We start from the raw sequence: 230,686 nt of genomic DNA, 5'->3' as shown, positions 1-230,686 counted from the left end.
CCTGGTATGCCGGCACGATCGACGTGACCGAGGACGTGGTGACGGCCCAGACGGTGCGGAGCGCGTTACCGAAGCTGAGCGCCGCACACCGTGCGGTGCTGATCCAGTTGTACTTCTATGGTCGCTCGACCGACGAGACCGCGACCAGACTGGGGATCCCGGAGGGAACCGTGAAGTCGCGGGCGCACTACGCCCTGCAGGCGTTGCGGGCAGCGATCGGGCGGACCGACGGAGATTGACCCGTGGCGGGACGCCCGAGCCCCAGGGCTCGCCGGATGGTCCCGCACCCCGATGAGGGCGTGACCCACGGCTCGGTTGCCGCAGCTGGATGTCCTATTTCATCCGGGCCGCCGACGGGGGTCCGAAGAACGGGAACAGGCTGCTGAATCCGGCTGTCTCGTTTTCGGTCGAGGCTCCCGCGCCCGGGCGGTACGGCAGCGCACCCAGTCCGGTCCGGGCCAGGTCCCGGGCCTCCTGCCGCGGGTCGCTGTCCCGACGCCGGGATGTCGACGCACGGGTGCCCGAGTCGTTGCGTCGCTTCTGAGCCGAGGAATCGCTCTCCAGCCTGCCGGACGAGGGGGGCGCGGGAGGTGCGGGGAGCGGCGCCGGCACGTCCGTCCGCTGAGCAGCCGCTGCGGCGGGCGGGACGGTCTGCTCGTCAGGCGGTGCAGCGAGCACCGGAACCGAGGGGGACGAACCCATCGCCGGATCGGAGCGTCGCCGGGCCGGCGCGCCACCCAGACCGCGAATCGACGGAGACGCTGCTGACAGACCGTACAGCTCGGGCAACAGTGCGAACGACGGCCTGCCCCCAGCGGGTGGGCGTGGGGCGGGAGAGGTGCCGTCCGGCACCGGGAGCAATGCCCGCACCGTGGTCGGCCGCCCGTCGCCGTCGAGCGCGAGCAACTCGGTTCCGGGATGGGCCAGCTGCGCCGTCAGGTCGTCGAGCCGCACCGGTTCGTCGAACCTGCCGTGCTGCTGAGTGTCGACAGCGCGTACGACGGTGGTTCCGGACCGGTTGTCGGAGACCAACCAGTACACGTGGTGCGCGGTGTCGTCGCGTACGCGTACCAGGACCATGGCGTTCGGGGTGTTCGTCAGGGCCTGCCACAGGTCGTGGGGTGCGACCCGGTTGGCCGCTTGCCATGTTCCGCCCAAAGCCGTCACCAGGTCAGGCAGTTCGAGTGCACTGCGGAATTCGTCGGTCGTCGGACTGTTCGCCGCACGGCCGTGCATGACCGAGAACGCACCGGCGGCCCGGATGAGGCAGTCCTGTGCGGGGAAGTCGGACGACCGGGAATCGGGCCCGGTCACCGCATCCGGGGCCGGCGGCTCGACCGCACGGATCCACGAGTGGAGCCGATCGATCGATGTGTGTGGTTTCTCGTCGGACAGCGTCATGCGGAACGCGAGACTGCGGGCCGCCGACGCGTCCACCGGCTGGCGGGTGGGAACCTGCTCGCCACCCGGCGTCGGGTCGGGCTCACGCGGCGGCGTCGGGTCGGGCCCAAGCGGGAGCGCCGGGTCGGGCTCAAGCGGGAGCGCCGGGTCGGGCTCGATCACCGAGTCCTGACTGACGTCCGGATCCGTCTGGCCCGGAGGGGGCGACGACGTGCCCTGCCCTGCGACGGTGTTGAGGCGAATCACCAGGGTGTCCAGCTCGCGCTTTCGTGCGTTCCAATCGTGCTGTGCCTTCAGATAGGCCGCCGCGCTCGCGTGGGTCTTCGCGTCCTCCTCGATCTCGGCCCGGGTCGGCCAGTCGGGTGCGGGAGCCGGGGGGAAGGAGCGGCCCCGTCGTCGTTGCACCTCCGAATCGAGCCGCTCCCGCTCCAGGTCGCGGGCGGCCTCCTGCCAGGCCCCGAACGCGTCCTCCAAGGCGAGCGCAGCCGAGTTGACCTCGTCGAGCTGGATCCTGGCGTCAGGGTTCGTGGTGAACCCGAGAATCTGGGCCGCGTCCGACAAGGCCATCCAGACCTTCAGCGATTCGGGAACCGTGACCGTCACCGCCGCGTGCGCGGTGCCCCGGGCGTGCGGCACCTCCGCCACCACCAGGATCTCTTCCGAGACCCAGGTCAACGCGACCGGCCCCCGCTGCGACACCAGCGCGTGGGAGGCGAAGCCGCCGTGCCACGCCCCGCCGCTGTCCGCGGCAGGTGAACCAGCCCAGTAGGTGGCGCCGCCGCCCCCCTGGAAGGAGTCGGCGTTGCGTCCGTCGGTGCCGCCCCAGAACTCGGGCCGCTGTGCCGGGCTCCCCGACGGCTCACCACCGGTCGACTGTGCCGCGCCAGCGTCAGCCGGAGCGCTCACCTGTTGGCTGCCGATGCCCGCCACGGCACCGGTGTCGGACGCGCCGATCCCCGAGCCGACACCACTCAGCTTCGTCGCATAGCGGTGCCCATCGCGGTACATCTGTGGCAGCACCGCCTCCAACCTGACCGACCGCACCCTGCTGTACAGCGTCACCGTCATGGTTTTTCCGCCGCCCTCGATCGGAATGGTGATCGGGTTACGGGCCAGCCGCTTCGGAGACAGCCCCCACAGCAGCGACGGTGAGAGCGCGGTGGTGAGCTGGTGCGCGGCTCGGCCGCCCAACCTGGTCACCTCCTTCGGGGCCCCCGCTCGCCGCAGCGCCAGAACCGTGGCGGACTGGACCGGGTGCGCTCCCCGGAAGTTCACCACCTGATAGTGATCGGGCATCGGCGTGAGCGAGGCGGGCTCCCCCCACTCGCCAACCTGCCATCGGAGTGCCTGATCAGGCGTTGGTGTGCTCGCCAGAATCCCGACGCTCGGATTGGCCGGGGGCATCGGGCCAGCTTCGAGCGCCGACGTCCGCAGATGGTTGGCCCGCAGTGACATCCACAGGTCATGGTCGATCCGCAACGGCTCAGCGAGCTCTCGCCCCTTGTGGAACACCTGCGCGATGATCACCACTCGTTGCTGTGTCTGGGCCTCCGAGCCGGACTCCTCAATGATGTTCAGGTGGGTGTCGGCGACGGTGTCGAACTGGTTGGTGCTGCGGGACGTACCGAGGAACAAGCCGACTTCACCCGCTCCGGAGGTGGCGCCGTTCGCTCCACCGGCGCCACCGGGCGCCAGACTGGCCACGTTGTGGGTGGTGCGGGAGACACTGGTCGTGTCGGTCTTCGCGCTCGCCCCCATCATGTCCATCTCAAGGTTCTTCGTGCCGGCGTGAACCCGGTGGATCGTCGGTGCGGTCGGCCGGCCGGCGCTGTCCTGCGCGACGACCTGGACAACCACCTGGACGTGGTCGGTCCCGGCTGGGCCGCGGTAGGTGAGCAGAATCGACTCGACGCCCTTGCTCAGCATTCCCTTGAGGTGCGAGGCACTGGTCTGCGTCAGCACGACGACCTTGTTCGCCAGCCCATCCTCGCCGTCGTCGATCAGATGCCGGCCCTCGCCAATGCTCGCCGGAAGACGAATCCCCCGCAGCCATTCGATCATCTGGTTGCCGAGGGCGGGCAGGTTGAGGAGTTGGCCGGCACCGACGTACTGCGGTGGTACGGGCAGCCGAAGGTCCCCGTCCGCCGCTCTGCCGGGCACTGCGGGCGGGGCGCTGAGCGGATTCGTCGGCGCGACATCGAACACCTGCGGCGGATCGAGCGCCGGCTCGTTGTCAGTTGCCGGCCGTGCTGCGTCGAGGACCCCGCTGAACCGGGCGTGGTCGGCGTGGATCGTGCCGATCGCCGTGCCACCGTTCACTGTCCTGCTGGCCGAGTACACCTTGCTCGGACCGACGACCTGCGGGTTGACCAGTTCGGCATGCACCACGAACCGGACCCGGGCCACCACCGGCGTGGCCAGACCGCGCCCCGGGTCCCAGGTGTCGTTGAGCTCCACAGCCCCGGCCAACTCGACCGCGCTGCTTCGGCTGCGCCCGTACGCGCGCCGGTGCTGAAGCTGCCCCGCCATCGAGGCGGAGTCGCCGACTGCCCCGTCCCAACCGAGTCCCGCTCCGAGGATGAGCTGTCGGCCGCGACTGCGCGAGCCGCTGACGGTGGCGATACTGGTCCAGCTCTGTTCGCCACCATCACTGAACACGTCGTGTGGTCCTGTGCAGCTCTCGTCCACGATCGCCCGGACGAACACCGTCCCGTAGATCGACGGGCTGCCGATGATCTCGCCGAGGTTGGTCAGCGCGAGCGGCTGTTCGGACATGGCCGGCAGCATGCTTGCCAGCCAGTTCGGTCTACCGATCCGATTGAGTTCGAGGTACGAGTCGGAACCCGGCGTGCGAACCCCGACGCGCGTACCGCGGCCGTACGCGCCATCGTCGACCATCTGCCTCCGCGCGTCGGAGATCGCCTCCGCGATAGCGGCGGTCAGCTGCTCGCCGCCCTCCACATAGGAGACGTAGCTCCAGTCGGTGACCTTCTGCCCCTCGGTCGGCAGGTCGAGCGTCAGGGTGCCGCGCCGGGCGCCATCGAGTTGGATCGGCTCGACGGTGGGCCGGTTCAACGTGACCGAGCGGGACAGTTGCTGCTGGTCGGCGGTGAACGTCCGGTCGCGGGCGACTCCGAAGACGAAGTCGTGGCGGAACTCGATCACCCCGCCGACCGGCATCGGTTCGGCGTCCGGCGTGCTGTCGAACAACCGACGGGACATGTTCCGGGTTCCCACCGCGTGGTCGAGGATTGACAGCTCCATGGTGACGACGTGCTCGTCGTGGAAGAGTTCTTGGATACCGTGGTCGAAGCTCAGCCAGATCACCTCCGCCCCGGCGGAGACGGTCGTGGCGCGCTGGCGCTGGTACCGCAGCCGAGCAGTGAAATGTGCCATGCGCGCACCCCGCGCGTTGACGTCGAATCCGACGCTCGTGGAGACCCCTCTGGTGACCCCCGTCGACGTTGTCCTGGCTCGCCGCTGGCGTCGCGGGACCAGCGGCAACCGGACGGTCGTCGAACTGGCGGGTGGCGCGCTCGACACGGTCGCCGGGCCCTCTCCAGCCGACGATTCGGACACTTCGTGCAGCCCTGCGTCCTCCTCGGGCACCTCCTCGATGCGGGACTGCGGCGGTTTCGCCGGTGACAGACTGGTCGGCGGCTGCGTGATGCGTCGGCTTTCGTCCCGGGTGCCGAGGTGCTCCGGACCGCTCTCCGGATTGGCCCGGCGTGCGCGTATCACCACCGTCAGGACGTGGCGGCGGTCGGTGCCCGGCATCTCCAGGTTGAACGCCAGCTCACCGGAGGTGAGGGACAGGAAGTCAGCTCTCAGCGCGGTCGGGCCGACCTGCACGGTCAGACTCTCCTGATTGACCATCGCCTGGAGCACTCGATCGATCAGCGCCCGCTTCGTCTTGCCCGCGTCCCAGTTCGGTAGGAAGTCCCGGTACCTGGCGTTCTCCGGCCGAGCGAGGACCCGCGATATCTCGGCCGCGATCCGTTCGGCGAGCAGTTCCACGCCGAGCGGCTCGGAATCGACGCGCAGCCGACCGCCCTGCCACATGTAGCTGGGCAGGTGTCGGTTCTCCCCGCGTACCGCCAGGTTTCCCACCCGGTCCACCAGAAGTTGGTCCGGCCGACGCTCGACGGCGGGATCCTGATCTGGTTGGCGCACGAGAGGAGGCGCGGACGTCCCCGGCCCGTCCTTCGTCGGCGGTTGCTCGGCGGGCGGCGTGGCGGCGTCGTGCGTGGCAGTGTCGTGCGTGACGGTGGGCTTCGGTGCTGGCGTCGACCCGGGATCCACCACCGGTGGGCGGGCCGGAACCGGAGAGGTAGCGGCGTGATAGAGCCCTTCGGGTACCTCCTCGAGCACCCTCAGCGTCACCACCTCGGTGTTGGCCGTCCGTGGTCGCTTGAGCCAGAAGCGCCGCCGGCCGACGTACGCCGCCCGAGCGAGGGTCAGCTCATAGGTGGTCCATACCACGACGGTCGGGACACCTCGCAATTCCTGGGTCACCCGGGTGTTGGAGGACAGCGAATAGCTGGTGCTGGTGGTGCTGGTACGCAGGTAGACCGGTCCGCTGCTCAACCGCGCGTACGGCACACCCGTACCTGTGCTGACCTGCGCCCGGACCCCGGTGGTGGAGCTGATGCTCTGGCTGGAGCCGAGGCTGGAGATCGACTGCCGGCGGGCGCGGAACGCCTGACTCGGTCTGCCGACCTCCTGCACCGCGACCGGCCGGAGCTCCTTCACCATCAGGCCGCCCACCGCGCTCGGCAGGCCGATCCAGGATGTGCCGGGCAGCACCGTCGGGGCCCGGGTGCCGGTGAACAAACTGCGGAGCGAGAACGTCGACGACCACTGGTCGCGAAGGCGTTGCCGGTTCCGGCTGCCGGGAGCCGCCACCGGTATGTCGCCCAACAGACCCTCTGCGGCGAGGTCGGCTGTTCCCTGCACGTCGAGCACGAAACGGTTCTCCGGCCACAGCGCGCGCCCACTCTCGTCCATCCTGTGGGGCGTCGAGCTCGCGTCGGCGGGTGTCATCCGCGCGTGCCGCTCGTTGATCCGGAACCAGTGTCTGCCGAGCGATGTATTCGTCTGCTCCGCCTCGCCGTCCACCTGGACGCGCAGTTCGAGGTCGGTACCGACGAGGTACGACTGCGGGTCGCCGTAGAGCAGGGTGTAGTCGATGGCGGTGGCCGAGTTGCTGGAGGACTGGGCGGGACGGGCGTCGGCTACCCCCAGGGTCGCCGTGACCGGAACACCGGCGACCTCGGACGGCACGATGACCTGCCAGAGCCCACGCGATCGAGGACCATGCCCCCGTGCGGTCGCGACCCGTTCCCGCACGAACCGGCCCGCCCTGGCGCCGTTGTCCACCAGCACCGGGTCCGTCGACGTTGGCCTGGGCACCAGCTCGACCTGGACCTGTCGGACCCTGGTCTTCTCCCACCAGTGGCGCTTCGGCAGTCTGATGTCGAAGCGGCGACGCGTGTTGACAAACGATTCCGGCGTGGAACGCAGCGCCACCAGCAACGGATCCGTTTCGCTGACGGCTACCCCACGTCCGGTCAACGTCTCGCGGGTGACGTCAACCGCACGATCGGCCCAACCTTCGGGATCGAGCGGGGTGGCTGGAACGTTCAACAGCTCGGGCGTCCGGGCGAGAACAGCACGGACCTCGTCCGCCACCTCCCCATCGACCGGACTGACGGTGCTCCAGATCGGCTCCGGACCGGACGCCGACCGTGCCGAATCGTCCGTTTCGGAGGTGCTGCCAGACGTCGTCGGGACCGAACCGGCGAGAGCCGCCGGGCCCGTCGACGGCATCGAGGACGGGATCGGACGCCCGAACGCTGGTTGCTCGGCGGGAAGCGCATTGGCAGGCAGCCCCGGGCGTGGTGGGAACCGGGTGGCCGCCGGATTCGAGCGCGACGGCAGAGCTCCCGGTCGCCGGCTCGTACGGCTGGGGTCGAGCAGCGCCTCGACAGTCCGATCCCGATCGCCCGTCGGCCCGCCGTGGCTCCGCTGCGGTGGGGCTGTCCCCGGGTCAGCCAGCAGGGCGCTCACCGCGGCGGGCCGCCCATCCGGACCCAACAGCAGTATCCGGGCGCCCGGGGTCTCCATGGCCCGACTCCACTCGTCGGACACCGCCTCGCCGGGCCCTCGTGCCTCCCGGTCCATCGAGTTCGGCGCGCCCAGATCGATGTAGCGGGGGAGGACCGTGCCGGACCGGTCATCGGCGAGGAGCCCGAACACCCGGTCCGGATCTCCCGGCACGTGGATGACCGCCATGGACCTCGGTGTACGGCGGACCGCCGCAAAGGCCAGCCGTGCGTCGCCCATCGGGGTGAACTCGCCGCCCAGGGCGGATGCCAACGCGGACGGATCCGGGTTGCGCCGGAAACTGTCCGGCACCCGGCCAATGGGCATGCGCCCCCATCGCACCAGGTAGACGGCGAGCATCGCCACGACGGCGTCCGCGGTCGAGAATGGCGCAGCCCCGGGCGGGGACTCGTTCGCGGCGAGCCACTCCGCCAACCGGGGTAGCGCCGGCCGTTGTGGTGCGCCGTCGGCGACGAACATCGTGGTGGCCGCCGAACGCATCACCTCCCAGCCCTGCTCAGCTCCGACGCGGGGATCGGTCGGGGAGGCCGACGACGGTCGGCTCGCCGCATCACCCGTCTGTGCCTCGCCCGCTGGACCGACCAGTCCGGTACGGCGCAGCGTCTCAAGGTGCGCGTCCCGCAGCGTGGTGAGGGCCGCCACGGCCCGGCGTTGCGCGACCCTGCCCCGGGTGAGCTGCCGCGCCGACGGCCGCGTCTCGGACTCCCCGATCGAAACCCCTGCCGGGTACGCCGGCTCGACCTCGACGGCCGGCGGCCGCTCGCCGGTCTCGGCACGAAGCGCCGTCTGGAAGGCCCACTGGGCGGCAAACGCGTCGAGCTCGGCCAACACCTCGGGCGGCAGATCGGCGAGATCGGCTTCCGCCCTGCTCGGCGGGGTGTCGAGGCCGGTTGCTGTGCCACTCAGCTCGTGTGGGCGGACGAGCTCTGCGGTCGCCAGTGTGGGGATGTTGCGGGTCAGCGGCAGGAACAGCCACTCGTCGTACTGGTGTGGAACACGGGCGAGTCCGCCGTGTTGCCCGTCGAGGAAGACGACCCCGGAGGCGTCGCGTATCACGTTGAAGGCGTGTGCGGTCCTCGTTGCGCCCGTCGTTTCCCGGACCAGCACGATGCCTCGTTCACCCTCGGAAGCGTCGGTCAGGGCGTCACGAATCGAGGCGTGATCGGTGCGGAAAACCGGAGGGCTCTCGGTGTCCGGCAGTCCCAACCGCTGCCGCTGATAGTTCAGGAGGTGTGCTTCTGGTTGTGCCTCATCCGCCGGTGCCGCGAAGGGTTCGGACTGGGCGTAGCTGATGTCCGATGTCATCGCGACGAGCACGCAGTTCGTGGTGGAGCCGGCGGGGTTCACCGTCGTCAGCCAGGGGAATTCGGTGCGTGCAGTTTCGTCGTCCGGAATCGTCGTCGAGTCGGTCAGTTCGTGCCCGGTGGGGACCACCCCGTGGTTCATGAGGCGCTGTGGTGTCTGCCTGACCTTGTCGCGGGCCAGGTGGAGAGCGGTGAGCTGCGTGGCTGGGAGGGTGGAGGTTTCACCAGCCGCGGCCACCGGAAGTGCCGTGGCTGGCGTCAACCCCGCGTCGCCGGCCCCGCGGTCACTGTCGCTCCCGACCGCGAGTGACGACACGCTGTCCGGGCCGATCAACAGCGGCTCACGTGGCAGATCCACACCCTCCGGTGCGACGTCCGGGTGCGAACCCGACTGCAAGCTGACCTGCGTGCCGGGCTGCGCACTGACCTGCGTGCCGGGCTGCGTACCCGGCTGGGCACCCATCTGCGAGCTTGGTGGCGTACCGGTCTGCCCGGCCGGCGGCATGCCCGGCGGTGAGCCCACCTGCGTTCCCGGCTGTGAGCCCACGTGAATGGCCGGCGGTGTTCCGGTCTGCCCGGCCGGCGGCATGCCCGGCGGTCCCACCTGCGTTCCCGGCTGTGAGCCCACGTGAATGGCCGGCGGTGTTCCGGTCTGCCCGACCGGCGGCATGCCCGGCTGCGAGCCCACCTGCGTTCCCGGCTGTGAGCCCACGTGAATGGCCGGCGGTGTAGCGGTCTGCCCGACCAACGGCATGCCCGGCTGCGAGCCCACCTGCGTTCCCGGCTGCGAGCCCACCTGAACGGCCGGCGGCGTACCGGTCTGCGCACCTGGCGGCATGCTCGCCAACTGAGGGCCGGTTGGGTCACCAATCGGCGGCACGCTACCGCTGGTCGTGGAGGCCCTCGTGGATCCGCCCCACGTCCCACCCGAGGCCCCCGAGCCAGGCGAACCCGCGCCACTCGAACCCGCGCCACCCGTGCCCGCCGCACCCGCGCCAGCGCCCGCGCTGGTGTCGGGGGTGGCATCAACGTCGGAGTACGCCGGTGGTGGTGGTTCGTACGCGGGTACCGGGTCGGTGTCCGCGACCGTGTCCGGGGGCGCAGCCGGGGGCGTGGCCGGGGGTGGTGTGCTCGACGTGCGCGGCGGCTCGTCGTCGCGTCGTCCCCCACTACCGCCGATCGCGTCCCGGCCGGCGCCGATACCTGCGAACGTGACACCGTTGAGCACCGACGACACCGCCGTCGGGCCCAGGATGTTGGTATCGATCTGACCGTTGAGGATGCCACCGACGATGACCTCGGTGGCGACCTCCTCACCCGCGTTACCGGCCAGACCCGCCCCGGCTCCGAGCGCTTTGCCGCCCTTGCCCGTCGGGAGATGCTCCGTGACGCTCTTACCCCCGACCTGAGTGTTGCGACCCAACCGGCGCATGCCCGCCCCGCCCAGCCCGAACAGGCCACCGACCAGGCTCTCCAACGCACCCGACGCCGCCGCGTCACCGGTGTTCTTGTTGTTCCACCCCCGCTGATACCGCTTGGCCCGGTTCATCAACTGCGCGAACACATCAACCAACAACTCGTACAGAATGTTGAACGCCGCACCCAGACTCGCCTTCGCCGCGAGCTGCATGAACAACCGGAAAATACCCTGACGAACCGCCGGCGCCTTCGCCAACCACTCCAACAGATGAGCCGGATTGATCCAGAACAACTTCAACGCGACGATCAACTCGAACAACAACAGGGCCGTGATCGCCATCACCGTGATGATCACATAATTGAACAACGCCGAGAACTGATTCATCATCTGCGCCAACGTGCGCACATAATCCGGAGCCAACCCCAACGACTCCGCCACATTCTCCGACGAATCGACGAAAGCCTCCTCGGCCGCGCCCATCACCCCGGAACGGATCGTCCGCACCCCGTCCAGGAACTCAAGACCCGCCTCATCCAGAGAATCCGCGACCTGGTGCAACTCCTGCGCCAAAGCGAAAAAACGCTCCGGCTGCAGACCCGGAAGCTCCTCACCATAAAACCACTTGAAGAACTCCGCCAGATCCTCAGAACTCTGAAAAGCAGGCACCGCAACAACACCCCCACGCCGGCGCAGAAGGGGGCTCGCCATCGCACAACGGCGCAGCCCCGCTTCGAACAATCAGCTATCACCGCCGAGGTGAATCCTCGGAGCGACCCACCTGTCGATCCGCCTCCTGCGCTGGCATACCACCCAACGGCACAATCCGCGACCGGTTGCCCGCATGACGTCATGCAGGGCCTGCTGGACTGCCTTTGACCTTGACCTCCGCTCTCGAATCTAGTGCTCGGATCAAAGCGCTTGATCCTCTTCTTGTGTTAAGAATCTGTAACCTTTTATGTATAAAATTGTCCAAACTCTGGTGAAGGTGGCATACCTGGACCGATGGAGGTTGGCGAAATCGTGACCGATTGCTCCTTGCGGAGGGGCGGTGTTGTCCACCCGGCAAGCGGTTGGGGTGCGGCTGTGCTACTCGGCTGGCTGATCGGGAGCGCGCGAGCCGTACGCAGGGCCGAACACCACCAGTAGCGCCAGGTCCTCGGTCACCTCGTCGAACCGGTGCTCCTCGCCGGCCGGCACGAAGATCACCGAACCGGGGCCGACCTCGGCCGCGCCGTCCGGGGTCACGATCCGGGCCCGCCCCGCGGTGACCACGTAAATCTCATCCTCGGTGTGCGGGCTCTGATCGTCGACACCGCCCGCCGGGATGCAGTACGTCCCCACCGACAGGTCGGGCACTCTCAAATGTTCGACCCAGTCGTTGGTGGCCCCGGCGGGTACGGTCCACCGGCCCGCGCCTTCGACGATCAGCATGGCCGAACCTTAAGGGACCGTCCATCACTGGGTGAAGGCGTTCGCCGGGACAAAATAGTGAGCATTCGTGATCGCGTCAGACGTCGCGGACATGGAACGTGAGAGCGGCGAGCATCAGGGCGGCGAGTGTCCAGGTGATCGTGGCGGCGGCACCGCCGGACGGGTCGAGGGCGGCGGTGTCGGGCAGGTAGGCGGCGCTGCTGCTCAGTTTGGCCCGCAGCAGTGGGCCCGCGATGAAGTACAGGCCGAGCAACAGCACCACGGCGGGCACCGCGTGGCGGACGACGCCGGCGACGGCCGCCCCCAGCAGCGTGGTGAGCGTCAGGTACCCGGTCGCGGCCGGCACCCAGCCGACCCCATCGGCCGGCACGGTGCTGGTGGCCGCCGTCGCGGCGGCCACCGGGAGCGTCAGAGCGGCCAGCGCGAGGGCTTTCGCCCCCTGTAGTGGCAGGCGTCGGGGCATCGCGAGCAGCGTCGTGCGGAGTTGGCCGCCCTCCTGGTGTTCGGACGCCGCAGCGAGCACGCCCAGCACCAGGAAACCCGCCTGGCTGTAGCCGAGCGGCGCCAGGGCGGCGTCGTCACCGAGCGGCTCGCCGTGGGCCTCGGCGGTTGCGTACGCGTACGTCAGCAGGAGGTTGGCGGCCACGGTCAGCAGCGCGGTCAGGCGCAGCGACGGCAGGGTCAGCAGCTTGCACAGTTCAGCGCGGACGGTGTTCATGCGTCCCGCCGCTGGAACAGGACGGCACCGACCGCGAGTAACGCGACGACCCAGGCCGTCATCACCAGGCCGGCGGTCACCGGCGCGATCTCGACAGGGAAGTCCACGCCGCGGATGAACATCCTCGCTCCGACGATGTCCGGCAGGTAGGAGGCCAGGTCGGTGACCTTCGTCAGCAGGTACGACACGGAAACGACGGAACTGTTGATGATCAGCAGGGTCAGCGGCACGACGCCGTTGCGAGTGATCAGCGTGATCGCGTACGCGAGCAGCGCGGTCAGCGTCCAGTAGAGGATCGCGGCGGCGATTCGGGTCGGGGCGGGTACCGGGACGTGGTCGCCGTGCAACACCTGGGTGAGGGTGAGTGTGGCGGTTGCGGTGACCGCTGCCTGTGCGGCGACGACCAGTACGAGCGCGGTGGTCTTCGCCGCGAGCAGACGCATCCGGTTGGGGACCGCGGCGAGCGTCGCGGTGAGCTGGCGGGCGCCGGGGGAGTCCGGACCGGTGGATGTGTATTCGCTACTCACCACGACCACGCCGAGGACCATCGGACCGATCAGGCCGATACCCAGGTCGCGTAGGCCAAGGTCGGAGATGTCGGTGAGGGTGCCGGCGGCGATCGCGCGGCGGGTGTACGGGGCGTTGAGCACGACGACCATGGGCGCTATCAGCGTGCCCAGCACCAGGCCGACCCAGGCGGTGGGTAGGCCGAGCAGCTTACGGAGCTCGGCGCGGACCAGGCTCACCACGAGCCGCCCGCCTCGGTGGCGGTCAACGCGAAGAAGGCGTCCTCAAGGGTGTGATGCCCGGCGGTGACGTCGGCGAGGCTGCCGTGGGTCACGATCCGACCCTTGTCGATCACGATGACGTCGTCGACGATTTCCGCCAGTTCGCCCATCAGGTGGCTGGAGAGCAGGACGGTGCGACCCTGCGCGGCGCTGTCGCGGAGGAACCCGCGCATCCAGCGGATCCCGGCCGGATCGAGGCCGTTGACCGGCTCGTCCAGGACCAGCACCGCAGGGTCGCCGAGCAGCGCCGTGGCGAGCCCGAGCCGCCGGCTCATGCCGAGGGACAGTCGGCCGGCGCGCTTGCGCGCAGCACCGGACAGACCCACGATTTCGAGGACCTCGTCGGCGCGGGAGCCCGGTAGGCCGTTGCTCGTGGCTACCCACCGCAGGTGGGCGCGGGCCGTGCGGGCCCGATGCGCACCGCTGCCGTCGAGGAGCGCGCCGACCGTCGTGAGCGGCCGGACCAGCTTCCGATACGGGCGCCCGCAGACCAGCGCGGTCCCGCTCTGCGGACTGTCCAAACCGAGCAGGATACGGAGCGTCGAGGTCTTGCCGGCTCCGTTCGGCCCGAGGAAGCCGCTGATCCGGCCGGGTCGGGCCTCGAAGCTGACGTCGTACAGGATCTGCGTCCTGCCCTTGGTCTTGCTGACGCGATCGATCGTGATCATAAGGTCGAGTCAACCGGCGATCCGCCCCGCACACATCGGACCGTTCTCGGATCCGGCCGGCCGAGTCGGTCCACGGACCGTCAGACCCTGGTCTGAGAATTACAGTCGGGGTGGTGAACGCGCATCCGCGCCCATCCGGGCGGTCCAGGGTCGTGCCGGTGGTCGCCGTGGTGATCAGCGTGTTGGTGATGGCCGCGTGTACGGTCGGCGCGCGGGGCCCACTCGCGGTCGTACTGCCGCCGTTGCTTGTCGGCGGCGCTGTCGCGGCTGCGGTGTGGGCGGTGCGGCGCTCGCGCGCCGACCGAACCGCCTACGAATCGCGGCTGACCGCCTGGGCCGCCTCCGAGGCGGTCCTCGGCGAACGGTTGCGGATCGCCCGCGACCTGCACGACATCGTCTCGCACGGCCTGGGTCTGATCACGGTCCGCGCGGCGGCCACCCGGCATCTACCCAAGCCGGCCGAGGTGCAGGCGGCTCTCACCGATATCGAGGAGGCGAGCCGGCACGCGACGGCCGAGCTACGCCGCATGCTCCTGGTCCTGCGGGAGCCGTCGGCCGCCAGCCGTCGTGCGCCGGTGGACAACCTCGACGACCTGCCCGCCATCGTGCAGGGGGCGTCGCTCACCGGGATCCGGACACGGCTGACGGTCGAACCGCTCGGCCCGGTGTCGCAGGGTGTGCAGGTCGCCGTCTGCCAGACGGTGCGGGAGGCGCTCAGTAACGCCGCGCGGCACGCGGGCCCGACGGACGTGCGGGTCCGGGTGTATCGGGACGCCCCATATGTGGTGGTCGCGGTGGCTGACACCGGCCCGTCAGTCGACGGATGGCGAGCTTTGCCGGGTGCCGGGCAGGGGCTGGCCGGGTTGCGCGAGCGGGTCGGCAGTCTCGGCGGCACGCTGTCGGCGGAGCACGTCGACGCGGGCTTCTGCCTGACCGCGCGGATTCGGGACGACGCGGCGTGAGCGGCATCCGTGTGCTTCTGGTGGACGACCAGGCGCTGCTCCGACACAGCCTCGCCATGATCATCAACAACGAGCCGGACCTGGCGGTCGTCGGCGAGGCCGGCGACGGTGCGCGGGCCGTGGCGTGCGCCCGCACCACCCGTCCGGACGTTGTCCTGATGGATGTCCGGATGCCGCACCTCGACGGCCTCAAGGCCACCCGTCGCATCTGTACCGACCCGGCGCTGTCGGCTACCCGCGTCCTGGTCCTGAGCATGTTCGAACTCGACGAGTACGTCTACGAGGCGTTGCACGCGGGCGCGTCCGGGTTCCTGCTCAAGGACGCCCGCCCCGACGAGCTGATCGAGGCGATCCGCCGCACACACCGCGGTGAATCGCTGTTCGCGCCGTCGATCGTCACCCGGCTCGTCGCGCACTACGTCACGGCGCCCCGACCGGATCGGCCGACGCAGGCACTGCGGCGGCTGACCAGCCGTGAGGTCGAGGTGCTGACACTGATCGGTGGTGGCTTGTCGAACGACGAGATCGCTACCGCTCTGGTGATCTCGGTGAAGACGGTGAAGACACACATCACGCACCTGATGGCGAAGCTGGCCGTGCGAGACCGGGCGCAGCTCGTGATCGCGGCGTTCGACGCAGGTCTCGTGCGTCCACGCTGTTGAACCGAAGCGGGGAGATAGACGGTCTGTGCGCCAGTTGTGCGGTGATTGTGCCGACCCCGCCGTAGCGTCCTACCCGGCCTCACCGCCCAACCGCACGTATGGTTCTCGATCCAAAGGAGATGCATGTCCTCGTTCCACTACGTCCGTCGCGTACTCAAAAAGGTCGCTGTGCCCGCTGTCGGCGCGGCGTTGGCCATCGGCCTCAACGTCACGATCGCCACGCCGGCCGCTGCCAGCGGCTCCTACACCGGTCGGGCGTACATCTACGGCACCGGAGCGGTGCCCGACGACTTCGATGACGAGGGCGTCGTCAACGTCAGCACGCACCGCAACTCGAACGTCGCCTGCCTGTGGCAGACCATCCTGTGGGCGAACGGTTACCTGCCCTCGTCGGGGATCGACGGCGTCTTCGGTGACCAGACCGATGCCGCGACGAGGAATTTCCAGCGCGACAAGGGCCTTTCCGCCGACGGTTCGGCGGGCCGCAACAGCTGGACGAAGGCCGGCGACCGGCTTGTGCAGCGCGACAACCAGAGCGGCTGGCTGTACGTGGTGTACCGGGGGGTGACGGGTTCCAGGAGCGCGTACGGCTCGCACGAATTCGTCCTGCAACGCTCGCCCGACGGAAACTACCGGTTCTACCCGCCGCAGGGCGGCGGACCCTACTGGGCCACTTACAACACCCGCAGCTGCTGACTTCGCCGAGGACGGTGCCCCGCCTCGGCCCGAGGGCTCCTCGGTAGCGCGTCACTTGACGGGCACGTCACGATGACCCCATGAAGTCACGTCGTCACATCGTGCTGGTGGTCACCGGTGTGCTGGTCGCCGTTCTGGCCAGCGCCTTCGTCGTCCTGCGGTGGGATTCGGCCGACAAGATCGCGACCGCGGCGTCCGCGTTGGCGGGGGTCGCCGGGGTCGGGGTGGCCCTGTGGGCTGCCCTCCCGGCGGCCCGGTCCGCCGTTCGCGCCCGGGAGACGGGGGCGACGCGGGCCCGGGGTGGCGGATACGCCAACTCGGGCATCGACGCCCCGGCCGGCGACGCCACGCCGATGGAGGTTTCCCGCACCGGGGACGCCACGGCCGGCGACGGCGGACAGGCGATCAGCGGAATTCTTCGCCGCCCCCGATGAACCGCGACCGGTCCGACGCCCCGGCCCCGGCCGGATACGCCCTCACCAACACCGGCGACGCCTGGACGGACGCCCCGGCCAGCATCGCCATCTCCGGGCTCGTCCACGGCGACGTCACCCTCGGGTTGCCGCGCTACCGACTGACCGCCCTGGCCGGCCGGGCAGCACGCCCGGCGGAGACCCTGCGCCTCGCCGAATTGCTCGACGCGCGACACCGGGTGGTCCCCTTCCTCGGCCGAGAGGAGGAGCAGCGGGCGCTGGGGGAGTGGCTGACCGCCAGGCGTGACCGGCCGGACCGCGCGGTGCAGCTGATCCACGCGCCGGGCGGCCAGGGTAAGACGCGCCTCGCCGACCAGTTCGCGGACACCGCCCGCAAGGCCGGCTGGGAGGTGCTGCGTGCCTATCTTGATCCGGGTGAGCCGGATCGCGTCGGCACGGCCGATCGGCGCCGGGCCACCGCCGGGCTCCTGGTGCTCGTCGACTACGGCGACTGGTGGCCCGGCAGTGACCTGCGAGCCCTGTTCACCGATCCTCGGCTGCACCGCGAGGGCCCGGTCCGGGTGCTGGTCCTGGCCCGGGCCGTCGGGTACTGGTGGCAGGCGTTGCGGCACTGGCTGCGGGCCACCCTGAGGATGGCTGTCGACGAGTTCGAGCTGACCCCGTTGGCACCCGACGCGGACGCCAGGGAACGGCTCTTCCACGCCGCCGCCGCCCGTTTCGCCGCGCTCATCTCCCACTCCCGAATCGACGCGGTGCGCGCACCGGATCTGTCCGACCCGGCGTACGGGTCGGCACTGAGCCTGCAACTGGCCGCGCTGGTCGCCGTGGCGGTCAGCCACGATCGGACCCTGCGGGTGCCGGCCACGTTGGTGGACATGTTCGGATACCTGCTCGACCGGGAGGTCGCGCACTGGCGGCAGTTGCTGGCCGGCGACGCCGTCACCACCGGTGTCGAGCAGCTCGATCGTGCGGTTCTCGTCGCGATCCTGGCCGGTCCCGTCCCGTACTACGTGGGCCAGTCGGTCGCGGGCTGCGCCGGTGTGGGCAGTGAGCCGGGCAGGGTGGCCCAGCTCCTGGCCGACCACTCGATCTGCTATCCACCCCGCAACGCCGGTTGGGTGTTGGAGCCGTTGCAGCCCGACCGCCTCGGGGAGGCGTACCTGGCGTTGGCGCTTCCCGGCCACCGTTGGTCGTCGTACGCTCCGAAGCCGTGGGCGGTCGGGGTCGTCCGCGCGGTACTGAGCGGTGCGGGCATGTCCACCGCGCAGGCGGCCCGGGTCCGGGCGGGTGCGCTCACCGTGCTCGCCGAGGTGGCGGCCGGCTGGCCGCACGTGGCCACCACGGTGCTCCTGCCGGCCCTGCGTGACGACCCGACGCTCGCCACCGCCGCCGGTGGGGCGGTACTCGCGAAGATCGTCGACCTGCCGGACGTGGATGTCGAGCTGCTGGCCCGGATCGAGCCCTTCCTGCCGCCCCGTCGGCACGTCGACTTCGACAACGTGGCGTGCGAGGTGGTGGCCCGCCTGGCGGCGGACCGTCTCGCCCGCAATCCGGACCCGGTCGAGCGGGCCCGGTTGCACATCGCGTACGGGCGTCGGCTGGCCAATGCGGGGGACCGTCGGGCGGCGCTGGCGCAGACCGACCTGGCCGTCGCGGCCGGCAATGCCGCAGTGGCCGCCACCGCCTCGCCCGAGACGTTCGCGCTGCTCGCCCTGGCTCTGCACCTGCGGGCGCACCGACTCGCCGCACTGACTCGCTACCCCGCGGCGTTGGCCAGTGCACGACGGGCCGTGGATCTGCTCACCCCGCTCGCCGAGGACCCGGGCGACGAGGCCGAGTCGTACCGGTGGGCGCTCGCGGAGGCGCTGGACAATCTCGCCCTTCGGCTGTCGCACGTCAAGCGGCACGACGAGGCCGAGGAGGCGGGTCGACGGGCGGTCGAGTTGTTCACCGCTGGTCGCAGGTCGGCGCGGGGTGAGCGCGGTCTCGCGGGGGCGTTCGCCAACCTGGCGGTGATCGAGGCGCATCGGGGCCGGCGCGAGGAGGCGCTGGCGACCGTCCGCGAGGCGGAGCGGATCTGGCGTCGGCTCAGCCACGACGAGCCGTCCGTGTACCGGCCCGAACTGGCGCTCGCGTTGAACACGGTCAGCCTGCGCCACGCCGAGCTGGGGCAGTTGAACGCTGCGGTGACGGCCGCCGAGGAGTCGGTGGGCATCCTCCGCGACCTCGTCCGGGCCAACGCGGCGGCCTTCGAACTCGACCTGGCCGCCGTCCTGGCGAACCTGAGTGGACACCTCTGGCAACTGGATCGTCGCACCGAGGCGTTCCAGTGCAACGCCGAGGCCGAGGAGGTCTTCGGCCGCTGGGGCGGGGCGAATCCGCAGGCGTTCTCCCTGCACCTGCGCCGCCTGCGGGAGAACATCAAGGCGATGCTGGCCACGCAGTCTCCGGTCGACCTACGCCGCTGGGAGTTGGGCGCGCAGTCGTTCAACAGCTGACAGCGCCTGCCCGGAAACAGGGGGCCGGTGGCGGAGCCGCGTCGCGTCGATCCGGCTCCGCCACCGGCCGTACCGGCAGTGCCCGCCGCCGTTCAGCCAGACGCCAAGGCGGATATTGGACAGTGCGATGCCGGCGGCTCCGTGGATCCGCAGGATGCCAGTTATCCCCCGGCCGTACCGGCGTCAGACAACGCCGTCGCCCGGCTGCCGGACGATCGGAGACGCTGATGACCAGCCCGATGGGCTCGCGCCGAAACCACCCCAGCGACGAGGTCAGGCGCCTGCACACCGCGCTGCTGCGGCTGCCCGCCGACGTCGCCACCGACGAACTGGTCGATGCCCGGTACGGGCCGACCACCCGTCGTGCGGTCGCCGAGTTCCAACGGGCGCACAAGCTGCCGGTGACCGGCGCGGTGGACGGGGCGACCCGGGACGCGGTGCAGATGGTGCTGGCCGAGCCGCCGTACCGGTTCGTTGTGGTGGGCCGGGTGCGGTGGGTCGACGGACAACCGGCGAACGCTCTGACAGTCGGCGCGTTCGACCGCGACCTCCGGCACGCCGAACGGCTCGGCGAGGCGATCACCGGGGACGACGGGTTGTATCGCGTCGACTATTCGCGGGACCAGTTCGTTCGATCCGAGAAGCAGTCCGCCGACCTGTTCGTCCGGGTGTCCGCTGGTGATCGCCTGCTGTCCGACCCGCCGCTGAGCGCGGTGCTGTTCAACGCCCCTGAGCTGGCCGTACTCACCGTGGATCTCTCCGGTGGCGGGGACCGGGAACGCAGTGAGTACGAAAGGATCCTCGCCACCATCGTGCCGCTGCTCGGCGAGGTGCCGCTGTACGAGCTGCGGCAGGACGACGAGGCCGAGGACGTGACGTTCCTGGCCGCGGAGACCGGACTGCCCGCGACGGCGCTGGCCCACTTCGGTGTGGCGCAGAAATTGGCGGCGTCCTACAAGCTTCCGGCGGTGTTCGGTTACGCGCTGTTCGCCGAGCGGACGCTGTTGACCGCGAGCCGCACCGGCGCGGCGCTCGCCCGGTTCGATGTCGACCTGAACACCGAGCTGCGGCCGCTGTACTACGACATCGCCCTGCTCGACGAGCACACCGTCCGCAGCGCCGTCGCCGACGCCGTGCGCCATCGGTACGTTCCCGAGGACCTGCTCGGCGAGCTGGACCGGATCCTCGACCGGCTGGCCCGGGTGCGGTCCGAGGCCAAGGAGTACGTGACGCAGGAACGGCCGAAGGTGCTGTACGGGCGGGTGGAGCGGTTCCTCGCCGACGGCGCGCACGAGCGGGTGCAGAGCCTCCTGGCCGCCGACGCCGCCGGTGACCTGCCCGGGCTGATCGCCCGGCTGGCCGAAGCGGCGGCGTTTCCCGACCGGTCGGCGGCCGAGGCGGCCGGCGCGGCGAGCGTGCTGGCCGACGTGCTGGGCTACGACGAGTCGATTGTCGACCGGGTCCGCGACCGCGAGGGGATCGAGCGGGCGGAGGACGTACGGCGGCTGGCCCGGCTGGCCCCGGCGGACTGGCGGCGGGTGTTACGGGACACCACGGCGGATGTCCGGGTCGCCGGTCAGCCGGTCCGGCCGGAGCTGATCGACCTGCACGCCGGCGCGCTGGCCCGCAAACTGGAGAAGCGCTACCCGACCACGGCCTTCACCGCGCAGCTCGAACGCGACGCAGCCCCCGAGCGGGTTACCTCCGCCGCGCACGCCTTCGGCGGGCACCGGGACACGGTGCTCGAACTGCTCACCGCGAATCCGGACTTCGACCTCGCGACCGGCAACGTGGAGCGGCTGCTGCGCGAGCACCCGGAGCGGCTGCGGACCGGGCGGTCGGCGCTCAAGGCCGCGCAGCGCATCTTCAAACTGGCGCCGACCTACCGGCAGACGACGGCGTTGCTGGCGGCCGACGTGCCGTCGGCGGCCCGGATCCACGCCCTCGGTGAGACGCGTTTCGTGGCCACCGCCGTGCACACCGGCCGGTTCACCGACGAGCAGGCCCGGTCGGTGTATCGCCGGGCGGTGGACGTGCACGTGGCGAGTGGGCTGCTGGCCGGCGAGCTGCAGAGCGCGGCGCGGGCGCTGCCGGTGCAGGCCCTGGGCGGCTCGGCGGCCCCGGACCTCACCCCGGTCAGCGCCGACTTCCCCAACCTGAGCAGCCTGTTCCAGCTCGCCGACTCCAGCTACTGCGAGCCGTGCCGCAGCGTGCACAGCGCCGCCGCGTACCTGGTGGACGTTCTTCAGTTCCTCGGCAACCGGCTGGTCACCGACGCCGACACGCCGGGGCCCGCCACCAGGGTCGCCCGGGACGTTCTGTACGGCCGCCGGCCGGACCTCGGTGACCTGGATCTGAGCTGCGAGGACACCGACCTTCCGCTGCCCTACCTGGACCTGGTGTGCGAACTGCTGGAGGAGGCGGTGGCGCCGGACGCGGGCTTGGCGTTCGGCGGCCCGCTGAGCGGCGGCGTCGATCCGGTGGAGGCGCCGTCGGCGGGGCTGCTGAGCCTGTTGCAGGGCCAGGGGTGGCCGTTCACCGACCGTTCCCTGGTGTACGAACCGGACCTGGCCGGGGCCCGGGTGGTGCGTGACATCGGCGTGGTGGCCAAGGCGACCCCGGACGGGGCCGGCGGGTGGTTCGTGTGCCGACTGCGTCAGAGCACCGGCACCGCGCGGGAGCTGGCAGCTGCGCCGCAGTACGTGAATGCCGCCGCCTACACGGTGCTGGCGGACAGCCGCTACTCGTTCACCCTGCCGTTCGACCTGGCGCACGAGGAGACCCGCAGCTACTTCGCCCAGTTCGAGATCGCCCGGGCCGACCTGATGCGGGCGCTGCGCCGGCCGGCCGGCCCGAGCGCCGAGGCCATCGCCGCCGAGGAGCTGGGGATCAGCGACGCGCAGCGGCAGCTGGTGGTCACCTCCGACCCGACCGCCCAGGACGACATCTGGAACACCGCGCCGCTCGTCGCTCTGGGCGGCATCGCCCGGGTGGACAACTTCCTCGCTCGGGCGCGCCTGGACTACCGGGAGTTGACCGAGCTGCTGGCGCTGGCCTGGGTCAACCCGGGCAACGTCATGTTCGTCAAGCACCTGGACACCGGGTCCGACCTCAGCGCCAAGCGGATCCAGCAGCTCACCGACGCGCGCCTGGACCGGATCCACCGGTTCCTGCGCCTGCTGCGCGCCCCGGCCTGCACCGGCTGGACGCCGCGGTTGCTGGACCGGGCCATCCGGGCCGACGCGCTGGGCGGCGGCACCCTGGACGACGACCTCCTGGTCACGGTGGCGGCGCTGCACCGGCTGGCGGCCCGGCTCGGGCTGCTGTTGCCCGAGGTGGTCGACCTGTTCGCGCCGCTGGACGAGGCGCGCTACGCGGACGTGTTCCGGAACACGGCGAACGGCCCGGTCCTCGACGCGTTCGAGCCCGCCAATGTGCTCGCCAACGAGCAGGCGGAGCTGACCACACCCGGCTCGGGTGTTCCGCTGTCGGCACATGAGGCGTACCTGGCGACCTGCCTGGGGGCCACGACGGCGGACACCGCGCTGCTGGTTGCCGACCTGCCGGCCCCGGCGATCGTCAGCACCGTCGGCCTGCACGAGGTGTACGCCGCGACGCAGCTGGCCCGCGCGCTCGGGCTCACCGCCGCCGAGTACCTGATCATGAAGGATCTGATCGGCTCGGACCCGCTCACCGCACCGGCCACCGCGCTGGCCTTCGTCGAGCGGTTCGACGCCGCCCGGGCCGGCACCGGAATCCGCCCGGCGGACCTGCGTTACCTGCTCCGACACGAAGCCGACGACCTGCCCGCGCGGGACCTGCCGGACGAGACGCTGACCGCGGTGCTCGCCGGGTTGCAGGCCGGCTACCAGAGCGGGTACGCGGCGACCCGGCCCGTTGTCGACCCGGCGGCGCCGCCCGAGGAGAACCTGCCGGGCCTGCGTGCCCTGCTGGCCACCGTGCCGGGGATGACCGAGGCGGACCTGGCCAGCTTCACCTCCGTCGTGGACGGTAGTTGGGCCGACCCGGTGACCACCCCGGCGCAGTTCGTCGACGCGAAGCTCGCCGCCCTGGTGGACACCACAGCGATAACCGCCGCGATCGTGGCCAACCCCACCGAGGCCGAGCAGACCACGCTGCTGCTGGCCATCACCACGGCCCTGTCCCGCGCCGCGTACACCCGTACCAAGCAGGACCTGGCGGTGGCGGCGGTGGCCGACACCTTCGGGTTCTCGGCGGACGCCGCTCGCACCGTGCTGGCTGGCGCGGAGCTGACCCGGCCGCTGCTCGCGGTGCTCACCGACGACGCGCTGGTGGACCTGGTGAACGAGCCGCCGGCGCCGCCGGCGGTCACCCCGGCCGGGTTCGACGAGCAGTACCGGGCGCTGCGCCTGCTGCACGTGGTGAGCCGGCTCGTCGACCAGTTGGCGGTGCCCGACGCGGACCTTGGCTGGCTGTTGGCGAACGCCGGGCCGCTCGGCTGGCTGGCCCCGGACCGGGTGCCCTACCAGACCGGCCGGCCCCCGGCCTCGTTGGCGGACTGGATCCGGTTGGTCGCCGGGGTGGAGCTGGCCCGCACCTACCCACCGGTGCCGAACCCGCTGGACGCGGCCGCGCCGTGGACGGTGCACGGGCTGTTCGACCTGGTCCTGGCAGCCGGCACCACCGCCACGCAGGTGCACACCCAGCTGGCGCAGCTCGGTGGCTGGGACGCCACCGCGCTGGCTGACCTGGATTCCCACCTTGACCTGTCGGCGGTGGACCTCACCGCGTACCGGTCGCCGGCGACGATCCAGCGGCTGGCCGACGCGCTCACCCTGCTGCGCCGGCTGGGCCTGTCGGTGGCGGCGGCGGTGCCGCTGAGCCAGCCAGTCACCACGGCCGCGGGGGCGGCCACGATGCGCCAGGCACTGAAGGCGCGGTACGCCGAGACCGAGTGGTTCGGGGTGCTGCAAGCGGTGCAGGACCGGCTGCGGGTGGCCAAACGGGACGCGCTTGTCGCGTACCTGTTGGCCGAGAACCCGGGGCTGCGCGACACCAACGACCTGTACGACCACTTCCTCATCGACGTCGAGATGGGCGCCTGCATGGCGACGTCGCGCATCGTGCAGGCGCACGCCACCGTTCAGTTGTTCGTGCAGCGCTGCCTGTTGGGCCTGGAGCCGGACAGCGTGGCGGCGGTCACCGAGGATCCGGGTTGGGACCAGTGGAACTGGATGGCCAACTACCGGGTGTGGGAAGCCAACCGGAAGATCTTCCTGTATCCGGAGAACTGGATCCTGCCCGAGTTGCGGGACGACAAGTCGGAGCTGTTCGCCGAGCTGGACGACCAGTTGCAGCAGGACGAGCTGACCGATCTGGCGGTGGAGAACGCCACCGTCGCATACCTGGAGAAGCTGGACGACCTGGCGCACCTGGACGTGATGGCCTGCTACTACCAGCACGACAGGCATCTCATGCACGTGTTCGCCCGCACCCGGGGCGGCGACCCGACGGTGTACTACCACCGGCAGTTCGAGCGGGAGCGGTACTGGACGCCGTGGCGGCGGGTGCCGCTGGACATCGCGGGCGACCACCTGCTCGCCTTCGACCGCAACACACGGCTCACCCTGGCCTGGCCGGTCTTCACGGAGGAGACGGACACGGCGCAGACCTCCCAGATCCCGGACCCGGACGGCATCCCGCCGGGCGGCACGGAGACCGAACGTCCGCGCCGGCGGTGGCGGATCCAACTGGCCATCGGCGAGCGGACGCAGGACCGCTGGCAACCGAAGAAGATCTCCAAGGACGCGCTGTACTACCCCGCCAGCGGCTACCAGGAGGACCTGCCCACAGCGAACGAGTTCACCTGCTTCGCGTACGCGGCCGGAGCGGCCGGCCAGGCGATCAGCGTGCTCACCGGCACCCAGTTCGTCGGCTCGTTCGCGCTGACCGGCTGCCGGGGTTACCCGGAGCCGATGCCGGGCGGCGCTTCCGGCAGCCTGCTGCTGTCCCCGGTGTTCAAGGACACCAAGCTGCTGGCCGAACGGTTCACCGAGCTGGTCTCCCGGACGCAGAACGACCTGGCGATCAGCACTCCGCTGATGGGCGCGTACCAGACGCTGGTGGCGCAGACGCCCGGCCGGTTCCGGGTGACGTACCCCATGCAGATGTCGTTGCTCGACTGGATCATCATGCTGCTGGGGATGTGGCAGAACGCCCGTGGCATCCAGGACCGCCGGCCGGTGCTGCCGCTGGGCACCCTGATGCCGTACTTCTACGGCGACTACGACCGCGGCTACGTGATCATCCCGGGCTTCTACGACCGGCGCGCCGAGGACCCAGCGGACCGGACCGAGAAGACGTACAGCGATGTGGACCAGTTCGTCCGCGACGTGCTGGCGCTGCTCACCGAGTACCTGCGCCGATACGCCGAGGACCCGGCGCACGACCTCGCGGCCGCCGTGCAGGCGATGACCGAGGACGCGGAGTACCACCGGCTGATCGCCGAGTTCGAGGTCTACAGCACCCTGTCGTACGGGGTGAAGTTCGCGAACTTCTACCACCCGCTGCTGTGTTTCCTGCGGGCCACTGTCTACCGGTCCGGTGTGCCGGCGTTGCTGAGTCGGACTACCCAGCTCACCAACACGGGGTTCGACTTCGCCGCCACCTACCAGCCGGCGCCGGTGGTCGTGTCGCCGTACCCGGTGGAGGACCTGGACTTCGCCGGGGACGGCGCGTACGCGGGCTACAACTGGGAGCTGTTCTACCACCTCCCGTTCGATATCGCGTTGCGGCTCAACCGGGACCAGCGGTTCGCCGAGGCGCGGACCTGGTTCCACCACATCTTCAACCCGGTCGGCACCGCCGACGGCGCCGCCGCCCCGCAGAAGTACTGGGTCACCAAGCCGTTCTTCCAGACCGGGGTGCCCGAGCTGCTCGACCAGCGGATCGGCGACATTCTCACGGCGATCGCGGCCGACCCGTCGGGGGCCAGCATCACCGACCTGAAGTTCGCGGTCGAGCAGTGGCGGGCGAAGCCGTTCAACCCGCACGTGGTGGCCCGCAGCCGGCCGGTCGCCTACCAGCTCGCCGTGGTGGTCAACTACATCAAGAACCTGGTCGACTGGGGTGACCAGTTGTTCCGGCAGTTCACCCGGGAATCCGTCACCCAGGCCACCCAGCTCTACATCCTGGCCGACAAACTGCTCGGGCCGAAGCCGAGCGTGGTGCCGCCGCTGGTCAGCCCGGCGCCGGCCACCGTCAACCAGCTCCAGGCCAAGGTGGACCTGTTCGGCAACGCGTTGCTGGACCTGGAGAATTTGATCCCCGACCTGGACCTGCTGCCCCACGGCGGGGCCGAACTGCCCAGCCCGCTGAGCTACTCGGCGCTGTACTTCTGCATCCCACCCAACGAGGAGATGCTCCGGCTGTGGGACCTGATCGCCGACCGGCTGTTCAAGATCCGCAACTGCCAGAACATCGACGGGGTGGAGAGCATGCTCGCCCTGTTCTCACCGCCGATCGACCCGGGCGCGCTGGTCCGGGCCGCCGCCGCAGGCATGTCCGTCTCGTCGTTCCTGGCCGGGCTCGGCGCACCACTGCCGAACTACCGGTTCCGGGTGCTGGCGCAGAAGGCCACCGAACTCGTCGGGTACGTCGGTGAGCTGGGCGGCGGACTGCTCGCGGCCATGGAGAAGCGGGACGCCGAGCAACTCGCCCGGCTGCGCGCGGGCCAGGAGATCGCCCTGCTCGACGCAGTGCGGGCGGTCAAGCTCGCCACCATCGCCGAGGCCGAGGGCAACGTCGCCGCGCTGGAACTGAGTCGCGACGTGGTGCAGGAGCGGCAACGCTACTACGCCAGCCGGCCGTACATGAACGCCTGGGAGATCACCGCCACCGCGTTGTCCGGGGTGTCGTTGATCGGCGAGGCCGCGATCGCGGTGGGCTACATCCTGTCCGGCGGGCTGAAGCTGATTCCGAACTTCACCGCCGGCGGCGCCGGCTTCGGTGGCTCACCCACGGTGACCCTCACCCTCGGCGGGGACAAGGCCGGTGCCGCCGCCGATTCCGCGGTGATGACCCTGGAGGCGATCGCCCGGGCCCTGGACAAGGCCGCCGGGATGGCCGCCAACCAGGGCGGCTACCGCCGCCGGATGGACGACTGGGAACACCAGGCGGCGCTGGCCGGTCTTGAGTTGACCCAGATCGACCAGCAGCTGATCACCGCGCGGCTGCATGTGGCCATGCTCACCGACGAGCTGGCGGCGCACGACCGGGAAGCCGACAACGCCTGGGCCACCGAGGAGTACCTGCGCGGCAAGTACACCAACACCGAGCTGTACCAGTGGATGGTGAGCCGGGCCAGTTCCGTCTACTTCGGGGCGTACCAACTCGCCTTCGACGTGGCGAAGAAGGCCGAGCGGTGCTTCGCCCACGAGCTGGGCAGCGAGGCCACGTTCCTGCAACCCGGCTACTGGGACAGCCTGCGCAAGGGGCTGACCGTGGCCGACGCGCTGCGCCACGACCTGAAGCGGATGGAGGTGGCCTACCTTGACCGGCACAGCCGCGAACGGGAGCTGACCCGGCACGTCTCGCTGGCACAGCTCGACCCGGCGGCGTTGATCGAGCTGCGGGCTACCGGCAGTTGCGTGATCAACGTGCCGGAGGCGCTGTTCGACCTGGACCACCCCGGGCACTACTTCCGCCGGCTCCGCACGGTCAGCCTGTCCATCCCGTGCGTGGCCGGCCCGTACACCCCGGTCACCGCGAAGCTCTCCCTGATCGGCAACCGGTACCGCACCTCCACCGCGGCCCGGCAGGGTGCCACCAGCGCGAAGGACAAGTACGCCGAGGTGCCCGGCGACGACCGGTTCGCCTACAACGTGGGCGGGATCGAGTCGATCGCGACCAGCAGCGGCCTCAGCGACAGCGGCATGTTCGAGCTGAACTTCGCCGACGACCGCTACCTGCCGTTCGAGGGCAAGGGTGCGATCGGCACCTGGCGGCTGGAACTGCCGACGGCGGTTCGCCAGTTCGACTACGACAGCATCAGCGACATCATCCTGCACCTGCGGTACACGGCCCGCGACGGCGGCTCGACGCTGCGCGGCCTGGTCGAGGAGTCCCTGCGGGAGGTGCTCAACGAGATGCTTGTCGACGCCGGCCGGACGGGGCTGTACCAGGCGTACAGCTTGCGCCACCAGTTCCCGGACGAGTGGTGGCAGCTCACCCAGCAGCAGAGCACCGAGCTGACCATCGGCCCGGAGCACCTGCCGTACCTCGCCCGCGACCACCAGCCGGTGATGGACCAGGTGACCTGGTACGCCCGGGTGGACGGTGATCCCGGGACGTACGACCTCACGGTGGCCGGTGACCCGGTGACGTTGAACCGGGACGCCGACCTGCACCAGTGCGTGGGTCAGTCCGATCCGCTGGTCCTCGGCACCCCGGTCACGCTGGCGGCCGATCCGGACGGCCTGACCGACCTGATCGTCCTGCTGCACTACCGGCTCGACGGCTGAGGGGGAGCGGTGACGACCAGCTATCCGGTCGGCGGCGGGTCGTGGGGGCCGGGGCCCGGCTCCCGGTGGCGTGGCTCCGCCGACCCGACCGGCGCCGGTGACCCCGGCGGCGGCGGTGGGGCATTCGGAGCGGGCGGGCCGCCGACCGACGCGTCCGGTGCCGGGTCGCCGCCGGCCGGTCGGGGCGTGGCCGGCCCAGGGCTCGGCGCACCGCCGATCAGCCTGCCCACCGGCGGCGGCGCGATCCGGGCCATCGGCGAGACGTTCGCCGCCCACCCGGTCACCGGGACCGGCGGGATGTCCGTTCCCGTCCCGGTCAGTGGGGGCCGGGCCGGGTTCCAACCCGACCTGACGCTCAGCTACGACTCCGGCGCCGGGAACGGCCCGTTCGGCCTTGGCTGGCAGCTGCCCGTACCGGCCATCAGCCGGCGCACCGACCGCGGCCTGCCCCGCTACGACGACACCGACACCTTCCTGCTGTCCGGGGAGGACGATCTGATCCCGGTGCCCGGCGGCACCCCGGTCGCCGGGCACACGGTGCAGCGGTTTCGGCCCCGCACCGAAGGGGCGTTCGCCCGCATCGAGCGGTGGACCCGGGACTCCGACGGTGACGTGCACTGGCGCACCCTGTCCGGGTCGAACCTGCTGGCCGTGTACGGCCGCGACGGCGCCTCCCGCATCGGCCGGGGCGGGCGGGTGCACACCTGGCTGCTCTGCGAGACCCGGGACGATCGGGGTAACGCGGTCACTTACACCTACAAGGCCGAGGACGCCACCGGCCTGGACCTGGACCGGCCGCACGAACGGCACCGCACCGACCGGGACGCCAACCGGTACCTCAAGTCGGTGCGTTACGGCAACACGGTGCCGCTGCTCGACCCCGACGGCCGACGCCCGGTGGACCTGACGCCGGCTCAGCTCGCCGACGCCGGCTGGCTCTTCGAGGTGGTGTTCGACTACGGCGAGCACGACCCGGACACTCCACTGCCCACGGACGGCGGGGACTGGACCTGTCGGCCGGACCCGTTCTCCACGTACCGCGCGGGATTCGAGGTCCGCACCTACCGGCTGTGCCGGCGGATCCTGATGTTCCACCACTTCCCCGACGAGCCCGGGGTGGGCGCGGACTGCCTGGTCCGCGCGGTGGAGCTGGAATACGCCAGCGGGCCGGTGCTGTCCACCCTGATCGGGGTGACGCAGCGCGGCTACGCCCCGACCGCCGATGGCGGGTACACCAGTACCGCCCTGCCCCCGGTGACCTTCGAATACACACCTGCCACCATCGCGGCGACCACCCGGGAACTGGAGCGGGGCAGCCTGGAGAACCTGCCGGCCGGTGTGGACGGGCGTACCGAGCTGTGGGTGGACCTGGACGGCGAAGGGCTCGCCGGGGTGCTGACCGGGCACGAGGGTGCCCTCTACTACCGGCCGAACCTCGGCGGCGGCCGGATCGGCCCGGTCGTCGCGCTGCCCACCGTGCCGTCGCTGACCGACCTGGCCGGCGGGCGCCAGCAACTGGTCGACGTGAACGGTGACGGCCGGATCGAACTGGTCCAGCTCGGCACCGTACCGGCGGGTTTCGTGGCCCGCACCGACGACGCCGGCTGGTCCGGCTTCCAGCCGTTCCGGGAGCTGCCCGCCGTCGACTGGGCCAGCCCCGACCTGCTGCTCCTGGACCTCACCGGGGACGGACGCCCCGACCTGCTGCTCGCCGGTGACACCGTGCTGACCTGGCACGAGTCGCTGGCCGAGGCGGGGTACGGCCCGGCACGACCCGCCCTCTGGCCCGCGGACGACGACCGGGGGCCGCGGCTGCTGCGCTCCGACGACCGGCAGAGCGTCTTCCTCGCCGACATGTCCGGCGACGGACTCACCGACCTGGTCCGGGTCCGCGACGGTTCCGTCTGCTACTGGCCCAACGTCGGCTATGGGCGGTTCGGCGCCAAGGTCGAGATGGACGACGCGCCGTGGTTCACCGGGCCGGACGAGTTCGACCCCGCCCGGGTGCTCCTCACCGACGTGGACGGCACCGGCGTGATGGACCTGTGCTACCTGGGCCGGCGGGAGGTCCGGCTCTGGTACAACCAGTCCGGCAACGGTTGGTCGGCCCCCGCCGAGCTACCCGCCCTGCCGCATCTCACGCCCGACTCGACGGTCACCGTGACCGACCTGCTGGGTGCCGGCACCGGCTGCCTGGTGTGGTCGTCGCCGCTGCCCGGCGACGTCACCGGCCCGGTGCGATACCTGGACCTGGCCGCCGACGGCAAGCCACACCTGCTCACCCGCGTGGTGAACAACCTGGGCGGCGAAACCACCATCCGGTACGCCGCCTCCACCGCCTTCCAGTTGGCCGACCGGCGAGCCGGCACGCCGTGGCTGACCGGGCTGCCGTTCCCGGTGCAGGTCGTCGAGCGGGTGGAACAGGTGGACCGGATCGCCGGAACCCGGCTGGTCACCAGCTACCGCTACCACCACGGGCACTACGACGGCGTCGAGCGGGAGTTCGCCGGCTTCGGCATGGTCGAACAGGTCGACGGCGAGTCGTTCGTGGACCACGTGCTGGGCGTCGAAGCGGTCGACGGTAACCAGGACACCTCACCCGAGCTGTTCCAGCCGCCGGTGACCACGAGGACCTGGTACCACACCGGCGCCCACCTCGACCTGTCCGCCGAGTGGTACGCCGGCCGTCACCTGCCCCCGGTGGAGCTGCCGGCCGGGATCTCCGCCGCGGAGCTGCGGGAGAGCCGGCGGGCGCTGCGCGGTCTGCCGCTGCGGCAGGAGGTGTACTCGTATGACGGAACCGCCGCGCAGGAGCACCCGTACGGGGTGGTCGAGCAGACGTACCAGGTGCAGCGGCTGGACGCACGGGTGTTCGTCGCCGTCGAACGGGAGGCGGTCAGCCTCTCCTACGACCGGGAGCCGGACGAGCCCCGGATCAGCCACCGGCTCAACCTGGTCCTCGGCCCGTACGGCACCGTCGTGCAGGCCGCCGCGGTGGTGTACGGCCGCACCACGCCCGACCCGGAGCTGCCCGCCGAGGTGACCGCCGAGCAGCGCCGCCGCCACGTCACCTACGGCGAGCAGCGGTACACCCCGGACATCGACGAGACGCTGCCGGTGCCGGCGTACCGGATCCGCGCCGCGTACGAGGCGGTGGGGCATGAACTGACCGGGCTGGCCCCAGCCGGCCCGCTGTTCACCCGCGCCGAACTGCTCGCCGGGTTCGCCGCGGCCACCCCGATCGGGTACGAGGTGGTGGCCGACGAGGTCAGCGCGAAGCGGCGGTTGCTGTCCCGGTCACAGGTGCGGTTCCGGGACAACGCGTTGACGCCGCTGCCGGCTGGGCAGTGGGACAGCCTGGGGCTGGGGCACCAGACGTACCAGCTGGCCTTCACCCCGGCCGCCCTGGCCGCCAGCTACGGCACGGCGGTGACCGACGGGGACCTGGCCGCCGCCGGCTACGTGCACCTGGACGGCGACCCGGACTGGTGGATCCCCTCCGGCGAGCTGCGCTTCCCCGCCGACCCGGCGGCGCACTTCTACCTGTCCAACGGGGCCCGGGACGCGCTGGGCATGGCGACAGCTGTCACCTTCGACGGATACCACCTGCTCACCGAGCGGGTGACCATCGACCAGGCGGCCTGGTCGGTCACCACCGCGGTCAACGACTACCGGGTGCTCGGCCCGAGCCTGGTGACCGACCCGAACGGGCAGCGCCGCGCGGTGCGCTACGACGAGCTGGGCCGGGTGGTGGCCTCGACGCTGCTCGGCCGGCCCGGAGCCGGGGACGGCGACACCCTCGACGACCCGACCCTGACGTTCACCTACGACCCGTTCAACTGGATGGTCAACGGCCAGCCTGCCTACAGCCACGGCCGGCACCGGGAACGGCACGGCCCGACCAACCCGCGCTGGCTGGAGAGCTACGAGTACAGCACCGGCACCGGTGGTGTGGCGATCACCAAGTCGCGGGTGCATCCCGGCCGGGCCCTGGAGGTGGGCCAGGACGGGGTGGCCGTCGAGGTGGACGCCGACCCACGCTGGGTCGGCACCGGCCGCACGGTGGTCAACAACAAGGGCAACCCGGTGAAGCGGTACCAGCCCTACTTCAGCACCACCCACGAGTACGAGGACGCGGCCGCCCTGCGCGAGATCGGCGCCACCGCAATCCGCTACTACGACCCGCTGGGTCGGGCCGTGCTGACCCGGTACCCGGACGGCACCCTCAGCCGGGTCGAGTCCACGGCCTGGTCGCACCGGCTGTTCGACGCCAACGACACGGTGCTCGACAGCCAGTGGTACGCCGAGCGGGGCAGCCCCGCCGCGTCCGATCCGGAACCGGCCGACCCGGCCACCCGCGCCGCGTGGCTCGCCGCCGCGCACGCCGACACGCCCTCCGTGATCCACTTCGACAGCCTGGGCCGGGCCGTCTACACGGTGGCCGACCGGGGCGCCGGGCAGCGCTTCGGCGTCCGCACCAGGGGAGACCTCACCGGCCGGTCCTCGGACGGCTACGACGCGCTGGGCCGGCACATCGCCCGCTCGGCCACCGCCATGCACGGCGCAGGCGTGTGGTCGTGGAGCGCTGAGAAGGGCGAACGGTGGGTGTTCCAGGATGTGCTCGGCGGCGTACGCCGGATCTGGGACGAACACGGCCGGACCTTCCGCACGACGTACGACGCCCTGCACCGGCCCGTCGGCGTGTACGTGCGCGAGTCCGCCGGCGCGGAGCGCTGCGTGCAGTACGTGGTCTTCGGCGACCGGCATCCGGACGCCGCGACGCTGGGCCTGCACGGCGTGCCCTACCTGGTGTTCGACCCGGCGGGCCAGGTGCGGATCCCCGAGGTGGACTTCAAGGGCAACCCGCGGCGGGCCGAACGCCGGCTCGCCATCGATCACGTCGCCGACCCGGACTGGTCGCCGGTGGCCGCCGCACCCGACCACGCCGCGCTGCTGGCCGCCGCGGCACCCCTACTGGAGAACGAGGTCTTCGGCACCGCCGCCGAGTACGACGCGCTGAACCGGCCGACAGTGGTCACGCTTCCCGACGCCACCGAGCTGCGACCGACCTACCTTGAGGGCGGGATGCTGGGCCGGCTCACCGCGCGGCTGCGTGGCCAGGGCGTGGAGGTGGAGTTCCTGTCCGAGCAGGACTACGACGCGCTGGGTCGGCGGCGGTTCGCCCGGCACGGCAACGGGCTGGTCACCGAGTACTTCTACGACCCGATGACGTTCCGGTTGGAACGCCTGCTCACCGCCGGGGTACGCGACCTGCGCTACACCTACGACCCGGTGGGCAACCTGACCAGGGTGGCCGAGCCGGGCGCGCCCACCTTCTTCGGCAACGCGGCGGTGCCGGCCGCCAGCGACTACGCGTACGACCCGCTCTACCAGTTGGTCCGGGCGAGCGGACGGGAGTTGGCGGGGGCGCCGAACGACGCGATCCGCGACCAGACCGACGTGCCGCCGGCGGCAAGCCTCACCGACCCGGGCGCGGTACGCGCCTACACCGAGGAGTACGAGTACGACCCACTGGGCAACCTGACGGTGCTCCGGCACCGGTTCCGGACGCAGGCCGGGGTGGGCGCCGGCTGGACCCGGCACCACCGGTACGCGTACCAGGACGACGCGACCGACGCCACGAACCGGCTGGCCGCCACGAGCGTCCCCGGCGACGCCGACGGTGGCCCCTACTCCGCCGTGTACGCGCACGACGCCGTCGGCAACCTGACCGTCATGCCGCACCTGCCGGCGCTGGAGTGGAACGTCCGCGACCAACTCCGCCGGGTCGACCTCGGCGGCGGTGGCGAGGCCCGGTTCGTCTACGCCGCGAGCGGGCAGCGGCTGCGCAAGGTCGTGGACCGGCCGGGCAGCGTCCAACTGGAATGGATCTTCCTGGGTGCGGTCACCGTGTACCGGCGGCGCAACCGGGTCACCGGCACCCTCCAGCACGAGCGGTGGACCACCACGATCGCCGACGACACCGGCCCGGTCGCCCAGGTGGACGTCAAGACCGTCGACGTCGGCGGCTTCGACCCGGCCAACCCGCTCGGCGTCCCGCTGATCCGCTACCAGCTCACCAACCACCTCGGCTCGGCCGCGCTGGAGACCGACGCGGCCGGGACGCTCATCTCCTACGAGGAGTACCACCCGTACGGCACGACCGCGTACCGGTACGGCCGGCCGGGCGTCGACCTCAGCCTGAAGCGGTACCGCTTCGGCGGGCATGAGGCGGACGACGAGACCGGCTTCTGCTATGCCGGGGCGCGGTACTACGTGCCGTGGCTGGGCCGGTGGGCGAGCACCGATCCGGGCGGCTTCGTCGACGGGGGCAACCTGTTCCGGTACTGCCGTAACAATCCGGTCGGCATGGCCGATCCGGCCGGGTTCAGGCCCACCACCGTCATCGGGCCGGAGACCCACGACATCTCCATCTCGGAGCCCCACTTCACCGGGTCCGAGAACCCCACGGTGGAGGACTTCCGCCGCTATCTCAGCAGCCACGGCGCGACCCTCGATCCCCGGATCAACAACAGCAACTCGGTCATCTACTACCAGCCCAACGTCACCCTCAACCTGGAGGGGGGCACCTGGTCCGAGCACCCGGGCGGCACCTGGGTGCTGCACGCCGTACTTCCGCCTCCGGCGCCGCCGCGACCGAGGCCGACGCCGCCTCCGCCGCCGCCGGAGCCGCCACCGGCCGAGCCGCCGCCACCCGCACCGGAGCCGCCACCCGAACCGCCGCCGGCCGATCCCGGTGGCGAGGCACCGGCCGCACCCGGCGTCACCGGTGGCGCTGCCGCGCACACCGCGCCCGCCGCCGAGAAGTTCATCTGGAACTTCAAGTTCAAGGGCGCCCGGGGTACGTTCCGCGGCAACATCCTCGAATGGCTGTACGGCGTGCCGTGGCGCGACCGCGGGGCGGACTTCGACCTGGAGACCGCGACCACTGTCAAGCAGATCAAGTCGACCGACGATTACGGCAGGGCCGGTAACATCGCCCGGGAGGCGACCCGGGACGCGGACGCCGCGATCCAGGCCAACCCGAGCGGCACCATGGCCGGCAAGCGGTCTCAGGCCGTCATCATCACCGAGACCGACGCGCCGGCCAGCGTGGGAAACGCGATCCGCACGGCGACCAACCCGGGACGGGGACGGAAGATCCCCGCCACCGCCACGGCGCCGGAGCACGTGCGCGGACTGCCGGGCCGGACCGGCATGGTCGGCAAGGGCCTCGGTGTCGTCGGGTTCGGCCTGTCGGCGTTCGCGCTGTGGGGCGACTATCAGCAGGGCGACTGGGAGATGGGCGTCGGTGACGCGTTCGGGGCGGTCGGCGGTGCTCTGGAGCTGTACGCCATCGCCGTTCCCGGCGCCACGGTCGCCACCGTCAGCGCGATGACCGCCGGGCTGGTGATCGGTGGCATCGGTCTGGCCGCCGTCTCGTACGTCAGCATGAACCGGGCCGCCGAGGCTGGCGACACGCCGGGGGTGGTGGCCGGGGCGGTCGGTGTCGGCGCGGGACTGGCGATCGCCGCGGGTGCCATCGGCGTCGCGGCCGGAAGCGTGGTGATCGCACCGGTCGTGCTCGCGGTCGGCATCGTGGCCGCCATCGGCGTAGGGATCTTCCACGCCGGCCGCTACTTCGACTGGTGGTGACCGCTGGCTGCCGGTGAGGGGGTGTTGGTCAGCGGGTCGACTCGCCGGGCGGCTCCACAAGGAACGACTTGATGTGGTCCAGTGCCATGTCCAGCGCGACTTCCATGGGCGCGACGTCGTGGGCGGCGTTCGCCAGCAGGTAGCCGCCCTGCAACGCTGCCATCAACCCGGTGGCCAACTTCTCGGGGTTGGCGTCCTGGCGCAGTGCACCGCTGTCCCGCATCCGGTGCAGGCCATCACTGATCAGCTTTTCCCATGCCGCAAACGTCTCCGACAACGTCGAACGAGCCTGCTCATCGTGATCGGAGAGTTCGAGTGCCATCGACCCCAGGCCGCACCCGTGTTTGCCGTTGTTCAGCGAGTTGGCTTGCACCAGCGCGTTACGCCACCGGACGAGCCCGGAGAACGATCTCAGTCGTTCGAGCCCCGCGCGCTCGCGCTGAAGCACCAGCGCGCCCCGATATGTGACCAATGCGCGCACGAGCTCCTGCTTGTCGGCGAAGTGGCGGTAGAGCTGGGACTTGCTGGTCTGGCTGGCCTCGCGGACGTCGTCAAGGGTCGTCGCGTTCACTCCGCGCACGAACATCAGCCGGTTCGCCGCCTCGAGGATCCGCTCTCGCGTCGCGATGCCCCGTTGACTGATCCTCCGCGGATTCGTCGGCGCAGCCACCTGCTCGTCGCTCATCCGCTAAGTGTATCCAGCGGGCGAGATCAGCTATTGGAAACGGGACCTTCGAGTCCATTCATGTTCTGGTAAATTGCCGCACGACGGGGCATCAGTGCCCGTATCGGCGTTATGGCACCGGCGTGAAATCCGTGGGGCCGTCGGTGGAGCGTGCCCTGCTCTGGACTGTCCGGTCCGCGCATTGGCACGTTGCCGATCAGGGGCTGATCAGTCGACGTGGTGGGCGCCGGAGGTGTGTCAGGTTGTCGTCCGCTTCGGGAGCTTCCACCCGGGGCGGGGGAAGTGGCAGGTGTACCCGTTGGGGTAGTTCTGCAGGTAGTTCTGGTGCTCGGGCTCGGCCTCCCAGAAATCGCCCGCCGGGGTCACTTCGGTGACGACCTTGCCGGGCCACAGGCCCGAGGCGTCGACGTCGGCGATGGTGTCCTCGGCGACCCGCTTCTGCTCGTCGCTGGTGTAGAAGATCGCCGAACGGTAGCTCAGGCCGATGTCTCCGCCCTGACGGTTCTTCGTCGAGGGGTCGTGCACCTGGAAGAAGAACTCGAGCAGCTCGCGGAAGTCGGTCTTCTCGGGGTCGTAGACGACCTCGATGGATTCGGCGTGGGTGCCGTGGTTGCGGTAGGTGGCGTTCGGGACGTCGCCACCGCTGTAGCCGACGCGTGTCGACACGACGCCGGGCTGGTGACGGAACAACTCCTCCATGCCCCAGAAGCAGCCGCCAGCGAGGATCGCCTTCTCGGTGGTCACGTCGTCTCCCTTGGCAGTGTTGGTGTCACTCGTGAACGGGTGCGGCTGAGGTGGCTGCACCGTGCCGCGATCGGGCCTCAGTACGGATCATCTCGCGGCTGGGGCCTTCGCGCTCGACAACGCCCGTGTTGGAAGTGTGGACTATACAGTCCCATTAAGGCAACTCGGAGGTGGTCGATCAAGCGCCCTAGTAAGCAGCTGAACTGGGATGTATTGCCGCAACAGTAGCACTCGTTCGACTCCCAAAGTGGACTTGACCGACCAGTTCGCTTGCGGCTAGGTTCGGGGCGTGCGGCTGTGTGCCACCGCTCGCGACGAACGCTCCGACGTGCCCACCGGCACCGGGTCCCACGGCGGGTCGCGCCGCTTTCGGGGGCCCGATGCTCGACACCCCTCGCGCCGCAGCCGCTACCGATCAGCGTGGTGAGACCCGAGTCTGGCGCTGCTCATGCCGCTAAAACGAAGTTTTCTCCACGTAGCCGTGCGAAATTGGACTGGATAAGGAGATACCGGATGAAGGCGATTGTGGTAACAGACGAGGCTGCGGGAACGGCCGGGATGACGCTGATGGAGCGCCCCGAGCCGGAACCGGCGCTCAACGACGTGGTCGTCCAGATTCACGCCTCGGGATTCGTCCCCACCGAGATGGCGTGGCCCTCGACCTGGACCGATCGCCTCGGCCGGAGCCGGACGCCGTCGATCCCCGGGCACGAGTTGGCCGGAGTGGTCACCGCTCTCGGCTACGGCACGACGGGACTGTCGGTGGGGCAGCGGGTCTTCGGCCTCACCGACTGGACTCGCGACGGCACCTTGGCGGAGTACGCGGCCGTCGAGGCACGCAACCTCGCGCCGCTGCCCGCCGACGTCGACTTCGCGGTGGGCGCGAGCCTGCCGATCTCGGGCCTGACCGCATGGCAGGGACTGTTCGAGCACGGCCGCCTTCGGTCGGGGCAGAGTGTCCTCGTACACGGCGCGGCCGGCGCGGTCGGTTCGATGGTGACGCAGCTCGCACGGGAGTTCGGCGCCCACGTCATCGGCACCGGACGTGCCGCTGACCGTCAGGCCGCGCACGACTTCGGCGCACAGGAGTTCATCGACCTCGGCAACGACACCCTGGAAGACGTCGGCGGAGTCGACCTGGTTTTCGACGTCATCGGCGGTGACATCGGGAAGCGGTCGGCAGGCCTGATTCGGGCCGGAGGAACGCTGGTCTCTGTCGTCGGGCCGCCCGAGGCGCGTCCCGCAGACGGCCTCGCTGTCGATTTTGTTGTCGAGTCCGACCGCGCCCAACTGGGTGAGATCGTCCAGCGGGTGCGCGACGGCCGCCTGCGCACACACATCAGCAGCGTGGCGACCCTCGACGACGCCGTCGCCGCCCTCAACCCGACCAAGCGGATCACCGGGAAGACGATCATCCGCGTTCGTCCCTGAGGCCTCCGCGACGGCGGGGCTGCGGACGTACGCGTCCGCAGCCCCGCCCGCGCAGACACCTGCACCCAGTTACGTGGCGTCCCTGACAACGTCGGCGTACTCCGGATGGGCATCGACGAACGCCGTCGCGAACGGGCAGGTGACGGTGGCGGTCTTTCCCTGAGTGCGCAGCTCGTCGAGGACGGCGCCGATGAGCCTGCCGGCTATCCCCCTACCCCGGAACTCGGGGAGCACCGATGTCGCCAACAGCACGATACGGCCGCCGACCTGGGTGTAGACGAGCCCAGCGGCTGTCCGGCCCCCGATCGTGGCCTCGTAGCTGCTCAGCTCGCTGTTGTTGGTGACGACCAGGTCTTCCGCGCCGGGCGCGGTGACGTCCGCCAGGTTCGAGCCGGCTGCGTCGTCTGGTTCGGCATTGGTGGTCGACATGGTCATCCTCCGGTGGGTCCGAAGCGTTCGGTGCGGATGTTCGCCGGGTCGTGGCCGATGTCGACGAGGAGATCGGCCACGGTCTCGACGAATCCGGTGGGCCCGCAGACGAACGCCACGGCATCGGCTTCGCGGGGCCAGGCGACGCGGGCAAGGGTGTCCGCGTCCAGTCGTCGGGGTGCGGCCGGCCAGCCGGGAGGCACGGCCCTGGTGTAGACACGGGTGACGGCGACGCGACCACCGCCTGCGGCTTCTGCGCTCGCGAGGTCTGCCGAGAACAGCGCATCGGACGGGGACCGGGTCGAGTAGAGCAACCTGGTGGGATTCGTCGCCGCACGCACCATCGACATCAGGGGCGCCACGCCGGACCCGCCGCCGACCAGCAGCGCCGGGCGCGAATCGGCGGGTCGGCGGATGAACCAACCACCGAGCGGCCCACGGATCTCGAGCTGGTCACCCGGCTCCGCCACCTCGACGAGGTACGGCGAGACCTCACCGCCGGTCACCGCCTGGACTGTCACTTCGAGCAGGCCGGGCGCCGGGGCCGACGAGATCGAGTAGCTGCGGTACGCCGTGTAGCCGTCGGGAGCCGTCAACCGGACGTCGACGTGCTGGCCCGGCACGTGACCTGTCCAGCCGGCAACGGCGAGGACCAGGGTCCGCGCCGTCCCCGTCTCCGTGCGGGTGGCGGCGACGGTCGCCGGCTGCCAGGTCAGTCTGTTTGGTAGCGCTGCTCGCGCCATGGGTCACCGTCGTTGTGGTAGCCGGCCGTCTCCCAGAACCCGGGCTCGTCGTCGAGACGCAGCTCCAGGGCGCGCAACCATTTCGCGCTCTTCCAGAAGTACAGGTGCGGAACGAGGAGGCGAGCGGGCCCGCCGTGCACCGGAGTCAACGGCTCGCCGTCGAACTCGTACGCCACCCAGGCCTGGCCGTCGAGCAGGTCCTCCAGCGGCATGTTCGTGGTGTAGCCGCCGTAGGAGTGGGCGACGACGTAGTCGGCCGCGCTCTCGACGTCGGCCAGCAACGTGTCCACGGCGACGCCTCGCCAGCGTGTGCCGAACTTCGACCAGTGCGTGACGCAATGGATGTCCACGGTGGGCTGGTCGGCGGGAAGGGCGGTGAACTCCGCCCATGACCACGTGCTTCGCTCGCCGGCCTCGGTGATGACGGCCAGTTCCCACGTGTCGAGGTTGATGCGCGGTGTTGGTCCCGCCGACAGGACCGGGAAGTCGTCTGTGCGGTACTGGCCGGGCGGAAGGTTGGCGTCGTCGCGTCTGCGGCCGCCGAAGCCGCGACTGATCACTGCCATGCGTCCTCCCTGGCTGCTGAGATTCTCCGCGGTGGGGACGTGCGTTCCCACCATTGGAGGCGTGTTAACTGGACCATTGCGTCCAGACTATGCTGGCGCGGCGTCGGTCGGCAAACTCGCAAGCAGTCGGCGGTTGGGAGAACTAGCTGCTCCTGATGATCGCGTTCGCGCGCCTACGCCTGTTGATCGCCCGCACGAGGGGCGTGCCCGGTGGACTTTGGCGTCCAGATGGCTCAACCGTACCGTGCGGGGTGCCTCCCGGGTGTGTGGCCGGCCCCAGCGGGTAATGGTCCCCGGCACGCCCACCGTCGGCAGCGACTAGGAGCGAGCAATGGGCACGCGACACGCCTCGACCGATGGCCTCGCTTCCGTCGGCGCCTCGGTCCTGCGCTCGGCACTGGCGACGAACATCTTGTGGATCGGCGCGCTCAAATTCAAACAGTACGAGGTCGAGAACGACGAGCCCCTGGTCACCTCGAGTCCGCTGTTCTCCTCGTTGCGGAAAAGGCTGGGCGCACAGAGGCTCAACCGGCTCATCGGCGTCACCGAGATCGCCGTGGGCTCTCTCATCGCCGCGAAGCCGTTCGCCCCCAGAGCGGCGGCGATCGGCAGCGTCGCGGCGGCCGGAATGTTCCTCACCACGCTCAGCTTCCTGGCCACCACGCCCGAGGCCCGGCAGCAGGGGCAGGGGGTGTTCAGCCTCTCCCAGCTGGGGCAATTCCTGTTGAAGGACACCGTGCTCCTCGGCGCCGCTCTGGTGACAGCTGGCGACTCGCTGCGCGTCGCCCGCCAGCGATGAGCCGACCGCCGGGCTTGCGCACCACCGGTGCCGTCGTGGGTCAGAGGAGGCCAGCTCTTGGATACCAGGATTCAGAACGTCCGACTGGACGCCACCTCGAACGAGCAGCTCACGGCTCTGGCGAACGCCGGGGCCGCAGCCTTCGGCTATACCGCCACACTCCAGGTGGAACGGTCCCTGGCCCAGCTCCTCCGGTTACGCGTCGCGCAGATCAACAATTGCAGCTACTGCCTTCTCGTGCACCACGAAGCTGCCCGTGCCGCCGACATCCCGCCCTCCACAGTCGAAACCCTCAGCGCGTGGTGGGAGACGCACCTGTTCACCGAGCAGGAGCGAGCCGCGCTCTCCTACGCCGAGGCATTGACCCGGACCGCCGACGCCACCGTGAACAGTCGGTTCCAGGAGGCGCACGACAGGATGACCGTGCACTTCACGGACGAGGAGATCCTGGAGATCGCGGCCGTTGTGATCAACATGAACATCTGGACGCGGCTCAAGCTCGCCGAGGGTGCCATGCCCACGACGGCACCCCCCGGGTGACCCTGCCATCGAAGCAGGCCGGCAGCCGCGAAGCGCGGCCCAACCGATCGGTACGCGTTCCGCCGCGCGGAGCGTAGTCGACGTCGGATTCACCCCGTACCGCCTTCCGGCAAAACAATTCCTGGGGTTCACCCGCGCGCCTAACGTGAGTCTCATCCATTCCAGTCGGGTCGGCCGGTACGGACAGTTGGCACCTGACTGCATCAAACGGAGGCAGCATGGACAACTGGTTCATCTCAGCGGCGGTGTCCCGCAGCGCAGAATCCGAAGCGGACCGGCGGAGGCTCGCGGCCCTGGTGGATCCAGGAGTGTGCAACGCCGACCCGGCAGGCGGTGGATCGCCGAGCGACGCGGCCATCCTCAACTTCGCGCTGAATCTCGAATATCTCGAGGCCGAGTTCTACCTCCGCGCGACGACGGGATCCGGGCTTCCTGACGAGATGACCACCGGCACCGGGGTGCGCGGCGAGGTGTCCGGCGGAGGATCGGTCAACTTCAGCAGCAACTTCGTGCAGAGGTTCGCGAAGGAGATCGCCTCCGACGAGATGCAGCACGTGGCCTTCCTGCGATCCGCGCTCGGCAACGCCGCTGTTGCTCGTCCCGCCATCTCGCTGGACGAGAGCTTCACGGCGGCGGCGACGGCCGCTGGTCTCATCAAGCAGGGCGAAAGGTTCGACCCGTACGCGAACGATCTCAACTTCCTCTTCGCGGCGTTCCTCTTCGAGGACGTCGGAGTGTCGGCGTTCAAAGGTTCCGCGTCACTGCTGTCGAACAAGACGTACCTTGATGCGGCAGCTGGCCTGCTGGCCACCGAGGCGTACCACGCGGGAATTGTCCGATCCGCGCTCTACAGCGCCGGACTCACCGACGACACAGTATTTGATTCGGTGCGGAAGATCTCCGACGCGCGTAACAGTCTCGATGGCCCGGCGGATGACGACCAGGGTGTCGGCACGGCGGCGGACCCGAATTTCATCCCCACCGATGAAAATGGAATGTGCTACGGCCGATCGGCGCAGTCCGTTCTGAACATCGCCTACCTGAGCCCGAACCCGGTCTCGTCAGGTGGCTTCTACCCGGCCGGCATGAACGGCGACATCGTGATGAGCGCCGCATCGGCGTGAGGGCCGTCGGACGTCGTCCCCGCTGACGTGTCGCAGGGCGCACCGCGACACGTCAGCGGTTGTGCAGGTCGATCTGCTCCTGGATCTGTCGGGCGAAACCCTCCGCCATGGCGAGCTGCTGCCGGAGCGCGTGGACCCGGGACTGGGCAGCGGTGTGGAACAGGGCGAGGCGGTCCAACAGCGCCGCGCGCGCGTCGCCGTCGGTGGTGGTGAGGTCGTCGAGCAGCCGCAGCAGGTCGCGCATCTCCTCCAGGGTGAAGCCGAGCGGCTTCATCCGCTTGATGACGCGCAGACGGTCGAGGTCCGGCTCGGTGTAGAGGCGGAACCCACCCTCGCTGCGCGCCGAGGGTACGACCAGACCCGCGTCCTCGTAGTGGCGGATGGTGCGGATGCTCAGCCCGACGCGTTCGGCGGCTTCTCCGATCTGCATGTGTCGAGCGGCTGTCGCCTCGACGCGCCCGTCGCTCATCAGTGCCCGGCCGTGAGCGTGCCGGCCAGGTTCTCGTGGAAGCTCGCGCTGGCGGGGTTCAACCCGACGATGTCGACACGCTTGCCGCGCGACGCGTACCTGGTCGTGATCGCATCCAAGGCCGCGACGGAGGAGGCGTCCCAGATGTGGGCCTCGGTCATGTCGACAACGACATGCTCCGGGTCACCGGCGTAGTCGAACTGGGAGACCAGGTCGTTGCTGGAGGCGAAGAACAACTCACCGTGGACGTGGTAGATCCGCGTGCCGCCGTCCGGGTCCAGGACGCTGGTCACCTCGACGAGGTGCGCCACCCGACGGGCAAAGATCACCATCGCGGCGAGCACCCCGAGGACGACACCGACGGCGAGGTTGTGGCTGACCAGCGTGCCGATGACAGTGATGACCATGACGATCGTCTCGCCCCAGGGCATCCGCTTCAACGTGGCGGGTTCAATGCTGTGCCAGTCGAACGTGCCGACTGAGACGATGATCATTACGGCGACCAGGGCCGCCATCGGGATCAGCGCGACCACGTCGCCGAGGGCGACGACGAGGACGAGCAGGAACGTCCCGGCGAGGAACGTTGACAGCCGGGTCCGGGCACCGGACGTCTTCACGTTGATCATCGTCTGGCCGATCATGGCGCAGCCGCCCATGCCGCCGAAGAAGCCGGTGACGATGTTCGCCACACCCTGACCCCAGGACTCCCGGGTCTTGTTGGAGTGGGTGTCGGTGATGTCGTCGACCAGCTTCGCCGTCATCAGCGATTCCATCAGCCCGACCAGGGCGATACCGAGCGCGTACGGGGCGATGAGCCGCAGCGTGTCCAGGGTGTAGGGCACGTCGGGTAGCCCCAGGGTGGGCAGGCTGTCGGGCAGGGTGCCCTCCCCGCCGACGTTGGGCACGGTCAGGTGCGCGGCGACGGTGAACACCGTCAGCGCGATGATCGCCACCAGCGGGGCCGGCACGGCGGTGGTCAGTCTCGGAAGAAACACCATGATCGCGAGCGCGACGGCGACCATCGGGTAGACCAGCCACGGCACGCCGATCAGATGCGGCACCTGCGCGGTGAAGATCAAGATAGCCAGGGCGTTGACGAACCCCACCATCACGCTGCGCGGAACGAATCGCATCAGCTTCGCCACTCCGAGCGCGGCGAGCACCACCTGTAGGAGGCCACCCAGGATCACCGCGGCGACGAGGTGGTCGAGGCCGTGCTCCTTGGCGAGGGGGGCCACCACGAGCGCGACCGCACCGGTCGCCGCACTGATCATCGCCGGTCGTCCGCCCGTGAAGGCGATGGTGACCGCCATCGTGAACGACGCGAACAGCCCCACCCGTGGGTCGACGCCGGCGAGGATCGAGAAGGAGATCGCCTCCGGGATCAGCGCCAGCGCCACCACCAGACCGGCCAGAACCTCGGTACGCAGCACCCGGGGTGAGGACAGCCACTCAGGTCGGGAGGGCCGGGGCGGGCGGACCGCCGACAACAGTGCAGACATGCGACTCATCTCACGCTCGGTGTGCGCGCACGAGGACAGCACCGGCGCGTCTCGTCCGGTTGCTGACGTGCGAGGGGGCGTCAGGCAGGGCCACCGGCATCGCGGTGGTCGGCTGACCAGCCAACGACTCTACTCTTCCGTGACGGGAGAGTCCTGCTGGTGACCCGTGGTGGTGATCACTCTCCGGGCGCTCGGCCGCCGCCGAAGGCCCGCTTCAGCCACCGGTCGCCAGCGGCTACGCCGACACCGCCTGCCGATCACCGGCTGAATCGTGGGCGGCCATCGTCTCCTGCCGGCGGGGTTCCTCCTCGAGGATGGCGCAGTGCAGCCAGGTGTCCGGAATGGCGAAGCCGTCCACGAGCGTCCGCATGTGCGGGCGCAACTCCTTGAGCAGGCCGTTCACCACGCCGGTGATCGCCTTGGAGCGGGCCGGCGTGAGACGACCATGCTCCAGGAACCAGCCCTTGTCGGCCTCGATGACGCTGAGCGCGTACAGGTCACAGACCCGCGAGAGCAGCGCCCGGACCGCCGGGTCGGCGGTGTTCTCGATGCCGGCGACGAACGCCTCCAGGGTGACCCGGTCGATGTGCGCGGCGGCGACAGCGAGGACGTGGTCCTGGACATCATTGAAGATGTCGAAGGGTCGGTCCGTCTTCGTGGCCGCGCCGTTGCGCAGGCGGCGGACAGCGCCGTCGAGCAGATGCCTCTCGCGGTCCTCGAAGATCTTGAGCTGCCAGCCGCGGTGAGTGACCGCGACCTCGTCGTCGCGGCCGGGTACGGCGCTGATCAGCCGCTCGATCACCGACCGGGCGGCCGTGCGCTCGAGCACCATCTCGCGGACCTGTTCGGCGACGAAGGAGGCGCGCCCCCACCCGTCCAGCGAGCCGAACTCGTCCCGGTAGCCGGTGAGCAGCCCCTTGGCCACCAACTGCAACAGCACCGTGTTGTCGCCCTCGAAGGTGGTGAAGACGTCGGTGTCGGCCTTCAGGCTGGGCAGCCGGTTCTCGGCCAGGTAGCCGGCACCACCACATGCCTCACGACACATCTGGATGGTGCGCGTCGCGTGCCAGGTCTGCGCGGCCTTGAGGCCGGCGGCCCGGGACTCCAGCTCCCGTTGCCGGTGCTCGTCGACCGGCCCGTCGCCGCCCTGCACCTCACTGAGGGCGGTGACCAACTCGGCCTGGGCGAAGCTCAGCGCGTACGTGGTGGCCAGGGCGGGAAGCAACTTGCGCTGGTGGGCCAGGTAGTCGTTGAGCAGCACCTCCCGGCCCGCGTCGGGCGTGCCGAACTGGCGGCGGATGTCGCCGTAGCGCACGGCGATGGTCAGCGCCGACTTGGTGGCCGCCGACGCGGCGCCGCCTACGCTCACCCGGCCGCGGACCAGGGTGCCGAGCATGGTGAAGAAGCGTCGGGAGTCGTTCTCGATCGGGCTCGAGTACGTCCCGTCCGGCGCGACCTGACCGTAGCGGTCGAGCAGCATGTCCCGCGGCACGGTCACGTGGGTGAAGCTGAGCCGTCCGTTGTCCACGCCGAGCAGGCCCGCCTTGGGTCCGGCGTCGCCGATGGTCACGCCGGGCAGCGGGTTGCCCTGCGCGTCGCGGATCGGGACCAACCACGCGTGTACGCCGTGCCGCGTCCCGTCGGTGATCAGCTGCGCGAAGACCACCGCCATCCGTCCGTCGCGGGCGGCGTTGCCGATGTAGTCCTTGCGGGCCGCCTCATGCGGGGTGTGCAGGTCGAAGGTCTGCGTCTGCGGGTCGTAGGTGCAGGTGGTGCGTAGTTGCTGGACGTCGGAGCCGTGGCCGGTCTCGGTCATGGCGAAACAGCCGAAGGCCCGACCCTCGATGATGTCGCGCAGGTAGACGTCGTGGTGCCGCTTCGTGCCGAGGGCGGCGACAGCGCCACCGAACAGGCCCCACTGCACGCCCGCCTTGACCATCAGCGACAGGTCGACCTGCGCCAGCATCTCGCTGGCGACGATCGAGCCGCCGACGTCGCCCCTGCCGCCGTACTCGGTGGGGAAGGCCGACGTCATGCCCAGCTCGACGGGGAGTTGGGTGAGCAGCCGGGTGATCCGCTCGCGTGCCTGGTCACCGGTCTCGCCGTACACCGGGAGGAAGCGCTCGTCGAGGTGCTCGCGGTGCGCGGCGCGGACCGCGGCCCACGGTCCGTCGAGCACGTCGCGCAGGCGGGCGAGATCGATGTGATCGGGCATGGTCCCCCCTCAGCGGATGGGCATATGGGTGCAGGCCGTGCCCTATCCAGAATACCGGCGGCTGAGTGAGTCGGCAGAGGAGAGCATGGCGATTTCTGTCCGCGATCGGGAGCCTGCGGAGCTACCTCCCCAGCTCAAATTAGGCGATCGGACCGCGTTGAACCATGACAGTCGTGTGACAGTTTTCTATCAGTCCCGTCAAATTCTGGAACGGTTCCCCAATGAGGGGCCGACGCGCTAGTCAGCCAGCGTGAAGCGGGACGATCGGCGCAGGTCGCGCGGAATCCGCGCTCACCGACCAGTGTCGACGATGCCGCACGTCAGGCGTGCGAGCGACCAATTCGTTACGGGTACGCGCAAATTTTTGTGTGCATATCCACAAACCTGCGGTGCCAGCTGGATGTGCCGCGATGGGCATCGGTAGGTTCGCCGGACCCATGTGTGACCCGCTGAAGGTGATCGATGTTGATATCGACGATGAGACGCGAAGAAACGCCGATGGTGCGATACGCCAACCGGTTCGCGTCTCGGAAGGGGGATCGTGTCCGCACTCACAGTGCAGTCGCTCTATAAAATATTCGGCAACCGGGCTGACGAAGCGGTAAGGCGGCTGGCGGACGGGAGGCCCCGAGACGAGGCCCTGGCCGGGCTGCCGGCCACGGCCGCCGTGATCGACGCGAATTTCGAGGTACGCCCGGGCGAGATCTTCGTCGTCATGGGCCTCTCCGGCTCCGGAAAGTCGACCCTGATCCGGATGCTCAACGGCCTGCTGCGTCCCACCAGCGGCAGCGTGCGGGTCGATGGGGTCGAGTTGACCACGCTCAAGCCGGCGGCGCTGCGCAAGCTGCGCCGCGAGAAGATCAGCATGGTGTTCCAGCACTTCGCGCTCATGCCGCACCGGACGGTTGTGGAGAACGCGGGGTACGCGTTGGAGGTCGCCGGGCTGCCTAAGGCCGAGCGACGTGAGCGGGCCATGGACGCGCTGCGCATGGTGGGTCTGACAGAGTGGGCGGACAACCTGCCGCACGACCTCTCCGGCGGCATGCGCCAGCGGGTCGGGCTGGCCCGCGCGCTCGCGGCCGGCACCGAGATCCTGCTGATGGACGAGGCATTCTCGGCGCTGGACCCGCTGATCCGCCGGGAGATCCAGGACCAACTCCTGGAACTTCAGGCGGAGCTGGGCAAGACGATCATCTTCATCACCCACGATCTCAACGAGGCCATGCGGCTCGGCGATCGGATCGCCGTGATGCGGGACGGTCGGATCGTCCAGATCGGCACGGCTGAGGAGATCCTCACTGATCCGGCCACCGACTACGTGGCGCAGTTCGTCGCCGACGTCGACCGGACCCGGATCCTCACCGCCTCGTCGGTCATGGAGAAGCCCCAGCAGGTGCTGGACGTCAACGCCGGTCCCCGGGTCGCGGCGAAGGCGTTGCGGGAGAGCCAAACCTCGGTGATCTACGTGACCGGACCGATGAAGACGTTCCTCGGCACGGTCACCGAGGACGAGGTGTCGCGGGCACTCCGTGAGGGCCACCCCCACCTCGACGGCTACGTGTCGACTGAGCGAGTCCGCACGGTCACCGCGGACACCTCGGTCGCCGACCTCTTCGGCGACTGCGCGGAGAGCCAGCACCCGGTGGCCGTCCTCGACGAGCGCGACCGGCTGATCGGGGTGATACCCCGGATCACCCTGCTCACGGCGCTGGCCGCCGCGACCCCGGACGAGCCGACGCAGGCTCAGGACCAGGTTGAACTGGTCGGAACGAAGGGAGAGCCAGCATGATCCTGGCGCAGTCGCCACTGGACAGTTGGTTGCCCCGGGTGCCGCTGGGCGCCTGGACCGAGTCCGCCGTCGACTGGGCCACCGCCACCCTCGGCCCGTTCTTCGACGGTGTCGCCACCGTCGTCGACGCGTTGGTGCGTCCGCTCAACGACCTGCTCACCGGCGTACCGGCGGTGGTGGTCGTCCTGGTACTCGCCGGCCTCGGTTGGTGGCTGCGTGGGTGGAAGTTCGCCCTCGGCGCCGCAGTCGGTCTCGGCCTGGTAGCCGGCATGCCGTACTGGGAGGAGACCATGAGCACGCTCGCCCAGGTGCTCGTCGCCAGCACCCTGGCGTTGCTGATGGCCATCCCGCTGGGCGTGCTCGTCGCCGAGAACAAGCGGGCCTCCGCTGTCGCCCGGCCGGTGCTGGACCTGATGCAGACCATGCCCGCGTTCGTCTACCTCATCCCGGCGATCTTCTTTTTCGGTATCGGCACCGTGCCGGGCGTACTGGCCACCCTGGTCTTCAGCATGCCGCCGGGCGTGCGCCTGACCGAGCTGGGTCTGCGCCAGGTCGACAAGGAGATCGTCCAGGCCGCCGAGTCGTTCGGCGCTCCACCGTGGATGGTGCTGCTGCGGACGAAGCTGCCGCTGGCGCTGCCCACGATCATGACCGGCGTCAACCAGGTCATCATGCTGGCCCTGTCCATGGTGGTGATCGCCGGCATGGTGGGTGCCGGTGGCCTCGGCGACGTGATCATGTTTGCGTTGTCCCAGGTCGAGGTGGGCAGCGGCGTTGAGGGCGGGATCGCCGTGGTGATCCTGGCCGTGGTACTCGACCGTCTCACCGACTCGGCGGGCGACCGCTTCCCGTCCGCGCGGGCGCAACGACTCGCGCGGCAGGCGGCCTGACCCGTCGCTCTCCGCCGGCAATCACACTCCCGCGTACGCGGGTCCGCCGGCGTACCCCAAAAAGGAAGGACAAAACCCTTGTTTTCGACACTGAAGCGCGTCCTCGCGCTCACGGTGACCGCCACCCTGGCTCTGGGCGGCGTTGCCGCCTGCGGCGAGCAGGACGACGCGTCCGACAAGAACAAGAAAATCACCATCGGTTACATGGCCTGGGACGAAGCGATCGCCGCCTCCCACCTGTGGCAGAAGATCCTGCAGGACAAGGGCTACGAGGTCGAGCTGAAGAACCTGGAGGCCGGTCTCGTCTACGGCGGTCTCGCCAAGGGCGACATCGACCTGTTCCTGGACAGCTGGCTGCCCCAGACGCACGCCTCCTACCTCGAGAAGTACGGCGACAAGCTGGAGAAGCTCGGCGTCTGGTACGACGATGCCAGCCTGAGCATCGCGGTGCCGGCGTACGTCGAGGGCGTCGACTCGCTGGCCGACCTGGCCGGCAAGGCTGCCAGCTTCGACGGGCAGATGATCGGCATCGAGCCGGGCGCCGGTCTGACCAAGGCCACCCAGGAGAAGGTCATCCCCGAGTACGGCCTGGACGGCAAGCTGAAGCTGAAGACCTCCTCGACTCCCGCGATGCTGGCCGCGTTGGACGGCGCGATCGCCGACAAGAAGCCGATCGTAGTCACGCTCTGGCACCCGCACTGGGCCTACGCCAAGTACGAGCTGAAGGACCTCACCGACCCGAAGGGCACCCTCGGCCAGGCCGAGCAGGTCAACACTCTCGCCCGCACCGGTTTCGGTGCGGACTTCCCCGAGGCTACCGCGATGCTGAAGAAGTTCAAGATGGACGGCGCGCAGCTCGCGTCCCTGGAGGACCTCATGTTCAACACGCACAAGGGCGACGAGGAGAAGGCCGTCGAGGAGTGGCTGAAGGCCAACCCCGACTACCTGAACACGCTCTCCTGATCCCACCGACGCCAGAGGGGTCCCGCCGAACCGGCGGGGCCCCTCGGCGTTCCCGCCCTCCGAGCGACACCCTCGAGCGGTCCGGTCAGGCGCACAGGTCACGCCGGCGGTAGCCGACGGCGCCGACGATCACTCCGGCTGCGGCGATGCCGACCATCACCGCCGCCGCGGGCCAGGCCGGCGCGGTGGCCGGTACCGCGGCAAGGTGCGCGAACGGTGACAGCGCGTGAATCCAGGAAGGTGCGTCGATGCTGTCGGCGGTGACCTGCCAGATGAACCCGCCAGCGGCCGGGAGAGCGCCGATCGCCGCGACGGCGCGTGGTGCCCAACCGAGCGCCAGGACGGCAGCTCCCCAGCAGAGCAGCACCACCGGCACGACGTTCCATGCGCCGGCGAGCGCGTCACCGGCCCCAAGGTCGGCATGGACGGTGGCAGTGCCAGCCCACATGGCGACACCCGCCACTGTGATCAGAACCAGCGCCGCGCAGCCGGCAACGGCCGCTTCGGCAGCCAACAGCCGCAGCCGGGTTACCGGTGCGGCCAGCAGCAGGGTGAGACGCCGGGCATTCTCGTCCGCGGCGAGGGCGGCGATTCGCACGGCGACGAACACCCCGACCGGGACGGCCAGCAGCGCGTACAGGGTGGCCGCGAAGCCCTCGACCGTGCCGAGTGCGGGGAAGCCGGCCTGGGCCGCCATGGTCGCGAACTGGGGGTTGTCGACCAGGAATTCCGTCATGGACCGGGCGATCAGGCCCAGGAGCAGGAAGTACGCCGCGATGCCGGTCGACCATGCGGCCAGTGGCCGCATTGTGCGCCGGACGGCGAAGGCGGGCACCGAACCGAGCAACGCGGTGCGCGCCGGTCTGCCAACGGCGGCAGTAAGAATGGCCCCGTCGACGTCGCGCCGCGCCGCGAGCCGGCCGGTGAGAGCCAGCAGCAGCACCGCGGTGATCGTCAGCACCGACACCGGCAGCCCCTGATCGGTGTCGAACGGGCGGGTGAGCGCTACGAGCCCGAACGGGGACAGCCACCGAAGCCAGGCCAGTGCCGGCACACCGTCGCCGACCATCCGCGTGAGCACCCCGGCGACCAGGATGGCGGCCGCCGCACCGTTGGCAGCCGACCGGCTGGCGAAGAGCTGGGCGGTGACTCCCCCGAGGGCGACGAAGAAGAGCCCCACGGCGGCGAGGCCGGCTCCGTGCAACAACGAACCCTTGGCTTCCACTCCCGCGGCGATCATCGCCGCCGCGGTCGCCGCTCCGACGAGAACCGGAACGACGGCCAGGACACCGAGATGATGGCGGACCGCCTCGGCGAGGGTGATGCGGCCAGACAGCAACAGACTCCACCGGCCGGCGTCCTCCTCCGCGCGGGTGATCCGGGTGGCGGTCAGCATCGCCCACACACCGAGCAGGACCGCCAGGACAGTGCCCGTACGCCAGACGGTGAACCCGCCAGCCTGGTCGAGCGCGACCGGCTCACCGAAGAGGGTACGGATCGCCGGGTTCTGTGCCAGCGCCTCGACGGCGGCCTGGTCCAGTGCCTCGGCGCGGTAGCCGACCACGACCAGCGCGGACATTCCCGCGCATACAACGGTCACGACCAGGGCCCCACGGCGCACCTGGCGCACTGCGAGCGCCCTCAGCACGCGGTGCGGCCGTGCTGCCGCCGTCGACGTTGCCATCATCGGGCGTCCTGCCCGTAGTAGGCGAGGAAGATCTCCTCCAGGCTCTGCTCACGGACGACGATGCTCGCCACATCAGCGTCGGCCAGGGCACGTAACGCCGCGGCAGGGGCGCCGTTCAGGGTGAACCGCACGGTCGAGGTGCCGTCGTGGCGCAGGCCGTCGACACCGGGGACGCCGCTGAGGTCCGGTGGCGTGCCGGTGAACGTCGCGGCCACCTCGGTCTGGTGCAGCCGGCGCAGCTGTTCGACGGACGCCACCTCCACCAGCTGTCCGGCACGCAGGATGCCGACCCGGTTGCAGATGGCCTCGACCTCGGCGAGTTGGTGGGAGCTGAGGAACACCGTCTGTCCGTTGTCGCGGGCCTCGGCGACGGCCTGCCGGAACTGTCGGTCCATGAGCGGATCCAGGCCGCTGGTTGGTTCGTCAAGCACCAGCAGCGGCGCTCGGGTGGCGAACGCCGCGATCAGAGCGACCTTCTGCCGGTTGCCCGTCGAGTAGGTACCGGCCGGTTTGGACACATCCAGGGCGAACCGTTGAATGAGCTCGCCGCGGTAGGCCGTGTCCGTACCGGGACCGATGCGGGCGAGCAGTTCCAGCACCTCGGCACCGGTCATCCGTGGCCACAGCGCCACATCCGCCGGCACGTAAGCGAGCCTGCGGTGGGCGGCGGCGACGTCGGCGGCGTCGGTGTCGAAGATCCACGCCCGTCCGGAGGTGGGTCGGGCAAGCCCGAGCAGCAGCCGGATCGTGGTCGACTTTCCGGCGCCGTTGGGACCGAGGAACCCGAACACCTCGCCCGCCGCGACGTCGAGGGTGAGGTCATCGAGGGCGAGTAGCCGCCCGTACCGCTTGGACAGATTTTCGGTGCGCAGGGCAGAAATGCCCATCGGAGCCTCCGGGGGGTCGCAGCAGGACATCACCTGCCGACCAGACTTCCCGGCGCACCTGATGGGAGCGTACTCCCGGCGGTCACGGCGCGGAGGCCGCCATGGCTTCCGATGTCCGGCAACGGCGTCCGCGCGATGTCGGCTGGATGCTGACCTGGATGCCGGACCGGTTGCCCACGACGATGTGGGCATGACAAGCGACATAGCCGTGCTCACCGAGGACCTGACCAAGTTCTACGGTCAACGCCGCGGCATCGAGGGGCTCAGCCTGGAGGTTCGTGCCGGGGAGGTGATGGGTTTCCTGGGCCCCAACGGTGCCGGGAAGACCACGACGACCCGGCTGCTGTTGGACTTCCTGCGTCCCACTCGTGGACGCGCGACGGTGCTGGGGCTCGACCCGCGCAGGGACAAGGCCGCACTGCACCGCCAGATCGGCTATCTGCCCGGTGAGCTCGTGTTCCCCGGGCGGGACAGGGCGGAAGACCTGCTGCGCTTCTTCGCCTCGGCTCGCGGCGGCGTGGCCTGGTCGCAGGTGACCGAACTGGCCGAGCGGCTCGACCTGGACCTGTCACGCCCGGTACGGACGATGAGTAAGGGCAACAAGCAGAAGGTCGGCCTGGTGCAGGCGTTCATGCACCGACCGGCGCTGCTGATCCTGGACGAGCCGACCAGCGGTCTCGATCCACTCATGCAGCAGGAATTCCTGGCCCTGGTCCGCGACGCCAGCGTCGCCGGGCAGACCATCTTCATGTCCTCCCACGTCCTGGCCGAGGTGCAGCAGGCCGCCGACCGGGTCGCTATCGTCCGCGATGGCCAGCTGGCCGCGGTCGAACGAGTCGAGTCCCTCGGAAAGCGGGCAGTCCGCGCCGTCGAGATCCACTTCGACGACCCGGTGGACCCGGCGGAGTTCAGTGTCCTTCCGGGCGTCAGTGAGGTGGTCGTCTCCGGGCCGGTGTTGAAATGCACTGTCGACGGCCGCATCGATCCGCTGATCAAGGCAGCGGCGCGGCATGAGGTGGTGGACATGTTGTCGGCCGAGCCTGATCTGGAAGAGACGTTCCTGTCGTTCTACTACCACGCGGAAGGAGCCGGCGATGCATCCCGCGCTGGTGCTCAAGACCTGGCGTGACGACCGCCTCACGGTGGTCGCCTGGGCGGCTGGTGTCACGGCGTTCACCGCCATCTACACGTCGTTCTACAACCAGTTCCAGGGAGCCGCGGAGCTGAAGCAGGACGCCATGCCCCAGGGCATGCTGGACTTCCTCGGCATCGCCGACATGCTGTCACCCGCCGGCTATCTGCAGGCGACCATCTTCAGCCTGCTCGGCCCACTCCTGGTCCTGATGTGTGCCATCACACTGAGTGCCCGCACGATCGCTCGTCCCGAGGAAGACGGCGTCCTGGAGCTGATGCTGGCCAATCCGGTCTCGCGAAGGGCTTTCGCCTGGCAACGGGTGGCCGCCGCCGGCAGCGCGCTCACCGTGGTCGCCGCCATCCCGGGAATCCTGCTGATGATCATTGTGCCCTGGATCGGCATGGACATCCCCCTGTCCAACGTCGCTGCCGCATCCGCCGGCCTGGTAGCCCTGGTGTGGTGCTTCGCCGGTATCGCCTTCCTCACCGGCGCCGTGACCGGCAAGCGTACGACGGTCCTCGCGATCACCGGCGGCATCGCCGTGGCCACCTACATGGTCAACGCCATCGCCGGAATGCTCGACGGCTGGCACTGGGTGCGCTGGCTGTCCCCGTTTCACTACTTCATCGGCACCGACCCGCTGCACACCGGCTGGCATCCGGCTGAACTGCTCACCCTCGTACTCCTCGGTGTCGTAACCACGACCGCCGGAGTCATCGTGTTCGACCGCCGCGACATCGGTGTGTAAATCTGAGGCTGGTGGCCGCCGGTTACCGGCGGCCACCAGCACGCCGACAAGGAACAGCCCATGAGCGACGACGCCTGGCTTACCGCCAACTGCCACAATCTGCTGTCCGCCCCGGCCAGTGTCCGGCATCAGGCAGCGGTCGACCTGGGTGCTCGCGCAGCGGACGAAGGGCTCAGGCTCGGCGCGCTCGTCGCCGGTCTGCTGGACGCCACCACCGCCCAATGGAGCGCCACTGGGGTCGAGTCGGGCGACACCGCCATCGTCGTGCACTCCCACGCCGAAGCATTGCTGGCCAGCACCCGGGTCCTGCTCACCGCAGCCGTCGACGGGTACACCCGACAGAACCGTGTCGAGCTGGATCGCCACGACACCGAACGTGCCGTGTTCGTCAACGACCTGCTCACCGGCCGGGCCGACCCAGGCGCTCTGGCCGAACGCGCACACCGATACGGCATCCGTCTGTCGGCCACCCACACCGTCGTGATCGCCCGGGCGGCCGGCCTGACTCCCGGTATCACGCACCGCATCGACGCCGCCCTGGCCTCCAGGTTCGGCGAAGGCAACACCCTCACCACCCTCCGGGACGGTGATGTGGTCTGCATCAGTGCCGGCGGCCTGCGCGGCATCGCGGCCGAACTCGCGCACCTGCTCCGCGCCGAACTGGGTACGGGCAACTGGCAGGTCGGGGTCGGCCGCACGCAACCGGGCCTGCACGGCCTGGCCACGTCCCTCGACGAGGCCCGCCACACCCTCGACTATGCCGCCAGACTCGGTTTCACCACGCCCGTACTCAATGCCGCGGATCTGCTGGTCTTCCCCGTGCTTCTGCGTGACCGCGACGCCATCACCGACCTGGTGACGACGGTCCTCGGGCCACTGACCACGGCCCGCGGCGGCGCAGCGCCGTACCTGGAGACCCTGACCGTGCTCTTTGACAACCAGGGCAACCACACCGCGACAGCCCGGCAGATGCACCTGTCCGTCCGTGCGATCACCTACCGACTCGACCGCATCCGCGACCTGACCGGCTACCACCCCGGCGAGCCGACCCAACGATTCACGCTGCAGACCGCGGTGCTCGGCGCTCGACTACTCGGCTGGCCACCGTAGCCACGAGCACCCAGATCAGGACGGCGTCGTCGGCTGCTCTTCGTAGACGTCTGGTACTCCGTCGGCGTCGCTGTCTCGTTCCTCCAGGGCGCAGACTCCCTGGTAATGCCGGTTACGGGCGCGCAGGACGACGGCGGCCAGCACCGCCGAGAGGAGCGACCCGAGGAGGACGCCGATCTTGGAGTGGTCGTCGCGTTCGCTGCCGGCGCCGAAGGCCAGCTCGCCGATCAGCAGCGACACGGTGAATCCCACCCCGGCCAGCAGCGCCAACCCGACCATGTCCCACCAGGCGAGCCCTTCGGCGAGTCGGGCCCGGGTGAATCTCTGTACGAGCCAGGTGGCTCCGAGGACCCCGGCGGCTTTCCCCACCACCAACCCGACTATCACCCCCAGGGCGACCGAGTCGGTCAGGGTTGTGCCGAGGCCACCCGCCCCGGCGAGCGAGACACCAGCGGCGAAGAACGCGAACACCGGGACCGCGACCCCGGCGGACAACGGTCGGATCCGGTGCTCGAAATGCTCGGCCAGGCCAGGGCCGGGCCCCGGCTTGCGGCGCAGCACCGGCACGGTGAAGGCCAGCGCGACCCCGGCGACAGTGGCATGCACACCGGAGGCGTGCACGAGCACCCACGTCACGGCGGCGAGTGGCAGCAACAGCCACCAGGACCGCACCCGACGCTGGACCAGAAGCCCGAACAGCGCCATCGGGACCACCGCGAGCAGCAGCGGCCCGAAGTGCAGGGAACTGGTGTAGAAGACCGCGATGATCACAATGGCGAGCAGATCGTCGACCACCGCGAGGGTGAGCAGAAATGTCCGCATCGCTGAAGGCAGACTTGTGTTGATCACCCCGAGCACGGCCAGGGCGAACGCGATGTCCGTCGCGGTCGGGATCGCCCACCCGATCAACGCCCCGCCACCGGCCGCGACGTTGAACGCCACGTAGATCAACGCCGGCAGTGCCATGCCGCCGAGCGCGGCGGCGACCGGAAGGATCGCCCGGCGTGGCTCGCGGAGGTCACCGGCGACGAACTCGCGCTTGAGCTCCAGCCCGGCGACGAAGAAGAAGATCGCCAACAGGCCGTCGGCAGCCCACTGCGCCAACGAGAGGTCCAGATGCAGCGCTTTGGGACCCACGACAGCATCAGCGAGCGAGCGGTACGCGTCGGACCAGGGAGAGTTCGCCCAGGCGAGAGCGAGCACCGCGGCGATCAGCAGCAGCACCCCACCGACCGTCTCGGTCCGGAGGATGTCCCCGATGCGGCGTACCTCAGGCCAACTCCTGCGGCTGAGCAGGAGTGGCGTGCGGTTGGCCGGTGGTCGGGACATCGGAATCCTCCGCTGGGGTCGGTGACGAAGTCGCCGACCAGTCTTCCCGGCACACCGGCTTCCACCTTAGCCAAACGACGATCTTCAGCCTGTTGCCACCCCCGAGGGGTCGCTCGCGCCTCCGATGGTGTCCGGGGCGCGCCTCAGCGGGGACCGTCGGTCACCGGCGGCCACCCCGTGGGCCACTGAGCCGCAACGTGTTGCAGATGTCGAAGACGCCCGGCACGTCGTAGGCGAGTTCCGCCGCGACCCGCCGAGTGTCCGGGTCACTCACCAGGCCGGCGAGGATGACGACCCGGTTCTGCACGGAGACGGTGATCTGCTGGCGTCGCGTGGTCCAGTCGATGCTCAAACGCTGCGCGACCAGCGCCTCGATCCGCAGGTCCTCGCGGTCCGGCTCGGGCTGGTCCGAGGTGTCGGCGAACCAGTTCTCGTCCGGCAGTGGCCAGGGCAGGTACACGGTCAGCTCCTTGATTCTGGCGAAGCGGGGCGGTATCGCGGTCGGCGGGAGAACGGCCCCGTGAACGCGTCCTCTCCGGTGTCACGGGGAGTCGGACGGTTGGGGCCTGGCGGTGGTGACCACGAGTACGACGCCGGTGCCGGCAAGACCGGCCTGGATGACCAGGGTCAGGAGGCCGGTATCGACGTCGGCGAGACGGGCGAGGATGCTGCCCGCCAGGGCGGCGACCACTCCGACGGAGACGGTCAGCCAGATTGGGGCGTCCCGACGTCCGGGGGTGATGAGCCTGCCGAGTAGACCGATAGTGACGCCGACGAGGAGCGCGGTGACGAGACCAGCGACGCTCATGGCTCCCTCGGATCTCCTTCGAGTGGTTCTTGGAAAGTCGCAGCGGTACCAGCGGGCATGCCGTCGGTTCGAGACCGATGTCGATCAGGAACGTGCGGCCGTCACGGTGGCGGAGGTGGTGCGCTCCGACACCGATCCGTTCGACAGTTGGGCGAGGGCCTCGTCGCGGCTGTCGAAGAGGGGGAAGGCCCCGTCGAGGCGCATCGTGTGCAGGACGGTGCGGACGAACCGCGACGGTGCGGCAAGACAGAGTGTGGCGCCCCGCTCCCGGGCTTCGCGATGGGCGCGGACGAGTAGGCCGAGGCCGGTGGAGTCGATGAGGTGTACGCGGCTCAGATCAACAACAACGTGTCCGCCCATGTCGGCCGCGTGACGCAGGGCGGTGCGCAGGGTGTCCCCGGTGTCGAGATCGACGTCGCCGGCGGCGGCGACAACTGTCACGTCGTCGACATGGTCGATGCCGAGGATGCCGCCGGGACCGTGGTCGCCGCACGCGCGGCCGCCACCAGGCAGCGGCAACAGGCTGCAGTGCGGGCAGCGGTGCGGTCCGGTGGCGAACGGGGAACCGCTCCAGCCCTGTTCGGATACCAGGGTCCAGACGACCTCCGCGTCGGGGAGCACGCACGCGGTGGCCTTGACGGTGTCGCCGCAGGTGTCGCAGATCAGGGTCATCAGGTGGTCGTCCGGGACAACGGTCATTCTGCTGGTCCTTCCTGGGGCCGTGTCTCCTCGTGCGGTGGGACACGGCGTCCGTGCAGTGCCGAAGCGGGGCTGGCTCCCGAGCCTGACGTCCGGCCCGGATGGCGATCCAGCCCGATGGCGGGAGCGGTGAGGCCGCGATCGTCAGTGCGTGGCTCTTACCGAGGCGCGGCCGTGAGCGACCAACGCCGGCGGTGCGGAGGTGGGTTCCTCCGCCGGGGTAGCGGTGCCGGGCGGCGACGGCGGCGCGGTGTCGACGACCGGCAGGATCTGATCCAGACGGGCGGTGTGCAGGATGCGGCGGATGCGCGGGTTCGGGTCGCGGACGGTCAGGACCCCGTCGGAACGGGCGAGTTGCCGGTGCACATCGAGCAGCAGGCCGATGGCGGCGGCGTCGATGTGCCGGCAGCCAGACAGGTCGACCACGACCCGGGCGGGATGCAGGGCCAGCAGCCGGTCGAACACCGCTCCGGTCGCCGGCAGGCAGGTCAGGTCGAATTCGGTGATGCGCACCTCGACCAGCGGCAGCGTGCACGTCGTCGGTGCCAGAGGTCCGGTCACGGGCACACCCCTCTCCTTCACGGACGCGGTTGTGCATGACCCTGCCGTGCCGGCTTGGCGGTCACCACGCGGATCTGTGACAGTTCCATGACAAATCAGCTCAGCCGGCCGTCACAGTTGGCCGCGGAGCCGGTCGTCTGGGGATGATGCCCGGTATGACGTCCGTGCTGGTGATCGAGGACGACGACCGCATCCGGCTGGCGTTGTTGCTCGCCCTCGAGGACGAGGGTTACGACGCCCTGGGGGCGGCCACGGCCGAGGAGGGTCTGCGCGTGCAGCGCCGCGATCCGGCAGACTACGTCCTGGTTGACCTGATGTTGCCCGGTCTTGACGGCTTCGAGTGCATTCGGCAGATGCGCCGCGCCGATGATGTGCCGATCGTGGTGGTCAGCGCCCGCGACGACACGCACGACATTGTCGCCGCCCTCGAAGCCGGTGCCGACGACTACGTGGTCAAACCCGTGGCGATCAAGGAACTGACCGCCCGCCTGCGCGCCCTGCGACGCCGTGCCCGCAGCGACGTCGCGGTACACGCGCCGGAGCCCGTGCCCGTGCTCGTCGTCGGCGAGCTGGAGATCAGCCCCGACGGGGGAGAGGTTCACCGCGCCGGTCGACCCGTCCCGGTCACCCGCACCGAGTTCCGGCTGCTGTGCGAGCTGGCCGAGCACGCTGGGCGAGTGTTGTCCCGTCAGCAGTTGCTGCAACGGGTCTGGGGGTACGACAGCGGCGACGAACGGCTCGTCGACGTACACGTGGGTCGGCTGCGGCAGAAGATCGAACCGGACCCGGCGAACCCCCGACACCTGGTCACCCTGCGGGGTCTAGGTTACAAGCTGCAGCGATGAGACGCCTCGGACTGCGGACCCGGGTGACCGCCGCGTTCGCCGTCGGCGCGCTGCTGCTCTCGGCGTCGATGGCCCTGATCTCCTATGAGCTGACCCGCCGATCCCTGCTCGACGAGCGGGAACGCATCGCGCTGCGAGCCGCCTACTTCGACGCTACCGTCGTTCGCGCCGGGCTCGACACCGACACCCCCGACGTGGTGGAGGTGCTCCGGTCGCTGGACACCGGCGGGAGCCGGCGGCCGGTGCTGCATCTGGACGGTGAGTGGTACGTGCGGGCAGCCGACCCCGGCACCACCGCCGCCATCCCCGTCGCCCTGCGTCGGGTCGTCGCGGCCGGCGAGCCCGCAGTGCAACGGGTCCGCGTCGACGGCCAATCCGTGCTGGTGGTCGGGGTGCCGCTGTCCGCGTCCGCGACCTACTTCGAGGTCAACTCACTCCGCGAACTGGAGCAGACGTTCCAGGTTCTGGCTCTCGCGCTGACCACCGTCGCGATCATGGTCGCTGGATCCGGCGCCGCCCTCGGCTGGTACGCCACCCGGCACGGGTTGCGGCCGTTGACGGCGGTCGCCGACGCGGCCGAGAAGATCGCCGCTGGTGACTTCACCGCCCGCCTCGACACGGCCACCGACCCTGACCTGACCCGCTTGTCCTCGTCGTTCAACCAGATGGTCGACCGGCTGGCCCAGCGCATCGAACGGGACCGCCGGTTCGCCGCCGACGTGAGTCACGAGTTGCGCTCTCCGTTGCAGACCCTCGCCGCGGCGGCCAGCGTCCTGGCCCGCCGTCGGGAACACCAGGACGAACGCACCGCCATCGCGGCCGGTCTCGTCGCCGACGAGATCGACCGTTTCCAGCGGCTCGTCAACGACCTGATCGACCTGGCCCGCAGCGACCAGCCTGCCCACCGGGCCACGGTGGACGTGGCGCAGTTGGCCCGCGATGCCTGCCGGGCTCTCGACCTGCCGACGACGCTCGTTCATCTCGCGCCGGACGTGCCGGCGACGTGGCAGGTCGAGCAGCGGCGGATCGCCCAGGTCCTGGCGAACCTGCTCGACAACGCCGTCACCTACGGAGGTGGTCCCGCGGGCGTGCGGCTGGATCGCGACGGTGAGGTCGGCATCATCGAAGTCGAGGACGACGGGCCCGGTGTGCCCGTCGAGGACCGTGAGGCGATCTTCGATCGTTTCGTCCGTGGGCGAGCCGCCCATACCCGTGGCGCCGGCGACGGCACCGGTCTCGGGCTGGCGTTGGTCGCCCAGCACGCCGCCGCGCACGGCGGGCAGGTGACGGTCGCCGACCGCCCGGGCGGGGGCGCCTGCTTCCGGGTCACCCTGCCGGAGAGCCTGCCATGAATCATCATCGTCATCTCGTCGTGCTGGCCGGTGCCGCGCTGTTGACCGGCTGCAGCATCCCCACCGACGACGCCCCCCGTGTCGTGCAGGCACCGCGAGGACCATCGCACAGCTCTGCACCCGTCGACACGACCGCACCGCCCGGCCGGGCGGCCGAGACGCTCTGCTTCGTCCGCGACAACCGCGTCATCTCGTTCGTCCGGCGCGTCGACCAGCCACCAACGATCGAGGATCAACTGCGGCATCTGCTGGCCGGGCCCACCGCGGCCGAACGCGCGACCGACCTGACCAGCGCGTTGCCGGGAGCGGTCAACGCCGCCGGGGTCACCGTCACCGGCCGCGAAGCCCGCGTCGTGGTCGACACACCCGGCGAGGACGCCGGCCGCAGCGACGAAGTCCTCGCCTTCGGGCAGATCGTCTGCACCCTCACCAGCCGCGATGACGTCACCACCGTCACGTTCTCCCGTGACGGCCGACCTCTCGGCGTACCCCGCGCGGACGGGTCACTGTCCGAACAGCCGCTCACCCGCGCCGATTTCGCCCCACTGATCAGCCCTCGCTGAGTCGCCTCCGCTGCGCCTACCCACAGCGCCTCGGTGCGACCCGTGACCGACACCCGCACGGGTCCCGGCCAGGGCCCAGTGTGGGCCCTGGCCGGGACTGTTCGATCAGTTGATTCAGCTGGCGCGCTGCCGACGGCGGGTCAGCAGCATGAGGACGACGCCGAGCAGAGCCAGCATCGCGCCAGCGGTCAGTGGCGAGGCGATGCTGTCACCGGTCACCGGCAGGATTCGTGGGAAGTAGCGGAAGGTGAGCCCGTTGGAGGTTCCACCGTCGGTGCTCACGGTGACCGTGGTGGTCCCGGCCGCGCAGGGTGGCGTGCGGAAGGTCAACGAGCGACCGTCCGCTGCCACGCTGACCTGGCTGGCCGGGATGGTCCTTCCGCAGATCGTGACAGTTGTTCCCCCCGGCACGAACCCGGAACCGCCGACCGTCACGGTCGTTCCGCCCCCGGTCGGCCCCTGACCCGGGGTGACCGTGTCGATGCGCGGTGGGGCGACCTCGTAGGTGAACCCGTCCGGCTCGGTGACATCCTCCCCGGGCAGTAGCACCGTCACGTCCACCGAGCCGGGCAGGCCCGGTGGGGTGACGACGGTCAGCGACGTGCCGTCCGGACTCACGACGAGGTTGGTCCCCGGTGTGTTGCCGAAGTTCACGCCGGTGGCGCCGGTGAGGCCGGTCCCGGTGATCGTCACCGTGGTACCGCCGGTCGTCGGTCCGGTGTTCGGCACGATGGAGGCGATCGTCGGAGCGACGTACGTGAACGGTGGCGCGGTGGCGGTGCCCGCCGGGAACACCACTCGCACGTCCGCGGGTCCTGCCGTGTTCGGCGGAGTCACCACGGTGATCGTGGTGCCGCCCGGGTTGACCGTGAATCCGGTTCCGGGTACCCCGTCGAAGCTCACCCCGGTCGCCCCGGTGAACCCGGTCCCGGTGATCGTCACAGTGGTGCCACCCGAGGTCGGCCCGGTCGTCGGGTTCAGCCCGGTCACGGTCGCGGCGCTGCCGTCGGCGAGGTACGTGTAGTCCAGCGGAGCAGCCGTACCGCCGCCGGTGCTCACCACGACCACCGCCGGGCCGACCGCACCGGGCGGCGTGACCGCCGTCAGTGAGGTGCCGCCCGCGTTGACCGTGACGTTCGTGGCGGGCACCCCGTCGAAGGTGACGGTGGTGTCACCGGGAATGAAGCCGGCGCCGGTGATCGTCACCGTCTGGCCGCCGGACTGCGGACCCGCGTTCGGCGTGATCGAGGCGGCGCTCGGAGGCGCGGCCACGTAGGTGAACCCGTTCGGTGCTGTCGCGTTCGCGCCCGGGACGAGCACTGTCACGTCCACCGGACCAACCGGCCCGGGCGGTGTGACCACGGTCAGCGAGGTGCCGCTCGGGTCCACGACGAGGTTGGTGCCCGGCGTGTCGCCGAAGGTCACACCGGTCGCGCCGGTGAACCCGGTGCCGGTGATCGTCACCGTCGTGCCACCGGTATTCGGTCCGGTGTCCGGCACGATCGAGGTGATCGTCGGCGCGATGTAGGTGAACGTCGGCGCGGTCACCTCACCGGCCGGGAAGATCAGCTCGACCGCGGCCGGTCCCGCCGGGTTCGGCGGGGTCACCACGGTGATCGTGGTGCCGGCCGGGTTGACCGTGAAGCCGGTGCCGGGCAGCCCGTTGAAGTCGACACCTGCCACGCCGGTGAACCCGGTGCCGGTGATCGTCACCGTCGTGCCACCGACGGTCGGCCCGGACGTGGGCGCGAGGCCGGTGACGAGGGCCCCGCTGCCGTCGGCCAGGTACGTGTAGGCGAGCGGCGGCGATGTGCCGTTCACCGTGCTGACGAGGACCGACGCAGGGCCGACCGCGCCAGGCGGGGTGACGGCGGTCAGCGATGTGCCGCCGGGGTTGACGGTGACATTGGTGGCCGGTGCGCCGTCGAAGGTGACGGTGGTGCCGCCCGGAATGAAGCCCGTACCGGTGATCGTCACCGTCTGGCCACCCGACTGCGGTCCCTCGTCCGGGGTGATCGTCGCGGCTGCGGGTGCCGCCGGCGGACGCTCACAGATGGCCTCGGCGACGATCACCGTCCCGACCGGAATGGTCGTCGGTACGCCGAGCAGGGTGCCCGACAGGGTGAGGACGGCCCGCACGGTGATCGCGGTGGCACCGGTGGCGGTGGTCGTCTCGACGCGGGTCAACGAGGCGTTCAGGCTCGCGCCCACCAGACCCGGCACCACCACAGCGGCGCTGCCGACGACGGCGGGCGTGTTCGCCGTCAACGTCACCGCCGTGCCGAACAACTCCAGTCCGACGAGCGTGGTGTCCGCGCTGGTCGGGCCGACCTGGGGGCAGGTCGCGGTGGCGCTGACCTCGGTAGCGTCCAGCACGTCGACACCGAGCACGGCCAGGTTGAGGCCGTTGACGCTGGCGGACGCGGACGACGAGGCCGCCGCTCGGGTGGCGGTGACCTCCTCGACGGTGCCGCTGGCGGTCACTCCGAGCGCTCCGGGAATCGAGATGGCCAGCAGGGTCTCGGTGTCGGTGCCGCCGGCGGCCGGAGCGGTGGCCGTTCCGATGACGGCGTCGGCGGTGATGACGGCGATCCCGGCCACCTCGGCGGACAGGTCGACGACGACACCGCGGGCGCTCGCGTCACCCGGCGCCGCCAGTGCCGGCGTCCCCAACCCCAGGGTTGCCACGCCGGCAACGAGCAGCGCCGTGGACGCGCTCGTGATTCTTCGCAGGACAGGCCTCACCAATTTCCCCCGTTCAGTTCGACTGACGGGTCAGCTCAATGCGGCGACACCCGTCATCGACTGAACGAAATTGAAACAGACAAGTTATGGCATAACGGATGTTTCCGGTGTCGGCGATGGCGGCCTGGCCCCGGCAGACGCCCACTCATTCATCCGCAAACGGCGGATTCTGGATGGCGGGCGACTGCGCGACGACGTTCTCGATCAGCTAGGTTGCCGGCGTGAAGATGCAGATTCAGGTGCGGGAAGGCGTACTCGTTGAAGCACCGACGGCTGACGCCACCGGCATGGACCGGCGGGCGTTCGGCGAGTTCGTGGGGCCACACGGTGAGTTGGCTTCGTATGCGTTCGGCTGGACCACCGGCTCGGACCCGCACGTCGCCCGTCTGTCCGTCGGGATCGGCGCCGGCAACCCTGGGGGTGGCACCTTCCACGCCATCATCTTCGCCAACGACGGTGATCACGCGTTCTCCCTCGTCGACGAACCTTTCGAGCGGGTCCCGCAGGGCGGTCCGGACCTGACCGCGGAGCAGTCGCGTGCCCACGAGGACCTGCCGTTCGTCTGGTGGGTCACCGACCACGTCATGCAGCATGATCGGCGAGCCTGGTGGATGCGGCACTGGCTGCTGGGCACCGTCTGTATCCAGACCCCTGAGGTCTTCGAACGCCACGAGCCCGTCCTGTTCGTCAGCCACGACGCGGACGACGGCGTCTGGCAGTTGATCGGAGCCTCCGACGCGAGCGGTAGCAACGGCAAGGTCGGGCACCTGCACCATGCCGCCGACGAGGACCCCAGCCTGATCGATGTTCTCGACCTGCCACGCGGGCGTAGCGCGACACGCGAGGGCGTCGGCAGACCCTGGACCGGTCACCTCTAGCGCTCACTGGGCAACGTCAGAGCGGGCCGGTACCGCAGGGGCGGCTACCGTACGCTGATGGCTATCTCCCCGTACCTGGCCCGGCTGCGGGCCGTGATCGGCCACGAGCTGGTCCACCTGCCGTCGGTGTCGGTCATCGTCGTCGACGAGCAGGCGCGGCTCCTGCTGGTGCGTCACGCCGGGAGCAGGGACGGGTGGGCGGTGCCCGGCGGTGCCGTGGAGATCGGCGAATCGCCAGCCGAGGCGGCCGTGCGTGAGATCCGGGAAGAGATCGGCGTCCAGATCAGCCAGCCGCGGCTCCTGGACGTCCTCGGCGGCACCGACTACGAGGTGACCTATCCCAACGGTGACCGGGTCGCCTACGTCACCGCCGTCTACGAGGCCGGTATCGCCGAGGGGGCACCGGCGCCGGACGGCGAAGAGATCAGCGAACTGGACTGGTTCACCCCGGCGCAACTCCCCGGTGTGGACCTCAACCGGTTCACCCGGGCGCTGCTGCGGGCCACCGGCCACCTCGCCACGTAACCGATGCCGGTCGCCGACCGACCCTGCGACGGCTACCGGACGGTGTCGGCCACCGGTGTCGGTGGAAACAGGTGACGCAGCGTCGGGCCGACGGCTGTGGTCAACGTGCCGTCGTCACCGGAGTGCATGATCAGGTTGATCACTCCGGTCGCGACATGTCCGGTGCGGGTTTCGGCGGCCGCGGTCGCGACGTCGTGCGGGCTGAGATCGGCGAGTAGCTGCCGTACCAGGACGCCTTCTCCCCACAGCGCCTCCGCGGGAATGGGCAGACGGCCCAGCCAGGACAGCAGGATCGCCGCCCTGGCGGTGGGGTAGGGCATGGCGGCGGTGAGCCGTCGACGGATGCCGTCGACCTGTGTATCGGACAGTTCGCCACACTGTTGACCGCTGGCGGCGACCAACACAGGATGCAGCACGTCCGGGACCCTGCGCTCGGTCAGGTACCGCTTGCCTCTTTTCCCGGCTGGCCGGAACTGCGGGCGGCCCTCGTGCAGGTGCAGCAGGTCGGCCAACGGCCCCAGGAACGACGTCAGCTGATTCGGTACGCCGTGCCCGGCCAAAAACAGGCGGAGCGTCGCAGGGTCCGCCACGACGAGGTCGTTACGGAACCTCGATCGTTCCCAACTGACCGAGTCGTGCCCGTGCAGCCCAGCTCTGGCGAGCACGTCGCCCGCTCTGTCGCGGAGCACGATCGTGGGCCCACCGTGACAACGACAGATGTCACCGGTGAAGCGACCGGTCGTGGTCAACTCCCGCGCCGCCTCGACAGTCACCGCGTCCATCAGCTCAGTCACAATCGCACGGTCGCGAAGAGGGCCTCCGTCCTCACCGCCCTCCACAATCTGCACGGCGCGTGTTCGAGACCAGAAATCGTCAAGCCACTCCCGCATCGCCACTCCTACGCACACCCAACGGTCATGACACGAGCCCGCACGCTCATCGCTGCCAACGGGGACGCAGATCCGCAGGCGTCTTCGCCCGACTGGACAGGGACGGAATCTGTGGAAGGCGGCGTTGGGTGACTCCAGTCCGTTCGAGGAGGCGGAGGTGTGTGGCTCACTGGCAACGTACACCGTGATCGCGTCATGCCCGCCGGGCCTGGTCCCGATGGCGAAAGACGGCGAAACGTCGGCATTGGCGCGTGGTGAACGACGGGTATCCCGGACGGCGGTCCTGCGCCGATCATTGCCCGAGATAGATATGAGTCACTCTCACCTCTCGGCGGATCGCCCGGGCGCGGAGGGCGAGACGTCGGCACCGGAAGCCGGGCGTGACCGAACGGCCCGACTCCGCGTCCCCGGAGGATCGCCATGCCCCGTCCCGCTGTCCGTACCCGGCTCGCGGCGTTCACCGCCGCCGTCCTGACCGCGAGCGTCCTGACGGTGACCCCGCCGTCGCCGGCGCTGGCCGCCAGCACCTTCGCCGCCAACGACTACTGCCTCGGCCAGTGCGCCGACATCCTGCCTCCCGGGCAGAACGGCAACGCCACGCTGGTCGCCATCCTGGCGCACCAGGTGCTCGGCACCCGACCGGCGCACTCCAGCGACCAGCTCGACGAGTACGCGAACCTGGTCTACAACTACGCCGGGCTCACCGACGAGCAGATCGCCCACTTCTACAACGACGCCTCGTTCGGCGTGCCGGCCGCGCAGGTCGAGAGCACCATCTCGCCGCGCGCCGACGTCACCATCGTTCGGGACAAGGCCACCGGCGTTCCGCACATCACCGGCACCACCCGCGCCGGCACCATGTTCGGCGCCGGCTACGCCGGGGCCCAGGACCGGCTCTGGGTGATGGATCTGCTGCGCCACGTCGGCCGCGGCAACGTCACCTCGTTCGCCGGCGGCGCGCCCGGCAACCGTGAGCTGGAGCAGAGCGTCTGGGCCAACTCGCCCTACACCGAGGCGGACCTTCAGGCCCAGGTGGACGCGCTGCGCACCAAGGGCGCCCGGGGCCAGCAGCTCTACACCGACGTGGTCGACTACATCGCCGGCATCAACGCCTACATCGACAAGTCGATCGCCGACGACAACTACCCGGGCGAGTACGTCCTCACCGGCGCTGGCAAGCCCAAGCACTTCACCATGACCGACCTGATCGCCACCGCCGGCGTCGTCGGCGGGCTCTTCGGCGGGGGAGGCGGCAGCGAGATCCAGTCCGCCCTGGTCCGGGTGGCCGCCCGAGCCAAGTACGGCGCAGGCGAGGGCGACCGGGTGTGGGCGGCGTTCCGCTCACAGAACGACCCGGAGACCGTCCTCACCCTCCACGACGGGCAGAGCTTCCCGTACGGAGCGACACCGCCCGGCGCGACCAGCGCGGTGCTCCCCGACGCCGGCTCGGTGGTCGCCGAACCCCTCGCGTACGACGCCACCGGCGGGGCCGCCGCCCGCACCGGCGCCAGCACCGCCACCCAGGAGCTGCTCGGCGGCCTGACGAACCTGCGCGCGCACGGCATGTCCAACGCGGTCGTGGTCTCCGGACAGCACACCACCACCGGCAACCCCGTCGCCGTGTTCGGGCCGCAGACCGGCTACTTCGCACCGCAGCTGCTGATGCTCCAGGAGCTGCAGGGGCCAGGCATCAGCGCGCGCGGCGCCGCGTTCGCCGGGCTGAACCTCTACGTGCTGCTCGGCCGTGGCCAGGACTACGCGTGGAGCGCCACCTCCGCCTCGCAGGACCTCACCGACACGTACGCGGTGCCGCTGTGCACCACCGACGGCAGCGCGCCGACGCTGCGCACCAACAGCTACCTCTACCACGGGCAGTGCCTCGCCATGGAGGCGCTGGAGCAGCGCAACTCCTGGTCCCCGACGCTGGCCGACTCCACCCCGGCCGGCTCGTACACGCTGCGCGCGTTGCGCACCAAGTACGGGCTGGTCGCCTACCGGGGCCTGGTGAACGGGCAGCCGACCGCGTTCACCAAACTGCGCTCCACCTACCGGCACGAGGCCGACTCGGCGATCGGCTTCCAGGCCTACAACGACCCGTCGGCGATGGGCAGCGCGGCGGCGTTCCAGGCGGCCGCGGCCAACGTCGGGTACGCGTTCAACTGGTTCTACGTCAACTCGACCGAGGCGGCGTACGTCAACTCCGGCTCGAACCCGGTCCGCCCGGCCACCGCCGACCCGAACCTGCCCACAAAGGCCGAACCGGCGTATGAGTGGGTCGGCTGGAACCCGGACACCAACGACGCCACCTACACCCCGGCGTCGGCGCATCCGCAGTCGGTCAACCAGGACTACTACATCAGCTGGAACAACAAGCAGGCGCGGGACTTCGGGGCTGCGGACGGCAACTTCAGCTTCGGCTCCGTACACCGGGGTCAGCTGCTCGACGGCCCGGTGCGCGCCGCGATCGCGCACCGCAAGCTGGGTCGCGCCGACGTCGTCAAGATCATGGCGGACGCGGCGGTGACCGACCTGCGCGGCCAACAGGTCCTCGGCGACCTGCTGCGGGTGCTGGACAGCACGCCGGTCACCGATCCGGCGCTGACCGGCGCGGTGGGTAAGCTGCGGGCCTGGCAGCAGGCCGGCGCCCGGCGGGTGGAGACGTCCCCCGGCTCGAAGGTCTACCAGCACGCCGACGCCATCCGGATCTTCGACGCCTGGTGGCCGCTGCTGGCCTCGGCGCAGTTCCGCCCCGGCCTCGGACCGGACCTCTACGCCGCGCTGGTCGACGCCATCGAGGTGAACGAGGCGCCGTCGGGTGGCCAGAACGGCGGGCGCGACGGCACCGCGAGCTGGGCGTTGCAGGGTCAGGCGCACAAGGGCTCGTCGTTCCAGTACGGCTGGTGGGGCTACGTCGACAAGGACCTGCGCACCGTGCTCGGCGACCCCGTCGCCGGCGGGCTGGGCCGCGCGTACTGCGGCAACGGCAACCTCGGCGCGTGCCGGCAGTCCCTGCTCGACACGCTCGGCCAGGCCGCCGCGATTCCGGCCACCACGGTCTACCCGGGCGACACGTCCTGCTCTGCCGGTGACCAGTGGTGCGCCGACTCGATCGCGCAGTCCGGGCTCGGCGGCATCGCCCACCCGCTGATCGCCTGGCAGAACCGCCCCACCTACCAGCAGGTCGTCTCCTTCCCGGCGCGCCGGGGCGACGACGTCACCAACCTGGCCCGGGGCCGTCCGGCCACCGCGTCGAGCACCCAGTTCCTGACCAGCCACACCCCGGGCAAGGCGGTCGACGGCGATCTCGGCAGCCGGTGGGCCAGCAGCTACAACGACAACCAGTGGATCCGGGTCGATCTCGGCGCGGCCCGTACCGTCAACCGGGCGGTGCTGCGCTGGGAGGCCGCGTACGCCACCTCGTACCGGATCGAGGTCTCCGGCGACGGCAGCGCCTGGACGCCGGTGTTCACCACCACCACCGGCAACGGTGGCGTCGACAACGCCACCTTCGCCCCGGTCACCGCCCGCTACGTGCGGGTGTACGGGGTCAAGCGGGCCACCTCCTACGGGTTCTCGCTCTACGAGTTCGAGCTGTACGGACGGTGATCTCGCCCGCAGGGGTCGGCGGGAACCACGCCGCCGGCCCCTGCGGGGCGTGCGCAGCGCCGTGGCTGCGGTCACGCACCGGGTCCGTCGGTGGCCTTGCTCAAATCATCTTAGTCATTAAGATAACCGCATGGGCACATCGACGAACTTCTCAGTGGCAATCGCCGGGGCCGGCCTCTCCGGCCTCTGCCTCGCCCAGTACCTCATGCGCGCAGGCATCGACGTGCACGTCTACGAACGGGATCCGGGGCCTTTCGTCCGGCGGCAGGGCTACCGGATCATCCTCGACCGGCACGGGCTGGACGCGCTGCGCAAGAGCCTGCCCCGCGCCCTGTACAACCTGGCGCTGATCACCGGCGACGAGCCCGGCGGGCACCTGCGCTTCACCGACAGCCGGCTGCGGGACGCATTCACCATCACCTTCAAGGACGAGCCGCACGCGACCCGCCAGGTCGACCGACTGACACTGCGGTCGATCCTGCAATCCGGGCTGAACGGGCGCATCCACTACGGCAAGGCCGCCGTCGCGGTGGAAGACGGCGGCCCGGGAGGGCTGCGGCTGCGGTTCGCCGACGGCGGCGCGGCCTCGGCAAGCGTCGTCGTGGGCGCGGACGGCGTCGGCTCAGCGCTGCGCGCGCACATCATGCCGGACGCGGACCCGGCGAACACCCCGATGGCGGGCATCTACGGCCGGTCGCCCCTGCACCGCAACGGCGAGAGCGTCATCCCCGACGCGCTGCGTACCAGCGGGGTCCTGGCCATCGCCGACCGACCAGGCCGCGCCTTCTTCTTCACCTCCATGAGGTTCAGTGAGAACCCACAGGAGGCGTTCGCGCGCCTGGCCCCGGAGAGCTACGCGCCCCCCGGCTACGACTACGTCATGTGGGGACTGCTGCTCCGGCAGGAGGAGGTGCCCGTCGGCGTCCGCGGGGACCTTCTGGCGCTGTGGAGACTGGCCTCCCAGCTGAGTACGGACTTCCACCCGGTCATCCGGCGGCTGGTCGGCACGGCCGAATTGGACGCCACGGTGCTCAACCTCTTCGCCACCGGCCAGCGCCCGCGCCGGTGGGCGGTGCCCCGGGCGACGATGATGGGCGACGCCGTGCACGTCATGCCGCCGTTCGGCGCCCACGGCGGCAACACGGCGCTCCGCGACGCCGCCCTGCTCGGCCGCAGGCTGGTCGAGGCTCGGGCCACCGGAGCGGTGGAGGAGGCGATCGCCGGCTACCAGGACGAGATGGTGCCCTACGCCTTCCGCGCCGTCGACACCGCCGCCGGGCTGATGCGCCGCCTCACCGGGGGCGCGGCCGCACCGCACTGGGTACTGACCCGCGTGTTACCTCGGCTGCACCGGGTCACCGTACCGGAGGCATGATTGCGGGCATGTCCCACGAGCCGGCCCGTGCGCCCGCGATGGCCGACCTGATGCGCGCCGGGCGGGAGATGTCGCGGCTGTCCATGGTGTTCCGGTACGCCATCGCGGAGCGGCTGGGCCTCACCGTGAGCGACCTGGAGTGCCTGGACTTCCTGGCGGACGTCGGATCCGCCACCGCCGGGCAGGTCGCCGAGCGGACCAACCTCACCACCGGGGCGGTGACCAGCATGCTGCGCCGGCTCCAACAGGCGGGGTACGTGACGGCCGAGCGCGACCCGGCGGACCGGCGGCGGGTGATCGTCGCCCTGCGGCCGGAGCGGACCGCCGAGCTGAGCCGACCGTACGAGCGGTTCGCCGAGCGGGCGGAGCGGCTCATCGAGGGCTACAGCGCTGAGGAGGTCAAGCTGCTGGTCCGGCACTATGACCACATGCAGGCGATGTACGTTGCCGAGCTCGACCGCCTACGCAGCGGCGACACCGCGCAGCGGTCTGCCTGAGCGGAAGCAGCTGCGCGGCCTTGCTCAGGCGTGGCTGGGCCGGACGTTGTGGTTGAGGTGGAAGACGTTCTGCGGGTCCCAGACGTCCTTGAGTGCGGTCAGCCTGGCGAGCTTGGCGGTCGGGTATGCGCGGCGTACCCCGCGTTGCCCCTCGTCGGCGGCGAGCGAGTTGACGTAGACGCCGTGGGCGTACGGATCGAGCGCGGCTCCGGCACTGCGGGCCGCTGCCATCCGGTCGTCGTCTTCGGATGGTTCGGTCCAGCGCGAGCCGGCACCGTACTCGAACGTGGTTTCGCGGTGACTGAACGCGGCGTCGGCGTCCGGGACGTCGGCGATCGCGCCGCCGTACGCCTGCAGGCCGACGCTGGGCAGGTGGGTGCCGACGTGCAGGTCTGCCGCGCCGCGCAGCAGGAAGGCCTCGATCGCGGCGGTGGGGAACTGCCGCAGGTAGTGCGCGCTGGAGTACCGGCGGTAGGTGTGGCCGCCGGTGGTGTCGTCGCGTTGCTGAAGTTCGAGGTAGGACGGGGTGGTGACCCGCTCGGCGACCGGGCGGCCGAGTGCGCGCATCGCCGGCACCAACCGGTGGCCCTGCGCGGGGTCGCCGACCCAGACGAAGCCGACGGTGGCGATGGGGCCGTCGGGTGTGCTCTGCACAGCGGCGGTGAAGGTCGCCTGCCGTGGGGCGACGGCGTTGAGGTCCCGCCAGGCTTCGAGCACCGGTACGGCGTCCTCGGCGCGGAAGTCGAACTCGGCGACCAGGGTCTGCGTTCCGATGTGGTGCAGATGGAAGTCGAAATCGGTGACGATGCCGAAGTTGCCACCCCCACCGCGCAGGCCCCAGAAGAGGTCGGGGTTCTCGGTTCGGCTCGCGGTCACCACGTCCCCGTCGGCCGTGACCATCGTGTACGAGGCGACGTTGTCGCAGGCCAGACCATGTTGGCGGGCGAGCCAGCCCATGCCGCCACCGAGGGTCAGGCCGCCGACGCCGGTGTGCGAGACGTTGCCGGCGGTCGTGGCCAGGCCGTATGTCTGCGATGCCCGGTCGAGTGCGCCCAGCAGCGCGCCGCCCTGGACGCGGGCGCGTCGCCGGATCGGGTCGACCCGGACGGCGTTCAGCGCGGTCAGGTCGATCATCAGCCCGTTGGCGGGGACAGCGAGGCCGGCCACGTTGTGCCCGCCGCAGCGCACCCCGATCTCCAGGTCGAGTTCCCGGGCCAGGCGTACGGCGGTCACCACGTCGGTGACGCTCGCGGCCCGCACGATCATTCGCGGGCGTCGGTCGATCATGGTGTTCCAGACGGTGCGGGCGGCGTCGTAACCCGGGTCGTCCGGGGTGAGGAGGCGGCCGGCGAGGCGGAGGCTTGTCGCTGTCGTCATGCCGTGGAGCCTGACGGAAATCGGTACCCCCGGTAAGGTCCGATCGCATGGGCAGTATGAGGACCAATTCGAGTACGGCGCAGGACCTGCTCATTGCTGTCGACCGGTCCGCGGCCGAACCGCTGCACCGGCAGATCGCCGCCTCGATCCGGGGCGGCATCCGGGCCGGCCGGTTGCGTCTCGGGACGTCCCTGCCACCCACCCGCACCATCGCAGCCGATCTCGGCGTCTCACGCGGCGTCGTGGTCGAGGCGTACCAGCAACTCGTCGCCGAGGGCTACCTCACCAGTAGGGCGGGCGGCTACACCCAGGTTGCGGTCGACCCGGCTCCGACGCCCGTGGATCGCCCCGCCGGCGATCGGCTGGCAGCCCGGATCGACTTCGGGTACGGCCGCACCGACGTGTCGTCGTTCCCCCGGGCGGCCTGGCTGCGGTCGATCCGCGCGGTCCTCACCACCGCGCCGAACGACCACTTCGCCTACCTCGACGGGCGGGGCGTGCCCGAACTGCACGCGGCTCTGGCCGACTACCTCAACCGCGTCCGCGGCACGTCGGCCCGCCCGGAGAACGTCGTGATCTGCAACGGCTACGGGCAGGGGGTCGCGCTGCTGATCCAGGTGCTCGCGGCGCGCGGCGCCCGCCGGCTGGCCGTCGAGGACCCGTCCCCGGACGACGACGCCCGCCCCGTCGCGGCCGCCGCCGGCCTGGACGTGATCGGCGTCCCGGTCGGGCCCGACGGCATTCTCGTCGAGGCACTCGAACAGAGCGATGCGGACGCAGTCGTGTTGACGCCCTCGCACCAGTGGCCCACCGGCGGGGTCCTGTCGGCCCCCGCGCGGGCCCGAGTGATCGACTGGGCCCAGCGCCGGGGCGCCGTGGTGATCGAGGACGACTACGACGCGGAGTACCGCTACGACCGTTCGCCCATCGGCGCCATGCAGGGGTTGGCACCCGACACCGTCGTGTACTGCGGCACCGCGAGCAAGACCCTGGCGCCAGGGCTGCGCCTCGGCTGGCTGCTGGCACCGGCGCACCTGGTCGACGACATCACCGCGGCCAAGGTACTGGCCGACCGTGGCTCTCCCGTCATCGACCAACTGACCTTCGCCGACTTCCTCACCCGCGGCGAGTTCGACAGGCACCTGCGGCGCATGCGCCCGGTCTACCGCCGCCGCCGCGACGCACTGCTGGCCGCCCTGCGTACCCGGTTGCCCGACCTGGAACCGGTCGGTGTCGCAGCGGGCCAACACGTCGTCACCTGGCTGCCGCCCGGCCTCGACGAGGCCGCGGTCGTGGCCGCGGCCGCCCACCGCGGGCTGGCCGTGCAGGGCGTCGCCCGGTACCGACTCAGCCCCGCCGGACCTGGCGGGTTGATCTTCGGTTACGCCACCCTTCCCGAACGCGCCATCACCGAAGGAGTGGACGTCCTCGCCGACGCGGTCGCGGAGGTTCGGGCGCACATCGTCAATTGAGGACGTTGCGGCCGCGAGCGATCGGCGGGTGTGGTGGCTACGGCAGCGATTGCGGTCCCGGGCTGTGTTAAGAATTCTTGACACCGTGTCGGAGCTGCTTTACCTTCGACATGTCAAGTTTTTCTTACATTGGAGGGGCGTTTCCTCCGAGGAGAAACAGCTGCCCGGTTCCACACACCCGAAGTCGAGGGGAGCTCATGCGAACCCCTCAACGCCTCGCCCGGATCGAGAGGGAGCCACGATGCACGCGTCGACACGTACCGCCCGCACGGCCGGGCTGTTCTACCTCGGTAATGCCATCACCGGCGTACTCGGGTTCCTTATTGTCCGCCCGCAGATCTTCGCAGCCGACGACGCCAATGCGACGCTGGCCAACCTGGTTGCGCACGAGTCGCTCGCCCGCGCTGGCGTTGCCTTGGAACTGGGCATGGTCGTCACCCAGACCCTCGCCGCCGTCTGGTTCTATCGCCTGTTCCGCACCGTGGACCGCTCCGCCGCGAGCGGGATCGCCGCATTCGGTCTGGTCAACACGATCGTGGGCCTCGTGAGCGCGGCACTGTTGGCCACGACGGTCGCGGTATCGGTCGACCCGGTCGGCGACGCGGCGGCCAACGTCCAGGTTCTGTACCTGGTCAGCGACAGCCTGTGGGGCGTGGGAGCACTGTTCTTCGGCCTGTGGCTCGTCCCCATGGGCTGGTGCGTACTGCGATCGGGTTGGATGCCCCGCGTGCTGGGCTGGATCCTCGTCGGTGGCGGTGTCGGGTACGTGCTCAGCGCGTTCATCAGATACCTCGCCCCTGACGCACAAGTAGTCGCCGAGGCCCTGGCGTATCCCGCCTCCGTCGGCGAGTTCTGGATGATCGGCTACCTGCTCATCCGCGGCGTGCGCCGGCAGGCACTGGACGAAGCGCCGCCAACCGTTCACCCGCCGACGCCGGTGGCGAGCTGAAGCGTTCAGCGCACGGCTGTCACGGGCCGTCGTTATGCGTGAGGTGGACTCTGCGGGCGGACGTCGCGAGCCGGTCGGCGAGCGCGATGACGAGACCGCGGAGCTCATCCGGTCGCTCGATGACGAACGGCTGGTCGAGCGACGCGAGCACCGGAGGCAACCAGTCGAGCCGCTCCGCCCACAGCTCGACGCGGAGCCACCGCTCGGTCTCTGGATCTGCATCTGCCCTGGACGGGGACTCCTCCACGCTCGCGACGCTGGCGGGAAGTCGGGCGCGGATCTGCTCGACGGTTCCCTGGATCCACAGTGTCACGTGATGCCGGTACGGAGCCTTGGCGAGCCCGGAGAGGACGCGCTGCGCCGGATCGAGTCCGGCGGGCGGCTCGAACGAGCCGGGCAGAGTCCTCGCGTCTGCGATGCGATCCAACCGGAACGTCCGGTCCTCGCCGATCTCGGGATCCGCGCCCGTGACGTACCACCGGCCCGAATGGGCGACGAGCCCGTACGGGTGCAGCGTGCGTTCGCTGTGCCGCCCGTCGGCGGCGGTGTACCTGATCGAGACCGGCCGGCGATGGTGCACGGCATCGGCGAGAGAGAGCAGGACCCCGGTCTCCGGGACGGCGAACTCGCCGGGCGGAGCCGTGAAGGTGAGGGATTCGAGCACAGTGTCGAGCCTGCGGGCGAGCCGCTCGGGCAGTACCCGCCGGATCTTCGCCGCCGCCGTCTCACTCGCCGTGCCCATCGCCGTCATCAACCCCGTTCGGCGACCGGCGACCAAGCCGAGCAGCACGGCGAGCGCTTCGTCGTCGCCCAGCATGAGCGGAGGCATGCGGTATCCGGAAGCGAGTCGGTACCCGCCGTAGCGGCCGCGCACCGACTCGACGGGCACGTCGAGGTCGATCAGGTGGTTCACGTACCGCCGCACGGTGCGCCCGTCGACGCCGAGCCGGTCGGCGAGTTCGGCCACCGTCCGGATGCCGCCCGACTGTAGGAGCTCCAGCAGAGTGAGCACGCGAGCGGTAGGTCGAGCCATGCAGGGAACTTAGCGTAAATATGGACCGTTTCTGTCCGGTATTGGTCCTAGCATGCGACGTGGAACGGCTCCACCGGAACAAGGAGATCACGATGAACTTTGTCTCGACCCGCATCATCACGGACGACGTCGCGCGTCTCGTCGACTTCTACGAGCGAGCCACGGGAGTGCAGGCGAGCTGGGCCAACGAGGATTTCGCTGAGGTCAGGACCACCTCCGCGACCCTCGCGATCGGCAGCACCCGCACCGTCCCGCTGTTCGCGCCCGGCGCCGCCCGTCCGGCCGACAATCACACCGTCATCATCGAGTTCCTCGTGGACGACGTGGACGGCGTGCATCAGAACCTGGCCGGCTTCGTCGAGGACTTCGTCAACGAGCCCACCACGATGCCCTGGGGCAACCGGGCGTTACTGTTCCGCGACCCCGACGGCAACCTGGTCAACTTTTTCACCCCGGTGACGCCGGCCGCCATCGAGAAATATGCTCGCTGACGACAGCGCGGCCCCCGACAGGCACCTTCGGCCGGAACGCGGGATCCCGGGGTTTCGGTGAATGCGACAGCCGTGAACGTCAGGGCGTGACGTCGACCAGGACCTTGCCGACCGCGCCGGTCTCCACCGCTCGGTGAGCGTCGGCGGTGCGGTGCAGCGGGAAGCGGTGCAGTGGCAGGCCGTGTTCTTCGCCGACCACGGCCCTGCCCGTGGCACCGCGCAGGCCAGATGAGAGCCACGACCAGCGTGGCCGGCGACCGTGCACTGGCACACCTTACGGCTGGAAGTACTCCGACATCATGCGGCTGACCCAGTCCGGCTGCCTGGTGTTGACCGGCAGGAACTCCACCATCGTCGGCTTCAGGTCGATGACCGGAGTGCCGGAGACCGCATCGAGGCCCACCACCGTCAGTTCGCGGCCGTGGACGGACTCGATCGCGCAGCACGTAACCCCGATGCGGTTCGGTCGGCGAGGGCCACGGCCGGCGAATACGCCAACCGGCGGAAGGTCTGAGCGACCACGGTAGGGGCGAGGTTCGCGGTAATCGCCGTGATCCGGAAACTGGTCGAAGATGAACAGCACCTCGACGTGGGAGAACCCTTCCAGGCCCTGGAGGCACGCCTCACCGAAGCGCTCGTCGATGGTGATCGTGCTGCGAACCGCACCCCAGTTGTCCGTGTCCTGCACGTCCGTCCGGTCGTTGCGCACCGTACCTATCGGAGTGATCTCGAAGCTCGGCATAGGTCGAGACTAGTGCCATGATCGACAATCATGAGCAGTGGAGTGGAGCCGGAACTCGCCGAGGCCCGTCAGCATCACCTGGCGAAGGTGAACGATGTGCTTCGCCGCCCTGGAATGTATGGCAGCCGCGAGAGTGCCGAGCTGCTTCTGCTGGAGGCGATGGCTGCCGTGGATGGAAGGCTGGCTCGGTGGCAGACGGAGTGTGATGGACTGCGCGATCGTGGCGCGTTCGCCCCCATGGGCGTCGCGGGTGCGTACTCCAATATCCTGCCGGCCGCCGCCGTGCGAGATGCCACGGCCTCGGTCTACGCCGAGATCGCCCATCGCTTCGGCTGGCTGGAGCTGGATCGGAGGTTGTCGGAGGAGGAACTCCGCCACATGAGCGCCGACATTGGCGATTGGGTGGTCCAGGACCGGTCGCTGTCCGCGGTGATCGCTGCCTTCGGGCCGCCATCGCTGTGGATCGGCGGGACCAACCCCAACTATCCCAAGACCCTTGTGTACGGCACAGCCCATCCCGACCACGGCTTGCTCTGCTTTCACCTGTGGAATGCCTTCGCGGAGGGCGCACCGGAGACGACGCTTCGGGGCGTCCACCCCGAACGGGTGGTACTCGCCGTACGTCACAGGCCCGGTGCCTTTGCTGGCTCGTTCTCGTTCACCCCGGAAGGCGTGGACCGTCGGCCCACGAATGATTAGCGGTCCGCTTACTCTGCCGGCCGTCAACGACATGTTCGACCGGGAAGCGCCCCGTGCAGGCCGCAGCCGGGGCGCAACCCTTGGCAACCGCGTGACGTCACTGCTCGGCAGCGACGAGGCTGGGCGAGTCGCCCTCTCCGGACACCTTCGCACTCACCAGTGAGGTGAGCACCGACAACACCGCCGCGCCGGACGCGATGCCGCCGGCCGCCGCCCAGTCCGCCTGCCACGCGTTGAACACGACGTCGGCGCCCCAGTAGAGCAGCAGACCCTGCGCGGCGCTCTTCACCGCCCGCTCGGCGGTGGCCTTCCAGAATTTCGTGGTGAACATCGTGGTACCTCCAGGGGTCGGTTCATCGGATGGGCCATGTGTCAATAATGCCTGCTCAGGGGCGGTTAGTGCCGGCTGCGCTGTGTGGGGCTACGCCGCATGAACCGAGCCGTGCACCCCGACCACCGACGACTGACGCCCGACCAGCGGCGTCCCGACCAGACCCATGATCTGGTCGGGGCGCGTGCTACTCGTTGCGCAGTGCCGCCGAGCGTGGCCAGGCGAGGAACCGCGCGTGCAGAACCCCCGACGGGGTGTGTGGCAGGTCCTCACACGCCTGCACCAGATACGCCGACAGGTGCAGTATCAGCGAGATCCGCGCACCGGTGAACTCCGCCACGAGCTGCCGCTTACGGGTCCGGCACGGCCACGCCGCCCCGCACCCGGCGCAGATCCACTGCGGCCGTACCGGCTGATGCACCGACAACAACCCCACCACCCCTCCCGGTCCGTTGGAAGAGGGAAGGGACTGCCGCCGACACCCGACCCGACCACTCCCAGGGCCGGCGACAACCCCTTCCCCCTGACACCCACCAGCCCGGCGAATCTGCCGCAAGCGAACCGGCGAGGCCCTGCCGCAGAACCTACGAACCAGCCCCGGGCACACCAACGTCCGACGGACACCATGCTGGACACTTTCATGACCGTTGCGCGTCCCACCGTGTCCACTAACGTGGGACGGTATGAGTCACCGCCTCCGCGCGGCCATGCTCCGCGCCCACCTCGACCCGGCCGCGCTCGCCGCAGCCGTCGATGTCGACGTCAAGACCGTCACCCGGTGGCTCGCCGGTCGCGTCCCCCACCAGCGCACCCGGCTTGCCGTCGCCGACGCCCTCGGGGAAACCGAAGCCGACCTGTGGCCGCAGACCCGTCCCGACCAGGCACCCGGCGCGGAAGCCACCGCTGAGGTTGTCGCTGCCTACGCCCACCGCGCCGACATTCCCCACCAGGTATGGGCGGCCCTGCTCACCGGCGCCACCACGCGGATCGACCTGCTCGGCTACGCCTACCCGTTCCTGCTGGAACTGCTGCCCACCACCATGCAGCTCATCAGCGACAAGGCCAGCAACGGTGCCCGGGTTCGTCTCGCGTTCGCCGACCCCGACTGCCCGCACGTCGCCGAACGCGACGCCCTCGAACAGATCGGCGGCACCCTCCCGGGGAGGATCCGCAACGCCCTCAACTTCTGCGAACCGCTTCACCGCGTTCCTGGGGTGGAGATCGGCCTGCACACCGTGCACCTGTACAACTCGGTGTTCCGGTTCGACCACCAGATGATCGTCACCCCACACCTGTACCGCGCCCGCGGCTACCAACACCCCGCCCTGCACCTGCGCGAACTCTCGCCGCACGGCATCTTCGCCGCCCACGCCGACCAGTTCGAACAGATCTGGCAAACCACCACCGCCTACCCCGGGGAGACCCGGTGACCCGCCGGCGCGACTACTACCACGACCCGAACGCCCCCACCGCGAACAGCCTCGTCCCCGCCGCCGCCGCCATCGTCACCGACCAGCACGGCCGCGTGCTGCTGCAACGGCGCACCGACTCCGGCAACTGGTCGCTACCCGGCGGCGCCATGGACATCGGCGAAACCCTCCAACAGTGCGCCGTCCGCGAGGTGAAAGAGGAGACCGGCCTCGACATCGAGATCACCGGCCTGCTCGGCATCTACACCGACCCCCACCACGTCATCGCCTTCCCGGACGGCGAAGTCCGCCAGGAGTTCACCGTCACCTACCTGGCCCGCGTCGTGGGTGGCACCATCACTGTCAGCGATGAATCAACTGACGTCCGCTTCATCCACCCCACCGATTTCGGCCATCTCCCCATCCACGACACCGTCCGCCTCCGCCTCCGGCACCACGCCGAGCACCGCGACACCCCCTACCTCGGATAGCGCGTCGCCTGCCGCCAGAGGTGATCTACGCGGCAACTGGAGGATCCACATCTGGTTCTTGAGTAGCACCCGGATCCGCGGCCAGGGCGGCGTCAGTCGCCGGTTCACGGCGGATGACCAGGAGGGCGATGTCGTCGTCGGGGTGCTTCTCGGCGTTGGAGGCCATGATGTGGTCGCACAACGCCTCGGCCGGCCCGGACCGTACGGCGTCGGCGAGGCGCTCGATGCCGGTGTCAATCAGCTCGTTGCGGCGTTCGACCAGTCCGTCGGTGTAGAAGACGAGCGTCGCGCCCGGCGGCAGGTCGAGAACGGTGGTGCGGCGATTGGCCAATGGTCGGCCCACACCGAGTGGCCGGTCCACCGGCAGGCTGACGAGTTGGGTGGGTCGGCCGGGGGCGGCCAGCAGCGGTGGCAGATGGCCGGCGGAGGAGAGGTGAACCGTCGCGCGGTCGGGTGCGACGAGGGCGTAGAGGGCGGTGGTCAGGGTGCCCGCCTCGAAGTGGTGGATCTTGCGGTCGAGGGAGGCCAGCGCCTCGGCGGGATCGTCGGCATCGAGTGCGTAGGCGCGCAGCGCGCTGCGGATGCGTCCCATGACCACAGCGGATGGCAGCCCGTGACCGGAGACGTCACCGATGACGGCGCCCAGCCAGCCCGAGGGCAGGGTGAACACGTCGTACCAGTCGCCGCCGATGCCCAGGTCGTGGCCGGGCACGTAGCGGGCGGCCAGGTCCAGACCGGCGATGTCGGGCAGCCGGCTCGGCAGCAGGCTCCGTTGCAGGGCCAGCGCGGCCTGCCGGCCGAGGACCTGCGTACGGGCCTGACCTGCGAAGCTGGCGCGATCGGCAACGAGTTGCAAGAGCTGCACATCGTCGGGACCGAAGCGTCGCAGTGCCAGCGAGCCGACGTGCAGCACGCCGACAAGGTTGCCGTTGGCGAGCATGGGCACGCCCAGCAGCGCACGGATGCCCGTGGTGATCAGGAGGGGATTGACCACGTCGTCAGGCGTGACGTCATAGATCGTGACCGGGGCTCGGGTCGCCGCCACCCGGCCGGCGAAGCCACGTCCGAGCCCGATTCGGAAGCCGCGGCGGACCTCCTCCTCCAGGCCCTTGGTCGCCGTCGCGACGAGTTCACCGCTGTGGTTGTCCAGCAGCAGGATGGTGGCGGTATCGACCTTGAGCAGGTCCCGGACCCGTTCGAGTAACTCGTCGAGCAACTCGGTGACGTCCAGCCCCGACAGGGCCGCGTCGGTGATCGCCTCGATACGACGCAGCCGCTCCTCGCTTGTTACCAGCTCCGCATCGGCCACGCAGGAAGCCTAGACGCCCGCCGGCCACCGAGGGCATGCCAGGAGTGAGATCAACAGTGTCGCGTCTTCACGGTGGGGTACCTTCCCATCCGCTGCCGTGCCATCGGCAAGGTCACCGGTCTATCCGTCGACAGAGAGGGGAGCAGTGGCGAACCCATCGCGCGACCGGCCGGCCCCCACCGCCGGCGAGCTGCTGTTCTCGACGTCGTTCACCCTCACCGACCTCAGCCGTGTTCGCACCGAGGTCGAGGTCGTCAGTCGCCGGTGCGGCCTCGACCACGACGAGATCGAGGACTGGCTCACCGCGGTCAACGAGTTGATGATCAACGCGATTCGGCACGGGGGCGGGACGGGTGCCGTACGCCTGCGTCTGGACGGCCGGCTCACCTGTGAGGTGACCGACCGGGGGACGGGCTTCGACACCACTCAGTACGTTCCGAGCGCCGAGCGACCGCCGCTGTCCAGCGCCGGCGGGATGGGCCTCTGGGTGGTCGGGCAGATGGCCCACTATCTGCGGGCCGACAGCGGTCCGGCCGGAACCACCATTCGCATCGCGGCACGCACCCGCGACACGGCCGGTTAGCCGGTCACTGCGGCGAGGCGAGGGTGCCCGGACGCCCCGCCCGGCTTTCTGGATCTCGCTGACAGAAGTCTCACCCGTGCTGAATATTTGGTGATGGACCGCGGCTCCCGGAAGGAGTGCCGAATGAATGCTGCACCTGACACCTCCGGTCAGAAGGCGGGGCTGCCGACTGTTGTGCTCATCCACGGCGCGTTCGCCGACGCGTCGAGCTGGAACGGGGTGATCGCTCACCTCAAGCAGCGAGGCTATCTGGTCATGGCCGTCGCCAACCCGCTGCGCAGTGTGCAGCACGACGCCGCTTACGCCCGCTCGATTCTCGATTCCATAGACGGTCCGGTCGTGATGGCCGCTCACTCGTACGGCGGAGCAGTGATGACCGAGGCTGCGGACGGCGCGGCCAACGTGAAGGCCCTGGTGTACGTCGCCAGCATCAGCCCGGAGGTCGGCGAGAGCGTGATCGACCTGGTCAAGAAGTATCCCGGAAGCCTGATCGGCACGTCCATCAAGACGATTCCGTTCCGTCGCGACGACGGTGGTACGGAAATGGACCAGTACATCAAGCCGGACAAGTTCCAGGCGGCGTTCGCCGCCGACGTCGACCCCGACGTCGCCGGGCTGATGGCGGTCACGCAGCGGCCGGCCGCCGACAGCGCCCAGACCGGGTCCGTGACCAAGGTCGCCTGGAAGACGATCCCGTCCTGGACCCTGGTCACCACGCAGGACCAGGCCATTCCGCCGGATCTGCAACGCTTCATGGCCGATCGCGCCAAGTCCACCACCGTCGAGATCGACGCGTCCCATGCCGTGGCGGTCTCTCAACCCGGCCCGGTGGCGGACCTCATCGACACCGCCGCCCGCGCCACTGCGCGTTAGGCGCGAGCTGGCCGACCCCACGTCCCTACCTATACCTATTAGGCAGTAGCATAATAGGTATAGGTAGGGGGAGGGGTCATGGAGAGACCAGGACTGACGCCGGAGCGTCTGATCCGAGCGGGGGCGGAGCTGGCCGACGAGGTCGGCTTCGACGAGGTCACCGTGTCGGCGCTCGCCCGGCGGTTTGGCGTCAAGGTCCCGAGCGTGTATTCGCACCTGAAGAGCTCGCAGGATCTCAAGATCGGTATCGCGCTGTTCGCGCTGGAGGAACTGGCCGATCGCGTCGGCGACGCCGTCGCCGGTCGTGCCGGCAGGGACGCCCTGGCCGCGTTCGCCAACGCCTACCGCGACTACGCCCGGGAGCACCCGGGCCGTTATGCCGCCGCCCGGCTCCGGCTCGGTCCGGAAACGGCGGCCGCCAGCGCTGGCGTGCGGCACGCGCAGATGGCTCGGGCGATCCTGCGGGGATACGAGATGGACGAGCCGGCGGCGACGCATGCGGTCCGGATGCTGGGCAGCGTCTTCCACGGCTATGTCAGCTTGGAGCTGAGCGGTGGTTTCGAACACAGCGCCCCCGCTGCACAGGAATCCTGGGACTGGATCGTCGATGCACTCGACGCGCTGCTGCGCAACCGCAGCACCCCCTGACCGCGACGACGGCCGCCGCCGCAGCGGGTCACCGCGCGGGGCGTCGATCAACACCGACAACGCGCTCGAAAGGCGTGAGGCAATGAGCACCGAACACCCCTGGGTCACCCCCGTCACGGCGGACCTCCTGCGTGGCTTCGTCGATGTGGAGGCGACCGCGCGCGGCCTGCTGCCGCACCGGCTGACCGCCCAGGCACGCCGACAGATCCCGGACAACCAACTGGCCATGGCCGAGGCCCAGCCTTCCGGCGTACGGCTGGCTTTCCGTACCCGGGCCACCATGATCGAACTGGACACGGTGCCCACCAAGCGGGTCTACCAGGGCTTCCCACCCCCGCCGGACGGCGTCTACGACCTGCTGGTCGACGGCCGTCTGACCGCGCAGGCCACGGTGGGCGGGGGCAACGTCTGGACGGTGACCGACATGTTCACCAAAACCGCGGTGCTGGCCGAAGGGCCGCCCGGCACCGCCCGCTTCGCGGATCTGCCGGCCGGTGAGAAGGACATCGAGATCTGGCTCCCGCACACGGAGATCACCGAACTGATCGCGCTGCGCACCGACGCGCCCGTCGAACAGGCGCTGGGCAGCGGGCGCAGGACGTGGCTGCACCACGGCAGTTCCATCAGCCACGGTTCGAACGCCACGCATCCCAGCGCCACCTGGCCAGCCCTGGCCGCGGCTGAGGGCGACGTGGAGTTGGTCAACCTGGGGTTTGGCGGGAGCGCTCTGCTCGACCCGTTCACCGCCCGCGCGATGCGCGACATCACCGCGGACCTGATCAGCCTCAAGATCGGCATCAACATCGTCAACAGCGATGTGATGCGTCTACGCGCCTTCACCCCTGCGGTCCACGGTTTCCTCGACACCATCCGGGAGGGGCATCCGACCACGCCACTGCTGGTCGTGTCCGCCATCCTGTGCCCGGTCCAGGAGGACACTCCCGGCCCGCTGGTGCCGGCCTCCGACGGTGGGACCCTGCGGTTCACAGCCACCGGCGATCCGGCCGAGCGCACCGCCGGACGGCTGACGCTCAACGTCATCCGTGACGAACTCGCCCGGATCGTCCACCAGCGTGCGACCGACGACCCGAACCTGCACTACCTCGACGGACGTGACCTGTACGGCGAGGCGGACTACGCCGAGTTTCCCCTACCCGACGAGGTCCACCCCGATCCCGCCGGCCATCGCCGCATCGCCGAGAACTTCGCGCGGCTCGCGTTCGGCGACGGTGGGCCCTTCGCCGCCAAGACCGGCTGACCATCCGGGGTACGCACACCACGGCGGCCGTACGCCGGTGCTGCGGGAACCGGTCGGTCTGAGACACGCTCCGGCCGTACGCCAGGGGCGGGCCCGGCGATACGCCGAGCCCGCCCATGGGGCAACACCGGCCTGTCACCGGCGATTGTGATCATCCGAGGGGTGCGAGCCTGAACTGTTGGTTGGTTTGTCCGTGGCAGTCGTAGAGCTGGACCTGGGCGCCGTTGGAGGTGCTCCAGACGTCCAGGCATCGTCCGGATTGGACGCCGCTGATGGTGCCGTTGGAGTTGACGTTCCACTGCTGGTTGGTTCCGCTGTGGCAGCTGTAGATCTGGACGGCCGCGCCGTTTCCGGAGCCGGCCGCGTCGAGGCACATGGTGCCGTACACCTGGAGTTGTTTGTTCGAGGTGTAGGTCCATGCCTGGTTGGTCTGCCTGTTGCAGTTGTAGAGCTGGACGCGGGTGCCGTTGGTGCGGGACGCGTTGGGCACGTCGATGCACCGGCCGGACTGCGTGCCGACGATCTCACTGGCGGAGCCGGGCGGGACGGTGGGGGTGGGATCCGGCGTGGTGGGCGTGGGAGTCGGCGTGGTCGGATCCGAGGGCAGCAACGGGCAGGTGCTGCGGGAGGTGACCACACCGCTGGAGTCCATCAGCGGGCAGAGGAACTGGCTGTACCGGGTGTCGTTGTCGATGAACATCTTGACGAACGGCAGCATGGTCCGGACCATCACCGGGTTGGACCGTCCGACCATGAACCCATGATCTGCACCCGCGACCTCCAGGTACACGCTCTCGGTCGTGGCCGGAAGGCTGTTGTACAGGCCGGAGGCGTAGGACGGGGTGACGACCGTGTCCGCCTGCCCCGCGAAGATCATCGTGGGCACCCGGTCGTTGGCCAGGTTCGACGACGGCGAGTACGGCGCGATGCCGACCGCCGCCTTCAGCGAGGAGCGCCGAGTGGCCGCGCTCAGTGCGCCGCCGCCGCCCATGGAGTGACCGGCGACCGCCAGGCGGTTCGGGTCGACCCGGTCACGGACCGGGCTCTGCTGGGTCAGGTAGTCCAGCGCGGCGAGCAACTGGGTGCCTCGGGCCGTGTCGAAGTCGTTGCGGCTGTTGGTCTCGATGCCGATCACGACGAAGCCGTGCGAGGCCAGCCACGGTCCCATCCAGGCCAGTTCGGCGGAGAACAACGCGGTGTAACCCGGTGAGATCGCGATGGCCCCGAAGGTGCCCTGGCTGGTGTCGGTCGGGTAGTAGATCCGGCCGCCGTTGAAGCCGTACCCGGTCGGGACGGCGACCGACGTGTTGGCGAAGGGGCCGTTCACGGCGGTGACGCTGGTCGGGGTGGGATCCGGTCCCCGCTGGTACGGGTTGTCGGCGGCCGACGCCGACCCGGTCGCCAGGGTGATGCTGAGCAGTCCGACCGCGGCGGCGATCCCGGCCGCGGCGAGCTTGAACAGGCGTCCGCGGAGACCGGGGGACGCTCGGTCAGCAGGGGTGGCCCCCGCCGGCGGAAGGTGGTCTGCGGGTTCTCGCACTGTCGGTACCTCCTGGTGGTGGGTGAGACAGGGGCGGGCAAGCTCGGTGATGTGCCGGCCTGCCCGCCCCCGCGTTGTCCGATCGTTAGCGCTGCAGCGTCAGCAGACCCGGCCGGTACGGCAGCAGGCCGTAGTCGCCACCGGAGCTGGGGGATCGACCCTGGTAGAGCAGTTGCAGGTTGCACGCGTCGACCGTCATGGTCTGGTCGGCGCTGGTCCGCAGCAGCTCGCCGTGGCTGATGTCGTTGGTCCAGGTGGCGCCGCTGTTGGCCTTACCGGCGAACGGGTTGCTCTCGCTGGTGGCCTGGGGCGTCCACGAACCACCCAGGCTGCTGGCGGTGAACGAGCGGAAGTAGCGCCCGTTCGCGCCGATCGCCTCGACGATCATGAGGTACTTGTTCAGGCCCTGGAGCTTGTAGACCTGAACCCCTTCGAACAGGTTGTTCGTCGAGTCGGTCATGATCGTCGTGTAGTTCGAGCCGAAGCTGCCGGGGAAGTTCCCGATCGGCATGCTGGCCCGGTAGATCCTGCCGTTGTCACCGGCGAAGAACAGGTACATGTTCTGGTCGTCCCCGATGACCGCCTGGTCGATCGGGCCGGTGTTGGAGTTGGAGATGCTTCCGGTGAACAGCGTCTGCGCCCCGGACCACCCGTTCGCGTTCGTCGGGTCGCTGGAGGTCCGGTACGAGAACGCCGTGGGACCCCACTGATAGGCCAGCACCCAGATGTTGCGCGGCGCGAAGTAGAACAACGATGGCGCGACGGTCGCCGAGTTCATCGCGTTCTGGCTGGCCGAGCCCATCTGCGAGTAGTTGGTGAAGAGGCCGAAGTTCATCGAACCCCACGTGGTGCCGGTGTCGTGCGTGGTGGCGTAGACGAGTTGCTGCCCGTTGTACGGCGCGACGGTGAAGTCCTTCAGCGACACCCATCCCGACCTCGGCTGCGCCAGCGCGCCCGACGACGACCAGCGGTACGTCGAGGGGAGGTCGCACGTGCCACCGGTCGGCGGCGGCGTCGTCGTGGGCGGCGTCGTGGGCGGCGTCGTGGACCCGCCGGAGAACCGGAACTGCTGGTTGGTTTGTCCGTGGCAGTCGTAGAGCTGGACCTGGGCGCCGTTGGAGGTGCTCCAGACGTCCAGGCATCGTCCGGATTGGACGCCGCTGATGGTGCCGTTGGAGTTGACGTTCCACTGCTGGTTGGTTCCGCTGTGGCAGCTGTAGATCTGGACGGCCGCGCCGTTTCCGGAGCCGGCCGCGTCGAGGCACATGGTGCCGTACACCTGGAGTTGTTTGTTCGAGGTGTAGGTCCATGCCTGGTTGGTCTGCCTGTTGCAGTCGTAGAGCTGAACGCGGGTGCCGTTGGTGGTCGAGGCGTTGGGCACGTCGATGCACCGGCCGGACTGTGTCCCGACGATCTCACCGGCCGAGCCGGGCGGGTTGGTGGGTGGGTTGGTCGGCGGGTCGGTCGGCGGGTTGGTGGGGCCTGCGCTGTTCAGCGCCTCCAGGGTGGAGTTGTAGGCGGCCTTCTTGTTGCCGTTGCAGTCGAAGAGCAGCGGGGTGCCGCCGGAGCGCCACGAGTCACAGTCGCGAACCCCCCACACGGTGAGACCGTTGCAGCGGGCCACCGCCAGGCAGTCGTTGACCACACTGCGGTAGGTGTTGGCCTGTGTCGTGCCGGAGCCCTCGATGTCCAGCTCGGTGATCTGCACGTCCACCCCGAGGGCGGCGAAGCTGGACAGCGTGGTGCGGTAGTTGCTGTTGTACGGCGAGTTGGCGTTGAAGTGCGACTGGAAGCCGACGCAGTCGATCGGCACGCCACGCGACTTGAAGTCGCGCACCATGTTGTAGACCGCCTGGGTCTTGGCCCAGGTCCAGTTGTCGGTGTTGTAGTCGTTGTAGCAGAGCTTGGCGTCCGGGTCCGCCGCGTCGGCCGCGCGGAACGCCGCCTCGATCCAGTCGTTACCGGTGCGCTGGAGGTTCGAGTTACGACGGGCGCCGCTGTTGCCGTCCTCGAACGCCTCGTTCACCACGTCCCACGCGTAGATCTTGCCCTTGTAGTAACCGGCCACGCGGTTGATGTGGTTCAGCATGGCGCTGCGCAGCGCGCTGCCCTCCATGCTCTGCATCCAGCCGGGCTGCTGGGAGTACCAGGCCAGTGTGTGGCCACGAACCTTCCACCCCCGGGAGAGGGCGTGGTTGACGATCCGGTCCGCGTTGCCGAAGGTGAAGTTGTTCTGCTGCGGCTCGGTCGCGTCGATCTTCATCTCGTTCTCGGGAGTGATGCTGTTGAACTCCCGGTTGAGGATCGTCGTGTAGGCGCCGTCATTGAGCTTGTTCGCGGCGACCGCGGCGCCGAAGTACCGGCCGGACTGGGCCGCGGCGGCACCGAGGGTCGTCTCGGCGGCCTGGGCGAGATTGGGCAGCAGTGACGCGATCAGCACCGCAACTATCGCGGCAGTTCCGGAAATTGTGAGCGTTCGCAGGCGGGTACGCCTGGTGGGACTGGTTCGGGGAGCCATGCTGATCCTCCGGTGGTGGGGGTAGGACGTTCTCTTCTCTGTCGCTGCTTGAGTGGGAGCCCCGGTCGGGTGCCGGGAAGCGGTTGCGGGCCTTGGGTATCGCCAGGTGTGGACGGGATCACCTGGTCGGTGATGGTCGTGTGGGCGCCTCCAGGGGGCCAATGGATCTTGTTAGCGTTCACACTTATCGATGGCTCCTAGGTTGGCAGAAAATTCCAGGCCTTTCAACCGGTAGTTTCGGGCTTGTTACGGATCAGTAGAGGAAGGTCCGAGTCCCTTCGGGTGGCCGTTCGCCGACCGAGTCGTGAGATACGTTGGCGATCATCGATGTATAGCCGCATCGTCGGCGTATGACACGCGTCTGGTCGTCCGCACTGTTGCGCCGTCTGCGGCCGGGCCTGCTCGCCGCCGTCGTACTGTCGACGGCGGTGTTCGCAACCGCCCTGAGCGCCGCACCGGCGGCTGACGCCGGCACCGCGGCGCCGGCCGCGTACCCGGGGGTCGCCCCGGCGCCCGGTGCGGCCGCGACGTCCACCGTGGAGCCGACCGCCACCGCGCCGCCGACCGCGGCGCCCAGCACGCCGAACACGTCGCCGTTCCCGCCGAGCGCGCCGACGAACCTGACCGCCAGTTCGGTCACGACCAGGTCGGTCACCCTCACCTGGACGGCCGCCACGCCCGGCTGTTGTGCCATTGCCGGTTACGACATCGCGTATTACCAGGCGTTCAGCGACGTGATCTACAGCGCCAGCGTCGGTGATGTCACCACCACCACGATCACCAGCACCATCGGGCCAGGCCAGCAGTTCTCGTTCCTGGTGGCCGCCCGGGACGTCGTCGGACACCGCTCGGGCTGGGCGCCCGCGCTGACCGTGGTCACCCCCGTGACGGACACCGGACCGGACACCACCCCGCCGAGCGCGCCGCAGAACCTGACCGTCGGCGAGGTGACCGCCTCGACCGCCGCGCTGTCCTGGTCGCCGTCGACGGACGACGTCGGTGTGTCCGGGTACAACGTCTACCAGTTCGACGGCTGGTTCGTCTCGAGGCTGATCGCCACCGTGCCGGGTACCACGTACACGGCGACGCTGCCGTCGTCCACGCCGCTGCGTAACCTCTACTACGTACGGGCCCGGGACGCGGTGGGTAACGTGTCGATCGCGTCCAACACGGTCGACGTTCCCATCCCGCCGACCCCGCCGCCGTCAGCCTGCCTGGTGACGTACCGCAACCAGTCCGAGTGGCAGGGCGGTTTCGTGGCCACCGTGACGGTCCAGAACACCGGGGCCGCCCCGATCGACGGCTGGACCGTCACCTTCACCTTCCCGGGAGACCAGCAGGTCGCCTCGGCGTGGAACGCCACGGTCAGCCAGAGCGGTGCCACCGTGACCGCCCGGAACGTCGACTGGAACCGCGTCCTCGCGGCAGGCGGCTCGGCGACCTTCGGTGTCCAGGGACGGTGGAGCGCCAGCGACGCGCCGCCGACCAATTTCGCACTGAACGGCGCCCCCTGCACGGTGGGCTGAGCACGGCCCGACCGCACTGCGAGGTGGGACCTCGCCCATCGTCCTGGTGAAGAGGAGTCTCGTGAGCACCCAGTCGACGACCCGCCCTCGCAGCGCCCTGATCGGGGCTGTCGCGGCCGGCATTCTCGCCGTCTCCACGACGGTCGGCGGCGTACCCGCGCCCGCCTCAGCCGCGAACACGCTCACCATGCGGGGCGCCGACGTCTCCTCGTTGCAGCGCAGTCTGGACCTGGGCGCCAGGTACTACGACGCCGGGGGTGCCGCCCGCGACCCGCTGGACATCCTGAAGTCCGTCGGCGTCAACTACGTCCGACTACGCGTCTGGAACAACCCGAGCAGCGGCTACAACAACAAGAGCAGCGTGTTGGCCCAGGCGAGGACGGCCAGGGCGAAGGGCCTCAAGGTGCTCATCGACTTCCACTACTCCGACACCTGGGCCGACCCCGGCAAGCAGTACAAGCCGGTGGCGTGGGCCGGCCACAGCCTGAGCCAACTGCGTGCCGACGTGTACGCGTTCACCTATGACGTCTGCTCCAGCCTGCGGGGGCAGGGCACCCCACCGGACAGCGTGCAGATCGGCAACGAGATCAACGTCGGGATGCTGTGGGACGAGGGCAAGGTCGTCAACAACGACTTCGCCCCGCTGGCCGGCCTGTTGAAGGCGGGCTACACCGCGACCAAGGCGTGCGGCAGCGGCATTCCAGTGATGATCCACACCGCCAACGCCGACAGCAACGCCAACGCCCGGTGGTTCTACGACGGCATCCGCGCCCAGGGTGTGCAGTGGGACATCACCGCGCTGTCGTACTACTGCGTGTGGCACGGCAGCCTGGCGAACCTCTACAACAACATCGTCGACCTGCGCGGTCGCTACGGCAGACCGGTGGTGATCGTGGAGACCGCGTACCCGTTCACCCGCAACAACGCGGACAGCGAGCCGAACGCCATCGGCGACGCGACCTGTGACGGGATCAGCGCGACGTGGTCCGGGCAGGCCCAGGAGTTCGACTGGGTCCAGAACACCGCCCGCAACGCGGGTGCGATCGGTGTCTTCTACTGGGAACCGACCTGGTACGCCGTCAGGGGCAACGGCTGGGATCCGGCCAACATCAACGGCACCGGAAACCAGTGGGACAACATGGCCGTCTTCGACTGGTCCGGGCGGGTGAACCCGGGCGTGCGGTGGACGCCCTGACCCGTCGGGGGGACGCGCGCCGCCGGCTCCTGGCCGTCAGGCCGGAGATGGCAACGACCTAACCTCCTAGGATGCCCTGCACGCGGTGCGGTTTCCCACCACCGCCCGGACCCACCCTCCGCGGAGCCGCTCTCACCAGCGGAAACGTGACTCTGCGGAGGCGGTCGCGCACGTGCTGAGAGCACCGCGTCCGCTGACGGAGCGACAGGAAAATTCGCGCCGAAATTCGGTAACCAAATCGGCTGGCCAACCCGTCAGGTAGGTGACGGATCGCCACGGCAGGCGATCAGCCGAGGAGGGGGACCGGACATGGGCGGCGTCCGTGGGCACTTCAGGGACGATCTGGCCCGACATCCGGCCCCGCCGTTGGGTGACCTGGTCGAGCAGGCGGTGGTGCAGGGCCGCCGGCTGCGTCGCCGGCGTCGATTGGCGCAGGTCGGCGCCAGCGGGTCGGCGGTGGTGATGCTGCTCGTGATCGGCCTGGCGGTCGGGCCACTCGGCGACGGTGCCGATGAATCCGCTCAGCGCGGCGGGTGGAACGGCGGTTCGCCGGGTGACCCGGTCGGCACCGCCACGCCGTCCCCGGGCGGGTTCGAAAAGGGCGTCGACGACGTGGAGCCAGAAGGGCAGTTGGTGGGGCCGACCCCCTCTCCCACGGTTATCGACACCGTGCGGATCGGGGTGGCGCCGGGCGGCGAGCAGCTGACCACCACGCCGCAGGGCGCTCTGGAGTTGTTGACCCGGCTCCTGCCCAGAGGGAAGACCAGTGGTTACGTGATCCTGCCGAGCACTGGGGCAGGACCTGGTATGCCGTACGTCCAGCTCTACCTGGATCGCGGCAACGGACCCGGCATGGTGCGGCTCTCCATTCACCAGGACAACCTCGGCGGCGACCTCGCCCCCGGGACGGTGGAGCTGACCGAGATCCCCGACAACTGCGTGCAGAACAAGGTGGTCACCGTGCACCACCGCGGTGGCCTCCAGGTTGACGTGATGATCGCTACCTGTCGGAGTTGGGACGGCAAGGGCAACTGGGCGGCACCGTCCGTCCTCTCCGTGAAGGAGGCGACCGAGATCGCCGCCAACCCGAGCTGGGGGACGACGATGCCAGCCGAGTTCGTCCAAAGCGGTGCCAAGAACTTCGCGTCGGTGGCCCGGTCGAATGGCTGACGACGACTTCGTCGAGTTCGCGCAGGCGACCGTCGGCCGCCTGCGCGACGCCGCGTTCCTGATGTGCCGCGACTGGCATCTCGCCCAGGACCTCACCCAGACAACCCTGGCCAAGGTGTACGCCAACTGGAGGCGGGTCCGCCGGGCCGACGACCCCCACGCGTACGCCCGCAAGATACTGCTGCGCTGCATGATCGATCAGCAGCGGCGACGCTCCCGCCGCGAGTTGCCGATGTCGACGCCGCCGGAACGGGGCGAGGAACATCCGGCCGAGCTGCGCATGACGTTGCTGGACGCGGTCGCCACCCTGCCGTTGCGGGATCGGGCGATCATCGTCCTGCGCTACTGGGACGACCTGAGTGTGGAGACAACTGCCGAGGTGGTGGGCGTCTCCATCGCCGTCGTCAAGAGCCAGAGCATGCGCTCCCTCCAGCGCCTGCGTGAGTTGCTGGGCGAGACCCGTTTCGAGCTGTTCGCCGAGGAGCGCCATTGACCGGTCCCGGTTGCGGCGGGGGCCGTTGACGTCGGACCACCGGCCGGCAATGTGGCGCCGGTAGTGCGGTGGTGAGGAACGTGCCGGCAGGCATCGGCGCCTGAAGCGCGACCTGCGGTGGCAGATATTTACCTTTTGGGGAGGTTGTTGGTGTCCGTATCGAGCAGCAGGACGTGCCGAGGCCGGGTTCGCGGCAGCGGCCGAGGCTCGGTCGCTGTCGTGCCGTTGGTCCTGTCGACATTGGTGGTGCTGGCCACGGGGTGTCATCGGTGGGAGCCCGGCGTCGGCCCCGACCAGCGACACACCGTCAACGCGGAGCTGGGCGATCGCGGCATGCTGCTGCGGGCGGGCGATCTGGGTTCGGGCTGGCGTGCGGACGATGGCCGAACCGGTCTGCCGCCCTGGCCGTGGGAGCAGGACGACTGCCCCAACTATCGGAGCAGCGATTACTCGGCCAAGTCGCATCGGCGCGCTGCCGTGGAGCGTTACTACCGGCCCTCGGACGGTTCGTCGCAGGCCCACCACGTCGTGGAGACGTACGAACCGGGATGGGCCGAGCGGAACGTCGATGACGTCCGTCGGGTCCTCCTGCGCTGCGCGAGTTACCCGGTCCTCGGATCGCAGGTCTCGTTCGATGTCGTCGATTCCCAATATCTGGAGGGCGTCGGCATGCTCATCCGCGGCCGTATCGGGCACGCCGACAAGCCGAACACCGTCACGTACTTCGTGATGGTGAAACGAGGCGAGACGGTCTCGACGGTCCGGCTGCCCGACCTGGGCAGCCGGGCTGCGGTGGACTCGATCGCGGCGCAGGCGGTGGTCCGTCTTGGCTGAGCGGGAAGGTCGTCAGGTGACACGCCGCTGGGTCGTCTCCGCGGTCGCCCTGTCTCTCACCGGCGTCGCGACGGCCGCCTTCGGTGCGACGCGCGGTCACCACGGCGACGGAGCCGGCCCGGTGCGGGGTTCCTCCCCGGCCAGTCCGATCCCCACGACGCCGGCCATCGACCGGATCGCTGTGGCACGAACACGCATCAAGGCCTACCTGGAGCGGTACGACGGCCACGTCGCGGTCGCGGCACTCGATCGGCAAGGGACGGCTGGGGTGACGGTCGGTGCGAAACGGTTCGAGACCGCCAGCATCGTCAAGGTCAATATCCTTGCGGCGTTGTTGCTGCGGCAGAAGCCACCGGGCAAGGCCCTGGGTTCGGACACCCGACGGTTGGCCGAGGCCATGATCGTGTCCAGTGACAACGCGGCGGCGGTGGCGCTGTGGCAGAGGATCGGGGGCTCGCGTGGTCTCACCGCCGCGAACCGGGCACTCGGTCTGCGGGAGACCAAGCCCAACTCGCACTGGGGGCTCACCACGACCACGGCGGCGGATCAGCTCCGTCTGCTCACCGCGCTGACGTCGCCGACGGGACCGTTGACCCCGTCGGACCGTACTTTCATCATGGGTCTGATGAGCAGCGTGATTCCCGAGCAACGGTGGGGAATCACCGCCGCGCGGGAGCCGGGCAGTCGTTCCGTCTACGTCAAGAACGGCTGGGACAACTCTGATGCCGACGGCGGCCGTTGGCTCGTCAACAGCATCGGCCGGGTCGTCGAGGCCCGTCATGACTGGCTGATCGCCGTGCTGTCGGACCATCACGTGAGCCAGGAGGCAGGCGTCCGTGTCGTCGAGAAGGTCGCCACGTACGTGCTCACGGAGATGCGCGCCGCCACCGCGGACGACGGTCCGGCACCGGGGTAGCGCGCGTGGCTCGTGCGGGGGAGTGAAACCCACGGCGGCGTGAACACCGGCCCCGCGCGGGCCACCCCGAATGGTGGGTGGTGGGGGCAGGTCACGCGCGGGCGGGCTCGAAGAGTTCGACGGGGTTGCCGGCCGGGTCGTCCAGGACGATCTGCCGGCCGCCGGGTCCGGTGATGACGTCGCTGCGGAACCCGACGCCCGCGGCGCGCAGGTCGGCTACCTCGCTGTCGATGTCGGTGACGATCAGGTGGATGCGGTTCCAGCCGCCGGGGTGTGGGCGGCGTCCGTCGGGCATGGCGCGTGCCGCGGAGCTGTCCGGGCCGGACAGCAGCAGCCGCAGGTTGCCGCGCTGCACGTCGGCGAACGCGGGTAGGAACGTGGTGATCGGGGTGAATCCGAGGTGGGTGGTGTAGAAGTCGAGTGCGGCGGCGACGTCGTCGACGAGGTAGCGCACGCTCACGGTGCTGTCATCGGTGCGGTTGGTCATGAGGTCTGCTCCAAGCGGTGGGCGAGAGTGTGCAGCAGGAAATTGATGCGCGGGGTGAGGTCGTCGGCGACCCGTTCGAACGCGGGTAGCTCGCCGGGCTCGGCGGCCGGGTCGGGGATGCTCCAGTGCACCGGTCGCGGATGGCCGGGGAACTCGGGGCAGATTTCCTTGACGCGGTCGCACAGAGTGATCACGAGGTCGAAGCGTTGACCGGTGAACTCGTCGAGGTGTTTGGGCCGGGCGCCGGTCAGGTCGATCCCGCGCGCGGCCATGACGCTCACCGCGTGCGGATGGATCGGCTTCGGGTGGCTGCCGGCGCTGAACGCGTGCACGGCCCCGGCAGTGCGGTCGCGGAGCAGCGCTTCGGCCGTCTGTGATCGCGAGCTGTTGCCGGTGCACAGGAACAGCACCCGCCCGGTCACCGAGGCGGCGGGCGCGGGTCGGTGGAGTCGTAACCCGGGGTGCAGGGCCGCGCCGGTGCCGGACAGCAGGTCTCCGCAGCGGGCGAGGTCGAGTGAGTAGTAGGTGTCGCGGCCATCCGCGCTGCTGCGTCGGCTGGCCACCAGCTCGGCCTTGCGCAGCTTGGCCAGGTGATAGGAGACGAGATTCTGTGGTTGGCCGAGGAGCGCGGTCAGCTCGTGCACGGCGAGGTCGCCGCGGGCCAGTTCACTGAGCAGGCGCCACCGCACCGGGTGCCCGGCGGCGAGCACGAAGCCGGGTGGCGCGATGGTGTCGGGTTTCGCTGACTCCACGCCCGCAGATTACATCAAATTGATTTGATGCAATAGGCGATGCCGATTACGGGAGGAGGTCGATGCCGGAAGCGCACTCCGGCCCAGGGCGGTGACGCCCTGGGCCGGAGTGGTGTTGCGGTTGCCGTGTTGCCGATCAGCCGACGTTGATGTCGCTGCACCACATGTAGGTCTGGTCCATGTGCGACGCCTTCCAGACCACGAACAGGATGTGCTTTCCGCTGCGGTCCGGGAGCGAGACGTTGAACGAGATGTTCTGCGCTGGCGCGTAACGTCCGGTCGTCGTGATCAGGTCCAGGTTGCCCCACCCGAGCTGCTGGGTGGCCGGGTTGAATCCCTGCTTGGTGACGTAGACCCGGAAGTAGTCAGCGCCGTGGCTGGCCTGGTCGTACATCTGGACCGTCAAGTTGCGGCTGACGTTGGTGGCCCGCCACGCGCCGGGCTGGTTCAGCGAGTTGTTCCTGGAGAGGGCGTTGCTGCACAGCTGGCCGTCCGGGGTGCGGGCCTGGAACTGGCCGGCGAGGCCGTCACGCAGTTGGCTCATCCAGTTCCACATGGTGTCGGGGTTGGCCTGGAAGGCCTGCCAACACATGGGGTCCTGCTGCTGCATGGCGGGGTTCATGTGCTGGTTTCCCCAGGATTGCCAGCACTGGTAGGCGCGACTCGCCGGGTTGATGACGGTGCCGTGGGCCTGGGCCGCGCCGGTCCAGGGCAGCGTGCCGATCACCATGGCGAACAGCAGGGCGAGCGCCTGGAGAGACCGACGGATGGTTGACCGGGATCGCCCGCCGGATTGGTCGGACTTGTGGGTGAGCACTGTTCATCCTCCGTTCTTCGGTACGAGCGATGGGAACGCTCCCAAGTAACTCTCGCATCTATAAACGTAAATATCAATGCTGATCTATTTATAGTCGGATGTGGATCGAGCTGTCCGGGTACGACCGGCCCGTCCGGCTGTGCGACATGGTCACAGGCCGGCGGCGGCGTCGTACCGGCGGCGCAGGTCGGCCATCTCCGGGGCGGCCAGCGCCTCCTTGAGCGCCAACTCCGCGTACTTGGCCGGGAACATCTGCCGTACCCGGTCGGTGAACATGACCTCGGCGGTCGCCTCGACCACCTGGATGCCCGGTGGGTCGGTGGACATTTCCATGATCACGGGGCCGGCCAGCTTGACCGCCACATCCCAGGGACGCTTCTGTTCGGCGACCCCGCAGAGGTGGAAGCCGTAGACCGTCTGAACGTCGGCGAGCGCGGTGACCTCGGTTGGCTCGTAGCCGTAGACGTGGACCCCGCAGATCACCGCCGGCTTCTCGGTGGCCACCTGCTGGACACTGTGTCCGGCGTGGTTGTGCTCCCCGGGGTCGGCCTGCTCGAGCGTGGTGCGCATCCGGGCCATGATCTGCGCGTGCAGATCCGCCGGCTTCGACTCCGGGCCGGCCCGATTGACCAGGACGACCGCGCCGGCTGACACCGTCAGCAGGATGACCGCCACCCACACCAGGCGGTGTCGGTACCACCCCGCCAGACTCTCTCGGGAAATCATGATCGCTTCTCACCTCGTCGCCGGTTCTGGTGTGCTGGCAGGCCGAATCGGACGCCGCGGACGCGTCAGACGTCGAGCGCGGCGGTCGTTGGGGGACAGGTGACGGGGGGTGCCTGTGGCGGGCGAGGATGCCTGCCCGGCAGAAGGCCCGTCGTCATGCCGATGGCCCGGCGATGCGGCATGCGAGCGCCCGCCCAAGGTGGCGCGCTGCCGGCACTGCGATGCTCCCGTGCTGCCGTTGCCAGCACGGTTGCCCCCGTGCTGCGGCGATATGAGCCATTCCAACACGCCTTGGCTGGTTCTGGCAACATCGACGTGCATCAGCGCAGATTCGGCCTGGTCACCACACCTTCGCGACACCCGAACGTCGGCGCGACCTGACCGTGCCCGGGTTGGCCCTGACTATTGTCATGACCACCTGTGCGCCACGCATCGAAGGTCATGACTAAGTGCACTGGGGCCCGACCCGTCCCGTCGATGAGACTCGATGCAACGCCGGAACAGCCGGCCGAGTGCGAGGGGCGGCGAGACGGTGGACGAACGCTACGACAGCTACTGCGCCGCAGATCGGCTCTTCTACGACTCGCTCGGCAGCGCCGTCGCGCAGCCCGTCTTCCCGGCCGCCGAACGACCGGTGCCCGCCGGCTGGCGCCGCGAACCGCTCGACGACTGGCTGATCTACGCGCCCGACGGCGGCTCGCTGCCGCAGCAGGGCTGGAAGATCCACGTGTCAGCGGGACTGCCCAACGCCGAGCGGGTGCTGGACGCGGTCTGGACCTACTGCGTCCCCCGCGGCCTGTCGTTCAAGTTCCTGCGCGGGCCGCGCACGCTGCTCCTGCGCAACTCCAAGTACGCCGCCCGGGCGGCCAGCGGAAAGTTCATCACCGTCTACCCCCACGACGAGGCGGAGCTGGAGCTGGCCTGCAAGGAGCTCGACGAACTGCTCAGCGGCGAACCCGGACCGTACATCCTCAGTGACCTCCGCTACGGCACCGGCCCGGTCCACGTGCGCTACGGCGGCTTCGCCGCCCGCTACTGCCACTCAGCCGACGGCCAGGTGGTCCCGGCGATCGAGGACGACTCCGGCGCGCTGGTGCCGGACCGCCGCGAGCCCGTCTTCCACGTACCGTCCTGGATCACCCTGCCCGACTTCCTCGGCCCGCACCTGGCCGCCCGCAACGACACCAGCACCAACGAGGTGCCGTACCGGATCGAGCGGGTGATCCACTTCTCCAACGGCGGCGGACTGTACGTGGGCAGGGACCTGCGTACCGACACCGAGGTGGTGCTGAAGGAGGCCCGACCGCACGCCGGCCTGGACGCCGACGGCACCGACGCCGTCGCCCGGCTGGCCCGCGAGGCGCAGGCCCTGCGGCAACTCGCCGACCTGCCGCAGGTGCCGCGGGTACACGACGAGTTCGAGCTCGGCGAGCACCGGTTCCTCGCACTCGAGTTCATCGAGGGCCGCCCACTGAACAAGGTGCTGGTCGACCGGTACCCACTGATCGACGCCGACGCGACCGACGACGACCGAGCGGCGTACGCCCGATGGGCCCGGCAGATCTACGAGCAGGTCGAATCCGTGGTGGCGGCGATCCACGCGCGCGGCCTCGTCTACGGGGACCTGCACCTGTTCAACATCATGATCCGGCCGGACGACCGGGTCGCCCTGGTCGACTTCGAAGTGGCCGCCCCGATCGCCGGGCACCGCCGACCCGGGCTGCGCAACCAGGGCTTCGCGGCACCGAGGGACCGAAGCGGGCCGGCAGTCGACCGGTACGCCCTGGCGTGCCTGCGGTTGGCGCTGTTCCTGCCGCTGACCCAGCTGGTCCGGCTGGCCCCGGAGAAGGTGGCGCACCTGGCCGACATCATCGCCGCGAACTTCCCGGTGCCGAGGTCCTTCCTCGACCCTGCGGTCGCGGAGATCACCGGTGCTCCGCCGGTCAGCGCCGACCCCCCAGGGGCTCCGGTCGCGGACGACTGGCACGCGATGCGGGCACGGCTGACCACGGCGATCGTGGCCAGCGCCACCCCCGAACGCGACGACCGGCTCTTCCCCGGTGACATCGAACAGTTCCGCAGCGGCGGCCTCAACCTCGCCCACGGAGCGGCCGGGGTGCTGTACGCGCTCGACAAGAGTGGCGCCGGGCGGTGGCCCGAGCACGAAGACTGGCTGGTCCGGCGCGCGACAGCGCCCCCGTCCGGCACCCGCTGCGGCTTCTACGACGGGCTGCACGGTGTCGCCTACGCGCTCGTTCACCTCGGACGCCGGCAGGACGCGCTGGACGTTCTCGACATCTGCCTGCGAGAGCCCCTGGACGGGCTGGACCACAGCCTGGCCAGCGGACTGTCCGGGATCGCGCTCAACCTGGCCGAGCTCGCGGCGCGTACCGGGGAGGAATCGTTGCACACCGCCGCATGGCGGGCCGCGGAGCGGGTGATCGGGCAGCTGGCTGACGACCCCGGCCCGGACATCAGCGGCGGACGCAACCCGTACGCCGGGCTGCTGCGCGGCCGGACCGGGGCGGCGCTGATGCTGGTGCGGCTCTACGAGCTCAGCGGTGACGACGAGCTGTTGGGGCACGCCGCCACGGCGCTGCGTCAGGACCTGCGCCGGTGCGTGCTGCGCCCGGACGGTGCCCTGGAGGTCAACGAGGGCTGGCGCACCATGCCCTACCTGGCGCACGGCAGCGTCGGCATCGGTCTGGTCCTCGACCAGTACCTACGCCACCGTGCCGACGACCAGTTCGCCGAGGCGAGCGCGGGGGTCCGCCGGGCGGCCCGCTCACCGTTCTACGCACAGTCCGGGCTCTTCGCCGGCCGGGCCGGCATCATCGCCTACCTCGCCGCCTCGGCGGGCGATGCCGACCGCCGCGAACTCGACGCGCAACTGGACCGGCTGACCTGGCACGCGCTGCCGTACCGGGAGGGGACCGCGTTCCCCGGTGAGCAGTTGCTGCGGCTGTCCATGGACTTCGGCACCGGCACCGCCGGCGTGCTGTACGCGCTGGCCAGCGCGCAGCACGACCAGCCGCCGGTGCTGCCCTTCCTCGCGCCCCTGCCGGGCGCGACGAGACTCCCCCGTCACAGCGGGGGCGACCTGACCAGCGAACGGATGGAAGGGAGGTGAACGACATGGCACTTCTGGACCTCCAGGGCCTGGAGATGGCTCCGGCCGACCGCACCGGTGGCGGTAGCCGGGCGAGCCTGCTGCTCTGCGGCGACAGCTCGCTCTCCGTCACGACCTGCAACTGATCCACGCACACGTGGGGCCCTGGGTGGGTAGACGTGCCCACCCAGGGCAACCGCGTACCCACGGGAGGACCGATGCCGACGTTCGCCAATGGGGACAGGCTGCTGCGGCAGACGGTCCTGGCGGGCGGCGGTTGGACCGCCGGACTCGCGGCGGTCGCGCTGCTCGGCGCGGCCGCCGAACTGTTGCTCCCCGCGGCCCTCGGCCGCGCCGTCGACGCCGCCCTCGCCGGCGGTTCCGGCTGGTGGGCGGTGACCGCCGGCGGCCTGGTCGTCGTCCTCATCGGCGTCGACACCCTGACGGACCTGGCCAGCGGGTTCGGTGCGGCACGCGCCACCGCCGGGCTGCGCCGGCGTCTGCTGCGTCACCTGTTCGCCGTGGACGTCCGCGCCACCCGCCGGCACCCGGTGGGTGATCTCGTCGGCCGGCTGGCCGGGCAGGCCGCCGACGCGGGCCAGGCCGGCAACGCCGTGGTCCTGGCCGTCGTGGCGGTCCTTCCGCCGCTCGGCAGTGTCGTCGCCCTCACCCTCATGGAACCGCTGCTCGGGGTCACCCTGCTCGCCGGTCTCGGCCTGCTGACCGTCCTCATGCGTGTCTTCGTGGCCGACGCCTCGGCGGCGAGCGCCGGGTACCAACGGGTGCTCGGCACCATCGCCGGTCGACTGCTGGAGTCGCTGACCGGCGCCCGGACCATCGCCGCCGCCGGCACCGCCCACCGGGAAAAGGAACGGGTGCTGGCCGCCCTGCCGGAGCTGGACCGGCACGGCCGGCGCAGCTGGGACCTGCTGGCCCGGGCGAGTGCGCGCACCTCGGCGGTGGCGCCGCTGCTGAACCTGAGCGTCATCGCCGTCGGCGGGTACGCCGTGAGCGCGGGCTGGCTCACGCCGGGTGAACTGGTCGCCGCGGTCCGGTACGCGGCCATCGGCGCCGGGCTCGGCGGCGTGCTCGCCACCCTGAACCACCTGGTCCGCAGCCGCGCGGGCGCACACCGGCTCGCCGAGCTGCTGACACAGCCGGCCGCACCGGCGGGCGACCGGCCGCTGCCACCCGGCGGCGGCACCCTGCGACTGCGCGGCGTGCGCGTGTACGGCGACGACGGCCGACCCATCCTGGACGGCATCGACCTGGACGTGCCGGCCGGCGCCACCGTGGCCGTCGTCGGGGCCTCCGGTGCCGGCAAGTCGACCCTGGCGGCCGTGGCGGGACGGCTGTACGACCCCGACGGCGGTGAGGTGCGACTGGACGGTGTGCCGCTGCGGGACCTCGACGAGGGGGCGCTGCGTCGAGCCGTCGGGTACGCCTTCGACCGGCCGGTGCTGATCGGCGCGACAGTTCACGACGCGATCGGGTTGGCGTTGCCGGTCGACGCGGCGACGCCGCCGGTTGATCGGAGCCCGGCCACCCCGGCGGTGCTGCGGGCGGCCCGGATGGCGGCCGTCGCCGACGTGATCGACCGTCTGCCCCGCGGTTACCGCACCCCGCTGGTGGACACACCGCTCTCCGGGGGCGAGAGCCAACGCCTCGGCCTGGCGCGCGCGTTCGCCGCCGAGCGGCTGCTCATCCTGGACGACGCGACGTCCAGCCTGGACACCGCGACCGAACACCGGATCACTGAGGCGGTGCTGGGTCGGGCCGGGGAGCGTACCCGACTGGTGGTCACCCATCGCAGCGCGGCGGCCGCGGCGGCCGACCTCGTCGCCTGGCTGGACGGCGGTCGGCTGCGCGGCCTGGCGCCGCACCGGCACCTCTGGGCCGACCCCGACTACCGTGCGGTCTTCCAGCCGCCCGGCGGTGGGTCGTGAACCGTCCCGGCGTACGGCAGGTGACCTGGCGGGCGTTGCGGGCCCGCCGACGGGAGCTCGCCGGGCTCGGCGGCTGGTCGCTTGTCGAAGCGCTGCCCGCGCTGCTCGCCGGCTATCTGGTCGCGCGTGCCGTCGACGAGGGTTTCCTGGCCGGACGGCTCCTCAACGGCCTGGCCTGGTTGGGGGTCCTCGCCGTGGCCGTGCTGGTCGGCGCGGCGGCCACCGGTCGGACGTACCGGAGCCTCGGCGCGGTGGTCGAGCCGTTCCGCGACGAGGTGGCCGCTCAGGTGGTCCGGGGCGCGTTGGGCGAGGCCATCCGGTCGGGTGGCCGGGCGGACAGCGCCGCCGTGACCCGGCTGACCCACCAGATGGAGATCATCCGCGACACCTTCGCCGGTCTGCTGATGGTGACCCGCGGTTTCCTCTTCTCCGCCGGCGCGGCCCTGCTCGGCCTGCTCGCCCTGGCGCCGGTGGCGGCGGGACTGGCCGCCGCGCCGCTGGTCGCGGGTCTGGTCGTGTTCCTCGCCGCGTTGCCGGCGATGGTCACCCACCAGCGCGCCTACGTCCGGGCCGGTGAGCAGCTCGGCCAGTCGGCGGCGGCGGCGCTGGCCGGTCACCGTGACGTGCGGGCCTGCGGTGCCCAGACCCGCGTGACGGCCGACGTGGCACGGTGGGTGTCGGCGCAGGCCGCCGCCGAACGCAGGCTCGCCCGGATGGCGGCGATCCGCAGCCTCAGCCTCGGCATCGGCGGTTGGCTGCCACTGCTGGTGCTGATGGTGGCCGCCCCGTGGCTGATCGAGCGTGGTCTCACCGCTGGCGCGGTGCTGGGCGCGTTGATCTACGTGTCCACCGGGCTGCAACCCGCCCTGCACACCCTGGTGCAGGGCCTCGGCGGTGGCGGGCTGCGCTACGCGGTCACCCTGGAGAACATCCTGCGTACCTACCCGCTCCCCGACGACCCGCGCCCGCCGCCGCCCGTCGCCCGGACGCCCCGTCGCCGGCCGCCCACCGGCCCTGCCGACCGTTCACCAGCCGTCGAGGTCCGAGACCTGACCTTCGGCTACGGCCCGCACGCCCGGCCCGTCCTGCGGAACTTCTCGCTGACCCTGGCCGACGGCGACCACCTCGCCGTGGTGGGCCCGAGCGGCGCCGGCAAGTCCACACTGGCCGCCCTGCTCGCCGGGCTGGTGTCGCCGCAGGCAGGCACGGTCCACCTGGCCGGAGCGACGGTCGCCGACGTCGAGCCGGCCGCTCTCGCCGGGATGCGGGTGCTGGTGCCCCAGGAGGCGTACGTCTTCACCGGCAGTCTCGCCGACAACCTCCGCTACCTGCGGCCGGACGCCGACGACCACACGCTGGAGCGCGCCCTCGACGCGCTCGGCGCGCGCCCCCTGGCGACCCGCCTGGGCGGACTGGGCGCACCGGTCGCGCCGGCCCTGCTCTCCGCCGGTGAACGCCAGCTCATCGCCGCGGTCCGGGCCTGGCTGGCGCCCGCCCCGCTGGTGATCCTCGACGAGGCGACCTGTCACCTGGACCCGCCGCTGGAAGCGACCGTCGAGGCCGCCTTCGCCCGACGCCCCGGCAGCCTCGTGGTGATCGCACACCGGATCAGCTCCGCGCTGCGGGCCGGCCGGGTGCTGGTCCTCGACGGCGACGAGCCCGTGGTCGGGACGCACGAACAGTTGCTGACCCGTTCGGCCACCTACCGGGTGCTCGTCGGCTGCTGGGACGACTCGGTGCTGCCGTCCCAGACGGCGGCGGCGCGGCCCGGCTGAGCCCCGCGCATCGCGCCGACGGCGCCGGTCAGATCCACCCCGCCTCGCCGGCCATCCGCACCGCCTCCACCCGGGTCCGCGCACCCACCTTGCGCGCGATCCGACCGAGATGGTTGCGGACGGTGCCCCGGGTGAGGCCGAGCGACACCGCCACCTCCGCGACCGGCGCCCCCGCCGCCGTCAGCCGCAACACCTCCGTCTCGCGGCTGGTCAGCGGGCCGTCCGAACGCAGCGCCGCGACGACGAGATCCGCGTCCAGCACGGGCTCGCGGCGGGCGAGCCGGCGGATGCCGTCGATGACCCGCTGCGGGGCGGCGTCGCTGCGCAGGATGCCGACCGTCCTGCTCGGGCAGATCATGCCGCGCAGTCGCCAGGCCCGCTGCGGGCGGGCCAGCACCAGCACCGGGCACGGACCGAGGCGGTCGGAATCGACTCCCTCAACGACATCGAGGTCGGCCACCAGCACGTCGGGGCGCTGGGCGCGGACCGCCGCGGAGACCGCGTCGCCGCGATCCACCTCCGCCACGACGCGGATGTCGTCCTCGGCGGCGAGGACGAACGACAGCGCGCCCAGCACCAGGGCACCGTCCAGGGCGAGCAGGGTACGGATCACGATGAGCCTTCCCGCACTCCGATAATGATCACACAACGTCAACATTCAAACACGCATTCACTGGGTCCGCACGGCGACGGGGGCGGGCCCGGACATCTGCACCGGACCCCGCCCCCGACGGCTACAGCCAGCCGTTACGCCGTGCCCGCGACACCGCCTCCAACCGGTTGCGCGCCCTGGTCTTGCGCAGAATCACCGACAGGTGATTACGCACCGTCCCATGTGCCAGATAGAGGCGGACGGCGATCTCCTTCAGCGGCAAACCCTCGGCCGCCATCCGCAGCACGTCCATCTCCCGCGGCGTCAGCGGCATCTCCGGAGGACTCAGCACCGCCACCGCCGCGGCCGGGTCGATCGCCCGTTCCCCGGCCGCGAGCGCGCGGATCGCCCGCACCAACTCGCCCAGTGAGCTGTCCTTGCCGACCAGGCCGCGCGCGCCGGCCGCCAACGCCGCCTCCACCAGGGCGGGGCTCCACCGAGGGCTCAACGCCAGCACGGCGGTGTGCGGCGCCTCGACGCCGATCCGGGCGACCACCTCCACCGGGTCGGGCAGCTCCGGTGTCAGTGCCAGCACCACCACCTGTGGTCGGCATCGCCGGACCACCGCCAACAGTTCGCCGACTCCCTCCACGTCGGCGACCACCTCCATGTCCTCCTCTCCCGACAGCGCGGCGCAGAGTGCCCCGCGCAGTAAACCCATGTCCTCGGCGACGACAACGTGGATCACCACGTCTTCTCCGATCTCAGGTACGCGTCACGACGACCACCGGTCCCGGAACAGCCACGGGTTGCTCGGGGCGGTCGTGCGCTACAGACGGGTAGGCATCGGCCCGCGCCACCGTCGTGACGGACGGGTGCGGGCACTGATCGACCGACCGGCGGGTGGGACAGGCCACGCGGACCAGCCACCGGGGTCGGTCGACCCACCTCAGCCCGGGCGGGTGATCGGGGACAGGTTTCGGCTCTCGACCAGAAGCGGCACGAGATCGCAGGGCTGCCCCGCGCCGAACTGCGCCGGCCGGTCGAGCGGCCAGACCAGCCCCGGCCCGGGCGTCGATTTACCGCCGACACCAGCGGCGTCCTGGTCGACAGGCGCGACGGGCTGGCCGGAAAACTCGGCCGCGGCAGCCACCGGACCCGCCCGCGCGGCGTGGTGCCCGGCCGAGGTGGTGGGCGGTGCCGGGCCGACGACGGGCATCGGCGGTGGCGTGGCCGGGACCGGTGGCACTGCGGCGGGTACGGGGGCCAGCACTGGATCGGCCGGTGGCGTCGGCGCTGCCGGAGCCGGGTCGGCCGCCGGCGCGGTGGACGGCCCGGACGCTGGGGGAGCGGACCGTGGCGGCGCCGCCGGAGGCGTCGTCGGGAGGAGAGCCGGTGGGAGAACGGCGTCGGCGACACGGAGCAGCGCCATGACGACAGGCCGGACCGGCACTGTGGCCACGATGTCGACGACCGACGGCAGGGCGGCGGTGATCAGGCCCGCCACGGGCGAATCGGCCCGCCCATGCGGAGCAGGTGCGTCGGGCGCGACGGCGGCCGGCGGTCGCGGCAGGTTGACACGGTGCGCTGACCGATGAGCTGCGCGGGCCACGGGGGCCGGCCGGGGCGGCTCGCGCTCCGCCGCGCCGGACGGGTCGGAGGCGCCGACGCGCGGCGGCGGCACGGACACCCTCGACGTACCCGTCCGCCGTGGAGGCGTCGGTGAGGGGGCGTCCTCGTCGAGGGCGACGATGCCACCGATCGACCCGGCCGGCGGGGCAGGACGCCGGTCGCGGTGGCGGTCGTCGGCGCCTGCGGTTCGCTGATGGTCCTGGCCGGGACGCTCCGAGACCGTGAACCGCGCGACGCGCTCGATGAGGCCGGCGATGTCCCGACGAGGCTCATCACCGGACCCGCCACGTATCCCGTCGGCGGCGGCAGGACCCTGAAACAGTGCAGCCACCACGAAACCGACCCCGACGGCGGCCGCGATCAGCACCATCCGCCGGGCGAGCCCGCGCAGCCGGTCGGCCAGGATCGGCGCGGATCGGCGTGGCGCAGACGTCGGCGCGGTTCCGATGACGGGACTTCGCACGCGGGAATCGATACCTTCCACTGGATTGCTGACCCATCGTAGCGATGCGCTCACCCGGCCGCATCCGATGATGTGCGCGCGTACCCGCTTCGGCAACGTGGGCCAGCGAGGTGACGTCAATCGGTAGCGAACAACCCACCCGCGCCTCTATTCTGCTAGGTAACTAGTAGAATAGAGGTAAAGAGGTGATCGAGTTTCACCTGGACGCACGGTCCGGAGTCGCGCCGTACATGCAGCTCATCCGCCAGGTACGCCACGCGCTCCGGCTCGGAGTCCTGAACGAAGGTGACAAGCTCCCCACCGTCAAGGAGGTGGTGGCCCAAGTCGCGATCAACCCGAACACGGTCTCCAAGGCGTACCGCGAGCTGGAGTACGAGGGCCTGGTCACGGCCCGGCCAGGACTCGGCACGTTCGTCACCCGCACCCTGGGCGGCGACTCACTGAGCAAACACGAGCCGTTACGGCAGGACCTGGCGCGCTGGTTGGCCGAGGCGCGGGCGGCGGGCCTGGACGACGAGAGCATCGAGGCGCTCTTCCTCAGCAGCTTTCGGGCTTTTTCGGAGGCCCGAGCATGACTAGCGCACTGATAACGGACGGTCTGACCAAGCGGTACGGGCGGCGTCCCGCACTGAAGGACTGCACACTGGACATTCCGGCCGGCCACGTCGTGGGCCTGGTCGGCCCGAACGGCGCCGGTAAGTCCACGCTGCTACAACTGGCCTGTGGGCTGCTCAGACCGACAGCCGGGCAGATCGAGGTGCTCGGCGTACGGCCGGTCAGCGGCTCTCCTCGCGTCGGCTTCGTCGCGCAGGACACCCCGGTCTACGCCGGCCTGACCGTCGCGGACCACCTGCGGATGGGCGCGCACCTCAACCCGTCCTGGGACGGTGCGCTCGCTCAGCGGCGGATCGCCCAGGTCGGCGTGGACCCGGCGCAGAAGGCGGGCAAACTCTCCGGTGGCCAACGCGCCCAACTGGCCCTGACCATCGCTGCGGCGAAGCGGCCCAATCTGCTGCTGCTCGACGAGCCGGTGGCGGCGCTCGACCCGCTCGCCCGGCGCACTTTCCTGCGAGGGCTGATGGAGTTGGCCGCCGAGCAGGGCATGAGCATCGTGATGTCCTCACACCTCGTCGCCGACCTGGAACGGATCTGCGACCACCTGATCGTGCTGGTCGCCTCGCAGGTGCGGGTGGCCGGCGACGTGGACGACCTGCTCGCCACCCACCACCGCCTGGTCGGGCAGCGGCGGGACACCGCTGACCTGGGCGCCGGGCGGACCTTGGTCGAGCAGAGCCACACCGAGGTGCAGTCGACCCTGGTGGTGCGCAGCACCGCGCCGATCGTCGACCCATCGTGGCAGGTCGACCGGCTGGACCTGGAGGACATCGTGTTGGCGTACATGAGCGGAGCCACCGGCGACGGACCGGACCGGGTCCTGGAGGGACAGCGATGATCTGGATGACCTGGCGGCAGTTCCGGACCCCGGCCCTGACCACCGCCGCCCTGGTGCTGGCGCTGCTGGGCGGCCTGGCGCTGACCTGGGCGGAGGTGACCGAGTTGGCCAGGCAGACCGGCTACACCGGCTGTCAGGGCGACGCCTGCCGTACCGCCGGTGAGGCCTTCCTCCAGGCGTTGCGGCCGGGGTGGGCGAGCCAGTTCCACATCGCCGCCATCGGGGCCCTGTACCTGCTGCCCGCCCTGGTGGGCATCTTCTGGGGCGCGCCGCTGGTGGCCCGGGAGTTGGAGTCCGGCACGTACCGCATGGTCTTCAGTCAATCCGTCAGCCGGAGCCGCTGGCTGCTGGTCAAGCTGGCGGTCGGCGGCGGTGCTGCCGCGTTCGGTGCCGGCCTGCTCAGCCTGGTGCTAACCCAGTGGGCGCAACCCATCGACGGGGCCTCGGCAGACCGGATGAACCCACTGGTGTTCGCGGCCCGGGGGATCGTGCCGATCGGCTACGCGACGCTGGCCTTCGTGGTGGGTGTGGCCACCGGGCTGCTGCTGCGACGAACCCTCGTCGCGATGGCGGTGACCCTGCTGGTCGTGGTCGGCCTCCAGATCGCCGCACCGTTCGTGGTGCGCCCCTGGCTGGCTCAGCCCGTCACCATGGTCAGCCCCCTGCAGGTGAACGGTGACTACGGGATCTCGATGAGCCTTGACACCGGACAGATGAGGCTTCAATTCGAGCCCAACCGCCGAGGCGACTGGGTCCTGTCGAGCACCGTGATCACCTCGACCGGCGCGGAGTTCAATGGCCCGGCCGACCTGACCCAGTGCGGTCCGAAGGCTCTCCGCGCCCGCGAGACGTGCCCGAGGTGGTTGGAGAAGCAGAACCTCAGCCTGAAGGTGATCTACGTGTCTGGCTCGAAGTTCTGGACACTGCAATGGCGGGAATTCGGCGCGCTGATCGCGTTGGCCGTCGTGCTGTCCCTGTTCTCCCTCTGGTGGGTTCGCCGCAGACTGGCCTGAACGGCAGACCGGTGGGGGCAGACCTCCGGCCGCCCCCACCGGTCTGCCGGTGGCTGCTGCCGCTCATTCGACGGCAACACGCCGGGCGGTGTCGATCGATGGTCCATCATGGAGTGAGAGCGGGTGTACCGTCCAGCGCATGACGGTGCTGCAGGACTTTGTCGCCGCTCTCTCCAGCGGCCGGATCCAGGTTGTCGACCTCACCGCTCCGCTCTCGGACCAGACCCCGATCCTGGGTCTGCCCGAGCAGTTCGGCCAGACCTGGCCGTTCCGGCTCAGCGAGATCAGCCGGTACGACGACCGCGGCCCGGCCTGGTACTGGAACAACTTCTCCACCGGCGAACACACCGGTACCCACTTCGACGCCCCGGTGCACTGGGTCACCGGACAGCAGGGCGCCGACGTGTCGCAGGTCCCGGTGAACCAGCTGATCGCCCCGGCTGTGGTGATCGACCACGCCGCCGACGCCGCCGACAACCCTGACTTCCTGCTCGAGATCGAGCACATCAAGGCGTGGGAGGCCGAACACGGCGCACTGCCCGCCGGTGGCTGGCTGCTCTACCGCACCGGCTGGGACGCGTACGGCGACGACCCGCGGCGGTACGCCAACGCCGGGCGCACACCGGGCATCTCCGTCGAGTGCGCCCGCTGGCTGGCCGAGGAGTCGCCGATCCAGGGCGTCGGGGTGGAGACGGTCGGCACCGACGCGGGCGCCGCGCATTCGTTCGACCCGCCGTTCCCCTGCCACTCGTTCCTGCTCGGCCAGGACAAGTACGGGCTGACCCAACTCCGGAACCTGGCGCAGTTGCCGGTGACCGGCGCGGTGGTCATCGCCGGACCGTTGCCGATCGTCTCCGGGTCTGGCAGCCCGTGCCGGGTCCTCGCGCTCGTCGAGCAGTAGGTCGGGTCGCCGATGCGGGTAGCCGAGGTGGTCGGGCGGGTTCTGCACGGACACGGCGCACGGCACGTCTTCGGGGTGGTCGGCAGTGGCAACTTCCACGTCACGAACGCCCTTGTCGCGGCCGGCGCCCGGTTCGTGGCGGCGGCCCACGAGGGCGGCGCGGCGAGCATGGCCGACGGGTACGCCCGCACCTGCGGGCAGGTGGGCCTGCTCTCAGTGCACCAGGGTCCGGGCGTCACCAACGCGCTGACCGGCCTCACCGAGGCTGCGAAGAGCCGTACCCCGATGGTGGTCCTGGCACCGGAGGCGACCGCGCCGCGGTCGAACTTCTTCATCGACCTGCCGGCGCTCGCCGCCGCGGTCGGGGCCGACTTTCACCGGGTACGCGCGACCCACGCCGCCGAGGACGCGGGCGCGGCCTACCGGGCCGCCGCCCGGGGCGCGACAGTGGTGCTGGGCCTGCCGTTGGACGTGCAGGACACGGTGACCGAACCGTGGTTCGGCCCGGTCCCCTCGGTCGCGCTGATCCCGACCGCCGCCCCGCAGGTCGAGCCGTTGCTGGCCGCGCTTCAGGCCGCACGTCGACCCGTCTTCATCGCCGGCCGGGGCGCCCGTGGGGCCCGGGAGCCGCTGATCCGGCTCGCCGACGCCTGCGGTGCGCTGCTCGCCGTCTCGGCTGCGGCGAAGGGACTCTTCGCCGGGAACCCGTGGTACATCGACGTGGCCGGCGGCTTCGCCACCCCGCTCGCCGCCGAGCTGATCGGCGCGGCGGACCTGGTCGTCGCGTGGGGCAGCACGCTGAACATGTGGACCACCCGGCACGGTGGACTGATCCCACCCGGTGCCGTCGTCGCCCAGGTCGACCACGACCCGGCCGCGTTCGGGGTGAACCGTCGGGTCGACCTGGCGGTGGCCGGCGAGGTGGCGGCGGTCGCCGACGCGGTGCTCGCCCGGCTGGCCGGCCGCCCGACGGCGGCCGTGGAGGGCAGTTGGCGCACCCCTGAGCTGGCCCAACGAATTCGCGACCAAGGCCGGTGGCGGACGGTCCCGTACCGGGACGAGAGTGGCGGCGATCCGGCGACGATCGACCCGAGGACGCTCTCGGCCGCCCTGGACGACCTGCTGCCGCCCGACCGGACGGTGGTGGTCGACTCGGGCAACTTCATGGGCTACCCGTCGATGTGGCTCGACGTGCCGGACGTGGCCGGATTCTGCTTCACCCAGGCGTTCCAGTCGGTCGGGCTCGGTCTGGCCAGTGCGCTCGGCGCGGCGGTCGCCCGGCCGGACCGGCTCACCGTCGCCACGGTCGGCGACGGCGGCTTCGTCATGTCCGCGACGGAACTGCTCACCGCCGTCCGGTTGGCGCTACCCCTGCTCGTGGTGATCTACGACGATGCGGCGTACGGGGCCGAGGTGCACCACTTCGGCCCGGGTGGGCACCCGTTGGAGACGGTCACCTTCCCCGAGACCGACCTGGCCGCGATCGCCCGTGGTTACGGCTGCGAGGGGTTGACCGTCCGGACCGTCGATGATCTCGGCCCGGTACGCCACTGGCTCGCCGGTCCCCGTACCCGACCGTTGGTGATCGACGCCAAGATCTGCTCCGGGCACGGCTCCTGGTGGTTGGAGGAGGCGTTCCGCGGCCACTGACCCGTTGTCCGCGCAAGGCGCGACCCGCGCCGCGCGAGCCCGGCAGCTCGCCGGGGGCCGTTTGTTGGTGGAGCCGCAGGGTAGGTGGGAATTCATGACATCGCCTGAGCAGAGCCAGCAGGAGAGAGCCCTCGAAACCGGCGCGGTGTACCAGGACGCCGAGGGGCGCCGTACGACGGATCCAGGCGCCGGTGCGGCGCACGCCGACAGCGAGGCCGACCGCAACGCGGAGCACCTCAGGCGGGGCGAGGTGGGGCCGCGCGTCCCGGAGGAGTAGCCGTCCGCAGGCGTACCGGTCGGACCGGCCGGCCGGGTACCCGGGCTGTCAGTCGGCGACGACGAGAGCCTGAGGTGCGGCCGCCTTCATCCGGGTACGCAGCCACTTGAGCTGAATAGCTGTCTCGCCCTCGCACTGCCGCACAACGGCGAGCAGTTCGTCGTCGCGGGCACCGTAGGCGCCCTGCCCGACGACGGTCCAGGTGATGTCGCACTCCGCGGCCATCAGGTAGAGGTCCTGGAGGTCCCGCAGGAGGCCGATACCGCCGGTGCGGGTGCCGGTGAACAGTTGCGAGTGCAGCCGGTCGGGTTCGTCGGGCGCGTCCTCGGAGTAGCGGGTCACAAACGGGTCCAACTGTTCGGCGTGTGCGTCGCAGCGTTTCGCCTGCTGCTGGCAGAGGTGCTCGATGTCAGGCTCCTCGGCGTGCGCGTCGGCGACCTGCCGGAACGCGTCGGCCAGGTTGACCTGCGCGCGGTGCAGGAGACCGAGGTAGTGGGCGAGGTGCACGTCTCACTCCTTCCCGCTGGTGGCCTCGGCCGTGGGGCCGCCGATGGTGGGCGGAACGTCAGCGTCCGCTGGTGGTGCGCTACCGCCGACCGTCGGTGCCGGCGACGGTACGCCCTGCCCGTCGGCGAGTTTCGTCACGGCGACGGCGGCAACTTTGAACAGGGGTTGCTTGGATACCGGGTCCCAGGCGGTGATGGTCAGCTCGTTGGCTGCCCGAGGGGTGCGGTCGGCCCGGTCCTGGTCGAAGTAGCCGTAGTGGAAGGGCAGGAAGACGACACCGGGGCGGATGCCGCAGAGCCGGGCGCGGGCCTGAATGGTGCCGCGCGTGGAGGCGATGCCCACCAGATCGCCCTCGATGATGCCGAGCCGGGCCGCGTCGGCGGGGTTGAGCTCCACCCACACGTCCGGTGCCGCCTGGTCGAGTTGCGGCGCGCGGCCGGTCTTGGTGCGGGTGTGGAACTGGTAGACGGTGCGTCCGGTGGTGAGCAGCAGCGGATGCTCGTCGTCGGGCACCTCGGGTGAGGCTTGGTAGTCGACGGTGTGCAGGAACGCCCGCCCGTTCGGTTCCTTGGCCCGGTACTCCGCCCCGGTGAACTCCGCGCCGGTGGCCAGGTCATGGCCGTACGTCTCGCAGTAGTCGGGATCGGTGTGGAAGAGCCCGTCGGTGTAGAGGCGTTCGGTGCCGTCGGGATGCTCGTCGGTGCAGGGCCACTGGATGCCGGACCCGCCGCGCAGCTTCTCGTAGGTGATGCCGGTGTAGTCGCACGGCCGACCCCGCGAACACTCCTTCCACGCCTCGAAAACCTCCTCCGGCCCGCTCCAGTCGATCAGTGGCTGGCCGTCGCGGTCGCGGAAGTCCATCCGGCGGGCGTAATCGAGGAAGATGTCCAGGTCCGGGCGGGCCTCTCCGGGCGGGTCGACGGCCTTGTCGGAGATGTGCACGGTCCGATCGACGCTGGTGAAGGTGCCGGTCTTCTCGCCCCAGGTGGCGGCGGGCAGCACGACATCGGCCAGTTCGGCGGTCTCGGTGAGGAAGAGATCCTGCACCACCACGAACAGTTCCGGCCTGGTCAAAATCTGCCGGATCCGGTGCAGCTCGGGCAGCGACACGGCCGGGTTGGTGGCGGAGATCCACAGCAGTTTGATCGAGCCCTGTTCGGCGTACCGGAAGATCTGCATGGCGTGCGTCGGCGGCGCCCAGTGCGGGATGACGTCCACGTCCACGTTCCACAGCCGGGCCAACTCCTCGATGTGGGCGGTGTTGGCCCAGTTGCGCAGGCCGGGCAGGTCGCCGTCGGCGCCGGTCTCCCGGTTGTTCTGCGCCGTGGGCTGGCCGTTCATCTGGTAGATCCCGGCGCCGGGCCGGCCGATCATGCCGCGAACCAGGTGCAGGTTGTTGACCGCGCAGGCGGCGGCGGTGGCCTGGTTCGACTGGTAGAAGCCCTGCAACACGGTCGACAGCAACCGCTGCGAGGTGCCGAGCAGTTCGGCGGCGCGCTCCACCTCGCTGGCCGGTATGTCGCAGACGTCGGCAACCCGGGGGGCCGGATAGCCGTCGACGATCCGGCACAGCTCGTCGAAACCCAGGGTGTGCGCGTTGACGTAGTCGTGGTCGTACCAGCCTCGTCGGATGATCTCCCGGAGCAGGCCGTTCATCAGGGCCACGTTGGTGCCGTTACGTATCGCCAGGTGCAGATCGGCCTCCCGGGCGACCGGGGTGGCGCGCGGGTCCACCGCCAGCATCGCCGGCGGGTTCGGGCCACGGCGCCGGTCCAGCATCCGCATCCACAGCACCGTCTGCGTCTCGGCGACGTTGTGACCCCACAGCGCGATCGCGTCGCAGTGGTCCACGTCGGTGTACGAGCCGGGCTGCCCGTCGGTGCCGAAGCTCGCCTTCATCGCCGCCGCCGCGGTGGCCGTGCACAGCCGGGTGTTGCCGTCCATGTGCGGCGTGCCCAGACCGGCCTTACCGATCACGCCCAGCGTGTAGTACTCCTCCAGGAACAGCTGCCCGCTCGTGTAGAAGCCGAAGCGTCCCCACCCACCCGGCCCGTCGAGGAGCTCCTTCGACCGGGCCACGATCCGGCCCATCGCGGTGTCCCAGTCCGCCTCGACCAGCCGATCGCCATCGCGGACCAGCGGTCGGGTCAACCGGTCCGGGCTGTGGTTGGCCTGCCAGCCGTACAGGTCCTTCGGGTCGACCCGACCCCTGTTGATCCGGTCCACGGCCCGACCGCGTACTCCGATGATCTGTCCGTCGGCGACCGCGATGTCCAGCGCGTCGCCGTTGGAGTGCAGCACCGATGCCGACTGCACCCACCGGTCCACGTCGGCGTCGGCCCGGCCGTCGGCCAGGTACCGGTCCACCCGCACCGGCCATTCCTGACCCGGTCCGTACGGGGTCCGTTCACCCCACGGGCTGGCGATCCGGTCCACCATGACGTCCTCCTTTCGGCGGCGCGGGCGACGCCTCAGCAACACCAGCACCACCTGCCAGCATGTGGCCCTACCCTCAGACTGGCGGACCGAACCGGACGGACCGGACCTTTTCGGGGATTCTGACGATCAGCATGCCAGGTAGCGACTGGTCGACAGCTCGACGGCGTAGCTCCGGTGGCCCGGGGCGGCGCTGGTCGGAGCGTGCCGCCTGGGGCGGCGCTGGTCGGAGCGTGTCGCCTGGGGCGGCGCTGGTCGGAGCGTGCCGCCCGGGGCTCACCCTTTGCTCTGCACCCGCCCATGCGCCAGTTACGGACCGTGCGTGGTGCGCGGGCGGGTGCAGAGCAAAGGACGGCCGTGTCTGTGGTGCTGCCCGTCCGCGCGCTCGGTCTCGGCCGCTCTCGCCATTGGACGGCTAGGCCGCCGGACGGCTACGCGCCGCCCGGGACAGGTCCCGAGCGGCGCGTCTGCGACACGGCGTGCGGTACTAGGTGCGCACACTCCACTGCTGGTTGGCGCCGCCGTGGCAGGCCCAGAGGTGAAGTTGCGTGCCATTGGCGGTGCCGGAACCGACGGCGTCGAGGCACAGCCCCGATTGGGCGCCGGTGATGGTGCCGTTGGAGTTCACGTTCCACTGTTGGTTGGACTGGCCGTTGCAGTCCCAGATGATCACTGCGGTGCCGTTGCTGGTGCCCGCTCCGCTGGCGTCCAGGCACTTGTTGCCGTAGACGGTCAGGGTGCGGTTGGCGGTGTGGGTCCAGCGCTGGTTGGTGCCACCGTGACAGTCCCACAGTTGCGGGCGGGCGCCGTTGCTGGTGCTGGAGTTGGGGACGTCGATGCACCTGCCGGACTGGGCGCCGGCGATCAGCACGTTCTGCTGGCCGACCGGCGGGGTCGTTGGCGGGGGAGTGGTGGGCGGCACATCGGAGCCGAACTGGGTGAAGAACCGCCACACCTCCTGCTTGACCCAGCTCCGCGCGCCGCTCTCACAGCCGGCGCACCCGTCCACCGGGCCTTGCTGGTGGCCACCGTCGAACGCGGCCCAGAGCACCGGATATCCGGGCTGGCAGGAGTACGCGGTGGTGATGTGGGTCAGGCTGCCGGCCCTCGGTTCCGGCGGGTTCTGCGCGGCGCAGCCGTTGTTCCGGACGAACCTGTCGCGCAGCGACCGCCCGCTGGGGATGTTGTCGTTGATGCCATGGATGCCCAGGTAGGCAACGGGCTGGGTGCCGCCGCTGCATCCGCTGATCGCCCCCGGGGCCGCGATTGCGGCGACCGCACGGAACACCGTCGGCCGGGAACACGCCAGCGAGTAGCTCATCGCGCCGCCGTAGCTGAACCCGACCGAGAAACGTTGTGTGGTGTCGACGCAGAGGGCGTTGTCGATCACGCGGATCATGTCGTCGGTGAAGGTCACGTCCTCGCCGTTGGAGTTGCCCCAACCGTTGTTGAGACCCTGCGGGGCGACGAAGATCGTGCTGTTGTTCGCCTGCGAGAGCATGCCGTAGTAGGCCCACGCGGCCCCGTCGGTGCCGCCCGACGCGACCTGACTGGCGGTGCCGCCCAACCAGTGGAACCCGAAGGCCAACCGGTGGGCATAGGTGTTGTTGTAGTTGTCCGGCAGCCGAAGGATGAAGCTGCGGCTCTTCCCGCTGCTCTGGATGGTGTGGGTGCCGCTGTTCAGCCCGGGTGCCTTGCCGCAGCCGGCAGTGGTGGCCGCGGCCGCCGGTGCGACGGTCGTGACGACGTACATGCCGACGGCGACCAGAACCATGACCGCCAGGCCTGCCCCCAACCAGGGGGCGGAGTGTTTACGACGTGGCACAGCTGAGTCTCCTTGCGCGTCAGTGGTCCTCTTCGGGCTCAACTCCGGCTCCACCGTTGGTTGGCCGCGCCGGTGCAGTCCCAGATCTGGACGCGGGTGCCGTTGGCCGTGCCGTTGCCGACCGTGTCCAGGCACCGGCCCGAACCCACTCCGGTGATCGAGCCGTCGGCATTGAACCGCCACTTCTGGTTGGACTGGCCGTTGCAGTCCCAAATGATCACCGAGGTGCCGTTCGCGGTGCCGGCGCCGTTGACGTCGAGGCACTTGCCCTCGAAGACGCGCAGTTCCTGGGCGGCGGTCGAGGTCCAGCTCTGGTTGCTCTGGCCGTGGCAGTCCCAGATGATCGCCGCCGCGCCGTTGGCCTGGGAGGCGCCGTTGACGTCCAGGCACCGTCCGGAGGATGTGCTGCGCAGGGCTGACGTGCCACTCGGTGGCGGAGTGGTCGTCGGCGGGGTCGTGGGATCGGTGCTACCGAACTGGGTGAAGAACCTCCACACCTCGCCCTTGGTCCAGGTCCTCGCGCCGCTGTCCCCGCCGCCGTCCACCGGGCCGGGGGTGTGCCCGCCGTCGAAGGCGGCCCACACCACGGGGTAGCCGGAACGGCAGCCGGAGTAGGTGGTGGTGATGTGAGTCAGACTGCCCGCTCTCGGCTCGGGTGGGCTCTGCGCGGTGCACCCGTTGTTGCGCACGAACGTGTCCCGCAGGGACCGTCCGGCGGAGACGTTGAGCACCGAGTCGCCGATGCCGTGGATTCCCATGTACGCGACCGGCTGGGTGCCGCCACTGCACCCGCTGAGCTGCCCACCGGAGTAGACCGCGACGGCGCGGAAGACACCTGGGCGGGAACAGGCCAGCGAGTAGCTCATGCCGCCGCCGTAGCTGAACCCGAGCGCGAAGCGCTGCGTGGTGTCGACACACAGATCCGCCTCGATCAGGCTGATCATGTTGTCCACGAAGGTGACGTCCTGGCCACCGGGGTTCGCCCAGCCGTTCCCGTTGCCCTGGGGAGCGACGAAGATGGTGCTGTTGTTCGCCTGCTGCCGCAGCCCGTAGTAGGACCAGGCCGCGCCGTCCGACCCGCCGCCGTCGACGTCGTTGGCGGTGCCGCCGTTCCAGTGGAATCCGAAGATCAACCGGTACGGGTGGTTCCGGTCGTAGTTGTCGGGGATCCGCAGGATGAAGCTGCGGTTCTGACCGCCGCTCTGGATGGTCCGTTGGCCGCTGGTCAACGTGGGTGCCTTGCCGCACCCGGCGGTCGCTGCGGCCGCGACGTTCGCGGCCGACGCGGGGCTCAGGCTGCCGGCCAGTGCCGCCGCGCTGACGGTCACGACGACGGCCGCCGCCGTCGCGAGAAGTCCAAGGATGGGTCTACGTCTGGTCATGAAGGGGCTCCCGCCACTTGGTGATCACACCGTGCGCCCGAACACCACGCGACCGTTCGCCGGACGGTGCCGAAACACCTGGCGCGGCGTCGAATCGATTCGCCCCGACGCTAGATCAGACAGTGAAGAATGTCAATGTCGTGTCGGGCGGATTGCGGCCCGGTGACCCGGTCAGACGCCCTTGAGATCGGCCGCGCCGAAGGAGACCGCGAATCGCTTGCACCAGATGGAGACGCTGCGGAAGTCGCGTGGGTCGACCGACGCCGGTAGGTCGTACACCTGGTTGCCCTTGTTGCCTTTGAGCCGTGCCAGCTCGACCCACTCGCCGTCGTCGAACACCCGCCAGCCGGCCACGCCTCGGGTGACGGGCTGGTCGGTCAGCCACACCCGCAGATCCGGACCGTTCGACGTGTTCAGGTCTCGGATGACCAGCTGGTGGCGGCCATCGGCGAGTCGGTGAATCTCGGCACTGCCGGTCGTCCGATGCTCGTGGGTGATGAACTCACCGACGGTCAGGATGGTGTTCCCCTCGGGCGTGGGTGCCGCGGAGGCCGGGGTCGCGGACGCCGGGGCGGGAGCGGCCGACGTCGTCACTGCGTGGGGGACAGCCTCGTCGACGTAGGTGTCGGTGAACAACTTCCACGGCTGGAACCAGTAGAGGGCCAGCATCACCACGACGACAGCGGCGGCGAGACCAGCTCGGACCACCGGCGACCGGAACATCCGTTTTCCCACCCCCGCAGCGTACGGGCGCGGTTGTTGTCGAACGCGTCGCGAACCCTTTCGGAACTCTTACGACGGCGTACCTGCCAGCGCCTGGCCGCACGGGCAGGCGCCCCGGTCCGCGGGCAACGTTCGCACCGCGTCGCCGAGCAGGATCCGCAGGCGTTCGACGTTCTGGGCGAAGACTCTGAACACCTCCTGCTGGGTCACGCCGTGACCGACCTCGACGCCCGAGTCGAGGTCGGTCACCAATGACAGCGCGGTGTAACACAGCGCCAGTTCGCGAGCCAGCACCGCTTCCGGGTGACCGGTCATGCCGACGACTGACCAGCCCTCCCGGCCGAACCACTGTGATTCGGCGCGGGTGGAGAACCGGGGACCGTCGATGACGACCATGGTGCCGCCGTCGACCGGTTGCCAACCAGCGGACCGGGCGGCGTCGAGCACCGTGACCCGCCCGACCGGGCAGTAGGGGTCGGCGAAGGGCACATGGACGACCGGGGATGGTTGCCCGTCCCTGTCGGGCTCTCCGTCGTAGTAGGTCTGCTCGCGACCAGTGGTCCGGTCGACCAGCTGGTCCGGCACGACCAGGGTCCCGGGTCCCAGCTCCGGGCGCAGGCCGCCCACGGCACCCGGCGCGAGCACCTGCCGGACGCCGAGTGCTCGCAGCGCCCACAGGTTGGCCCGGTAGTTGATGCGGTGTGGGGGGAGGGTGTGCCGGCGTCCGTGGCGCGGCAGGAACACCACCGGCCGCGCGGCGAGACTCCCGACGGACAGCGCGTCGCTCGGCGGCCCGTACGGTGTGTCGACGGTGACTTCGGTGACGTCGTCGAGGAACTCGTAGAGACCGGATCCGCCGATCACACCGATCGGCGCGCCATCGGTCGTGCTCACTTCTCCTGCTGACATGGGTACCCCTTCTTGGCGAAGACCAGAACGATCACGATCGCGGCCCAGACGACGGCCAGCGCGACAGCGAGCCCCAGTGGGTAGTCGCGGTCCGGTAGACCCGGGTTCGGCGGCGCCGACGGGGGTCGCCACAGCAGGGGCACCGCGATCAGCAGCAACGTGGCGCTGGCCAGCAGACCCGCGGCGATCCAGGCCCGGCGTATCCGGTCGGTGACCAGCCGGCCGAGCACCAGCCCGACCAGGCCGACCAGCGGTGCCACCAGGACGTCGTGCAGCACCGGGCCGCCGAGCAGCCACGGCAGGGTGGTGCCGAGTTGGGGAAGAAGCAGCCAACCGCCGTACGCCGTGGCCGCGGCACCGACCACCAGGAGGAGCAGCCGGACAGCCCTCACCGTCGTACCTCCAACCGGGCCACCCACTTCGTCTGGAGCACACCGGGTCGGCTCGGAGCGATGAGACGGCAGGGGTAACCGTGGTCGGGGGAGAGCTGCTCACCATTGATCCGCAGCGCGAGCAGGGTCAGCGGGTCGCTGGCGTGGGCCGCCGGGAGGGTGCTTGCCGCGTACAGGCCGTCGGTCTCCAGTGAGGTGATCCGAACCGGTCGGCCGGTCGGTGCGCCGGCCCACCGGAGCAACTCCACGACGGGCACGCCGGTCCAGCGGGCCGAGGCGCTCCAGCCCTCGACGCAGGCGATCGGCAACCGCGCCGTACGTTGCGGCAGAGCCGCCAGTTCGGTCAGCGACAGGCTGCTGCGTCCGCCCGGCCAGACGATCTCCAGTCGCCAGTCGGGTGGCACGACGATGTGTGCGGCAGCCGCCGTACGGTTGATCGGGATGCCCTGCGGTCCGGACGCGGAACGCCACGCCAGCGGCGACACCCGACGCAGCCACGGCACGGTGACCCCGGCGGTGGCGAGCACGGCGAGGCCGGCGACACCCGCCGATGTCCGCAGGAACGCCCGTCGCTCGGACGAGTCGCGATCGTCGCGACCTGGTTCGACCAGCGCTCTCTTGCGCCGCAGTGGGGTGCTCAGCGCCGTACGGGCGACCGGGAGCTTCACCGCGACGTGCAGCAGCATCGCGCCCGCCACCAGCCAGGCGACGGCGTAGTGCGCGGTCGGGAAGAAGAACCCCCACGGGTACGACTGGGCGACGTTGAACAGGCCCGTGACCAGCTCGAAGAAAGCGGCGCAGACCAGCACCAGGACGGAGATCCGTTCGAGGGCGTGGGTGGACAACCGGATCGGCTGTCGCCGGGGCGGACGGACGAACAGCCGGGGGTAGACGCTCCACAGTTTGGCCAGCAGCAACGGGATCGCCGCGACACCGGAGAGCACGTGGACGCCCTGGGTGATCCGGTAGAGGTTGACCGGTCGGGTCGGCCAGGTGAACCAGCCCGGCGGGTGCTGGATGTAGTGGCTCAGCAGTCCGGTGCCGAAACACAACCCGAACGCCACCGCGAGCCAGAGGCCGAGCCGGGCGGCGACCAGCGGTGAGTGCGAGGGCGCGGTGAAGTCGTCCGGTGCGGGGATGCGTGGCCGGCGGATCATGAGCGCACCAACTCGACGAACCAGCGTGGACCGAACCGGAAACGGTCGGCGACCCGCAGGCCGGCAGCGGCGGCGGTACGGGCCACCACCTCCGCTCCGACCCGCGCCCAGGCGAACGGTGGTCCCTGCGATGTCCGCTCGCCGGACGATCCGGACAGGACGTACGCCTGTCCCTGCCACAGCCCGGCCCCCGGGGGCTCCACCTCGATCACCAGCGTGCCGTCGGCCGCGATCAGGGCGCCGCAGCGGCGCAGCAGCCGGACCGGGTCGCCACCGATGCCGATGTTGCCGTCGACGAGCAGTGCATGTGCCCACCTCCCCTCGCCGGGAAGGGGTGCGAAGACGTCGCGTCGCAGCGCGACCACACCCCGGCCCTGGGTCAGGCGTACCGCCTCGGCGGAGATGTCCACCCCCAGTGCGACGAGGCCTCGCTGGGCGAGTGCCCTGGTCAGCCGGCCGGGGCCGCAGCCAAGATCGATGGTGGGTCCGGTGCAGCGGGCGGCGACGGACTCGATCGCCGGTTCGGGCGGGCCGTGCCAGCGCCGCACCGGCAACAGGTCACGTCGCCCGTCGGTGTGCACCAGCCAGTGGTCGGGCGGGGCCGGAGGCGACGGGGCGACCGGCGTACCGCACGCGTCTTGGTCGGCGGGCCAGCCAGCGAGGCGGCCCAGCACCACGTCGAAACCGTCGAGACTGATCGTCGAATTCACCGGCGGCGTCCGCTCACCACCTGGCCGCCCACCGACTCCACGGCAGCCGCGAAGCGGGTGCCGGGCAGGTCGGCGGCGACCGCCAGCGCTGTCGACCAGTCGTCGACATCCCGCTGAACGGGCAGGATCGCCGGGTGTATGCCCCGCCCGCGCAGCGCGGCGAGGGTACGACGACCGGTGTCTCCGGTCGACATGGGCACCTCGCGCAGCACCGTCGCGTACGCCGGGTCGCGTAACCCCAGTGCCCACCAGCCGCCGTCGAGTGCCGGGCCGAGCACCGCCTCGTGTTCGGTGAGCCGCCGTAGCGCGGTGGTCAGCAGGGCCGGCCGGATCTGCGGGGTGTCCATGCCGATCTGCAACACCGGCCGGCCGGGGAATGCGGCAGCGGTGTCGGCGTGGGCGTTCGCGAGGCGGTCGGCGAACGTGCCGCCGCGCTGCGGAAGCAGGTGCCAGCCGGCCAGCGCGGCGGTCAGCTCCACGCTGTGTTCGGCGTCGGCGAATCGACCGGTGTGGGCCAGCACGGGAATCGTCGACGCGGTGGCGCGTACCGCTGCGAGGGTGTCCAGCAGCGACGCCGCGGCGACCCGGGCCGCCTGGGTGGGATCCGCGGGCGGGCAGAGGCGCGTCTTGGCCAGCCCGGCCACCGGTGCCTTCGCGACCAGGAGCAGGACATTCACCGGGCACCACCGACGTCGGCACGCAGCACTCCGACAAAATCCCGGGTCGCGCGCGCCGTGCCCCGGACCGACCCGGAGACCTTCGAGCTGGTGCCGGCCGCCCGTGGCGCGTACGCGACGTCCAACTCGACAATCCGCCAGCCCGCCTCGGCCGCGCGCAGCAGCAACTCCAGGGGGTAGCCGAACGCGCGGTCCTTGACACCGAGCTCGAGGAGCGCCGCCCGGCGGGCCACCCGGATCGGGCTGATGTCGTACACCGGCACACCACGACGTCGCAGCAGCGCCGCGACCAGCGCGTTCCCGCTGCGGGCATGCCACGGCCAGGCATCCGTCGAGATCGGCCGACGCCGCCCGACGGCGAGATCAGCCCGACCGTCGAGCACCGCCGCGACGAGGCGGGGCAGCTCGGCGGGGTCGAACGAGCCGTCCGCGTCGAGCACGCAGACCAGATCCCCGTCCGCCGCCAGCAGGCCGGCGTGTACGGCCGCGCCGTACCCGCGTCGAGGCTCGTGGACGACCCGGGCCCCGTGTTCGGCGGCGACGACCGGCGAACCGTCCGTGGAGCCGTTGTCGACAACGATGGCGCGGTAGCCGGGCGGCAGCGCGCTCAGTACGGCAGGCAGTGCGGCCGCCTCGTCCAGACACGGCAGCACCACGTCGATGGTTGTGTGCATACCGGCGACGCTAGGCCCGCCACGGGCCGTCCGGACCGCTCTGTCTCCTTACGAATCCCTTACCCGGCACCGGATCTTACGACTCCCTGACGTCTGACCGTCTGACGGTGGGATGCCTGGTCAGAGGTCGTATCGTCGGCCGTCACCATGACCATGATGACCCGGCCGGGACGACCCCGGTCCGCCGACCTGATCATCCTCGGGGCCGAGGTGGCCCTGCTCGCCGTCGCCGCCGCCGTCGGCGCACTGCTCAACCATCAGGGCGTGCGGCTGCATGCCGACGCGGCGCCGCTCTACGCCTCCTGGCAACCCCATGTGGGGCCTGGCACCCCTCTCGCGCTTCTCGTCGCGGCCGTGGTCGTCTGGCGGGGCACCCGGTGGGGGGCCGACGCGCCGTGGCCACGACTGCTGCTCGTCGGCTACCTCGCCTCGGTGCTCTGGACGCTGTCGTTGGCCCTGGTGGACGGCTGGTCCGCTGGCTTGACCGAGCGGCTCACCGTGCAGGCCGAGTACCTGCACGAGGTGCCCCGGGTGACGGATGTCGGCATCATGCTGTCCGGCTTCGCCGACCGGATCCTCGACTTCCAACCCGATTCGTGGTCCACCCACACCGCCGGCCATCCACCGGGCGCGTTGCTGTTCTTCGTCGGGCTGGAGCGGATCGGCCTGGGCGGTGGGACCGCCGCCGGGCTCGCCTGTGTGCTGCTCGGAGCCACGATCTCGGTGTCGGTTCCGGTGGCGTTGCGGGCGCTCGGCGTCGACGACGCGGCCCGGGCGGTGTGGCCGTTCCTGGTGCTCTTCCCGGGGGCGGTCTGGGTGGGCGCGTCCGCGGACGGGATCTTCGCCGCGGTGGTCGCGGCCGGGCTGGCGCTGCTGGTGGCCGGTGGCCGACCGGGCGCCGCCGTCGGCGGGTTGCTCCTCGGCGTCGCGCTCTACCTGTCGTACGGGTTCGTCCTGGTCGGGGTGCTCGCGTTGGCCGTGGTGCTGCTCCGGGCCCGGGACCGCCTCGGTGTGCTCCTGGTCGCGGCGACGGCGGTCGCGGCCGTCGTCGCCGTGTTCACCGTCGCCGGCTTCTGGTGGCTGGACGGCTACCACCTGGTGGCACGCCGCTACTACCAGGGCTGGGCGGCGGAGCGTCCCTACGGCTACTGGGTCTGGGCGAATCTCGCCGCCCTGCTGCTCTCCGCCGGCCCGGTGGTCGGGCCGGCGCTGCGACGTGCGGTGGCCGCCGTGGCGATCCGGCCACCGCACCCACCGCGCGCGATCGCCCTCCGGCAGCGGATCGCCACGGCCGGACCCACGGTGTGGTTGCCCATCGCGGCGGCGGCGGCCGTGCTGGCGGCGGACCTGTCCGGGCTGAGCAAGGCCGAGGTCGAGCGGATCTGGCTACCGTTCGCGGTCTGGCTGCTGGTCGCCACCGCGCACCTGCCCAGCGGCCACCGACGGTGGTGGTTGGCGGCCCAGGCCGCCACGGCGCTCGCCGTCAACCACCTACTGTGGACGGTGTCGTGACCGACGCCGGATCGCGCATCACGGCGGTCGTGAAGTCCGCGATGCCAGCGGCGAAGCCGACCCGGGCGGTGAATCCAAGCAGCCGGGTGGCGCGGGCCGGATCGGCCACGACGTGCCGTACGTCCGACGCCCGCCCGCCCCCGACCGTCACCGGCGCTGGCCCGCCCATCGCCGAGGCCAGCTCGTGGGCCAACTCGCCGACGGTGTGCGGTTCACCCGAGCAGACGTTGACCGGCGTCAGCGGATCCGGTGCCGGCGTCATCAGGGCCAGCAGGTTGGCCGCGGCCACATCGGTCACGTGCACGAAGTCGCGCCGTTGCCGGCCGTCCTCCAGCACCCGGGGCGGCCGGCCGGCGGCCAGAGCCGACCGGAAAATCGACGCGACCCCCGAGTACGGGGTGTCGCGGGGCATCCGCGCACCGTAGACGTTGTGGTACCGCAGGGCCCACACCGATCCGCCGGTCTGCCGGGCCCAGGCGCCGGCGAGGTGTTCCTGGGCCAGCTTGGTGGCGGCGTACGTGCTGTGCGGCTCCAGCGGTGCGTCCTCGGGCACGAGGCCGGGCGAGAGCGCCCGGTCGCAGCGCGGGCAGGTCGGCTCGTACCGGCCCTCGGCCAGGTCGGCGACCCGGCGGCCGGCAGGCCGGACGATTCCGTGGGTGGCGCAGTGGTAGCGGCCCTCGCCGTAGACCACCATCGAGCTGGCCAGCACCAGCCGGCGCACCCCGGCGGCGTGCATCGCCGCGAGGAGGGTGGCCGTGGCGAGGTCGTTGTGGGCGGCGTACCGGGGGGCGTCCGCCGGGTCGATGCCGTGACCGACCATGGCCGCCTGATGGCAGACCGCGTCGACCCCGCTCAGCAGTCGGGTCAGCAGGCCCTCGTCGCGTACGTCACCGACCACGAGGTCGTGCCGCTCGCTCCAGGACGGCGCGGTCGTGCCGTGCGCCTCGGGCAGCAGCGCGTCCACGGCCACCACCTCGTGCCCGCCGTCGGTGAGCAGGTCGGCGACGTGGGAACCGATGAACCCGGCAGCACCGGTGACAAGTATCCGCATTCCGGTCACCGTATGACCCCGCGTACGCCGGCGCGGGCCTGCGCTGGCAGCCGTAAGAACCCCGCAAGGTTTGCTGGTGCGGGCGGACCCCGATGCGTGGCTACGCTGGGCCGATGGACAGCTGGGGGAGACGTTGACCGGCCGGAACGGGGAAGGTTCGTGACGCAGCGCGTGCTGGTGGTCGACGACGATCAGACCGTGAGCGACGTCATCCGTCGTTACCTCGAGAACGACGGCTTCCAGGTGAGCCTCGCGGCGGACGGTGCGGCGGCGCTGGCGGCGGTGGAGCGTCAGGCGCCACACCTGGTCGTGCTCGACCTGATGCTGCCCCGGATCAGCGGTCTGGAGGTGTGCCGGGCGCTGCGGGTACGACCGGACGGCGTACCGATCGTCATGCTGACCGCCCGCGGTGACGAGTCCGACCGGATCCTCGGGCTGCAACTCGGCGCGGACGACTACCTGACCAAGCCCTTCTCCCCCCGGGAACTGGTGCTGCGGGTCCGCTCGGTGCTGCGCCGGGCCGGCGGTGCGACGCCACCCGAGCGGCCGGAGGCGCTCACCGACGGCGACCTGGTGGTGCACACGACCTCCCGAACCGCCCGCCTCGCCGGTCGGGACCTGGCGCTGACACTGCGCGAATTCGACCTGCTCGTCCACCTCCTGCGGCATCCGTCCCGGGTGTTCGGCCGGGCCGAACTTCTCGAACAGGTCTGGGGCTGGAACTTCGGCGACCACTCGACCGTGACCGTGCACGTACGCCGACTGCGGGAGAAGATCGAGGCCAACCCGGCCGATCCGCAGCGGATCGTGACGGTCTGGGGCGTCGGCTACCGCTACGAGCCCGCCGATGCGTGACGTACTGCTGATCTTCGCGATCGCCCTCGGCGCGGCACTGGCCATCGGGCTCGCCGGTGCGGTGCTGCTGCGCGCGCTGCGCCGCAGCTCGATCACCGTGCATCTCAGCGTGCTGCTCACCACCACGGTGGTCGCCGTCGCGGTCGGAGTGATGGCGGTCGCGGAAGCGATGTTCCTCTCCGCACACGACCTTGAGGTGGTCCTGATCACCGTCGCGGCGGCGGCGGTGGTCAGCCTCGCCGTCGGCGGGCACTTCGGCCGGCGACTGGCCCGCGCCGCGGTCTGGCGTGACCAGGCCCGGGAGCGGGAACGGCAACTGGAGAAGGGCCGCCGCGACCTGGTCGCCTGGGTCTCCCACGACCTGCGGACTCCACTCGCCGGGCTGCGGGCCATGGCGGAGGCGTTGGAGGACCGGGTGGTTCGCGACCCGGACACGGTCGACGAGTACCACCGACGCATCCGACTGGAGACCGACCGGATGACCCGACTCGTCGACGACCTGTTCGAGCTGTCCCGGATCAACGCCGGAGCGCTGCGGCTGTCGTTGACGGCGGTGCCGCTCGGTGAGGTGGTCTCGGATGCGCTGGCCAGCACCACCCCGTTGGCCGACGCTCGCCGGATCAAGCTGATCGCCAGCGAGACGGGGTGGCCGACGGTCGCCGCGAGCGAACCGGAGTTGGCGCGGGTCGTGGCGAACCTGCTGCTCAACGCGGTCCGCTACACCCCGGCCGACGGCACCGTACGCATCGAAGCTGGCCGGGAGGAGGATCACGCCTGGCTGTCGGTCGCCGACACCTGTGGCGGCATTCCGTCAGCCGACCTTCCCCGGCTGTTCGACATCGCGTTCCGTGGCGAACCGGCCCGTACGCCCGGTCCTGGCGACGGTGGGGCGTCCGGAGGCCTCGGCCTGGCCATCGTTCGAGGCCTGGTGGAGGCGCATGGAGGCCGGGTCGAAGTGCGCAACACCTCTGACGGCTGCCAGTTCATGGTCCGGCTGGCCACCGCCTGACGCGGTCCGCGGGACCACACCGTTTGTCGGATCTGACTACGCTTTCCCCTGTCCCGGATGTGGTCGAGGGAGGGCGCATGTCGGTGAATGAGCCGGCGAGTGGGGAGTTCGCTCGCATGCTGGACGCGACGGTTGGCGCGTTGCGCGCCGCCGGCACCGCGCCGCAGGACGAGGAGGCCGCGCGCCTGCGCCGGGTCGGTGAGTCCGCGGACGGGCAGGTCCGTGCCGAGTTCGGCGCTGATGGCCGACTGGAGTCGCTGACGGTGGATCCACGGCTGATGCAGCTCGGCTCGGCCGAGGTCGGCGACCACGTGATCGCGGCCGTGAACGCGGCGATCGACTCGATGCGCGGCGGCGGCCCGACACCGGCCGCCGGTGACCTCTCGCAGTTGACTGAGCAGCTGGAACAGGTTCGTGACACCGCGGTGCCGCGACTCGGAGCGTTCCTTCAGGCGCTCACGGACGCGCAGGAGCGGATGGCCCGAGGCGGCACCCGGTGAGCGGCTTCGAGGTCGAGCCGGCGTTGCTGCGCTCCGGGGGCGATGAGGTCATTGGCGCCGCCGAACGCTTCATCGGGCAGCTGGAGAGCTTCGAGGCGCAGATGCAGGGGTACGGCGAGCCGTGGGGCGCCGACGACATCGGCTCGCTGATCGGCATCGCGTACACGGAGGCGTCCACCTGGGTTCTGGACTGCATCGGCGTGGCCGCCGAGGAGATCGGCTCGGCCGGTAGCGACCTGACGCGGATGGCCGACAACTTCGAGCTGGTCGAGGAGGCCGCCACGAACGCGCTGCGCGACATCCAGGGAATGTTGGGGTGACGGCATGGGACTCCAGCTACCGGGCGAGCTGATCACGGCACTGAGCTGGATCGGTTTCACCTGGCCCGAGGCGGACGAGGAAAAGCTGTTCGAGATGGGCCAGGCCTGGCTGGATTTCTCCGGCACGGTCGCCGACGCCTCCGGGGCGGCCGGTTCGGCCGCGGCGGCGATCTGGTCGCAACACCAGGGCGAGTCGGTGCAGGCGTTCCAGAAGTGGTGGTCCAACCCGGAGAGTGGTCCGGGAACGCTTCCGGACTACTCCCAGGCCGCGGTGCTGATCGGCACCGGTCTGATCATCGCCGCCGCGATCGTCCTCGCGCTGAAGATCCAGGTGATCGTCCAGTTGGCGATCCTCGCCTTCCAGGTGGCGCAGGCCATCGCCACCGCCGCCGTCTCGTTCGGCGCGACGCTGGCCGAGATCCCGATCTTCCAGATGATCACGCGGGAGATCGTCGGTCTGCTGATCGACCAGGTGATCCAGGAGCTCCTCGATGCCTAGCAGGGCGCCGAAGAGCTCGAAGAAGCGCGGTGGCGCGGCCAAGCCGAAGGTCGGCAAGGGCGTCCGCGCGGCGGTGAAGAAGGCCGCCGCCAAGCCGGTGGTGCGCAACAACGATCTGCCCGAGGTCACGATCAAGGTGCAGCGCAGGTCGTTCCACGCGCGCGGCCAGTTTGACCGCAAGATGAACGCGTTGAAGAAGCTCAGCGACGAGGGCAAGCTGTTCAAGCAGGCGAACCCGGTCGCTCGGGACAAGAAGATCACGGCCGACTACAAGAAGCGCATCCGGCAGAAGATCTTCGACAAGTACTGGCCCCACGACAAGAACATGGCGAACAGACTCGCTGCCCGGCTCCGCAAGCAGCAGCCCGACCACGTGTGGGAGCTGCAACTCGGCGGCGCCGACGACGTTAGTAATCTGAAGCTCCTGCACGGTCGAACAAACTGGGATGTCGGCGGGCAAATCTGGCATCAGATCAAGAACCTGCCCGACGGCACACCGATCCGAATAGAGGTAGTGGATTGAATCCCGAGTTGCGGGAGCTCATCGCGGAACTGCGTACCGACCTGGAGGCGGACCAACCGGCGACGCTGGCCTGGGCCCAGATCAACGAGGGCGCTCCGGCCGACCAGATTCCCGCCGAGCTGCCGCAGCCGGTCCGGGAGCTGCTGGAGACCGCCAACGGCATCCTGGCCGGCGCGTTCGACCTGCCCGCAGTCACGGACCTCGACGACATCCAGTACTACCTCGAGCAGATGCCCGAGTTCACCGGCGTCGCGGACGAACCCGCCGAGTGGCTGGTCATCGGCACGCTGAACGACGAGCCGCTGCTGATCCGACGCGACACCGGCGCGGTCTGGTACTTCCCGGCCGAGACCACCGACGAGTGGTTCATGCGGGAGCTGTTCCTCGACGTCGCGCCGGACCTCGACTCATTTCTCGCCTACTACGTCTTCGGCCCCGGCTACGGCGTCGCCTTCGACGACGACGAGTGGTGGGGCTTCCTCGACGAGCACGGTCTGACCGAGCCCGGTGACGACGAGGAGGCGGACGATTGACCGCAACACATGAGGAGCTCACCGCGCTCTGGGGCTCCGACGGGATGATCTACTTCCCGCTCGACCGGTTCGACGACGTCCTCGGCCCGCTGACGCCCGAGGTCTTCCCGCCGTTCGGGGCCATCCCGGTCGACGTGCCGATCCTGTTCACGGTCGACGTCGACGTGCCCGGCATGGAGCTGTTCTCCAAACTGAAGATCGAGATCGGCGACGCCGACCCCCGCATCCACATCGTCCTCGGCAGTTCCCCCGAAGACCCGCAGCTGCTCTTCTGTCTCGACGCGCTGACCGGCGCCGTCGTCCTGCTGGACCTGGAGACTCCCAACTTCGAGGCGGTCAACGCGACCTTCGCCGCGTTCGTCGAGTTCCTCTACCGGCTCGGCGGGCTCATCGCGACCGACCCCGGCGGCCGGGCCCGCGCCGCCCGCGCCGCCGCGATCCGCGCCGACCTGATGGACGTCGACTCGTCCGCCTTCGCCGACCCGAAGTCCTGGTGGAGCATGGCCTTCGACCAGCTGGAGTCCACCAGCGGGTAGCCTCGCCGCAGGGGACGTGGCTCAACCGACCCGTTGGGCCAGCACCTGCCCCGGCCAGGATCCAGCCAGGAAGGTCTCGGTGGGCGTGAACCCGTGGCGCTCGTAGAACGCCACCAACTCGCCACCGCCGCCCGCCCAGCAGTCGACCCGGAGCAACCGCACGCCGGCTCGCCGGGTTTCGTCCACGGCGTGTGCCAACAGGGCCGAGCCGAGTTTGCGGCCGGCGAACCGTCGGTCGGTGACCAGGAGGCGGACGTACCGCTCGGGTTCGTCCGCAGGCGCGATCGGCGCCCGCGGATCGGGCCCGGAGTCCAGCACCAGGGCTGCGGCCGGCGCCCCGTCCACTTCCGCGATGTACGGAAGGTTCTCGGTCAGATACCGATCGACCTGGTCGGTCCTTGCGGGCTGTTCCGAGAACGGCGTCGTGCCCCACTGCTCGGTGTTGCCGCGAGCATTCATCCACACCACCGCGGAGTCGAGCATGTCCAGTACGGCGGGTGCGTCGCCCGGGCCACCTCGTCTGATGCGTACGCCGCCGGTGGTGTCGTCCATGGCGGAATGCTAGTCCGACGGTTGGCCGATCACGGTCGAGGGCGTCATTCGGCCTGACTCCCGCCCCCGGAGCCCAGGGTCCGATCCATCGTCGCCAGCAGGCGTTCAAGGGTTCTGCGGTCGCTGTCGCTGAGGTCGCGCAAGATGGCTGCCTCGTTGGCCAGATGTTCCTCGATGAGCCGGTCGGTCAGCGTCACGCCGGCCGGAGTCAGCCCGACCACTCTGCCGCGTGCGTCGGCTGCGGCGACCGAGCGGGACACGAGGCCGCGGGCGATGAGCCGGTCCACCCGCTTGGTCACCGCTCCGGTGGTCACGAGCATCCGGTGGCTCAACTGGCCCGCCGTGAGGGCGTACGGCGCACCCTCGCGGCGCAGCGCCGCGAGCACGTCGAAGTCGCCGTTGCCGAGGTTCGCCGCGGCGAACGGCGGGCGGAGGACCGCATCGAGTACGGCGGCCAGATGCTGGATGCGACCGATGATCAGCAACGGGCTGGGGTCGAGGTCTGGTCGTTCGCGGCCCCACTGACCAACGATGTCGGCGATCCGATCGTGCTCCACGGTTGCATCTTACCTTCCGGGGAAGATAAATTGTCTTCCGTGGAAGACAACTCGATGCCATCATCCGTTCCGGCGGTCACGGCGTACGTGGACCCGTCCTGCCCCTTCGCCTGGATCACCTCCCGCTGGCTCATGGAGGTCGCGCAGATGCGGCCACTCGATCTGCGGTTCGAGGTGATGAGCCTCGCGGTGATCAACGAGCATCGCGACCTGGAGCCCTGGTACCGCGAATTCAACGACCGGGCGTGGGGTCCGGCCAGGGTGTGCGTGGCGGCAGCCGAACACCACGGCTCCGCCGTCCTCACCCGGCTGTACCCGGCGCTTGGCCGCCGGATCCACGACGCCGGCGACAAGAACTTCGACACCGTCGTCCCGCTGGCCCTGGCCGAGGCCGGCCTCCCCGCCGACCTGGCCGACGCCGCGCACCGCAGTGACCTTGACCCGCAGATGCGCGCGAGCACCGCCCGGGCGCAGCAACTGGTGGGCGAGGACCTCGGCACCCCGACGGTCGTCGTCGACGACGTAGCCTTCTTCGGCCCCGTACTGAGCTCGATCCCCCGAGGGGAGGAGGCCGTCCGCGTCTTCGAGGGTGCCCGGATGCTCGCCGGCTGCCCGGCGTTCTCCGAACTCAAGCGCGCCCGCTCCGACGGCCTCAGCTTCGCGTAGCTTGACCGCGACCCGCCTCAGCGCTCGGGACGGCCCCGGTGCGCGGCCCACTCGGCGGCGAGGATCGACATCACGGTGGCGTCAACCCAGTCGTCGCCGTCGCGCAGGACCTGCCGCAGCACACCCTCGGCGACGAAGCCGACCTTCTCGTACACCCGCCGGGCCCGCGGGTTGAAGGCGAACACCTCCAACGAGATGCGGTGCAGGCCGAGCCGCTCGAAACCGTGGCCGACGACCAGGCGTACCGCCTCGGTGCCCAGGCCACGGTCGCGGCCGGCGGCGGTGAGCAGGGTGCGGAAGTTGCAGTTGCGGTTGACCGGGTCCCAGTCGTTCAGGACCACCTCGCCGACGCACGCCCCGGTGGCCCGGTCCACAACCGCCAGGTCGAGTCGGTCGGTCTGGGCGTTGCGGCTGCCGTACCAGGAACGCATCCGCTCCTCATCGGGGACGTCGTCGGCCGGGCTGCCGGTCAACCGAACCACCTCGGGGTCGACCACCGCGGCCCGGAAGGTGTCCAGGTCGTCGTCGACGAGGGGACGCAGGATCACCCGCTCGCCGGTGAGCGTCGGCTTGATCGAGAAGTCGGGCGTCGCCTGGTCATTGCGCATCGACCGATCTTCGGCGGGGGCACCCGGCACAGGCAACCGGTTTCCGGTCGTCGTCCGGCGTGGTCGGGGGCGCTTGCCGGATATGGGTTCGAGGCGGGTGGTCAGTGATCGACCAACCACCATCGAGCCCGAAGCGATGATCGCTGCCCTACTCGGCACGCCATGCCCGTAACGCACGCACGGCGGTCGAGGACACGGCGGCCAGTTCGGGCTGCGTCGGCAGAAACACCGTGGGTATGCCCAGCGACTGGTTCATCGCTGCGAGCTGGTATTCAGCCCGAAGGTCGGTGGTGTTACGAACGCCGCGGACGATCACTCCTACTTCCCGGAGACGACAGTAGGTGGCGGTCAGCCCGCTCCAGGCCGCAACGGTGACCGAGGTCCACTCGACCGGCAGGATGGCCCGGACAGCGGCCGCTCGCTCCTCTTCATCGCTGCCGGGATGCTTGATGCTGTTGGCCGCGACAAGCACCACCACCTCGTCGAAGAGTGCGCGTGCCCGGTCCACCACATTTACATGCCCCGGAGTGAAGGGATCGAAGCTGCCGGGGTAGACGGCTCGCACCCGTACACGGCCGGAGGTCTGTGCTGTCGGATGCGAAGGTGCGGGCGTCACGGCCGCAAGACCCGCTGCGCGTCGCGGATGACCTGCTCCGAGGCGATGGGTGCCCACGAGGCGAACAGTTCCCGGAAGTAGGTCCCATGCCGGTCCAGCATCGCAGGATCGTGCTCGATGACGTCCAGTTCGTTGACGATGCTCAGGTCCGCCAGCGACCGGAGTTGATCCGCATCCGGCGTACGCACCTGACGGGCGAAGCGGTCGAAGACCTCGCCGGTCTTTGCCAGCTCCCGCCAGCTGCGTCCACGGTCGCAGGCACCGTACAGATAGACAATGTCCTCGGCGTCGGCACCCACGAGGTCCCGCAGCGCGGCCCGATCGGCCCGATCAAGCAGGGTGAGGTCGAACCCGTCGGTGCCGTAGACGGCATGGGTGAGGCCTGCGGCTTGCACGTCACGGCTACAGCCGAGCACGGCGAGTCGTTCGCTGACCCGACAGAGGTGGGCGTACAGGTTGCCGCCGGGATGGGCGATCTGCTCAGCTCCATGCCGGCGGAGCCAGACCCGCACGCCGTCGTCGGTGCTCATGGTCCGACTGTAGGTATCCGCCGTCGGATTCGGCGGCCACCGGCCTGGGCGATATGTCACAGCGCCGTGGATACCTCCGGCGACGCGACGGCCGCGCGCGTCGTCGTGGTCCAAAATGCGAGGGGTACGCGGAGCGGCGGTGCCGCACACTCGTCAGCATGTTGGCATCGGTTCGAAGCGTCGCGGAGTTGGCCGCCGCGCAGGCGCAGGGTCATCGGGCCAAGTTCCTGTTCTTCTGGGGGCATCAGCCCGAGCGTGACGGGGGTGTCGGGGCGGGCTGCCTGAGCCAGTGGTGGCCGGCGCCCTTCACAGTCGACGAACGACGGTTCCCGACTGCGGAGCACTACATGATGTGGCGCAAGGCCACCCTGTTCGACGACCGCGCGATAGCGGAACAGATCTTGGCCGCACCGCATCCGCACGCCGCGAAGGCGCTGGGCGCACGTGTCGCGGGTTTCGATGAGCAGACCTGGAGCGAACACCGTTTTGCCATCGTGGTGGCCGGCAACCTTGCGAAGTTCGACCAGCATCCGGCGCTGCGGGCGTTTCTGCTGGCCACCGGGCAGCGGGTGCTGGTGGAGGCCAGCCCGTACGACCGGGTCTGGGGTATCGGTCTGAGGCGTGACGATGCGGCTGCGGGTGACCCGGCCGGTTGGCGAGGTCTCAACCTGCTCGGCTTCGCTCTCATGCAGGTTCGTCGATGCCTTGACACTGGCGGATGCGATCGCTAACACTTGTCCGCAACGCGAGCTTAACGAACCGAACACATTGCGCCGGTAGTGGCACGTGGCGGGTCAGAGGTGTCACGTCGGGCGCGTTGTCCCGTCCCCGAAATCGCTGGAGCCCGAACTCGATCAACAGTTGTTAACGCTAACATAGATGATCTTTCTGAGGGGGTCGGGATCGTGGTTCCACGGCGAGCATCGATCATGCGGCTACGTACCGTCCTCGTGCTCTCCGCCGTGACCGCCGCGGCCGTCGTGGTGATTGCCGACCGGCCAGCTCACGCGGCCACACTGCCGACCGGAGCCGTCTCGCTGGAGGCGGTGAACCAGACCGGACGGTACGTGCGGCACATCGACTATCTCGGTCAGCTTGACCCGGTGACCTCCAGCAGCACCAACCAGACCAAGCTGGATGCCACCTTCACGGTGGTCAACGGTCTGGCGTCGCCGACCTGCTACTCGTTCCAGACCAAGACCGGCCTGTTCCTCAGGCACCGTGACTACCGGCTCCGGGTCGACCCGAATACCGGCGACCCGACGTTCCGTGCCGACGCCACCTTCTGCGCGGTGGACGGCTCGGTCAGCGGGTCAGTGGCGCTGGCGTCGTACAACTATCCGACCCGGCGGATCCGGCACCGCGACTTCGCCCTCTGGCTCGACGCCTACCAGGACACGGCCGCGTTCCGCGCGGACAGCTCCTTCCGGCTCGTCGCGCCCTGGGCGTCCAGGACCACCAAGGGCCCGGCGATCCCGGGCCTCTTCGCCGACCCGCACATCGCCGTGTTCAACGGCCGCTACTACCTGTACCCGACCACCGACGGCTATGCGAGTTGGGCGGGCACCTACTACAAGGCGTTCTCCTCCACTGATCTGGTCAACTGGACCGACCACGGTGTGATCCTCGACCACGGCCCGGACGTGTCCTGGGCGGACAACTCCGCCTGGGCGCCGGCGGTGGCGAGCGCCAACGGCCGCTACTACCTGTACTTCAGTGGCGGAGCGGCCAGCGGTAACACGGCCAAACACCTGGGCGTGGCGGTGGCCGACAGCCCCACCGGGCCGTTCCGTGACGCGCTGGGCCGGCCGCTCATCCGCAGCGACCAGTTCTCCGGTGGGCAGACCATCGACCCCATGGTGTTCACCGACGACGACGGGCGGTCCTACCTGTACTGGGGGCAGGGCGTCGCGCGGGTGGTGCGGCTGAACGCCGATTTGGTCTCCTTCGACTCGGCGCAGGTGCGGGTCATCACCCCGTCGGGCTACAACGAGGCGCCGTTCGTGTTCAAGCGCAACGGGCTCTACTACTTCATGTGGTCGGAGAACGACACGCGCAGTGAGGACTACCGGGTCGCCTACGCCACCGGAGCATCACCCCTCGGACCGTGGACCAGACGCGGCGTGGTGCTGCAGAAGCGTCTCGAGGTCGGCATCAAGGGCACCGGTCACCACTCCGTGGTCCGAGTGCCCGGCAGCGACACCTGGTACATCGCCTACCACCGGTTCGCCGTGCCGGCCGGCAACGGCACCAACCGGGAGACCGCCATCGACCGGATGGAGTTCAACACCGACGGCACTATCCGTCCCGTCGTCCCAACCCTCTAGCTGACTGTTGAGCCCCCGCGAAGGAGAAAGACCCATGTCGAGAGTCCTCGCCCGGCTCGGCGCGGTCCTGGTCGCCGCGTGTCTGCTGTTCACCAGCTGGTCGGCCGCGACACCGGACAAGGCGTCCGCGCTCGACCCGACCGTTGGCTACCTGATGGCGCACTTCACCGGCGAGTCGTCCACCGACCAGCAGATCTACCTCGCCCACAGCACCGACGGCCTGCGCTGGACCGACCTCAACAACGGTGGGCTCGTCCTGCGCTCCACCGTCGGCACCCGCGGCGTACGCGACCCGGCCCTGGTCCGCTCGCCCGCCGGTGACCGTTACTGGATCATCGCCACCGACCTGTGTATCGGCTGCGGACAGGACTGGTCGTCCGCCATCAACAACGGCAGCCGCAACTTCGTCGTGTGGGAGTCCACCGACCTGGTCAACTGGTCCGCGCCGTGGCTGTTGAACGTCGCCGGCGCCATCCCGGACGGACGCAACGCCTGGGCGCCGGAGGCGATCTGGAACCCGGACACCGGCGACTACGTCCTCTACTGGGCGACGAACGTGCCACTCAACGGGGTGACCAAGCATCGCATCTACTACGCGCGTACGTCGAACTTCCGCAGCGTCACGACGCCGCAGGTCTACATCAGTCGGCCGGGGAACCAGGAGATCATCGACACCCAGATCGTCGAGGTACCGTCCGGCGTCGACTCCTACCGCTACGTCCGGGCCTCGCGGGACGGCCAGATCGCCATCGAAGGCAGCAACTCCATTCTCGGCACCTGGACCAACCTCGGGAACCTGTCTGGTATCGGGTTGACGGGCTCCCAGGTCGAAGGCCCGATGTGGATGAAGTTCAACAATCGCAACGAGTGGGTGCTCTATCTCGACCAGTACGCCAGCGGACGCGGTTACCTGCCCGTCCTGAGCACCAACCCGTCCAGTGCGAGCAGCTTCCGGCTGCCGGCGTCCGGCTCGTACGCCATGGGTGGCACCAGGAAACGGCACGGTTCGATCCTCAACCTGACCGCCGCCGAACAGAGCCGGGTGCTCGCCCGCTGGCCCGCCACCGCGATCAACCGGATCCAGTCGTACAACTTCCAGGACCGGTACGTGCGGCACTACGACTACGACGCCCGTATCGACGCGAATGTCAGCCCGGCCCAGGACGGCCAGTGGCGGCTGGTGCCCGGCCTGGCCGGCTCCGGCACGGTCTCCATCCAGTCGGTCAACTACCCGGGCTACTACCTGCGCCACTACGGGTTTGACTTCCGGCTGGAAGCCAACGACGGCACCGGCACCTTCGCCGCCGACGCCACCTTCCGGCAGGTCGCCGGCCTCGCCAACTCGTCGTGGACGTCGTTCCAGTCCTACAGCCACCCGGACCGCTACCTCCGGCACTACGCCTACCTGCTCCGGCTCGACCCGATCCCCGACGCGCAGAGCCGCGCCGACGCCACCTTCCGCGTGACCGGTTGACCCTGGTCCCTGTTCAAGGAGTCCCCACTGTGGCACCACATCGACGAGTGCTGTCCGCCCTGGTGACCGCGGTGATGATGGTTGGTGTCATCGTCGTGGCGTCGTCGCCGGCCACTGCCGCGACCAGCCAGTTCCGGGGTATGAACTGGGCCGAGTTGGGTGACAACTTCAAGACCGGCCCACTCGTCGTGCAGGGCCTGAGTTCGTCCGACAGCAACGCGACGGTGCGGGCGAAGGCCAACGCGTTGTACGACGACATGGCGTCCACCCTGGGTGTCAACACGGTGCGGCTGCCCATCAACACCCACACGGTGGGGACGGCGTGGTGGGAGGCGTATCGGGGTGCCATCGACGCCGCCACCGATCGGGGCTTCAAGGTCATCCTCGCCTACTGGGAGGACGGCGCCGCCTCCGGCGGCCGGATCACGAACCTCGCCGCGTGGAACGCGATGTGGTCCACGGTCACGAACACGTACGGCTCGAATACCAACGTCTACTTCGAGCCGATGAACGAGCCGCACGGCTACAGCTCGGCGGAGTGGCGCACCGTGGCGGCGAACTGGCTCAGCTACCACTACTCGGCGGTGCCCGGCCGGGTGCTGATCGGCGGCACCGGCTTCAGCCAGGACCTGCGCGACATCTGCGCCGACAGCCGGTTCAACTCGACGCTGCTCTCCTTCCACTACTACGCCTTCTTCTACGGCGCGATGACCTACGACGCGTTCCGCAGCCACATCCAGGCCCGCCTGGGTAGCTGCGCGTCGCGGGCGGTCGCGACGGAGTTCGGCGCGCCGATGAGCGATGGCCGTAACTACGCCGACGCGGCAAGCGGCGACAACTTCGTGCGCTACATCCGGGCCATGGCCCAGGTGATGCGTGACAACCAGATGGGCGGCACGTACTGGCCGGCGCTCGGTGGCAAGCCCGGCAGCATCGGGTACGACTGGTACTCGATGTTCGCTCTCAGCGGCAGCGGCACGAACCTCAACCTGAGCGTGCGTAACACCTCCGGCGCCGAGCAGATCCGCTACGCCTGGGGCGACACCATCGGCGGCGGTCCGACGACGCCACCGCCGTCGACGGGCACCTTCTACCGGCTCACCGTGCGGCACAGCGGCAAGGCCATGGACGTCCAGCAACCCAACACCGACAACGGCGCCCGCGTCGGCCAGTACACCTACAGCGGCAGCGCCTGGCAGCAGTGGCAGTTCCAGGACGCCGGCAGCGGCTACTGGCGCATCATCAGCCGACACAGCGGCAAGTGCCTCGACGTGGTGGGCGCCTCAACCGCCGACGGCGCCGAACTCATCCAGTACACCTGCGGCACCGGCACCAACCAACAATTCCAGATGGTCACCAACGGCAACTACTTCCAACTACGCGCCCGACACAGCAACAAGTGCGTCGACGTCCCCGCCCTGTCAACCGCCGACGGCGTGATCCTCAAGCAGTACACCTGCAACACCGGCACCAACCAACAATGGTCCCGCACCACCGTCTGACGATCGACCCATGGTGGCCGCGGCCACGCCGGATTACTTGCTTGTCGGCAATCCGTCGTTGTCGAGGCGGCCGGCGAATCCGTAGCGTCGCGGCTACGGAACGCTGCCGGCGGAAGGACCCCTCGTGACCGAACTCGTCGCTCCGCAGCTCGTCGTCAACAGCAGGATGATCTACTTCGGTTGGCTGCCGGCCGACCCCGACGCGGTGGCCGCCCTGGTGCCCGACGGGCTCACGCCGGCACCCAACCACCAGGTGTTCATGAACCAGTACGTCGTCGACGACGCCGGGCAGACCTCCGGCTTCGGCGCGTACTCCCTGACGTACATCGGGCCGGACCTCGCCGGGGTCGATGCTCCCGACGGGGTCACGCCCGGCCGCTGGTGGACGCACTACTTCAACTCCAGCCCCGACGTCCGGGCGTACGCCGCCGCCCGGGGCGTGCCGGCGACCCCGGGGAAAACCACAATCGAGGTACGGGGGCGTCGGCTGACCGCGACCACCGAGGCCGACGGCGTCCCCGTGATCAGGACGACGGCCCGCGTCGGGCGCACCGGCGACGCCGTCAACCGGGGTCAGTTGCGCTACCTCACCCGCCTCGACGGCCGGCTGCACAGCGGCAACTACCCGTTCGTGGCGGAGCCGGTCGACCCGTTCGAGGTCGAGTCACTGGAGTTCCTCGCACCCGACCACCCCGTGTACGCACTGCGTCCGGCCGATCCTCTGGAAATAGTCTGGGGCTTCTACTCACCACGCGCGTCATTCGCCTACCCGGGTGGTGAATCGGTACTCGACTGAGCGACGACCCAACCGGGACATGGAACAACCCGGTGTGATGGTCAGACAGCGCGACATCAGGTCCTCATGTTGCGGTTCGCCCGCCGATGCCCTTGCTGTAGCAGCCGATTGGGTACCAGCCGACCCATGAGCCGTTGTCCCGGTACATCTGCGTCCCGCCGCATCCGACCTGGTACTGCATGCTGGCCAACTGGTAGCTCCAGCGGGTGCGCAGGCCGCTGGTCGGAGTGACGGTCAGGTTGCTGCCACCACTCTGCAGCCAGATCGACGGATCTCCGCGATAGCCCGTCGCGGTCTTCACGATGGTCCACTCCGTCTTGCAGCCCGAGGAGTAGTTCAGGTAGACCTTGCCCATGTACGCGCCGTTGGCCGGGTCGTACAGAAGCGTGGTGTTGTGCGGGGTGACGCTCTGCGTATCGCAGGACGGGTTGCCGACGGCGGGGTCGCCGCCATTGGCTGCGTGGGCGGTGGTAGGCGTCAGCAGCACCAGGGCAGCGATGCTACCGATCAAGGCTGTGCGGAACGTGATCCGACCGCGAGGGTCTGTTGGGGATCTCCTGAGCACGTCGACTCCTTCGATGGGTGCGGCGGCAGGCCGTCCGATGGCTGCCGCGCAGCCAGGTCTGTCTAGCCCGAAGGTTGTCCGTCGTCGGCCGACGACGGACAAATCGCTGACGACGGTCAATCCCATGTGCCGGGTGCCCGTACAACCTGGTCGCCACACCGCCCATCGCGCTGCCGGGCGCCGCGCTGGCTTCCAGCCCCGTCCTGCAATTGACAGGCATGCTAGTTTGGTGTCCCGCGAAGCGGAGTCTACGGGAGCACCGGGACAACCAGCGTGGGCCTTTGTCTCTACTTCGTAGCCCAGCGCGCCCTCATTTGCGCTCGGGAGGAGCTGTCGTGCCCAGGAATGTAATCGCCTTCGTGCCTCAACACACCACCACCAAATCGCGTGTCATGGCGATCGTCGACAAAGGCAACGGCCACGAACTGGATGCCATCGCGACGCTCGAGTGGCCGCACCACGCTGTCGCCATCTGCAACCTGTTGAATTCCCCGAACCGGGGCCAGGAAAGCCTATCTGGGCTCTGGCACAGTTTGCCGGCAAGCGTCCGAGCCGGGCTCGAGCAAGCAGCCCAACAGCGCGTGGACGCCACCGACGAACGGGAGTTCCTCGCCACCTGGTTCGTGAACGAAATCGACATCCCCGACCTGCCGAGAGACGGCAGCGGTATCAATTGGGCGGCGCTGTTTCCTGTCGCGCAGTGTCCTGCCGATGGGTGCGACTACTGCGACGGCTGTCCGGCGCACGCCGAACGCCGAGGCGGTGACGCCGGCAGCAACCAGTGCGGCCCTGGCGGATCGTGCCGGTGCCTGGTGGATAGCTCAGAGGACGAAGAAGAAACGTGCGTATGTCCGTCATGGGACGTCGGTCCCCGCTGGGCCGCTGCCCTCTACCAGTCGTTGACCGAGACAGCCGAGGTCCTTCTTGAACAGGCGGACGGCCTCGTGTGGGGGGTCGAAGGCCCGGCCGTCGGGTTTCCGCGCTCGTTGATCGCACAGCCGCCGGCATTCTTCGTTCGGCTCGCGGAGAGCTGCATCGATCTGTGTGCCCTGCTGGCAGGGGGCGTAAGGCCCGTGCCGCACACCATTGCTGAGCTTCTGATGCTCGACGAGGCCGCGCGCTCTTACCTTGAGAATCATGTGTCGAGTGCCGGCCTCGACGTCGACGCCATGAAGCAGGAGTTCGCACACCTCCCGGAAGGGCACGGCGATTTCGAGCTGGACGCCCTGTGGATGTTTCAGTTCACCAACTCAGACTGGGAGAAGATCGCCGAGTCCGAGACGATTTACCAGCCGTACTCCATGGACCGCATCTTCGACACGCTCCCGGAGGCCGCCCAATGGCCCCGGAACGCGGACGGCCGATGAGGTAGGTCAGGAAGCCCTCGCTCACCTGCGCCACCTCTGTGAGTCGTGCTGACCCGTCGACACGCACGTGCGCCGGCGGTGACAGCGCAGACGCTGTCACCGCCGGCGCGGCCTGTCCAACGTTGGCTATGGCAGCGGGCGGCCAAGGCGGGCGCAGGTACGGGTTCCGTAGGTTCCGCCGGTGAAGGCGGGAAACTTTACTGCGCGCGTGGGCGGGACCGGCGACGACGGGCGTGCCCGCGAGCACGGTCATGAGCAGGGCGAACAGTGCGGCCGGTCGCTTCATTGAGTTCTCCTTCATCGCAGTGTCGTCCGGTGCCCGGGACCCCCGTCAGGCTTCCCCGGGCGGCCGAACTCTTCGATGGACACTGACCGCGTGGTTCGTGTCCTGGAGTCAGGCTGGTTCGGGGCGAGGTTGTCCGACAGAGCGGTGGCACCGGACAGACAACGTCGGACGATCCTTCGGACGTCTGCGCCGGTCCGGCACGATGTCGAACCCGGCGCGGCCGGAGCGGACCGGGCACAGTGGAATCCGCAAGCCGTCGTGCGTCGGCTTTGGCGGCGACCACGGGTACGGTTTTGTTGCCCGACAGGTACGGGCAGCGGCGGCACGTCGCCGGGGCGGGAGCGGCCAGCCCGGTGGCGACGGGGCTGTGGGAGGGAGCGAGGGTGGCGCAGCGGAGAGCACTGGTGGTTCGGGGCGGATGGGAGGGGCACCAGCCGGTCAAGGCGACAGAGTTGTTCCTCCCCTTCCTCGAACGGAGCGGCTATGCCGTACGGGTGGAGGAGTCGACGGAGATCTACGCCGATGCCGCCGAGATGGCCGAGACCGACCTCGTCGTGCAGTGCATGACGATGTCGCAGATCACCCGGGATCAGGTGGCGGGGCTCAGCGCGGCGGTCATCGCCGGTACGGGCTTCACCGGCTGGCACGGCGGCATCGTGGACTCGTTCCGCGCGTCATCCGATTACCTGCACCTGGTGGGCGGCCAGTTCGCGACCCATCCGGGCCTGGCGCCGTGTGAGCGGCATGGTGGCGAGGAAGACAACTTCCTGCCGCACACGGTGCGCGTCACCGACCTCGGTCGGGAACACCCCATCACTGCCGGCATCGAGGACTTCGACCTGGTCACCGAGCAGTACTGGGTGCTGCACGACGACCTGATCGACGTACTGGCCGTGATCACCCACCCCACGCAGGCGTGGCATCCGTGGCACCGGCCGGTCACCTCACCGGCGATCTGGACCCGACGCTGGGGCGCCGGGCGCATCGTCGTGACAACCCCGGGACACAGCCTCGACGTGCTGGAGCACCCGGGCGTGCGGACCGTCATCGAGAGGGGGATGGTGTGGGCGACCCGCACCGCGTCGGCGTCGTAGGGCTCGGGTTCATCTCCCGCGCGTACCTGGACACACTCGTGAACCACCCGGAGGTGAGCATCGTCGCGGTGGCCGACCTTGATGCCTCCCGGTCGGCTGAGGTCGCCGCCACGATTCCCGCAGCCGAGGCGTTGAGTGTCGAGGGCCTGCTCGCCCGCCCGGACGTGCAGACGGTCCTCAACCTTACGATCCCCGCGGCGCACGCCGACATCTCGCTGGCCGCGATCGACGCCGGCAAGAACGTGTACGTGGAGAAGCCGCTCGCGGTCACCTTCCCGGACGGCCGCGCCATCATCGAGCGGGCCGCGTCAGCGGGCGTTCGTGTCGGCTGCGCGCCGGACACCGTCCTGGGCACGGGCACGCAGACGGCGCGGGCGGCGATCGACAGCGGGCTCATCGGGCGTCCGATGTCCGCGACGGCCGTCATGGTCACGCCGGGGCACGAGCGCTGGCATCCCAACCCCGACTTCTACTACGCCCCGGGCGGCGGTCCGCTGCTGGACATGGGGCCGTACTACATCTCGGCGCTCATCCACCTGCTCGGGCCGGTTCGCGCGGTGACCGGCGTCGCCAGCCGGCTGCGCGCCGAGCGCGTCATCGGCTCGGGCCCGCGCACCGGCCAGCGCATTCCGGTCGGGGTGGACACCCACGTCAGCGGCATCCTCGAGCACGCCAACGGTGCTCTCTCCACCGTCACCACGAGCTTCGACGGAGTCCGGACGACGGCCGCACCGATCGAGGTGCACGGGGAGGCCGGCAGCCTCGCCGTACCCGATCCGAACCACTTCGACGGTACGGTCCGTCACTTCGCGCTCGGCGGCACCGAATGGCAGGCCCTCGAAGCGCAGGCGGGTTACACCGAGGCGGCTCGGGGCATCGGTCTGATCGACCTGGTCAGATCCGACGATCAACGCCCGCCGCGGGCCGGCGGCGATGTCGCACTGCACCTCCTCGAGACGATGACCAGCCTGCTCCGGTCGGCGGCGGAAGGCCGGCGGATCGAGCTGACGACGGTGGTGCGGCGGCCGGCGCCGGTTCCGCTCACTCCGGCCGAGCAGTGGCAGGCGTCCCACGCGTACGGGCACTGAACGGGAGCCGGGCATGGCCCGACGGGGCGACTGCTGCCGTCGGGCCATGCGGCCACCGAATGGTCATCGTGGCAGGCCGAAGTGGTGGGTGAGCGCGGCGCGTAGCGTGTCGGCGTCCCCCGCCGACCAGGCGATGAAGCAGTCGGGGCGCACGAGCAGCGCGGTGGCGCTCGTGCCCTCCAGTGGCCCGGTGACCACGTCGACCCGGTCTCGCCAGGGCGCGGCGACCTCGGCGTAGGCACCCGTGGAGTCCAGCAGCAGCGGCCGCGCGGCACGGGTCAGTTCGGCGAGGCGGATCGGGCCGTGGTCGCCGTGCACGACCACGTCGGGGGCGCACCGGCCGGCCAACGGGTCGGCGGGGTCGGCGGGGTAGTGGACGTCCGCGCCGGACATCAGCGCGGCGATGTGGCCGGTCACCTCCGGCTTGCGCAGCAGTTCGGCGAAGAGATCCCGTAGGCCGGTGATCTCGTCGCCCGGGCCGGTGAGCCCCGTCTGTGCCAGGGTGGACATGACGACCCGTTCGGCGACGGGCCGACGCTCGGCTTCGTACGTGTCGAGCAGGCCCTGCGGTGCCCAGCCGCGCACCGTGGCGGCGAGCTTCCAACCCAGGTTGACGGCGTCCTGCAGACCCAGGTTGAGGCCGGGGCCGCCGATCGCGGGGTGCACGTGCGCGGCGTCGCCGACCAGCAGCACCCGGCCGGCGCGATAGCGGGCGGCGACGCGGGTGTTGCGGCCGGTCAGCCGTCGTAGGAGGCCGGGGCCGTCAGGCGCGTCGAGGGGGACGTCGGCGCCGAGTACCCGGGCGACGCTGGCGCGGAGTTCCGTCAGGTCCATGATGGTCTCGTCGCTCGGTGGCGTGTCGGGCCACTCCGTGGTGCTCAGGATCGCCGGGCGGCCGGGGAACGGGGCCCAGGCGATCAGGCCGCGTGCGGTGCGGGTGTGTTGGAACGGCGGGACGATGCCGTAGCCGGGGACGCGCAAGCCGCCGGTCTCGGGGTCGAGGGATGACGCGGGGACGGTCACGGTGGCGGTGCGGGAGACCGACCGGTCGGTGGAGACGCCCGGGAAGTCGATGCCGGCCAGCCGGCGCACCACGCTGCGGCCACCGTCGGCGCCGACGAGGAAACGGCTGGTGAGCTGCGTACCGTCGGCGAGTGTGACCTCGACCCCGTCGGGGCGTTGGTGGAGGTCGACGACCTCGTGGCCGCGGCGCAGGTCGACGCCGAGCTCGGCGGCCCGGGCGGCGAGCTCGGCCTCGAGTTGGGCCTGCGGCACGCCGAGCACGTAGTGCGGGTTCTCCGCGAGCATGGTGAGGTCCAGCGGGAACGCGCCGAAGGTGAAGGCTGGTTGGGGGACCGGCGGGGTGCTCTCGCCGCTGAGCCGCGCGTAGAGGCCGCGCCGGTCGAGCAGGCGGACGACCTGCCCGACGAGGCCGTTGGCGCGGGACTCGCCACCGGGTGCGGCGTAGCGTTCGAGGACGACGGGCTGAACGCCGGCGAGGGCCAGCTCGCAGGCGAGCATGAGGCCGTTGGGGCCGGCTCTGACGACTATGACATCGATCATGATCGTGATCCTCTCGGGGTGTGCGTCATCGCCACGGCGGGCGCGGCACGTGGCCGGTCCGCCGCGGGAGTGTGACGCGGCTTGAGACGTGGGTGAGGTGGCGCCCCCGGACGAGGGGCGCTCAGTGCGGGGGGCGGCTCAGTGCGAGGGGGCGGGGAGGCCGGCGGCGACCTGGGTGAAGGCGTCGGTGATGAGGCGATCGATCGGAGCGGGGTCGGCGTTGTCGAGATAGTGCTGCATGGCGACGGCGACGGCTGCGCTCGCGGCGGCCGCGACGAGCCTCGGATACATGTCGGTGGTGAGGTCGGTGCCGGTGCGCTCGGCGACCGCGGCGGCCAGTTCGGCCTCGGCGACCGCGGCAGCGCGCAGCCGTTCGCCCTGTAGCGCGGGCTCGGCGAGCATGGTGCGGACGCCGGCAACCCACTGGGCGTGTGCGGGCGACGGCATGGCCTCGACCTCGGGGCCGGGCGTGAACTGCTCCAGCGCGGCCCGGGTGAGCGCCGCCCAGAGCGGTTCATCGGCGGGGCGTTCGCGCAGCGCGGCGGCGGTGCGCAGGCTGCGGTCGAGGTGGCGGGAGGCGATCGCCTCCGCCTTGCTGGCGAAGTAGTTGTTGAAGGTGCGCGGGGAGACACCAACCGCCTCGGCGATGTCCTCGACGCGGACGTTGTCGTAGCCGCGTTCGGCGGTGAGGTGGATCGCGGCCCAGCCAAGCGCCGCCCGCGTCTCGGCCTTCTTGCGCTCCCGTAGCCCTGTCATGCCACCACGCTAGCACTAGTTGCGTGTCGCGCAAATATGCGTGCCACGCAAAATTACTGTCGAGCGTGCCACCTCGGCGCGCGACAGGTCGAAGCCGTGCTCGACGGCCCGTTTCGCGGTCAGGGAAAGCCGTCCGCGAACGTTGGCTTCACGACGAACACCCATCTATGGTGGGGACATGCTGTCGGTGACCTTCCGCTCGCCCGCCGCCACTGAGGTGGCGGTAGGCGGTGCTGGCCACGTGCCGATGGCGACCCGCCACAAGGCCGACATGCGGGTGCCGGTTGTCCGCGCACCGCACACCGCGCTCACGTGCAAGACGTCGAGCCCGATGCGAACCGGCCGAGGCCCACCCCGCGGAGTCGTTGCACATCCAGAACGACCGCCAGGGCGAAGCTTTCCAAGCTTCGGCCCTTTTTGTTTTTCCCGCCCCAATCCCCTTTTACGGAAGGCAGAGCATGAGCGTCGATCATCGTCATACCCCCGACCAGAGTTGGCTCGCTGACCTGCGAGCGTCCCTGGCGGACGACTTCGCCACCCAGACGGCTCGGCTGCGAGAATTGACCGAGCTCAACGCCGACACCGGCGACCCGGGGGAGGCCCACAACCAGGCCGCCCTGCTGGTGGCCACCCGCCAGAGCATCGAGCAGATCACCGGTGCGCTGAGCCGCATCAGCGACGGCACCTATGGCGCCTGCCAGAGGTGCCAGCGGAGCATCCCGGCCGAGCGGCTCGAAATCCTCCCGCACGCCCGCTTCTGCGTGCCGTGCCAGGAGAAGCAGAACAGGTGACACCAGGGGTGGCTGCCGCGCCGCCGGCGCGGCAGCCACACCGTCACGTGCTTCATCCCGCGCACCGCGCGGCGTCTCGGTCCCGGTGCCACAGCAGCTGCTACGAACGCCACGGAGCCTGACAACGCGCTACTACGACGAGATCGCCCGTGCCCACGGGGCGAGGAGGCGTTCGAGGCCGGCCATCAGGTAGAAGAGCAGCGCGCCCATCAGCGCGAGCAGGGTCAGCGCCGCGAACGCGAGTGGAGTGTCGGCGGACTGGCCGGAACTGGCGATCACCGAACCGAGCCCGGCCTCGGGGTTGATCACCTCGCCGATGGTCGCGCCGATGATGGCCAGCGAGGTCGCGACCTTCAGTCCGACGAAGACCTGCGGGAGGGCCCACGGGAGTCGTACCTTCACGAAGGTCTGCCACCACGAGGCGGAGAGGGACCGGGCGAGTTCGCCGAGTTCGTTCGGGGTCGAGGTCAGCCCGGCCATGGTCGAGACCAGGATCGGAAAGAAGCAGAGCAGCACAACCATCACGACTTTGGTTTCGTAGCCGAACCCGATCCAGACCAGGAGCAGCGGTGCGAGCGCCACCTTCGGCACCGCGTTGATTCCGGCGATCATGGGGAGGGTCATCCGCTCGACCGTCCGGGAGGCGGCGAGCATGACGGCGAGCAGGAGCCCACCCACGGCCGCGATCCCGAACCCGATGACGGTCTCCAGGAAGGTGACCATCGTCTGCTCGGCGAGGTAGCCAGGAAGCCGGACGAACGCGTCAACGACGTCCGGGGGTGCGGGCAGGAAGAACGGCTCGATGTCGAAGGCCCAGGTGGCCAGCCACCAGAGCGCGATCGCCAGCACTGCACCGAGCGCGGGCAGCCCGACGTGGGGCCAGCGTTGTGACAGCGGGAGGCGGTCAGTCACGATGATCTTCCGTCAGGACTTCTTCACGAACCTCAGGTCGACGATCTTTTCCGGGGTCAAGCCGGGCGGAATCAGGTCGGCGCCCTGGAGGACGGTGATTGTCTGCGTCACCTGCTTCTCGTCCATGAAGCCGATCGGGGCACCTGACGCCGGGCGAACGTGCGGGGACATCGCCTCGATCTCGCCCTTGCCCGCCGCCACGGCATAGGTGGGCTTCACCTTGTTGAGGATCGCCGCGGCCTCGTTCGGGTGCTCGATGCTGTACTCGAGCCCCTTGAGCAGTGCGTCGGTGAATCGCTGCACCAGGTCGGGGTCCTTCTCGATGAGTGCGGGAGTGGTGATGATCGCGTTGCCGAAAAGGTCCCGCAGGTAGTCGCTGTAGGGCAGCACCACCACCTCCTTCTTGGAGGCGGCCTGTAGCGCGTTGCGGCTGAGCAGGAATGTACCCAGCGCGTCGACCTTCCGGCTGGCCATGAGTCCGTTGAGCGCCGTGGCTTGGACGCCCTCGATCTTCACCGTCTTCGGGTCGAACCCGGCCAGCCGGGCGTAGGCCGGGAAGAGCAGCTCGGTCACCGACCCGGCGCCGGTCGCCATCGTCTTGCCCGGCAGGTCCTTCGGGGTGGTGATGTTGGTGTCCGCGGTGGTCATCACCGAGATCAGCGTCTGTTGGTGTACGGCGGCGATGGCCCGCCAGTCAGTGAACTCACCCTTACCCGCCTGAATCACGGCACCGGTGAAGTCGAGCGCACCGAACTGGACCTGACCGGACTTGAGGGCCGTCAGGTTCTGCTGATTGCCAGCGCCCTCTTTGATGTCGACCTCAATGCCGGCCTCGCCGAAATAGCCCTTCTCCTTCGCCACCCAGGCGAACGCGTCCCGACCTACAGCGCCGAACGCGGTGATGTAGGCGACCCTGTCGGTCTCCTTGCCGGTCGGGTCGCCACTGGTGTCGTCGGAACCGCCGCAGCCGGTCGCGGCAAGGGCCGCGGCGAGCAACGTCACTACCAGGGCGCGAGAGCGCTTGACCATGTGCTGCCTCCAGCTTGAGAGTCTCGGAGAAGGCGCCGGCGCGCCATGCCGACAAAGACCGCACGGGCCGGGGCTGTCCACATTGCTCTTGCCGATGAATGATCGTAGATGATGATCGCTACGACTGTCACCGGACCGATTCACGGATGCCTGTCCGTGGGCCCCTGGAAGGAGCCATTCCCGCAGCTCCCGGTCCGTGGACAGTGGACAGTCGGTACGGCAGAGTCGCGGAACCATTCGAAGGAGCACGATGTCTGATCACCCTGCCCCGTCCGCGCGGGCCCGCGCCCTGGTCCGCGGTGCCTACGACACGCACGTCCACGTGGCCCCTGACGTCATGGCGCGCCGGATCGACGATGTCGATCTGGCGTACCGGTGTGCCGAGGTCGGGCTCGCCGGCTTCGTCCTCAAGTCCCACTACGTGGCCACTGCCGAGCGGGCGGCCGTCGTCCGCAAGGTGGTCCCCGCCGTCGACACGCTCGGCGCGATCACCCTCAACGGTGCCATGGGCGGCATCAACCCGGTCGCCGTTGAGGTCGCGGCACGGCAGGGCGCGCGCATCGTGTGGATGCCGACGGTGGACTCCGGAAACCAGCGGCGTAACACCGCCACCGACCTGCCGGGTGCCACACCAGCGATGTGGGGGGCGTTCCAAGCCGACCTGCACAGTCAGGGCATCGTGCCGGAGCCGGTCGAGGTCGTCGATGACGAAGGGCGCGTTCTCGAGCGGGTACGCCAGGTGCTGCGGGTGATAGCCCGGCACGACATCACACTCGCCACCGGACACCTGAGCGGCGACGAGATCGTCGCCGTCGTCCGGGCCGCCCGCGAAGAGGGCGTACGCCGGATCGTGGTCACCCATCCCGAGTTCACCTCCCAGCGGCTGCCGGCCGAGCAGCAGCGGGAGTTGGCCGAGGCAGGTGCCCTGTTGGAACGCTGCTTCACCACCCCGCACTCGGGCAAGGTCGCCTGGGTGGAGCTGTTCGACACCATCCGGGCGGTCGGCCCGGCGCACTCCGTCCTCTCCAGCGACCTCGGGCAACCCTTCAACCCGCCGGTCGAGGACGGTCTGGCGCTCTTCGCCGACCGCCTGCTCGACGCCGGCTTCACCGATGAGGAGATTCACGTCATGGCTGTGGTCAACTCCCGTCGTCTGGCGATGCCCAAGGCGTCGGTGCCGGCATGAGCGCGCGGCGAATGCTCGTGGTGGGTGCCCACTCGGCCGACTTCGTCTGGCGGGCCGCGGGGGCGATCGCCAAACACACCGTGGCGGGTGGTGAGGCCGTCGTGCTGGCACTCTCCTACGGAGAACGGGGCGAGTCCGGCGAGCTCTGGAAAGACCCGAACCAGACGGTGGAGAACGTCAAGCGGCTGCGGCACGCGGAGGCGGAGCGCGCCGCCGCCGCGGTCGGCGCCCGTCTGGAGACGTTCGATCTCGGCGACTACCCGTTGCGGATCAGGGACGAGGACATCGACCGTCTGGCCGCGCTGATGCGGGAGTACGCGCCGCACGTGGTGCTCACCCACCCGGACCGCGACCCGTTCAACCCGGATCACCCGGTGGCGCACAGCGCAGTGGCGACCGCCCGGCAGCTCACCGCGGGAGCCGGGGTGTCCAGCAGCTTCCGGACCGCCCCGCCCTCGGAGTTCCTGGTCTTCGAACCGCACCAGCCCGAGCTGTGTGGGTTCGTCCCCACCGTCTTCGTCGACATCACCGATGTGATGGCGGCCAAGCAGGAGGCGATGGCGTCGATGGGCGCCCAGGGCTACCTGCGCGACTACTACACGCAGCGGGCCGATCAGCGTGGTAACCACGCCCGCCGGGTGACCGGCGACCCCGGCATTCGGCAGGCCGAGGCGTTCCAGCGATTGATCCCGAACGTGGTGGGGGCACTGTGAGCGAGCTTCGTGACGTGGCGGTCGTCGAACCGGATGTGATCGAGGCATTGGCTGCCGGCGGGGTGGCGACCGTCTACGAGGCCGCCGGCCGGTCCGGCCTGCTCGACGTCGACCTTGTCCAGATCGTTCCGGGCACCCGGGTCGCCGGAGTGGCCCGGACCGTCCGCTGCGGTCAGGACGACAACCGGGCCGTGCACGAGGCGATGACGCTGGTACGCCCCGGTGACGTGCTCGTGCTCACCATGCCCGAGCCCGCCCCGGTAGCCCTGATCGGTGAGCTGCTGGCCACCCAGGCCAAGGTCGCAGGCGCGGCGGGCCTGCTGGTGGACGCGGCGGTACGCGACGTGGACGAGCTCCGCGAACTCGGGCTGCCGATCTGGGCCCGATGGCGACGGGTTCGAGGCGCGACCAAGCGTACGCGGGGATCGCTCGACGTCGCGGTCCACGTGGGTGGGACGACCGTCAACCCGGGAGACGTGGTGGTGCTCGACGCCGACGGTGCCGTGGTCGTGGCGCGGGGGAGTGCGGCCGAGGTGGCCGCCGCGACGCGGAGTCGGATCGAGAAGGAGACCCGGCTACGGGCCCGACTGGATGCCGGTGAGTTCAGCTACGACCTGCACGGGTTGCGGGCGCAGGACGAGGCCGCCGGTTGAGCAGGAGTCGCCGGTCGTCGAGCGCCGAACAGCAGCAGAAGCAGAAGTCCGGCAAGGGTTGAGTGCTCCGGCTTTCATCCAGTGAAAGCGTCAGTCCCCGCCGTGGGCACCACACGCGATGATGCGACTCCATCGACGTCCGTGCGCAGGGAGGTCCGGTCGTATGGCATTCGCGCGTAACCAGTGGTATGTGGCGGCCTACGGCAGTGAGGTCGGGCGAAGCCTGCTCGCCCGCACGGTGCTCGGTGAGCCGCTGGTGCTGTACCGCACCGGTGCCGGGAAGGCGGTGGCGCTCGCCGACCGGTGCGTACACCGGCGCTTCCCACTGTCGGAGAGCCGGCTCGACGGCGACACGATCGTCTGCGGCTACCACGGCTTCACCTACGATCCCACCGGCGCGTGTGTCTTCGTACCCGGTCAACAGCGCATCCCGCGCACCGCGCGGGTGGTCTCGTTCCCGGTGGTCGAACAGGATTCCTTCATCTGGGTCTGGATCGGCGACCTGGACCGGGCCGACCCGGCCACGATTCCCCGCGCACCCTGGCTCGCTGACCCGCGCTACGCGGTGGTGCGGGGCATGGCACCGCTGAACGCGCGGTACGGCCTGCTGGTGGACAACCTCCTGGACCTGTCCCACGAGACCTATCTGCACGGCGGTTACATCGGCACGCCCGAGGTGGCGAACACCCCGATCACCACCGAGGTGGACGAGGACCGGGGGATCGTCTACGTCAGTCGGCACATGGACGACGCCGAGTGCCCGCCGTTCTACGCGCGCTCCACCGGGATCCAGGGCCGGATCACCCGGTGGCAGGACATCGAGTACCACCCGCCCTGCCTCTACCTCCTGCACAGCCGCATCGCGCCGCAGGGTGTCTATCCGCCCGCCGAGGGCGAGGACAACGAGGCGTTCCACGCCGAGATCGTGTACGCCATCACCCCGTCGACGGAGCACACCACCTATGACTTCTGGGCCGTCGCTCGCGACTTCGCGATCGACGACGAGTCGGTCAGCGAATATCTCCACCACAGCAACCACACCGTGGTGATGCAGGACGTCACCGCGCTCAACATCCTGGAGCAGGTGATCGAGACCGAGCCGGACCGGTATCAGGAGCTGAGCATCAACATCGACACCGGTGGCCTGGCCGCCCGGCGGCTGTTGGCCCGGATGGTCGAGTCGGGAACGGTGGGAGCGACGCGGTGAGTTCCCGGGCGGGCACCGCGTCCGGGGGCCGGGTCTACCGGATCCACTGGGTGCCGGGCACCGACACCCTGCGGGGGATCTGCCACTGTGGGGCCGAACGCCTCGCCGAGGACCCGATCGAGTTGTGGGAGTGGCTGCTCGCCCACCCGCAGGGCCACCAGGGCGAAGCCGCGCCGGCACCCGCGTCGGCACCCGCGTCGGCACCCGCGTCGGCACCCGGGCCGGCGCTGCGGCTGGCGATGCGCGGGTGACGGTGGACGCGCTGACCGGTGCGGAACTGGTCGTCACGGGCCGCGATCAGGTGGCCGCCGAGACCGTGGCGATCGGTCTGTGTCGCCCCGACGGCGGCGACCTGCCCGAGTGGACACCCGGCGCGCACATCGACGTGGAGTTGAGCGCCGGGCTGGTCCGGCAGTACTCCCTCTGCGGCGACCCGGCGAACCGGTCCGTCCTGCGGATCGCGGTGCAGCGTGAACCGAACGGACGCGGTGGTTCCCGGCTGGTGCACGAGCGGCTCACCGTCGGCGCGACCGTCCGGGTGAGCGGCCCGCGCAACACCTTCCCGCTGGTCCCGGCGCGGCGTTATCTCTTCGTCGCCGGTGGCATCGGTATCACTCCCATCGCACCGATGGTGGCCGCCGCCGATGCCGCGGGCGCGCAATGGCGGCTGGTCTATGGAGGACGCAGCCGCGCCACCATGGCCTTCGCCACCACCCTGCGGGAGAGGTACGGCGACCGGGTGAGCCTGCACCCGCAAGACGAGACCGGGTTGCTCGACCTGGCCGGGTTGCTGGGCCGGCCCGGCACCGGGCTCGTCTACTGCTGCGGCCCGGAGTCGCTGATCACCGCGGTGGAGGCGCACTGCCGCGGCTGGCCCCCGGGTTGCCTGCACGTCGAGCGGTTCACCGCGCGGGGCGACACCGGCGCGCCGGAGACGACGATCGAGGTCGAGCTCGCGCTCTCCGGGCGGACGGTGACCGTGCCGCCGGGCACGCCGATCCTGCAGGCGGTGGAGGAGGCCGGTGTGCAGGTCCTCTCGTCCTGCCGGGAGGGCACCTGCGGCACCTGCGAGACCCCGGTGCTCGCCGGCGTCCCCGAGCATCGCGACAGCCTGCTCACCGCGCAGGAGCGGGCCGCCGGGGACACCATGATGATCTGCGTCTCCCGGGCCTGTACGCCCCGACTCGTGCTGGAGCTGTGAGCGCCCGGCGCGGGCGGGGATGATGACGGGGTGCGCGCAGAACCCGGGCGGTCGGTGACGAGCAAGGTGCTGGCACTGCTCGACGCGTTCAGCCCAGCCACGCCGGCGTTGACCCTGAGTGAGTTGGCGCGGCGCACCGGGCTGCCACTGCCCACCGTGCACCGACGCGCCGCGGAGCTGGTCGCGTGGGGGGCGCTGGAGCGCGGCGACGACGGCCGGTACAGGATCGGTCTGCGGCTGTGGGAGGTGGGCTCGCTCGCCCCGAGGGGCCTGGGGTTGCGGGAGCTGGCCCTGCCGATCATGGAGGACCTGTACGAGGTGACCCACGAGAACGTCCAGCTCGCCGTCCGGCAGGACCTCGAACTCGTCTTCATCGAACGGATCGCCGGGCGGCACGCGGTGCCCGTGCTCACCCGGGTCGGGGGTCGCTTCGCGCTGCACGCCACCGGCGTCGGGCTGGTCCTGCTCGCGTACTCGCCCGCCGAGGTTCAGGAGCAGGTGCTGGCCGCGCCGCTGGAGCGCTACACCGACCTGACCATCACCGACCCCACGCGGCTGCGTCGCTGCCTCGCCGAGGTCCGCCGGGTCGGGTACGCGGTCAGCGACCGTCAGGTCACCATGGATGCCCTCTCGGTGGCCGCACCGATCCGCGTACCGGACGGTGTGGTGGCGGCGATCTCGCTGGTGGTCGCCCACGACCGGGCGGACCCGGTGGCGTTGGCCCCGCTGGTCCAGGCTGCGGGACGGGCGGTCTCCCGGGCGTTGGAGGGCGGACCGCCGGTCGCCCGCCGCGGATAGACAGACTACAAATCGTTGACGCCCGATCAAATTCTGCATTACGTTGCCGGTGCGCGTGTTACTCCCACCTTCGTGCGCGGAACAGCATCGACGAAAGGGAGCACCCCATGTCACTGGACGGCAAAGCCGCCATCGTCACCGGCGCCGGCCGTGGTCTCGGCCTCGCCTACGCGCAGGAGTTGGCGCGGCGGGGCGCGTCGGTCGTGGTCAACGACGTCGACGCCGAGGCCACCGCCGACGCCGTGGCGGCGATCCAGACGTCCGGCGGCCGGGCCGTCGCGGTGGTCGCACCGGTCGGCCCGACCGAGACCGCGAAGGAACTCGTCAGCACAGCGGTCGAGCACTTCGGGCGGCTGGACATCCTCGTCACCAACGCCGGGGTCCTGCGCGACACCGTGCTGTGGAAGATGAGCGACGACGACTTCGACACCGTCATCAACGTGCACCTGCGCGGCACGTTCACCACCGTGCGCGAGGCGGTGCAGCACATGCGCCAGGCCGGCGAGGGCGGGCGGATCATCTGCGTCGGGTCACCCACCGGGCAGCGGGGCACCTTCGGCCAGACCAACTACGCGGCCGCCAAGGCGGGCATCGTCGGCATGGTCCGCACCTGGGCCCTCGAACTCGCGCGCGCCGGCATCACCGCCAACACCGTCGTTCCGGTCGCCGCGACCGCGATGACCGCCACCGTCCCCTACTTCGCCGCGGCGGTGCGCGCCGAGGCGAACGGCGAGCCGATGCCGGCGTTCTTCCGACACGATCTGGGGTTCGGCACGGCGGACGACGTGGCCGGGCTGGTGGCCTTCCTCGGCTCCGACGCGGCGGCCTCGGTGACCGGACAGGTGATCGGTGTCGGTGGGGACCGCCTCCAGATCTGGACCCACCCGGAGGCGGCGCTGACCGCGTACCGCGAGGGCGGCTGGACGTACGACGCGCTCGTGGACGCCTGGCCGAGCACGTTCGCCGGTGCCGCCCAGAGCGTCGGTGAACGCTTCCCGAGACTCCCCGAGGAGTTCGAGCCCGTGACGTCCTGACCCGCCCGACGAAGGTTGGCCCCATGTACCAGCCCGCGATCGACCTCGACGACCTCACGGCGATCGACATGCACGTGCACATCGAGGTCGACGAGCACGGTCACACCTCACTGCCCGAGCCGCTCGTCGCGGCGGCATCGGCGTACTTCCGGACGGACGGCCCACGGCCGGCGGTCGACGCGGTGGCGCAGTACTACCGCGATCGGCGGATGGCCGCCGTCGTCTTCACCGTGGACGCGCGCACGCACCTCAAGCATCAGCCACTGTCGAGCACCGAGATCGCCCGCGCGGCGGCCGAGCACGCCGACGTACTCATCCCGTTCGGGTCGGTCGACCCGCGCACCGGGCAAGCGGCGCTCGAACTCGCCGACCGCCTGATCCACGAGGAGGGGGTACGCGGCTTCAAGTTCCACCCCACCGTGCAGGGCTTCGACCCCAGCCACGAGGAGTACGCCCCGCTGTGGGGCCTGCTGGAGCGCGCGGGCGTCCCGGCGCTCTTCCACACCGGGCAGACCGGCATCGGCGCGGGTACGCCGGGCGGCTACGGTCTGCGGCTCGGCCTGTCGAACCCGATCCTGCTCGACCCGATCGCGGCCGACTTCCCCGACCTGCAGATCATCATGGCCCACCCGTCGGTGCCCTGGCAGGACGAGGCGTTGTCGGTGGCCACGCACAAACACAACACCTGGATCGACCTGTCCGGCTGGAGCCCGAAGTACTTCCCGGCCGAGTTGGTGCGCTACGCCAACTCGGTGTTGAAGCGACGGGTGCTCTTCGGCACCGACTACCCGATGCTCACCCCCGATCGGTGGCTGCGTGACGTGCAGGCGACCGACCTCAAGCCGGACGTGCTCCCGGGCATCCTGAAGGACAACGCGGCCCGACTGCTGGGCCTGGCCCGGTGACGACGAGAGGAAACGCCATGACGACGACCATCACCTACGAGCGGCTCGGCGACCTCGCCGGCACCGACCTCGGTTACACCGAATACCGCACTGTCATCCAGGACCAGGTGGACCTGTTCGCGGACGCCACGGATGACCACCAGTGGATCCACGTCGACCCGGAACGGGCGAAGACCGGCCCGTTCGGCGCGCCGATCGCGCACGGCTTCCTCACCCTCTCCCTCGCTGTTCCCTTCTGGACCGAGCTGCTGGAGGTCAAGGGCGTCACCACGAAGGTGAACTACGGCCTCGACAAGGTGCGCTTCCCCGCGCCGGTCGTGGTCGGCGCGCGGGTGCGCATGCGGGCCACCGTCGTCGAGGTCGTCGAGGTCCACGGCGGCTACCAGATCGCTGTCGACCAGACGATCGAGATCGAGGGCGGCGCCAAGCCGGCCGTCGTCGCCCGAGGGCTGTACCGCTTCTACGCCTGAGCCCGAGGGCATCCGTCGAGCCGGGCGAGCACACCACCTCCACCCCCGGGAGAATGATGATGCAGCAGCACGGAATCGGCGCCTGGGTGGCCAAGCGCCGACTCAAGTCCCCGGACCAGGTCGCGATCATCCACGGCGACCGGCCGCCCGTGACGTACGCACAGTTCGCCGACGCCGCCGACCGCATCTCGGCGGTGTTGCGGGAGCGGGGCGTCGGCAAGGGTGACGCCGTCGCCTACCTGGGCGAGAACAGCCCCGAACTCCTCCTGGTGATGTTCGGGGCGGCGCAGGTGGGGGCCGTCTTCGTGCCGGTCAACACCCGGCTCGCCGCACCCGAGATCGCCCACGTCCTCACCGACTGCGGCGCGCGGGTGCTGATCCACGACCCGGACTTCGCGGTGCCGGTGGCCGCCGCCACGGCGACCGCCCGGACCCCGCACGTCGTCGTCAACGGCGAGGGCACCGCGGACCGGCCCGGGCTGGCCCACCTGACGCGGGCCGTCGCCACCACGTTCACCGACCCCGTCGACACCACCCACCGGGATCCGGCGGCGATCATCTACACCTCGGGTACGACCGGTCGGGCCAAGGGCGCGGTGCTGACCCACGGCAACCTCACCTGGGTGGCGATCAACTGTGTGGTCGACTACGACGTCGTCTCCACCGACGTCGCGCTGATGATCTCGCCACTGTTCCACGTCGCCTCGCTCGGGATGGGCGCCCTGCCCGTCATCCTCAAGGGCGCCACGATGGTCATCGAGAAGGGCTTCGAACCGGGTCGCGCGCTCGCGCAGATCGAGCGGCACGGCGTCACCATGCTCAGCGGTGTGCCGACCACCTACCAACTGATGGCCGACCATCCGGCCTGGGCGACGACCGACCTGTCGACGCTGACGAAGCTCACCTGCGGAGGTTCGGCGGTGCCGGCCCGCATCCTCAACGCGTACGAGGCGCGCGGCCTGTCGTTCTCGCAGGGTTACGGCATGACCGAGGCCGCGCCGGGCGTCACCGCGTTGCCGCCGGCGATGACCCGTGTCAAGCAGGGCAGTGTCGGTCTGCCGCACTTCTTCACCGACGTGCGGATCACCGATCCGACCGGTGCGGTGGTGCCCACCGGCGCCGTCGGTGAGATCGAGGTGGCCGGGCCCAACGTCTTCCCCGGCTACCACGGTCTCCCGGAGGCGACCGCCGAGGCGTTCACGGCCGACGGGTGGTTCCGCTCCGGCGACCTCGGCCACCTGGACGCCGACGGCTACCTCTACATCTCCGGCCGCCTCAAGGACATGATCATATCGGGGGGCGAGAACATCTACCCGCTCGAACTGGAGCAGCTGCTCACCGAGATCGACGGGGTGACCTCGGCGGCGGTCATCGGCGTGCCCGACGAGCGGTGGGGCGAGGTGCCGTGGGCGATCGTGACCGTACGAAAGGGGGCGTCCGTGGACACCGCCACCGTCCGGGCCCGCCTCGACGGCAGGATCGCCCGCTACAAGCTCCCGAAGAACGTCGTCATCGTGGACGAGTTGCCCCGGACGGCGTCGGGGAAGGTGCGGAAGGCCGATCTGCGGACCCGCTTCGGCGCCTAGCCGCAGGTCGGGCCGCGACGAGGTCGGCGAACTCTGCCGCAGACGCCTCCGCCAGCCTCTCGTGCATCCGACGGTAGGTCTGCACCGATCTCGTGGCGGGCCACTGCGCGTCCATGAACTCGGCCGGCAGCCTCGGGTCGGCGCGCAGCAGCGCGAGCCAGTCCGCCACCAGCATCGTCCGTACGGTCAGGGCGCTCGGCGCCATCGCCGCCGCGTGCGGGTCGTCCCAGACGTCGATGAAGGCGAGGTGCGCACGCCGGATCGCCTCGATGTCCCACGCGGCACGCACGCTCTCAGCGATCGGGAACCCGGCCAGTTCGCGGGCGTGGAAGGCGATCACCGTGTTGGGCGCGAGGTCCTGCCGCAGCGGCTCCAACGATCCGGCGAGGTCGACCTCGCCCGGCGCGAGCCAGAGGCCGTCCCGGATCGGCGCGAAGCCCTCCCAGGTGAGGGTCGAGCGCAGCCGGTGCCGCAGCATCCGCTGACCCTCCGGGATCGAGAAGGTGACCAGGGTCCACCCGCTGCCCTGCGGGTCGAAGGGCCGCGGCCCGCGAACGCGGGACTTCGCCTCGCGCAGCACCGCGACACCGTGCTCGGTCAGCGAGAACAGCGTCTCCCGCCCGCTGCGGCTGCGAGCGAGCACGCCGCTGTGCACGAGACGGTCGAGGGTCGCGCGGGTGGCCGGCGCGGCGACGTCCGCACCTTCCAGCACGGTGATCAGGACGCTCGCCCGGATCGGGCCCGTTGCGCCATCGACGACATGCTCGCCGAAGAAGGCGAGCAACAACTGCTTCGGCTGACGACTACCCACAGCCCTTCCCTTCGGCGAACTCGTTGGCTGACCGCCGATCACCCCGCCGCCCGCGGGGCCGCAGCCTGCCCGCGTTTGGCGCGCTGGATCTGGTCGTAGACGTGCGTCCGCAGTTCCGTGAAACGGGGCAGGGCGCGGGTCGTGATCTGATCGCGCTCCGGCGGCAGGTCGATCGCGAGGTCCTCCTGGACCCAGGTCGGCGACGTGGACAATACTAGGACCCGCTCACCGAGATACACCGACTCGTCGATGTCGTGAGTGACGAAGAGAACCGAGATGGTGCGGCTGCTGTGCAACTCGCGAACCAGGTCCTCCAGGTCGGCCCGGGTCTGCGCGTCCACCGCCGCGAATGGCTCATCCATGATCAGGACGTCGGGCTGATAGGCGATCGCCCGTGCGATCGCCACCCGCTGTTGCATCCCCCCGGAGAGCTGCCAGGGGTGGCTCCGCGCGGCGTGCGCGAGACCCACCGCCTCGAGCGCGTCGACGACCAGCTTGTCCCGGGCCGCGCGGGAGAGCTTCTTGTGCCGCAGCGGAAGCTCGACGTTCGCGCGGACGGTCAGCCAGGGGTAGAGGCTGCGACCGTACTCCTGGAACACGACGGCCATGGCCGGGCTGGGCCCGGTCACCGGCGCGCCGTCCATCTCGACCAGGCCGCTGGTCGGCCGCAGCAGGCCGGCGAGGCACTTCAGGAGAGTGGTCTTGCCGCAACCGGACGGTCCGACGATGCAGACGAGCTCACCGGCGTCCATCGTGAAGCTGATGTCACCGATCGCCTCGACGTCGCCGGTGGCGGACTCGTAGACCTTCCGCAGGTGCTCCACCCGCAGCAGGGTGCGCCGATCAGGCACGGTTGACCTCCCTGATTCCGTGGTACCAGCGCAGCACGCGCCGCTCGACGAGACCGAAAGCTACGGCGAGGAAGACGCCGACGAGACCGAGAAGCAGGATGCCGCTCCACATCTCGGCGATCAGGTAGTTGCGCTGGAAGTAGGCGATCCGGTAGCCGAGGCCGGAGGAGGACGCGAACATCTCGGAGATGACCATCAGGATCAACGCGACCGAGAGGGCCTGGCGAACCCCGGCCATGATCCGCGGGCTGGCGGCCGGAAGTACGAGGAACCGGAGGCGCTCCCACCAGGAGACCTGGAACGAACGCGCGGTCTCCGTCATGACGCTGTCCGTCCCCCGCACACCCTCGATCGTGTTCAACAGGATCGGCCAGACCGCACCAGAGACGATCACGACCACCTTCATGGTGTCGGTGATCCCGAGCAGGAGCATCACCACCGGAATCAGCACCGGTGGTGGGATGGCCCGGAGGAACTCCAGCAGCGGCTCGAGGAGTTCCCGCAACCAGTGGGTCAGGCCGATGACGGTGCCGGCGGCGATGCCGAGCACGATCGACGCGGCGACGCCCAGGCCGAGGCGGGCCAGGCTCGGCAGCACGTCCTCGACGAACGCCGGGCCGACCCACGTCTCCCGGAAAGCCTCGGCGATGGTCAACGGGTCCGGGAAGAACCGGCTCGTCGTTCTCGTCGCCACCAGGCCCCAGACCACCAGGAGCAGCGTCGGCAGCCCCAGCGGGTAGAGGAGGCCCGCCGCGATCCGGGATCCGACCGTCCGGCGGCGCGGCCTGGTGGCGATCGGCCCGGTGTACGCGGTCACAGCGGCTCCTCTCCTCGTACGGACTGGTGCCACGACAGCACCCGACGCTCGATGAACCGGAAGACGATGTTCACCACGAGCCCGAGCAGGCCGGTGACCACGACCAGCGCGTACAGGCCGGCGGCGTCTCCGGCGGACCGGGACAGCTCGATCATGCGCCCGAGGCCGGGGTTGCCGATCACCATCTCGGCGGTGATGGCGAGGATGAGCGCGACCGCCGCCGCGAGCCGCAGGCCCGTCATGAGATACGGCAGGGTGGTCGGCAGGACGAGGTGCGACAACTGCTCCCGCCGGGTCAGCCCGAAACTGCGGGCGGTGTCGCGGGCTACCGCGTCGACGTCGGCGACGCCGTAGATCACCTGCACGAACACCTGCCAGAACGACGCGTAGACGATGATGACGAGGGCGGCCTGCCGTTGGATGCCGAACATCAGCACGGCGAGTGGGATGAGAGCCACCGACGGGATCGGTCGCAGGAACTCGACGACCGTGTGGGTCGCGCGCCGCAGGAACGGCACCAACCCGACGATCGTGCCGAGGACCACGGCGGCGACCGTCGCCACCGTCAGGCCGATCGCCCAGGACGTCATGGTGCTGCCCAGCCGCCGCCAGAACGCCAGGTCGACGAGCTGCTCGAACAGCCGCGCCAGCACGTCCGTCACGTACGGCAGGTACAACGGGTTGAGCAGGCCCAGTGTCGGGATCAGCTGCCAGACGACGAGGAACCCGGTCAGGCCGACGACGCCCAGGATCGCTTTGCGTAACGCGCGCAGGCGTCGGGCGGAGAACACGCGCATGGCACTCCCGTCGTCACGCGGGCGGCGAGGCCCTCCCTGGTCCGGGCCAGGGAGGGCGCGATCGCGCCAGCTACTTCTGCTGGATGAGACGGTCGAAGTCGGGTTGCTTGTCGAGCACCTTGTACTTCTGCGCGAGCTCGGCGAGCGTCTGCAGGCTCGACCGGTCGACGTCCCAACCGAAGGCGGGCAGCCGCACCGACTCGGCCACCGGCGGGGGCAGTTCCAGGTTGTCCTTGATGGCCTGTCGGACGGCCGCCTCGTTGGCGGGGTCGTTGGCCCACTGCAACGTCTTCTTCATCGCGGCCGTGAAGTCCTCGATGAGCTTGGCGTCCTTCTCCGTGCGTTCCTTGGTGGTGATGGTGGTGAGCGTGGCCAGGCCCGGCACCACCGCCTGGTAGGGCGCGACGATGAACGTGTCACCGCGGCCCTTCAACTGCGTGACGAAGGGTTCGGGAACCCAGGCGGCGTCGATGTTGCCCGACTCGAGTTGGGCCGGGGCGTCCGGGAAGGCGACCTCGACGAACTTGATCTTCGATGGATCGCCGCCGTCCTTCTCGACCGCCGCCATGATCGTCACGTCACCGGCGGCGCCGAGGCTGTTGACCGCGACCCGCTTGCCCGCCAGGTCGGCCGGTCGCTTGATGCCGGACTTCGCCGAGGCCACCACGGCGTTGATGTCGTCGCCGTCGGCGTACGAGGAGGCGTAGTTGCCGATGATGACGACGCCGAGATCCCGCAGGTCGGCGCGGAAGGGGCCGAAGGGTTGGCCGATCGCGAAGTCGATGTCACCGTTCAGGAGCGCGGGGATGGCCTGCGCGCCGCCCTGGGCGGGCAGCACCTCGACCTGGAGCCCGCGCTCGGCGAAGATGCCCGCCTTGATGCCGCCCCACAGCGCGGCGGTCTCGGTGATGGGCAGCGCCGCGACCCGGACCTTGCGGGACTCGCCCGAGGTCGGTTCGGACGGCGCGGTCGCGTCGGAGTCGGTACATCCGGTGAGGGCGATCGCGGTAGCGGCGATCAGCCCGAGAGCCATGACCTTCTTCATTGACGAGGCCCTTCCTGGGCGGGGGTGGTGGGTGCGTCGGAAGTCGGCGGATGCCTCGGATCTGCAGGTGGACTACCGCTGCGTGGGGGCGCACGCCGCTGTGTTGGCCATGGTCAGTCACCCCGGCATTGAAAGTCAATAATTTCTGACGCCCGTCATGAATAAGTTGAACAACGCGACGTCGCGCCGGCTCCCGCTCAGACCTCGGGCAGGCCCACGTAGTTCTCCGACAGGCTCGTGGCGTACGCGGCGGAGGTGGCGACGTAGCGCAGCGTCGCGGTCTGCAACTTCGTCTCGTACGGGTCGTCGCGCTCCAGCCGGTGCAGCATCGAGGTCATCCACCAGGAGAAGTGCTGGGCCCGCCAGACCCGGCGCAACGCGGTCGCCGAGTAGCTCTCCAGCAGGTCGGTGTGGCCCTCGTCGTACCACGCGGCGAAGGCGTCGCCGAGCAGCGCGACGTCGGCGAGGGCCAGGTTCATGCCCTTCGCGCCGGTGGGCGGGACGATGTGGACGGCGTCCCCGGCCAGGAACAGCCGCTCCCACTGCATCGGCTCGACGACGAAGCTGCGCATTGGCGTGATGGACTTCTCCAGGATCGGCCCCTCGTTGAGCGACCATCCCGGCACCGTCTCCAACCGCGCCCGCAGCTCCGCCCAGATCCGCTCGTCCGGCCACTCGGCGATGTCCTCGTCCGGCGCGACCTGGAGATACAGCCGGGAGATCTCCGGGGAGCGCATGCTGTAGAGGGCGAAACCGCGTTCGTGGTTGGCGTAGATCAGCTCGTCCACCGCCGGCGGTGCGGCGGCGAGGACACCCAACCAGGCGAAGGGGTACGCCCGCTCGTAGGTGGTCAGCACTCCCTCGGGCACCGCGGCGCGACTCACCCCGTGGAACCCGTCGCAGCCGGCCACGAAGTCGCACCGCAGCTCCTCGTCGCGGCCGTCGCGTCGGAAGTGGACGGTTGGCGAGTCCGAGTCGAGGCCGTCCAGACGTACGACGTCGGCCTCGAAGAGGATCGACCCGCCGGCGGCGAGCCGGGCGGCGATCAGGTCCTTGACCACCTCCTGCTGTCCGTACACGGTGATCGCCCGCCCGGTCAGGTCCGCCATCGGCACCCGGTGCGACTCACCGGCGAAGCGCAGCTCGATGCCCTCGTGGCGCATCCCCTCCCGTTGCAGCCGCGCGCCGACGCCACTGCGGCAGAGCAGGTCGACCGAGCCCTGTTCGAGGACGCCCGCCCGGAGCCGATGCTCGACGTAGTCACGGCTGCGGCTCTCCAGCACCACCGAATCGATTCCGCGCAGGTGCAGCAGGTGCGACAGCATGAGCCCCGCCGGCCCGGCGCCGACGATGCCGACCTGGGTACGCATCTCCGGCATGCTCCACTCCTTCCGGTGTCAGAACGGGTACCGCGCGATGTCGCCCCGCACGGTGAGCCACTGGGTCTCGGTGAACGCCTCGACGTTCGCGGCCGGCCCGCCGAACCGGGCGCCGGTGCCGGACGCCCCCACCCCACCGAACGGCGCGACCGCCTCGTCGCTCACCGTCTGATCGTTGATGTGCACGATCCCGCTGGGGATCCGGTCAGCGAGAGCCATCGCCCTCATCACGTCGCGGCTCAGGATGCCCAGCGACAGGCCGTACTCGGTCTGCCGGGCCAACTGCACGACCTCGTCCTGGTCCGCGAAGGTGATCACCGGCGCGACCGGGCCGAAGACCTCCTCGGCGTACGCCGGGGTGGTGGGGGTGACGTCGGTGAGCACCGTGGGTCGGTAGAACAACCCCTCGTACGTGCCCCCGGCCGCCAACCGGGCGCCCGCGTCGACGCTCGACGTGACCAGCGCATGGATCTTGTCGCGCTGGCGCTCGTCGATGATCGGTCCGAGTGCCACCTGCTCCTTGGCCGGGTCGCCGACCGGCAGGTGGTTCGCCTTCTCGGCCAGTAGCTCGACGTACCGCTCGGACAGGCTCTCGTGCACCAGGTGCCGGCCGGTGGTCATGCAGATCTGGCCCTGGTGCAGGAACGACCCCCAGGCGGCGGCGGACACCGCGAGGTCCAGGTCGGCGTCGTCCAGCACGATCAGCGCGGAGTTGCCACCGAGTTCGAGATGCGCACGCTTGAGGTGGCGGGCCGCCGCCTCGCCGACCGAGCGGCCGGCGGCGGTCGAACCGGTGAAGCTGACCACCCGTACGTTCGGGTCGGCCACCAGCGCCTCGCCGACCTCGGCCCCGCCGGGGAGGACGTGCAGCAGCCCGGCGGGCAGGCCGGCCTCCTCGAAGACCCGGGCGATCGAGACACCACCGCAGACCGCGGTGCGCGGATCGGGCTTGAGCACCACCGCGTTGCCCAGCGCCAGCGCCGGGGCGACCGAGCGGATGGCCAGGATGAGCGGGAAGTTGAACGGCGCGATGACGCCGACGACGCCGACGGGTAACCGGCGCGCCAGGCTGAGCCTCGGTTGGGCGCTCGGGATGATCTCGCCGAGCGGGTGCGAGGCGAGCGCCGCCGCCTCGTAGCACTCCTGCGCCGCGGTGTCGGTCTCGACACCGGCCTTGGGCGGGATGGACCCGGACTCCCGCACGATCCAGTCGCCGATCTCGGCCGCGTGCCGCTCGAACAGGTGCCCGGCCCGGCGCAGCACCGCGGCGCGCTCGGCGTAGCCGGTGCCGGCCCAGACGCGCTGGGCGGCGGCGGCGCGGGCGCAGGCGCGCGTCACGTCCTCGGCGTTCGCCACGCCGATCTGGCCGATCTCCTCCCCGGTGGCGGGGGACCGCACCGGTGCCGAACCGCCGGCCGGTTCCACCCAGCCGTCGCTGTGCAGGGTGCCCTGCCAGGTCGTGGCGTCCAGCAGTGTCATGGCGGTCCTCCTCGGAGCGTGGGGCCGGTGGGGGTGGTCCCGGGTGGCCGGGCGGGGTGGCCGTTCGGTCGCGAGGGACCCCAGGGTTGTTCGCCTACCGAACGGGCGTTCTCTTCATGAACGTTGGCACGCGGCTCGTCCCACGTCAACGGATCGGTCGCAGTGAGTGCCGAACACTGCGGACACCGCGTCGTTGACGGATGCCATCCTCCGTCGTACGTTCGATATGAGTACGGCAGTCCGCATAGCGAACGGCTGGCGGTGGCACGGTCGCGGCAGGAGGCGGGGAGGCCCATGGCGAAGCTCGTCTCACTGGCCGAGGGCGTGGCTGACCTGGTCCGCGACGGTGACGTGGTGGCCCTGGAAGGGTTCACGCACCTCATCCCGTTCGCCGCCGGTCACGAGATCATCCGCCAGGGACGGCAGGACCTCACCCTCGTGCGGATGACCCCCGACGTCATCTACGACCAGCTCATCGGCGCGGGCTGCGCCCGTCGCCTGGTCTTCTCCTGGGGTGGCAACCCGGGCGTCGGGTCGCTGCACCGCTTCCGCGACGCCGTCCAGCACGCCTGGCCGCGTCCACTCGAACTGGAGGAGCACAGCCACGCGGGCATGGCGAACCGGTACGTCGCCGGGGCGTCCGGGCTGCCGTTCGCCGTCCTGCGCGGCTACACCGGCACCGACCTACCCGGGCACACGACCAACATCCGGCCCATCACCTGCCCCTTCACCGGCGAAACCCTCACCGCCGTGCCCGCCCTGCGTCCCGACGTGACGGTGGTGCACGCCCAGCGCGCCGACCGCAACGGCAACGTGCAGATGTGGGGCATCACCGGGGTGCAGAAGGAGGCCGTGCTCGCCGCCGACCGGTCACTGGTTACCGTCGAGGAGATCGTGGACGAGTGGGAACCCGTACCCGGGCAGGTCGTCCTGCCCGGCTGGGCGGTCACCGCGGTGGCCGAGGTGCCCGGAGGCGCGCACCCCTCCTACGCGCACGGCTACTCGGTGCGGGACAACGACTTCTACCGGCGCTGGGACGCCGTCAGCCGGCACCGGGACACCTTCCGCGCCTGGCTCGACGAGCACGTGCACCGGGCCGGGGCGACGACATGAGTCAGCGCAGCGAGCGAGGGACCGCGATGACGGGCTGGACCGCCGACGAGATGATGACCGTCGCCGCCGCGCGGCAACTACGCGACGGCACCGCCTGCTTCGTCGGAATCGGGCTACCCAGCACCGCGGCGAATCTCGCCCGGGCGACCCACGCCCCGAACCTGGTGCTCATCTACGAATCAGGGTGCCTCGGCGCGAAGCCGGACCGGCTTCCGCTCTCCATCGGAGACGGAGTGCTCGCCGACACGGCGGACGCGGTGGTGTCGGTCCCCGAAGTGTTCAACTACTGGCTCCAGCCCGGCCGGATCGACGTGGGCTTCCTCGGCGCCGCGCAGATCGACCGGTACGGCAACATCAACACCACGGTCGTCGGAGGGGACTACGACGCCCCGAAGGTCCGGCTGCCCGGTGCCGGTGGGGCACCGGAGATCGCCGCCTCCTGCCGCGAGGTCGTGGTGATCGTCCGCCAGGACCTGCGGACATTCACCGAACGGGTCGACTTCGTCACCTCGGTCGGGTACGGAACCGGCCCGGGCGACCGGGAGCGACTCGGCCTGCGAGGCGGAGGTCCCCGAGTGGTGATCACCGATCTCGGTGTCCTCGAACCCGACCCGGTCAGCTGCGAACTCACGCTGACCCGCCTGCACCCCGGCGTGACCCGGGAGCAGGCGCGAGCGGCCACCGGCTGGGACCTCGCCGTCGCCGAAGGGCTGAGCACCGGTGAGCCGCCGACGGCCCGGGAGCTCGCGGTGCTGCGGACGCTGGAGGCGACGAAGTCCGACGGGAGACGACGATGACCACTCAGGACGCCCCGGTCAGCAGCGGCCTGGTGCTGCCTCGATACCGGCGCGATGATGTCGACGCCCACCCACCTCTGCTCAGCCCGGGCTACAAGTCGACAGTGGCACGCGCGCCGAAACACCCACTGATCTACCTGCCGCAGCGGCTGACCGAGGTCACCGGGCCGTTGCTGGGGGAGGGGCGCGTCGGTGCGCTCGACCACGACCTGACCCGCCAGCACGACGGTGAGCCGCAGGGACAGCGGATCATCGTGCACGGGCGGGTGCGCGACGGTGACGGCCGACCGGTGCCCCGCACCCTGGTCGAGATCTGGCAGGCCAACGCCGCCGGCCGGTACCGCGACGCACGAGACACCTGGCCGGCGCCGCTCGACCCCCACTTCGAAGGGGTGGGCCGGGCGCTCACCGACGACCAGGGGCGCTACCGGTTCATCACCGTGCAGCCCGGCGCCTACCCCTGGCGCAACCACGACAACGCCTGGCGGCCGGCGCACATCCACTTCTCCCTCTTCGGCCGCGCGTTCACCCAGCGCCTGGTGACGCAGATGTACTTCCCGGGCGACCCGCTCTTCTTCCAGGACCCGATCTTCAACTCGGTCCGCGACCCGAAGGCCCGGGACCGGATGATCGCCCGGTACGACCACGCCGGCACCACACCGGAGTGGGCGCTGGCGTACGAGTTCGACATCGTGCTGCGTGGCCGGGAGAGCACCCCCTTCGAGGACGAGGACGATCACGACGATGAGTGAGCAGTTGGGTGTCATGCCCGCGCAGACCGTCGGGCCGTACCTGCACATCGGTCTGCGCTGGCCCGACGGCCCGTACGTCGTACCCGAGGGCACGCCGGGCGCGTTCTGGATCAGGGGCCGGGTCTTCGACGGCACCGGGACGCCGGTGGTCGACGCGATGGTGGAGAGCTGGCAGGCCGACCCGGACGGCCGGTTCGACCACCCGGACGACCCGCGTGGGGCCCGGCCGCCCGCGCTCGCGGGCTTTCGCGGCTTCGGGCGCAGCGAGACCGACGGGAACGGGTGGTACGGGTTGTTGACCGTCAAGCCAGGTTCGCTGCCCGAGCCGGACGGCGGCACCGAAGCGCCGCACCTGACCCTGTCGGTCTTCGGGCGTGGGTTGCTGCACCGCCTCGTCACCCGGCTCTACTTTCCCGACGAGCCGGCAGCGAACGCCGCCGACCCCGTGCTGCGCAGCGTCGACGCCGACCGCCGTGGCACCCTGCTGGCCCGGCCGGCGGCGGACGGGTTCGAGTTCGACATCCACCTGCAGGGAGACCATGAGACCGTCTTCTTCGCCGTCTGACGGCCTGTTCGGCGGCCTCTCCGGCGCTCCGGACGTCGACGCGGAACTCAGCGACCAATCCCTGGTCCAGGCGATGCTCGACGTGCAGGCCGCGCTCGCCCGGGCCGCGGCGGACGCCGGCATCCTGCCCGCACCGGCGGCCGAGGCGATCGTCGAGCAGTGCCGCGCCGAGCGGTACGACCCGCAGGCGCTGGGCCGGGCGGCCGACGCCACCGGCAACCCGGTCGTCGCGCTCGTGGCCGAGCTGACCGCCGCCGTGCCGGAACACGCCCGCCCCTGGGTGCATCTCGGAGCGACCAGCCAGGACGTCCTGGACACCGCGCTGGCCCTGGTGGCCGTACGCGCGCTCGGGCCGCTGCTGCGTCACCTCGACGCCGCCGTGGCCGCCGCCGCCCAGCTGGCCGACACCCACCGGGACACCGTGATGGTCGCCCGGACACTCGGGCAGCAGGCCGCGCCCACCACGTTCGGGCTCAAGGCCGCCGGCTGGTTGACCGGTCTCGTCGAGGCCCGGGACCGACTGCGTCAGGCCCGCGCCGCGCAGCCCGCGCAGCTCGGTGGCGCGGTCGGCACCCTGGCCGCGTTCGACTCGGCCGGTGCCGAGGTCGCCGAGCGGTTCGCGGCGCATCTGGGCCTGACGCCGAGCCCGCTGCCCTGGCACACCCGCCGTCAGCCCTGGCTCGACCTGGCCACCGCCCTCGGCGGGCTCCTCGTGGCCGCCGGCAAGGCCGCGCTCGACGTCGGGCTGCTCGCCCAGAACGAGGTCGGCGAGGTCGCCGAGGGCGGCACCGGACGAGGCGGCTCCTCGGCGATGCCGCACAAGCGCAACCCGGTGGACTCGATCCTCGTCACCGCCGCGGCGGGACGCGGACCGGGTCTCATCGCCACCCTGTTCGCCGCAGCGGTGCACGAGCATGAGCGGGCCGCGGGCGCCTGGCACGCCGAATGGGAACCCCTGCTCGACCTGCTGCACCTGGGCGGTGGCGCCGCCGCCCGGTGCGCCCGGATGCTGGTCGGGCTACAGGTCCGTCCGGAGCGGATGCGGGAGAACCTCGACGCGACCGGCGGCGTCCTGCTCGCCGAGGCCGTCGCCGCGCGACTGGCGCCCGCCGTTGGTCGCGGCGTCGCACACGACCTGGTGACCCGCGCCGCCGCCCAACCCTCCTTCCGTGCCGCGCTGCTCGCCGACCCCGAGATCCGCGCCCACCTGTCCGACACGGAGATCGCCGAGGCGCTCGACCCGTCCCGCTGGCTCGGCTCGGCCGGCCGGTTCGTCGACCGCGCCCTCGTCGCCGCTCACGGAGCGAGCCGATGACCTCCCGGTTGCGGCTCACCGTCGACGGCCCACCCGCCGCGCCGGTCCTGGTGCTCGGCAGCTCCCTCGGCACCGCCGCCGCGATGTGGGAACCCCAGGTCCCGGTGCTCGCCCAGCGGTTCCGGGTCATCCGGTACGACCACCTGGGCCACGGCGGCTCGGCGGTGCCGCCCGGGCCGTACACCCTGGACCTGCTGGGCCGGGAACTGCTGCGCACGCTGGACGATCTGGACGTGCCGTGGGTCCACTACGCCGGGCTCTCACTCGGGGGCATGGTAGGGATGTGGCTCGCCGCCCACGCGCCCGACCGGGTGCGACGGCTGGCGCTGCTCTGCACGTCGGCGTCGCTCGGCCCCGCCGAGCAGTGGCGGGCCCGAGCCGCGACGGTACGCGCCGAGGGATTGCCGGCGATCGCCGACGCGGTGGTGGCCCGCTGGTTCACCCCGGCCTTCGCCGCGGCCCGGCCAGCGGTGGTCGCCGCGCACCGCGCCATGCTGACCGCGAACCCGCCGGCCGGATACGCCGCCTGCTGCGAGGCGATAGTCACGATGGACCTCCGACCCGACCTCGGCCGGATCACCGCGCCGACGTTGGTCATCGCGGGAGCGGACGACCCGGCCACCCCGGTGGCGCACGCCCGCGAGATCGTCGGGCGCGTCCCACGGGCCCGGCTGGCCGTGCTCGACGCGGCGGCGCACCTGGCCAACGTCGAGCAACCCGAGCAGGTGTGCCGACTCCTGCTGCAACACGTCGACGAGGAGCGTGGTGCCGGATGAACGACCACGAGCGGCACGAGGCGGGCCTGACGGTACGGCGACAGGTGCTCGGTGACGCGCACGTGGACCGCGCGATCGCCGGCACTGACGACTTCACCGCTGACTTCCAGGACTTCATCACCCGCTACGCCTGGGGGGAGGTGTGGAGCCGTCCGGGCCTCGACCGGCGTACCCGTAGTTGCATCACCCTCGCCGTGCTCGCCACCCTGCACCACGACGAGGAGTTGGCGATGCACGTCCGCGCCGCGCTGCGCAACGGGCTCAGCCCGCAGGAGGTGGCGGAGGTCCTGCTCCAGGTCGGCGTCTACGCTGGTGTACCGGCGGCGAACCGGGCGTTCAAGGTGGCCCGGGAGACCCTGCGACAGGAGGCCGGGTGAGCGTGAGCGAGGAGGCGACGAGGTCGCCGGAGTTCGTTCAGTCGCTGGAGCGCGGCCTCGCGGTGATCCGGGCGTTCGACGGCGAACATCCGCAACTCACCCTCAGCGACGTGGCCAGACGCACCGGGCTGACCCGGGCCGCGGCGCGCCGGTTCCTGCTCACCCTGGTCGAGCTGGGCTACGTCCACACCGACGGCCGGCTCTTCTCGCTGCGGGCCCGGATCCTCGAACTCGGCTACGCGTACCTGTCCAGTCTGAGCCTGCCCGAGCTCGCGCAGCGGCACATGGAGGCGCTGGTCGCGCGGGTGCACGAGTCCTGCTCGGTGTCGGTGCTCGACGGTGACGAGGTGGTCTACGTCGCCCGGGTGCCCACCAAGCGGATCATGACGGTGGGGATCAGCGTCGGCACCCGGTTCCCCGCGTACGCCACCTCCATGGGCCGGGTGCTGCTCGCCGCGCAACCGGCGGACTGGCTGGACGACTACCTCGCCACGGCGCAGCTACGGCCGCTGACCCGGCGCACCGTCACCGACCCGGCCAAGCTGCGCGCCGTGCTGACGAAGATCGCCGCCCAGGGGTACGCCATCGTCGACCAGGAGTTGGAGGAGGGGCTGCGCTCCGTGGCCGCTCCGATCCACGGCGAGAACGGGTCGGTGATCGCAGCGGTGAACGTCTCCGCGCACGCCACCCGGGGTTCCTTCGAGATGATCCGCCGGGAGTTGCTCCCGCCGCTGCTGGCGGCCGCGAAGCGGATCGAGGAGGACGTCCGGGGTGGCCTGAGCCGGCCACCGACCGTCGACCTCGACCCGCCGGCCGTCCGGGCGCCGCTCAGCGCAGGGCCGCCACGCTGACGACCCGGGCCGGCCGCCGCAGGTACCACTCGGCCACCGCAAGGTTGATCACCCAGCCGGCGACCACCAGCGCGGCCCGCACGGTCCCGTCGGGCTGTTCGCCGGTCGCGATGAGGTACGGCGCGTGGGTGAACGCCTGGGTGCCGGCACCGAGACCGATCGCGTAGCCGCGCACCATCCACCTGCGGTGCCGGGCGATGTCCCGGTGCAGCACAGCGGCGAGACCGAGCAGGATCGAGCCGGCCATGGCCGAGCCGAAGAGGAGCCGCATCACGGCGAGCACGTCGTTGTCGTGGGCCGGCAGGTCGTACGCGAAGGCCATCCACAGGCCGGTGAACGCGACAGTCAGTCCGCAGGGGACGAGCACCCGGCCGGCGCGGCGGTGCCAGCGGTGGCGGCGCAGCCGGGGTACGAACTGGAACGCACCGAGGACCGTGTAGACCACCGCGCCGACGATGTGCAGCACCACGGGCAGCGGATCGGCCACGAACCGGGCGTTCGCCGGGGTGACCTCCGGCCCGCTGCCCAACTCGGTGAGCCGTCCCGCGCCGGCGATCATCGGGATCAGGCCCAGCAGGATCAACGCGGCCGGTAGCCGCCACTCGCGCATCGTCATGCCATCGATGGTGGACGCCGCACCCGCCCCCACTCATCGGCACATGGGCCGCGATCGGGTCGGCCCATGGTCGGACGCCGTCGTCGTACTTCCGCCGGGTCACCAACCCCGCCGGGTGCGGTTCGTCTCGTACGCCCACATCGCCACCTCGACCCGGTTTCGCACACCCAGCTTGGTCATCAGGCTGGTGACGTGCGACTTGACCGTGCTCAACGTGATGTAGAGCTCGTCGGCGATCTCCTTGTTGGTGCGTCCCCGCGCGACGGCGACCAGGACCTGCTCCTCCCGGTCGGTGAGCGCCTCGATGGGCTGCCGGCGCGGCGTGGCCGGGTCCGCGTCGGCGAACGCCTTCAGCAGCCGTGTGGTGACGCTCGGCGCGATCAGCGCGTCCCCGTTGGCGGCCGCGTGCACGGCCTGGCGGAGCAGGTCGGGGCCGGCCTCCTTGAGCAGGAAGCCGCGGGCGCCGGCCCGCAGCGCCGCGTACACGTACTCGTCGAGGTCGAAGGTCGTGATGACGACCACCGCGAGCGGCTCCGGGACTGTCGGCCCGGCGAGCGCCCGGGTGGCCTCGATGCCGTCCATGCCCGGCATCCGGATGTCGAACAGACACACGTCGGGGCGCAGCCGCCGGGCCAGCTCCACCGCCTGCCGGCCGTCGCCGGCCCCACCGACGACCTCGATGCCGGGCTGGGTGTTCAGGATGATGGTGAGGCCGGTGCGGACGATCTCCTGGTCGTCCGCCACCAGCACGCGAACCGTCACGCGCCGACTCCCGCACGGGGGAGAACGGCCGTGACGGTCCACCCACGGTCGGGATTGGGGCCGGCCTCGCAGCTGCCGCCGAGCAGGTCGGCGCGCTCCATCATGCCCACCAGGCCGAACCCGGACGAGCCGGTCGGACGGGCGGCGCCGGCCTCACCGTCGTCGCTGACCCGCAGGCGTACGGACGTGTCGTCGGTCGCGACGCTGACCTCGATACGGGTGGCGTGGCGGGCGTGGCGACGGGCGTTGGTGACCGACTCCTGGGCCAGGCGGTAGAGCGCCGAGCCGACCGGGGGCGGCAGGTCGCCGAGGTCGCCGCGCAGATCCACGTCGATCCTCGGGCCGGTGCGGAAGTGGCCGGCGAGCCGTTCGATGTCGGCGACCTGCGGGTTGGGCCCCAGGTCGGCGGGCTGGCCGCGGCGCAGGACGCGGACCATCGCGCGCATCTCGGCGAGCGCACGGGACGCCTCGGCCTCGATGGTGTGCAGCGCCTCGACGGCGGCACCCGGCTGACTGGCCGACGCGGCGATGCCGGCCTGGGCGCGGATGGCCATCGCCGACACGTGGTGGGCCACCGTGTCGTGCAGGTCACGGGCGAGCCGTTCCCGCTCCAACAGCTTGACCCGATCGAGCTCGCGCAGCCGGGCGGCGGCGCGGAAGCGGATCGCGGCCCCCAGCGTGGCGGCGGCGAACATCACCGCGAAACCGGCGACCAGCTCGCCGCCGTCGATCGAACCGATCAGGCCGGCGGCGGTCACCTTGGCCACCACGAAGAACGAGCCGGTCACGGCATCCCGGCCGGAGCCCCAGCGGAACAGCGCGTAGACCAGCAGGACCAGGAAGCTCGCGGTGAACAGCTGGCAGGGATCGCCGGGCAGCACAAACGGGGCGACCGTCGTGGCACCGAACGCGACAACCACCATCGCGCGCGGTGCCGTGCGCCGCCACAGGAGTGTGGGCAGCAGTGCGAGGGCGACGATGACGCAGCCCACCCGCCACGGCAGGTCGGGTCGGAGAATCCCCTCCACCACGATCGCCGGTGCGAGGACCGCCATCATCGCCCCGTCACGCCACACCCGCGGCGGGGCGGCTGGGACGCGCGGCTCGGCCAACACCGCGTGCAGGCGAGGGTGCATGGGATCCATCGTACGAATGGTGGTGCGACTCCAGATCGTCCCAAAGTACGACTCGGGCGCCCTGATCACCGTGTCGGCCTCGGTTGCCAGCGGATCTCCACGGCGTTACGTTGAGATGCCATCGACGATCGTCTACATCGCTAGTACGGGGGCCGCATGTCCACGTCTGTCACTCGCCGCACCGTTCTGACCGGCGGGGCCGGTGCCGCCATCGGCCTGGCCCTGCCCGGCCCCGCCGCCCACGCCGGTGGCCACCATCCCATCAGCGTGAGTTTCACCCTGGACGCGAGCACCCTCGACGGCGGCGAGCAGGTCACCTCGGTCACCCTCGACACCCGCCGGCTGGGGCCGATCGACCCGGCCAGGCTGACCCCCGCCACGTTCACCGTGCACGCCACGGCCACCAGCCCGATCCCGATCGCCCCCGGCGATCTGATCTTCAGCGAGTACGACCTGGACCGTTCGGTGACCGCCGCCCGGCTCGACCGGCACGGCAACATCGTGCTGGAGCTGAGCCACGCCGAAGGGCAGCCCGGCGGTGGCACCCTCGGATACATCCTGAGCAGGGGCCGCAACGTCCAGCTGGACCTCGTCTACACCATCACGCAGAACACCCCGCTCGCCCGACGCCACGGGCCGCCGGTCACCATCACGCGCTTCGTGCAGGGGCGGCTGTCGAACCCCGAGGTGGACGCCTTCAGCCATCACGTCTCGGCCTCCGGCCTGAAGTACCGGCTGTACTCTCCCGACCACTCACCCCGGCACGGTCGGCGGCCACTGATCGTCTGGCTGCACGGCGGCGGCGAGGGCGCGTCACTGCCGGACGACTACTACGACAACGAGACGACCCTGCGCGCCAACCGCGGGGCGCTCGGCTTCGCCACCCCGGAGGCTCAGCGGATCTTCTCCGGCGCGTACGTCGTCGCTCCGCAGAGCACCTCCTACTGGATGGAGGACGGCCCACGGTTCGCCCCGCTGATCCACGAGATCGTCCGGGACCTCGTACGGCGTGAGCGGGTCGACCCCGACCGGATCCACGTGGTCGGTTGCAGCAACGGCGGCTACATGGCTCTGGAGATGACAGTCGCCTATCCGGATCTGTTCGCCACGTCGGTGCCGATCTGCGGCGTCGTCGAACCGCTCAGCGGGGAAGGGCCGCCACTGATCACCGACGCGGAGCTGGCCAGGATCCAGACTCCGACCTGGCTGGTCACCTCGCGCGACGACGACACCGTGCCACCCGCGACCAACACGATCCACGCCCACAACCTCATCCCAGGTTCACTGGTCAGCCTGTACGACCACGTCGTCTGGAACGGCTACCAGTTCCCCGGGCACTGGTCCTGGATCTACGTGGCCCGCAACGACCCGAGCCGCAACGGCACCCACATCTGGCAGTGGATGGCCCGCCGCCGTCGCTGATCCGCCTCCCGCCGATGAGGAGCGGCCGCCCGACCCCGGGCGGCCGCTCCTCATCGGGTCAGCACCACCGCAGCGTCGAGTTGATCCGCGTGACGTTGCTGATCGTGTTGTTCGCTCCACCGCAGGGGTTCTGGGTGATGTTGGTGCCGCTGACGGTCAGATTCTGGAACCGGATGCCGGAGGAGATCGGGAACTCGGACCGCGCCGCGATCCGCACCTCGCCACCGCCCGTCACCGTCCCGGACACCCCGGCGATGACGACGTTGTAGCAGTTCTCCACCAGGATCGAGTTGTTTCCCGTGTTCGAGATCGTCACCCGGTCGATGACCGCGCCACCGGACTCGGACACGCAGAAGATCCCCCGGCCACCCCCGGACGCGATGACGGTCCCGACCCGGATGTTGGTCGGGTACGAGTTGCCCACCCGACCGTTGCGGTTGGCCATCCGGAACGCCGCGTATCCCGTCCCCGTCCCGGCGTTCTGCGCGTCGACCGTGCCCACGGTGGCGTTGATCGTGTCGTTGAGCAGCAGACCGGAGTCCCGGGTGTTCCGCGCCGTGACCGTGCCGATGGTCAGACCGTCCACGCCGTACGTCTCCACCCCGTGGGTACCGGTCCCCGACACGTACACGTTGTCGATGCGGATGTTGCGCACCTTGACCGCTCGATCTCCACCGTGGTTGTCGATGCGGATGCCCAGGCCTGCCGAGAGCCGCATGTCGATCTGCCCGAGGGTCAGGTTGTTAACGTTGCGCATGAAGATCCCGTACAACGGCGCACCGGTCAGCGTGAGGTTCTGCACCTCGACGTCCGTGGTGCCCCGCGAGTACACCGGTGCCTGGTCGCCCGAGCCCGACCCGGTCACGTTGATCGTGCCGCACACGGCCAGGGTGGTGTACGACGGCAGCGACAGCCGCGAGCCCGCGCTCATCGACCCCGAGCCGCGCACCACGACCCGCTGCTTCGACGTCCGCCCCGCCGACAGGGAGTTGACCGCCGCCTGCATCGCCGACAGCATGTCGGAACCCGAGTAGACAGTCGACGAGCCGTTGCGGGCCGTCCAGGTGCCCCCGCTCAGCACGGCCTCGGCGTTGGTCGACCCGCTGCCACAGCCAGTGCTCGGGGGCGTGCTGCCACCACCGACGGCGACCAGCTGCCACTGTTGGTTCGGGCCGTTGAGGTCGGCGTACTGGCTGATCCGGGCACCGTCGGCCGTCGAGCGCTCCCAGACCTCCAGCGCCTTGGCGGAGTGGCGGTTGATGAGCCGGACGTAGCCGCTGTCGGAGTCGAGCACCTGGAACTGCTGGTTGGCGGCGTTGAGATCGGGCCACTGGCGATAGTCGGCACCGTCGGCGGTGTTCCACTCCCAGAGGTCGACGACCTTGCCGCTGTGGCGGGCCTTGAGACGGTAGTAGCCGCTGCCGGAGGAGACGAACTGGAACTGCTGCCACTCCCCGTCGTTGCGGGACCACTGCTGGATCACCGCGCCGTCCGCCGTCGAGGTGTCCCGGACGTCGAGGACCTTGCCGCTGTGTCGGTTGACCAGAACGTAGTAGGCGTTGGTGTCGATGCTCGCCGCCGCTGCCGGCGGTGCGCCGATCAGAACGACACCGGCCGCGCCGAGCAACGCGGTGACCATGGCGAGCGCCAGGCCGGGGCGTCCGCCGCGACGGATCGACCCGCCGCCGGACGGTCTTCTCGTGATGGTGAAGCGCATGGCTCCTCCTATTCCAGGTGGAAGGTGGCCGAGGCGCGGTCGGCGCTCGAACTGACCGCCTCGACGTAGAGCAGTCCGTCGCGGTGGCGCACATGTCGACCCGGGTAGTTCTGGGACTCCAGGGAGATCCCGGAGCTGTCGGCGAGGCCGGCCTGGCGACGGAAGCTCGCGTCGCCTGCGAAGAGGGCCGAGCCGTCGTTCTTCTCGACGTACAGGGCGAAGCCCCGGTGGCGCAGGTAGTAGCCGGGGAAGTTGGTCGACTCCAGCGACACCGATCCGCCGCCGGCGAGGCCGGTGACGATGCGGAACTGGGAGTCGGCCAGGTTGGTGACGTTCGGTTCGATCCGCGCCCGGTAGTCGTAGTGCCGGATGTAGCTGCTCGCCTGGTCATGGGAGCGCAGCCGAACCGGGGTGGCCCCGTCGGGCACCGGGATGCCGAAGTTCGGGCTGCCGTCGGCGTTCCAGTACACCTTCTGGAGCCTGGTCCGCCGGTTCGGGTCGTTGAGCGGGTCGCCGCTGATGTCGCGGTAGTTCCGGTCGTGGTAGACGAGGATGTCGCTCTGCCCATCCTCGGAGACGGTGAACGAGTTGTGGCCGGGGCCGTACTGGCTGGTGGCCGCGTTACTCGCGAACACCGGGCTGGGGCTCTTGCGCCAGGACGCGGCGTCGAGCAGGTTCGCGGTGGCGGAGGCGCTCAGCATGCCGAGGCAGTAGTTGGCGTCCGTGGCGCTGGCCGAGTAGGTCAGGAAGATCCGGCCGTTGCGTTGGATCACCGCCGGCCCCTCGGCAACCCGGTAGCCCCGGGTCTCCCAGTCGTACGTCGGCACGACGAGCCGGGTGACGGTGCCGGTTATCTGCCACGGGTTGGCACCCATCCGGGCGAGGTAGACGTTGGAGTTGTTGGAGATCCCCGGTTCCTGCTGCGCCCAGGTCAGATAGCGCACCCCGTTGGCGACGAACGTCGAGGCGTCCAGGCTGAAGGTGTCCCACGGTGTCGTGATCCGGCCGCGTTCGGTCCACGAACCGGTGAGCGGATTGGCGTTGGCGTTCTCCAGCACGTACATCCGGATCCGCCACACGTCGTCGGTCCGGCCGGCGGCGAAGTAGACGTACCACCGGTTGTTGATGAAGTGGATCTCCGGTGCCCAGATGTGGGCGCCCATCTCTCCGCTGGTGTGGCGGGTCCAGATCGTCGTCTCTGCCGCCGTCGCCAACCCCTGCAACGTGGTCGCCCGGCGCAGCACGATCCGGTCGTACTGGGGGACCGTCGCGGTCAGGTAGTAGTAGCCGTCGGTGTGCCGGAAGATGTGCGGGTCGGCCCGCTGGTTCACCAACGGGTTGGTGTAGTTGACGGCCGGCGCGGCCTGTGCCGGCCCGGCCCCGGGCAGGCCGGCGGACACGGCGAGCACCACCAACACCGCGGCCAGCACCGACCGCAGACGCCGAGGGCCGTTGGGCCCCCGTCGAACGGTTCGACGGGTGATCGGGTCGGTAGGAGCGAGTGGCAGCGGCATCTGTCCTCCGCGAGCTTGGGAACGGCCATTGACCAGCGCAGGGAACACCGCCGCGATGCCGCGCCGATCCGTTGGACGCCCTGCGGCGACGTCGTGCAGGACCGGGCAGGAAGCGCTAAGGGCTGGGAATGTGACGGTGGCGTTGCATCCAGGTGGCGGATCCATGTTGGCGTTAACATAGATGGATGTCAAGGCGTCCTACCCCTCCACCTGGTGCGAGCGGCGGCCATCCGCGGACCGGAAGGTAGTGTCCCCGGGGTGCTGCGACGGTGGGGTCTGACGATCGTGATGGTGGCGTGCGGCGTGCTGGTGGCGGTGGCGCAACTGCGTGCCGATCTGTCCGTCGTCGGCGGCGTCGAGTTGGTGGTCTTCCTGCTGCTGGCGCTGCTGCTGTCGCCGTGGGCCTTTCCCCGCTCGGTGAGCGCCGCCGAAGCACAGCGGGCCAGCGCCGTGGACGGCCGGCCGATCGTGTACTGGCGTCCCGGCTGTCGCTACTGCCTTCAGCTTCGGTTCTCCCTCGGCCGGCTCGCCCGACGGGCGCACTGGGTGGACATCTGGCACGACCCGGCCGGGGCTGCCGCCGTCCGGGCGACAGCCGACGGCAACGAGACCGTGCCCACCGTCGTGCTCGGCGACCAGACCGTCGTGAACCCCGACCGGGCCTGGTTCCGCGCACAGCTTCGCGCGTCCTGAGGACGGGCCACGGACTTCGTCCCCCCGCCCCCGACGTCGGTGCGGCATACTGGCATGCCAGATAGACGACCGTAGATTACTGGCAGGGCTGCCATCATGACCAAGCCACCTTGGGGACGCGTACCCGTCCGGGTCCGCCCGATCCTCGCCACCGCCGCCGTGTCCGTCCTCGTCGGGGGAGTGCTCGCCGGCACCGGTGCGGCCAACGCCGTCGACCCACCCCACCGGGTGGCCAACCCCTACGTCGGAGCCCAGGTCTACGTCAATCCCGAGTGGGCCGACCGCGCCGCCGCAGAGCCCGGTGGCGACGCGGTCGCCGGCCAGCCGACCGCGGTGTGGCTGGATCGGATCGCCACGATCGAGGGAGACGACGAGAGGATGGGCCTGCGCGGGCACCTGGATGCCGCCGTGGCGCAGGACGCCGACCTCGTCCAGTTGACCCTGTACGACCTGCCGGCGCGCGACTGCGGCCGGCGCTCCCCGCAGGGTGAGCTGTCGATCGGGGACCTCGCCCGGTACCAGGCAGAGTTCATCGATCCGATTGTCGAGATCCTCGCCGCGCCCGACTACGCCGACCTGCGGATCGTCGCCTTCGTCGAGCCGAACTCGCTACCCGACCTTGTCGTCAACACCGGCAACCGGTACTGGGCCACCCCGGCCTGTGACGAGGCGTTGGCGCGCGGGACCTACCAGCACGGAACCGGGTACGCCCTGGCCCGGCTCGGCACCCTGCCCAACGTCTACTCGTACCTCGACATCAGTCACCACGCCGAAGTCGGCTGGCCGGAGGATTCCGGCCCGCTGACGGCCCTGCTGTTGGAGGCCGCGACAACCGCCGGCAGCACGGTGGCCGACGTGCATGGCTTCGTGGCCAACACCGCGAACTACTCGGTCCTGCACGAGGAGTACTTCCGTGCCGACGATGTCATCAACGGTCAGCCGGTGTACCAGTCGAGGTGGGTCGACTGGAACCCGTTCATCGACGAGGTGCCCTACGTGCGACACCTGCGGGGAGAGTTGACCGAGGCGGGCTTCTCCCCGGACGCAGGCGTCGTGATCGACACGTCGCGCAACGGCTGGGGCGGCCCGAACCGACCCACCGGCCCGGCGACGTCGGGTGACCTGAACCGTTACGTCGACGGCAGCCGGATCGACCGGCGGGCAGGGGTCGGGAACTGGTGCAACCAGGCCGGCGCCGGCCTCGGTCAGCGTCCAGTCGCCGAACCGGAACCGGGCATCGACGCCTACGTCTGGGTCAAGCCGCCCGGCGAGTCCGACGGCACCAGTGGCACCCCGAACACCGGCCAACCGTACGAGCCGCTGTGCGACCCGAACTACCTGCCGCCTCGCGGTTCGGCGTACGACACCGGCGCGATGCCGGCCGCCCCACCGCTCGGAGAGTGGTTCCCGGCGCACTTCCGTCAACTGCTCACCAATGCCTGGCCGCCGCTCTGACCGTGGTTCCACGCGCCATGGCTGCGCGTCGACGGTAGTCGGTGGCCACCGCCACGACGAGCGGGCCCCACGCGAGTAGTGGGGCGTAGAAACGGAACACCTCCCAGCCGGGTGGCGGATGCGCCGGTTCGTCGCCGCCGATTCCCACCCAACCGCTCTGCACCAGGTGGAACCTCTGGTTCAACAGGAAGTACACGCAGACGGCGACGAGCAACCAACCGCCGGTCACCGCGGCACGCACGACCGGACGTGCGGGAATGCGACGACCCCCGAGGCGGGGCACCCAGTGCGGAACTCGCTGCCCCCACCGGTGCACCAGCCCGAGAGTCAACAGGGCCAACCCCATCGACAGAACCGACAGCAAGAGCATGTACCACCGGGTGACGGCGTCGTCGGTGAACACCAACGACAGTCGCCAGAGCGCGGATGGCAGGACGCAGAGCGGAACGGCGTAGGCGGCCCAGACCGCCCAGGGCCGTGGGGCGACTGTCGCGACGCGCCCGGTGTCGAGAGGGCTCATGAATGCTCCGATCCGGAGAGGTTGGTCGTGGGGGTGTGGGCTGAGGTGGCGAGGCCGTAGCCGGTGGTGATGACGGCCAGCGCCCACGGTCTGGATCGGGTCGGCACTTCCACGACAGCCATGGACCCACGATCGCCGGCGGAGGTTCCACCCTCCTCCCCGACAGAGGGGGAAACCCTCCCCTTGCTGGGGGACAAGCCATCGAGCGCCTCAAGGAATGCTCAAATTCGATCGAGGCGAAGCTCTGCGCCCGTAAACGCACATACGCTCACCGGACCCGGCCGGCCGGCAATCACCCGTCGTCAGCAGAAGGAGGGGGAATGCGGCGCAGACATCGGCGCATCGCACTTCTCGCACTGTCCACTCTGGTGGTTAGCACGCTCGTCACCACCGGTCCTGCGGGCGCGCAGCCCGCGGGGCCGTCAGCCACCGCGAACCGGTCCCCGCTTGAGAACTCGGAGTCGGTACGCCTCGTACACATCAGGCTCACCGGTGCCGAGATGCTGGACAAGGTCGCCGCAGCCGGGTTCGACCTCGAACACGGCCTGCGGCGCGTACCGAACGGTATCGAAGGTGAGGCGGTGGTGACCGCCGCGCAGACCGCCGAACTCACCGCGATGGGCGTCGAGGTGCTCGGCGACGACGCGGGCTTCGCCTGGAGCGACGAGGCCGACGGCGGCCTCGGCGCGGCCGGCACGCGGGCGGTTCAGCCGGCGAACCACGAGGCGACGGTGCGCGTCGTTCGCGCCGACTGGTTCACCACCAAGGGCCAGGGCTTCCTGTACGTCGAGGCGCGGACCACCGAGGGGCAGCAGGCGAACCCGGTCGTCGGGATGCAGGTGGAGAACGACACCGGGAAGGGCACCCCGTTCGGCTTCGCCCGGACGATGAGCCGGTTCGTCGACTCCGGGCAGTACATGTTCCACCGGAACCTGTTCAAGCTCGACGTACGCCCCGACAAGATCCAGGTGACGAGTTCCACCGGCGGCGTCACGACCGGCGTCGTCTCCAACTGGCTGGAGGACGCTCCGCCGCCGCTGACGGCGAACCCGTCCTACAAGTCGGACTTCGTGGACGGTTACCGGAACCCGCAGCAGCTCTACAGCCGCGCCAAGGAGATCGCCCGCCAGTACCCGGACATCGCCGAGATCGTCTACCTGCCGAACCAGACGAACGGGTACCAGCGCAAGGCACAGGCCCAGATCGGCGGTACGGGGCAGGCCGCGGTCGTCGTCACCTCGGCGGCCTGGGGCCACGAGGGCGGCAACGACATCACTGTGGACTTCGTGGGCCGGTCCGAGCCGGACCTGCCGCTCGCGGTGGAGGTCACCGGTACGGCGGTCCGGGTTCTGCTCGCCACGGACGCCGCCGGCGCGGCGGCGAGTACGGCCGCCGAGGTGGCCGAGGCGTTGCGGACCCGGTCCGCGGGCCTCATCGACCGGGCGCACCCGTACCGCACCAACGGGGGCACCGGAATCGTCGCGCCGACGGCTGGGCCGGTCGCGCTGACCGACTTCCTCGACCAGAAACGCGTCGGCGCGCCGGAGGGGGAGGTGCCGCGGGGCCCGGTCACGATCCCGGTCCTGCGTATCGGCAAGCACCGCGACGGGAAGAAGCCCGGCGTGCTGATTCAGGCGCAGGACCACGCCCGGGAGTGGGTGCCGGCGACGACGAGCCTGGAGTCCGCCGAGCGTCTGGTGCACAACTACCGGTCCGACCGGGAGACGAAGAACATCGTCGAGAACACCGACGTCTTCTTCATCCTGTCGAACAACCCGGACGGGGCGAACTACAGCTTCTACAACTTCGCCTCCCAGCGCCGGAACATGACCAACCACTGCCCGGACGCGAACGCCGACCCGGGTAGACGCAACTCCTGGGGCGTCGACCTGAACCGGAACTACCGGGTCGGCTCCGGGCACGACGGGTACGCGGGCGCGTCGACCAGTTGCGTCAGCGACACCTACCAGGGGCCGGCGGAGCTGTCCGAGCCCGAGTCGAAGAACATCATCTGGCTGGTCGAGAAGTACAAGAACATCAAGTTCATGATGTCGGTGCACTCCAACGGCGGGCAGCTCTTCTGGCAGCCCGGCGCGTACATCGCGGACGGCCGCATCACCACGCCGCGACCGCCGCTGGGTGACGAAGCGTTCTACTGGCAGTCCGCCGCCCGGATCCTGTCGCAGGTCAAGGCGCACCGGGAAACCGTCGTCACGCCGGAGAACGTGGGCGGCTCGTCCGACGTCCTCTACTCCTCGGCGGGCAACGTGCGCGAGGACCTCTACCACACCTATGGGATCTACGCGTTCGGCTGGGAGGTCGGCGGCTCGGTCTACAACCCGGCCACCGGCAACTGGCAGGGCGGTTCGTTCCAACCGGAGTGGGTGGGGAACCCGGAGCTCGTCAGCGGCCACGCGGAGACGATGGAGTACGCCAACGGGATCATGGAGATGTTCCGGGTCGCCGCGGACTGGGGGAAGGACAAGAAGAAGCCGACGTCCGAGCTGGTCCCCGGCGGGGGGCGCTACTCCGGGCCGGTCGACGTTCACTTCGAGACCAGCGAGCCGGCCACCATCTACTACACGACCGACGGCAGCCGGCCCACCCTCGAGTCGCCCCGCTACGCGGCGACCGAGTTCCGTGAGCCGGGGCAGGTGTTCCACGTGACCGAGACGACGACGTTCCGCTGGTTCTCGGTCGACAGCGCCGGCAACATCGAGAAGAACTACGACCCGACGAAGAACGACAAGCGCAACAACTACCGCTCGGCGACGATCACGATCACCAAGAGGTAGCGCCACTGTGACAGTCGTTGCCCCGTCGGCGCGGGTGGACCGCGCCGACGGGGCATCGGTCGTCCGCAGTCAACGTCAGGGGCGGTGAGCCGCCACGTTGATGGGGACGATTATCCGGCTGACACGGCGCTCGCCCAGGGAGGAGAGTGACGGCGTGACCGCGACCGACGACCTGAGCGATGCCGAGAACTGGACCGGCGGGTTCTACGAACTGATCCTGATCCTCGGTGCAGCCGATGATGCCCGACTCGATCGGGCCGTGGGTGCCCTGTGGCGGGCCGCTGGCGTCCGTGGCTGCCGCGTCGGGGCCGACCTGGTCGAGGTGACCCCTGGCGCGGACGCGTTCCCGGTGGGCGGGCACCTGCGCGGGGCGCTCACCCTGCCCGGCGGCGAGCGGGTTGTCTGTGGCAGCTACCGGACCAGGTACGAGGGCATCGACAGCCTGTCGCTCTATCTCCCGCTCGGCGCGCTCGCCCGGGTGGACGACCGAATCGGTGGGTACCCCTTCGATCAACGCAGCGGGGTCGAGTCACTGGCCTGGCGCGCCCCACTCGACCGTTGGCTGGCCGACATCGCCGTCGCGGTGCACGACGACGTGCCGTTCGCCCGCGCCGTCATCGGCTTCGAGGCCGACGAGGACGCCGACACCACCGCCGGCACGAGCTACCTCGCTCGACTGACACCGGGAGACAACGGCATGGTCTTCCACCCGGCGACCGCGTGAGTGCTCGACGAGGTCACGAGTCCGTCGGACAGGCCCGACGCCGCCGTACCGGGCGGCCACCGTCCGGCGTCAGGTCACCGTCGGGATGACGGCCTGGATGAGATGGGGCCCCGGTTCGGCGATCGCGCGGGAGAACTGCTCGGCGAGCTCCTCGGCGGTCGTGGCGAGGCTGGCGGGTATCCCGAACCCCTGCGCCAGCTTCACGTAGTCGATGGTCGGGTGGGCCAGGTCGAAGAGCGGGTTGGCGTTCGGGTCGCCGGGGCCGGGGCTGCGGGTGAAGTAGCCCCATTCCGCGCGGAGGATTCCGTACGCGTGGTTGTTGAGGATGACGTTGGTGATGTTCAGTTGTTCGCGGGCCTGGGTCCAGAGCGCGGTGAGGGTGTACATGGCGCACCCGTCGGCCACCAGCGCCACGACCGGTCGGTCCGGGGCGGCGACGGCGGCGCCGACGGCCAGCGGCAAGCCGTCGCCCATCGCGCCGCCGCACTGCATGAGTACGTCGTGTCGAGGAGCGCCCGCGGTGGCCGCCGGGAGGGCGGTGCCGGAGCTGACGGTCTCGTCGATGATGATCGCCCGTTCGGGCAGCAGCGCACCGACCACCTCGGTCCAGCTCTTGAGGGTGAGCGGCCCGCTCGGCATCGTCGGCCGTTGGGGCGTGTCGACGTCGGCGGAGGTGTCGGGTGCCAGGAGGTCGGCGAGCTGGACGAGGGCGGCGGCGGCGTCCTGGCCGGTCTCGGCGAGTGCGTGCGACTGGGCGCCCTCCGGGACGAGGCAGCTCGGCACGTCGGGGTAGGCGAAGAAGGCGACGGGTTCCTTGGCGCCGGCGGTGATGACGTGTTTCACCCCGGCGAGCTGCTTGATGGTCTGGTCAGGAAAGAAGCTCAGCCGAGGGAAGGTGGGCAGATCGGCGCCGTGCTCGAGTCGGTTGGAGTAGAGCTCCTGCAACACCCGCGCCCCGGTGGCGGCACCGATGCGGCTCGCCGCGCAGAGGCCCGCCTCGCGGACCGCCGGACCGCCGATGATCAAGGCGGTCGGCTCGCCACTGCGCAGCACGTCCGCGATCCGCGCGATCACGTCCTGGGTCACCGGTTGCGGCGGCTTACCGGCGGCGGGTGTGCCGACCACTCCACCGTCGTTCCAGGAGGCATCCGCCGGCACGATCACGGTGGCGACCTGCCCGGGTGGCTCCACGGCCGCGGCCAGGGTGGCGGCGGCGTCGGTGCCGGTGCCGGCGGCGTTCTCGGGACGGCGGACCGAGCCGCGTAGCCATCCGCCGAGGGCGGCGATGTCCGAGGTGAGGGGCGAGTCGTAGACGTTGTGGTACGTCGGGTGATCGCCCACGATGCTGACCACAGGTGAGTTGGCGCGACGACTGTTGTGCAGGTTCGTCAGGCCGTAGGCGAATCCCGGGCCGAGGTGCAGCATGGTCGCGGCCGGCTTGCCGGCGATGCGGGCGTAGCCGTCGGCCGCGCCGGTGGCCACGCCCTCGAAGAGGGTCAGTACCCCGCGAAGGTTCGGTACGGCGTCCATCGCCCCGACCATGTGCATCTCAGTGGTGCCCGCGTTGGCGAAGACGACCTCCACGCCGCCGTCCGCCAGCGTCCGCATGAGTGCTTCAGCTCCATTCATCTGCACGCACCATCCCTCGGCAAGCCTGCGCTGACTGTCACGCTATAGCATCAAAACGGAGCAATCGGTATGAAGCGGCCGGCTGGTGCTTTCCGCGTGCAGGCGCTCAGTGGGCGCCGACTCGATCCGCCAGACGGCCTCGACGTCGGCCGTACCCATCAGACCTGGCCGTTGCTCTCGCCGCCCGGCGGGACCTCGTCGGCCTCGGCCACCCGCCGGACCTCGATCTTGGACCCACGGACCGCCGGGACCCGCTTGGCCCACTCGATCGCCTCCTGTCTGGTAGCGACATCGAGCAGAAAGTAGCCGCCGAACAGCTCCCGGGTCTCGCCGTACGGACCGTCCGTGACAACCGGTGCCTCAGCGCCGAAGTCGACCACGACGCCCCGGCTCGGATCGTCCAGCCCTTCGGCGGCGAGGAGGACCCCGGCCTTCATCATGTCCTCGATGAATCGGCCGGTCGCGGCCATCGCCTCGTCGATCGACGCCATCAACGCCTCGTTCGTCTCGTCGGTGCCCCGCATGATCAACATGTACTTCGGCATCGTGTTCCCCTATCCGACAGGTCGCCTCCCGACCCTCGCACGCACTCGTCGAATGAGCGGCCCGCGGATCGACACCGCCGGAGAGATTTCCTGCCGCGACACGGGGTGATGCGCTGAGCCGCGTCTTGATTAAATAGTCGGGTATCAATAGATTGAGGGCGGGCGCCGCCGGGGTCCGGGAGACCGAACCGTCGGCGGCTGACAGGTCCACCCCGAGCCGGGCCCGTCGGTCGTACGCACCGACCAGTCGCTGTGGCGCACCGCCGCGCCGCACCCAGGGCAGGTTGTCGCACCGCATCCGTCCAGGACGCACGCTGACACGCCGCCTCCGTCCCGCTCGATGGTTGAAGGACCTTTTTCATGACGATTTCCCGTGCCCGCCGCACCGCGACCCTCGTGGTCGCCGCCGCGCTGGCCGCCGCCGCGACCACAACCGGAGCGGCGCTGCTCACCGGCCCGGCCGCAGCCGCCCAGGGCTGCCAGGTCGACTACACGCCCAACCAGTGGCCCGGTGGGTTCACCGCCACCGTCAAGGTCTCCCCGGGAGACACGGCCGTCTCCAGTTGGACCGTCACCTGGACGTACTCGGGGGACGAGCGTGTCACCAACGGTTGGAACGCCACGGTCAGCCAGTCCGGATCGTTGGTGACCGCTCGCAACGCGTCGTACAACGGCAGTATCCCGGCCGGCGGCTCGACCGAGTTCGGGCTGCAGGGCACGTACGGCTCCAGCGGTGGCACGCCGACCGCGTTCAGCCTGAACGGTGTGCCGTGCAACGGTGCCACGACACCGCCGACCACCGAACCGCCGACCACACCGCCCCCGACGACCTCGCCGCCGACCACACCACCCCCGACCACACCTCCGCCCACCACCGAACCACCGACCGGGTGTGCCGGGGCGGTGCTCTGCGACGGCTTCGAGGGCCAGACCGGTTCGACGCCGTCCGGTGACTGGACCGTGGTGAGCCCGGACTGTTCCGGCGCCGGTACCGCCACCGTCGACACGACCACCACGCACAGCGGCAGCCGGTCGGTCCGGATCAACGGCGCTGCTGGCTACTGCAACCACGTCTTCATCCGGTCCACGAAGAACCTCGCCAGCGTGGGCGCCGTCCGGTACGGCCGGGTCTGGGTGCGGCACACCATCGGGCAACCCACCGAACACACCACGATGATGGCGATGACCGACGCCGCCGACGGCAACAAGGACCTGCGGCTGGGTGGACAGAACGGCGCGTTGCAGTGGAACCGCGCCTCCGACGACGCGACCCTGCCCGAGCAGAGCCCGGCCGGGGTGGCGCAGAGCCTGCCGCTGCCCACCAACCGGTGGACCTGCGTGGAGTTCATGGTCGACGGTGCGACCGGTCAACTGCGCACCTGGGTGGACGGCACCGCCATCGCCGGGTTGACCGCCGACGGTGCGCCGACGCACGACATCGACGGCCAGTGGTACAACCGCACCTGGCGGCCGCAGCTCACCGACCTGAAGCTGGGCTGGGAGAGCTACGGCGGTGGCGCCGACACCCTCTGGTACGACGACGTCGCGGTGGGGTCCAGCCGGATCGGCTGCTGACCCTTTCGGGATCGGTGCCTGTGTGTCAAGGGTGTGACCCGAAGCTGGGTCACACCCTTGCTTGCTGAGTTTCTTTCACAAGCGTAGGAAGAACATCACCACCACCGTCGGCCCCTGCATCGATCCGCCGTCCAGCGTCGAAGGAGATGCGTGTGACCACCTCCCGAGGGCTCCGTCTTGCCGTGTCCGTGCTGGTGACCGCGGGCGCCGTCCTGCTCAGCACGGCGGCCCCCGCGGCACCGCCAGCGACCCCCCGACCAGCCGGGCACCCATCCTGCGACCCGATCGACCCGACCGCCTGTCTGCTGCCGTTCCCGAACGACTACTTCACCGTGCCGGACCGGACCAGCCCCACCGGCAAGCGGGTGCGGTTCGCCGCCGCCGCGATGCCCGCCAACGTGCAGGGCACGCCGATCGACCCGACGGAGTGGAACCGGCAGGACGGGTTCAGCCCCGGCTCACCGATCCTGGTGCGCGTACCCGGTCTCGACGCCACGGCCAGCGGGATCGCGCCGGTCACCGACATCGGCCGCTCGCTCGCGCCGGACGCGCCGATCGTGCTGCTCAACACCCGGACCGGAAAGCGCACGCCGTACTGGGCCGAACTGGACGCGCACGCCGCCGGGCAACCCGACCGACAGCTGCTGATCATCCGGCCGGCGGTGGCGCTGACCGAGGGCGCCCGCTACGTCGTCGCGCTGCGCGGCCTGCGCAACGGCAACCGGGCGTTGATCCCCGCGCCGAAGGCGTTCCGGGGGTACCTGACCGGCTCCGGCCACGGGCGGGGGGACGCTCGGGCGCCGCAGCTGCGGCGGATCCTCACCGAACTGACCCGCACCGGCGTCCAGCGGCACAGCCTCTACCTGGCCTGGGACTTCACGGTCGCCAGCCGGCACGGGCTGACCGGGCGGATGGTGGCGGTCCGGGACAGCGCGTTCGCCGCCCTCGGCCGGGCCGCGCCGCCGGTCACCGTCACCCAGGTGACCGACTACCCACCTCAGCAGGATCCGTTGATCGCCCGGCAGGTGAGCGGCACCATCGCCGTACCGTCCTACCTGACCGGCGACGGCGGGCCGGGCTCCCGGCTGCACTACGGGCCCGCCGGTGGCAGCGGGACGCCGCCCACGCCGAACGCCCTGCCCACACCGTCCGGTACGACGGTGGCGGCGGACTTCGTCTGCAACATCCCGCGCAGCGCCTCGCCCGCGAAACCGGCGCACCTCTCGCTCTACGGCCACGGACTGCTCGGCCGACCGACCGAGATCAACGCCGGCAACGTCAAGACGATGTCGAACACCCACAACTTCACCTTCTGTGCGACCAGCTGGATCGGCATGGCCGCCGCCGACGTCCCCTTCGTGGCTGGCGCCTTCACCGACCTCAGTGTCTTCCCGGCGGTGGCGGACCGGTTGCAGCAGAGCTTCCTGAACTTCCTCTTCCTGGGTCGCGCGATGATCCACCGGGACGGGTTCGCCGCCCACCCGGCGTTCCGGGACGCCACCGCACGGCCGCTGATCAATCGGGTGGGCGGCCTGCACTATGACGGCAACAGCCAGGGTGGCATCAACGGAGGTGCGCTCACCGCCATCGCCCAGGACTGGACCCGGTCGGTGCTCGGCGTACCGGCGATGAACTACTCCACGCTGCTGCAACGCAGCGTGGACTTCGCACCGTTCCAGAGCGTGCTGGACGGCTACTACCCGGACAAGGTCGACCAACAGCTGATCCTCGCGCTGCTGCAGATGTTGTGGGACCGCTCCGAAGCCAACGGGTACGCCCAGCACATGACCGACCGGCCGCTACCGGGCACCCCGGCACACCAGGTGCTGATGCACGTGGCCTTCGGCGACCAGCAGGTCTCACCCGCCGCGGCGGAGGTGCAGGCACGCACCATCGGCGCGCGCCTGCACACCCCCGCGCTCGCCGACGGTTGGTCACTGGACGCTCGGCCGTACTGGGGCATCACGCCGATCCGCCGCTACCCGTACAGAGGCTCGGCGATCGTGATCTGGAACAGTGGCGCGGCCTCCGCGCCACCGCCGACCAACCTCGCTCCGGCCGGGCCGGAGTTCGGCGACGATCCGCACGAGTTCCCCCGCGCCCAGGCCGGGGCCCAGAGACAGAAGGCGGTCTTCCTGCGCACCGGCACGGTCATCGACGTCTGCGCGCGCAAGCCCTGCCCGTGACCGGTTCAGCGGAGCCGCGAATGTGACACGGCGGGGCGCTGACCAGGTCAGCGCCCCGCCGGGAAAGTGCCGATCGCTTTCGGTCAGCAGCGCACCTCGGTCTCCTTGTGCGCGACGTCCGAGATGCCGCCGAGGGCCCGGGTGCACACCGACAGCGTGTTGGCGCCCAGCGACCAGACCTCCGGGCCGCTGGAACACTGCAGATCGCGCAGCGTCGTGCCGGTCACGATGGAGGTGCAGACCTGGTACGAACCGTGGGTGGCCCGATACTGCTGCCACACGTACGTGTAGGCGTAGTTCTTGCCGCAGCCCTTGTACTGCTTGACGGATGCCGCGGTCTGGCCGCCCACGGTGACGTACGCGGTCGCGCCGATCTGCACCGAGCCGGCGCAGCGCGGGTTGGTCTCGGCGTGCGCGGGTCCGGCGAACACCAGCGTCGCGGGCACCGCCAGACCGGCGGCCGCGAGGATGCGTACGCCACGTCGGGTCAGGCTCTTCATCGGTGACCTCCTTCAATGCACCGGGGGGTCGTCGCCCCCGGTGTCGTCGATGCACCACATTGATGGCCGCCGCAGCTTGTTCGGTACCCTCTGACACGCTCTGACAACGCCTGACAACGTCGTCTGACTGGGGGAGTGAATGAAGGACCAGCCTGCCGCCACCGAGTCAATTCCGGACAGACAAGCCGCCCAGGAGTTCGCCACACAGCTCCGTACATTGCGGAGCGCCGCGGGGGACCCGTCGTTCCGCAAGATGGCTGGGCGGTCTGGCCGGATCTCGCACACCACACTCCACGAGGCCGCCGCCGGGACACGGTTCCCCTCCTGGGAAACGGTCCGGGAGTTCGTCCGAGCCTGTGAGGCGGACGAGGTCCAGTGGCGATGCCGATGGGAGGACGCGCAGCGCGCCGCAACGGCCCACACCAGCGTGGACGGCGACCTGACGCCGGTGCGCACCGACTCCCCGACCGACAGCGAAGCCCTGCTCACCACGACCGACACCGAAACCCCGCTCACCACGGGTGACGAGAAGCCCGACGCCAGGACCGACGCCCTGCCGGCCTACCGGCCCGTCGTGTCCGGCATTCCCGCCCCGTCGCCGGGCGAGCCCGACGCGCTGCGGCCGACCGAGTTTCCGCAGACCGACGAGGAAGTCGTGGGTGAGCCGCGACAGCGGTTGCCGTGGCTCGCCGCCGTCGCGGTGATCGTGGTGGTGGCGATGGTCGCCGTCCTGGGCGCCATCGTCCGCAACCGGTCGTCCACACCGTCCGTGTCGCCGTCCGCGTCGGCGTTCTCGGATTCGCTGATCCCCGGCGACTCGAGCAAATTCCTCCGGGACGTCACCATCCCCGACGGCACCGAGGTGCGGGTCAACTCCCAGTTCGTCAAGGTGTGGGCGCTCAAGAACGACGGGGAGGTCGCCTGGCACAACCGGTTCCTCGCGCGGATCAACCCCACCGCCGACGCCGACGGATGCCAGGTGCCGGATCGGGTGGCGATCGGTGACACACCCCCCGACGAGGAGGTGATGATCAGCGTTTCGGTCACCGCGCCGAGCCGCCCCGGGACGTGCTGGGTCAGTTGGAAGATGGTCGACGAGAACGGGCAGGAGTTCTTTCCCACCCGCCGGCCGGTGTTCTTCATGGTGAACGTCATCGACTGAACGACGCTCCCGGTCACCCGGACCGGCGTCAGAGTGCGATCGCCTGATGTCAGCCCGGGTGCCAGCACAACTGACAACAACGCATTCATCGAGGTCAGCGACGGCCTGACGGATCTGACACGACATGGGGGTACCGAACAGCAGGTCGATTCACGCAGGGTGATGTCCGTTCCGAACGACTCACCAACTGCGAGGAGGACCGACCTTGCGTCGTCCCTGGTTATCCGTCGGGCTCGCCGCGCTCTGCGTGGCAGTCGGCGTTCCGGCCCACGCCTGGGCCGCGACGTCCGGCGCCACCGGGCAGCGAACCGTCACCACGGCCGCGCGGCCAGTCGTGGACATGGAGGCCACCGTCCTGGCCGCCCAGATCGACCCCCGCCGTGCCGACAACACATTGACCCCGGGGGCGAAGAACTCCGTGCTCGCCGTCGAGCAGGCGCTCCAGGCGCGGGGCCTGCTGAACGAGCAGTGGGTCGACGGCTACTTCGGCACCGTCACCATCTCGGCGTACGCGGCGTACCAACGTTCACTCGGCTACACCGGCCTGGCCGCGAACGGGCTGCCCGGCACCACGTCCCTGACGAAGCTCGGGCAGGACCGCTACACCGTCGCCAACCCGATCGGCCCGGGCGCGAAGGTCCCGCGTGACGGGTACGTCGTCAACGCCCGCACCCAGGCCATGTTGGCCGAGGCGCAGCGTCTGCTCGGCTTCACCCTGGTGCTCGACCAGGGCTCGTACAACCCCGGCGGCGACCCCACGTCGGCCGGTACGCACGACGGTGGGGGCGTGGTGGACATCTCCGTCACCGGCATGACCGCCGCCAGGCGCACCGCCGTCGCCAAGGCCCTGCGTCGGGTCGGCTTCGCCGCCTGGGTCCGCAACCCGAATCAGGGCGACTGGCCGTGGCACATCCACGCCAACGCGATCAACGACACGGACCTGTCCAGCCAGGCGCAACACCAGGTCGGCGACTACTACCTCGGCATGAACGGCCTGGCCAACCAGGGACCGGACGACGGCCCCCAGGTCCCGATCAGGACCTGGGAGCAGTACCAGCGCGGGCAGTGACCCGCACCCCCTCACCCGTTTCGGAAAGGACACCATGAACATCCGTAAGAGCCTCGCCGCCGTCGGCGTCGTGCTGGCCGCGACCACCTCGATCCTCAGTGTCACATCGCCCGCGTCGGCGGCGGCCCGGGACGGGGTCTGCGAAAGCGGCGAGTTCTGCTACTACTACAACAGCGACAATGCGGGGTCGATCTCGGACTTCACCGGTTCGCTCGCCGACTACGGCACCGAGCAGCCCTCGTGCTACGACTTCAAGGGCGCTGGCGCTGGCAAGGGGCTGTGCATCAAGAACGAGGCCGCCTCGGTCTGGAACCGCAGCAGCAAGACCGTACGCGTCTACTACAACAGCGGCTACGCCGGTTCCTACCAGGACTTCGCGTCCGGCGCGAAGGGCAACCTCAACGCCACGTTGAAGAACAACAACGCCTCGCACGAGTTCGGGCCGTCGACCCGCACGAACCTGTCGTACGCCCTGTACCAGGCCAGCGGCGGCGTGGTCACGTGCGCCTTCGACGGTTACACCACTACGTCCGGCCGGCACGAGGGCATCGACATCGCCCGCAGCATCGGCTCGGACGTCCGCGCCCTGGTCTCCGGAACGGTCACCTACGTCGCGCGGGGCGCGACCGGCAGAAGCGGCCTGTCCACGATCTCCGTCTACAACTCCTCGCTCAACAAGACGGTGATCTACCTGCACACCGCGCCGAGGTCCGGGGTGAGCGTGGGCGACACCATCAGCAAGGGCCAGATCATCGGCGATGAGTCGTGGCACGGGGTGACCTCCAGCTCGAGCGCGCACACCCACGTCGAGGTCCGGGCCGGCCGGCAGACCCACGCGGCCGTCAGCGTCGGCGACCCCGTCCTGGACAACGCCGACCCGACCTCGTTCTGGAACTCCCAGGGCTACAACGAGAGGTAGGACGCTGTGAACATCCGCAAGGGCCTCGCCGTCGTCGGCGCCGTCCTCGCCATGTCCACCTCGATCCTGAGTGTCGCCTCGCCGGCAGCGGCGGCCACCCGGGACGGAACCTGCGACAGCGGCGAGTTCTGCTACTACTACAACAGCAACCAGGCCGGCTCGGTCTCCGACTTCACCGACTCACTGGACGACTACGGTACGACCCAGCCGACCTGCTACGACTTCAAGGGCGCGGGCAGCGGCAAGGGCCTGTGTGTGAAGAACAACGCCGCGTCGGTGTGGAACCGGACCAGCAAGACGGTGCGGGTCTACTTCAACAGCAACTTCGCCGGGGCCAGTCAGGACTTCGCGGCCGGCGCGAAGGGCAACCTGAACGCCACGTTGAAGAACAACAACGCCTCGCACGAGTTGGTGAGCGGGGTGACGGGTTGCAGCACCGACGGCACCAACAGCAAGCTGCCGAGCACCATCCTGGTTTACCGGGCCAGTCTCGGGCAGGTCGTTCGGGTCGACTTCAAGACGTACGTCAAGAATGTCCTCCCGAACGAGTGGATCACGAGTTGGCCGGCCGCTTCGCTGGACGCCGGTGCGATGGCCGTGAAGAGCTACGCCTGGTACTGGGCGTTGCACTCGACCCGGAAGACGCCCGGTGGACAGTGCTACGACGTCCGGGACGACACCGCTGACCAGGTCTACCGGCCGTCGTCGGCACAGGCGTCGACGTCCGCGGCGGTGGACCGGACGTGGTCGACCCGGATGACCCGCAGCGGCAACATCCTGCGGGCGCACTACTGCCAGTCGACGACCGCCTGCGGTGCCTGGGTGACCGGCGACTGGATGTCGCAGTACGGCTCGCGTGATCTCGCCAACCAGGGCAAGAACTACCAGACGATTCTGCGCTACTACTACCGCGACATCGCGCTCTCCTGAGAATCAGGCACCAAACGCGTCGCCCGCCGCAGATCCGCGGCGGGCGGCGCGTCCTGCGTACGGCCCCGGCCGGCTATGCCGGTGGCGGCTCGACCGCCTCGACGAGAATCTGGAGCACGTGCCGGTACGGCTGCCCGGTGGCCCGGCTCATGCCCATCTCGCAGGTGCGGTTGCAGGAGGCGTACGCGTCGTAGTCGTGTTGGTTGATCTCGGCGGCCTGCGCCGCCGTGGCGCCGGCCGTGACCTCGGGGTGCAGCAGCCCCCGGTCACCGGCGAAGGCGCAGCACCCCCAGTCGTCCGGCACGGTGACGGTGTCGGCGAGCGCTGCGGCGACCGTGCGCAGGTCGTCGATCCCGCCCAGGTGCACGGTGGAGCAGGTGGGGTGCAGGGCCAGCGAGCCCAGTCGCCGGGGCGGTGGCAGCGCCGGCAGGAGGTGCTCGGCGGTGAAGGTCACGCTGTCGACGAAGCGCAGCGCGGCGTACCGTGCCTGGTCCTCCTCGGCCAGGGCGGCGCTCAGCTGCGTCAGCCCGTGGGTGCAGGAGGACGCGTCGCACACGATGGGCAGGCGACCCTCGTCGCTGGCCGCCCAGAGCGCGGCCAGGGTCCGCTCGGCCATCTCGCGGTGGCCGGCGGGGTAGCCCTTGGACTGCCACGGGGTGCCGCAGCACAGGCCCGCCGTGCCGGCTGGCACGACGAGCGGCACCCCCGCCAGGTCGCAGAGGCGCAGGAACGCCGCCGCCGACCCTCCGGACGGGCCGTCCTCCGGTGCGAAGAGGCTGCCCACACAGGCCGCGAAGAACACCGCCTGGGCGTCTGGTGCGTTGCGGGCTCCGGGGCGGGGAGCGCCGGCGCGCGGCATGTCATCGCTCCACAGTGGCACGAGTTCGGTGGCACCGAGTCCACGGACCACTCCGGTGGCGGCCCGGGTCACCGACGTCGGTACGGCGTGCGCGGCGGTCAGTCCCACCCGGACGCCCGTCACCGCGGCCTGCCAGTGTCGGGCGGCGGTGCGGGCGGTGCGCTGGGCGCGGGGCGTGTGCCGCTCGGCGCGCAGCCGCTTCATGGCCGCCCCGGTGTCGATGCCGACCGGGCAGGCGGTGACGCAGAGGCTGTCCGCGGCGCAGCTGTCCACCGCGGCGTACGCGTAGTCGGCGGTCAGCTCCCGGCGGCGCTCCTCGTCGCCGCCGGCGGTGGCGAGGGCGATCTGCCGTTGCAGGACGATGCGCTGCCGGGGGGTGGTGGTGACGTCGGCGGTGGGGCAGACCGGCTCGCAGTAGCCACACTCGACGCAGGCGTCCAGCTCGGGGTCGACCGTCGGGACAGCCTTGAGCTGCCGCAGGTGCACGGTCGGGTCGTCGTTGAGCAGCACACCAGGGTTGAGCAGGCCGCTCGGGTCGCACAACCGCTTGAGTTCGCGCATCACGTCGTACAGTTCGTCGCCGTACTGCCGGCGGACGAAGGGCGCCATGGCCCGGCCGGTGCCGTGCTCGGCCTTCAGCGTTCCCCCTTCGGCCAGCACGAGGTCGACCATGTCGTCGGTGAACCGGGCGTAGCGGTCGATCTCCGCCGGGGTGTCGAACGACTGGGTCAGCATGAAGTGCAGGTTGCCGTCGCGGGCGTGTCCGAAGATCACCGCGTCCGGGTAGCCGTGTCGGTCGAACAGGTCGATCAACCCGTCGCAGGTGCCGGTCAGCCGGGGCATCGGCACCGCGACGTCCTCCAGCAGGGCGGTGGTGCCGGGCGGGCGCGCGCCGGCGACGGCGGTGTAGAGGCCCTTGCGCAGGTGCCAGAGGTTGGCCCGTTCGCGCGGGTCGCGGGTCAGCGCGGTGCCGCTGACGGCCGGCAGTTGGTCGAGCACGGACCGGGCGTCGGCCAACGTCGCGGCCAGCCGCTCCGCGCTGTCCTCGGTGAACTCCACCAGCAGTGCGGCGTGGCCGGCGACGGTCAGCCCGCGCAGGGCCGGGCTCGCACCCGGGTCGCGCTGGCTGACCCGCAGCGCGGCCGCGTCGAGCAGTTCGGCGGTACGGGCGCCGGCGGCGAGCAGGGCCGGCAGCGCGTCGGTGGCGTCGGTGAGACGGGGCAGGATCAGCAGACCGGTGGCGGCGTGGTCGTGGATCTCGACGGTACGGAAGACGGCCTCGGCCACGAAGCCGAGCGTGCCCTCGCTGCCGATCATCAGGTGGGCGAGCATCTCGACCGGGCTGCTGTGGTCGAGCAGCGAGTTCAACCCGTACCCCATGGTGTTCTTCATGGCGAACAGCCGCTCGATGGTGGCGCGTGACCCCGGCGTCGAGCGCACCCGGTCGCGCAGCCGCAGCAGCCCGGCGTGCAGCTCGGGCTCGTCGGCCCGCAGCCGGTCGTCGGCGTCGCGGGCGCCGGAGTCGACGACGGTGCCGGACGGGAGCACGAAGCGCAGCGACTCCATGGTGCGGTACGCGTTGTCGGTGGTGCCGCAGGTCATCCCGCTGGAATTGTTGGCCACCATGCCACCGACCGTGCAGGCGGCCTCGCTGGCCGGGTCCGGGCCGAGCCGGCGTCGGTAGCGGGCGAGTCGAGCGTTGGCCTGCCGGATCGTCAGGCCCGGCTGGAGGCGGATGCGGCGGCCCTCGTCGAGGACCTCGGCGTGCCGCCAGTCGGTGCGGACGTCGACCAGCACGCCCGCGCCGCCGGCCTGCCCGGCGAGGCTGGTGCCGCCGCCGCGCAGGGTCAGCGGCACACCGGCCTCCCGGGCGCCGGCCATCAACGCCCCGACCTCGGCCGCCGAAGCGGCCCGGACCACGGCCTGCGGCTCGAACAGGTACGGCGAGGCGTCGTGTGCCGCCGCCAGCCTCCGGGGCAGCTCGGCGCTGGCCCGGCGGGGATCATCCAGGCGCGAGCGCAGCAGGTCGGCGACCTCGCGCGCGCGGGCGCCGGCCGCGGTCGGCGTGGGTACGACGGTGCTCATGGGCGATCCTCCCGGGGAGGGACGGTCAGTCGGCGACGATCTGCAGCCGGTTGGGAGCGGTGCTGGCCGGCGCGGGCAGCCGTAGTGCCTGCCGGCCGGGGGTGATGCTGCCGAGCACGGAAGCGTGCCGCGCGCCGGTGCCCGACCGAAGGGTGCCCGGCAGCCCGTGCACGGTCAGGTAGCCCAGCAGCGCGAAGGCGAGCGCCTCCTTGGCGTCCGACGCGATGCGCAGGTCGTCGCTCGACGACAGGTCGACGCCCGGTAGCTCGTCGGCGATCATGCGCATCAGCGTCGGATTGCGCGCCCCGCCGCCGGAGACGACGAGCCGGGTGACGCCGTGGTCGCGGCAGGCGGCGGCCACCGTGACCGCTGTCAGCCGGGTGAGCGTGGCCAGCACGTCCTGTGGATCCGGCGTGGGCACGTCGGCGAGCGCGGCGAGCAGGTAGGGCAGGTGGAACAGCTCTTTCCCGGTGCTCTTCGGGCTGGGCAGCCGATAGTACGGCTCGTCGAGCAGCCGCCGTAGCAGGTCCGGGTTCACCTGGCCGGCGGCTGCGCCGCGCCCGTCCCGGTCGTACTCCTCGGTGCCCCCGCTGAAGTGCCGCGCGGCGGCGTCGAGGAGCGCGTTGGCCGGCCCGGTGTCGAACGCGAGCGGATCCGCGTCCGGCGCGACGACGGTGATGTTGGCGATGCCGCCCAGGTTCAGCGCGGCCGGGACGCCGGGCAGGCCACCCAGCAGCAGCGTGTCGAAGAGGGCGACCAGGGGAGCGCCCTGGCCGCCCGCGGCGACGTCACGGCTGCGCAGGTCGGCCACGACCGGAAGGCCGGTGGCCTCCGCGATCCAGGCCGGCTGGCCCAGCTGGAGAGTGCCCCGAACCGTGCCAGCCTCGACCCAGTGGTGCATGGTCTGCCCGTGCGAGACGATCAGGTCGGCCTGGCCGGCGCACAGCTGCGCGAGGGCCCGCACGCCGGCCTCGGCGAAGGCCTGGCCGATGCCGGTGTCCAGCACGCAGATCGCCTCGGTGGTGGTCGGCGCTGGTGGCAGGGCGGCGGCGATCTGCGTGCGCAGCGCGTCGGGGTACGGGTGGCTGAGCCGGCCCAGCGGTCGCATCCGCAGGGTGTCGCCGTCCAGGTCGAACTCGGCCGCGGCGGCTTCGATTCCGTCGTAGGAGGTTCCGGACATCAGGCCGATCACGCGCATCGTGTCCTCCTTCAGGCCCGGCCCGCGGGTGCCGCCGCCTCGTCGTCGACCTCGTCGGTGCGTCCATGGTCGTACGGGGTCTCGGGGGCCGGGTGGAACCGGCTCGACACCGCGCCGACGACCAGGGTGATCAGGACGCCGATCGGAACCAGCCACTGCGCGGCGATGGCGGTGGCGGTGGTGGTCCCGGCCGTCGTCACGTCGATCTTGACGTACCGGACGATGTAGGTCATCACCGCCACGGTGACGAGGAAGGCGATCACCGCGTCGACCTGGTTGGCCCGCTTGACGAGGCGGCCGAGCAGGAAGGCCCCGAGCAGCGCCCCGTAGGTGTAGCCGGCGATGGTCAGACCGGTCAGGTAGACATTTCCGGTGCTGGAGCTGAACGCGCAGGCGAAGACCGCCATCAGCACCGCCCAGACCAGGGTCATCACCCGGGCGAGCCGCAGCATCACGTCGTCGGACGGGACCTTGCGGAAGAAGCTGTGGATGAAGTCGGCGACGGTGGAGTTCGACATCGAGTTGAGCGCCGAGGACAGCGAACCCATCGCGGCACCGAGGATGCCGGCCACCAGCAGACCCGAGATGCCCACCGGCAGGGCGTGCAGGATGAAGCTCGGGTAGAGATTGTCGCTACTGGCCAGGCCGAGTTCCTTGAAGCTCTGACCCTTGTTGTACGACCACAGCAGCGCCCCGACCAGGGAGAACGCCGCGAACTGGATCACCACGAAGATGCCCGAGGAGATCATCGCCTGCTGCCCCTCGCGCAGCGTGCGGGTGGACAGGATCCGCTGGACGATCAGCTGGTCCGACCCGTGGCTGGCCATCGCGAAGATCGCGCCGCCGATGATCGCGGTGGGCAGGGCGAACGGGCTGGTGAGCACGTGCGCGAGCGTGAAGTTGCTGTCGAAGAGCTGGAACTTGCCGGCGTCGAATGCCTGCGAGTAGCCGTCGAAGCCGACGGCGTGGCTGAGCACCGCGATGGCCAGGATCGCCCCACCCAGGTAGAGCCCCATCTGGATGGCGTCGGTCCAGATGACCGCTTTGATGCCACCGAGGTAGGTGTAGACCACCGTGATGAGGGTCAGCACGATGATGATGGCCTGGTAGCTGACGTTCAGCCCGAACTCGTCGAGGAGAAGCTTGATGGGGATGGCCGAGGCGAACAGCCGTACGCCCTCGGCGAGCAGGCGGGTGAAGACGAACGTGACGGATGCCAGGCCCTGAAGTTTCAGGCCAAACCGCTCACCGAGGTACTGGTAGGCGCTGACGAACCCACCGCGCTTGTAGAGCGGGATGAGCACCGCGGCCACGACCACCCGACCGATGACGTAGCCCAGGGCCAGCTCGACGTTGCCGAAGCCTTGGCCGCTGTAGGCGCCGCCGGGAACACTGATCACGGTCAGGACGCTGGTCTCGGTGGCGACCACGGAGAACGAGACGGTCCACCAGGGCAGTCGCCCCTCGCCCACGAAGTAGTCCTTGGCGGACTTCTGTTTACCGGACAGGCGTAGTCCGACAAAGGCGATCACCACGAGGTACAGCACGATCACGACGAGGTCGAGTTGACGCACGGCTCGCTCCCAACCAGCGGGTTGTCAATAAGTGACGTTGACCCACCCTAACGCGAAACTTTTTGCCACCGCCCGTCCGGGCTGGTTACGCTGTGGTTTCAGCCTGCTGATACGGGGACCGTTCGCCGCCGCGCCTCGGCCTGGACCCGCCGGGGAGCCGTCAACGGCCGCCGCCCGGTGCCCCGGGAGACCGCACCCCGCCGGCCGGCTACTGCGCACCAGCGAGAGGAACGAGCACCCCGTGGACCTCAGCACCCTCGGCACCGAGACCCGCAACGACAAGACCAACGACCTCGACCGGATGTCTCCCACCGAGTTGCTGCTCGCGATGAACGACGAGGACCAGACGGTCGCCGACGCCGTCCGCCGAGCCGTACCGGACATCGCGGCCGCCGTCGACGTCATCGTGGCCTCGCTCCGCCAGGGCGGACGGCTGATCTACCTTGGCGCGGGCACCAGCGGCCGGATCGGCATGCTCGACGCCGTCGAGATCCCACCGACCTTCGGTACGACCCCCGAGCGGGTCGTCGGTCTGCTCGCCGGCGGGGCACGGGCCTTCACTGTCGCCGTCGAGGGCGCCGAGGACGACCCGACCCGCGCCGTCGCCGACCTCGACGCGATCGGCCTGACCGCCCACGACACGGTGGTCGGGCTCGCCGCCAGCGGCCGTACCCCCTACGTGGTCGGCGGGTTGGATCACGCCCGCGCGCTCGGTGCCGCGACCGTCTCCGTGGCCTGCAACACCGATGCGGTGACCAGCCGGCACGCCGACGTCGCCATCGAGGTACCGACCGGCCCCGAGGTGCTCACCGGCTCCACCCGGCTCAAGGCCGGCACCGCCGAGAAGCTGGTCTGCAACATGCTCTCCACCGCCACCATGGCGCAACTCGGCAAGGTCTACGGCAATCTGATGGTGGACATGAACGCCACCAACGAGAAGCTCGTCGATCGGGCGCGTCGGATCGTCGCCGAGGCCGCCGACACCGACCTCGACACGGCCGCACGGGCGCTCGCGGCGGCGCACGGGCACGCCAAGACGGCCATCGTGCTGCTGCTGGCGAACTGCACCGCCGAGGAGGCCGCAGCCCGGCTGCGCGCCGCCGCCGACGACGTCCGAGCGGCCGTCGCGGCCTGACCCGGGGGTTCGCGGTGGCGTCGTGACCGGGCGAGGGTAGGCGGTAGCTCGGGTCAGTCGCCCAGGTCGAACGCGAAGGTGCCCGCCTCGATGCGGTCGATGAGCTGACGACCGTCGTGCTGTCGGCACCGATTCGCTGTCGGACCGCGCGCCTAGAGTGCGCCGCATGTACTTCGTCTGTCGCTGGCGCGAGGAATCGCCGCTCAGCAAGCGGGTCGTGAGCGTGCCCGATGCGACGGTGCTCGACTGGTTTCGTCGGGGCTGGGGCCGTGACGATCCGCAAGGGTGGATCGAGAGTGAGCTGGGCGAGGACGTCTACGGTCTGGACTCGATCTTCGAGGAGGCCCGGGAGCGGCACCTGCCACGACCGGAGACGGTTGACCAGCTGCGCGACCTGCTGAACGAGCACCTCTGGGTGGAGGGCGACGACGACGGCACGTTCATCCGGCTCGGTGAGCACGCCCTGCGTGTGCGGACCGACGACGACGAGGTGGACCTGGCCTACTACTTCGTCGACGAGGCCGCCGCGGCCGCGTCGCCGGACCGGCTCGCGTACCTGTTGCACGACACCTGGCCGCTGCCCGCCGACGCCGCCGCACCCGGCGCGGTCTTCGAGCATGGCGTCCCGGTCCGTACCGTCCGCATCGCGCCTCCGGGTCCAGATGCCGTCTTCTCGGTCCGTCTGTGCTGGGATCCGCCTGGTATCGAGACGAATCTGGATCTGGCTGGTGCCCTCGTTTTCCCCGGCCGCACTCTGCCGGGCTTCGCCGCCCGTCTTCGGGCCGTCGACGCGCCCGACACCCGGCTCTGGCCGCACGACGCCCGGTTGCTGCGTGCCCCGATCGCGCCCGACGAAGAGGACGCCGGCGTGGCGCTGGAGCGCTACGCCCGGTTGCCCGGATACGACCCGTCGCCCGCCAACCTCGACCGGGTGGCCGCGCACGACGAGATCCACCGCGAGACGCTGGAGTTGATGACCCCGGAGCCGTCCGTCGGGTCGCTGATCCGGTCGGACCCGCACATCGTGCAGGTCGCCCGGTACATCGATGACTTCTTCGGGTTCGACCAGTGGTTCCTCTTCGACACCCGCTGGGCGGCGGCCAACCAGGACCTGGCCCGATCGCTGCTGCGTTATGCCGCGCACTGGGACCCGTACGACGGCGTCGCGTCGACGTAGCCCGCTGGCCTCGGCAACGAAGCGCCCCGTCCACAATGGACGGGGCGCTTCGTGGTGTCAGTCGAGCGGGGTGTACGAGACCGTTCGGTCCTCGCCCGCGTCGCTGCCGGGGGAGCTGGCCAGCTCGATCCGAGGGGACCGGTCCGGTGGCAGGTGGGCGAAGTCGGCGATGACGACGACATCCACCTCACCGTCGATCATCGTCTGCTCGACGGTCTCCCACGGGGCCCGCATGACTCCGGCGAACCGGTAGGAGTGCCGGCGAAGGTGGCTGAGACACCTCGCGACGGCGGGCGCCGACGGTTCGATGTGGGCTGGGATCCAGATAACGGCGATTTCCATGAACCTCTCCTGATCAACGTCGTGGACGTGAGGGGTTGATCAGGAGTTGCCGGGGTGGCGGAGGACCCCGCTCCACGGGGCGGCTGGTGGCGCGCAGGTCGACGGTGGTGACGGTGAGCCCTGGGTGCAGCGGCGAGGTGGGGTGCGGAGCATCGGCTGTTGAGGTGGGTGGATCGGCGCTGCCCGCACCGAGGCCGGTCGGTGTGGACGCGAGCGCCAGCACGAACGCCGGTGGGCCCGGTGCGGGTCGGGCGGGCGGGTTGGGCCGATCTCCGGTGCCGGCGGTCATCGTCGCCCGCGCCCGGTCCGACGCCCGGCCCTCGGGCGTGCCACGAGCGACGTCCCGGGTCGCCGTCGCTGGCCCGGACACGGCTGGGGCTGCCGAGCTGAGGGGTGCCTTGGCGGGCGTTGAGGCCGACGGTGCCGGTGTGCCGGACGAGGGCGGGACAGGGCTCGGCCGCCGCGACGGGACGATGGTGGGCTTCGCCGTGGGCGTCGGCAGCGGCACGGTCGACGGCAGGGGCAGCGGCACGGCGGATGGCAGGGGCAGCGGCACGGTCGACGGCAGGGGTACGGGCAGGGGCACTGCTGCGGTCGGCACGGGTAGGGGGACGCTCAGCTGCACCTCGACCGCGTCGCCTACCGCCACCGTGATGACCTGCGGCGAGGTTGCCACCTCCGCCAGTGGGAGACGCGACGGTGACGGGGTGTCGGCGTGGGCGGGGTCGGCACCCAGAGCCGCGCCGAGCGCCACCGCGCCGAGGGCCACCGGTGGGAGGCTGTGCCTCAGCCGCATCAGACGCGGGCTGCCGGCAGCGGTGTCGCCAGCCCTGCCCGATCCGGATCACCGGTTCGGTGCCGCTCACCGAGCGGATGTCGTCCGCACCCCGCCGTTCCCGCCATGTGCGGGTTCTTGCCCCGGGAAACCGGAAGTTACACCCCTGTCGATGTCTTCGGTAGGCGAAGAAGTGCCTCTGGTCGGTTCACACCCGGGCCTCGGCGGGTGTCGGAGCGGTGTCGAGCGGCAGGTCGCGCATCCGGCGGATCGGGGTCGACAGGTAGATGATCGGGGACAGCACGGTGAGCGCCGCGAAGATCAGCAGGGTGGTGCGGGCGCCCAGCGGCCCGGCCAGGATGCCAGCGAGCAGACTGCCGAGTGGGATGGCGCCCCAGGACACGAACTTGACCGTGGCGATCACTCGGGACAGCAGTTCCGGCGGGCTGGCGAGCATTCGGTACGTGCGGGTGGTCACGCTGAGCACCACTGTGGAGCTGGAGAGGATCAGGTTCCCCACGGCGAAGGCCAGGAATGCGGCGGTGCCGGTGCCCAGCGGGATGACGAGCGCGCCGGCCACGCCGACGAAGGCCGCGATGAGCAGGCCGCGGGCGGTGCCGAACCGGTCGGTGAAGCGGGTGGTCAGCGCGGCGCCGATCAGCGCGCCGAGGCCGTCGGTGGCGATCAGCAGCCCGACCAGGACCGGCGATGCGTGCAGCTCGCGCACCAGGTAGAACGGGAAGAGGGCGAGCATCGCGCCGCTGACGAAGTTCGTCGCGGTGGCGTCCCACATGGCCGGACCGATGATCGGGTGGCGGAGCACGAAGTGCCAGCCCTCCCGGATCATCGTGACCATCGGTGGCCGCTCGGCCGATCGCTGCACCCGGCGAGCCGGCAGGGTGCGCAGCAGGACTGCGGAGAGCAGATAGCTGACGGCGTCCACGAACAGCGTCGGCACCGCGCCCAGCAGCTGCACCGCGAAGCCGCCCAGGGACGGCCCGCCCAGTGTGGTGGCGGCATGGGTGCCGGAGGTGAGGCTGTTGCGAGCCTGCAACTGCGCGGCCGGCACGATCTCCGGCAGGAAAGTCTGGTTCGCCACGTCGAACAGCACGTTGGCGAAGCTCACCACCAGGGCGACCGCGACCAACTGGGCCACCGTCAGCATGTCGAGCCACCAGGCCAGCGGGACCGACGCGATGGCGAGGGCGCGGACCAGGTCCAGCGCGACCTGCATGCCGCGCAGCGGCAGACGCTGCACGATCACCCCGGCCGGGAGGCTGATCAGCAGGTACGCCAGATAGCCCGCCGCGGTGATCAGACCCATCTCGAAGGCCGACGCGTGCAGCACGGTAAGCGCGGTCAGTGGCAGGGCCAGCGTGCCGACCGCCGAGCCGAGGTGGCTGGTCGTGCCGGCGACCCACCACCGCCAGAACGTAGTAAGTCTCATAATGGAACTCACTATAGGGGTGGGCAATGTGCACCGTTGACCCGCCTGTCCGAGCTCGCCCGAGGAGGCGCTGCCTGTCGCGCTCGGCGCACCATCTCGGTGATCCAGATGGGCGCGAACGGGGACGTGCAGCCGGGGGCGTGATCGTCACTCGGGACCGACGTTTCACACTCGCGTAACGGGTATCCAGCCGTACCAGTGCGACCGGCGGTGAACAGCTTCACGGAGTGAGGGGGCACCTGTCATGCCTGATCCACAGCCCACGCTCGTGCTCGTGCACGGGGCGTTCGCCGAGTCGGCGAGCTGGAACGGTGTGCTCGAGCGGCTGGGCGCCGCGTACAACTCGGTGGCCGTCGCGAACCCGTTGCGGAGCGTCGCAGGCGACGCGGCGTACCTTCGGGATGTCGTGCGCGGGATCGGCGGCCCGGTCGTCCTCGTCGGCCACTCGTACGGCGGCATGGTGATCACGCAAGCCGCGGCCGGCGACACCTCGGTGCGGGCCCTCGTGTACGTCAACGCCTTCGCCCCGGACACCGGTGAGTCGGCGCTGGCGCTGTCCGGGAAGTTCCCCGGCAGCACCCTCGCCGACACGCTGGTGCAGTACCCGGTGTCGACCGGCGGGAACGAGGTGGCGATCGGCCAGGCTCAGTACCACTCGCAGTTCTGCGCGGACGCGTCGGACACCATGGCCGCGCTGATGGCCCGGACCCAGCGGCCGATCACCGAACAGGGCCTGGGTGACACGCTCACCGGCGACCCCGCCTGGCGGTCGCTGCCCAGCTGGTTCGTTTTCGGCGACGCGGACAAGAACATCCCGGTCGAGGCGCACCGCTTCATGGCCGAGCGGGCCAACCCCCGGGGGCAGCGCGAGATCGCCGGCGGCTCGCATGCGATGGCGGTGGCGAAACCGAGCGAGGTCGCCGAGACGATCATCGAGGCGGTTCGGGGCGTGAGCTGACGGTCCGTACCGGCAGCTGACGGTGGGCCGACGGCGAGACGCCGCCGGCCCACCGCGCCTGTTACCTAGCGAACCCGCAGCTGCTGGTGGACCGCTGAGCTGGGGGCGTAGACGGGGTCACCGGAGTAGGCGACGTGCACCGGGTACGCCCCTGCGGAGAGCCCGTCGGTCGGCAGCGTCACGACGGCCGCGCCACCGTTGAGCGGGACCACCTGGGTGGCGCCCCCGAAGGTGACGGCCACCTCGCCGGTCGCCGTCGGCGCCTTGCGGTGCTGCGTCTGTGCCCGCACGTCGACGGTCAGCGTGAACGTGCCACCGCGGACGACCGAGGCGGGTGCGGCCTTCGCCTTCACCACGACTCGTGCCGTGCCCGTAGGAGTCACGTCGACCCCCGACCAGAGGTGGTCCCGGGCGAAGATCGTGAACAGTTGGCCGGCCGTCATCCCGTCGTGTGCGCCGGGGACCTGGGCCGTCGCGGCAGCGTACCCCCGAGCGCGGAAGTTGTCCGCGATGGCGTTCTGGGCGTTCAGGTTGCCCTCGAAGACGCCGTTGCCGAGGAAGACGGTGAGGTCATCGTCCCCGACCGCGTTCGCGATGGTGTCGTAGTCCTGGGTGGTGAGGGACGGATTGCCGGAGAAGTGTCCGTAGAACGCGAAGGTGGTCGGGTAGTTCTTGATGACGACGCCGCCGGTCATCCCGCCGTAGGAGAACCCGGCGTAGGCGCGCCCCGCGCGGTCGGTCGAGACGTTGTAGCTGTTCTCGATGAGGGGCAGGATCGTCTGGACCAGGTTGTTGGCCGCGTTGGTCTGGTTGTAGGAGGCGAACCCGAGGCTGGTGCCCGTGAAGTGGTTGCCCATGGTGACGACCACCGTGGGCTCGATCTCGCCCCTGGCCGTCATGTTGTCCAGGATGTTCGGGACGTTCGCGGGGACCATGAAGTCGGTCTCATCGCCGAAGATGCCGTGGGCGAGGTACGCGACCTTGTACGGCTCCGCCCGGTTGGCGTCGTAGTTCGGCGGCAGGTAGACGCCGAGGTAGTGGCCGCTGTCGCCGAGGATCGTGGTGTACGGGATGTACTGGACGGTGCCTCGCTTCGCGCGGTCGGCCACCGGCACCTCGTAGGCCGCACGTTCGGCCAGCACCGGGTCGTTCTGCTTCTTGTCGTACGGCACGTACACCGCGTCGAGGACGTCGTTGTTCCTGACCCGGAACGATGACTCGCCCGGGGGGCGAGGGTGCGTCGAGGCGGGGTCCCAGATGCGCTTGTTCTCCCAGCCCTGGGTCGGATCCCAGACCCGGTACCAGTAACTGAGACCTCCGGCGTGCAGCGGGAGCGAGACCGACCAGTTCCCCTTCCGGTCCCTGGTCATGTCGCGGAGGAACTCGGTGCCTCCGGCGTGGTAGCGCCCCGGCTGCCACTCTTCCGGCTGATACCGGGTGGTGCCGGTGCTGAGATCGAGCAGGGTCAGGTCCCCGGCAAGGCGGACCTGGGTGGCGTCGGGATTGCGGTAGACGAACGTGACGGTGTATCCGGTCGGTGAGGTGCGGTCCGCCTTGACGGTCGCCCCCTGGGCGATCGCGGGCTTGCCGGCGGTGGCGGCCGGCGCGGGGAGGACGGCCCCCGCGCCGAGTGCCGTGAACGTGAGGATCGAGATCGCAAGCCGGAGCCTGCGTCTTCCGGTGGTTTCCCTCATGGGCGAAGACTCCTCTGTGGTCGCTCGTCGCGGTGTGGTGCGGGCACTGGCAGGTGAGGGCTCCGATGGTGGCTAAATCGAATTAGCAACGGGAGTGTCGCTGGGTACGCCATTCAATGTCAAGGGTGTGCGGGGCGGCCGTGGGCGCTCACCCCGTCGCCGGGATGCCGGGCGCGAAGCCGCAGCCTGCGGGTTTCCCCTAATGGCCGCAGCTCGGCTGGCAAGGTGATGCCCATGGACAGGAAGCACGTCGAGGACTGGCTACGCAGCTACGAGCGGCTCTGGCGTACGCCGGGCACGGACGCGCTGGTCACGCTCTTCACCGAGGACGCCAGTTACCAGCAGGGGCCGTACTGGACGCCGGTCGTCGGCCTGCCCGCCATCGCCCGGATGTGGGAGAAGCAGCGCAAGGGCCCCGACGAGGTGTTCCAGATGACCACGGAGATCGTCGCGGTCGACGGGGACACCGCCGTGTCGCGCCAGGAGGTCCGTTACGGCGACCCGGTCGAGCAGGAGTACCGCGACCTGTGGATCATGCGCTTCGCCGACGACGGACGATGCCGGTCGTTCGAGGAGTGGCCGTTCTGGCCGGGACAGCAGCCGGCCGACCCGCCGGACGGATCATGACCCGAGGAACCCGCCCCAGCCGGCTGAGCGAGCGGCGACGCCCCAGCCGCCGGCAGGAGATCGGACCGACACGTCGTCGGATCGGTCGCACTGCCTACCGTCAGCTGGGGCGTCACCCTGACGACGTGGCGCGTCAGGCCGGGGCGGCCGGGCAGCTCGCGCCGACCGGCGGTGCGGTTCTCGTGATGAGGTACTGCTCCACCTGACGGCGGGTGCACTCCGTGCGGGGGTAGCTGGCGTGGCCCGACCCCTCGTAGGTGAGGAGGTGGCCCTGGCTGCCGAGCTGGCGCACCACCTGCACGGCCCCGTCGTACGGGGTGGCCGGGTCGTACCGTCCGTTGAGCACCAGCAGCGGCGCGTTCGTGCGCACCTGCAGTCGATGTTGTGGGTTGTTCGCCGTCCAGCCCAGGCAGATCGCGGTGAACCGGACGACCAACGGGGAGGCCCGCAGGTGCGATGCGGCGGCGCGGGACTCGTCGAGATACCGCTTCCACTCGGTGAACCCGTTGACCGGCAGTGACCAGTCCTGACAGAACGCGGGTAGGGCGTACTCGGTCAGGTCGTTGTCGGTGTCGGCGGGCACCATCGGGGACGCGAGCGGGGGATCGGAGGGCTCGCCCCGCTCCAACGCGAGAAGCGTGTTCGCGAGGTCGGCCCAGGTCGAGTCGAAGAAGTTGACGAAGGTCGCGAACCCGAGCTCGAACCAGCTCAGCGTGGCACCGGTGCCCGCGTCGACAAGCGTGCCGGCATCGGCGCGGCGCATGAGTCGGTCGAAGAGCGCCGGTATGTCGCGTCCGTGCAGTGCACAGCTCGCGGTCCGCTCGCACCAGGTCACGAACTCGTGGAACAGGGCCTCGTTGCTGGCCGCCCCGCTACGCGTGTACTCCCGAATCCCCTGACTGTGGTCCATCACGCTGTCCATGACCAGTGCGCGGACGCGGTCGGGGAACAGTTCGGCGTAGGCCTGCCCGATCAGTGTGCCGTAGGACCACTGGTAGAAGCTGAGCTGACGCTCGCCGAGTGCCGCCCGGATGGCGTCCGTGTCACGCGCGACGCTCACGCTGTCGAGGTGGTCGAAGAGTGGGCCACTGTGAGCGCGGCAGTCGTCGCGCAACTGACGGTTGTAGGTGCGCAGTCGCTCGAACTCGGCGGCGTTGGCGGGTGCCAGCGAGGGGTGCCGGGCCAGCAACGCCGACGAGCAGCGCACCGGTGCACTACGGACCGTGCCCCGGGGATCGAAGCTCACGACGTCGAAGCGGCGCAGCACGTCCGGTCCGAGCTGGCTGTCGGCGGTCAGCACCACGTCCACCCCGGAGAGGCCGGGACCGCCGGGGTTGAAGACCAGGGCGCCGATGCGGGCTGCCGGGTCGGTGGCGGTGCGCCGGGCCAGGGCCAGCTGGAAGGTTTCCCCTCCCGGTCGGGCCCAGTCGACCGGTAGGCGCAGGGTGCCGCAACGCGTGCTCGGGTCGTCGGGTCGCTCCGGGCATGCCTGCCAGTCGATGCGACCGTTCCAACCGCCGGTGGTGTTTGCGGTGACCGACCCGTTGCCGCCGGCCACGCCCGACGTGGTGCCCGCGAGCGACGGTGCGGCGTTGAGCGACAGGGCCGCGAGGACCGCGATGGCGGCCGAGAGGCCGCCGACCAACCGCCTACGTCGACGATCGACCCCGCTGGGATGCCAGAAGGTGGTTCTCTTGGTGAACAGCATTCGTCCAGCCTGCCGACGCCCGGTCCACGCCGGATCCATGCCGGTCCGGGGACCGTCGGCGCAGGGCATTCATCGGTACGCCGCCAGCCGTTCGGACAGCACGATGGCCTGCGGATGGCCGACCTGGTCGAGGATCGCCAACGCCTGTCGCCACAGGTCGACCGAGGTGTCGTGGTCGCCCACCGTCTGATGGGTGTCGCCGAGGCGGACGAGGGTGTCCGCCCTCCCGCAGGGGTCCTGGATGTCGGAGTAGAGCAGGAGCGCGCGCTGGTAGCAGTCCGCCGCCGTCGGGTGTTTCCCCAGGCCGTGATAGGCGAGCCCGAGACTGTCCCAGGTGTGGGCCGTGCCGAGCGGGTCCTCGGCCTCCTCATAGAGCGCGAGCGCCCGCTCGCAGTAGGTGATGGCGCGGGCGTGCTCGTCCAGCCGCGCGTGGCCCCAGCCGAGCGCGTTGAGCGCCGCGGCCTCGCCTCGCCGGTCGCCGGTGCTGCTGGCCAGCGCGAGCGCCTCCCTGGCATGCGGCAGCGCCGCGCCGGCGTCGCCTTCGATGTCGCACAGCCAGGCGAGATGCAGGTGGGCGCTGGCCTGCCCCGGGCTGTCGTCGGCCTGGTCGTAGCGGGCCATCGCGCGTCGAAGGTGATGGTGGGCCGCGTCGAACCGGCGGTGCTGGATGTGGGCCAGCGCCAGGTCGCGGTGGGCCAGCGCCTCGGCCCGTGGATCACCGCGGCGTTGCGCGACCGCCACCGCGGTGGCCTGGACGGCGGCCAGGTCGTGCCACTGTGACAGCCGGCTGAGCAGGGGAGTGAGTGCCTGGGCGAGCTGCCCGGCGTGCGCGTCGAAGTCGTGCGCGGCCGCATCGTCGACGGCGGCCAGCAGCACCCGCTGTTCGATGACGAACCAGGCCAGCGCGGACCGGTGGTCGTCAAACGCCGGCGGCGACGCGTCGGCGGGCAGGGGTGGCGGATCGAGCGGCTGCCAACCGGCGTCAACCAGCCTCGCCGCGTCACGCGCGACAACCAGGTAATGGTCGAGCACGCGCCGCCGGGCGGCCCGGCGGTCGGCCGGGCCGTCGAGGGCGGACGTCAACTCCTCCCCGTAGGCGCGGAGCAGATCGTGACAGCGGAAGCGGTTGGGTGACTGCTCGGCCAGCAGGTTCGCCCGGGTCAGCTCGTCGAGCGCCGGCCGAATCAGGTGCGGTCGCGCCCCCGCGAGGCTGGCCACTGCCGCCGCGCTGATGTCCCCGGCGGGGTGCAGGCTGATCTGCCGGAACAGTCGGGCCGCGTCCGCGCTCAGCAGACGGTAGGACCAGGAGAGCACCGTCCGCACGTCGGTGGCGGCATCGTCGGTGGACAGGGCGGCGAGCCCACCCCGGCTCGCCGCCAGGTCGTCGGCGATGGCCTGGAGCGGAAAAGTGGGCTGGGCGGCGGCTCGCGCGGCCACGATGGACAGCGCCAGGGGCAGTCGCGCGGTACGGCCGATCAGCTCGTCCACCGCTGCCGGCTGGGCGGCGACTCGCTGCGCGCCCAGTCGGCGTACGAGCAACTGGCGCGCTTCGTCGTCGCTGGGCAGGTCCAGCGCGAGCGGATGAGCACCCTCGGCGGCGACCAGGCCGGGCAGTGTGTGGCGACTCGTCACGATCACACCGCAGCGGGTCGATCCCGGCAGCAGCGGCCGCACCTGTTCCGCGTCACGGGCATTGTCGAGCAGGACGAGCAGCCGTCGTTCCGCGGTCAGGCTGCGGTACAGGGCGAACTGGGCCACCGGCTCGGCGGGGATCTCCAGGGGTTTCACACCCAGGGCGGGCAGGAGCGAACGGACGACGACGGCCGAGGGGGACGCCTCCTGCGTCGCGGTGCCGAAGCCACCCAGGTCGACGTGGAGCTGACCGTCGGGGAAGTGCTGCAGGTTGTCGTGCGCCCAGCGCATCGCCAGCCAGCTCTTTCCGACGCCGCCCGTGCCGGTGATGACGACGGTGCCGGCCGAGCCCGGGTCACCGAGCAGCAGTGTGGTGAGTCGGGCCAGCTCACCGGCCCGGCCGGTGAACAACGTCGGTGGGGTCGGCAGTTGCCGGGGGACGATCAGCGGTGGGCGCTTCTCCGGTGTCCGCGGCTCGGAGGTCAACAGGTCCGGCTCGGCCCGCAGAATGCGGGTGTGCAGGTGTTGGAGATCGGGCCCCGGCTCGACCCCCATCTCGTCGGCGAGGAGCTGGCGTAGCTGCCGGTACGTCGCCAGCGCGTCGGCGCGTCGACCCGCCCGCGCCAGGGCCACCATCAGCTGCCCCCATGGGCGCTCGCGGAGCGGATCGTCGTCGACCTGGGTTCGGAGCGGTTCGATCAGCTCGTGATGCTGGCCGGCTCGCAGCTTGAGGTCCGCGACCTCTGCCAGCAGGCTGGACCGCTGCTCCTGTAGCCGCGCTCGGACGGAGAGCAGCACTCCCCAGCCGGGAAGACCCGCGAACGACTCCCCACGCCACAGCGCCAACGCGGCCTCGAACGACTCCTGTGCGGCTGACCAGTGACCCTGCCGCAGCGCGGAGTACCCGCGCCGGGCCAGGTCGTCGAAGGCCAGGCTGTCCGCCGTCTGGGTGTCGAGGTCGAGGCGGTAGCCGGTGGGCCCGGCGAGGATGGCGGGGTCGGGGGAGCCGGGGGACCGCAACGCCCGGCGCAACGCCCAGACGTAGGTCTTCACGTTGCCGCCTGCTGTCTTCGGTGGGCGTCCCTGCCACAGCTCGTCGACGAGTTGGTCGATGGACCACCCGGTGCCCGGCTGCGACATCAGGACGGCCAGGAGGCGCACCTGCATCGGGGGGCCGAGGGCCAGCCGTTCCCCTGATGCCGACCACGCCTCGACTGGTCCGAGCAGTCGGTACCGCATCGCCGGCGATGCCCCCGCCTGGTCCATCGCCTCATCGTAGGGGCCGGCGATCGTTCCGCTTCATCGCCTGGAGGGCCGCGGCCGGGGCTCGTCCTCCGGGTGTGCTCCGTCACGGTGGTGGGCATGGTCAGGCGGTTGGGGCGCCGCGAAGGGGCTGCTACAGTCGGGATTGTTGCGGCCGCAAATTTATCAGCGGCAACTACTTGGGAAGGTTGCTTCGATGACCAAGCTCTCCGTCATCTACTACTCGTCCACCGGCACCCTCCACGCCATGGCCAAGCGCCTCGCCGAGGCTGGCGAGAAGGCCGGCGCCGAGGTGCGGCTGCGTCAGGTTCCGGAGCTCGCCCCGGCCGAGGCCATCGCCTCCAACGCCGCCTGGAGCCAGCACTTCGACGCCACCAAGAACGAGCCGAAGGCGACCGCCGACGACGTCGTCTGGGCGGACGCGGTGCTGTTCGGCACGCCCACCCGCTACGGCAACGTGGCCAGCCAGCTCAAGCAGTTCATCGACACCCTCGGCCCGCAGTGGGCGCAGGGGCTGCTCGCCGACAAGGTGTACGCCGGCTTCACCGCATCCATGACCGCGCACGGCGGCCAGGAGTCGACCCTGCTCGCGCTCTACAACACCGTTCACCACTTCGGTGGTCTGGTTGTCGCCCCGGGCTACACCGACCCGCTGAAGTTCGCTGACGGCAACCCGTACGGCGTCTCGCACGTCACCGGCGGAAGCAACGACGCCCCGCTGGGCGACGCCCAGCTCGCCGCCCTCGACCACCTGGCCGAGCGGGTCGTCAAGATCGCCGGGAAGCTCAGCGCCTGAGCGTGCTGCCGCCCTACCGGGCACCCGCGACGACGCGGGTGCCCCGCCGGCCGAGGGCCGGCCTCCCACGATGGGAGGCCGGCCCTCGGCATCTCACACCGCGATCGCCGCGACGGCGGCCAGCGGCCGATGCTGGTCACTGGACGGCCGCCGAACCCGTTCGATCTCCCGGAAGCCGGCCCGGCCGAGTCGCTCAGCGATCTCGTCGACCGGCCAGCGGTAGGCGGTCAGCACCTTGTGGTCGAAGGCGCCGAGCTCCTCGGCGTCGAAGACGCCCAGGACCAGCCGTCCGGCCGGGGCGAGCGCCCGCCGGAACTCCGTGAGGACGCCGTCGACCTCCGGCGGCGGAAGGTGGATCAACGAGTACCAGGCCAGAATGCCGTCGATGGAGCCGTCGGCGACGTCGAGGCGTTCCATCGAACCGAGGTGGAACTCAACGCTCGGGTGTGCCGCCCGCGCGTGCGCGATGAACTCGGGAACCAGGTCGATCCCAGCCGCGTCGACGCCCAGCTCACGAAGGTAGCCGGTGAGGTGACCGGGCCCGCACCCCAGATCGAGCACCCGACCGGGCCGGCTCGCCAGGTGTCGCCTGATGAAGTCGAGGTCGTCGGCGTCCACCTGCTGGCTGGTGCCGAACAGGTCGATGTAGAGCTCTGCGACCGACGTGTATGCCTGCCGTACCTTGTCCGTTTCCACGGCAGGACCATACGGGCCACCAGACCGTGTCGAGGCGGCCTACCGTGATGGCCATGACCCGTCGAGCCGTACTGGCCAGCATCGCTGCTGGCCTGCTCCTGGTGGCTTGCTCGGTTGGCGCGCGGACGCAGAGTGGGCCCGAGCCGCACGCCGTCGCAACGTCAGCCGCTGGCGCTGATATCGCCACGACGGCCGAGGCGGTTCGTCTGCTGCGGGCGGGCACGGCGTTCGTCAATCAGACGAGTTACCGCAGCGACGTCGATATCGCCAGTCAGATCACGACGCTGGCGCACACCGACAACGTCCACAAGCGCCTGAACGCCACGGTGTCGGCGCCGGGTGGGGGCATCGAGATCCGGATGATCGATGACGAGGTCTACCTGAAGAGCGGTCTGTTCCTGCACGGTGTCGGCGACGGCTGGATGATCCTCGACCCGGCCCGGGTGCCGTCGGATTTCGCCCTGAGCTTCGCGCCCGGCAGGAACGACTCCGGAGGCTCGGCCCGTCTCATCGCCGCGATAGTCACCGCGCGGGTGGACGGCTCGCAGATCACCGGGACGATCGACGTGACCCGGATTTCCGTCGGAAACGGGATCAGCTTCCGACCCGGCCCCGATGGCGCCTTCCCGGAAGGCGCGCGCAGCCACGCGTTCCGGGCCACGCTGGACACCGAGGGTCGACTGGTCAGCTTCCTGATGCCGCAGGCCGACGGGTTGCCGAACGCGTCTCTGCGCTACAGCGACTTCGGTACGACCGTCACTGTCGTTCGGCCGTCCGGCGCGGTCGCCGCCCCAGACGCCCTCTATCCCCAGCTCGGTGTGAACGGAGGGAAGTAGGGGCGCCGGATGCCGGGGCCGCAGGCCCTCAGGCGTACGCGAGCAGGAAGTCGACGGTGCCGGTCCCGCCGGGTTGGCCGGGCGGGACGGGCAGGCCGGGCTCGCTGTTCAGGACGTAGAAGCCTCCACCGCCGACCAGGCGCGGCGTCACGGCCAGGATCTGTGCGGCCATGGTCGCTCCGGTCGGCCGCACCACGCTGTCCAGCAGGAGCCGGAAGAGGTTCCCGTTGAGGTTCGCGACGTGCAGGACGCGGTACGAGCGGGGGGCGGGCAGCCCGGCGCTCGTCAGGCCCCAGATCGGCACGATCTGACTGCGCCACCGGGACGGGTCGTTGCTGATCGCGGTGTCGTGGTTGTTCAGTTGCGTCTGGATCCCCGAGTGGATCCCGGCCAGGTGGATGTGCAGCTGGTCCTGTTGCCGGATCGTGGGGTCGGCCGAGTTGATGCCGAGCCCGATGTGGGGGTAGACGACGTGGCCCGGCTGCCCTGGCTGTGCGTTGTTCCACGCCTCCAGCCAGTAGTTCGGCGCGTTGGCGGTGGTGATGAACGGGCACTCGATGCCGCTGATCCGGCACGTGGGGACGAGCAGGAAGTCATGGTTCGACCCCGATCCTCCATCGAGGATGACGTACGTGGGAGTCGTCCGGAGGCACTGGGGAAACGGTGGGCCGGTCTTCGTGCCCACACAGACCTGGACCCGGTCCCAGAGGTCGTACCGACCACCGGTGTCGGTGGGGAATCCGCACAGGGGCGAGGGTGCGGGGCAGGCCCCGGCACCGGGGCCGTCGGGTGCCGATGGGGACGGCTGCGGGGTGGGGCCCGCGTCCGCCAACGCCCGGTCCGCGCCGACCAGACCCAGCAGGCCAGTGGCGCTGGCGGTCCCTGAGAGCCGGACGAACTGACGTCGCGGCATTCCGCCCATCATCACCCTCCGTGGTTGCCGTGCTGGCAAACATGAACGTGGTGAGGTTAGGGTGAAAGCGGGCAATCGGCGCAGTCGACGACGAACGGGTCGCCTGATCGTGTCGCCGACGGTCAGGTCGCCGAGCGGCCGTTACCGTCCGGGCTCGCCGGGGCCGTCGGCGCGTAGCCGAGCTCGTACGAGATCTTGTTGGCGGTCTCCAGCAGCAGCGGAAGGTTCCCCTTCAGCTGGTCGAGGCTGGCGATGACCTCGATCGCCGTGATCGAGGCGGCGGCGATCACTCGTCCCCGCGAATCCCTGATCGGCGCGGCCACGCACATCACGTAGGCGTCGTGCTCGCCGTTGTCCATGGCCCAGCCGCACTCGTGGATGCGGGCGAGTTCGGCTTCCAGGGCGTCGTGGTCGGTGAAGGTGGTGTCGGTGAATCTCTCGAAGACGACGTGGGAGAGGAGTCGGTCGCGTTCCTCCCGGGGTAGGTAGGCCAGGATCGTCTTGCCGACGGCGCTCGCGTAGATGGACACCGCGCGACCGACCCGCGATGGCAGCTTGACGGCGTCGAACGCCGGACTGTCCACCTTGTCGATATAGATGATCTCGTCGCCGGTGAGTTGGGCCAGGTGTACGGTGTGGCCGGTCTCGCGTTGCAGCGCACGCAGGTGGGCAGCGGCGGGTTGGCGGAGGTCCATCGAGCCGAGCGCGAGCTCGGACAACTCGATCAGGCCACTGCCGAGCACGTAGGTGCCCGCGCCGGTCCGGCGGACGAAGCGCGCGGACTCCAGTGTCTGCAGGATTCGTAGGGCTGTGGACTTGTGGACGCCGAGCACGTCCGCAGCTTCGGTGAGGGACAGCGGGTGCTCCGCGGATCGACGGATGAGGTCGATCGCGCGGCGAATCGATTGCGCCAAGGCTCTGTCTCCCTTCGCGCGACGGGCAACACCGTCGCTGTCATTGCATATTGTGCAATATAGATGACGCGATGCGCAACCGCCTCTTGACACCGTTGCACATGACGCTACGATCGTTGCAATTTCATCCGCTTGACTCTGACTCGTAACAGTGGAGTAACGATGGGTAATCACCGCGCTCTTTTCGGCATCGCCAGGGCGACATGTGCCCTCGGCCTGGTCGCCACTCTCTTGACCGGTTGCGGCTCCGACGGCGGCTCCGGTGACGGCGTCACCAAACTGACCTTCGCCGCCTCGACCTTCGGTGACCCGGGTCGCGGCCCCCTTCTGACGAAGTGGCTCGACGAGTTCAACCAGAGCCAGACCAAGATCCAGGTGTCGGCCGCCGCGGTGCCGTACCCGACCTTCGGCCAGACCGTGCTCACGCAGATGGGCAGCGGCAAGGGCCCGGACCTGGTCCGCTTCGACATGCCCGAGTTCGAGGCAGCCTCGGACGCCGGCCTCGTCGCGCCGCTGGACAAGGTGATCGACGCCAGCAAGTACGACCTGCTCAAGCAGCCGGACCAGTTCATGGTCCACGACGGTGTGCGGCACGGCGTCATCTTCGAGGCGTCGAACTACGCGATGTTCTACAACGCGGACCTGATCCCGACGCCGCCGACCACCTACGAGCAGTTCACCGCCACCGCGAAGTCGCTGACCAAGGGCGACGTCTTCGGCCTGGCGTTCCGCCAGACGGAGGCGGAGGAGGCCGGCGTGTGGCAGGACATCTTCAACTACGTCTACGGCTTCGGCGGCGCCTGGTCCGACGGTAAGAACCTGACGATCAACTCGCCCGAGAACCTCAAGGGCCTGCAGGCGTTCAAGGACCTGTACGACGCCAACGTGATCCCACGCGGAGCCGACGCGGCGACGTTCCGGCGGATGTTCGCCGAGGGCAAGGTCGGGATGGAACTCAACAACGGTGGGTACGTGACCGCCACCCGCGGCCAGAACGCCAAGCTGAACTTCAACGTCGCGCCCATCCCGTTCCCGGTCCGCAAGCAGGGCACGATCCTCGCGCCGATCGTGATCAACGAGGCGAGCGAGGGCAAGGACGAGGCCGGCACCTTCATCAAGTGGGCGCTGGAGCCGCAGAACCAGGTCAAGCTGCAGGAGATCCTCGGCGCGAGCAGCGTCGCCACCACCACGCAGCGCAGCGCGGAGAAGCTCAAGGAGACCCCGTTCCTCCCCGTCTTCGACGGACTCACCGACACCAGCCTGCCGCAGATCGTGCTGGGGTTCGAGGCCAAGACGCCGGACATCCGCAAGGTGGTCGTGCAGAACGTGATCGCGGCGCTGCAGGGCAAGACCGACCTCAAGTCGGCGCTGGATCGCGCCCAGCAGCAGGCGACCGAACTGGTCCGCTGACAGCTCGACACGGCGACGCTGCCGGCGCGACAGTTCGTGCGCCGGCAGCGTCCTTCCCCACGAAGGATCGAATCCGATGACTGTGGTCGAGCAGACCGGAGCACCGAAGACAACACCCCCAGGCCGGCCCCGGCGTCGGCCCAGCCCACTGGGTAGCAAGTGGACGCCGTACCTGTTCCTGGCACCCGCTGCCCTGTTCATCCTCGTCTTCCAGGCGGTGCCCCTCGTACAGGAGGTGTACCTCAGCTTCACCAGGACGAGGCTGCTGAACCCCACCCGCAGCGAGTGGGTCGGGCTCGACAACTTCAACCGGATCTTCGGCGACCCCGAGTTCCACCGCACCCTGCTGATCACCATCATCTACGTGATCACGTGTGTGGTTGTCGCGATCGGCGCCGGGCTGGTCGTCGCGCTCCTGCTCAACCGCAAGTTTCGGGGCCGGGGCGTGGCACGGGCACTGGTGACCGTGCCCTGGGCCGCTCCGGGCATCGCCGTCGCGCTCATCGCCACCTGGATGCTCAACGCGCAGTACGGCATCGTGAACCGGTTCCTCGACGCGGTCGGGCTCGGCGTCCCGGGCGGCGCCATCCTGGACAGCTCGCGCTACGCGCTTCCGGCGGTGCTCGCGACGACCATCTGGCAGCTGTTCCCGTTCACCTCGGTGGTACTGCTCTCCGCGCTGCAGTCCGTACCGCAGGAGCTCAACGAGGCCGCGACCGTGGACGGCGCGGGACGATGGGCCACCTTCCGCGCCGTCACCTGGCAGGTCATCAAGCCGACCGTGGGTCTGCTGGCCCTGCTGATGACGATCTGGTCACTGCGCCGGTTCGAGCTGATCTGGCTGATGACCAAGGGCGGACCGGTCGGCGCCACGGAGACGCTCGTCATCGACCTCTACTCGCAGGCCTTCGACTCGAAGGAACTTGGGTCGGCGGCGGCCATCGGAATGGTTGGCGTCGTCATCTCGCTCATCGTCATCATCGGCAGCCGCCTCGTCGCCCGTGCCGTGGAGAAGGGGGACGTCCGATGAGGCGCTTCCGTTTCGGTGTCACCGCACGGATCGTCGCCGTGCTCGTCGTGCTGGGTGTCGCGGTGTTCCCGCTGTACTGGATGTTCGTCACGGCGCTGTCGAGCAACAGCGACCTCTTCGCCGACAAGCCCCGGCTCACGCCCGACCTTGGCCAGTTCGGGGTCTTCGTGGACGCGCTGGCCGAGGGCAAGGCGGCCGGCTGGCTGCTCAACAGCCTGATCATCGCCGTCGGCACAATGGTCCTCTCCGTCGGCCTGGGCATCCCGCTGGGCTACGCGCTGTCCCGGTTCTCGTTCTGGGGCAAGGCGGTGCTGACCGTCGTGCTGCTGTTCACGCAGATGCTGCCCGAGGCGCTCATGGTGGTCCCGTTGTTCGCGCTGTTCCGCCGCTTCGAACTGCTCGACTCACTGACCGGCCTCATCCTCGTGAACTCCGCCTTCGTCCTGCCGATCGTCGCGCTGATCCTCAAGGGCGCCATCGACGGTATCCCCAAGGAGTTGGAGGAAGCCGCGCGCGCCGACGGCGCCCGTCCCTTCACCACCCTGACCCGCATCAACGTGCCGTTGATCGCGCCGTCGATCGCGGCCACCGCGGTCATCGCCTTCTTCCACGCCTGGAACGAGTACGTGTTCGCGGTGACGTTCATCTTCAATCCGGACCTTCAGCCGGCGTCCGTCGGCATCGCGAACTTCATCGGCGAGCTGGGTACCCCGATCCAGACGGTGATGGCCGTCGCCTTCCTGTTCACACTGCCCGCTGTCGCCTTCTACCTGTTGGTCCAGAAGTACGTGGTGTCCGGCATGACCGCCGGTGCGGTGAAGGGTTGAGCCGAAAGATGAAGATCGTCTCTGTCGACACTCTGGTCGTCGACTTCTACCGCACGAACCTCGTCATCGTGCGTGTCCACACCGACGAGGGGATCATCGGGCTTGGTGAGGCCACCCTGGAGGGCAAGGAACGCGCCGTCCAGGGCGCCATCGCCGAGCTGGCCGAGGCAGTGGTGGGCCTGGATCCCACCAGCATCTCGAAGATCCTCTACGAGACCGCGCGGGACTGGTACTGGCGTGGTGGGCCGGTCATCATGACCGCGTTGAGCTCGCTGGAGATGGCCCTCTGGGACATCTCCGCCCGCGAGCTCGGCGTCCCGGTCTCGCGGCTGCTCGGCGGCGCGACCCGGGACCGGGTCCGCGCGTACGCGAACGGGTGGTTCTCCGGCGCCGTCACACCGGAGGACTACGCGGACGCCGCGCGCCGGACGGTGGAGTCCGGCTTCCGGGGCCTCAAGTGGGACCCGTTCGAAAACTACGACCTCACCATCACCACCGCGCAGTTGGACCGGGTGCTCGCCCAGATCGACGCCGTCCGTGGCGCGGTGGGCCGCGACGTGGAGCTGTTCGTCGAGGGGCACGGCCGCTTCGACGTCCGCCACGCCATCAAGGTGGCGAAGGAGATCGCCCAGTTCGACCCGGTCTGGTTCGAGGAACCCTGCCCACCGGACAACCTCGATGCGCTCGTCGACATCCGGCGCGCCTCGCCGGTGCCGATCGCGGCGGGGGAGCGGTGGTACGGCCGGCAGGGCTTCGCGCCGGCGCTGGCCCGCCAGGCGGTGGACTTCGTCCAGCCCGATGTGACGCACGCCGGCGGGATCGCCGAGCTGGCCTTCATCTCCACGCTCGCCGCGACCAGCTACGTGGGCTTCGCGCCGCACAACCCGAGCGGTCCACTCAGCACGGCCGCGACACTGCAACTCGGGGCGACGCTGCCCAACTTCCGCTACCTGGAGATCATGGCGACCGACGTGCCGTGGCGTCCCGAGATCACCAACGAACGGCTGGTCCTGACCGACGACGGCGACATCCTCATCCCGACCGGTATCGGCCTGGGCATCGAGGTGGATCTCACCGCGATCGAGCAACACCCGTTCACACCGCACCCGCTGCGGATGTTCCTGGACGCGGTCTACGACATCCGCCCCCGCGACGAGCGGTCCTTCTTCAACCTGGAGCGCGACGCATGACGGTGCCACGGCCCCGAGGGCTGGCCGCGGATACGGACTGGGCCGGTACCGCCGCCGAGGCGCTGCCGGACGACGCCGACAGCGTCCTGATCGGCCGGATCTGGGATCCGTCCGGCGACGGCCCCTCGCCGGTGGCCGTCCGCGACGGCGAGGTCATCGACATCAGCCACCGCTTCGCCACCGTCCGCGACATCTGCGAGCTGCCCGATCCCGCCGCGACGGTGGCCGGGCTCGACGGGCCGCGGCTGGGCGACTTCACGGAGATACTGGCCAACACGGCGGCCGCCACCCGGGACCGCAGCCGACCCTGGTTGCTCGCCCCGGTCGATCTCCAGGCGCTCAAGGCCGCCGGGGTGACCTTCCCGATCTCCATGATCGAACGGGTGATCGAGGAACGGGCCCGGGGCGACCTGGCGCTGGCGGCGGAGATCCGTCACCGCATGCTCGCCGACATCGGCGTCGACCTGCACAACCTGGAGGCGGGCTCACCGGAGGCGGATCGGCTCAAGAGTCTGCTGGTCGCCGAGGGCATGTGGAGTCAGTATCTGGAGGTGGGGATCGGCCCGGACGCCGAGATCTTCACCAAGGGGCAGATCCTCTCCGCCGTCGGTACCGCCGTTCCGGTCGGCGTGCTGGCCGCGTCGACCTGGAACAACCCGGAACCCGAGGTCACCCTCATCGTCCAGTCCAGCGGCCGGGTCGTCGGCGCCACCCTCGGCAACGACGTGAACCTCCGCGACATCGAGGGCCGCTCGGCGCTGCTGCTTCCCCTGGCGAAGGACAACAACGCCTCGTGCGCCCTCGGCCCCCTGATCCGGCTCTTCGACGACCGGTTCGACATGGATCGGGTACGCCAGCTCGAGGTGCGCCTGGAGGTCAACGGTGTGGACGGCTTCCACCTGGAGGCGGTCTCGGAGATGACCCAGATGTCGCGTGATCCGGAGGAGCTGGTCCGGCAACTGGTCGGCCCGCACCACCACTACCCCGACGGCGCCGCCCTGATGCTCGGCACGATGTTCGCACCCATCCAGGACCGGGACCGCCCCGGTGAGGGCTTCACCCACAAGGTCGACGACGTGGTACGGATCAGCTGCCCGGCGCTGGGCACCCTGGTCAACCGGGTGCGGCACGCGGAGGAGTGCGAGCCCTGGCACTTCGGCGTCCGCGATCTGATGGGCAATCTGGTAAGGAGAGGACTGCTGTGAACGTGGTCAGCACGGTCGATCCGCGCGACGGACAGCGTCGCGCGACGGATCTCACCGAGACCGACGAGTCTCGGCTGGAGGTGATCGCCGATCAGGCATCGTCGGCGGCGCAGTGGCTGGCCGCCCGCGGGAGGCTCGGCCGCGCGGAGCTGCTGGACGCGATCGCCGCGTCGTTGGAGGCCCACCGGGACGACCTGGTCGCTGCCGCCGAGGCGGAGACCGGGCTGAGTCACGCCCGACTCGACGGGGAACTCACCCGGGCGGCGGTCCAGTTCCGGATGTTCGGCGAGGTGCTGCGCGACGGAGCGTACGTCGAGGCGGCCATCGACCACGCCGGCGACACACCGCTGGGACCCGGCCCGGACGTGCGGCGGATGCTCGTACCCCTCGGGCCGGTCGCCGTCTTCGGGGCCAGCAACTTCCCGTTCGCCTTCTCGGTCGCCGGTGGTGACACGGCGGCCGCGCTCGCCGCCGGATGCCCGACGATCCTGAAGGCCCACCCGTCCCATCCGCTGACCTCGCACGCCTCCGCCGCCGCGATCGAGTCCGCCGTCCGCGACCTCGGCGGGCCCGAGGGCGTCGTCGCGATCGTGTACGGGGAGGAGGCCGGCCGCTCGCTGGTGCGTCACCCGGCGATCCGCGCGGCAGCCCTGACGGGCTCGGTCAACGCGGCTCGCGCCATCCAGGCGGCCATCGACGAACGCCCCGACCCCATTCCGCTGTACGCCGAACTGAGCAGCGTGAACCCGATCGTCGTGCTGCCCGACGCGGCTGCCGTCCGGGGAGACCAGATCGCCGAAGGGCTGTTCGGCTCGTTCACGAACTCGGGCGGCCAGCTGTGCACCAAGCCCGGTCTGGCGTTCATCCCGTCGGATCCGGGTGGTGACCGTCTGCTCGACGCGCTGCGGGCGAGAGTCGACTCGGCGGGCGGCGCGGTCCTGCTCAACGAGCGCATCCGGGACGCGTACGAGATCCGGTCCACCGAGTTCGAGCGGGCCGGCGCCCGGGTCTCGGCGCGGCCACAGGTCGCACCCGGCGCGGGCTTCACCGTGGCCCCGACCCTCCTGGAGGTGGGCCTTTCCGGCCTGACCGCCGAGATCGCCGACGAGTGCTTCGGCCCGCTGATGGTCGTGGTCCGCTACGACGACGTCGCTGACCTCGACGCCGCGCTGGCCGCCGTCCCGCCGTCGCTGACCGGTTCGCTGCACCGCGGGCCGGGCGACGACGCCGACGTCGTACGCCGTCTGGTCGACGTGTTCGCCGCCCGTGCGGGTCGGATCGTCTTCGACGGCTACCCCACCGGGGTCCGGGTGTCGTGGGCCCAGCACCACGGTGGATCCTGGCCGTCGACCAACAACGTGCACACGTCCGTGGGCGCCACGTCGATCCGGCGGTTCCTCCGTCCGCTGGCGTGGCAGGACGCTCCGGACTGGGCCCTTCCCGAGGAGCTGCGGGACGGGTACACGGCCATTCCTCGCCGCGTCGACGGGAGGTTGGCGCCAGCGGTCGAATAACCGCGTACGCCAGCCTCTTCCGGTGCGTTCCCGGGCCACCTGCGGCTGGCGCGCGAATTCCTTGACGACATTGACCCGATAGCGAATTCGCGCGCCAGTCGTGCTGGCGCCGCTGAATCCTGCCCGAATTGTTTTCCACACGATTTTCTGACCCGTTCTCCAGGGTCATCTTGACCATCAATTCAATTCATGATTGTGTTTTCGACAGGGAACGATGTTAGCGCTCGCATAGCTGCATCGCTCGTTACCGGTATCCCTTCACCTCACCATCGAACGTCGGTCGGCCGCTCGGTGCGGTCCGGCCACACGCCGAAGAGGGAGCAGGAACATGCCCGTCGCACCTCCCCGTCCCCCGCTGCCGGCACGGACCCGCCGGCTGGTGCTCGCGCTGCTCGCCGCCGTCAGCGTCACGGCCGCAACGGTCGCCGCCCCGGCGGCCTCGGCCGCGCCGCCAGCTCCGCTGGGCCCGACCGTCACCCGTACCGACAAGCCCCCGACCGGCTACAGCGTCACCTTCCGGTACCGGGCGCCCGCGGATGTCCAGCAGGTCCACATCTACGGCGACTGGTTCTACTCCCGACCGGAGAACATCGCATGCCAGGACTGCGGCGACGCGCGGCCGCCCGCCGAGTGGCAGCCCGGCGACGTCGCGGCCACCCCGTGGCACATCCAGGCCATGCAGAAGGGCCCCGACGGGGTGTGGAGCTTCACCACCCCACTGCCGGCCGGCACCTTCCGCTACGCGTTCACCCATGACTGCGCCAACGAACTCGCCACCGGCTGTGCCCTGTACGACGACCCCGCCAACCGGTGGCAGATCCAGCCGCAGTATCCGGGAGCGCCCGGCGCGGTACGCAGCACGATCTACGTCCCGGCCAG

The 230,686-nt window shown here is 70.2% G+C and carries 202 protein-coding genes and 2 pseudogenes (2 of these 204 only partly in view); 115 read left to right on the top strand and 89 right to left on the bottom strand.

What is annotated here, in order from left to right; genetic code table 11:
- Nucleotides 1–239, top strand: partial view of a sigma-70 family RNA polymerase sigma factor gene (locus EV382_RS13085; protein ID WP_244236659.1) — the 3' portion only. It extends 343 nt beyond the left edge of the window; the window shows 239 of its 582 coding nt (coding positions 344–582); the start codon falls outside the window, past its left edge; the stop codon is at nt 237–239.
- A 94-nt stretch (nt 240–333) separates the two neighbouring features.
- On the opposite strand, the gene EV382_RS13080 is transcribed toward EV382_RS13085, so the two are convergent.
- From EV382_RS13080 to EV382_RS13060, 5 genes are all read right to left on the bottom strand, one after another.
- Nucleotides 334–10,917 carry a toxin glutamine deamidase domain-containing protein gene (locus tag EV382_RS13080; protein WP_130401861.1) on the bottom strand — a complete coding sequence of 3,528 codons (10,584 nt, stop codon included), beginning with the start codon at nt 10,915–10,917 and terminating at the stop codon, nt 334–336.
- A 420-nt stretch (nt 10,918–11,337) separates the two neighbouring features.
- Nucleotides 11,338–11,682 carry a cupin domain-containing protein gene (locus tag EV382_RS13075; RefSeq protein WP_130401859.1) on the bottom strand — a complete coding sequence of 115 codons (345 nt, stop codon included), beginning with the start codon at nt 11,680–11,682 and terminating at the stop codon, nt 11,338–11,340.
- A gap of 76 nt (nt 11,683–11,758) precedes the next feature.
- On the bottom strand, nt 11,759–12,400 hold the full coding sequence (locus tag EV382_RS13070; RefSeq protein ID WP_130401857.1) for a hypothetical protein: 642 nt from the start codon (nt 12,398–12,400) through the stop codon (nt 11,759–11,761).
- The gene (locus tag EV382_RS13065) at nt 12,397–13,149 is read right to left on the bottom strand and encodes a hypothetical protein (protein WP_208758395.1); all 753 of its coding nucleotides are present in this window, start codon (nt 13,147–13,149) and stop codon (nt 12,397–12,399) included. Before EV382_RS13065 ends, EV382_RS13070 begins: the two co-directional genes overlap by 4 nt.
- Nucleotides 13,143–13,856 (bottom strand): ABC transporter ATP-binding protein, encoded by a 714-nt coding sequence (locus tag EV382_RS13060; protein ID WP_130401855.1) that lies wholly within the window; start codon nt 13,854–13,856, stop codon nt 13,143–13,145. The genes EV382_RS13065 and EV382_RS13060 overlap by 7 nt, the downstream gene beginning before the upstream one ends.
- Nucleotides 13,857–13,969: 113 nt before the next feature.
- Between EV382_RS13060 and EV382_RS33400 the strand changes: the two genes are divergently transcribed.
- From EV382_RS33400 to EV382_RS13025, 7 genes are all read left to right on the top strand, one after another.
- Nucleotides 13,970–14,818, top strand: a complete 849-nt coding sequence (locus EV382_RS33400; protein ID WP_244236658.1) for a sensor histidine kinase — start codon at nt 13,970–13,972, stop codon at nt 14,816–14,818.
- Nucleotides 14,815–15,480 carry a response regulator gene (locus tag EV382_RS13050; protein ID WP_279636470.1) on the top strand — a complete coding sequence of 222 codons (666 nt, stop codon included), beginning with the start codon at nt 14,815–14,817 and terminating at the stop codon, nt 15,478–15,480. The genes EV382_RS33400 and EV382_RS13050 overlap by 4 nt, the downstream gene beginning before the upstream one ends.
- A gap of 123 nt (nt 15,481–15,603) precedes the next feature.
- Entirely contained in the window at nt 15,604–16,176 is a 573-nt protein-coding gene (locus tag EV382_RS13045; RefSeq protein WP_130401851.1) for a peptidoglycan-binding domain-containing protein, read from the top strand.
- An 80-nt stretch (nt 16,177–16,256) separates the two neighbouring features.
- Nucleotides 16,257–16,610, top strand: a complete 354-nt coding sequence (locus EV382_RS13040; protein WP_130401849.1) for a hypothetical protein — start codon at nt 16,257–16,259, stop codon at nt 16,608–16,610.
- Entirely contained in the window at nt 16,607–19,108 is a 2,502-nt protein-coding gene (locus tag EV382_RS13035; protein WP_130401847.1) for a tetratricopeptide repeat protein, read from the top strand. The genes EV382_RS13040 and EV382_RS13035 overlap by 4 nt, the downstream gene beginning before the upstream one ends.
- Nucleotides 19,109–19,335: 227 nt before the next feature.
- Nucleotides 19,336–28,611 carry a Tc toxin subunit A-related protein gene (locus EV382_RS13030; protein ID WP_130401845.1) on the top strand — a complete coding sequence of 3,092 codons (9,276 nt, stop codon included), beginning with the start codon at nt 19,336–19,338 and terminating at the stop codon, nt 28,609–28,611.
- 9 nt (nt 28,612–28,620) lie between these two features.
- A complete protein-coding gene (locus EV382_RS13025; protein ID WP_130401843.1) occupies nt 28,621–36,267 on the top strand; it encodes a SpvB/TcaC N-terminal domain-containing protein in 7,647 nt (2,548 codons plus the stop codon).
- Between the two features lie 28 nt (nt 36,268–36,295).
- Here EV382_RS13025 and EV382_RS13020 read toward each other — a convergent pair whose 3' ends face one another.
- Nucleotides 36,296–36,952: a TetR/AcrR family transcriptional regulator gene (locus EV382_RS13020; RefSeq protein WP_130401841.1), complete on the bottom strand. Its 657-nt coding sequence runs from the start codon at nt 36,950–36,952 to the stop codon at nt 36,296–36,298.
- Between the two features lie 237 nt (nt 36,953–37,189).
- On the bottom strand, nt 37,190–37,696 hold the full coding sequence (gene msrA / locus EV382_RS13015) for a peptide-methionine (S)-S-oxide reductase MsrA (protein WP_130401839.1): 507 nt from the start codon (nt 37,694–37,696) through the stop codon (nt 37,190–37,192).
- 513 nt (nt 37,697–38,209) lie between these two features.
- On the opposite strand from msrA, the gene EV382_RS13010 reads away from it, so the two are divergent.
- Nucleotides 38,210–39,127, top strand: a complete 918-nt coding sequence (locus EV382_RS13010; RefSeq protein ID WP_130408761.1) for an NADP-dependent oxidoreductase — start codon at nt 38,210–38,212, stop codon at nt 39,125–39,127.
- Nucleotides 39,128–39,196: 69 nt separating this feature from the next.
- On the opposite strand, the gene EV382_RS13005 is transcribed toward EV382_RS13010, so the two are convergent.
- The 3 genes from EV382_RS13005 to EV382_RS12995 are packed head-to-tail and all read right to left on the bottom strand — an operon-like array spanning nt 39,197 to nt 40,865.
- The gene (locus EV382_RS13005) at nt 39,197–39,556 is read right to left on the bottom strand and encodes a GNAT family N-acetyltransferase (protein WP_165435777.1); all 360 of its coding nucleotides are present in this window, start codon (nt 39,554–39,556) and stop codon (nt 39,197–39,199) included.
- Between the two features lie 2 nt (nt 39,557–39,558).
- The gene (locus tag EV382_RS13000) at nt 39,559–40,299 is read right to left on the bottom strand and encodes a ferredoxin reductase (protein ID WP_130401835.1); all 741 of its coding nucleotides are present in this window, start codon (nt 40,297–40,299) and stop codon (nt 39,559–39,561) included.
- On the bottom strand, nt 40,269–40,865 hold the full coding sequence (locus tag EV382_RS12995; RefSeq protein ID WP_130401833.1) for a sulfite oxidase-like oxidoreductase: 597 nt from the start codon (nt 40,863–40,865) through the stop codon (nt 40,269–40,271). The genes EV382_RS13000 and EV382_RS12995 overlap by 31 nt, the downstream gene beginning before the upstream one ends.
- 331 nt (nt 40,866–41,196) lie before the next feature.
- On the opposite strand from EV382_RS12995, the gene EV382_RS12990 reads away from it, so the two are divergent.
- From EV382_RS12990 to EV382_RS12980, 3 genes are all read left to right on the top strand, one after another.
- Entirely contained in the window at nt 41,197–41,664 is a 468-nt protein-coding gene (locus tag EV382_RS12990) for a YkgB family protein (protein WP_130401831.1), read from the top strand.
- A gap of 57 nt (nt 41,665–41,721) precedes the next feature.
- The gene (locus EV382_RS12985; RefSeq protein ID WP_130401829.1) at nt 41,722–42,204 is read left to right on the top strand and encodes a carboxymuconolactone decarboxylase family protein; all 483 of its coding nucleotides are present in this window, start codon (nt 41,722–41,724) and stop codon (nt 42,202–42,204) included.
- A gap of 218 nt (nt 42,205–42,422) precedes the next feature.
- The gene (locus tag EV382_RS12980; protein WP_130401827.1) at nt 42,423–43,328 is read left to right on the top strand and encodes a ferritin-like domain-containing protein; all 906 of its coding nucleotides are present in this window, start codon (nt 42,423–42,425) and stop codon (nt 43,326–43,328) included.
- 52 nt (nt 43,329–43,380) lie between these two features.
- On the opposite strand, the gene EV382_RS12975 is transcribed toward EV382_RS12980, so the two are convergent.
- The 3 genes from EV382_RS12975 to EV382_RS12965 form a co-directional block, all read right to left on the bottom strand.
- Nucleotides 43,381–43,758: a MerR family transcriptional regulator gene (locus EV382_RS12975; RefSeq protein ID WP_130401825.1), complete on the bottom strand. Its 378-nt coding sequence runs from the start codon at nt 43,756–43,758 to the stop codon at nt 43,381–43,383.
- Between the two features lie 38 nt (nt 43,759–43,796).
- Nucleotides 43,797–45,299 carry a SulP family inorganic anion transporter gene (locus tag EV382_RS12970; RefSeq protein WP_130401823.1) on the bottom strand — a complete coding sequence of 501 codons (1,503 nt, stop codon included), beginning with the start codon at nt 45,297–45,299 and terminating at the stop codon, nt 43,797–43,799.
- Nucleotides 45,300–45,534: 235 nt separating this feature from the next.
- Nucleotides 45,535–47,514 carry an acyl-CoA dehydrogenase family protein gene (locus EV382_RS12965; RefSeq protein WP_130401821.1) on the bottom strand — a complete coding sequence of 660 codons (1,980 nt, stop codon included), beginning with the start codon at nt 47,512–47,514 and terminating at the stop codon, nt 45,535–45,537.
- Between the two features lie 541 nt (nt 47,515–48,055).
- On the opposite strand from EV382_RS12965, the pseudogene EV382_RS12960 reads away from it, so the two are divergent.
- From EV382_RS12960 to EV382_RS32695, 3 genes and pseudogenes are all read left to right on the top strand, one after another.
- Nucleotides 48,056–49,225, top strand: a pseudogene (locus tag EV382_RS12960) (quaternary amine ABC transporter ATP-binding protein); the annotation flags it as partial.
- Between the two features lie 74 nt (nt 49,226–49,299).
- Nucleotides 49,300–50,193, top strand: coding sequence for an ABC transporter permease (locus EV382_RS32700; protein ID WP_165435776.1), 894 nt, complete (start codon nt 49,300–49,302; stop codon nt 50,191–50,193).
- Nucleotides 50,194–50,271: 78 nt separating this feature from the next.
- Nucleotides 50,272–51,156, top strand: a complete 885-nt coding sequence (locus EV382_RS32695; protein ID WP_165435775.1) for a glycine betaine ABC transporter substrate-binding protein — start codon at nt 50,272–50,274, stop codon at nt 51,154–51,156.
- An 85-nt stretch (nt 51,157–51,241) separates the two neighbouring features.
- On the opposite strand, the gene EV382_RS12950 is transcribed toward EV382_RS32695, so the two are convergent.
- Both EV382_RS12950 and EV382_RS12945 read right to left on the bottom strand, forming a co-directional pair.
- Complete coding sequence (locus EV382_RS12950; RefSeq protein WP_208758394.1) at nt 51,242–52,735, bottom strand: hypothetical protein; 1,494 nt, start codon at nt 52,733–52,735, stop codon at nt 51,242–51,244.
- A gap of 104 nt (nt 52,736–52,839) precedes the next feature.
- Entirely contained in the window at nt 52,840–53,730 is an 891-nt protein-coding gene (locus tag EV382_RS12945; RefSeq protein WP_208758393.1) for an ABC transporter ATP-binding protein, read from the bottom strand.
- A gap of 190 nt (nt 53,731–53,920) precedes the next feature.
- Here EV382_RS12945 and EV382_RS12940 point away from each other — a divergent pair, with 190 nt between their 5' ends.
- Genes EV382_RS12940 through EV382_RS12930 form a run of 3 tightly spaced genes read left to right on the top strand, consistent with a single transcriptional unit; the run spans nt 53,921 to nt 56,723 of the window.
- Entirely contained in the window at nt 53,921–54,859 is a 939-nt protein-coding gene (locus tag EV382_RS12940; RefSeq protein WP_130401815.1) for an ABC transporter ATP-binding protein, read from the top strand.
- The gene (locus EV382_RS12935) at nt 54,825–55,613 is read left to right on the top strand and encodes an ABC transporter permease subunit (RefSeq protein WP_130401813.1); all 789 of its coding nucleotides are present in this window, start codon (nt 54,825–54,827) and stop codon (nt 55,611–55,613) included. The genes EV382_RS12940 and EV382_RS12935 overlap by 35 nt, the downstream gene beginning before the upstream one ends.
- Before the next feature lie 60 nt (nt 55,614–55,673).
- The gene (locus tag EV382_RS12930; RefSeq protein WP_130401811.1) at nt 55,674–56,723 is read left to right on the top strand and encodes a PucR family transcriptional regulator; all 1,050 of its coding nucleotides are present in this window, start codon (nt 55,674–55,676) and stop codon (nt 56,721–56,723) included.
- 15 nt (nt 56,724–56,738) lie between these two features.
- Here EV382_RS12930 and nhaA read toward each other — a convergent pair whose 3' ends face one another.
- The 5 genes from nhaA to EV382_RS12905 all read right to left on the bottom strand — a co-directional run bounded on the left by nhaA (nt 56,739) and on the right by EV382_RS12905 (nt 60,120).
- Nucleotides 56,739–58,052 (bottom strand): Na+/H+ antiporter NhaA, encoded by a 1,314-nt coding sequence (gene nhaA / locus EV382_RS12925; RefSeq protein ID WP_130401809.1) that lies wholly within the window; start codon nt 58,050–58,052, stop codon nt 56,739–56,741.
- A 160-nt stretch (nt 58,053–58,212) separates the two neighbouring features.
- Entirely contained in the window at nt 58,213–58,512 is a 300-nt protein-coding gene (locus tag EV382_RS12920) for a BON domain-containing protein (protein WP_130401807.1), read from the bottom strand.
- An 81-nt stretch (nt 58,513–58,593) separates the two neighbouring features.
- Nucleotides 58,594–58,860, bottom strand: coding sequence for a GlsB/YeaQ/YmgE family stress response membrane protein (locus EV382_RS12915; RefSeq protein ID WP_130401805.1), 267 nt, complete (start codon nt 58,858–58,860; stop codon nt 58,594–58,596).
- An 84-nt stretch (nt 58,861–58,944) separates the two neighbouring features.
- Nucleotides 58,945–59,559 carry an STAS domain-containing protein gene (locus tag EV382_RS12910; protein WP_130401803.1) on the bottom strand — a complete coding sequence of 205 codons (615 nt, stop codon included), beginning with the start codon at nt 59,557–59,559 and terminating at the stop codon, nt 58,945–58,947.
- A 144-nt stretch (nt 59,560–59,703) separates the two neighbouring features.
- Entirely contained in the window at nt 59,704–60,120 is a 417-nt protein-coding gene (locus EV382_RS12905) for an STAS domain-containing protein (protein ID WP_130401801.1), read from the bottom strand.
- Nucleotides 60,121–60,275: 155 nt separating this feature from the next.
- Between EV382_RS12905 and EV382_RS12900 the strand changes: the two genes are divergently transcribed.
- The 3 genes from EV382_RS12900 to EV382_RS12890 are packed head-to-tail and all read left to right on the top strand — an operon-like array spanning nt 60,276 to nt 62,880.
- The gene (locus EV382_RS12900; protein WP_130401800.1) at nt 60,276–60,965 is read left to right on the top strand and encodes a response regulator transcription factor; all 690 of its coding nucleotides are present in this window, start codon (nt 60,276–60,278) and stop codon (nt 60,963–60,965) included.
- Nucleotides 60,962–62,317: a sensor histidine kinase gene (locus EV382_RS12895; RefSeq protein WP_130401799.1), complete on the top strand. Its 1,356-nt coding sequence runs from the start codon at nt 60,962–60,964 to the stop codon at nt 62,315–62,317. Before EV382_RS12900 ends, EV382_RS12895 begins: the two co-directional genes overlap by 4 nt.
- A complete protein-coding gene (locus EV382_RS12890; RefSeq protein WP_130401798.1) occupies nt 62,314–62,880 on the top strand; it encodes a GerMN domain-containing protein in 567 nt (188 codons plus the stop codon). Before EV382_RS12895 ends, EV382_RS12890 begins: the two co-directional genes overlap by 4 nt.
- Nucleotides 62,881–62,994: 114 nt before the next feature.
- On the opposite strand, the gene EV382_RS12885 is transcribed toward EV382_RS12890, so the two are convergent.
- The gene (locus EV382_RS12885; protein ID WP_130401797.1) at nt 62,995–65,568 is read right to left on the bottom strand and encodes an IPT/TIG domain-containing protein; all 2,574 of its coding nucleotides are present in this window, start codon (nt 65,566–65,568) and stop codon (nt 62,995–62,997) included.
- Between the two features lie 284 nt (nt 65,569–65,852).
- On the opposite strand from EV382_RS12885, the gene EV382_RS12880 reads away from it, so the two are divergent.
- Together EV382_RS12880 and EV382_RS12875 are read left to right on the top strand one after the other, a co-directional pair.
- The gene (locus tag EV382_RS12880) at nt 65,853–66,503 is read left to right on the top strand and encodes a hypothetical protein (protein ID WP_130408757.1); all 651 of its coding nucleotides are present in this window, start codon (nt 65,853–65,855) and stop codon (nt 66,501–66,503) included.
- 57 nt (nt 66,504–66,560) lie between these two features.
- Nucleotides 66,561–67,028: an NUDIX domain-containing protein gene (locus EV382_RS12875; RefSeq protein ID WP_130401796.1), complete on the top strand. Its 468-nt coding sequence runs from the start codon at nt 66,561–66,563 to the stop codon at nt 67,026–67,028.
- A 32-nt stretch (nt 67,029–67,060) separates the two neighbouring features.
- On the opposite strand, the gene EV382_RS33090 is transcribed toward EV382_RS12875, so the two are convergent.
- Entirely contained in the window at nt 67,061–67,822 is a 762-nt protein-coding gene (locus tag EV382_RS33090; RefSeq protein ID WP_208758392.1) for a hypothetical protein, read from the bottom strand.
- A gap of 516 nt (nt 67,823–68,338) precedes the next feature.
- Between EV382_RS33090 and EV382_RS12865 the strand changes: the two genes are divergently transcribed.
- The 3 genes from EV382_RS12865 (at nt 68,339) to EV382_RS12855 (ending at nt 73,396) form a co-directional block, all read left to right on the top strand.
- Nucleotides 68,339–71,524 carry a penicillin acylase family protein gene (locus EV382_RS12865; protein ID WP_130401795.1) on the top strand — a complete coding sequence of 1,062 codons (3,186 nt, stop codon included), beginning with the start codon at nt 68,339–68,341 and terminating at the stop codon, nt 71,522–71,524.
- A gap of 130 nt (nt 71,525–71,654) precedes the next feature.
- The gene (locus EV382_RS12860) at nt 71,655–72,899 is read left to right on the top strand and encodes an FAD-dependent oxidoreductase (protein WP_130401794.1); all 1,245 of its coding nucleotides are present in this window, start codon (nt 71,655–71,657) and stop codon (nt 72,897–72,899) included.
- A gap of 8 nt (nt 72,900–72,907) precedes the next feature.
- Nucleotides 72,908–73,396 (top strand): MarR family winged helix-turn-helix transcriptional regulator, encoded by a 489-nt coding sequence (locus EV382_RS12855; protein WP_244236655.1) that lies wholly within the window; start codon nt 72,908–72,910, stop codon nt 73,394–73,396.
- A 24-nt stretch (nt 73,397–73,420) separates the two neighbouring features.
- Here the strand turns inward: EV382_RS12855 and EV382_RS12850 are convergent, their stop codons facing one another.
- Nucleotides 73,421–74,773, bottom strand: a complete 1,353-nt coding sequence (locus EV382_RS12850; RefSeq protein WP_130401792.1) for an FAD-binding oxidoreductase — start codon at nt 74,771–74,773, stop codon at nt 73,421–73,423.
- A 56-nt stretch (nt 74,774–74,829) separates the two neighbouring features.
- On the opposite strand from EV382_RS12850, the gene pdxR reads away from it, so the two are divergent.
- The gene (gene pdxR, locus EV382_RS12845) at nt 74,830–76,245 is read left to right on the top strand and encodes a MocR-like pyridoxine biosynthesis transcription factor PdxR (RefSeq protein WP_244236654.1); all 1,416 of its coding nucleotides are present in this window, start codon (nt 74,830–74,832) and stop codon (nt 76,243–76,245) included.
- Nucleotides 76,246–76,486: 241 nt separating this feature from the next.
- Nucleotides 76,487–77,194 (top strand): DUF4386 domain-containing protein, encoded by a 708-nt coding sequence (locus EV382_RS12840; protein ID WP_130401790.1) that lies wholly within the window; start codon nt 76,487–76,489, stop codon nt 77,192–77,194.
- A 19-nt stretch (nt 77,195–77,213) separates the two neighbouring features.
- On the opposite strand, the gene EV382_RS12835 is transcribed toward EV382_RS12840, so the two are convergent.
- Nucleotides 77,214–78,227 (bottom strand): helix-turn-helix transcriptional regulator, encoded by a 1,014-nt coding sequence (locus EV382_RS12835; protein ID WP_130401789.1) that lies wholly within the window; start codon nt 78,225–78,227, stop codon nt 77,214–77,216.
- A gap of 92 nt (nt 78,228–78,319) precedes the next feature.
- On the opposite strand from EV382_RS12835, the gene EV382_RS12830 reads away from it, so the two are divergent.
- Entirely contained in the window at nt 78,320–78,718 is a 399-nt protein-coding gene (locus tag EV382_RS12830) for a VOC family protein (protein ID WP_130401788.1), read from the top strand.
- Nucleotides 78,719–78,797: 79 nt separating this feature from the next.
- Here EV382_RS12830 and EV382_RS12825 read toward each other — a convergent pair.
- Nucleotides 78,798–78,926: pseudogene (locus EV382_RS12825) on the bottom strand (NADPH:quinone reductase); the annotation flags it as partial.
- A gap of 66 nt (nt 78,927–78,992) precedes the next feature.
- A complete protein-coding gene (locus tag EV382_RS12820; RefSeq protein WP_130401787.1) occupies nt 78,993–79,460 on the bottom strand; it encodes an SAM-dependent methyltransferase in 468 nt (155 codons plus the stop codon).
- 30 nt (nt 79,461–79,490) lie between these two features.
- On the opposite strand from EV382_RS12820, the gene EV382_RS12815 reads away from it, so the two are divergent.
- Nucleotides 79,491–80,159 carry a hypothetical protein gene (locus EV382_RS12815; RefSeq protein ID WP_130401786.1) on the top strand — a complete coding sequence of 223 codons (669 nt, stop codon included), beginning with the start codon at nt 79,491–79,493 and terminating at the stop codon, nt 80,157–80,159.
- Nucleotides 80,160–80,256: 97 nt separating this feature from the next.
- Here EV382_RS12815 and EV382_RS12810 read toward each other — a convergent pair whose 3' ends face one another.
- A complete protein-coding gene (locus EV382_RS12810; protein ID WP_130401785.1) occupies nt 80,257–80,490 on the bottom strand; it encodes a holin in 234 nt (77 codons plus the stop codon).
- Between the two features lie 187 nt (nt 80,491–80,677).
- Entirely contained in the window at nt 80,678–80,926 is a 249-nt protein-coding gene (locus EV382_RS12805; protein ID WP_130401784.1) for a flavin reductase, read from the bottom strand.
- Nucleotides 80,927–81,197: 271 nt separating this feature from the next.
- Between EV382_RS12805 and EV382_RS12800 the strand changes: the two genes are divergently transcribed.
- Both EV382_RS12800 and EV382_RS12795 read left to right on the top strand, forming a co-directional pair.
- Entirely contained in the window at nt 81,198–81,920 is a 723-nt protein-coding gene (locus EV382_RS12800) for an XRE family transcriptional regulator (RefSeq protein ID WP_244236942.1), read from the top strand.
- Nucleotides 81,917–82,390 (top strand): NUDIX domain-containing protein, encoded by a 474-nt coding sequence (locus EV382_RS12795; protein WP_130401782.1) that lies wholly within the window; start codon nt 81,917–81,919, stop codon nt 82,388–82,390. The genes EV382_RS12800 and EV382_RS12795 overlap by 4 nt, the downstream gene beginning before the upstream one ends.
- Before the next feature lie 25 nt (nt 82,391–82,415).
- Here EV382_RS12795 and EV382_RS12790 read toward each other — a convergent pair whose 3' ends face one another.
- On the bottom strand, nt 82,416–83,699 hold the full coding sequence (locus EV382_RS12790; RefSeq protein WP_130401781.1) for a PP2C family protein-serine/threonine phosphatase: 1,284 nt from the start codon (nt 83,697–83,699) through the stop codon (nt 82,416–82,418).
- Nucleotides 83,700–83,844: 145 nt separating this feature from the next.
- On the opposite strand from EV382_RS12790, the gene EV382_RS12785 reads away from it, so the two are divergent.
- The 4 genes from EV382_RS12785 (at nt 83,845) to EV382_RS12770 (ending at nt 87,061) form a co-directional block, all read left to right on the top strand.
- Nucleotides 83,845–84,282, top strand: coding sequence for an ATP-binding protein (locus tag EV382_RS12785; protein ID WP_165435774.1), 438 nt, complete (start codon nt 83,845–83,847; stop codon nt 84,280–84,282).
- Between the two features lie 93 nt (nt 84,283–84,375).
- Nucleotides 84,376–85,155 carry an alpha/beta fold hydrolase gene (locus tag EV382_RS12780; RefSeq protein ID WP_244236653.1) on the top strand — a complete coding sequence of 260 codons (780 nt, stop codon included), beginning with the start codon at nt 84,376–84,378 and terminating at the stop codon, nt 85,153–85,155.
- A gap of 78 nt (nt 85,156–85,233) precedes the next feature.
- A complete protein-coding gene (locus EV382_RS12775; protein WP_130401779.1) occupies nt 85,234–85,803 on the top strand; it encodes a TetR/AcrR family transcriptional regulator in 570 nt (189 codons plus the stop codon).
- Nucleotides 85,804–85,885: 82 nt separating this feature from the next.
- Entirely contained in the window at nt 85,886–87,061 is a 1,176-nt protein-coding gene (locus tag EV382_RS12770) for a GDSL-type esterase/lipase family protein (protein ID WP_130401778.1), read from the top strand.
- A gap of 151 nt (nt 87,062–87,212) precedes the next feature.
- Here EV382_RS12770 and EV382_RS12765 read toward each other — a convergent pair whose 3' ends face one another.
- Together EV382_RS12765 and EV382_RS12760 are read right to left on the bottom strand one after the other, a co-directional pair.
- Complete coding sequence (locus tag EV382_RS12765) at nt 87,213–88,601, bottom strand: poly(ethylene terephthalate) hydrolase family protein (protein ID WP_130401777.1); 1,389 nt, start codon at nt 88,599–88,601, stop codon at nt 87,213–87,215.
- 85 nt (nt 88,602–88,686) lie between these two features.
- Nucleotides 88,687–91,119, bottom strand: coding sequence for a non-reducing end alpha-L-arabinofuranosidase family hydrolase (locus tag EV382_RS12760; RefSeq protein ID WP_130401776.1), 2,433 nt, complete (start codon nt 91,117–91,119; stop codon nt 88,687–88,689).
- Between the two features lie 350 nt (nt 91,120–91,469).
- Here EV382_RS12760 and EV382_RS12755 point away from each other — a divergent pair, with 350 nt between their 5' ends.
- The 6 genes from EV382_RS12755 to EV382_RS12730 all read left to right on the top strand — a co-directional run bounded on the left by EV382_RS12755 (nt 91,470) and on the right by EV382_RS12730 (nt 97,253).
- The gene (locus EV382_RS12755) at nt 91,470–92,645 is read left to right on the top strand and encodes a cellulose binding domain-containing protein (RefSeq protein ID WP_130401775.1); all 1,176 of its coding nucleotides are present in this window, start codon (nt 91,470–91,472) and stop codon (nt 92,643–92,645) included.
- A 61-nt stretch (nt 92,646–92,706) separates the two neighbouring features.
- Nucleotides 92,707–93,840, top strand: a complete 1,134-nt coding sequence (locus EV382_RS12750; protein ID WP_425271894.1) for a glycoside hydrolase family 53 protein — start codon at nt 92,707–92,709, stop codon at nt 93,838–93,840.
- Between the two features lie 309 nt (nt 93,841–94,149).
- Nucleotides 94,150–95,010, top strand: a complete 861-nt coding sequence (locus EV382_RS12745) for a hypothetical protein (protein ID WP_130401774.1) — start codon at nt 94,150–94,152, stop codon at nt 95,008–95,010.
- The gene (locus EV382_RS12740) at nt 95,003–95,503 is read left to right on the top strand and encodes a SigE family RNA polymerase sigma factor (RefSeq protein WP_130401773.1); all 501 of its coding nucleotides are present in this window, start codon (nt 95,003–95,005) and stop codon (nt 95,501–95,503) included. The genes EV382_RS12745 and EV382_RS12740 overlap by 8 nt, the downstream gene beginning before the upstream one ends.
- A gap of 243 nt (nt 95,504–95,746) precedes the next feature.
- Nucleotides 95,747–96,337 (top strand): hypothetical protein, encoded by a 591-nt coding sequence (locus EV382_RS12735; RefSeq protein WP_130401772.1) that lies wholly within the window; start codon nt 95,747–95,749, stop codon nt 96,335–96,337.
- Between the two features lie 16 nt (nt 96,338–96,353).
- On the top strand, nt 96,354–97,253 hold the full coding sequence (locus tag EV382_RS12730) for a serine hydrolase (protein ID WP_130401771.1): 900 nt from the start codon (nt 96,354–96,356) through the stop codon (nt 97,251–97,253).
- Nucleotides 97,254–97,344: 91 nt separating this feature from the next.
- Here the strand turns inward: EV382_RS12730 and EV382_RS12725 are convergent, their stop codons facing one another.
- The 4 genes from EV382_RS12725 to EV382_RS12710 all read right to left on the bottom strand — a co-directional run bounded on the left by EV382_RS12725 (nt 97,345) and on the right by EV382_RS12710 (nt 100,035).
- A complete protein-coding gene (locus tag EV382_RS12725) occupies nt 97,345–97,740 on the bottom strand; it encodes a VOC family protein (protein ID WP_130401770.1) in 396 nt (131 codons plus the stop codon).
- Nucleotides 97,737–98,492 (bottom strand): metalloregulator ArsR/SmtB family transcription factor, encoded by a 756-nt coding sequence (locus EV382_RS12720; RefSeq protein ID WP_130401769.1) that lies wholly within the window; start codon nt 98,490–98,492, stop codon nt 97,737–97,739. Before EV382_RS12720 ends, EV382_RS12725 begins: the two co-directional genes overlap by 4 nt.
- A gap of 136 nt (nt 98,493–98,628) precedes the next feature.
- Nucleotides 98,629–99,309 carry a lytic polysaccharide monooxygenase auxiliary activity family 9 protein gene (locus tag EV382_RS12715; protein ID WP_208758391.1) on the bottom strand — a complete coding sequence of 227 codons (681 nt, stop codon included), beginning with the start codon at nt 99,307–99,309 and terminating at the stop codon, nt 98,629–98,631.
- 150 nt (nt 99,310–99,459) lie between these two features.
- Nucleotides 99,460–100,035 carry a hypothetical protein gene (locus EV382_RS12710; protein WP_130401768.1) on the bottom strand — a complete coding sequence of 192 codons (576 nt, stop codon included), beginning with the start codon at nt 100,033–100,035 and terminating at the stop codon, nt 99,460–99,462.
- Nucleotides 100,036–100,522: 487 nt separating this feature from the next.
- Between EV382_RS12710 and lanKC the strand changes: the two genes are divergently transcribed.
- From lanKC to EV382_RS12690, 4 genes are all read left to right on the top strand, one after another.
- On the top strand, nt 100,523–103,165 hold the full coding sequence (lanKC, locus tag EV382_RS12705; RefSeq protein WP_244236652.1) for a class III lanthionine synthetase LanKC: 2,643 nt from the start codon (nt 100,523–100,525) through the stop codon (nt 103,163–103,165).
- A gap of 5 nt (nt 103,166–103,170) precedes the next feature.
- Nucleotides 103,171–103,290, top strand: coding sequence for a SapB/AmfS family lanthipeptide (locus EV382_RS12700; protein ID WP_013734295.1), 120 nt, complete (start codon nt 103,171–103,173; stop codon nt 103,288–103,290).
- A 72-nt stretch (nt 103,291–103,362) separates the two neighbouring features.
- Nucleotides 103,363–105,090: an ABC transporter ATP-binding protein gene (locus EV382_RS12695; protein ID WP_130401767.1), complete on the top strand. Its 1,728-nt coding sequence runs from the start codon at nt 103,363–103,365 to the stop codon at nt 105,088–105,090.
- Nucleotides 105,087–106,865, top strand: a complete 1,779-nt coding sequence (locus tag EV382_RS12690) for an ATP-binding cassette domain-containing protein (protein WP_130401766.1) — start codon at nt 105,087–105,089, stop codon at nt 106,863–106,865. The genes EV382_RS12695 and EV382_RS12690 overlap by 4 nt, the downstream gene beginning before the upstream one ends.
- A gap of 28 nt (nt 106,866–106,893) precedes the next feature.
- Here the strand turns inward: EV382_RS12690 and EV382_RS12685 are convergent, their stop codons facing one another.
- The 3 genes from EV382_RS12685 to EV382_RS12675 form a co-directional block, all read right to left on the bottom strand.
- Entirely contained in the window at nt 106,894–107,478 is a 585-nt protein-coding gene (locus EV382_RS12685; protein ID WP_130401765.1) for a response regulator transcription factor, read from the bottom strand.
- 121 nt (nt 107,479–107,599) lie between these two features.
- Nucleotides 107,600–108,208, bottom strand: a complete 609-nt coding sequence (locus EV382_RS12680; protein ID WP_130401764.1) for a response regulator transcription factor — start codon at nt 108,206–108,208, stop codon at nt 107,600–107,602.
- Between the two features lie 198 nt (nt 108,209–108,406).
- Entirely contained in the window at nt 108,407–108,964 is a 558-nt protein-coding gene (locus tag EV382_RS12675) for a hypothetical protein (RefSeq protein ID WP_130401763.1), read from the bottom strand.
- A 288-nt stretch (nt 108,965–109,252) separates the two neighbouring features.
- On the opposite strand from EV382_RS12675, the gene EV382_RS12670 reads away from it, so the two are divergent.
- The 7 genes from EV382_RS12670 (at nt 109,253) to EV382_RS12640 (ending at nt 114,846) form a co-directional block, all read left to right on the top strand.
- Entirely contained in the window at nt 109,253–109,594 is a 342-nt protein-coding gene (locus tag EV382_RS12670) for a hypothetical protein (protein ID WP_130401762.1), read from the top strand.
- Nucleotides 109,595–109,737: 143 nt separating this feature from the next.
- Nucleotides 109,738–110,127: a GntR family transcriptional regulator gene (locus EV382_RS12665; protein WP_130401761.1), complete on the top strand. Its 390-nt coding sequence runs from the start codon at nt 109,738–109,740 to the stop codon at nt 110,125–110,127.
- On the top strand, nt 110,124–111,005 hold the full coding sequence (locus tag EV382_RS12660) for an ABC transporter ATP-binding protein (protein WP_130401760.1): 882 nt from the start codon (nt 110,124–110,126) through the stop codon (nt 111,003–111,005). Before EV382_RS12665 ends, EV382_RS12660 begins: the two co-directional genes overlap by 4 nt.
- Nucleotides 111,002–112,018, top strand: a complete 1,017-nt coding sequence (locus EV382_RS12655; protein ID WP_130401759.1) for an ABC transporter permease subunit — start codon at nt 111,002–111,004, stop codon at nt 112,016–112,018. Before EV382_RS12660 ends, EV382_RS12655 begins: the two co-directional genes overlap by 4 nt.
- Nucleotides 112,019–112,157: 139 nt before the next feature.
- Nucleotides 112,158–112,919 carry a cyclase family protein gene (locus tag EV382_RS12650; RefSeq protein WP_130401758.1) on the top strand — a complete coding sequence of 254 codons (762 nt, stop codon included), beginning with the start codon at nt 112,158–112,160 and terminating at the stop codon, nt 112,917–112,919.
- A gap of 12 nt (nt 112,920–112,931) precedes the next feature.
- Entirely contained in the window at nt 112,932–114,569 is a 1,638-nt protein-coding gene (locus tag EV382_RS12645) for a thiamine pyrophosphate-binding protein (RefSeq protein WP_130401757.1), read from the top strand.
- Nucleotides 114,570–114,663: 94 nt separating this feature from the next.
- Nucleotides 114,664–114,846: a ribonuclease gene (locus tag EV382_RS12640; RefSeq protein WP_130401756.1), complete on the top strand. Its 183-nt coding sequence runs from the start codon at nt 114,664–114,666 to the stop codon at nt 114,844–114,846.
- 48 nt (nt 114,847–114,894) lie between these two features.
- Here EV382_RS12640 and EV382_RS12635 read toward each other — a convergent pair whose 3' ends face one another.
- The 11 genes from EV382_RS12635 to EV382_RS12585 form a co-directional block, all read right to left on the bottom strand.
- A complete protein-coding gene (locus tag EV382_RS12635; RefSeq protein ID WP_130401755.1) occupies nt 114,895–115,353 on the bottom strand; it encodes a hypothetical protein in 459 nt (152 codons plus the stop codon).
- A 3-nt stretch (nt 115,354–115,356) separates the two neighbouring features.
- Nucleotides 115,357–117,792 carry a molybdopterin oxidoreductase family protein gene (locus EV382_RS12630; protein WP_130401754.1) on the bottom strand — a complete coding sequence of 812 codons (2,436 nt, stop codon included), beginning with the start codon at nt 117,790–117,792 and terminating at the stop codon, nt 115,357–115,359.
- A 484-nt stretch (nt 117,793–118,276) separates the two neighbouring features.
- Nucleotides 118,277–119,563, bottom strand: a complete 1,287-nt coding sequence (locus tag EV382_RS12625; RefSeq protein WP_130408747.1) for a ricin-type beta-trefoil lectin domain protein — start codon at nt 119,561–119,563, stop codon at nt 118,277–118,279.
- Nucleotides 119,564–119,652: 89 nt separating this feature from the next.
- Nucleotides 119,653–120,996, bottom strand: a complete 1,344-nt coding sequence (locus tag EV382_RS12620; protein WP_130401753.1) for a ricin-type beta-trefoil lectin domain protein — start codon at nt 120,994–120,996, stop codon at nt 119,653–119,655.
- Between the two features lie 171 nt (nt 120,997–121,167).
- Nucleotides 121,168–121,731 (bottom strand): DM13 domain-containing protein, encoded by a 564-nt coding sequence (locus EV382_RS12615; RefSeq protein ID WP_425271893.1) that lies wholly within the window; start codon nt 121,729–121,731, stop codon nt 121,168–121,170.
- A 57-nt stretch (nt 121,732–121,788) separates the two neighbouring features.
- A complete protein-coding gene (locus EV382_RS12610; RefSeq protein ID WP_425271892.1) occupies nt 121,789–122,613 on the bottom strand; it encodes an S-methyl-5'-thioadenosine phosphorylase in 825 nt (274 codons plus the stop codon).
- Nucleotides 122,610–123,020: a hypothetical protein gene (locus EV382_RS12605; protein WP_130401751.1), complete on the bottom strand. Its 411-nt coding sequence runs from the start codon at nt 123,018–123,020 to the stop codon at nt 122,610–122,612. Before EV382_RS12605 ends, EV382_RS12610 begins: the two co-directional genes overlap by 4 nt.
- Entirely contained in the window at nt 123,017–124,177 is a 1,161-nt protein-coding gene (locus EV382_RS12600) for a molybdopterin-dependent oxidoreductase (RefSeq protein WP_130401750.1), read from the bottom strand. Before EV382_RS12600 ends, EV382_RS12605 begins: the two co-directional genes overlap by 4 nt.
- A complete protein-coding gene (locus EV382_RS12595; RefSeq protein ID WP_425271891.1) occupies nt 124,174–124,887 on the bottom strand; it encodes a methyltransferase domain-containing protein in 714 nt (237 codons plus the stop codon). The genes EV382_RS12600 and EV382_RS12595 overlap by 4 nt, the downstream gene beginning before the upstream one ends.
- Nucleotides 124,884–125,564, bottom strand: a complete 681-nt coding sequence (locus EV382_RS12590; protein WP_130401749.1) for a TIGR04282 family arsenosugar biosynthesis glycosyltransferase — start codon at nt 125,562–125,564, stop codon at nt 124,884–124,886. Before EV382_RS12590 ends, EV382_RS12595 begins: the two co-directional genes overlap by 4 nt.
- Nucleotides 125,561–126,238: a glycosyltransferase family 2 protein gene (locus EV382_RS12585; RefSeq protein ID WP_130401748.1), complete on the bottom strand. Its 678-nt coding sequence runs from the start codon at nt 126,236–126,238 to the stop codon at nt 125,561–125,563. Before EV382_RS12585 ends, EV382_RS12590 begins: the two co-directional genes overlap by 4 nt.
- 147 nt (nt 126,239–126,385) lie before the next feature.
- On the opposite strand from EV382_RS12585, the gene EV382_RS12580 reads away from it, so the two are divergent.
- Nucleotides 126,386–127,750: a hypothetical protein gene (locus EV382_RS12580; RefSeq protein ID WP_130401747.1), complete on the top strand. Its 1,365-nt coding sequence runs from the start codon at nt 126,386–126,388 to the stop codon at nt 127,748–127,750.
- On the opposite strand, the gene EV382_RS12575 is transcribed toward EV382_RS12580, so the two are convergent.
- The gene (locus tag EV382_RS12575; RefSeq protein WP_130401746.1) at nt 127,722–128,801 is read right to left on the bottom strand and encodes an NAD-dependent epimerase/dehydratase family protein; all 1,080 of its coding nucleotides are present in this window, start codon (nt 128,799–128,801) and stop codon (nt 127,722–127,724) included. The genes EV382_RS12580 and EV382_RS12575 overlap by 29 nt on opposite strands.
- 159 nt (nt 128,802–128,960) lie before the next feature.
- Between EV382_RS12575 and EV382_RS12570 the strand changes: the two genes are divergently transcribed.
- From EV382_RS12570 to EV382_RS12535, 8 genes are all read left to right on the top strand, one after another.
- On the top strand, nt 128,961–129,656 hold the full coding sequence (locus EV382_RS12570) for a response regulator transcription factor (protein ID WP_130401745.1): 696 nt from the start codon (nt 128,961–128,963) through the stop codon (nt 129,654–129,656).
- Nucleotides 129,649–130,665, top strand: a complete 1,017-nt coding sequence (locus EV382_RS12565; protein ID WP_130401744.1) for a sensor histidine kinase — start codon at nt 129,649–129,651, stop codon at nt 130,663–130,665. Before EV382_RS12570 ends, EV382_RS12565 begins: the two co-directional genes overlap by 8 nt.
- A 77-nt stretch (nt 130,666–130,742) precedes the next feature.
- Nucleotides 130,743–131,165, top strand: coding sequence for a YbaB/EbfC family nucleoid-associated protein (locus EV382_RS12560; RefSeq protein WP_130401743.1), 423 nt, complete (start codon nt 130,743–130,745; stop codon nt 131,163–131,165).
- Nucleotides 131,162–131,485: a hypothetical protein gene (locus EV382_RS12555; protein WP_130401742.1), complete on the top strand. Its 324-nt coding sequence runs from the start codon at nt 131,162–131,164 to the stop codon at nt 131,483–131,485. The genes EV382_RS12560 and EV382_RS12555 overlap by 4 nt, the downstream gene beginning before the upstream one ends.
- A gap of 4 nt (nt 131,486–131,489) precedes the next feature.
- A complete protein-coding gene (locus EV382_RS12550; RefSeq protein ID WP_130401741.1) occupies nt 131,490–131,984 on the top strand; it encodes a WXG100-like domain-containing protein in 495 nt (164 codons plus the stop codon).
- Nucleotides 131,977–132,507: an endonuclease gene (locus EV382_RS12545; protein ID WP_130401740.1), complete on the top strand. Its 531-nt coding sequence runs from the start codon at nt 131,977–131,979 to the stop codon at nt 132,505–132,507. The genes EV382_RS12550 and EV382_RS12545 overlap by 8 nt, the downstream gene beginning before the upstream one ends.
- 8 nt (nt 132,508–132,515) lie before the next feature.
- Nucleotides 132,516–133,040, top strand: a complete 525-nt coding sequence (locus EV382_RS12540; RefSeq protein ID WP_244236650.1) for an SUKH-4 family immunity protein — start codon at nt 132,516–132,518, stop codon at nt 133,038–133,040.
- The gene (locus tag EV382_RS12535) at nt 133,037–133,576 is read left to right on the top strand and encodes an SUKH-4 family immunity protein (protein WP_130401738.1); all 540 of its coding nucleotides are present in this window, start codon (nt 133,037–133,039) and stop codon (nt 133,574–133,576) included. The genes EV382_RS12540 and EV382_RS12535 overlap by 4 nt, the downstream gene beginning before the upstream one ends.
- A 21-nt stretch (nt 133,577–133,597) precedes the next feature.
- Here the strand turns inward: EV382_RS12535 and EV382_RS12530 are convergent, their stop codons facing one another.
- Together EV382_RS12530 and EV382_RS12525 are read right to left on the bottom strand one after the other, a co-directional pair.
- A complete protein-coding gene (locus tag EV382_RS12530; RefSeq protein ID WP_130401737.1) occupies nt 133,598–134,128 on the bottom strand; it encodes a GNAT family N-acetyltransferase in 531 nt (176 codons plus the stop codon).
- A 44-nt stretch (nt 134,129–134,172) separates the two neighbouring features.
- Nucleotides 134,173–134,685, bottom strand: a complete 513-nt coding sequence (locus EV382_RS12525; RefSeq protein WP_130401736.1) for a MarR family winged helix-turn-helix transcriptional regulator — start codon at nt 134,683–134,685, stop codon at nt 134,173–134,175.
- Nucleotides 134,686–134,724: 39 nt separating this feature from the next.
- On the opposite strand from EV382_RS12525, the gene EV382_RS12520 reads away from it, so the two are divergent.
- Nucleotides 134,725–135,351 (top strand): mycothiol-dependent nitroreductase Rv2466c family protein, encoded by a 627-nt coding sequence (locus EV382_RS12520; protein ID WP_425271890.1) that lies wholly within the window; start codon nt 134,725–134,727, stop codon nt 135,349–135,351.
- Between the two features lie 17 nt (nt 135,352–135,368).
- On the opposite strand, the gene EV382_RS12515 is transcribed toward EV382_RS12520, so the two are convergent.
- From EV382_RS12515 to EV382_RS12505, 3 genes are all read right to left on the bottom strand, one after another.
- Nucleotides 135,369–135,959: a GNAT family N-acetyltransferase gene (locus EV382_RS12515; RefSeq protein ID WP_130401735.1), complete on the bottom strand. Its 591-nt coding sequence runs from the start codon at nt 135,957–135,959 to the stop codon at nt 135,369–135,371.
- Nucleotides 135,960–136,107: 148 nt separating this feature from the next.
- Nucleotides 136,108–136,524 carry a pantetheine-phosphate adenylyltransferase gene (coaD, locus tag EV382_RS12510; protein ID WP_244236649.1) on the bottom strand — a complete coding sequence of 139 codons (417 nt, stop codon included), beginning with the start codon at nt 136,522–136,524 and terminating at the stop codon, nt 136,108–136,110.
- Nucleotides 136,525–136,571: 47 nt separating this feature from the next.
- Nucleotides 136,572–137,105, bottom strand: coding sequence for a DUF6817 domain-containing protein (locus EV382_RS12505; protein ID WP_130401733.1), 534 nt, complete (start codon nt 137,103–137,105; stop codon nt 136,572–136,574).
- 158 nt (nt 137,106–137,263) lie between these two features.
- Between EV382_RS12505 and EV382_RS12500 the strand changes: the two genes are divergently transcribed.
- The 5 genes from EV382_RS12500 (at nt 137,264) to EV382_RS12480 (ending at nt 143,204) form a co-directional block, all read left to right on the top strand.
- The gene (locus tag EV382_RS12500; RefSeq protein WP_130401732.1) at nt 137,264–137,836 is read left to right on the top strand and encodes an NADAR family protein; all 573 of its coding nucleotides are present in this window, start codon (nt 137,264–137,266) and stop codon (nt 137,834–137,836) included.
- Nucleotides 137,837–138,034: 198 nt separating this feature from the next.
- Nucleotides 138,035–139,432, top strand: a complete 1,398-nt coding sequence (locus tag EV382_RS12495) for a family 43 glycosylhydrolase (protein WP_208758389.1) — start codon at nt 138,035–138,037, stop codon at nt 139,430–139,432.
- Between the two features lie 34 nt (nt 139,433–139,466).
- Nucleotides 139,467–140,906 (top strand): glycoside hydrolase family 43 protein, encoded by a 1,440-nt coding sequence (locus tag EV382_RS12490; RefSeq protein WP_130401731.1) that lies wholly within the window; start codon nt 139,467–139,469, stop codon nt 140,904–140,906.
- Nucleotides 140,907–140,935: 29 nt separating this feature from the next.
- A complete protein-coding gene (locus EV382_RS12485; RefSeq protein ID WP_244236648.1) occupies nt 140,936–142,408 on the top strand; it encodes an RICIN domain-containing protein in 1,473 nt (490 codons plus the stop codon).
- Between the two features lie 124 nt (nt 142,409–142,532).
- Complete coding sequence (locus EV382_RS12480; RefSeq protein ID WP_244236647.1) at nt 142,533–143,204, top strand: acetoacetate decarboxylase family protein; 672 nt, start codon at nt 142,533–142,535, stop codon at nt 143,202–143,204.
- Between the two features lie 64 nt (nt 143,205–143,268).
- On the opposite strand, the gene EV382_RS12475 is transcribed toward EV382_RS12480, so the two are convergent.
- Nucleotides 143,269–143,691 carry a hypothetical protein gene (locus EV382_RS12475; protein ID WP_130401730.1) on the bottom strand — a complete coding sequence of 141 codons (423 nt, stop codon included), beginning with the start codon at nt 143,689–143,691 and terminating at the stop codon, nt 143,269–143,271.
- A 470-nt stretch (nt 143,692–144,161) separates the two neighbouring features.
- Between EV382_RS12475 and EV382_RS12470 the strand changes: the two genes are divergently transcribed.
- From EV382_RS12470 to EV382_RS12460, 3 genes are all read left to right on the top strand, one after another.
- Entirely contained in the window at nt 144,162–145,136 is a 975-nt protein-coding gene (locus EV382_RS12470; RefSeq protein WP_130401729.1) for a hypothetical protein, read from the top strand.
- A gap of 669 nt (nt 145,137–145,805) precedes the next feature.
- Nucleotides 145,806–146,516 (top strand): ThuA domain-containing protein, encoded by a 711-nt coding sequence (locus EV382_RS12465; protein ID WP_130401728.1) that lies wholly within the window; start codon nt 145,806–145,808, stop codon nt 146,514–146,516.
- A complete protein-coding gene (locus EV382_RS12460) occupies nt 146,486–147,604 on the top strand; it encodes a Gfo/Idh/MocA family protein (protein ID WP_130401727.1) in 1,119 nt (372 codons plus the stop codon). The genes EV382_RS12465 and EV382_RS12460 overlap by 31 nt, the downstream gene beginning before the upstream one ends.
- Before the next feature lie 63 nt (nt 147,605–147,667).
- On the opposite strand, the gene EV382_RS12455 is transcribed toward EV382_RS12460, so the two are convergent.
- Both EV382_RS12455 and EV382_RS12450 read right to left on the bottom strand, forming a co-directional pair.
- Nucleotides 147,668–149,167, bottom strand: coding sequence for an FAD-dependent monooxygenase (locus EV382_RS12455; protein ID WP_130401726.1), 1,500 nt, complete (start codon nt 149,165–149,167; stop codon nt 147,668–147,670).
- Between the two features lie 138 nt (nt 149,168–149,305).
- Entirely contained in the window at nt 149,306–149,923 is a 618-nt protein-coding gene (locus EV382_RS12450; RefSeq protein WP_130401725.1) for a TetR/AcrR family transcriptional regulator, read from the bottom strand.
- A 458-nt stretch (nt 149,924–150,381) separates the two neighbouring features.
- Here EV382_RS12450 and EV382_RS12445 point away from each other — a divergent pair, with 458 nt between their 5' ends.
- Entirely contained in the window at nt 150,382–150,714 is a 333-nt protein-coding gene (locus tag EV382_RS12445; protein WP_130401724.1) for a TraR/DksA family transcriptional regulator, read from the top strand.
- 132 nt (nt 150,715–150,846) lie between these two features.
- Here the strand turns inward: EV382_RS12445 and EV382_RS12440 are convergent, their stop codons facing one another.
- Nucleotides 150,847–151,626, bottom strand: coding sequence for an ABC transporter permease (locus EV382_RS12440; RefSeq protein WP_130401723.1), 780 nt, complete (start codon nt 151,624–151,626; stop codon nt 150,847–150,849).
- Nucleotides 151,627–151,638: 12 nt separating this feature from the next.
- Complete coding sequence (locus tag EV382_RS12435) at nt 151,639–152,655, bottom strand: ABC transporter substrate-binding protein (RefSeq protein ID WP_130401722.1); 1,017 nt, start codon at nt 152,653–152,655, stop codon at nt 151,639–151,641.
- A 250-nt stretch (nt 152,656–152,905) separates the two neighbouring features.
- Between EV382_RS12435 and EV382_RS12430 the strand changes: the two genes are divergently transcribed.
- The 11 genes from EV382_RS12430 (at nt 152,906) to EV382_RS12380 (ending at nt 162,408) form a co-directional block, all read left to right on the top strand.
- Entirely contained in the window at nt 152,906–153,841 is a 936-nt protein-coding gene (locus EV382_RS12430) for a DUF6282 family protein (RefSeq protein ID WP_130401721.1), read from the top strand.
- Complete coding sequence (locus tag EV382_RS12425) at nt 153,838–154,554, top strand: PIG-L deacetylase family protein (protein WP_130401720.1); 717 nt, start codon at nt 153,838–153,840, stop codon at nt 154,552–154,554. Before EV382_RS12430 ends, EV382_RS12425 begins: the two co-directional genes overlap by 4 nt.
- The gene (locus tag EV382_RS12420; RefSeq protein ID WP_208758388.1) at nt 154,551–155,207 is read left to right on the top strand and encodes a 4-carboxy-4-hydroxy-2-oxoadipate aldolase/oxaloacetate decarboxylase; all 657 of its coding nucleotides are present in this window, start codon (nt 154,551–154,553) and stop codon (nt 155,205–155,207) included. The genes EV382_RS12425 and EV382_RS12420 overlap by 4 nt, the downstream gene beginning before the upstream one ends.
- 163 nt (nt 155,208–155,370) lie before the next feature.
- Nucleotides 155,371–156,414: an aromatic ring-hydroxylating dioxygenase subunit alpha gene (locus tag EV382_RS12415; RefSeq protein ID WP_130401719.1), complete on the top strand. Its 1,044-nt coding sequence runs from the start codon at nt 155,371–155,373 to the stop codon at nt 156,412–156,414.
- The gene (locus EV382_RS12410; RefSeq protein WP_130401718.1) at nt 156,411–156,665 is read left to right on the top strand and encodes a hypothetical protein; all 255 of its coding nucleotides are present in this window, start codon (nt 156,411–156,413) and stop codon (nt 156,663–156,665) included. The genes EV382_RS12415 and EV382_RS12410 overlap by 4 nt, the downstream gene beginning before the upstream one ends.
- Entirely contained in the window at nt 156,662–157,615 is a 954-nt protein-coding gene (locus EV382_RS12405) for a PDR/VanB family oxidoreductase (protein WP_341870158.1), read from the top strand. Before EV382_RS12410 ends, EV382_RS12405 begins: the two co-directional genes overlap by 4 nt.
- A gap of 30 nt (nt 157,616–157,645) precedes the next feature.
- Complete coding sequence (locus EV382_RS12400) at nt 157,646–158,413, top strand: IclR family transcriptional regulator (RefSeq protein WP_130401717.1); 768 nt, start codon at nt 157,646–157,648, stop codon at nt 158,411–158,413.
- Nucleotides 158,414–158,520: 107 nt separating this feature from the next.
- Complete coding sequence (locus tag EV382_RS12395; RefSeq protein WP_130401716.1) at nt 158,521–159,447, top strand: SDR family oxidoreductase; 927 nt, start codon at nt 158,521–158,523, stop codon at nt 159,445–159,447.
- Between the two features lie 23 nt (nt 159,448–159,470).
- Nucleotides 159,471–160,352 carry an amidohydrolase family protein gene (locus EV382_RS12390; RefSeq protein ID WP_130401715.1) on the top strand — a complete coding sequence of 294 codons (882 nt, stop codon included), beginning with the start codon at nt 159,471–159,473 and terminating at the stop codon, nt 160,350–160,352.
- 17 nt (nt 160,353–160,369) lie between these two features.
- The gene (locus EV382_RS12385) at nt 160,370–160,822 is read left to right on the top strand and encodes a MaoC family dehydratase (RefSeq protein WP_130401714.1); all 453 of its coding nucleotides are present in this window, start codon (nt 160,370–160,372) and stop codon (nt 160,820–160,822) included.
- 59 nt (nt 160,823–160,881) lie between these two features.
- Nucleotides 160,882–162,408, top strand: a complete 1,527-nt coding sequence (locus tag EV382_RS12380) for an acyl-CoA synthetase (RefSeq protein WP_165435773.1) — start codon at nt 160,882–160,884, stop codon at nt 162,406–162,408.
- Here EV382_RS12380 and EV382_RS12375 read toward each other — a convergent pair.
- The 7 genes from EV382_RS12375 to EV382_RS12345 form a co-directional block, all read right to left on the bottom strand.
- Nucleotides 162,332–163,219, bottom strand: a complete 888-nt coding sequence (locus tag EV382_RS12375; protein ID WP_244236646.1) for a PaaX family transcriptional regulator — start codon at nt 163,217–163,219, stop codon at nt 162,332–162,334. The two genes, EV382_RS12380 and EV382_RS12375, sit on opposite strands and share 77 nt — an antisense overlap.
- A 38-nt stretch (nt 163,220–163,257) precedes the next feature.
- On the bottom strand, nt 163,258–164,070 hold the full coding sequence (locus EV382_RS12370) for an ABC transporter ATP-binding protein (protein ID WP_130401711.1): 813 nt from the start codon (nt 164,068–164,070) through the stop codon (nt 163,258–163,260).
- Nucleotides 164,063–164,887: an ABC transporter permease gene (locus EV382_RS12365; RefSeq protein WP_130401710.1), complete on the bottom strand. Its 825-nt coding sequence runs from the start codon at nt 164,885–164,887 to the stop codon at nt 164,063–164,065. The genes EV382_RS12370 and EV382_RS12365 overlap by 8 nt, the downstream gene beginning before the upstream one ends.
- Nucleotides 164,884–165,684 carry an ABC transporter permease gene (locus tag EV382_RS12360; RefSeq protein ID WP_130401709.1) on the bottom strand — a complete coding sequence of 267 codons (801 nt, stop codon included), beginning with the start codon at nt 165,682–165,684 and terminating at the stop codon, nt 164,884–164,886. The genes EV382_RS12365 and EV382_RS12360 overlap by 4 nt, the downstream gene beginning before the upstream one ends.
- Before the next feature lie 70 nt (nt 165,685–165,754).
- Complete coding sequence (locus tag EV382_RS12355; RefSeq protein ID WP_130401708.1) at nt 165,755–166,729, bottom strand: ABC transporter substrate-binding protein; 975 nt, start codon at nt 166,727–166,729, stop codon at nt 165,755–165,757.
- A 197-nt stretch (nt 166,730–166,926) separates the two neighbouring features.
- Nucleotides 166,927–168,108, bottom strand: a complete 1,182-nt coding sequence (pobA, locus tag EV382_RS12350) for a 4-hydroxybenzoate 3-monooxygenase (RefSeq protein WP_244236645.1) — start codon at nt 168,106–168,108, stop codon at nt 166,927–166,929.
- 18 nt (nt 168,109–168,126) lie between these two features.
- Entirely contained in the window at nt 168,127–169,587 is a 1,461-nt protein-coding gene (locus EV382_RS12345; protein ID WP_130401707.1) for a benzaldehyde dehydrogenase, read from the bottom strand.
- Nucleotides 169,588–169,881: 294 nt separating this feature from the next.
- On the opposite strand from EV382_RS12345, the gene EV382_RS12340 reads away from it, so the two are divergent.
- Genes EV382_RS12340 through EV382_RS12305 form a run of 8 tightly spaced genes read left to right on the top strand, consistent with a single transcriptional unit; the run spans nt 169,882 to nt 176,133 of the window.
- A complete protein-coding gene (locus tag EV382_RS12340; RefSeq protein WP_130401706.1) occupies nt 169,882–170,700 on the top strand; it encodes a CoA transferase subunit A in 819 nt (272 codons plus the stop codon).
- A 26-nt stretch (nt 170,701–170,726) separates the two neighbouring features.
- The gene (locus tag EV382_RS12335; protein ID WP_130401705.1) at nt 170,727–171,497 is read left to right on the top strand and encodes a CoA-transferase subunit beta; all 771 of its coding nucleotides are present in this window, start codon (nt 170,727–170,729) and stop codon (nt 171,495–171,497) included.
- Nucleotides 171,494–172,249, top strand: a complete 756-nt coding sequence (gene pcaH, locus EV382_RS12330) for a protocatechuate 3,4-dioxygenase subunit beta (RefSeq protein ID WP_130401704.1) — start codon at nt 171,494–171,496, stop codon at nt 172,247–172,249. Before EV382_RS12335 ends, pcaH begins: the two co-directional genes overlap by 4 nt.
- Complete coding sequence (pcaG, locus tag EV382_RS12325; protein ID WP_130401703.1) at nt 172,242–172,814, top strand: protocatechuate 3,4-dioxygenase subunit alpha; 573 nt, start codon at nt 172,242–172,244, stop codon at nt 172,812–172,814. Before pcaH ends, pcaG begins: the two co-directional genes overlap by 8 nt.
- On the top strand, nt 172,789–174,129 hold the full coding sequence (gene pcaB, locus EV382_RS12320) for a 3-carboxy-cis,cis-muconate cycloisomerase (RefSeq protein WP_130401702.1): 1,341 nt from the start codon (nt 172,789–172,791) through the stop codon (nt 174,127–174,129). The genes pcaG and pcaB overlap by 26 nt, the downstream gene beginning before the upstream one ends.
- Nucleotides 174,126–174,905, top strand: a complete 780-nt coding sequence (pcaD, locus tag EV382_RS12315) for a 3-oxoadipate enol-lactonase (protein WP_130401701.1) — start codon at nt 174,126–174,128, stop codon at nt 174,903–174,905. Before pcaB ends, pcaD begins: the two co-directional genes overlap by 4 nt.
- A complete protein-coding gene (gene pcaC, locus EV382_RS12310; RefSeq protein WP_130401700.1) occupies nt 174,902–175,282 on the top strand; it encodes a 4-carboxymuconolactone decarboxylase in 381 nt (126 codons plus the stop codon). The genes pcaD and pcaC overlap by 4 nt, the downstream gene beginning before the upstream one ends.
- The gene (locus tag EV382_RS12305; protein ID WP_244236644.1) at nt 175,279–176,133 is read left to right on the top strand and encodes an IclR family transcriptional regulator; all 855 of its coding nucleotides are present in this window, start codon (nt 175,279–175,281) and stop codon (nt 176,131–176,133) included. Before pcaC ends, EV382_RS12305 begins: the two co-directional genes overlap by 4 nt.
- Here the strand turns inward: EV382_RS12305 and EV382_RS12300 are convergent.
- From EV382_RS12300 to EV382_RS12290, 3 genes are all read right to left on the bottom strand, one after another.
- A complete protein-coding gene (locus EV382_RS12300; RefSeq protein WP_130401699.1) occupies nt 176,111–176,749 on the bottom strand; it encodes a DUF2306 domain-containing protein in 639 nt (212 codons plus the stop codon). The two genes, EV382_RS12305 and EV382_RS12300, sit on opposite strands and share 23 nt — an antisense overlap.
- A gap of 99 nt (nt 176,750–176,848) precedes the next feature.
- Nucleotides 176,849–177,511 (bottom strand): response regulator, encoded by a 663-nt coding sequence (locus tag EV382_RS12295; RefSeq protein WP_130401698.1) that lies wholly within the window; start codon nt 177,509–177,511, stop codon nt 176,849–176,851.
- On the bottom strand, nt 177,508–178,647 hold the full coding sequence (locus EV382_RS12290; protein WP_130401697.1) for a sensor histidine kinase: 1,140 nt from the start codon (nt 178,645–178,647) through the stop codon (nt 177,508–177,510). The genes EV382_RS12295 and EV382_RS12290 overlap by 4 nt, the downstream gene beginning before the upstream one ends.
- A gap of 156 nt (nt 178,648–178,803) precedes the next feature.
- Here EV382_RS12290 and EV382_RS12285 point away from each other — a divergent pair, with 156 nt between their 5' ends.
- Complete coding sequence (locus tag EV382_RS12285; protein ID WP_130401696.1) at nt 178,804–180,069, top strand: prolyl oligopeptidase family serine peptidase; 1,266 nt, start codon at nt 178,804–178,806, stop codon at nt 180,067–180,069.
- A gap of 58 nt (nt 180,070–180,127) precedes the next feature.
- Here EV382_RS12285 and EV382_RS12280 read toward each other — a convergent pair whose 3' ends face one another.
- Together EV382_RS12280 and EV382_RS12275 are read right to left on the bottom strand one after the other, a co-directional pair.
- Nucleotides 180,128–181,786, bottom strand: coding sequence for an RICIN domain-containing protein (locus EV382_RS12280; RefSeq protein WP_130401695.1), 1,659 nt, complete (start codon nt 181,784–181,786; stop codon nt 180,128–180,130).
- Between the two features lie 8 nt (nt 181,787–181,794).
- On the bottom strand, nt 181,795–183,300 hold the full coding sequence (locus tag EV382_RS12275) for a family 43 glycosylhydrolase (RefSeq protein WP_244236643.1): 1,506 nt from the start codon (nt 183,298–183,300) through the stop codon (nt 181,795–181,797).
- 258 nt (nt 183,301–183,558) lie between these two features.
- Here EV382_RS12275 and EV382_RS12270 point away from each other — a divergent pair, with 258 nt between their 5' ends.
- Nucleotides 183,559–183,993: a glutaredoxin domain-containing protein gene (locus EV382_RS12270; RefSeq protein WP_208758387.1), complete on the top strand. Its 435-nt coding sequence runs from the start codon at nt 183,559–183,561 to the stop codon at nt 183,991–183,993.
- Between the two features lie 96 nt (nt 183,994–184,089).
- A complete protein-coding gene (locus EV382_RS12265) occupies nt 184,090–185,448 on the top strand; it encodes a glycoside hydrolase family 6 protein (RefSeq protein ID WP_130401694.1) in 1,359 nt (452 codons plus the stop codon).
- On the opposite strand, the gene EV382_RS12260 is transcribed toward EV382_RS12265, so the two are convergent.
- Together EV382_RS12260 and EV382_RS33795 are read right to left on the bottom strand one after the other, a co-directional pair.
- Nucleotides 185,423–185,968 (bottom strand): hypothetical protein, encoded by a 546-nt coding sequence (locus EV382_RS12260; RefSeq protein WP_208758386.1) that lies wholly within the window; start codon nt 185,966–185,968, stop codon nt 185,423–185,425. The two genes, EV382_RS12265 and EV382_RS12260, sit on opposite strands and share 26 nt — an antisense overlap.
- A complete protein-coding gene (locus EV382_RS33795) occupies nt 185,965–186,090 on the bottom strand; it encodes a hypothetical protein (protein ID WP_279636469.1) in 126 nt (41 codons plus the stop codon). The genes EV382_RS12260 and EV382_RS33795 overlap by 4 nt, the downstream gene beginning before the upstream one ends.
- Nucleotides 186,091–186,288: 198 nt before the next feature.
- Between EV382_RS33795 and EV382_RS12255 the strand changes: the two genes are divergently transcribed.
- Nucleotides 186,289–188,763 carry a M14 family metallopeptidase gene (locus EV382_RS12255; protein ID WP_130401693.1) on the top strand — a complete coding sequence of 825 codons (2,475 nt, stop codon included), beginning with the start codon at nt 186,289–186,291 and terminating at the stop codon, nt 188,761–188,763.
- A gap of 154 nt (nt 188,764–188,917) precedes the next feature.
- Nucleotides 188,918–189,487: a hypothetical protein gene (locus EV382_RS12250; protein WP_130401692.1), complete on the top strand. Its 570-nt coding sequence runs from the start codon at nt 188,918–188,920 to the stop codon at nt 189,485–189,487.
- 69 nt (nt 189,488–189,556) lie between these two features.
- Here the strand turns inward: EV382_RS12250 and EV382_RS12245 are convergent, their stop codons facing one another.
- Both EV382_RS12245 and EV382_RS12240 read right to left on the bottom strand, forming a co-directional pair.
- The gene (locus tag EV382_RS12245; RefSeq protein ID WP_130401691.1) at nt 189,557–191,116 is read right to left on the bottom strand and encodes an acetolactate synthase large subunit; all 1,560 of its coding nucleotides are present in this window, start codon (nt 191,114–191,116) and stop codon (nt 189,557–189,559) included.
- A 158-nt stretch (nt 191,117–191,274) separates the two neighbouring features.
- A complete protein-coding gene (locus EV382_RS12240) occupies nt 191,275–191,661 on the bottom strand; it encodes a YciI family protein (protein ID WP_130401690.1) in 387 nt (128 codons plus the stop codon).
- 360 nt (nt 191,662–192,021) lie between these two features.
- Between EV382_RS12240 and EV382_RS12235 the strand changes: the two genes are divergently transcribed.
- Together EV382_RS12235 and EV382_RS12230 are read left to right on the top strand one after the other, a co-directional pair.
- Nucleotides 192,022–193,236, top strand: coding sequence for a cellulose-binding domain-containing protein (locus tag EV382_RS12235; RefSeq protein ID WP_130401689.1), 1,215 nt, complete (start codon nt 192,022–192,024; stop codon nt 193,234–193,236).
- A gap of 152 nt (nt 193,237–193,388) precedes the next feature.
- Complete coding sequence (locus EV382_RS12230; RefSeq protein WP_130401688.1) at nt 193,389–195,422, top strand: hypothetical protein; 2,034 nt, start codon at nt 193,389–193,391, stop codon at nt 195,420–195,422.
- An 83-nt stretch (nt 195,423–195,505) separates the two neighbouring features.
- Here EV382_RS12230 and EV382_RS12225 read toward each other — a convergent pair whose 3' ends face one another.
- A complete protein-coding gene (locus EV382_RS12225) occupies nt 195,506–195,922 on the bottom strand; it encodes a hypothetical protein (RefSeq protein ID WP_130401687.1) in 417 nt (138 codons plus the stop codon).
- A gap of 139 nt (nt 195,923–196,061) precedes the next feature.
- Here EV382_RS12225 and EV382_RS12220 point away from each other — a divergent pair, with 139 nt between their 5' ends.
- The 4 genes from EV382_RS12220 to EV382_RS12205 all read left to right on the top strand — a co-directional run bounded on the left by EV382_RS12220 (nt 196,062) and on the right by EV382_RS12205 (nt 200,002).
- Entirely contained in the window at nt 196,062–197,084 is a 1,023-nt protein-coding gene (locus EV382_RS12220) for an NBR1-Ig-like domain-containing protein (RefSeq protein WP_130401686.1), read from the top strand.
- Between the two features lie 205 nt (nt 197,085–197,289).
- Entirely contained in the window at nt 197,290–198,153 is an 864-nt protein-coding gene (locus EV382_RS12215) for a peptidoglycan-binding domain-containing protein (RefSeq protein ID WP_130401685.1), read from the top strand.
- Nucleotides 198,154–198,187: 34 nt separating this feature from the next.
- Nucleotides 198,188–199,072, top strand: a complete 885-nt coding sequence (locus tag EV382_RS12210) for a peptidase inhibitor family I36 protein (protein ID WP_130401684.1) — start codon at nt 198,188–198,190, stop codon at nt 199,070–199,072.
- Nucleotides 199,073–199,078: 6 nt separating this feature from the next.
- Entirely contained in the window at nt 199,079–200,002 is a 924-nt protein-coding gene (locus EV382_RS12205) for a peptidase inhibitor family I36 protein (RefSeq protein WP_130401683.1), read from the top strand.
- A gap of 73 nt (nt 200,003–200,075) precedes the next feature.
- Here the strand turns inward: EV382_RS12205 and EV382_RS12200 are convergent, their stop codons facing one another.
- The 3 genes from EV382_RS12200 to EV382_RS12190 are packed head-to-tail and all read right to left on the bottom strand — an operon-like array spanning nt 200,076 to nt 205,718.
- Nucleotides 200,076–202,946, bottom strand: coding sequence for an FAD-binding and (Fe-S)-binding domain-containing protein (locus tag EV382_RS12200; protein ID WP_130401682.1), 2,871 nt, complete (start codon nt 202,944–202,946; stop codon nt 200,076–200,078).
- A gap of 25 nt (nt 202,947–202,971) precedes the next feature.
- Nucleotides 202,972–204,144 (bottom strand): anhydro-N-acetylmuramic acid kinase, encoded by a 1,173-nt coding sequence (locus tag EV382_RS12195; RefSeq protein WP_130401681.1) that lies wholly within the window; start codon nt 204,142–204,144, stop codon nt 202,972–202,974.
- Between the two features lie 11 nt (nt 204,145–204,155).
- Nucleotides 204,156–205,718, bottom strand: a complete 1,563-nt coding sequence (locus EV382_RS12190) for a sodium:solute symporter (protein WP_130401680.1) — start codon at nt 205,716–205,718, stop codon at nt 204,156–204,158.
- A gap of 241 nt (nt 205,719–205,959) precedes the next feature.
- Here EV382_RS12190 and murQ point away from each other — a divergent pair, with 241 nt between their 5' ends.
- A complete protein-coding gene (gene murQ / locus EV382_RS12185; protein WP_130401679.1) occupies nt 205,960–206,853 on the top strand; it encodes an N-acetylmuramic acid 6-phosphate etherase in 894 nt (297 codons plus the stop codon).
- Between the two features lie 166 nt (nt 206,854–207,019).
- Entirely contained in the window at nt 207,020–208,030 is a 1,011-nt protein-coding gene (locus EV382_RS12180; RefSeq protein ID WP_130401678.1) for a hypothetical protein, read from the top strand.
- 57 nt (nt 208,031–208,087) lie between these two features.
- Here the strand turns inward: EV382_RS12180 and EV382_RS12175 are convergent, their stop codons facing one another.
- From EV382_RS12175 to EV382_RS12165, 3 genes are all read right to left on the bottom strand, one after another.
- Nucleotides 208,088–208,372, bottom strand: a complete 285-nt coding sequence (locus tag EV382_RS12175) for a hypothetical protein (RefSeq protein ID WP_130401677.1) — start codon at nt 208,370–208,372, stop codon at nt 208,088–208,090.
- A 13-nt stretch (nt 208,373–208,385) separates the two neighbouring features.
- Entirely contained in the window at nt 208,386–209,168 is a 783-nt protein-coding gene (locus EV382_RS12170) for a hypothetical protein (RefSeq protein WP_130401676.1), read from the bottom strand.
- Nucleotides 209,169–209,355: 187 nt separating this feature from the next.
- Nucleotides 209,356–210,594, bottom strand: coding sequence for an MFS transporter (locus EV382_RS12165; RefSeq protein ID WP_130401675.1), 1,239 nt, complete (start codon nt 210,592–210,594; stop codon nt 209,356–209,358).
- A gap of 244 nt (nt 210,595–210,838) precedes the next feature.
- On the opposite strand from EV382_RS12165, the gene EV382_RS12160 reads away from it, so the two are divergent.
- Entirely contained in the window at nt 210,839–211,552 is a 714-nt protein-coding gene (locus EV382_RS12160) for an alpha/beta fold hydrolase (protein ID WP_130401674.1), read from the top strand.
- 65 nt (nt 211,553–211,617) lie between these two features.
- Here the strand turns inward: EV382_RS12160 and EV382_RS12155 are convergent, their stop codons facing one another.
- The gene (locus EV382_RS12155; RefSeq protein ID WP_130401673.1) at nt 211,618–213,246 is read right to left on the bottom strand and encodes an alpha/beta hydrolase-fold protein; all 1,629 of its coding nucleotides are present in this window, start codon (nt 213,244–213,246) and stop codon (nt 211,618–211,620) included.
- 234 nt (nt 213,247–213,480) lie between these two features.
- Here EV382_RS12155 and EV382_RS12150 point away from each other — a divergent pair, with 234 nt between their 5' ends.
- Nucleotides 213,481–213,873, top strand: a complete 393-nt coding sequence (locus tag EV382_RS12150) for a YybH family protein (RefSeq protein ID WP_130401672.1) — start codon at nt 213,481–213,483, stop codon at nt 213,871–213,873.
- Between the two features lie 133 nt (nt 213,874–214,006).
- On the opposite strand, the gene EV382_RS12145 is transcribed toward EV382_RS12150, so the two are convergent.
- Together EV382_RS12145 and EV382_RS12140 are read right to left on the bottom strand one after the other, a co-directional pair.
- Nucleotides 214,007–215,581 (bottom strand): alpha/beta hydrolase, encoded by a 1,575-nt coding sequence (locus EV382_RS12145; RefSeq protein ID WP_165435771.1) that lies wholly within the window; start codon nt 215,579–215,581, stop codon nt 214,007–214,009.
- 69 nt (nt 215,582–215,650) lie between these two features.
- On the bottom strand, nt 215,651–218,479 hold the full coding sequence (locus tag EV382_RS12140; protein ID WP_130401670.1) for an AfsR/SARP family transcriptional regulator: 2,829 nt from the start codon (nt 218,477–218,479) through the stop codon (nt 215,651–215,653).
- A gap of 193 nt (nt 218,480–218,672) precedes the next feature.
- On the opposite strand from EV382_RS12140, the gene wrbA reads away from it, so the two are divergent.
- Nucleotides 218,673–219,272 carry an NAD(P)H:quinone oxidoreductase gene (gene wrbA / locus EV382_RS12135; RefSeq protein ID WP_130401669.1) on the top strand — a complete coding sequence of 200 codons (600 nt, stop codon included), beginning with the start codon at nt 218,673–218,675 and terminating at the stop codon, nt 219,270–219,272.
- A gap of 93 nt (nt 219,273–219,365) precedes the next feature.
- Here wrbA and EV382_RS12130 read toward each other — a convergent pair whose 3' ends face one another.
- Complete coding sequence (locus EV382_RS12130) at nt 219,366–219,968, bottom strand: class I SAM-dependent methyltransferase (protein ID WP_130401668.1); 603 nt, start codon at nt 219,966–219,968, stop codon at nt 219,366–219,368.
- Between the two features lie 53 nt (nt 219,969–220,021).
- On the opposite strand from EV382_RS12130, the gene EV382_RS12125 reads away from it, so the two are divergent.
- Entirely contained in the window at nt 220,022–220,804 is a 783-nt protein-coding gene (locus tag EV382_RS12125; RefSeq protein WP_130401667.1) for a hypothetical protein, read from the top strand.
- A gap of 28 nt (nt 220,805–220,832) precedes the next feature.
- Here the strand turns inward: EV382_RS12125 and EV382_RS12120 are convergent, their stop codons facing one another.
- Together EV382_RS12120 and EV382_RS12115 are read right to left on the bottom strand one after the other, a co-directional pair.
- Entirely contained in the window at nt 220,833–221,717 is an 885-nt protein-coding gene (locus EV382_RS12120; RefSeq protein WP_244236642.1) for a CDP-diacylglycerol diphosphatase, read from the bottom strand.
- 122 nt (nt 221,718–221,839) lie between these two features.
- Nucleotides 221,840–222,631, bottom strand: a complete 792-nt coding sequence (locus EV382_RS12115) for an IclR family transcriptional regulator (protein ID WP_165435770.1) — start codon at nt 222,629–222,631, stop codon at nt 221,840–221,842.
- A gap of 162 nt (nt 222,632–222,793) precedes the next feature.
- Between EV382_RS12115 and EV382_RS12105 the strand changes: the two genes are divergently transcribed.
- The 7 genes from EV382_RS12105 to EV382_RS12075 form a co-directional block, all read left to right on the top strand.
- The gene (locus EV382_RS12105; protein WP_130401665.1) at nt 222,794–224,041 is read left to right on the top strand and encodes an ABC transporter substrate-binding protein; all 1,248 of its coding nucleotides are present in this window, start codon (nt 222,794–222,796) and stop codon (nt 224,039–224,041) included.
- A 76-nt stretch (nt 224,042–224,117) separates the two neighbouring features.
- Nucleotides 224,118–225,071, top strand: a complete 954-nt coding sequence (locus EV382_RS12100; RefSeq protein WP_130401664.1) for a carbohydrate ABC transporter permease — start codon at nt 224,118–224,120, stop codon at nt 225,069–225,071.
- Complete coding sequence (locus EV382_RS12095) at nt 225,068–225,898, top strand: carbohydrate ABC transporter permease (RefSeq protein ID WP_130401663.1); 831 nt, start codon at nt 225,068–225,070, stop codon at nt 225,896–225,898. Before EV382_RS12100 ends, EV382_RS12095 begins: the two co-directional genes overlap by 4 nt.
- A gap of 8 nt (nt 225,899–225,906) precedes the next feature.
- A complete protein-coding gene (locus EV382_RS12090; protein ID WP_130401662.1) occupies nt 225,907–227,088 on the top strand; it encodes a mandelate racemase/muconate lactonizing enzyme family protein in 1,182 nt (393 codons plus the stop codon).
- The gene (locus EV382_RS12085; RefSeq protein WP_130401661.1) at nt 227,085–228,293 is read left to right on the top strand and encodes a fumarylacetoacetate hydrolase family protein; all 1,209 of its coding nucleotides are present in this window, start codon (nt 227,085–227,087) and stop codon (nt 228,291–228,293) included. The genes EV382_RS12090 and EV382_RS12085 overlap by 4 nt, the downstream gene beginning before the upstream one ends.
- Nucleotides 228,290–229,807, top strand: coding sequence for an aldehyde dehydrogenase family protein (locus EV382_RS12080; protein ID WP_130401660.1), 1,518 nt, complete (start codon nt 228,290–228,292; stop codon nt 229,805–229,807). Before EV382_RS12085 ends, EV382_RS12080 begins: the two co-directional genes overlap by 4 nt.
- A 328-nt stretch (nt 229,808–230,135) precedes the next feature.
- A protein-coding gene (locus EV382_RS12075) for an alpha/beta hydrolase-fold protein (protein ID WP_130401659.1) crosses the window boundary here: on the top strand, nt 230,136–230,686 show its beginning. Its footprint extends 1,024 nt past the window's final position; 551 of the gene's 1,575 nt are visible here — the first part of the coding sequence; its start codon is at nt 230,136–230,138; its stop codon lies off the right edge, out of view.

The organism is Micromonospora violae (genome assembly GCF_004217135.1).
Classification (GTDB): Bacteria; Actinomycetota; Actinomycetes; order Mycobacteriales; family Micromonosporaceae; genus Micromonospora; species Micromonospora violae.
This window is presented reverse-complemented; position numbering and strand designations above follow the sequence as displayed.

What these genes read in the sequence shown, in the direction of transcription:
- EV382_RS13075 (WP_130401859.1), bottom strand. Translation starts at nt 11,682, where the DNA reads ATGCTGATCGTCGAAGGCGCGGGCCGGTGGACCGTACCCGCCGGGGCC.
- EV382_RS13070 (WP_130401857.1), bottom strand. Translation starts at nt 12,400, where the DNA reads ATGAACACCGTCCGCGCTGAACTGTGCAAGCTGCTGACCCTGCCGTCG.
- EV382_RS13060 (WP_130401855.1), bottom strand. Translation starts at nt 13,856, where the DNA reads ATGATCACGATCGATCGCGTCAGCAAGACCAAGGGCAGGACGCAGATC.
- EV382_RS13045 (WP_130401851.1), top strand. Translation starts at nt 15,604, where the DNA reads ATGTCCTCGTTCCACTACGTCCGTCGCGTACTCAAAAAGGTCGCTGTG.
- EV382_RS13040 (WP_130401849.1), top strand. Translation starts at nt 16,257, where the DNA reads ATGAAGTCACGTCGTCACATCGTGCTGGTGGTCACCGGTGTGCTGGTC.
- EV382_RS13035 (WP_130401847.1), top strand. Translation starts at nt 16,607, where the DNA reads ATGAACCGCGACCGGTCCGACGCCCCGGCCCCGGCCGGATACGCCCTC.
- EV382_RS13030 (WP_130401845.1), top strand. Translation starts at nt 19,336, where the DNA reads ATGACCAGCCCGATGGGCTCGCGCCGAAACCACCCCAGCGACGAGGTC.
- EV382_RS13020 (WP_130401841.1), bottom strand. Translation starts at nt 36,952, where the DNA reads ATGAGCGACGAGCAGGTGGCTGCGCCGACGAATCCGCGGAGGATCAGT.
- EV382_RS13010 (WP_130408761.1), top strand. Translation starts at nt 38,210, where the DNA reads ATGAAGGCGATTGTGGTAACAGACGAGGCTGCGGGAACGGCCGGGATG.
- EV382_RS13005 (WP_165435777.1), bottom strand. Translation starts at nt 39,556, where the DNA reads ATGTCGACCACCAATGCCGAACCAGACGACGCAGCCGGCTCGAACCTG.
- EV382_RS13000 (WP_130401835.1), bottom strand. Translation starts at nt 40,299, where the DNA reads ATGGCGCGAGCAGCGCTACCAAACAGACTGACCTGGCAGCCGGCGACC.
- EV382_RS12995 (WP_130401833.1), bottom strand. Translation starts at nt 40,865, where the DNA reads ATGGCAGTGATCAGTCGCGGCTTCGGCGGCCGCAGACGCGACGACGCC.
- EV382_RS12990 (WP_130401831.1), top strand. Translation starts at nt 41,197, where the DNA reads ATGGGCACGCGACACGCCTCGACCGATGGCCTCGCTTCCGTCGGCGCC.
- EV382_RS12980 (WP_130401827.1), top strand. Translation starts at nt 42,423, where the DNA reads ATGGACAACTGGTTCATCTCAGCGGCGGTGTCCCGCAGCGCAGAATCC.
- EV382_RS12975 (WP_130401825.1), bottom strand. Translation starts at nt 43,758, where the DNA reads ATGCAGATCGGAGAAGCCGCCGAACGCGTCGGGCTGAGCATCCGCACC.
- EV382_RS12970 (WP_130401823.1), bottom strand. Translation starts at nt 45,299, where the DNA reads ATGTCTGCACTGTTGTCGGCGGTCCGCCCGCCCCGGCCCTCCCGACCT.
- EV382_RS12965 (WP_130401821.1), bottom strand. Translation starts at nt 47,514, where the DNA reads ATGCCCGATCACATCGATCTCGCCCGCCTGCGCGACGTGCTCGACGGA.
- EV382_RS32700 (WP_165435776.1), top strand. Translation starts at nt 49,300, where the DNA reads ATGATCCTGGCGCAGTCGCCACTGGACAGTTGGTTGCCCCGGGTGCCG.
- EV382_RS12950 (WP_208758394.1), bottom strand. Translation starts at nt 52,735, where the DNA reads ATGTCCGCGCTGGTCGTGGTCGGCTACCGCGCCGAGGCACTGGACCAG.
- EV382_RS12945 (WP_208758393.1), bottom strand. Translation starts at nt 53,730, where the DNA reads ATGGGCATTTCTGCCCTGCGCACCGAAAATCTGTCCAAGCGGTACGGG.
- EV382_RS12940 (WP_130401815.1), top strand. Translation starts at nt 53,921, where the DNA reads ATGACAAGCGACATAGCCGTGCTCACCGAGGACCTGACCAAGTTCTAC.
- EV382_RS12935 (WP_130401813.1), top strand. Translation starts at nt 54,825, where the DNA reads ATGCATCCCGCGCTGGTGCTCAAGACCTGGCGTGACGACCGCCTCACG.
- EV382_RS12930 (WP_130401811.1), top strand. Translation starts at nt 55,674, where the DNA reads ATGAGCGACGACGCCTGGCTTACCGCCAACTGCCACAATCTGCTGTCC.
- nhaA (WP_130401809.1), bottom strand. Translation starts at nt 58,052, where the DNA reads ATGTCCCGACCACCGGCCAACCGCACGCCACTCCTGCTCAGCCGCAGG.
- EV382_RS12915 (WP_130401805.1), bottom strand. Translation starts at nt 58,860, where the DNA reads ATGAGCGTCGCTGGTCTCGTCACCGCGCTCCTCGTCGGCGTCACTATC.
- EV382_RS12910 (WP_130401803.1), bottom strand. Translation starts at nt 59,559, where the DNA reads ATGACCGTTGTCCCGGACGACCACCTGATGACCCTGATCTGCGACACC.
- EV382_RS12900 (WP_130401800.1), top strand. Translation starts at nt 60,276, where the DNA reads ATGACGTCCGTGCTGGTGATCGAGGACGACGACCGCATCCGGCTGGCG.
- EV382_RS12895 (WP_130401799.1), top strand. Translation starts at nt 60,962, where the DNA reads ATGAGACGCCTCGGACTGCGGACCCGGGTGACCGCCGCGTTCGCCGTC.
- EV382_RS12890 (WP_130401798.1), top strand. Translation starts at nt 62,314, where the DNA reads ATGAATCATCATCGTCATCTCGTCGTGCTGGCCGGTGCCGCGCTGTTG.
- EV382_RS12880 (WP_130408757.1), top strand. Translation starts at nt 65,853, where the DNA reads ATGCAGATTCAGGTGCGGGAAGGCGTACTCGTTGAAGCACCGACGGCT.
- EV382_RS12875 (WP_130401796.1), top strand. Translation starts at nt 66,561, where the DNA reads ATGGCTATCTCCCCGTACCTGGCCCGGCTGCGGGCCGTGATCGGCCAC.
- EV382_RS12865 (WP_130401795.1), top strand. Translation starts at nt 68,339, where the DNA reads ATGCCCCGTCCCGCTGTCCGTACCCGGCTCGCGGCGTTCACCGCCGCC.
- EV382_RS12860 (WP_130401794.1), top strand. Translation starts at nt 71,655, where the DNA reads ATGGGCACATCGACGAACTTCTCAGTGGCAATCGCCGGGGCCGGCCTC.
- EV382_RS12855 (WP_244236655.1), top strand. Translation starts at nt 72,908, where the DNA reads ATGTCCCACGAGCCGGCCCGTGCGCCCGCGATGGCCGACCTGATGCGC.
- EV382_RS12850 (WP_130401792.1), bottom strand. Translation starts at nt 74,773, where the DNA reads ATGACGACAGCGACAAGCCTCCGCCTCGCCGGCCGCCTCCTCACCCCG.
- pdxR (WP_244236654.1), top strand. Translation starts at nt 74,830, where the DNA reads ATGAGGACCAATTCGAGTACGGCGCAGGACCTGCTCATTGCTGTCGAC.
- EV382_RS12840 (WP_130401790.1), top strand. Translation starts at nt 76,487, where the DNA reads ATGCACGCGTCGACACGTACCGCCCGCACGGCCGGGCTGTTCTACCTC.
- EV382_RS12835 (WP_130401789.1), bottom strand. Translation starts at nt 78,227, where the DNA reads ATGGCTCGACCTACCGCTCGCGTGCTCACTCTGCTGGAGCTCCTACAG.
- EV382_RS12830 (WP_130401788.1), top strand. Translation starts at nt 78,320, where the DNA reads ATGAACTTTGTCTCGACCCGCATCATCACGGACGACGTCGCGCGTCTC.
- EV382_RS12820 (WP_130401787.1), bottom strand. Translation starts at nt 79,460, where the DNA reads ATGCCGAGCTTCGAGATCACTCCGATAGGTACGGTGCGCAACGACCGG.
- EV382_RS12815 (WP_130401786.1), top strand. Translation starts at nt 79,491, where the DNA reads ATGAGCAGTGGAGTGGAGCCGGAACTCGCCGAGGCCCGTCAGCATCAC.
- EV382_RS12810 (WP_130401785.1), bottom strand. Translation starts at nt 80,490, where the DNA reads ATGTTCACCACGAAATTCTGGAAGGCCACCGCCGAGCGGGCGGTGAAG.
- EV382_RS12800 (WP_244236942.1), top strand. Translation starts at nt 81,198, where the DNA reads ATGCTCCGCGCCCACCTCGACCCGGCCGCGCTCGCCGCAGCCGTCGAT.
- EV382_RS12780 (WP_244236653.1), top strand. Translation starts at nt 84,376, where the DNA reads ATGGACCGCGGCTCCCGGAAGGAGTGCCGAATGAATGCTGCACCTGAC.
- EV382_RS12775 (WP_130401779.1), top strand. Translation starts at nt 85,234, where the DNA reads ATGGAGAGACCAGGACTGACGCCGGAGCGTCTGATCCGAGCGGGGGCG.
- EV382_RS12770 (WP_130401778.1), top strand. Translation starts at nt 85,886, where the DNA reads ATGAGCACCGAACACCCCTGGGTCACCCCCGTCACGGCGGACCTCCTG.
- EV382_RS12760 (WP_130401776.1), bottom strand. Translation starts at nt 91,119, where the DNA reads ATGGCTCCCCGAACCAGTCCCACCAGGCGTACCCGCCTGCGAACGCTC.
- EV382_RS12755 (WP_130401775.1), top strand. Translation starts at nt 91,470, where the DNA reads ATGACACGCGTCTGGTCGTCCGCACTGTTGCGCCGTCTGCGGCCGGGC.
- EV382_RS12745 (WP_130401774.1), top strand. Translation starts at nt 94,150, where the DNA reads ATGGGCGGCGTCCGTGGGCACTTCAGGGACGATCTGGCCCGACATCCG.
- EV382_RS12740 (WP_130401773.1), top strand. Translation starts at nt 95,003, where the DNA reads ATGGCTGACGACGACTTCGTCGAGTTCGCGCAGGCGACCGTCGGCCGC.
- EV382_RS12725 (WP_130401770.1), bottom strand. Translation starts at nt 97,740, where the DNA reads ATGACCAACCGCACCGATGACAGCACCGTGAGCGTGCGCTACCTCGTC.
- EV382_RS12710 (WP_130401768.1), bottom strand. Translation starts at nt 100,035, where the DNA reads ATGATTTCCCGAGAGAGTCTGGCGGGGTGGTACCGACACCGCCTGGTG.
- lanKC (WP_244236652.1), top strand. Translation starts at nt 100,523, where the DNA reads ATGCAACGCCGGAACAGCCGGCCGAGTGCGAGGGGCGGCGAGACGGTG.
- EV382_RS12700 (WP_013734295.1), top strand. Translation starts at nt 103,171, where the DNA reads ATGGCACTTCTGGACCTCCAGGGCCTGGAGATGGCTCCGGCCGACCGC.
- EV382_RS12695 (WP_130401767.1), top strand. Translation starts at nt 103,363, where the DNA reads ATGCCGACGTTCGCCAATGGGGACAGGCTGCTGCGGCAGACGGTCCTG.
- EV382_RS12660 (WP_130401760.1), top strand. Translation starts at nt 110,124, where the DNA reads ATGACTAGCGCACTGATAACGGACGGTCTGACCAAGCGGTACGGGCGG.
- EV382_RS12655 (WP_130401759.1), top strand. Translation starts at nt 111,002, where the DNA reads ATGATCTGGATGACCTGGCGGCAGTTCCGGACCCCGGCCCTGACCACC.
- EV382_RS12650 (WP_130401758.1), top strand. Translation starts at nt 112,158, where the DNA reads ATGACGGTGCTGCAGGACTTTGTCGCCGCTCTCTCCAGCGGCCGGATC.
- EV382_RS12645 (WP_130401757.1), top strand. Translation starts at nt 112,932, where the DNA reads ATGCGGGTAGCCGAGGTGGTCGGGCGGGTTCTGCACGGACACGGCGCA.
- EV382_RS12640 (WP_130401756.1), top strand. Translation starts at nt 114,664, where the DNA reads ATGACATCGCCTGAGCAGAGCCAGCAGGAGAGAGCCCTCGAAACCGGC.
- EV382_RS12630 (WP_130401754.1), bottom strand. Translation starts at nt 117,792, where the DNA reads ATGGTGGACCGGATCGCCAGCCCGTGGGGTGAACGGACCCCGTACGGA.
- EV382_RS12625 (WP_130408747.1), bottom strand. Translation starts at nt 119,563, where the DNA reads ATGGTTCTGGTCGCCGTCGGCATGTACGTCGTCACGACCGTCGCACCG.
- EV382_RS12620 (WP_130401753.1), bottom strand. Translation starts at nt 120,996, where the DNA reads ATGACCAGACGTAGACCCATCCTTGGACTTCTCGCGACGGCGGCGGCC.
- EV382_RS12600 (WP_130401750.1), bottom strand. Translation starts at nt 124,177, where the DNA reads ATGATCCGCCGGCCACGCATCCCCGCACCGGACGACTTCACCGCGCCC.
- EV382_RS12585 (WP_130401748.1), bottom strand. Translation starts at nt 126,238, where the DNA reads ATGCACACAACCATCGACGTGGTGCTGCCGTGTCTGGACGAGGCGGCC.
- EV382_RS12580 (WP_130401747.1), top strand. Translation starts at nt 126,386, where the DNA reads ATGACCATGATGACCCGGCCGGGACGACCCCGGTCCGCCGACCTGATC.
- EV382_RS12575 (WP_130401746.1), bottom strand. Translation starts at nt 128,801, where the DNA reads ATGCGGATACTTGTCACCGGTGCTGCCGGGTTCATCGGTTCCCACGTC.
- EV382_RS12565 (WP_130401744.1), top strand. Translation starts at nt 129,649, where the DNA reads ATGCGTGACGTACTGCTGATCTTCGCGATCGCCCTCGGCGCGGCACTG.
- EV382_RS12560 (WP_130401743.1), top strand. Translation starts at nt 130,743, where the DNA reads ATGTCGGTGAATGAGCCGGCGAGTGGGGAGTTCGCTCGCATGCTGGAC.
- EV382_RS12550 (WP_130401741.1), top strand. Translation starts at nt 131,490, where the DNA reads ATGGGACTCCAGCTACCGGGCGAGCTGATCACGGCACTGAGCTGGATC.
- EV382_RS12545 (WP_130401740.1), top strand. Translation starts at nt 131,977, where the DNA reads ATGCCTAGCAGGGCGCCGAAGAGCTCGAAGAAGCGCGGTGGCGCGGCC.
- EV382_RS12530 (WP_130401737.1), bottom strand. Translation starts at nt 134,128, where the DNA reads ATGGACGACACCACCGGCGGCGTACGCATCAGACGAGGTGGCCCGGGC.
- EV382_RS12515 (WP_130401735.1), bottom strand. Translation starts at nt 135,959, where the DNA reads ATGCGCAATGACCAGGCGACGCCCGACTTCTCGATCAAGCCGACGCTC.
- EV382_RS12505 (WP_130401733.1), bottom strand. Translation starts at nt 137,105, where the DNA reads ATGAGCACCGACGACGGCGTGCGGGTCTGGCTCCGCCGGCATGGAGCT.
- EV382_RS12500 (WP_130401732.1), top strand. Translation starts at nt 137,264, where the DNA reads ATGTTGGCATCGGTTCGAAGCGTCGCGGAGTTGGCCGCCGCGCAGGCG.
- EV382_RS12495 (WP_208758389.1), top strand. Translation starts at nt 138,035, where the DNA reads ATGCGGCTACGTACCGTCCTCGTGCTCTCCGCCGTGACCGCCGCGGCC.
- EV382_RS12490 (WP_130401731.1), top strand. Translation starts at nt 139,467, where the DNA reads ATGTCGAGAGTCCTCGCCCGGCTCGGCGCGGTCCTGGTCGCCGCGTGT.
- EV382_RS12470 (WP_130401729.1), top strand. Translation starts at nt 144,162, where the DNA reads ATGGCGATCGTCGACAAAGGCAACGGCCACGAACTGGATGCCATCGCG.
- EV382_RS12455 (WP_130401726.1), bottom strand. Translation starts at nt 149,167, where the DNA reads ATGATCGATGTCATAGTCGTCAGAGCCGGCCCCAACGGCCTCATGCTC.
- EV382_RS12450 (WP_130401725.1), bottom strand. Translation starts at nt 149,923, where the DNA reads ATGACAGGGCTACGGGAGCGCAAGAAGGCCGAGACGCGGGCGGCGCTT.
- EV382_RS12445 (WP_130401724.1), top strand. Translation starts at nt 150,382, where the DNA reads ATGAGCGTCGATCATCGTCATACCCCCGACCAGAGTTGGCTCGCTGAC.
- EV382_RS12435 (WP_130401722.1), bottom strand. Translation starts at nt 152,655, where the DNA reads ATGGTCAAGCGCTCTCGCGCCCTGGTAGTGACGTTGCTCGCCGCGGCC.
- EV382_RS12430 (WP_130401721.1), top strand. Translation starts at nt 152,906, where the DNA reads ATGTCTGATCACCCTGCCCCGTCCGCGCGGGCCCGCGCCCTGGTCCGC.
- EV382_RS12425 (WP_130401720.1), top strand. Translation starts at nt 153,838, where the DNA reads ATGAGCGCGCGGCGAATGCTCGTGGTGGGTGCCCACTCGGCCGACTTC.
- EV382_RS12415 (WP_130401719.1), top strand. Translation starts at nt 155,371, where the DNA reads ATGGCATTCGCGCGTAACCAGTGGTATGTGGCGGCCTACGGCAGTGAG.
- EV382_RS12395 (WP_130401716.1), top strand. Translation starts at nt 158,521, where the DNA reads ATGTCACTGGACGGCAAAGCCGCCATCGTCACCGGCGCCGGCCGTGGT.
- EV382_RS12390 (WP_130401715.1), top strand. Translation starts at nt 159,471, where the DNA reads ATGTACCAGCCCGCGATCGACCTCGACGACCTCACGGCGATCGACATG.
- EV382_RS12385 (WP_130401714.1), top strand. Translation starts at nt 160,370, where the DNA reads ATGACGACGACCATCACCTACGAGCGGCTCGGCGACCTCGCCGGCACC.
- EV382_RS12380 (WP_165435773.1), top strand. Translation starts at nt 160,882, where the DNA reads ATGCAGCAGCACGGAATCGGCGCCTGGGTGGCCAAGCGCCGACTCAAG.
- EV382_RS12360 (WP_130401709.1), bottom strand. Translation starts at nt 165,684, where the DNA reads ATGCGCGTGTTCTCCGCCCGACGCCTGCGCGCGTTACGCAAAGCGATC.
- EV382_RS12355 (WP_130401708.1), bottom strand. Translation starts at nt 166,729, where the DNA reads ATGAAGAAGGTCATGGCTCTCGGGCTGATCGCCGCTACCGCGATCGCC.
- pobA (WP_244236645.1), bottom strand. Translation starts at nt 168,108, where the DNA reads ATGCCGGAGATGCGTACCCAGGTCGGCATCGTCGGCGCCGGGCCGGCG.
- EV382_RS12345 (WP_130401707.1), bottom strand. Translation starts at nt 169,587, where the DNA reads ATGACACTGCTGGACGCCACGACCTGGCAGGGCACCCTGCACAGCGAC.
- EV382_RS12340 (WP_130401706.1), top strand. Translation starts at nt 169,882, where the DNA reads ATGGCGAAGCTCGTCTCACTGGCCGAGGGCGTGGCTGACCTGGTCCGC.
- EV382_RS12335 (WP_130401705.1), top strand. Translation starts at nt 170,727, where the DNA reads ATGACGGGCTGGACCGCCGACGAGATGATGACCGTCGCCGCCGCGCGG.
- pcaH (WP_130401704.1), top strand. Translation starts at nt 171,494, where the DNA reads ATGACCACTCAGGACGCCCCGGTCAGCAGCGGCCTGGTGCTGCCTCGA.
- pcaG (WP_130401703.1), top strand. Translation starts at nt 172,242, where the DNA reads ATGAGTGAGCAGTTGGGTGTCATGCCCGCGCAGACCGTCGGGCCGTAC.
- pcaB (WP_130401702.1), top strand. Translation starts at nt 172,789, where the DNA reads ATGAGACCGTCTTCTTCGCCGTCTGACGGCCTGTTCGGCGGCCTCTCC.
- pcaD (WP_130401701.1), top strand. Translation starts at nt 174,126, where the DNA reads ATGACCTCCCGGTTGCGGCTCACCGTCGACGGCCCACCCGCCGCGCCG.
- pcaC (WP_130401700.1), top strand. Translation starts at nt 174,902, where the DNA reads ATGAACGACCACGAGCGGCACGAGGCGGGCCTGACGGTACGGCGACAG.
- EV382_RS12300 (WP_130401699.1), bottom strand. Translation starts at nt 176,749, where the DNA reads ATGACGATGCGCGAGTGGCGGCTACCGGCCGCGTTGATCCTGCTGGGC.
- EV382_RS12290 (WP_130401697.1), bottom strand. Translation starts at nt 178,647, where the DNA reads ATGCACCCTCGCCTGCACGCGGTGTTGGCCGAGCCGCGCGTCCCAGCC.
- EV382_RS12285 (WP_130401696.1), top strand. Translation starts at nt 178,804, where the DNA reads ATGTCCACGTCTGTCACTCGCCGCACCGTTCTGACCGGCGGGGCCGGT.
- EV382_RS12280 (WP_130401695.1), bottom strand. Translation starts at nt 181,786, where the DNA reads ATGCGCTTCACCATCACGAGAAGACCGTCCGGCGGCGGGTCGATCCGT.
- EV382_RS12275 (WP_244236643.1), bottom strand. Translation starts at nt 183,300, where the DNA reads ATGCCGCTGCCACTCGCTCCTACCGACCCGATCACCCGTCGAACCGTT.
- EV382_RS12265 (WP_130401694.1), top strand. Translation starts at nt 184,090, where the DNA reads ATGACCAAGCCACCTTGGGGACGCGTACCCGTCCGGGTCCGCCCGATC.
- EV382_RS12260 (WP_208758386.1), bottom strand. Translation starts at nt 185,968, where the DNA reads ATGAGCCCTCTCGACACCGGGCGCGTCGCGACAGTCGCCCCACGGCCC.
- EV382_RS33795 (WP_279636469.1), bottom strand. Translation starts at nt 186,090, where the DNA reads ATGGCTGTCGTGGAAGTGCCGACCCGATCCAGACCGTGGGCGCTGGCC.
- EV382_RS12255 (WP_130401693.1), top strand. Translation starts at nt 186,289, where the DNA reads ATGCGGCGCAGACATCGGCGCATCGCACTTCTCGCACTGTCCACTCTG.
- EV382_RS12245 (WP_130401691.1), bottom strand. Translation starts at nt 191,116, where the DNA reads ATGAATGGAGCTGAAGCACTCATGCGGACGCTGGCGGACGGCGGCGTG.
- EV382_RS12240 (WP_130401690.1), bottom strand. Translation starts at nt 191,661, where the DNA reads ATGCCGAAGTACATGTTGATCATGCGGGGCACCGACGAGACGAACGAG.
- EV382_RS12235 (WP_130401689.1), top strand. Translation starts at nt 192,022, where the DNA reads ATGACGATTTCCCGTGCCCGCCGCACCGCGACCCTCGTGGTCGCCGCC.
- EV382_RS12225 (WP_130401687.1), bottom strand. Translation starts at nt 195,922, where the DNA reads ATGAAGAGCCTGACCCGACGTGGCGTACGCATCCTCGCGGCCGCCGGT.
- EV382_RS12220 (WP_130401686.1), top strand. Translation starts at nt 196,062, where the DNA reads ATGAAGGACCAGCCTGCCGCCACCGAGTCAATTCCGGACAGACAAGCC.
- EV382_RS12210 (WP_130401684.1), top strand. Translation starts at nt 198,188, where the DNA reads ATGAACATCCGTAAGAGCCTCGCCGCCGTCGGCGTCGTGCTGGCCGCG.
- EV382_RS12200 (WP_130401682.1), bottom strand. Translation starts at nt 202,946, where the DNA reads ATGAGCACCGTCGTACCCACGCCGACCGCGGCCGGCGCCCGCGCGCGC.
- EV382_RS12195 (WP_130401681.1), bottom strand. Translation starts at nt 204,144, where the DNA reads ATGCGCGTGATCGGCCTGATGTCCGGAACCTCCTACGACGGAATCGAA.
- EV382_RS12180 (WP_130401678.1), top strand. Translation starts at nt 207,020, where the DNA reads ATGTACTTCGTCTGTCGCTGGCGCGAGGAATCGCCGCTCAGCAAGCGG.
- EV382_RS12175 (WP_130401677.1), bottom strand. Translation starts at nt 208,372, where the DNA reads ATGGAAATCGCCGTTATCTGGATCCCAGCCCACATCGAACCGTCGGCG.
- EV382_RS12170 (WP_130401676.1), bottom strand. Translation starts at nt 209,168, where the DNA reads ATGCGGCTGAGGCACAGCCTCCCACCGGTGGCCCTCGGCGCGGTGGCG.
- EV382_RS12165 (WP_130401675.1), bottom strand. Translation starts at nt 210,594, where the DNA reads ATGAGACTTACTACGTTCTGGCGGTGGTGGGTCGCCGGCACGACCAGC.
- EV382_RS12160 (WP_130401674.1), top strand. Translation starts at nt 210,839, where the DNA reads ATGCCTGATCCACAGCCCACGCTCGTGCTCGTGCACGGGGCGTTCGCC.
- EV382_RS12155 (WP_130401673.1), bottom strand. Translation starts at nt 213,246, where the DNA reads ATGAGGGAAACCACCGGAAGACGCAGGCTCCGGCTTGCGATCTCGATC.
- EV382_RS12150 (WP_130401672.1), top strand. Translation starts at nt 213,481, where the DNA reads ATGGACAGGAAGCACGTCGAGGACTGGCTACGCAGCTACGAGCGGCTC.
- EV382_RS12145 (WP_165435771.1), bottom strand. Translation starts at nt 215,581, where the DNA reads ATGCTGTTCACCAAGAGAACCACCTTCTGGCATCCCAGCGGGGTCGAT.
- EV382_RS12140 (WP_130401670.1), bottom strand. Translation starts at nt 218,479, where the DNA reads ATGGACCAGGCGGGGGCATCGCCGGCGATGCGGTACCGACTGCTCGGA.
- wrbA (WP_130401669.1), top strand. Translation starts at nt 218,673, where the DNA reads ATGACCAAGCTCTCCGTCATCTACTACTCGTCCACCGGCACCCTCCAC.
- EV382_RS12125 (WP_130401667.1), top strand. Translation starts at nt 220,022, where the DNA reads ATGACCCGTCGAGCCGTACTGGCCAGCATCGCTGCTGGCCTGCTCCTG.
- EV382_RS12120 (WP_244236642.1), bottom strand. Translation starts at nt 221,717, where the DNA reads ATGCCGCGACGTCAGTTCGTCCGGCTCTCAGGGACCGCCAGCGCCACT.
- EV382_RS12105 (WP_130401665.1), top strand. Translation starts at nt 222,794, where the DNA reads ATGGGTAATCACCGCGCTCTTTTCGGCATCGCCAGGGCGACATGTGCC.
- EV382_RS12100 (WP_130401664.1), top strand. Translation starts at nt 224,118, where the DNA reads ATGACTGTGGTCGAGCAGACCGGAGCACCGAAGACAACACCCCCAGGC.
- EV382_RS12095 (WP_130401663.1), top strand. Translation starts at nt 225,068, where the DNA reads ATGAGGCGCTTCCGTTTCGGTGTCACCGCACGGATCGTCGCCGTGCTC.
- EV382_RS12090 (WP_130401662.1), top strand. Translation starts at nt 225,907, where the DNA reads ATGAAGATCGTCTCTGTCGACACTCTGGTCGTCGACTTCTACCGCACG.
- EV382_RS12085 (WP_130401661.1), top strand. Translation starts at nt 227,085, where the DNA reads ATGACGGTGCCACGGCCCCGAGGGCTGGCCGCGGATACGGACTGGGCC.